This is a genomic window from Sphingomonas sp. LT1P40, from assembly GCF_036663835.1.
Classification (GTDB): Bacteria; Pseudomonadota; Alphaproteobacteria; order Sphingomonadales; family Sphingomonadaceae; genus Sphingomonas.
Genome location: NZ_JAXOJT010000001.1, coordinates 2,039,350 through 2,270,035 on the forward strand (window position 1 = coordinate 2,039,350; position 230,686 = coordinate 2,270,035).

Sequence of the window (230,686 nt, forward strand, 5' to 3'; positions counted from 1 at the left end):
CCTTCCAGCAGCGCCTTGATGTCTTCGTCGTGGGTCAGCGGCATGTCACTCTCCGTTGGCAGTGATCCAGGCGTCAACCCGGTCGGCTATGGAGGCAAACGCCGCGCCCTCCGCCCCGTTCCCGGCGGCGGGCGGCGTGCCCGCGTCCGACGCGGTGCGGATCGCAATGTCGAGCGGGATGCGCCCCAGGAAGGGAATACCCAGCGCCGCCGCCGCCGCCTCCGCCCCGCCATTTCCGAACGGGTCCGACCCCTCGCCGCAATGCGGGCAGATATAGCCCGCCATATTCTCCACCAGTCCGATCACCGGAATCCCCGCCTTGGCGAACAGGTCGATCGCTCGGGTCGCATCGATCAGCGCCAGATCCTGTGGCGTCGAGACGATCACCGCGCCGGTCGGGCGATGCTTCTGGATCATCGTCAGCTGCACGTCGCCAGTGCCGGGCGGCAAATCGAGCACCAGCAGCTCAGCCGCGCCCCAATGCGCATCGACCAGCTGAGTCAGCGCGCCCGCCACCATCGGCCCGCGCCACGCCACCGCCTGTCCGTCGGCGACCAGCCCGCCCATCGACAGCAGCGGCACGCCATGCGGGGTGCTCAACGGCACCAGCTTCTTGTCATGCGCCGTCGGCTTCTGCCCCGCCACGCCCATCAACGTGGGCTGCGACGGGCCATAGATATCGGCATCGACCAGCCCGACCTTGCGCCCTGCCCGCGCCAGCGCGATCGCCAGGTTGGCGGAAACCGTCGACTTGCCCACCCCGCCCTTGCCGCTCGCCACCGCGATCAGCTTGCGGTTCACCCGCTGGCTGGTCCGCGCGATTCGCACTTCGTCGATCTCCGGCAACGCCGCCGCGCGGATATCCGCCTCCAGCGCGTCCTGCGCACCCTCCGGCAAGCCGGTGACGTCCAGGATGATGCTCGCTCGCGCACCATCCACCCGCACCGTGGCGCGTCCGGCGGCGATGGGGGCAAGAACGGCTTCGATCGTGGTGCGGTCAGTCATGATGGCGCAGATAGGGTGGTTATATCTGAAACAAAAGCTGCACCGGCCCGCTCCCCACCCGGCCACCCATTCGATGATACGCTGTGGCGGCCGGGTGGGGGAGCGGGCCGGTGCGGTTCAAATATCAAACAAGCGCACTGCCACTGTAATTCCTCCGATCCATCCCTATAAAGAACCTATGGCGAGACTGACTGGTTGGATCGCACGCGCTGGCGTGCTGTGGAATGAGAACAAGGGTCCTCAAGGACCGTGGGGCGGCGGCGGAAGCGGCGGCAACGGCAATGACGGAGGCAAGGGTGGCGATGGCGGCCCGCGCAATCCCTGGTCATTTCCGCCAGAGGGCAAGCGCGGCGGCAAGAGCAGCGTCACCAGCCTCGACGAATTCATCAAGCGCGCGCGCGGCGGCGGCGGCGGCGGGGGCGGACGCGGTGGCTTTCCTGGCGGCATGCCTGGCCGGGGCGTCTGGTTTCTCGGCATCGGCCTGATCGTCCTGCTGTGGATCGCGTTCACCAGCTTTCACGTGATCGCCCCCGAACAGCGCGGCGTGGTTGCGCTTTTCGGCAAATATTCGCGCACGCTCGATCCGGGCATCGGCATGACGCTCCCAGCACCGCTCCAGAGCGTCAAGAAAATCGACGTTCAGGCGATCCGGACTGAGGATTTCCCTGCGGCAGCGGGTGAGAACCTGATGATTACGCAGGATCAAAATATCGTCGACCTCGCTTATTCGGTACGCTGGGACATCGCCAATCCCCAGGATTTCGCGTTCCAGATTGCGAACCCGGAACAGACCGTGCGCGCCACGGCGGAAAGCGCGATGCGCGCCGCCGTCGCTGGCGTGACGCTCAATCAGGCGATCGGCCCCGGCCGCACGATCATCGAAGCGCGGGTGCAACAGGCGACGCAGGCGATCCTCGACGAATATAACTCCGGCATCCGCATTCAGGGCGTCGCCATTCGCGGCGCCACCGCCCCCGGGGCGGTCGACGAAGCGTTCAAACAGGTCACCGCGTCGCAACAGGCTGCACAGGGCGCACGCAATCAGGCACAGGCCTATGCGCAACAGGTCATCGCCATTGCGCAGGGTGAAACCGCCGAGTTCGACAAGATCTACGAGCAATATCGCCTTGCGCCCGAAGTGACGCGTCGTCGTCTCTATTACGAAACCATGGAGGCCGTTCTGGGCCGCTCGAACAAGACGATCGTCGAAGTCCCCGGCACCACGCCGTATTTGCCGTTGCCGGAGGCACGCGCGCGTCCCGCTCCGACGGAGACGACGCCTGCACCCCAGGTTCAACAGGGAGCCGGTCGATGAACGCCGTGATCCAGCGTCCCGTCATTTTCGGCGGCCTCGCGCTCGTTATCCTGTTCCTGCTGCTCAACACGCTGGCGATCGTGCCGGAGACAAAGCAGGCGGTGATCCTTCAGCTCGAACAGCCGGTAAAGACGATCAATCAGTGGCAGCGCGGCGAGCAGTTCGGCGTCACCACCGGCGCGGGCATCATTGCCAAGGTGCCGTTCATTCAGCGCATCGTGTTCGTGGACAAGCGTGTGCTTGACATCGATCTGGAGAACCAGCCGGTCCTCTCGACCGATCAGTTGCGGCTGGAAGTCGATGCCTTTGCCCGTTTCCGCGTCGTCGATCCGCTCAAGATGGTGGTAACTGCCGGTACCGAAACCCGCGTCGCCGATCAGCTGCGCCCGTTGTTCGGATCGGCCCTTCGCGCCGAACTCGGCAAGCGCCCGTTCGCGGCCCTGCTCAGCCCCGAACGCGAGGGCGTGATGGAGGCGATCCAGCAGGGGCTTCAGCGCACTGCCAGCCAATATGGTGTCCAGATCGTCGATGTTCGGATCAAGCATGCCGACCTGCCCGACGGCAGCCCGCTCGATTCCGCACTCGCGCGGATGCGCACGGCACGCGAGCAGGAAGCGACCACGATCCGCGCACAAGGTCAGCGCGACGCGCAGATCATCCGCGCCGAAGCCGATGCCCGCGCTGCGCAGATCTACGCAGTCAGCTTCGGCAAGGACCCACAATTCTACGACTTCTGGCGCGCGATGCGGTCCTATCGTCAGACCTTCATCGGCGATGGACAGACCCCGAAGGGTGAAACCTCGATCATCCTGTCGCCCGAGAACGACTATCTGCGCGAGTTCAGGGGCAAGAGCCGTTGATCCTTCAGACGTCAGGAAACAACCGGACCCGAATGTCTTTCGGTTCGTTCATATTCAATCGCCGTTCAGCTATCCTAGGCGAGTAACACACAGATGAGCGATATTTTGCCAATCAAAGGAACGTCACCCGTGCGCTACGCTTACGCGATCACCTCCGCACTCCTGGTCGGCGGCGCAAGCGCGGCGCTGGTCCTTCAGACTCCCGCCGGCGCGCAGACCGCGCAGAACGAACCCGGCGCCATTCAGGTCGCCGCCCCCCGCGCCGGCGCGCCGATGAGCTTCGCCGACATGGTCGCAAAGCTCCAGCCAGCGGTGGTCAACATCTCGACCACCCAGCGCGTGCAGGTGCAGAACAACCCGTTCGCGGGCACGCCGCTCGGCGAGCTGTTCGGCCAGCAACAGGGTCAGGGCGGCGCACGCCCGGTCACGCGTCAGGCGACCTCGCTTGGCTCGGGCTTCGTCATCTCTGCGGACGGCTACATCGTCACCAACAATCACGTAATCTCCGCCGGCCAGCGTGGCGCGGTGGTCGAGACGATCAAGGTGAGCCTGTCCGATCGGCGCGAATTTACCGCCAAGCTGATCGGCCGGGATGTCGCATCCGATCTTGCCGTGCTCAAGATCGAGGGCGCAAACCTGCCCTTCGTCAAATTCGGCGATTCGAATACGTCGCGCGTGGGCGACTGGGTGGTTGCGATCGGCAATCCCTATGGCCTTGGCGGGTCGGTGACGGCGGGGATCATCTCCGCGCTCAACCGCGTGACCGGTCAGGGCGGCCCGCTCGATCGCTTTATCCAGACCGATGCCTCGATCAACAGCGGCAACTCGGGCGGACCATTGTTCGATCTGAACGGCAATGTCATCGGCATCAATTCCCAGATTCTGTCGCCGACCGGCGGCAATGTCGGCATCGGCCTCGCCTTTCCCGCAGTCGAGGCCAAGCCGATCATCGAAACACTGATGAAGGGCGGTAGCGTTCAGCGCGGCTATCTCGGCGTCGGCATCCAGCCGCTGACCGAGGATCTCGCCAAATCGTTCGGCGTGCCAAAGGGCCGCGGCGAACTGATTTCGCGTGTCGAACCGGGGGAGGCTGCGGCGAAGGCCGGGATCAAACAGGGCGATGTCATTACCAAGGTCGACGGCAAAGACGTGACCCCCGACACCACATTGTCCTATCTCGCCGCGAATCTGCGCCCCGGTACCAAGGTGCCGATGGAACTGATCCGCGACGGCAAGACCGTCACCGTCCAGCTTACGGTCGGCACCCGTCCGTCGGAAGAACAGCTGGCCGGGTTCGATCCCGATGCCGACGAGAATGCACCGGGCCCGGATCAAGGCGCGCAGGGCACGGCATCGCTGGGAATCAGCGTCACCACGCTGACTCCGCAGATTGCCACCACGATCGGCGTTGATCCCACGACCAAGGGCGTTGTCGTCGTCGGCGTCGATCCGTCGAGCGACGCCGCGCAAAAGGCAATCGCACGCGGCTTCGTCATCTCCTCGGTCAATCGCACCCCGGTGACGACGCCGGCCGAGTTCAATGCCGCCGTCACGCGCGCCAAGAGTGCAGGGTCGGATCAGGTATTGCTCTACATCGTGCGCCGGGGTGGCGTGGGCGGCTTTGTCGCCGTCGATCTCGCGCGCTGATTTACGCTGACCTGAGCTTCGTTTCGCCCTAGTCTGTGCTCCTGAATCACAGGAGCGTTGCATGACGGGCGAAACGGAGCTGTTCATTGGTCTCGGCGGCGGTGAGCGGCAAGCGCTGGTCCTCAAACGCGCCAATCGCCACGGTCTGATCGCGGGCGCCACGGGCACCGGCAAGACGGTGACGCTTCAAGGGCTCGCGGAGAGCTTCAGCCGCGCCGGGGTTCCGGTGTTCGCAGCTGACGTGAAAGGTGATCTGTCCGGTCTTGGCATGCCCGGTTCCCCCACCGCCAAGACGCACGAACCGTTCGCCAAACGCGCCGCCGAGATCGGCGACACCGACTGGAAATACGCCGCCGCGCCGGTGCAGTTCTGGGACCTGTTCGGCGAGCAGGGGCACCCTGTCCGCACCACCGTCTCCGAAATGGGGCCGCTGCTGCTCGGTCGCCTGCTCGGCCTGAACGATGTGCAGGAGGGCGTGCTCGCCATCGCCTTTCAGGTCGCCGACGACGAAGGCCTCCTCCTCCTTGATCTCGACGATCTTCAGTCGATGCTCGTCTATTGCAGCGAGCGTGCCGATGAACTCACGGCCAAATATGGCAATGTCGCCAAAACCTCGGTCGGTGCGATCCAGCGGCAACTGCTGCAGTTGCGCAGCCAGGGTGCCGCCAATTTCTTCGGCGAACCCGCACTCGATATCCACGACTTCATAAAGACTGACGAGAATGGCGCCGGTATCGTCAATATACTCGCCGCCGATAAATTGATGGCCTCGCCCGGCCTCTACGCCACCTTTCTGCTGTGGCTGTTGTCGGAATTGTTCGAGACGCTTCCCGAAATCGGCGACCCCGACAAACCGAAACTCGTCTTCTTCTTCGACGAAGCGCATCTGCTGTTCGAGGAAGCGCCCAAGGCGTTGCTCGACAAGGTCGAACAGGTCGTCCGTCTGATTCGATCCAAAGGCGTCGGCGTTTATTTCGTGACGCAAAACCCGATCGACATTCCCGAGGATATCGCAGGACAACTCGGCAACCGCGTCCAGCACGCGCTGCGCGCCTTCACGCCGCGCGAGCAAAAGGCGATCAAGTCGGCTGCCGAAACCTTTCGTGCCAATCCTGATCTCAACGTCGAAACCGTGATTACAGAGCTGAAGGTGGGTGAGGCTTTGGTGTCGATCCTGATGGCCGACGGCGCGCCCTCCCCGGTTCAGCGCACCCTCGTCAAGCCGCCCTGCTCGCGCGTCGGCCCGGTGAGCCCGGAAGAGCGCAAGGTGCTGATCGGCACCGATCTGGTCGGCACAAAGTACGACACGTTGATCGACCGCGAATCCGCCGAGGAATTGCTGTCGGCAAAGGCGAATGAAGCGGCCGCCGCCGCCGCCGAAGCCAAGGCCGCGACGGAGTCGGAGAAAGCCGCCGCACTTCAGGCCAAGGAGGACGCCCGCCTCGCCAAGGAAGCCGAACGCCAACGCCTCGCCGCCCAGCGCGACGCCGACCGCGCCACCCGCCTCGAGGCTCAGGCGCAGCGTCAGGCTGAACGCGAAGCCGCAAACAACCCGTGGAACCGCGCGATTAAGGGTGCCACCCAGTCGGCATCGTCAGCCGCCGGTCGAGCGGTCGCGGGCGAAGTGTCGAAGGCGATTTTCGGCAAGAAATCCGGTGTCGGTGCCAGCATGGTTGGCGGCATTGTGCGGGGGATTCTGGGCGGGTTGTTCAAGGGGTAGTGGCACCACGATCGTCGATGCGTGCCTGTACCACGTTCAGCTAACGACCATCTTCTCGTCATCCCGGGCTTGACCCGGGATCCCGCTTCTTCTTGGCCGGGAACGTGGCGGGACCCCGGGTCAAGCCCGGGGTGACGGGCTGGAGAAGCGGTCGCCCACTACATCACCGACAACAGAGACTTGATCGAAACAAACGCAAACGCCACCGAGCTGTCCGCCACGCCGAACGGGATAAACACCCGGTCGCCATGCCGCAGCGCGCCGCACGAATAGACGACATTGGGGACATAGCCCTCGCGGTCCTCGCTCGCCGCCGCCAGGATCGGCTCGCTGGTGCGGCCGATCACCTTTGACGGATCGTCCTTATCGAGCAGCACCGCGCCGATCGAATATTTGCGCATTGCGCCGACGCCGTGGGTCAGCATCAACCAGCCTTCGTCCAGCTCGATGGGCGGGCCGCAATTGCCCATCTGCACCAGCTCCCACGGGAATTTCGGCGTGATGAGTTTCACCCCCTCATCCCAATGCGTCATCGTATCGGACTCGATCAGGAAGATATTCTCCCCGTCCTGTCGACCGATCATCATATATTTGCCGTTCACTTTGCGCGGGAACAGCCCCATCCCCTTGTTGCGCGCGGCGCTGCCAGTCATCGGCACCAGATCGAACTCGCGCCAGTCGAGCGTGCGAAGCATCTCCGACTGGATCACCGACCCGTTATAGGCGGTATAGGTACCAATCCACTCGCTGCTGCCGTCGTCATGCGTGAAATGGACCAGCCGCATGTCCTCCAGCCCGTTGGACTGCGCCTTGGTGATCGGGAACAGCAACGTCCCCGACAGCGTCGAATCGCGGTGCCGATAGACTTTCACCGCGCCCTCCGGTGCCTCCAGCTCGTCGCCCAGCGCGTCGGCGGCGGTGGCAAAGGGCGGCTCGGGCGACAGCGTCAGTTCGTTGTGGTCGGTGATGATGCCCTCGCGGAATGCGACCGAAGAGATATGCCCCTCACCCACCGCGCGCAGCGACATCAGGATGCGCAGCGACCCCTTCGGCATGCCCGACTGGTCGTGATGTGGCACCGCGCTGGGGTTCATCAATGCGGCGGCGGCATAGCTGTATTCGTGACAGAAATAGGCCCCGATCAGCTGGCGCTTCTCGTCGCCGATCTCGCTCCCGTCCAGCCTCAGCTGCGCTTCGATCTCGTCATAGCGGGTCATGAACACGCGGCGCGTCTGCCAGTGCCGCGCCTCGAAATCCTTCAGCACGACCTCCAGCTGCGAGCGCGCCTCTGCCGATGACATTTCCAGCACTGCCCGCACCAGCCGCTCCGTCCGGCTGGGCACGCCGCCATTGGACTGCCATGCGATATGAAACGGGCGAACCACGACGCGCGACGCATCGGCATAAAGACGCAACGGGTGATGAAACAGGTCGAGCATCGTCCCCCCGGACACTAGATTTACGCACTGATGCGCAGCCGTCCGGGTTATGCGACGGCTTGCTCTGCTCCTGCCACGATTGCCGCCCGCTTTGAAAGGGCGGAAATCGCGCAATTCGCCAATTGCAGTGCCAGAATCGACTCCGCACCCTGATTTCGGTTCAGCCCTCCAGGATGCAACCCGTCGAAACAGCCGCCATCCTGCACGCTGGCCAGCGGGAGTCCCAGATCATTCTGGCCCAGATACCAGCGATAGGCCCGCACTGCCTCGCTCGCCCAGCGCGCTTCGCCGGTCGCATCGAATGCCGCGACACAGGCATCGACGGTCGCCTGCGCCTCCAATGGCTGCTGATCGAAAGGCAGCGGAGCGGCGTAGGGCCGCCCGAAGCTCTCGGTCCCGATCGCGCGAAACCCGCCATCCGGCCCGGTCTGTTGTCCGGCGATCCACTCCAGCGTGCTCAGCCCGCATGCCATGAAATCCGCCCGCTTCAACGCCGCCCCGGCGCGGATAAGCGCTTCGGGCAGACGGGCATTGTCATAGGCGAGGACGATCTCGAACCATTCCCATTGCGGCCGCCGCGATTCCTCGAGCAACCCCATCAACTCGTCGCCGAAGCGCTCTAGAATCCGGATCGACAATGGATGACCGGGATGCGCGTCCAGCATGGCGGCCGCACCCAGCATTGCGAATGCGCACGCACGCGGACTGCCGAATTCGTGCGCGATCGGCGCGGTCTCGTCGAACAACACCCGCGCCCAGTCGCGGTATTTCTGATCGCGCCCTTCCGATGCGGTGACGCCCAGCGCCCATAGCGCACGACCGTTGGAATCCTCGGACCCGGTATCCTCGCACCAGTTGCGGTCGAACGCCATGAAATTGCGGAAACGGCGGGTGTCCGGATTCCACGCAAACTGCACGAATGCGGCATAAATGCTCGTCCACTTGTCGCGCTCGTTCGCCGACAGCGGATCGATCCGGCTCATCAGGATCAGCGCGCGAGCATTGTCGTCGATGCAATAACCATGGCGACGATCCGGCACGGCATAGATCGAATGCTGAAGCATGCCGGTCGCATCGCTCATCCGCTCAACGCCGCGAAAATCGGGCTTCAGGGCCTCGAATTTAGGCGTTCCGACCAAAGGGATGCGGTGCGGCCGCGCGTTCATCGTGGCGGCGATCTGCGCAACCGCCGCTTCCGCCAGTCGTGGCCAGATCATCGTCCGCCCACGCGCATAGGCGCGTCGTGCCAGCGCGTTGCGCCGCTCATCGCTGTCGAGCAGGTCATTGATCGCCGTCGCAAATGCCGCGCTGTCGCCAAAGCCGACCAAGACCCCGTGATCGTCTGCGAGGATTTCGGTGGCATGGACATAGGGGGTGGAGACGACGGGCTTGCCCACGCCGACGGCGTTGGAAAGCGTGCCGGAGGTGATCTGCGCCGGATTGGGATAGGGCGTGGCGTAGATATCCGCCGCCTGGAGGTAATCCAGCAACTCGTTCTGATCGACGAAATCGTCGCGGAACGCGATATTCCGGTCGACACCCAGTTCGACAGCGAGCGCGTGCAGCCGATCCCGATACGCTTCGCCCTCATGTGCCACCAGATTGGGATGAGTCGAACCCAACACGACATAGAGCGCATCGGGGTGCTTCGCCGCCACCGCAGGCATTGCTGCAATCATCGTCTCGATCCCCTTGCTCGGGGCAAGCAGGCCAAACGTGAAGATGACCTGCCGATGCTCCCAGCCAAAGCGCGCCTTGAACGCGGCGGGGTCGGCAAAGGCGCGGTCGGGGACGCCATGCGGGATCATGGTAACCTTACGGTCATCGACGCCATGCACGCGGCGCAGAATTTCGCGGCCCTTTTCAGCCATCACGATCACGCGCGAGGCGCGGCGCAGCAATGCCTCCATGACGCGGCGTTCGTCGGCACTCGGCTTTTCCAGCACCGTGTGCAGCGTGGCGATGACGGGAATTGTGATGCGATCGAGCAGCGCGATCAGATGCTCGCCGGCTGCGCCGCCATAGATGCCATATTCATGCTGAACCCATACCGCCTGCGCGCCGGATGCCTGAATCGCGCGCGCCGTTTCCAGATAGGCGGAACGGTCGTGCTGCGGGATCGCCCCCGTCACTTCGGGCGGATAGGCGTAAAGGCCGGGATGGTCGTCCATCGCCCAGACATCGACCTGCATGTCGGGATAACGCGCCTTGAGCGCATTGTAGGTATCAGTGGTATAGGTGGCGATGCCGCATTTACGCGGAAGGAAATTGCCGATCAGCGCGATGTGGCTCACAGCAGGATCATTCCCTACCGGCAGGTCTGCGCGCTGCGCCATCCCTCACTCCTTCGCAATAGCAACATGGATCAAGCGGCTAGCACCGCTATCGAGTCTCCCAAACGACCTGATTACAATATGGTTGCACCCATGTTGCATTGCAACATACTTCGGTTGCGATGAAGCGAATTAATCCGGCGTTCAGCCGCGCCCGCGATATCCCGGTACGTCCTGCGCCGGAATCCAGACGCCGACCGGCGGCTCGCCAGACTGCCAGAATATGTCGATCGGGATGCCGCCACGCGGATACCAGTATCCGCCGATCCGCAGCCATTTGGGCTTCATTTCCGCGAACAGCCGCGCGCCGATACCGACCGTGCAATCTTCATGAAACGCGCCGTGGTTGCGGAAACTGCCCAGGAACAGCTTCAGCGATTTGGATTCGACGATGGTCGCATCCGGCACATAGTCGATCACCAGATGCGCGAAATCGGGCGCGGCGGTGATCGGGCACAGCGAGGTGAACTCCGGCACGGCAAAGCGCACCAGATAGTCGGTCCCGGTGCGCGGATTGGGAACATAATCGAGCACCGCTTCGTCGGGCGTTGCGGGCAGGGCGCTGTGCTGGCCAAGATGGGTCGGGGTCATGCCAACCCTCTAATGCATTTCCACTCGCGCGGAAACGGGACTAGGACGAGCGGATGGACGCTTTGGTAACGACCGAATGGCTCGCCGCAGAATTGGGCGCACCCGACCTGCGGATTTTCGACGCGACCTGGTTCCTGCCCGGGGTCACCCGCGACGCCCGAGCGGAATATGCGGCGGCACATATCCCCGGCGCGCAGTTCTTCGACATCGACGCGATCTCTGACAAGACGACAGCCCTGCCGACGATGCTTCCGCCCGCCGAACTTTTTGCCGGGGAAATGTCGAGTCTCGGCGCGGACGCAACTTTGCGCATCGTCATCTATGACAACGCGCCCCACCACACATCGACCCGCGCATGGTGGATGCTTCGCACGTTCGGATTCGACAATGTCGCTATTCTCGACGGCGGACTGCAACGCTGGAAAGCGCAGGGTAACCCGCTTCAGTCGGCAAATTCACGCGTTTCCCGCGGTGCGGTCGATGTCCGGCTCGATCCATCGCATGTCCGCACGCTGGATCAGGTTCGCGCCAATTTGACCACCCACGCCGAACAACTCGTCGATGCCCGCTCGCCGGAACGTTTCCACGGGACCGAACCCGAAACCCGTCCCGGCCTTGCCAGCGGTCACATTCCGGGCAGTGCCAACATCCCCTATTCCGCTTTCTTCAATCCGGACGGCACCTGGAAACACCCGGCCAGCATCCGCGCATTGTTCGAGGATGAGGGGGTCGAGGTCGAACGCCCGGTGATCGCCACCTGCGGCTCCGGCATCAGCGCCGCCGTCATCGTTTTCGCGCTCCATCTGCTTGGTCACCCGGCCTCTCTATACGACGGCAGCTGGGCCGAATGGGGTTCCGATCCTGCAACCCCAAAGGCGACCGGCGCAGCATGAGCAAGGGCGATGGGACGAAGGTCGTTGGTGCGGGCCGTCGGCCGGAATGGACGCAAGGGATCGTCAGCCCGCCGGTGTGGCGCGCGTCGACGATCCTCTACGACAATGTCGCCCAGCTTCGCGCCGCCGCTGGCAAGGACACGCATCACCGCCTGTTCTATGGCCGTCGCGGCACGCCGACCCAATGGAGCCTGGCCGACGCGCTGACCGAACTGGAGCCGGGCGCGGAGGCCACTTTTCTCTATCCTTCGGGCGTAGCCGCGGTTTCCGCCGCGCTGCTGTCCGTGCTCTCCCCCGGCGACGAGTTGCTGCTGGCGGACAGCGTCTATGACCCTACCCGCAGCTTCGCGCAGACATTCCTGAAACGCTTCGGCGTCGCCACGCGCTATTACGACCCTTTGATCGGCGGCGGCATCGCCGCGCTGATCGGCGACAACACCCGCGCGATCTTCATGGAGACCCCCGGCAGTCTGACCTTCGAGGTGCAGGACGTGCCCGCAATCGTCGCGGCAGCGAAGGCGCGCGGGGTGACGACGTTGCTCGACAATACCTGGGCCACGCCATTGCTGTTCCCGGCGATCGAAAAAGGCATCGATCTCTCGATCCTCGCCTGCACCAAATATATCGTCGGCCATTCGGACGTGATGCTCGGCAGCGTCACCGCCGCCCCCGGCCATTGGGAGAAATTGCGCGCGACTAGCTTCCAGCTTGGCCAGACCGCCAGTCCCGACGATGCTTGGCTCGGCGCGCGCGGATTGCGCACGATGGCGGTGCGGTTGAAGCATCATGGCGAGGGTGCGCTTGAGATCGCCCGCTGGCTGGAGACGCGGCCGGAAGTCGCCCGCGTGCTCCACCCCGCTTTGCCCTCCTGCCCCGGCCACGACCTGTTCCTGCGCGATTTTAAGGGGCCGTCCGGCCTGTTCGCCTTCGTCCTCAACGGCGGCGACGAAGCATCGCGTGCCGCATTGATCGACGGGCTGGAGTTGTTCGGCATTGGCTATAGCTGGGGCGGGTTCGAGAGTCTGGCGATCCCGGTCGATCCCGAACGCATCCGCACCGCGACCGGCTGGCAAGCCGAAGGGCCGCTGGTCCGGCTCCAGATCGGCCTTGAGGACCCCGCCGACCTGATCGCCGATCTTGCCGCCGGTCTCGACCGCTTCCGGGCGGCGCGGTGACCCTCCCGGTGATCCCTGCCAGCCTCGCCCGCTGGCTCGCCGCGAATGGCGTCCACGCGCCAAGCAACGCCGAACTGATCGAGGGCGCAATTGCGGGGAGCTTTGCGCTGCTCGCGCTCGCCATCGGCTGGTTCGCCGGACGACGCCTTGGCCCCCTGCTCGCGGCGCAATGGCACAAGCGCGTGGGCGACCATGTCGAAGGGCTGGCGCACCGGATGCACACGCTCGTGCGTCATGGCAGCGCCGCACTGTTGCTCGCCATCATCGTCAATGTCTGGCCATGGACCGTGGTCGCGTCGCTGCTGCTCGGCATCGCGCTCGGATCGGCGGCGGCAATGACCGCGATGGTATTCCTGCGCGGGCTGCACACGCCGCGCTGGATGGCATGGGCGACTGCGCTGATGATCTTCGTCGCCATTCTCAGCCACGCGATCGGCGGCTTCAACGTCATCACCGATACGCTCGACCGGATCGGCATGGATGTCGGCCGGCGACGCATCTCGCTGCTTGCGGTGGCGACGTTGCTGGTGACGGCGGTCGCGCTTTACGCCGGCGCGCGGCTCGCCAACCGCGTCATCGCGCATTCGATCGGCCAGACGCGCGGATTCGACGCGACGCAGAAACTGCTGTTCCAGAAACTCGCCAGCATCATCGTCGTCGTCATCGCATTTTTCTTCGGCGTCGATCTGCTGGGCATCGACCTGACCAGCCTCGCCGTCTTCTCCGGCGCGCTCGGCCTCGCGGTCGGTTTCGGTTTGCAAAAGACCGTCGGCAATCTGATCGCCGGGATCATCCTGTTGATGGACCGCTCGATCAAGCCGGGCGACGTCATCGTCGTCGGTGACAGTTTCGGCTGGGTCAACAAGATCGGCGTGCGCGCGGTCAGCGTCATCACCCGCGACGGCAAAGAGCATCTGATTCCGAACGAGAATCTGATGACTCAGGAGGTCGAGAACTGGTCCTTCTCCGACCGCAACGTCCGCGTTCGCATCCCCGTCGGCGTCGGTTACGAAACCGACCTGAAGCTGGCGCAGGAACTCATGCTGCGGGCCGCTGCAGACAGCTCGCGCGTCCTCACCCGCCCGCCGCCCAATGTCTGGCTAACCAGCTTCGGCGAATATGCCGTCGAGCATGAAATTCTCGCCTGGATCAGCGATCCGGAGGGCGGCGTCGGCAACGTGACCTCGGACATCCTCAACCGGCTATGGTGGCTGTTCAAGGAGAACGGCATCGACATTCCAGTGCCGCGGCGCGAGATCATGGTGAAAAGCTGGCCCGAGGATGGCCGCCCACTGGTTCAACTCCCACACGACCAACCTACATAGGCTCCGTGCCGAAACCCGTAACCGCCCGCATCGCCGAAGGAGTCACGTCGATCCCGGCGGCGCAATGGGATGCGTGTGCGGGCGATGCCAACCCGTTCGTGAGCCATGCCTTCCTTGCGGCGCTCGAACGCTCCGGCTCGGCCACGGCGGAAACCGGCTGGCAGCCTCTGCCCATCGTTATCGACGGTCCCGACGGCACGCCCGCCGCCATCGCTCCGGCCTATGGCAAGAGCCACAGTCAGGGCGAATATGTGTTCGATCACGCCTGGGCCGATGCATGGGAGCGGGCGGGCGGGCGTTACTATCCCAAGCTTCAGGTCGCCGCGCCGTTTACCCCCGTCCCCGGTCCTCGCCTGCTGCTGCGCGACGCGGCACTCGCTCCGGCGCTGATTGCGGGGCTGGAGGCGGTGGCGGATCAGAACCGGCTGTCCTCGGTCCACGCCACCTTTCTCGAGGATGCACAACTGCCGCTGTTCGAGGAGGCCGGGTGGCTGGCGCGCGCGGGGACACAATTTCACTGGCACAATGACGGCTATGCCAGCTTCGACGATTTCCTGTCGGCGCTGTCGTCGCGCAAGCGCAAGGCGATCCGCAAGGAACGCGAACGCGCTCGCGACGGCCTGATCTTTCGCCATCTGACCGGCGCGGAGATCACCGAGGCGCATTGGGACGCATTCTGGATATTCTATCAGGATACCGGCAGCCGCAAATGGGGCCAGCCCTACCTCACCCGCCCATTCTTTTCGATGCTGGGCGAAACGATGGGCGACAAGCTCATCCTGATGCTAGCCGAGCGCGATGGCCGTCCCATCGCAGGCGCGCTGAACCTGATCGGTGGCGATGCCTTATATGGTCGTTACTGGGGCTGCTCCGAGGAAGTGCCGTTCCTCCATTTCGAGCTATGCTATTATCAGGCGATCGACGCCGCGATCGAACGCGGCCTGCCCCGTGTCGAGGCGGGGGCGCAGGGCGAACACAAGCTGGCGCGCGGCTATGTTCCGGTCACGACATGGTCGGCACACTATATTCCCGATCCCGGCTTTCGCCGCGCCATCGCCGAATATCTGGAGCGCGAGAAACAGGCGGTCGCACATGAACAGGAATATCTGGGCGAGCTGACGCCGTTCAAACGGGGCGGTTAGACCGGCTTTTCAGCCGCTTTCCACGCCTCGATCTGTTTCTGCTTGTCGCGCTTCAGAAAGTCTCGGATCCGCTGGATCTGGTGATGATACGGACCCAGATCGTCCGGGTTCAGCTGCACCGCCGGCGTCGCATGGTCGATCTTGAACAGCGCGCTGGTCCCGTCGCGCCACACCGGGATCAGCCCCTTTTCCAACCTTTTGTCATAAGGCGGCGGACTGATGACCCACAAATAGTCATAGGCATGACGCGGGAAGCGGGCGAGGCTGACTGCCACCGGCCGCCACCATTCGCGCGGGCATTTGGTGTCGGTCACGATCTGTGAGGGGTCGTGGCTGAAACCGCGGGCTTTTTTGTAGCGCACCGTCAACAACTGCCCCCCGGCCATCGACCATTGGTCGTTGGTATAAGCGAGTTTTCGCACCATTGCGATGCCGGGCAGATGCTGCAGCCGCGTCATCGTCCATTCGTTGTAACAGGTCTCCCCGACGAAGCTCAGCAGCTTCGCCCCCTCCGGCACATGCGCCAGCGCCTTCAGTTCGCGGTCATAGGCCTTGTCGTACAGCGCATAGCTCCACGTCGTCGCGCCCATCCGTACGACGAAGAAGATCAGCCCCGCCACCGCCAGCGCGCTGGCCCCGCGTATCGACAGGCCGGGCTTTGGCCGCAATGCAATCAATGCGATGGCGATCATATACGGGGCCAGCCGCATGTCGGCATAGGCCGAGCCGAACACTACGCGCGGCAGCAGCACGAACACCGCGATCAGGAACAGCGCCGACAGCCCCAAATGCCGCGAATATTCGATATTCGGGTCGCGCACACCCTTGAAGAGGATCAGCCACAGAACCGCGAGACAGGCGATGTCGAACAGCTGCCAGCGGTCGCGCATCACCATCAGCACCCACCAGGTTTTCGCGCGCCAGTTGAACCAGTCGCCGGTCTGGCCGCTGACGTCCCCGGCAGTGCGCCACGCCAGCATGAGCAGAGCGGGCGGTGCGAGGACGAGACACTGCACGCCGGAGCGAATCCAGGGCACTACCCAGCGCTGGAAGAAATCCGTATGCCACGGCCCGTCTCGCGGCCCCTGTTTGTCGTGCTGGCGGATCAATTCGGCGGCGAAGCACAACACGCCCAGCGTTCCCCAGCCAAAGGTGTGCGTGACCCAGATCACCATGCCGATCGGCACGAAGATGACGCTGCGCAGGGTAAACTTGCCCAGCCGCGCCAGCCGCAGCCACAGCGCAAACGCGTTGAGCGCCAGCGCCATCGACAGCCCGAAATTCACGAAGCCGAAGTGGAAGGCGTAGTTGTAGGCCAGCGGCAATGCGAACAAAGCCGTCGCGGGAATCCGCCCATGCACCTCGCGCGCGATCCACAACAATCCGGTGACGGTCAGCACCGGGATGGTAATCACGATCAGCTTTACCGCCAGCTCGAGTCCGAAAATCGGCTCAAGCGGAATGATGAGCAGGTCGATGCCGAGATTGCCGATCAGGCTCCACTCGAAATTATACCAGTCGTTCAGCCACGGCACTTCGTCATGGCTCAACTGCACGCGATAGCGCGCCATGTGCCCAGGCAGATCGACGAGCGGCGGGATGTCCGGCCACAATAACGGGACCGCTGCGGCGATCGCCGCGAACAGTACGAACCAGCGCGTCTGCCACCAGCGCAGTGTGTCGGTGCCCCCTTGCATCCCCCGCACTTACTGCGGCGCAGCACCCACCGGCAAGCGGCTTGGATTGCGATCCACCGCATAAATTGCGGAGACGCCGTTCGACCACACCCGCTTTACATCGGGTGCAAGCTGCCGCTGCGCCGGAAAATCGAGCGTCCACACATAGTTGAACGTCCCCCGGTCGAAATCACGCACCGCCGCGTCGAACCGCGTCTGTTTGAAATCGCAGCTGTCCGGATAGACGAGTTGCGACGGATCGCTGGCATAAAGCTCGGCATCCGGGTGGTGGTGCTGCAACAATTGCTGGCCGCCGATCGTCCATTGCCCATTTTCGAAGATATCGCGCCGCGCGACCGCGATCCCCGCAATATGCCCCAGCCGCCGGTCGGCCCATTCGGTGGTGCAGGGCTGATTGACCAGCACCAGCACCGCCGCGCCACGGGGGATATGCGGCACCGCCTCCAGCGCCGCCGCTTGCGGCTGCGCGAACAGGATCATCGCCGCGGTCGAGGTAATCGTGCGAAACGCAAGGAACGCCGTCGCCGCCAACGCCAGCCTGTGGTCGAACACCTCGTGCCCCGGCTTCACCCGGATCGCGACCAGCGCCAACGCCACGGCGGGCGCCAGCATCCGCATATCGACATACGCCCCGCCCAGCGCGAGACGCGGCAGCGCCAGGAAGGCGACGAACCCCGCCAGCGCCGCGATGCCGATCACCGGATCGAACCGCAACCGCCGGTCGCGCACCGCCATCCACAATATGCCGAACAACAGGATCGCGCACGCCACGTCCCACCATTTCCAGCGTTCGCGCAGCAGCGAGGGCACCCAGCTGAGCTTCGCCGTCCAGTCCCATGCCCAGGGTTCGCTTGGCGATCCGCCGATCATCGCAGCGAGCGGAAGCGCCAGCGGCAGGCAGGACAGCCCGGCGCGAAGCATCGCATGCAGCCAGCCGGAATCACGCAACCGCATGACCTCTGCCGCGAATGCGAACAGCCCGAACATCGCCCAGCCGAAGCTATGCGCGATCCACAGCACGCAAGCGATCGGCACGAACAGCACGGCGCGGAGCCTTACCCGCCCGCGCCGCCCCATCCAGATCCACAGCGCCAGCGCATGCAACGCCAGCCCCGCCGCCAGCATGAAATTGACGAAGCCGAATTGAAACGGAAAGCCATAGGCCAAAGGGAAAGCGAAGGCGGCGGCGGGCGACAGCCGTCCATCTGCCGCGCGCGCGATCAGGATCAAACCGCTAGCCCACAAGAGCGGGATCAGCGTCACGATCAGTCGCGCCGCGCCCTCCACCCCGATCAGCGGCGCGAGCGCGTGGACCAGTAGATCGACGCCGAGATTGCCGATCAGCGCCCATTCAAATGCCCAGTGTCGCGCCAGATCGGCGGACCCGCCAATCGCGCTGGCGATATGGTAGCGTCCGATATGTCCAGACAAATCGGATAGCGGCGGCAGCGACGTCCATAACAGCGGCAGCACCGACGCGATCAGCGCGGCAACAACGAACGCGCGGCTTTCCCACCAGCGCGTCACGGTGCGCGCCGTACGGCATAGACCGCCATCGCCTCATCCGCTGGCGACAGCCGGGTCAGCCAGCCCGGCGTGCGGCCAAAATCGAGTATCGCGCGGCCAGTGCCGCGCTTTGGCTCGCCCAGTTCGGGCAAGCCGCCGGGGCAATAAACGACATGGGCGATGTCGAGCCGCGCGGCATAAGCGGCCGCGCGGTCATCGGGCAGCACGAACAGGCGATAGGCGCTCAATATCCCGTTGGCATTGCGGTGGTAGGGCGCGGCCAACATTTGCTGCCCGGTTCCCGCCAACGCATAGGCTCCGAAATCCACCGACGCCGCCACGCGACCCGCAGGCAGCGCCGCAAGTCGGGCCAGCGCCGGTGCCGGATCGCAGCCAGCCCCCTTGCCCGCCGTCGATGGCGTCATCAGTCCGCCCAGCATCGGATAGACGAACCCCGCCGACACAATCCACGCCGCCGCCAGCGGCAACGGCCCGCGCGCACGCGCCACCGCGATCAAGCCTGCCAACGCGGGGGCGGCCAGCATCGCCCCGGCATAGGCACCGCGCAATTGTAGCAGCATCAACGCCAGCGATACGATTTGAAATGCGCCTAGGATCAACCATGCTTCCCGCCGCTCACGCCGCCACATCAGCGCAGTTGCCGCCAATCCCGCGAACAACAGCCCGGCATAGCCGATCGCATGGACCAGGCTCGCGCCGAACAATGGCTGTGCCTCCGCCACTTGCGACAGCCACAGTCGCGCGAGCAGCGGATCGACCTCGCCATAGGGGCTGAGGCACCCCGGCGACGCAGCAAGCGCTGCCGCCATTGCAACGCCGCCTATAACCAGCGCAGCCAGGAGTCGGCCACGCCCCGGCGCAATCCAGCGACCAGCTGCCGCCAGCAAGACGGGTGCCGCCGCCGCAATCTGCGCCGCGCGCCACAGCATCGCATCGAACCCGTCGCATGCCGGATAGTCCCAGCCGCTCGTCCGCAGCGTCAGCGCCGCCAGCAGCAATCCGCCGAACAGCGCCGTGGCATAACCGGCCATCCGATCGTCTTCGCCCATGATCCAGCGCCACACGATCACGCCGCCACCGATCGCCAGCAATGGTGCGGTCTCTAGGCCAACGGCCAAACTGGCGGCACTCGCCAGGCCAGCCGCAACACCCGCGCGCCAGCCACCCTCGCCAAGTACCGCACGCACCAGCACCAGCAGCAACACCAGCTGTAACCCGTGATGGTCGATCCGCCCCGGCACGAACAGCGCGCTCGCCGGATAGGCCAAAGCCGCAACCACAATCGCCACCTGCGCCGACACGTCGAGCACCCGCGCGATCGATCCGATCAGCGCCAGTGCGGCAACGAACAACAATGCAGGCCAGAGGAGTACCGCCGCCAGTTCTGCGATATGACCACCCAGCAATGGTGCCAGCAACGCGACGATCGCGGCGGGCACCAGGTCGGGCAGCCGCGACCAGTGCATCTCAAGTCCCGCCAGTCCCAGCCGATGCTGCGCCAGATCGTAGAACGCCTGTCCGCCGACCCAGTCGCGGATCTGCTGCAACCGCATCATATCATCGGTATCGGGCAATTGCAGTGCCGACAGCGCCGCCCAGTCGCGCGCCGCCCAGACAGCGGTCAGCAACAGCGCAAGCGCCACCGCCAGCCCCATGTTCCGCATTGTTGAATGGCGTGTGGCACGCTGTTCCATCGGCCCTCCGTCAACCGGGCTAGGGCATGATGGTTAATTGCCCGCTAAACATCTGGACAGGGCCGTCGGTCATTCCATTTCGGCGCGTGCCGCGTTAGCATCCCGTGTCAATCCGGGGGGAAGCATGGCAAGCATCGCACAGACGCCGCGCACAAAGCCGCTTAGTGCAGATCGCTACGAACAGATTCTGGCATTCGGGGCCATCGCGCTGTTACTGGCCGTGATCGTCGCGCTGGCGCGGGGCTATCGCGAATGGGCGCTGGTGCCGTGGCAGGTGTGGCCGCATCTGGCGACGGTCGCCGTCGCGCTGGCGCTGACCCCGGTCATCCTGCTCGGTCGGCGCGGCGATCAGCGGCACCGCTGGCTGGGGCGCATCTGGGTCGGCGCGATGTTCCTGAGCGCGCTGCTGTCATTCGGGCTGACCGGCACCAATCCGGGCCATTTCAGCTTCATCCACCTGATTTCGGCCTATGTCGTCGTCTCAGCGCCGCTGATCTGGTGGTCGGCGGCGACGCATCGCATCACCACGCACCGCCGGTCGGTACGCGGCATGGTGACCGGCGCGCTGCTGATCGCCGGTTTCTTCACCTTTCCGTTCGACCGCCTGATGGGCCGCTGGTTGTTCGGCTGACCGATCAGTCCTCGCGCCGTCCCAGCAAGCGCAGCCGCAGCGCATTGAGCTTGATGAAACCGGCCGCGTCGCGCTGGTCATAGGCACCCTGATCGTCCTCGAACGTCACGACCTTTTCGCTGTACAGTGAGTAAGGCGATTTGCGCCCGACGACACTGACGCCACCCTTGTAAAGCTTCAGCCGCACGGTCCCGGCGACCTTTTCCTGGCTGAAGTCGATCGCGGCCTGCATCATCTCACGCTCCGGCGCGAACCAGAAGCCGTTATAGACCATCTCGGCATAGCGCGGTGCCCATTCGTCCTTCAGATGCGCCGCGCCACGATCCAGCGTGATCGATTCGATGCCGCGATGCGCGAGGTGATAGATCGTGCCGCCCGGCGTCTCGTACATGCCGCGCGACTTCATACCGACGAAGCGGTTCTCGACCAGATCGAGCCGCCCGATGCCATGTTTCCGACCCAGTTCGTTGAGCGCGGCCAGCAAATTCGCGGGCGACAGGGCAACGCCGTTCACCGCGACGCCGTCGCCTTTCTCGAAATCGATGGTGATATATTCGGGCGTGTCCGGTGCATCCTCCGGGTTCACCGTGCGCGAATAGACATAGTCAGGAGTTTCATCCCACGGATCTTCAAGAACCTTGCCCTCGGACGACGTGTGCAACAGGTTGGCGTCGGTCGAGAAAGGCGATTCGCCGCGCTTGTCCTTGGTCACCTGAATCTGGTGCTGTTCGGCAAACTCGATCAGCTTGGTACGGCTGGTCAAATTCCACTCGCGCCAGGGGGCAATAACCTTGATGTCGGGGTTCAGCGCATAGGCCGACAGCTCGAAACGCACCTGATCGTTGCCCTTGCCGGTCGCGCCGTGGCTGACGGCGTCGGCATTCACTTCCTTGGCGATCTCGATCAGGCGCTTCGAGATCAGCGGGCGCGCGATCGAGGTGCCGAGGAGGTAGAGGCCTTCATACAGGGCATTGGCGCGCATCATCGGGAAGACGAAGTCGCGGACGAACTCCTCCTTCAGATCGTCGATATAGATGTGCTCGGGCCTCACCCCGGCATCCAGCGCCTTCTTGCGCGCCGGCTCCAGCTCCTCGCCCTGCCCCAGATCGGCGGTGAAGGTGACGACTTCGCACTGATATTCCTGTTGCAGCCATTTCAGGATCACGCTGGTGTCGAGACCGCCCGAATAGGCGAGAACCACGCGATTGATCTTGTCGGCCATGACTTGAATGCTCCAGAGGTGAAGTGGCAGCGCCTCTAGGGCCGCTGCGGCGCTTCGGCAACACCGGCGAACAAACGTGGCAGATACGCGCCAAGCGCCACCGCACGGAAAATATAGCTGGCCAGCAGCGCCAGCCACAGCCCCGTCGCCCCCAACGGTCGCAGCAACAGGTCGGTCCCGATATACAGCAATGTCGCCAGAATCGCGGCATTGCGCAGCGCCCGCCCCTGTGTCGCGCCGATGAAAACGCCGTCGAGCAGCCATGCCGGGACCCCGATTGTTGCGGCGAGTGCGGCGAGCGGCAACACATCGCGTGCCGCCGCGCGCACCGCTGCATTGGTGGTGAGCAGGTCGATCAGCACGCCGCCGAACACCACCGACAGGATCGTGGCGAGCAACCCGAAGCCGAGCGAAAACTCCCCCGTCAGCCGCATCGCGCGCGTCAGGTCGCGCCGCGACCCCGCCCCGACCGCCATGCCCACGCGCGATTCGGCGGTGAAGGCGAAACCGTCGAGGACGAAGGCGAACAGACTGACGAACTGGATCAGCACATGGTTCGCCGCCAGTTGGACCGCGCCCAGCCGCGCGCCCGCATTCGCCAGCCACAGGAACAGGATCAGCAGCGCGATCGTGCGGATCATGATGTCGGCATTGACCGCGAACAGCCGCCGCCACGCGGCTCTGTCGAAGAAATCGGCCCGCTGCCCCAGCAGCGCACGCATCCCGACAATTCGCACCACGACGGCGAGGCCCAGCAGCAACGCGATCCATTCGGCCAGCGCCGTCCCCAGCCCGACACCCGCCGCCCCCATGTCGAAATGCCATACGAACAGGATGTCGAGCGCGGCGTTCGCCACGTTCATCACGATCTGGATCACCAGACTCTCGCGCGTCCGCCCCAGCCCATAGAGCCAGCCCGCAATCGCATAGAAGCCCAGCGCGGCGGGGGCACCCAGAAAGCGCATCGTCACGAAATCACGTGCCGCCGCATCCAGCCCGCCGCTGCCCGCCATCACCGACAGCGCCAGTGGCACGATCAGGATTTGCAGCGCCACCAGCACCGCGCCGATCGCCAGCCCCGCCGCTACGCCCCGCGCCAGCAGTGCGTTAGTTTCCCCGGCATCCCCGCGCCCATGCGCCTGTGCGGTCAGTCCGGTCATCCCCATGCGCAGAAAGCCGAACGCCCAGAAGATGAAATTGATGACCGCCACGCCCAGCGCCACCCCGGCGAGCGCCACCGCATCGCCGGTCCAGCCGATCACCGCCGTATCGACCAGCCCGACCAGCGGCACCGTCGTCTGGCCGAGCATGATCGGCCATGCCTGCGCGAAAATCGAGCGGCGGGACAGGACAAGGGGCGCGGACGGTTGCACGTCCGCGCCCCTAGCGCGTGCAGTCACCGAAAGTCACCCCGCGCGACCGGGGGCCGGGTTCAGCGCTTTTTGGTCAGGCAGCAGCGGTCGAGCTGAATCTGAACGGCCTGCACCATCGTGTCGTCCTGCACCGCGACGCTGATGGTGTTGTTGCTGTTCATCATCGCCAGCATCGCCGGGGTGAGTACGATCGTCTTGGTCACGACCGTCCCGGCCGGGGTGCCGAGCGGCCAGATATAGCCACCCGATCCGGCGATACCGGCACCGTTATGCCACAGGCCGAACGAGTCATTGCCCGCGTCCGACGCCGTTCTGGCGGACGCCACCGCCAGCGATTTCATGCGGATCGTCACCTTGCCGCTCATTACCTGGCAGCAGCCGTCATCTTTCCACTGGAAGGTGTGGAGAAACATCTTGTTCTGCGCCGTCCCGTTCAAATTGGTGCGCGCCACCCCCCATACGGCAGGCGTGAACTGGCTTTGCACGGGCGAAGCGCTGGCGGGCGCGATCGTCTGATATTGCGGATCTGGGCACATCATCGGGCGCGGCTTCGGCTTGACCTGAGTGATCGCCGGACTGGCGCTCGACAGCAAGGCAAGCAGGACGGCGGCGGACAGCATCTTTTTCATGGCAGGCCCTTTGCTAGGTCCGCGAACCCTTATGGGCTGCGGTATCGTCAGGGTCGGGCGTTGGCCCGTGTGGCAGGACGATGGTGTCCGCCCACCCGCCCGGCATGTCGATACGCGCCATATGGTCCGATCGGACCAGCCGCCGGAGTGTCAGGCGAGGCGGCCAAGCAGTTGAATAAGCTCCGCCTGATTGGTCGCGCCGCATTTCTCGAAGATCGAATGCAGGTGATTGCGCGCCGTGTTGAGCGCCATCCCCGCTCGCGCTGCGGCCGGATGCAGGCTGGCACACTGGATCAACGCGATCGCCAGATCGGCCTCCCGCGCGGTCAGGCCGAAGGTGGCGGTCAGCGTCGCCGTCAGTGGCACGTCAATCCGTGCCAGATCATGGATATGGACCACGCAGGCAATGCTGTGCGCGGACAGAAAGCGTTCGCTGGCCGGTGTCGGCATCACCCGAACCAGATACGGGCGCAGTCCCGACGGCCGGTTAATCAGCGTCACGCCGCCCGGTGGCCCGCCATCCCCGGCCATCGCCAGCGCCGCACTGCGGATCAGCCCGTGCAGACGGCGCGTCTCCGGCCCGCGCCGCGCCGCCAGCGCGCCGCCGTTCCACGCCAGCCCGTCATCCTGCGCGAAGATCGCGGCCGCAGCTTCGTTCACGAACACCGGTGCCCCCGTGCGATCGAGCAGGACCACGCCGTCGGCCCGCCGCGACAGCGCCTCGATCAACGCGATCTGCGTCGCCGCGCGAAGTTCGGTCACCTGGCCTAGCGCGCATGCCTGTTCCACGAACGGCGCGATCCGCCGAAAGGCCGCGATCGTCTCGACCGTCGCATGCCCCTCAGCCGCGGTGCTCAGCAGCGTGAAATAGCCCGGCCCGCCGTGCGGCAGCCGCACCACCATGCCCAGTTGGTACTTCACGCCCAGCGCATCGACGCTGCGGCGGCAATTCGGGTCGCGATTGATCGCATCGACATCGTAGAGTGCGTGATCGAAATAGATCGAGCCCGGCTTTACCCCCAGTAGATACGGGGTGCGCGGGTCGTTGGCGAACAGCTCGCTGGCATAGTGGTTGTTCGCATAATCAGCCGCGCGGCCGTGGCATTCGGCCGTGAAAATGCCGGTCGCCGCGTCCTGCATCGTCATCACGGCGGCACTGTGCCCGAAACAATCGGCGGCCGTTCCCAGTGTCGATATCCAGCTTGCTTCGCCCGTTGCCGCAGCAAACAGCGCGGCGACTACCCGGTCGTGACTCCCCTCGTCCATCTTGACGGCCCCCCAGCCGAGTCGCAGGATAGTCGAAACGAGATCGTAACGATAGCGGCAAGTAACAACGTTGCGGACATGGCTGAAATAGCTATCGTCGCGGCGAATTCGGGAAGAATCCAGTGGCGGACATCAAGACAAAACCCACCGCAATCACCGTCGCCGACTTTATCGACGCTGTGCCCGACGCGACGCGACGTGCGGATGCCAAGATCGTCTGCGCGATGATGGAACGGATTACCGGTGAGGCACCGCGCATGTGGGGACCATCCATCATCGGCTTTGGCAGCTATCACTATAAATATGACAGCGGCCATGAAGGGACGATGTGCCGCCTGGGCTTTTCGCCGCGCAAGGCGCAGCAGGTGCTCTACATCCTCACCGGCGCGGCGGAGCAGGACGAGCAACTCGCGCGGCTGGGCAAGCACAAGAACGGCAAATCGTGTCTGTACATCAACAAGCTGGCCGATGTGGACATGGGCGTTCTAGAGGAAATGACACGCGACTCGCTCGCCTGGATGAACGCGAAATATCCGGTTTAGTCAGGCGGCACCGGCCCGCTCCCCCACCCGGCCACCCATTCGATAATATGCTGTGGGTGGCCGGGTGGGGGAGCGGGCCGGTGCCGCTTCAACGTAGCTGCAACGAATCTGACCGTTCAATTGCCAGTCATGCCGGTTCGGCTATGCAGGGGCAATGTTGATCGCCCTCACTTTGCTCGCATTACAGACCCAGCCAATGGGTGTCGCCCCCGGCCCGCTTCCCAAGGCTGAGGCGGACCGCCGCGTCGCCGAACGCTTTGCCGATCTCGACCTGAACGAGGATGGCAGCATCGAACGCGACGAGGTTCGTGCGCGGTTCGACTTCGACGCCAGCACCGACGCGACGTTCACCGCCGCGCAAAAGGCGAAAAAGGCGAGCGACCCGCGCGCCTCCGTCGAAGCCCGCCTCCCCGCCTTCGCCCGCGCGGATGCGTGGTTTGTTGCGGTCGATACCGATAAGGACGGCAAGATCGCCCGCGCCGAACTGGCCGCGCATATGGGTGCGGATGGGGAGCAGCTGTGGGTCAAGTAGCGGCTACCGCAGCCCTTTCTCCGCCTCCGCCATGTAATCCCGCGTGATTGGCAATGCCGTCCGCGAGCGCGAATATTGCAGCTGATAATTGACCAGCCCGCCATTGCGGAACGCGATCAGTGATCCAGCGAGGTAGAAGGTCCACATGCGGAAGAAGCGCTCGTCGTATAGCGCGACGATCTCCGCCCGCGCCGCCATCGCGCGGTCGTACCAGCGCTGAAGCGTGTAGGCGTAATGCAGCCGCAGCACTTCAACGTCGGTCAGGAAGAACCGCAACCCTTCATGCCCGCGCAGGATTTCCGACAGCGCGGGGATATAGCCGCCGGGGAAGATGTATTTGGCGGTGAACGCGTCGGTGACGCCCGGTGCGCCGGCGCGACCGATGGTGTGGAGCAGCATCACGCCCTCCACGGTCATCATCTCGCGGCATTTGCGGAAAAAGGTCCGGTAATGCGCCGTGCCGACATGCTCGAACATGCCGACCGAGACGATGCGGTCGAACGTGCCGCCAAATTTCTGAGGGGTGACGTGGCGGTAGTCGATCAGCTCGAATTTCACCTTGTCCGCCACGCCCGCCGCCTCGGCCCGCTCGCGCGCGACCTTGAGCTGTTCCTCGCTCAGCGTGATGCCCAGCACCTCCACCCCGGTCTTTTCGTGCAGATAGAGCGCCAGACCGCCCCAGCCACAGCCGATATCGAGTACGCGCATCCCCGGCGCCAGCGCCAGCTTGGCGGCGATATGCGCCTTCTTGTCGGCCTGTGCCTGTTCCAAACCGTTCGCCGGATCGGTGAAATAGGCCATGCTATATTGCCGGTCGGCATCGAGAAACAGGTCGTAGAGCGACCCCGACAGGTCGTAATGATGCGCGACATTGCGCTTCGACCGCCGCGCCATGTTGATCCGGTCGAGGCGAAAGCGCACCGCGTTGAACGCTCGTTTGACCGCGCTGGAGTGCAGGTTTGCGCTGGATTCTTCCCATTTATTGTTGCCGGTGACGAGATTGAGCAGCGACAATATGTCACCGCTCTCGATCACCAAGCGTCCGTCCATATAGGCCTCCGCCGCGCCCAACGACGGATCGGTGACGATTCCGCGCCCGGCACCTGGGGTCGTGAAACGGACGGTGACAGGGGCAAATTCCGGGTCGGGCGTGCCGAAGGTGCGCGCGGTGCCGTCGGCATGGATTACCGTGAGCTCGCCGCGCTTCACAGCGCGGGTGAAGAAATGATCGATCAGCGCCATGGGTTCAAGCTAATGCCGCGAACCCTGTTCGCAAGTGCGGAAAGCTAAATCCCGGCATACCATTCGTAATCCGCGACATCCTCCCACAGCCCGCCCTTGCCGCCATAGATGCCGTCGAGCGATGCCACCGCCTCGATCCGCATGACATACTTCGCGTGCTTGTAGCCCAGCTGCCGCTCGACCCGCAGGCGCAGCGGCGCACCGTGCGGCACCGGCAATGTGCGATTGTTCATTGCCCAGGCCAGGATCGTCTGGGGGTGGAAGGCGTCGATCAGATCGGTCGATTCATAATAAGGCCGCCCGTACAGCAGATCGGCGCAGTGAAAGACGAGATAGCGGGCGGTGTCGCGCAGCCCCGCGAGGTTCAGCACGGTCGAGAGCGTCGGCCCGTGCCAGCGTCCGATCGCGCTCCATCCCTCGACGCAATCGTGGCGCGTGATCTGCACCCGTTGCGGCATCATGCGCAGATCGGCGAGTGACAGCGACAGCGGGCGCGCGACCAGCCCGTCGACCGTCAACCGCCAGTCCGCGAAATTATTGGTGATCATCGCGCCATAGGCGTCGCCCGCCGGACGCGTCGTGCCGTTGGCGCGGAAGCGCGGCGACAGGTCCGCCGCAGCAAACTCGCGGGCCAGCGCGTTGCGGTCGGTCAGCGTGCGCTGCAGGCTTTGATGCACCGCCTCCGCCTTGAACAACAGGCCACGGCCCGCCTCGCTCTTGCCGATGGCGTCGCAACCGGCGACCAGCCCGCCAGCCCCGGCGATCAGCAGGTTGCGGCGTGTGATGATCGTCATTTCGGCACCAGCCACTTGCCCGTAATCATCGACCGCACTTCGTTGAACGCGCCCGCCAGTATCACGAGCGCCAGATGCACGACGATGAACCCCGCGAGCAGCATCGACACGATGAAATGGATCGACCGCGCGCTTTGCCGACCGCCGAACACATCCAGCAACCACGGCCACGCCGCGTTCATCCCCGGCGACATCGTCAGCCCGGTGAAGATCACCAGCGGCAGCAGTACGAAGATCACGCCGGCATAGGCCAGCTTCTGGAAGATGTTGTACGCGCGCGGATTGGCCGGATCGTGGAATTCCAGCCGAGCATGCGCCCTAGCATCGGCGATCAGATGCGCCGCCGCCAGCTCCCTTGCCCGGATGCGCAGGTCGCGCTGGAAATGCCGGTTGAGCAGGCTGACGATCATATAGGCGAGCAGCGCGAACCCCAGCACCAGCGCGAAGAAGAGATGCCAGCGGCGCGCCAGCGCAAGGTTGTAGGTCGACGGAATCGTCAGCCACCCCGGCACTCGCCCCGTTTCAAACAGCCAGATCAGTTTGAACCACGGCTTGTCGTAGTTCGCGCCATACTCGCCCCAGTAAAGCTGCCCGTGCGCGTTGAGGATCATCAGTCCGCTGCCCAGCAGCACGATCACGCTGAGCGCGGTCAGCCAGTGCCAGATACGCGTCGTCAGCGCGTGGCGGGCTATGACCGTGGGGGCCGCTGGTGGGGCTGGATCATCCATAGGCTCGGGCGAAGAACAGGATCGTCGTTCCGGCGGTCACAAGCAAGGTCCATATCCGCACGACACGCGGCGACAGTTTCTTGCCGATTGCCGCGCCCGCCCAGCCGCCGATGACCGACCCGGCCAGCATCGGCAGGCACGCCCACCACCACATCATCGCGAACCCGATAAACACGAACGCCGCCGCCAGATTGGCCACCGCCAGCATCAGCGTGCGGATCGCAAACAGCGCGCGCGGCTGGATATTCGCCAGCAGGCCATAGGTCGCCGTGGTCATTAGGCCCACGCCACCCCCGAAATAGCCACCATAGACGCCCAGCAAAGACTGCGCCGCGATCAGCGTGGGCCGCCCGATCGTGACGCGGGCATGCAGCCAGTCCGCCGCACTTTTCCCGAACAGCATCACCACGAACGCGAACAGCAACAACCACGGGATGACGATATCGAACGTCTCGGTCGGGGTCAGTACCAGCAACAAGCTGCCCGCGATCCCCGCAACGAACGTGATCCCCGCCAGCAACGCGACCGACAGCCCGGCCACCGGCCCCAACTCGTCCCGAAACCCCCACGCACTCGCCGCCGCGCCCGGCAACAGCGCCACGTTGGACGTCGCATTGGCGATGTTGGCGGGCAGGCCGAGCGCGATCAGCGCAGGCAGCGTCGCAAACGACCCGCCCCCGGCCAGCCCGTTCATCGCGCCGCCAATAATTCCAGCAGCGGCGGCAAGCGCCAGCCCAGCCGGATCAGCCAAGCGCGGCCTGCTTCTCCTCGGCCAGCCGATCCAGTTCCGCCCGCGATTTCCGCTCGCTCGCGGTCTTCAGCTGTCCGCACGCCGCATCGATATCGCGCCCGCGCGGGGTGCGCGCCGGGGCGGATATACCGGCACCGAACACGATCTGCTGAAACGCCTTGATCCGCTCCGGCGTCGAGCATTCATAGGGCGCGCCGGGCCACGGGTTGAACGGGATCAGATTGACCTTGGCGGGCAGCTTATAGTGCTTGATGAGGCGCACCAGTTCGCGCGCATCGGCATCGCTGTCGTTCTTGTCCTTCAGCATCACATACTCAAACGTGATCCGCCGCGCATTGTTCGCGCCGGGATAGTCGGCACACGCCTGCAACAGCTCCTCGATGCCGTATTTGCGGTTGATCGGCACGATCTCGTCGCGGACTTCCTTGGTCACCGCGTGCAGCGATACCGCGAGGTTCACCCCGATCTCCTCGCCCGCGCGCGCCATCATCGGCACCACGCCGCTGGTGGAGAGCGTGATGCGCCGCTTGCTGAGCGCCAGCCCGTCGCCGTCCATCACGATCTTCAGCGAATCGCGCACCACCTCGAAATTATAGAGCGGCTCGCCCATCCCCATCATCACGATGTTGGTGAGCATCCGCCCCTCGGGCTGGCTCGGCCATTCGCCCAGCGCGTCGCGCGCCAGCATGACCTGGCCGACGATTTCCGCCGGCTCCAGGTTGCGCACCAGCCGCATCGTGCCGGTGTGGCAGAAACGGCAGTTGAGCGTGCAGCCGACCTGTGATGACACGCACAGCGTTCCGCGATCGGCGTCCGGGATGAACACCATCTCGTAATCCTGCGCATCGTCCGATCGCAGCAGCCATTTGCGCGTCCCGTCGGTCGAGACCTGCGCTTCCACCACCTGTGGCCGGCTGATGACGAAGCGCTGCTGAAGCCAGGGCTGCATCGTCTTGGCGATATCGGTCATCAACGTGAAATCGGTAACGCCGCGATTGTAGATCCAGTGCCACAATTGTTTGGCACGCAGTTTCGCCTGTTTCGGCTCCAGCTGCGCCGTCTCCAGCGCCATGCGCAGGTCGAGCTTCGACAGGCCGAGCAAGTCGATTCGCCCGTCCGCGCGGGGCTTGAAACTGCGCGGCACGGGCACGGGATCGATGTGCCCGGGGATGGGCATGAGGGCCGCTGAAACTGTCTGCATATCGCACATATAGCGAAAAATCGGGCACATTTCCACTCCCCGGCCCATCCCGCGCAAGCCACGGCGCGTCGATCCCGGGTTGCGACGACGGGATCGAGTGGGAAGTCTTGGCGTTGGGGGCAAGATTTTCCCGTGTTTGGAGTAGTCGAATGATGAAGTTTCGCCATGCCGCGCTGATCGCCGGTGCCACGCTGATCGCCGGTGCCACGCTGATCGCCACCCCCGCGCTGGCGCAGGACGCGCCTGCCGCACCCGCAGCACCTGAGGCTGCGGCCCCGGTGCCCGCGACAGCTGCCCCTGTGACCGATGCCGAGATCAAGCAGTTCGCCAAGGCCGCACTCGCCGCCGACAAGGTGAGCAAGGACGCCGCGATCCCGGCCGCCGACAAACAGAAACAGATGGCCAGCGCGGTTGAATCCAGCGGCCTTGCGCCCGTCCGCTTCAACGAAATCGCTCAGGCCGCCCAAGCCGACACGGCGCTTCAACAGCGCGTTCAGGCGGCAGTCGTCGCAGAACAACAGGCCGTAGCGAAGTAAGCAGCCCCCGGGTTGCGCAGCGTGCCCTAGCGCCGCGCGCAGCCCATGGCGGCGGCGTCGATCGCGGTGGCTGCACCCTTCAGGGCATAGACATCGGCGAACGCGCCGCCGCCCCTTGCCAGACTTTCGACGCTCATGCTGCGGCTGGATCGGATCGCAGCCACGATTGCCGCGTCGGTGCGGGCATCGGGTGCCCAGGCATCGCTCGCCCCCGCCGTAAGCTCGAAACGGCGTTCGCCGATTGACAGTGTGACCTTTGCCCGTGGATCGCGGGCACGACTCAAGCGCACATGGAGCTGGTTGCGCGCGCCGCCACGCGGCCAGTTCGCCACGCTGGCGAATGCTTCGCGCCGCGCGCCCTGCGCCGGCTGGCTGATTGCATAGCAGCGCGCCGGCGCGGCGTCGCGGAATGCACCCCAGCCATCGAACACGCCCAGCGATTCGCGGCCCTGGCCCTGCACCGCCGCCAGCAGCATGAGCGCGGCGATCATCATGCCGGGGCGTGCCCGGTGCCGGTATGCATGACCGTCTCGACCCCATTCTCGATCATTACCACCGACCCCTGCGGCAGACCGGCGGCAATCGGTGCGTCGAATTCGGGATGCGCGGACTCCCCGGTCATCACCCCGCGCAGCACGCGGCTGGAAATACCGTGCATGATGACCAGCCGGTCGCCGGGATCGTCATCGGTATCCGCCAGCCATGCCGACACCCGCTGGGCAATCTGCGGGTAAACCTCGCCCTGCGGGGCGGGGCGCAAGATCCCGCCGGGGGCAACTACCTGCCCATATTCGGGCAGCAGGTCGGCATAATAGCGCCCGCCCCAAAGCCCCATGCCGATCTCGGTCAGTCGCGGCTCCTGCCGCGCGCCATGCCAGTCCAGCTCCAGATGCTCGGCGATCACCGCCAGCGTCTGCAACGCCCGCCCGGTGTCGGATGCCCATAATGTAAGCGCCGGTTTCGCCCCAAGCGCTTCACGCAACGCCCGCCCCATCTCGTCCGCCTGCGCAAATCCCGCGCGGGTTAGCGGCGTGTGCGGATGATCGCCCTGAAGACGCCGAGCGGCGTTGAAAACCGTCTCGCCATGCCGGGCAATGAAGTCGCGTCCCTGTCGTCCCATCACGCCAGCTAGGGGTTCCTGTGGCGCAAAAGCAACGGTTTTCCGCGTTTATCTGGGGTTCATGCAACTTGTGCGGCGGCGCACCATTTGGAGGACCTGCCCAATGTACGGGCTGAGTATGAGGAGTTTTTTATGCGTAATGCTTTTGCCGCGGCGCTCATCGCGTCGACCATGCTGGCCGCACCAGCCTTCGCCCAGGACGACGTCAACCCCAGCTTCACCGGCCCGCGCATCGGGATCATCGGCGGTTACGACATCGTCCGTCCCGGCAGCAGCGAGGACAGCGACATCGATGGCGACGACCAGAATGTCGACGGCTTCCTGTATGGCGTCGAGGCCGGCTATGATATTTCGATGGGCGGCGCGCTGATCGGTGTCGAAGCGGAACTGTCCGAATCGACTGGCAAGGTTCGCGCGAATTCGAGCGATCCCGATTTCTTTGGCTTTGGTGAAGTCGGCACCGGGCGCGACATCTATGTCGGCGTTCGCGCCGGCGTGCTCGCCAGCCCCGACATGCTGATCTACGCCAAGGGCGGTTACACCAATGCACGCCTGAACGTGCTGGCGTCGGACGGCGATACCGAGCTCGATCAGAATTTCGAGCTCGACGGCTGGCGCCTGGGCGCGGGCGTCGAAAAAGCGATCGGCCGCAACAGCTTCGCCAAGCTCGAATATCGCTACTCGAACTATTCGAGCGCGAATTTCGAGCTCAGCAATGGCGGCGTGACCGATGATTTCGACATCGACACCGACCGTCACCAGATCGTGGCAGGCGTCGGCTTCCGCTTCTAAGGCACGATTCCTCCACAAATGATCCACGACGAAGGGTCGGGGCGTCTTGCCCCGGCCCTTTTTCGCGTTAAGGATATCTCGAACTTCCACCGTCATTCCATTTGACGGTTGGACAAGGGCGGCCGCCCGGGGGTTTGGAATACACATGAAAGCGACGATCGAACGCGCAACTTTGTTGAGGGGCCTCAGCCACGTCCAGTCGGTGGTGGAGCGGCGCAACACGATTCCCATCCTGTCGAACGTGCTGATCGAGGCCTCGGCCGAGGGGTCGCTGCGGCTGATGGCGACCGATCTCGACCTGCAGATCGACGAAACCGTTCCGGCAGCGGTGGATCAGGCGGGCGCGATCACCGTTTCCGCGCACACATTGTTCGATATCGCGCGGAAATTGCCCGAGGGATCGCAGGTCGAACTGACTGCGGCCGAGGGGCGAATCAAGATCAATGCCGGTCGCGCCAAGTTCGAGCTCGGCACGCTGCCGCGCGACGATTTCCCGGTGATCGCGGAGGGCGAACTGCCCACCGTGTTCGAGCTGCCCGCCGAAACGCTGAAGCAGATCATCGACAAGACCCGATTCGCGATCTCGACCGAAGAGACCCGCTATTATCTGAACGGCATCTTCCTGCACGTCAGCGAGGATGGTGCATTGCCGGTGCTGAAAGCCGCCGCAACCGACGGCCACCGCCTCGCCCGCGTCACGGTGCCGCGTCCGGATGGCGCCGACGCGATGCCCGACGTGATTATACCGCGCAAATGCGTGGCGGAGCTGCGCAAGCTGCTCGACGAGGTCGACGGGTCGGTCGGCGTGTCGCTGTCGGGATCGAAAATTCGTTTCGACCTCGGCTCCGCAATCCTGACGTCCAAGCTGATCGACGGCACCTTCCCCGATTACAGCCGCGTGATCCCCACCGGCAACGACAAGATCCTCAAGATCGATCCCAAGAGTTTTATGGAAGGCGTCGATCGCGTCGCCACGATTGCGGTCGAAAAGACCCGCGCGGTCAAGATGGCGCTGGACCGCGACCGCATCACGCTGTCCGTCACCAGCCCCGAAAACGGCGCGGCGACCGAGGAAGTGCCTGGCGAATATGCCGCGCAGCCGTTCGAGATCGGCTTCAACAGCAAATATCTGCTGGAGATTCTCAGCCAGATCGACAGCGACTTGGTCGAGGTCCATCTGGCCGATGCTGCAGCACCGACGCTGATCCGCGAAAACGACAAGTCGCCGGCGTTGTACGTCCTGATGCCGATGCGAGTATAAACCCGCCTCTTGCAGATCGTTCGCTCATCGCTTATTAACACGCTTGTCAGTAAAGGCAGGCGATGATGGCGACTCAGGTTCAACCGATCGATTGGGGCAGGCCGCAACGGCGCGAATGGGGCACCGCTTTTCGAGCGCTGCTCCGCCTGCTGGGTAATGCCGACGATACGATCCAGGTGTTCCGCATCATGCGCGCGCTGAACGGCGACACGGCGGGCAAGAATTATCGCAAGCTGCTGGCGGTGCCGAATGGCGGCAAGCTTGCTTATCGCCGGGTCGAACTGGCGCAGCGCTTCTCAGACCGCGAATGGATCGATTCGCTCCCGGCAGGCAGCGTCGCCGCCGCATACCGCGATTTTCTCGACCGCACCGGTTATTCGGCACAGGGGTTGGCCGAAGTCAGCTATACCGATGCGACGTTCGAGCGTGACGTCGAGCACCCGCATGCCTGGTACGGTCGCCGCGAGCGTGATATCCACGATATCTGGCACATCCTGACCGGCTATCAGGCCGATGAGCCGTTGGGCGAGGCGTGCCTGGTCGGCTTTTCCTATGCGCAGACCGGCGGGCTTGGCTGGGCGTTTATCGGCGCGGGTGCGGCGCTCAAGAGCCTGAAAATCACCGGCAAGCGCACGTTTTTGCGCGCGGTGATCGAGGGGTATCGCCACGGCAAGCGCGCAGCATGGCTTTCGGGCGAAGATTATGAGGCATTGCTGGCCGAGCCGCTCGATGCGGCGCGAAAGCGGCTGAACATCGCCGAGCCGGTGATTTACCAGCAGGCCCAGCGCGAGTTGCGCGAGATGGGGCTGGCGGGGATCTAAACCCCAGAGGCCATTCGCTTCTTCAACGCCGCCTTGTCCAGCACCGGTGGCAGCCTGAAGCGATCGGCGGGGATCGCCCCCTTCTCGATCCGCTCCAACTCGAACACCGTGCCGAAGCGCAGCACCGCGCCCTTGTTGTACAGCGCCATCATCGCGGTCTCGAGATTGCCGGGCTTCGCGCCTAGCCCACGCGAGTTGCGCTCGATCAGCAATTTTGCGTGCATCGCCACGCCTGTGCCCAGCACCGCCAGCGCGGGATCGTCGCTGACCACTGCGTCGATCGCGCGGAGCGACGGCACGTCCTTTGGGTGAATCTTCCATTTCACGCCCGGCATTCCCGCCACCGTCGCCGCGCCGTCCTCCGCCGTCACATAATCCGGTTGCGGGCGCGACTGGCCGGCGAACGGGCCGCTCGACGGCGCTTCATCCAGCACCGCCACATAATCAGCGACCCGCCCCGCATAGGCACCCGTCGCATCGCTGGTGACGAGATACTCAGCGCTGCCCTTGTGGATCATCACCTGATCGCCAGCCGTGACCCGCGCATCGCCGTTCGCGGCTGCCTCGACCTTGAACGCGATGCCCTCCGGCTTGGCGTAATACGCCGTCACGTCCTCAAGCGGCGGCTCGCTGCACGCGGCGACCGACAATACCAACAGCGCCGACAACAAGCGTTTCATGACACTTCCCCCGCGCCACCATCCCGCAACCAGTGTTCCCCTGCAAGCACCTGCGCTAGGGATGGGTTCAAATGGCTCTTACCCGCCTCGTCCTCACCGACTTTCGCAATCATGCCGATGCTGTGCTCATGCCCGGTCCCGGCTTCGTCGTGCTGGCGGGCGATAATGGCGCGGGCAAAACCAATGTGCTGGAGGCGGTGTCGCTGCTCGCCCCCGGACGCGGGCTGCGCCGCGCGCCCCTGGGGGAGATGGCGCGGCGGGGTGGCAAAGGCGGCTTCGGCGTTGCCGCGACGCTTGCCGACAGCACCGAAATCGGCACCGGCACGCAGGCCGCCGCGCCGGAGCGCCGCATCGTGCGCATCAACGGCGCGCCCGCCGCCGCGACCGGGCTGGCGGAGTGGCTCACCGTATTGTGGCTTACCCCCGCCATGGACCGGCTGTTCGTCGAACCCGCCAGCGAGCGCCGCCGCTTTCTCGATCGCCTGACGCTTGCGCTTGCCCCGGGCCATGCGCACCACACTGCGCGTTACGAAGCCGCGATGCGCGAGCGTAACCGGCTGCTCGCTGCCGAGGAACCCGCCGATCCCGACTGGTTGACCGCGCTGGAGGCGCGCATGGCCGAGCATGGCGAAGCGATCGATGCCGCCCGCCGTGCCGCCGTCACCGCGCTCGCCGCCGCCATTGCGGACCAGCCCGAGGGGGCGTTCGCCCGCGCGACGCTCACGCTGGAAGGTGCGCCGCCATCCGATCTCGCGGCGCAACTTCGCGCCGGTCGCGCGCGCGATGCGGCAGCGGGCCGCACCCTGACCGGCCCGCACCGCCACGACCTGATCGTCACCCATCTGACCAAGGCCCAGCCCGCGCATCTCTGCTCCACGGGGGAGCAGAAGGCACTGCTGCTCGGCATCGTTTTGGCGCATGCCGAACTGGTCGCCGACCGCACGGGGCGGACCCCGATCCTCTTGCTGGACGAGGTTGCCGCGCATCTCGACCCCAGCCGCCGGGTCGCGTTGTTCGACCGGTTGGCGGGGCGCGGACAAGTGTGGATGACCGGCACGGAAGCGGAATTGTTCGACGGGATCGACGCCGCCACCCGCTATGCCGTGCGCGACGGATCGATTGTTACGGCCTGAACGCAAGCTTTCATTCCACGCCATCCGCCGTTCAAGTGCGGCTGCCTATTTCCGCTCCAGGTTGGGGGGAAACGGGAGTAATAGAATGAAGAATGTACTGATTTTCGCCGCGCTCGGCATGGCAATGGCCGCGCCCGCGTCGGCACAAACCTGGGACTGGGGTGGTGGCCGCCCCGGTACGCGTGACATCGGCCTTGCCGGACCCGGTGTGCGCCTGCTCTACCCGGAGTTGAAGCGCACCAATCGCGGTCGTTCTTTCGTGCTGCGCAATTTCGATCGCAACCGCGACCGGTTGATCAGCATGCGTGAAGCACAGGCTGCCAACCGCGCCTTTGCCACTATCGCCGGCAGCGCGCGCGACCGCTTCGACTGGGATGCGCGTGATGCAGGCTGGGAACGCCCCGCCCCCGGTCCTCGGGCAGGCGGTTGGGATCGCGGCGCGATGCGCGGCTATGGCTTTCGCCAGACCGAGCGTGGCGCGATGATGCGGATGGAGGATTCGGTCCTGTTCGCCACCGACAGCGCGGTATTGCGCCCCGGTGCTGCGGCCAAGCTGGAGGCGCTTGCGGCGTACCTCCGCGACAATCGCGGCGTGCGTGTCGCCATCGAAGGCCATACCGATTCGCGCGGCACCGATGCGCATAACGAAGCGCTGTCGCAGCGCCGCGCAGACGCCGTCCGCGCCGCCTTTGATGAAATGGGCGTGACCCGCGCGCGCTTTCAGGTGCGTGGCCTGGGCGAAAGCCAGCCGGTCGCCACCAACGCGACCGCGCAGGGCATGCGCCAGAACCGCCGCGTCGAGGTAACCCTGCTGGGCCGCCGCGCCAGCGAGTTCTAAACGTCAGAATGGCGGGTCGTCCCTCGCGGGCGGCCCGCCCATTTTGCTTCCGTTTTGTGACCGCCGACCCTATATGCTCGGCATGGCATCTGAAGACGATAAAACCCCCGAAAACGTCCCCAACGCAAACGCCTATGGCGCCGACAGCATCAAAGTCCTGAAGGGCCTTGACGCCGTCCGCAAGCGCCCCGGCATGTATATCGGCGATACCGATGACGGCTCGGGTCTGCACCACATGGTGTTCGAGGTGTCGGACAATGCGATCGACGAGGCGCTGGCGGGGCATTGCGACCTGATCCTCATCACGCTGAACGCCGACGGATCGGTCAGCGTCGAGGATAACGGACGCGGCATTCCCACCGGAATCCACACCGAAGAAGGCGTTTCCGCCGCCGAGGTCATCATGACCCAGCTGCATGCGGGCGGGAAGTTCGAGAACACGTCGGATGACAATGCGTATAAGGTTTCCGGCGGCCTCCACGGTGTCGGCGTTTCGGTGGTAAACGCGCTGTCCGAATGGCTCGATCTCAACATCTGGCGCGACGGCGAGGAGCATTATATGCGCTTCGCGTTCGGCGATGCCGTCGCCCCGCTCAAGGTCGTCGGTCCGGCGGACGGGAAAAAGGGGACGCGCGTCACCTTCCTCGCCAGCCCCGCAACCTTCAAGATCACCGAATATGATTTCGAGAAGCTCGAGCATCGTTACCGCGAACTCGCTTTCCTCAACTCGGGCGTGCGCCTGAAGCTGCGCGACGCGCGGCATGAGGAGCTGAAGGAAATCGACCTTTATTACGAGGGCGGGATCGCCGCCTTCGTAAAATATCTCGACCGCAACAAGACCCCGTTGATGCCCGATCCGGTGGCGATCAGCGGCACCCGCGACGACGTCACGATCGACGTCGCGCTGGAGTGGAACGACAGCTATTACGAAAACGTCCTGTGCTTCACCAATAACATCCCGCAGCGCGACGGCGGCACGCATCTGGCCGCGTTCCGCGCCGCGCTGACCCGCACGCTCAACAATTACGCGGATAAATCGGGCGCGCTGAAGAAAGAGAAAGTCTCGCTGACCGGCGACGACATGCGCGAGGGATTGACCGCGATCGTCTCGGTCAAACTGCCCGATCCGAAGTTCAGTTCGCAGACCAAGGACAAATTGGTCTCGTCCGAAGTCCGCCAGCCGCTCGAAAGCCTGATGGCCGACAAGATGGCCGAATGGCTGGAGGAAAACCCGCAGACCGCCAAGGCGATCATCCAGAAGGTGATCGACGCCGCCGCCGCGCGCGAAGCCGCGAAAAAGGCGCGCGAGCTGACCCGGCGCAAGGGCGTGATGGATATCGCCTCGCTCCCCGGCAAACTCGCCGACTGTCAGGAGCGCGATCCCGCCAAGTCCGAACTGTTCCTGGTCGAGGGTGACTCCGCCGGCGGCTCGGCGAAACAGGGCCGCGACCGGCACTTTCAGGCGATCCTGCCCCTGCGCGGCAAGATCCTGAACGTCGAGCGCGCTCGTTTCGACCGTATGCTCGGCTCCAAGGAAATCGGCACGCTGATTCAGGCGATGGGCACCGGCATCGGCCGCGACGATTTCAACGTCGAAAAGCTGCGCTATCACAAGATCGTCATCATGACCGACGCCGATGTCGATGGCGCGCATATCCGCACGCTGCTGCTGACGTTTTTCTATCGCCAGATGCCGGAGATCATCACAAACGGGCATCTCTATATCGCCCAGCCACCGCTGTATAAGGCGTCGAAGGGCCGGTCGGAGGTGTATCTGAAGGACGATACCGCGCTCGACCAATATTTGGTCGATGCGGGTGTCGGCGGCACCGTGCTGGATACGCAAGGGTCGCAGCGCACCGGTGAGGATTTGCGCGAACTGGTCGAGCATGCCCGCCGCATGCGCACGCTGATGCGCTATGTCCCGCGCCGTTACGATCCAATGATTATCGAGGCGCTGGCGCTGGGCAACGGACTCGATCCCGCCGCCACGCGCGATCAGCGGGCGGCAAGCCTGACGACGGTCGTCACCCGACTCGATGCGGCGGATGCCGATGCCCGCTGGTCGGCGCGCGTGACCGACGATGGCGGCTATCATTTCGAGCGCTGGTGGCGCGGCGTGACCGATCATCATGTCGTCGAGGCCGCGTTCCTGTTGTCGGCAGAGGCGCGCAAGCTCCACGCACTCGCAATCGAGAATGCCGAACAATATCTGCTGCCGTCGAAGCTGATTTCGTCGAAGGCGAGTGCGGCTGCCGAGGCCGAGGCGGAAGCCGCGACGCCGACGAATGGCGAAGAAGGCGAAATCCCGGTCGCGGTGGCGAAGGGCGAGACGTTGGTTTCCCGCCCGAGCCAGCTGCTCGATGCGATCCTCGCCTTTGGCCGCAAGGGGCTGAGCATTCAGCGCTACAAGGGCTTGGGCGAGATGAATGCCGATCAGCTGTGGGAAACCACGCTCGATCCGGCGAACCGCTCGATGCTGGTCGTTCAGGTCGATCAGGCCGATGTCGCGGACGAGATCTTCACCCGCCTGATGGGCGACGTGGTCGAACCGCGCCGCGAATTCATTCAGGACAATGCGCTGAGCGTCGCCAACCTCGACGTCTGATCGTGGAATCCGGGCAGCGTGGCGCTGGGCATCTTGTTCAGCGTCACTCTCGCTGCTTCACCCGTCCTCCTCAAAGGGGACGGGGACATGCGGGGATCGATCGCCATCATAGCATTGCTGCTGGCTTGTCCGGCAGCGGCTGACGACGACGCGATCGGCGTCGTGCTGGACAGTGGCACCGCCAGCTATTTCAGCCGCGAGATTGCTGGCAACCGCACCGCCAACGGCGAACGCTGTGACCCCGACACGCTGACCGCCGCCCACCGCACCGCCCGTTTCGGCAGCCGCATGCGCGTCACCAACATCGCCACCGGGCGCAGCGTCATCGTCCGCATCAACGATCGCGGCCCGTTCCGCGCCGGGCGAGTCATCGATTTGAGCCATGCGGCTGCGCGCGAGATCGGCATGCATCGCACGGGGACGGCAAAGGTAAGCCTCGCGCTGCTCGACGACTAAAGCTTGGCCCCGCCGCTCGCGTACATTCCGGCCCTCGACCCCGGCCCAAAAACCCGCCACCATTGCGCAAAACATATGGGGGACAGGATGACGGCACCGGCAGCAACCAGCGGACAAAGCGAGCGCAAGGTCATCATCGCCTCGTCGCTGGGCACCGTGTTCGAATGGTATGATTTCTACCTGTACGGTCTGCTCGCCACCGTCATTTCCGCCAAATTCTTCTCCGGCGTGAACGAGACGACCGGCTTCATCCTGGCGCTGGGCGCGTTCGCCGCCGGGTTTGCGGTGCGACCATTCGGCGCGCTGGTGTTCGGGCGATTGGGCGACGTGGTCGGGCGCAAATATACCTTTCTCGTCACGATGGGCCTGATGGGCTTGTCCACCTTCGCAGTCGGATTGCTGCCCAGTTATGAAAGCATCGGCGTCGCCGCGCCGATCATCCTGGTTGTCCTGCGTATCCTTCAGGGCCTTGCGCTCGGCGGCGAATATGGCGGTGCCGCGACTTATGTCGCAGAGCACGCGCCCGAGGGAAAGCGCGGGCTGTTCACCAGCTGGATTCAGACCACCGCCACGCTCGGCCTGTTTGCCGCGCTGCTGATCGTCATCGGCATCCGCACCAGCATCGGTGAGGCGGCGTTCCTGGAATGGGGCTGGCGGCTTCCCTTCCTCGTTTCGATACTGCTGCTCGGCGTGTCACTGTGGATCCGGCTCCAGCTCGCCGAGAGCCCGGTGTTCCAGAAGATGAAGGACGAGGGCACGACGTCCAAAGCCCCCTTCACCGAAGCGTTCGGCCAGTGGAAGAGCCTTCGCGTCGTCCTGATCGTGCTGCTCGGTGCGGTCGCAGGGCAGGCGGTGGTCTGGTACACCGGGCAATTCTATGCGCTGTTCTTCCTCGAAAAGACGCTGAAGGTCGATGGCGCGACCGCCAACATCCTGATTGCGATCGCGCTGATCATCGGCACGCCGTTCTTCGTCATCTTCGGCTGGCTGAGCGACAAGATCGGGCGCAAACCGATCATTCTCACTGGCTGCGCGCTCGCCGCGCTGACCTACTTCCCGGTATTCACCGCGCTCACCAGCGCCACCAACCCCGCCCTCGCCGCCGCCCAGACCCGCGCGCCCGTTGCCGTGCAGGCTGACCCTGCCACCTGCGCGTTCCAGTTCGACCCGGTCGGCAAGAACAAGTTCGACAATACCGGCTGCGACATCGCCAAGGCTGCGCTCGCCAAAGCGGGCATTCCGTACACCAGCATCGACGGCCCCGCTGCACAGGGCGCAATCGTCCGCATCGGCGGAACGCAGCTTGCCGCGCCGCAGCCCGATGGCTTGCAACCGCTCGAACGCGCCGGCCGCATCACCGCATTTCAGGGCGAACTCAAATCCGCGCTGACCGCCGCCGCCTATCCGGCTAAGGCCGACCCGACGCAGATGAACAAGCCGCTGATCGTCGCGCTGCTGACCTGGCTCGTGTTGCTGGTGACGGCGGTTTATGGCCCGATCGCCGCGTTACTTGTCGAGATTTTCCCGACGCGGATTCGCTACACCGCGATGTCGCTCCCCTATCATATCGGCAATGGCTGGTTCGGCGGGTTCCTGCCGACCATCGCGTTCGCCATGGTCGCGGCCACGGGCGATATCTATTACGGGCTGTGGTATCCGGTCACCGTCGCGGTGCTGACCGTCATTCTCGGATTACTGTTCCTGCCCGAAACATTCCGGCGTCGGATCGACGATCATGGAACATAACCACTCTCGCTTGCCCATGACAAAGCACGCATAGGTTGACGCCCGCCATGACGCAGTGCAGCATTTGCGTCATGGCCAGCACCCCGATCACCAACAATCCCGACATCCGTTTCCTCGGTCGCGTTCTCGGCGATGTGATCCGCGGTTATGGGGGCGAGACGCTGTTCCGCCGGATCGAGTATATCCGTTCGGCCTCGGTCGACCGGCATCGCGGGATTGCGGGCGCCGACACGATCGACCCCGGCCTCGACAGCCTGAGCCTCGATGAGACGCTCGATTTCGTGCGCAGCTTTATGCTGTTCTCGATGCTCGCCAATCTGGCCGAAGATCGACAGGGCATCGCCGCCGAACCCGGCGCGGACGTCGAGCATGCCATCGCCAAGCTGAAGGAGCATGGCATCGGCGCGGACCGCGTCGCCGCGCTGCTCGAACACGCGTTGGTCGCCCCGGTCCTCACCGCGCACCCCACCGAAGTGCGCCGCAAGTCGATGATCGACCACCGCAATCGCATTGCCGAACTGATGCGACTGAAGGATGGTGGCACCTCCGAAACGCCCGACGGCGATCTCGTCGACGAAGCGATCGTGCGGCAGGTCGCGTTGCTGTGGCAGACCCGCGTGCTGCGGTTCGAGCGGCTCTATGTCGCGGATGAGGTGGAGATTGCGCTCAGCTATCTACGCGACGTGTTCCTGCCCACCCTTCCCGCGCTCTACGCCCGCTGGGACCGCGCATTGGGCAGCCGCGTTCCCGCTTTCCTCAAGCCCGGCAACTGGATCGGCGGCGACCGCGACGGCAACCCGTTCGTCACCGCCGATGCGCTTCGCCTGACCCTCGCGCGCTCGGCGGAAACGGTGCTGATCCATTATCTCGACGCGGTCCATGCGCTCGGCGCCGAACTGTCGATCTCCAGCCACCATGCCACGATCGACGCCGATGTCGCCGCGCTCGCCGATGCCAGCGGCGACAATGCCGCCAGCCGCGCCGACGAACCATATCGCCGTGCGATCTCCGGTATCTACGCCCGTCTCGCCGCGACCTATGCCAAGCTGACCGGCAAAGCGCCGCCCCGCCCCGGCGCGCTCAAAGGCGAGGCCTATGCCGATCCCGCTGCCTTTCGCAGCGACCTCGCCACCCTCGCGCGCGGCCTCGCCGCCGATGGGGCGGAGTCGCTGGCATCGAGCGGCGCGCTCGGCCGCCTGATCCGCTCGGTCGATATCTTCGGCTTCCACCTCGCAACGCTCGACATGCGCCAAAACAGCGCGGTGCATGAGCGCGTCATCGCCGAACTGCTTGCCGCCGCCGGGGTCGAACCCGACTATCTGTCGCTGGACGAGGACGCCCGCGTCGCCCTCCTCCGCCGCGAACTCGCTTCCCCGCGCCCGCTGACCAGCCGCTACGCCAGCTATTCGGACGAAACCGCGTCCGAATTAGCCATCGTCAACGCTGCTGCCGACGCACACGCCCGCTATGGCCGCTCGGCCATCGTCAATTACATCGTGTCGATGGCGCAGTCGGTGTCCGACCTCCTCGAAGTGAATGTGTTGCTCAAGGAAGCCGGACTCTACATCCCCGGCGACACCCCCAAAGCCCACATCATGGCCGTGCCGTTGTTCGAGACGATCGGCGATCTGGAGGCCGCGCCCGACATCATGCGCGCCTGGTTCGCGCTTCCCGACGTCGCCGCGATCAGCACCGCTCGTGGGCATCAGGAAGTGATGATCGGCTATTCGGATTCGAACAAGGACGGCGGTTACCTCACCTCGACCTGGGGGCTGTCCAAAGGATCGACTGCGCTGAAGCCGGTGTTCGAAGAAGCCGGGATCGGCATGCAGCTGTTCCACGGGCGCGGCGGCGCTGTCGGGCGCGGCGGCGGATCGTCCTTCGCCGCGATTCAAGCGCAGCCCGCCGGGACGGTACAGGGTCGCATCCGCATCACCGAACAGGGCGAGGTGATCGCCGCCAAATACGGCACGCGGGAAAGCGCGCAGACCAATTTGGAGGCAATGGCGTCGGCCACGATCCTCGCCAGCCTGGAGCCACAGCAGCTGTCGGATGCCGACGCCGCGCGGTTCGAGGGTGCGATGGAGCAGTTGTCGGGCACCGCGTTCAAATCCTATCGTGACCTCGTCTATGGCACCGACGGCTTCACCTCCTTCTTTCGCCAGCTGACTCCGATCGCCGAAATCGGCAGCCTCAAGATCGGCAGCCGCCCTGCCAGTCGCAAGAAATCCGACGCGATCGAGGATCTGCGCGCGATCCCCTGGGTATTCAGCTGGGCGCAGGCGCGCGTGATGCTCCCCGGCTGGTATGGCGTCGGTGCAGCGCTGTCCGCGTTTCCGGATCGCGGACTGTTGCGCGAGATGGCGGCGGGCTGGCCGCTGTTCGCGTCGACACTGGCGAATCTTGAGATGGTGCTGGCCAAGTCCGACATGGCCATCGCCAGCCGCTACGCTGCGCTGGTCGAGGATCGCGCGCTGGCCGACAGCATCTTCGGGCGGATCAAGGACGGCTGGCAGACGACACACGACCAGTTGCTCGAAGTCACCCGCCAGACCCGGCTGCTCGAAAAGCACCCCGCGCTCGAAAACTCGATCCGCCTGCGGCTACCCTATATCGAGCCGCTGAACCTGCTCCAGGTCGAGCTGCTCAAACGCCACCGCGGGGGCGAAACCGATCCCAAAATCGAACAGGGCATCCTGTTGTCGATCAACGCGATCGCAACGGCGCTGCGTAACTCCGGGTAGCAGACGCAGGCAGGGATCGACAAGCGAGTGACTAGCGTTCCAGGCGCCAGCCCCTCACGCCCTTTTCCATCGGTCGGCCACAACCGACACACTCGCCGATCATCCGATCGCCACGGAAATGGACCGTCGCCATATTACGCTCGTGCGATCCGCGCAGACACGCAAAAAATCTGAATATTTTTAGCATGTTGTCTCCAGCCCGGCACGATTCCCGGCTGTAACCCGTGACAACCTCGCGCGTTCCCCCGAGCTGATGTCGGGCGTCAATTTCGGAGCATCTTCAGAGACCTGAACGCCATTGCTCAGGCGAATCGACTCTCACTTTTCCAAAAACGGTGCCGCTACGTCCTCGCGCACGCGCACCAGCCGCCCGGTCGCGCGGTCCAGCATCGCCCAGGTCGATACCGCCTCGACCTTCACCCGCCCGTCCGCGCCGGTGAAGCGCATATGCCGGTCGAACCGCGCCCCGCGCGGCGGCTGCGGCACCCAGGTTTCACCCGTCACCGTCTCGCCCGCCACGACATTGCCGCGATAGTCGATCTCATGCCGCGTCACGACCCAGATATAGGCGGCGTGGTGTTCCGGTGCCGCCACCGCATGCCAGTGTGCGACGGCAATGTCCTGAATCCAGCGGACCCACACCGCATTGTTGACATGGCCCAGTTCGTCGATGTCGTCCGGTCCGGCGGTGATTTCCTGCGAAAAGCGCGTCATGGAAACGGCTTACGGCACCTGCGCGACGCGGGAAAGCGGCGCGTGACCGTACCGCTTCACACGCCGCATCGCGTCACTCGATCGCCATGCGCTCGTTGCCGATAAAGCCGAGACGGGTGACGCCCGCCCGCTTCACCGTAGCGAGCACGCCGGTAAAGCGATCATAGCTCGCCGCCGCATCGGTCTTCAGGTGCAGTACGCCCTGTGCCGCGACGGTCGTGGCCAGCAGGTCCGGCAATTCCGCCTCGGCAATCGCGCGCCCGTCCCAGGACAACCTCCCGGACGCCGAAATATCCAGCCGGTGTGGCGTTTCCAGTTTTGGAGTCGCCTTTCCGTTTGGCAGATCGACCGGAATCTTGTGCCGCGCCACCGGGATGGTGATGATGAGCATTACCAGCAGCACCAGCAGCACATCGATCAACGGCGTCGTATTCATCGTCGAGAACAGTTCGGGCTCGGCCGGGGCAGCATAACGTCGCATGGCAACCTCCTGGTGTAAGAGATGTTGCAACATGACATAGTTGAAGCCGTTTGCAAGCTCAGCAATTCTCGTATTTCCAGTGCCGTTTCTTGCCCTCGCGGATCCAGCCGATCGCTTCCGCCACACGCTTGTCACGAGTCGCTTCGCGCTTGGCCTCGACGATCCAGTCGCAATAGTCGCGCCGTGCGCCGGGCGGAAAGGCGTCGAATTTCTCCGCCGCCACCGCATCGCGCGCCAGCGCCTCGGCGAGCGTATCCGGCACTGCCACCTCGGCTTTGGGCGGCTTGGCCTCACGCTTCGGCAGTTCGCCCGACTCGATTAGCGCCGCCGCCTCGCGAACCGACGTTTCCATTGCGGCAGCGTCGGGCAGATCGGCAAGAGACGCGATGCGCCCAAACTGGCCCATCGCCTCACCCTCGTGACCCGTCGCCATTTCCCGGCGATACCAAAAGCCGAAGCTCGCATGCCCCTTGAATGCGGCCATATTCGCCAGAGGACGCCCGCGATACGAGAACGCGGGCATGCTCCACTTGATGGCTTCCTCAACCTCGGGGCAGGCAACGTGAACGCGCTCGCGCAGCCAGGTCAGGATCGGGCGCGCGAAATAGGCCTGCTTTTCGATATAGGCATCGACACGCGGATCGGTGAGCATGACGGGTCCTCCCCCCATATGCTCCACCGCCTTGCATCGCAGGTCAAGATTCAGGGGTTCAGCGCCACCGCATCGTCGTCGTCGAGATCCTCGTCGTCCGCCGTTCCGTCCTCGAACGCGTCCTGCGCATCGTCCTCGTCGTCGTCATCCTCGTCGCTCTCGCCGGTGATCTTGCTCGATCCCTCGTCGGCGGTCATCGCCAGCTCGTCTTCGTCGTCGTCGGCGTCGATCTCTTCGCCCAGATCGGGGTTTAGATCGGTCAGGATGATACCGTTGCCGGGGCCGCTGCGCGTCGCCTCCAGGATTTCGGCGCGCTGGCTCTCGTCATAGCCGTCTTCGTCATAACCGTCGTCGCCGGACCCTTGTCCCGGTACCTGATGACCGCCCATTGTACGTCTCCATGTTTCACTGAAGCGCGAACGGCGGGACGGGGTCGCTGGTTCCTTGGGTCTGCGACAAACGCCTTCAGCTGCGACGGAACAGCTTTCCACGCTCGGTGACGAATACGATGGCCAGAGCGGCGAATCCTAGCGACACGAAGCCGATGTAGAGCGGCACGGTGGTGCCATCGAACGCCTGCCCGATCACCGCGCCCAGCACCGCTGCACCCATGGTGGCGATGAACCCTTGCAGGCTCGACGCCGTGCCCGCAATGTCGCCCATATTCTCCATCGCCATCGCGGAGAAATTTGAGTTGGCCAGCCCCATCGCCGCCATCATCGGTGCCTGCAGGATGATGAACACCCACAGATTCTCGCCGCCCAGCAGGATCACGGCCAGATGGATCACCGCCAGCACCGTTAGCACCACCAGTGCGAAATGCGACAGGAAGCGCATCCCGAAACGCATCACCAGCCGCGAGTTCATGAACGCGCCTACCGCCATCAGTCCGGCGACGGACGCGAACACGACGGTCAGGAGTTCGGGCCGTTTGAACACGTCATAGACGATCTGCTGGATCGATCCGATGAACGAGAAGAAGCAGCTCGAGATCGCGGTGCTCGCCAGCGTGTAACCCACCGCCCACCGGTCGCGGAACATCGCGCGATAGCCGTTCCAGATGCCACGCAGGTCAAGCGGCTGCACCGATTCGCGCGCCAGCGTCTCCGGCATGCGCATCGTGAACCAGATCAGCACCAGCGCGGCGATGATCGCGATCCCGCCGAATATCAGCCGCCACGTGTCGAAAATCATCACCATCAGCTGCCCCCAGGCGGGTGCCAGCACCGGCACGATCATGAACGTCATGAACGCCAGGCTCATCACCCGCGCCATCGCACGGCCCGAAAAGCAGTCACGCACCAGCGCCACCGTCACCACCCGTCCCGCCGCGACTGCCGCGCCGCTCGCCGCGCGTGCCACCAGCAACAGCTCGAAACTCTGCGAGAAGGCCGCCACCGCGTTGGTCACGACATAGAAACCCAGCGCGATCGCAATCACCGGCTTGCGCCCATAGCGGTCGGCCAGCGGCCCGTGGAACAATTGTGCCACGGCAAAGCCGAGCATGAAGGCGGTAATGACATATTGCCGGTGGTTCGGCTCGGTCACGCCCAGATCGTCGCTGATCGCGGGTAACGCCGGCAGCATCGCGTCGATGCCGAGCGCCGTCAGCGCCATGATCGACGCGATCAGCGCGACGAACTCGCCCATCGGGATCGGCGATCGGTTGACGGAGTCGCTCGCGGAGGAGGGGGTTCGCGCATCCATGCCGCGCCCATGCCGCATCGCGGCGAATGCGTCACCCCGTGGATTGATCTTTTTCACGACATCGATTAGTGTGTTGGTTAAATAATACGGTGGAGGTTGAAATGAAACGGATTTGGCTGGCTCTGCCGCTGGTCGTGGCGCTTGCGGCATGCGGCAGTGAGGGCGAAGGCACGACCATCTCGATCAAGGGCGATGACGGCAATGTTGTCGCCAGTGCGGATAAGGATGGCCGGGTCGCAATTAAAGCGCCAGGTTTCGAGGGGTCGCTGAAGCTGCCCAAATTCCAGCTCGACGCAGGCGATTTCGAGATCGACGGCGTAAAACTCTATCCCGGATCGACCATCGCCGCGCTGAATATCGACGGCAAGGAAAACACCGCGACCAAGGACGGCGGCACCGTGCGGGTCCAGTTCAACAGCCCCGCCACCGCCGACACCGTGCGCAACTGGTTCCGCGAGCAAATGGAAACGGCTGGCTTCACGGTCACCGCAAACGGATCCCAGCTTGCCGGCAAGACCGGCGAAGGTAGCCCGTTCACGCTCAAGCTCGATCCCAACGGGGATGCGAAGAGTCGCGGCACGCTGACCGTCACCGGAAACTGAGGCCCCTGTTCGACTGCAACGCGAGGGGCTATCTCAGGGATAATTCATCCCGATAAGGCCCCTTGTAATGTCCGACACGATCCTCTCCGAAGTCCCGCTGGTCAGCCTCGCCGATCAGGCCAGCGACCCCGACGGCTTTGCCGCAGCGCTGGGCGGATCATTCGAGCGCTTCGGTTTTGCGATGGTGCGCGATCATGGCGTGCCCCAGCCGCTGGTGGACCGCGCCTGGGCGCAGACCCGCGCCTTTTTCGACCTGTCCGAGGACGAAAAGCGCGGCTATTTCATTCAAGGTGGCGGCGGCGCGCGCGGTTACACGCCGTTCAAGACCGAGATCGCCAAGGGCGCGACGCACGTCGATCTCAAGGAATTCTGGCACATCGGCCGCGAGCTTCCGGAGGGGCACCGCTTCGCCGACAGCATGTCGCCCAACATCTGGCCCGACCGGCCCGAAGGTTTCCGCCAGACCTTTCTCGACCTGTTCTCGGCGCTCGACACGGCGGGCGACAAACTGCTCTCCGCCATTGCCCGTCATCTCGGCCTCGACCCACGCTGGTTCGACCCGGCGGTGAAGGATGGCAATTCGGTTCTGCGCCTGCTGCACTATCCGCCCGTTACCGAGGATGCGCCGAACGTCCGCGCGGGCGCGCATGAGGATATCAACCTCATCACGCTGTTGCTGGGTGCCGAAGAGGCCGGTCTCGAACTGCTCGACCGCGACGGCGGCTGGCTGCCGATCAAGCCGCCCGAAGGGGCGATGGTGGTCAATGTCGGCGACATGCTGCAGCGGCTGACCAACCACGTCCTACCCTCGACCACGCACCGCGTCGTCAATCCGCCGCCCGAACGGCGCGGCCATTCTCGCTACTCGATGCCGTTCTTTCTGCATCCCGCGCCGGATTTCCTCATCAAGGCGCTGCCCCAATGTGTGACCGCCGCGAACCCCGAACGCGAGCCGCCGATTACCGCGCATGATTATCTCGCCGAACGGCTCGCCGAAATCGGCCTTACAAAGAAATAATTGGGTTACGGCTCCCCCGGCTTCCTTTAGCGGGAAGCCCGGAGGAACTGATGACCGAACCGCTTCGCGTAGCTCTTGCCGGCCTTGGCACCGTGGGGGCAGGCGTGATCCGCCTGATCGACGCCAATGCCGAGCTGATCGCGCGCCGCGCCGGTCGTCCGATCGAGATCGTCGCAGTCAGCGCCCGCGACCGCGCCAAGGACCGCGGCGTCGATATCGCGCGCTTCGATTGGGTCGACGACATGGCCGAACTGGCGCGGCACCCGAACGCCGACGTCGTGGTCGAGCTGATCGGCGGCTCCGATGGCCCCGCCCTCGCGCTCGCCCGCGCCACGCTGGCCAGCGGCAAGAGCCTGGTCACCGCTAACAAGGCAATGATCGCGCATCACGGTCTTGAGCTGGCGCGTCAGGCCGAACAGGCCGATACCGCGATGAAGTTCGAGGCGGCGGTCGCAGGCGGCGTGCCAGTCATCAAGGGGCTGCGCGAAGGTGCCGCCGCCAACGTCATCGACCGCGTCTATGGCATCCTCAACGGCACCTGCAATTTCATTCTGTCGAAGATGGAGGCAGAAGGCCGGAACTTCGCCGAGATTCTCGCCGAAGCACAAGCAGCCGGGTTTGCCGAGGCAGACCCCAGCTTCGACATCGACGGCGTCGATGCCGCGCACAAATTGTCGATCCTCGCCAGCGTCGCGTTCGGCACGCAACCAGCATTCGGCGACGTCGCCATCGGTGGCATCCGCCATCTGCTCGCCGCCGACATCGCCGAGGCAGCCGCGCTCGGCTATCGCATCCGCCTGCTTGGAATCGCCGATCTGGGACCGAACGGGCTGTTCCAGCGCGTCCACCCACACCTCGTCCCGCTTGCCCACCCGCTCGCGCATGTGCTGGGCGCGACCAACGCCGTCGTGGCGGAGGGCAATTTCGTCGGGCGGCTGCTGTTTCAGGGCGCGGGTGCCGGCGATGGCCCCACCGCCTCGGCCGTCGTCGCCGACCTGATCGACATCGCGCGCGGCGAGTTCGGCCCGCCCTATGCCATGCCAGCCGCGTCGCTCGCGGTGGAGGCACCCGCTCCTACCGGCGAGCGCCGCAGCCGCGCCTATTTGCGCTTTACCGTTGCGGACAAAGTCGGCGTGCTGGCCGAGATCGCCGCCGCGATGCGCGATGCCGGTGTGTCAATCGAATCGCTAATTCAGCGCGGCGCGCTCGCCGATGGCAGCGTCCTCGTCGCCATCGTCACCCACGAAGGCCCGGAACGTTGCGTCGCGCAGGCACTCGACAAACTACGCGGCTCGACCAGCCTGGCGGGCGAGCCGATGTGGATGCACATTCTCAGTGATTAGGGGGCAGGTTCGCGCTTGCGAGTCACCTTACCGTCAAACCCGACGCTGGCCGTTACCCCGACCATCCCGCCACACTGCGTCAAAAACGGGCCGCTGACGCCGCACTGGAACATGACATCCTCCAGCACGCGATCGGTCTGCGCCGGTATGTTGTCGATTGCGCGGGCAGTGACGAAGGGCACGCGATATTTCTTGTCCGCCTCCCGCAGCGCACAGATCGTCACCTCGTCCTCGACGTCGGTGGTCTTGCACGGGATGACGGCGCGGGTCTTTTCGCGATAGGCCTGCATCTCCGCCTCGGCCCGGCACTGCCAGTCTGAAGCGCAAACATCAACAACAGCGATACCGGCATGGCCCGAACCCTCCGGTCCGGATGCTAGCACGCTCCCGCCGGGGTACGGCAAGCCCGAAAATCAGTCGACGCTGGTACGCACTAGCTCGCGGCCCTTGCTCGGGCATACCGGCGCACCCTGAACGCCACACGGCACGCCGCCCGACTTCACCACGTCCATCTTCGCGCTCCATGTCGGCGCGTTGGTGTCGGCAAGCCGATAGCGTGAAGTCACCGCTGGCGCACAGGTGCCGGTCAGGCATAACTTGATCGGGCGGGCGGCAATGCGGCGCTGCGCTTTCCGCACGGGCCGCTTGCGCGCCGTTGCCGCCGGTCGCGCCCGCTTGGGCAGCGTCACCACACGCGGCGCCTCGCCCGCTACGCTCACCGAAGCACTCATCGCCAGCAACCATGTCAGCATGTCACGCGCCCCTTGAAACCCTGTTACCCGCCCTAACGCCGTGAAATCGCATTTGGTTTCGCGGCACCATACGCTTTTGAAACGATGACAGCGTTGGCGGGCATCGACAACACCGCCCCGCCCTCCTATCGCCCCTGCCAAACGGGTATAGAAGAGGGCAATCCATGACCACCGCCAGTCAGAATCTCGACCGCGTCCTCGTCCTTGAGATGGTGCGCGTCACCGAGGCCGCCGCCATCGCGGCCTCCACGCTCACGGGGCGTGGCGACGAAAAGGCCGCCGATGCCGCCGCCGTCGACGCGATGCGCACCGCGCTCAACGAGCTGTATATGGACGGCACTGTGGTAATCGGTGAAGGCGAGCGCGACGAAGCGCCAATGCTGTATATCGGTGAAAAGGTCGGCAGTGCGATCGGCAAGGGGCCGAAGATCGACATCGCGCTCGATCCGTTGGAGGGAACAACGATCTGCGCCAAGGCGGGGCCGAACAGCCTGGCGGTTCTCGCCATCGCCGAAGAGGGCATGCTGCTCAACGCGCCCGACGTTTACATGGACAAGATCGCGGTCGGCCCGGGCTATCCCGCCGACGTCATTGACCTCGACAAGTCGGTGACCGCGAATGTCGAAGCGATCGCCACAGCCAAAGGCGTGAAGCCCGCTGACATCATCGCCTGCGTGCTCGATCGCCCCCGCCACGAAAAGCTGATCGCCGAACTCCGCACGATCGGCTGCGGCGTCGTGCTGATCGGCGACGGCGATGTCGCGGGCGTGATTGCGACCACCGATCCCGACACCACGATTGACGTTTATATGGGCTCGGGCGGCGCGCCGGAGGGTGTGCTGGCATGTGCCGCGCTGCGCTGTGTCGGCGGCCAGTTCAAAGGCCGCTTGCTGTTCCGCAACGACGACGAGCGCGGTCGCGCGCGCAAATGGGGCATCACCGATCTGGACAAGCAATACGACCTGTCCGAATTGGCCAAGGGCGACTGCATCTTTGCCGCGACCGGCGTGACCGACGGTTCGCTGCTCGCCGGCGTTAAGCGGATGAAGGGCAAGATGACGACCGAAAGCGTCGTCATGCGCGCCAGTTCCGGCACCGTGCGCTGGGTCAAAGGCGAGCACCGCACCGCCTGATGGCGAACGGCCATGCCCGCTGCCTGAACGGCATTTGCGGTTGAACTGGCTGCTGCTGCTCGGCCTGATCGCCGCCTATGCCTGGTATGTCCGGGGCGGCGGGGTGGCGAGCGGTCGGGGCCGCGTCGCCCGCTACCGCCGCTGGATGCGTCGCGCCCCGTTGGCATTCGGCGGCAGCGCGCTGGTGGCACTGACGCTTGGCGGGCAGATCGCGGCGCTGACGACCCTGCCGCCCGAATTCGCCGGCATCGCCAGACACGCCCGCTATCTCGCAGGGTTCAGCAACGATCCGGTCATGCTGAAGCTTGCGGCGATCGGCGGGCTGTGCGGCGGCGCGCTGATCGGCATCCTGCTCTCGCACTGGCGCATGCGGCGCGGCAAGGCGCCGATGATGGCGGGCAATCTCACCGCCATCCTTCCACGCCAGCGCAGCGAGTTCATCTGGACCACGGCACTCGGTGCTGCGGCGGGCGTGGTCGAGGAGTTGTTCTTCCGCCTCGCGTTGCCGCTTTTCGCCGCCCTTGCCACCAGCAGTGCCGAATTCGGCTTCATCCTCGCCACGATCCTGTTTGCCTTCGCCCACCGCTATCAGGGCGGGGTCGGCATGGTCTTCACGGGGACAGCGGGCGCGCTGCTCGCAACCATCTACCTCGCCACCGGCGACCTGTGGTTTGCGATGCTGGTGCATGTGCTGCTCAACCTCAACGGGCTGGTGCTGCGACCGGCACTGCTCGGTTGCCCGCCACGCGAAATGCCGGTTGTGCCGCCCCCCTCGGATAGGCTCTAGTCGCTGCGTCCAACCGGAGACTGATCTATGCGCCACATCGCCGGAGCCCTGCTGCTGCTCACCCTCACCGCGCCCGTTGCCGCGCGCCAGCAGGCCGCACCTGCCCCCGCGGTAACGCAGTCGCCCTTCACCTTCAGCCGCGCGATGATCCCGATGCGCGATGGCGTAAAGCTGGAAACGGTGATCCTGACGCCGCGCGATGCGAAAGGGCCGCTGCCGATCCTGATCCAGCGCACGCCCTATGGCATTTTCGACAAGGCACCGGCGACGATGCCCGCCGCTTGGGCGGCGCTGGCACAGGACGGCTATATCTTCGTGTTCCAGTCGATGCGCGGGCGTTTCGGGTCGGAGGGAGCGCAGTTCACCCTCTCCACCGAAATCCGCGACGATGCGACCGACGAAGCCAGCGACGCCGCCGACAGCATCGACTGGCTGCTGAAGAACGTCCCTGCCAATAATGGCCGCGTCGGCATGTGGGGCGTGTCCTATCCCGGCCTCGCCGCAGGCATCGCACTCGCTCGCCCGCATCCGGCGCTGAAGGCGGTCAGCCCGCAGGCACCGTGGACCGATTATTTCATGCATGACGATCTGCATCGCTACGGCGCGATGCGGCTCACCTATGCCTATGACTGGTTGCATCTGCTTCAGGCCGAAAAGACCAACGAGGAGCCGAAATACGACAGCTACGACAGCTATGACTGGTTCCTCGCCGCCGGGTCCGCCGACGATATCGAGCGCAAATACTTCAAGGGCCGGGTGCCCATGTTCCGGGCGATGATCGAGAACCCGGACAACAATGATTTCTGGAAGAAGCAGCGCTGGGCCGAGCGGCTGGGCAAGACGACGGTGCCGACGCTCAACGTCACCGGCTTTTGGGATCAGGAGGATCCGTGGGGGGCGTGGGAGGTCCACCGCAAGCAGCAACAGAACGATCCCGATAATCTCAGCATCATGGTCGCGGGGCCGTGGAATCACGGCGGCTGGCGCGGCAAAGGCGACATGCTCGGCCGCATTCCGATCGGCAGCGAAAGCGGCACGCAGTTCCGCGAGCAGATCGAAGCGCCGTTCTTCCGTCACTGGCTGCACGGCACCGGTGCGAAGCCCGCATTCGAGGCGGCGATGTTCCAGAGCGGATCATGGGCTTGGAAACGCTATGACAGCTGGCCGCCGAAGCGGACGGTCGAGAAGAAGCTGTATCTTCATGCCGACGGCAAGCTCGCCTTCACCCCGGCAACCGGCGCCGCCTGCCGCGACTATGTGTCCGATCCCGCCAATCCGGTGCCCTTTCGCCAGCGCCCGATCTCGCCGACCTGGGGCGCACCCGACTGGGCGACTTGGGAAAGCGACGACCAGCGCTTTTTGGGCGGGCGACCCGATGTGCTGACCTACACCAGCGCACCGCTCAACGCCGACATGACCGTTACCGGCAGCGTCGCCGCCACGCTGATGGCGTCCACCACCGGCACCGACAGCGATTTCGTGGTCAAGCTGATCGACGTGTTCCCGGACAATGTCGAGGAACCTGCCGAAAATCCCAAGCCCGGTGACTATGCCCGCTCGCTCAACGGCTATCAGTTGCCGATCGCCATGGAAATTCGCCGAGGGCGCTGGCTGGACGGATTCGAGGTGTCGAAGCCGCTGGTGCCGAAGAAGGTGCGCGCCTGGGACGTTCCGCTTCATGACCGCGACCATGTCTTCAAACGCGGCCACCGCATCATGGTTCAGATCCAGTCGAGCTGGTTCCCGGTCATCGACCGCAACCCGCAACGCTTCGTGCCCAACATCTACAAGGCCAAACCCGCCGACTATGTGAAGGCGACCCAGCGTGTCTGCACCGGATCGTTCATCGCGCTGCCCGTCGCCGGTTAATTCTTCAGCCGCCAGCCGCTCTTGAAGATCCACGCCACCACGCCGAGGCACACGACCAGGAACGCCGCCAGCGCCGCGAGGCTGACCCCGATCGACACGTCACCGACGCCGAAGAAGCTCCAGCGGAATCCGCTGATGAGATAGACGATCGGGTTGAACAGGCTCACCGTGCGCCACGGTTCGGGCAGCATGTTGATGGTGTAGAATGCGCCGCCGAGGAAGGTCAGCGGCGTGACGATCAGGCTGGGGATGAACGACAATTGCTCGAACCCCTTCGCCCATACGCCGATGATGAACCCGGCGAGGCAGAAGGCGATCGAGGTCAACACCAGCATCGCCAGCATAACCAGCGGATGCGCGATCGGCACGTCGACGAACACCATCGCGGTGAACAGGGTGATGAGGCCCAGCACCACCGACTTGGTCGCCGCAGCGCCGACGAATCCGATCACCATCTCCATCGACGAAATCGGCGCGGACAACAGTTCGTACATCGTGCCGGTGAATTTGGGGAAGTAGATGCCGATCGACGCATTCGAGATCGACAGCTGCAACGTCCCCATCAGGATCAGGCCGGGGACGATGAAGCTGCCATAGCTGACACCGTCGAGATTCTGCATCCGCGACCCGATCGCACCGCCGAACACGATGAAATACAATGCCGTCGTCACAACGGGCGTGACCAGGCTCTGCCAGATCGTGCGCAGCGCCCGCGCCATCTCGAAGCGATAGATCGCCCACACGCCGTGATGGTTGAAGCCCCTCATGCCGCCTTCTCCTCGTCACGCTGTTCGACAAGGTCGACGAAGATATCCTCGAGGCTCGACTTGGACGTATCCAGATCCTTGAATGCGATGCCGAGGTCGGCGAGCTTGCGCAGCAGCGAGGGGATGCCGGTGCGCTCGGCCTGCGCGTCGAACACGTAACGCAGCCGTTCGCCTTCGTCCTCCAGCGTGAGATGCCATTCCGCCAGTTCCGCCGGGATCGCCGCCATCGGCTCGACCAGCGCGATATCCATCTCGCGCTTGCCCAGCTTCTTCATCAGCTCGGCCTTGCGCTCGACCAGCAGCAATTCGCCCTTGTTGATGACGCCCACCCGGTCGGCCATCTCCTCGGCCTCTTCGATATAATGGGTGGTCAGGATAATCGTGGTGCCGCGCTCGCGCAGCTTCTTGACCAGTTTCCACATGTCGCGGCGCAGCGAGACATCGACGCCGGCGGTGGGTTCGTCGAGGAACAGGATGTCGGGTTCGTGGCTCAGCGCCTTGGCGATCAGCACGCGGCGCTTCATGCCGCCGGACAATTCCATGATCTTTGAGTTGCGCTTGTCGTCGAGCGACAGGTCACGCAGCAGTTCGTCGATATAGGCATCATGCCCCGCGCGGCCGAACAGGCGGCGACTGTAGCGGACCGTCGCCAGCACCGTTTCGAACATGTCGACCGACAATTCCTGTGGCACCAGCCCGATCATCATTCGCGCCTCACGGGGCTGTGTGATCGCATCATGCCCGCCGACGGTGATCGTGCCGCTGCTCGGCGTGACGATCCCGCAGATGATGTTGATGAGCGTCGTCTTGCCCGCGCCGTTCGGCCCGAGCAGCGCGAAAATCTCGCCCTTGGCGATATCGAGATCGACCGCGCCCAGCGCCTTGTGCCCCGAGGCATAGGTCTTGCTGACGCCCCGGACGGAGAGAATTGGTTGCATGGATGGCCCCTCTTGCAGAGGCGGCATGTAGGTGCGGCGGGGTGTATCGACAACCGGGGCTGGGTGGCGAAGTGCGTCGGTTGACGCACTTGACACAAATGGCGGGTTTTCGGCGGAAGCGCCGGGTTCGCGCCCGCGAGGCGACAGGTACGCGATAGGGATACGACGGCGACGCGTCGGCGACGCGACCGGATGGTTGACACGCGATAGGAACGGGGCGGGTAGCGGCTTCATCCACGAGGATAGATCAGATGAAATCCAACATTGGAAGCGCGATGTGTGCGGATGCGCGATGTCTGCTCACGACCCAGTTGCGGACACAGAGGAATCCTTTAATCTGCTAGGCATGCGGCATCGCGCCATTCTAATTCTTCCGCTACTTGCCGCGTGTGGCACGTCGCTGCCGACGCCCCAAGAATGCAAGTCATTGGCCATGCCGGAGGCGTGGATGAAACGGTGTTTTCGCGGGACCTCTCCCAGCGAACATTATGTTGGCGATCGGGGTTGTTGGCCGTTTGGTGAGCCAGAGCGCATGCAGGGTCTATGGTTGATTGACATGCATGCTTCCGAGTTTTGGGTTGGCGCCCGCGAATTAAAGGATATCAAAGGCGAAGGAACAGTCTGGCTCAGCTCGGATTTGCTCGAAACAGATCGCGGAATGAAGGAGTCCGCGCAAGGTAAAGAGCAGCGCATTTACGCGGTGGACTTTGACGGCAGAACAGCTCTCTGTGACGGGATGTTTGGGTGGAATGGGATTTACAAGCGGCAGGTGACTGCGCACCGCTTCCATTCGATTCTGCGAGTGCAGTGACGGTCGTCCCCTGACCACCCAAAGCCGCACCCGCTACTTCGCCCGCGCCGCCGCTACCGCCTGTTTCAGCACGTCGTACGGCACCATGCCCGAGATCACCTTGTCGCCGATCACCCAGCTCGGTGTGCCGGTTACGCCCAGCTTGCCGGCGGTTTCGAGGTTGCGCGCGATTTCCGCCTCGACGCCCGTGGTCGTGATCGCGGCCTGCGCCTTCGCCTGATCCAGCCCCGCCGAGGCTGCCGCTGAAGCGATCGACGCCTCACTCAGCTGGCCACCCGAATAGAGCGCATTGTGGAAAGGCTTGAACTTGTTCTGCTCCGCCGCCGCCAGACCCCAGCGCGCGGCGACGCGGCTGACGTCACTCAGCACGGGCAGTTCCCGATAGACGATGCGGACTTTCGGGTCTTCGGCGACGAGCTGTGCGATCATCGGCAGGCTGGCGCGGCAATAGCCGCAGGCATAGTCCATCCACACGGAGACGGTGACGTCGCCGTCGGGGTTACCTTCCCATGCCCCGGCATAGGGCTGGTTGATCGTGGCACTGCTTGCCGCGACCGCCTTGCCGGTCTCGCGCTCCTGCAATTTCTTCATCGCCTCGGGCAGGATTTCGGGATTGGCGAGGACATAATCGCGCACTACCGCACCGATGCGCTTGTCGTCGGCCTGGGCGGCGCTGTCCGCGGGCGCGAGTGCCTGTACCGCCAGAACCACGCCTGCGCCGACCGCGCCGGACACCGCCAGCAGCCCGGCAAGCGCCAGCGGGCTTTTCGTGATGCGTTCGATCACTTCTTTTTCCTGTCCTGCATCACGCCCTGCCCCGCCATGACGATATCCTGTGCGCGGATCCAGTCGGGCGTTCCCTGTGGCAGCCCCGCCATCGCCACCTGTGCGCTGGCCATCGCGCGGCCCAGATCGCCGATCATCGCCGAACGCTCCGCCGTTGCCAGCGCCGCACGCGGCCCGTCGCCCTTGCGCTCGTAAAGCATGCCCAGCTGATACCAGGCGAAGGGGTTTTCCTTGTCGCGCACCACCGCCTGACGCAGCACCTTCTCCGCCTCCGGCAACAGTGTCGCGTCCTCGGTTGCCAGCAGCGCGTGACCGAATGTGGTGGCGATCAGCGGCTGGAAATTGGTTCGCGTCGTCGCCTCGCGCAAGGGCGGGATCGCTTCCCTGACCTTGCCCGATTCGAGCAGAATCTGTCCCTCCAGCTCCAGGAAATAGGGGTTTTCCGGCTCGGCGCGCACCAGCGCCGCCGCCTCCGCCGCAGCTTCCTTGGGATAGCCGGACAAATGATAGGCATAGGCGCGGGCATAGCGCGCAGGGACCGTCACATCGCTCTCGGGATATTTGCGCAGCGTATCCTTGGGGTCCGCGACATAGCCGCGCAGTTTTGCCTGTACGCGTTTGAAGCGATCCTCCAGCCCCGGTGCGCCCGCCTTGCTCCAGGCCGGGTCGGCCTGAAGATCGGCGGTCAGCGTGGCGATACGCTCACCCGACATCGGATGGCTCATCACATAGCTGGTTTCGCTGCCGCGCTTCAGACCCCAGCGATATTCCTGCTGTTGCAGCTTCTTGAAGAAATCGAGCATGCCCTTGCCGCTGACCCCGGCGCCGGACAGATATTTGACGCCGGCGGCATCGGTGGTCGCTTCCTGTGCGCGGCTGAACGCCAGGAAATTGCCGAGCGCGGCGCGCTGGCCGAGCTGCATCAGTCCCATGCCGGCATCGGCCGATCCGGCGGCCATCGCGGCAGCACCGAGCAACAGGCTGAGGATGGTGATGCCGGTCGCACCCTTGGCCATGCGATCGCTCAGCGACACATGCCCGCCGGTGATATGACCCAGCTCGTGCGCGATCACGCCCTGCACTTCGTTGGCGCTGCTGGCGGCATCGATCAGCCCGGAATGGACATAGACGGTCTGTCCGCCCGCGACGAACGCGTTGATCGACTGATCGTTTATCAGGACGATGCGGACATTGGCGGGCGAGAGGTTGGCGGCGCGGATGATTTCGCGCGACATGTCGACCAGCAATGCCTCGCTCTCCGCATCGCGCAGGATCGACTGGGCGAAGGCGGGGCTCGTGATGCCGATCAGCAGGAACAGAGCAAAGATGGAGACGAGGCGCTTCATGGCCGTCATCATGGCGGATTATCCCCTGCGATCAACGGTCGGTTGCCTCGGCATGCGTCGCGGCGGGATGGGTCGAGCCGCATGAACGGGGAATGAAAGCGGGCGGGAACGGCGTTCGCTGTCCCCGCCCTCCTTCGTCAGGTGCCGAAGGTGCGCTGCCACCAGCCCCGGCGCGGGCCGGTGCCGTCGTCGTCACCCTCTACGTCGCCGGCATTGGCTGGCTCGGCATCGGCTTCGGCAGTCGGCGCAACGTCGCTGCTGACGGCTTCGGCGGGAGCCGATGCCGCCTTGGCGCGGCTGCGGCGCTTGGGCTTGGGTGCTTCTTCGGCTTCCGCTGCGACGGGTTCCGCCGGAGCCTCGACGGGCGCTTCGACAGCGACCGGCTCGGCCTCGGCGGCTTTGCGGCGGCTGCGCTTTGGCTTGGCCGGGGCTTCGACCTCGGGCTGTGGCTCGGCGGCGATGCCGGCTTCGGCGGTGGCTGCGTCGATATCCGTGACCGGGGTTTCGGCGGCGACGTCGTCGGCCTTGCGGCGACGGCTGCGCTTTGGCTTGGCCGCGACGTCCGGCTCGACTTCGGCTTCGACTGGCTCGGGGGCTGCTTCGGCTGCCTCCTCGTCAGCAGCTTCCGAACCCTCGGCCTGTTCGCCGGCCTGATCGCCTTCACCACCGCGACGCGATCCACGACGGCCGCGACGGCGGCGCTTGCGCGGCTCGCCCGAATCGTCGGCGACCGGTGTTTCGGCAGTCACGGCTTCGGCATCGCCCTCAACCGGCTCGGCATCCGAATCGTCGTCGCCTTCGCCCGCTTCACCGGCCTCGCCACCTTCGCCATTCTCGTCCTCACGACGGCCGCGACGACCACGACGGCGCCGGCGACGCTTGCGGCCACCTTCGCCATCGGCTTCGCCGCTGCGCTCACGCTCGCGTGGCTGGCGGGCTTCGACGACTTCTTCTTCCTCGTCCTCGATTTCCTCTTCGTCGATCTCCTCGACGTAATCGTCCTCGATTTCCTCGATCACGCGCGTGAACTTCGGCGCATAGGCTGGCGGCGGGCCGCTGGCCTCGACCGACATGCGGCTGCCTTCCGGCTCGCCGTCGGACAGGATTTCGACGCGGACGCCATAGCGATCCTCGATCTCGGCAATGTCGGCGCGCTTGCGGTTGAGGACGTAGAACGCCGCTTCCTGGCTGGCGCGCAGCGAGAGCAGCGAACCGCGACCACGCGCCGCTTCATCCTCGATCAGGCGCAGGGCCGAAAGACCAGCGGACGATGCCGTGCGAACGAGGCCGGTGCCTTCGCAATGCGGGCATTGGCGCGTCGACGCTTCGAGCACGCCGGTGCGCAGCCGCTGGCGGCTCATTTCCATCAGGCCGAAAGCCGAAATGCGGCCGACCTGAATGCGGGCGCGATCGTTCTTCAGCGCCTCCTTCATCGCCTTTTCGACTTTGCGCACGTTCGAGCCGTGGTCCATGTCGATAAAGTCGATGACGACCAGCCCGGCCATGTCGCGCAGCCGCAACTGGCGCGCGATTTCCTGTGCAGCCTCAAGGTTGGTGGCGGTCGCGGTCTGCTCGATCGAATGCTCGCGCGTCGAGCGGCCGGAGTTGATGTCGATCGACACCAGGGCTTCGGTCGGGTTGATGACGAGGTAGCCGCCGGACTTCAGCTGGACGACCGGATTGTACATCGCGGACAGCTGTTCCTCGACGCCTGCGCGCTGGAACAGCGGCACGGCGTCGCTGTAATGGATCACCTTCTTTGCGTGGCTGGGCATCAGCAGCCGCATGAAGTCCTTAGCCTGACGATAGCCGTCATCGCCTTCGACGATCACCTCGTCGATATCCTTGTTATAGATGTCGCGGATCGCGCGCTTCATCAGGTCGCTGTCGCCATAGACCAAAGCGGGCGCGTCGGACGCCAGCGTCTTTTCGCGGATTTCGTCCCACAGGCGGGCGAGATAGTCGAAGTCGCGCTTGATCTCGACCTTGGTGCGCTGAAGCCCGGCGGTGCGGACGATGCAGCCCATCGACGATGGCAGCTTCATGTCCGACATGATCGTCTTCAGCCGCTTGCGATCGGCGGCGCTGGAAATCTTGCGCGAGATACCGCCGCCATGCGCGGTGTTGGGCATCAGCACGCAATAACGACCGGCCAGCGACAGATAGGTGGTCAGCGCCGCTCCCTTGTTGCCGCGCTCTTCCTTCACGACCTGAACCAGCAGCACCTGACGGCGGCGGATCACGTCCTGAATCTTGTAGCGGCGGCGCAGGTTCATGCGGCGCTGGCGAAGTGCCTCGACCTGGTCGTCATTGCCCTTGCGACCGCGACCGCCGCGACGCTTTGGCGCATCGCCATTCTCGTCGACTTCGCCGGTTTCCTCGTCGCCGTCATGATCGGACTCGTCATGGTCCGAATCGTCCTCGTCACCCTGCGGGCGATCGAGCACTTCGACTCCGTCGTCGTCATAATCATGGTCGTCGTCGCCATCGATGTCAGCGCGCAGTGCGGCTTCCTCGGCGGCGTGTTCGGCCTCTTCGCGAAGCAGCGCGTCACGATCTTCCTTGGGGATCTGGTAGTAATCGGGGTGGATTTCGCTGAACGCCAGGAACCCGTGGCGATTGCCGCCATATTCGATGAACGCCGCCTGCAGCGACGGTTCGACCCGCGTTACCTTGGCGAGATAGATGTTACCCTTGAGCTGCTTGCGCTCAGCACTCTCGAAATCAAATTCCTCGATTCGATTCCCTTTGACGACCGCCACACGGGTTTCTTCCCGGTGGCGTGCGTCGATCAGCATACGCGTGGTCATTTAAACTTCTCCGGGCGCGCCGGGCCGTCAGGCGGCCGGTCACGCGAATGAAAATGCGCGCCGTCAAAGCGGGCGCGCGGGGTTTTGATGATGCCTCTGCTGCCGGGGCACGGCCAAACCCGTGGGTCATGGCCTCCGTCGCCGCGCGATCGCTCACCGAAATGGTGCGATGCGGGATGGACGGAAATTGCCTCATTACAGCGTCAACCTGAAATGCCGGACCGAATGCGGCCCGGCGTGGATCGCCGAAAATGCTTTGATAAAGCCCCGGCTGGCGCAATGCGTAGCACCCGCGAACCCGGGCGGCAACATTGGTCTGCGCGACTTCATCCGTGCGCATCGCCCGGCAGGTTCCTGCCGCCCCTGCCGGCAAAATCATGCCGAATCAGTCATTAACCGCACCGCTTCACCGCATTTGAAACACCCGTCGCCTATCCGGGTCCGGTCAGGCTAATTCGCAGTGAAAGTAACAGTGCATGCTTTTGGGCTGGACCCCCCCCAGCCCGGCGCGCCATATCGCCCGGGTGTCATTCTTTCTTGCCCTCCTCGCCGGTTGGTTGACCGGCGCACCGAGCTGGGCCGGAACCATCCGCGATATCGACGTCCGGTCTAACCGTATCGTCATCCAATTCGACGCGCGTGTCGCACAGGCCAGCAGCTTCGTGCTCGCCGGGCCGAACCGGATCGCGCTCGACCTGATGGGCGCGGCCCCCGGCGCGCGTGCCGATGCGTCCGGCCCGGTCACCGCGGTGCGCCAAGCTGCACGCGGCGACGGCGCGCGCGTCGTGTTCGACCTCGCCCGACCCGCGATCATTACCGAAGGCCATTTCGCTCAGGACGGCACCGCACTTACGCTCGAACTGCGCACCGTGGACGACGCCCGTTTCGCCCGCGCCGCAGCAGAAGGCCGGATGAGCTTCCTGCCCCCGTTCAGCTTCGTGCGCGCCTCCACGCGCCACAGCTACAGCGTCTCCGCGTCTGTACCCCCCCGCCCCGCCGCCTTCGCGCTGCCGCGCATTTATGGCAGCGACGACGATCGCCCGCTGGTGGTGATCGACGCCGGGCATGGCGGGCACGATCCGGGTTCGATCTCGGCCGACGGGCTCAAGGAAAAGGATCTCGCGCTCAAGATCGCGCGGGCGATGCGCGACGAGCTCCTCGCCTCTGGCCGCGTCCGCGTGGCGATGACGCGGGAAGACGACCGCTATCTGATCCACCGCGACCGGTTCGAGGTTGCCCGCAAACTGGGTGCATCCTTGTTCATCTCGGTCCATTGCGATGCCGCGCATACGCCCGACGCCAGCGGCGCGACGGTCTACACATTGTCCGAAGTCGCCTCCGACAAGGAAGCCGCGCGGCTGGCGGCGCGTGAGAATAAGTCCGACATCCTCGCCGGGATCGATCTCGCCAGCACCAACCGCGACGTGTCGTCGATCCTGATCGACCTGACCCAGCGCGAGACGATGAACGCCTCCGCCAAATTCGCGCGGCTGCTGGGACGTGAGGCGCAGGGGCTCATCCCGGTCAAGCCCAACTATCACCGCATGGCGTCGCTGCTGGTGCTGAAGGCACCCGACATGCCCTCGATCCTGTTCGAGACCGGCTATATCTCGAACGCCAGCGACGTCGCGTTCTTGAACTCCGCCAATGGCCGCCGCCGCATCGCGGAAAGCGTGAACCGCGCGGTGGCGATCCATTTTGCGACGAGAATGGCGTCGCGTTAACGCCCTTATCCTCCCCCGCCAGGGGGAGGTGGCAGGCGCAGCCTGACGGAGGGGGAGGAAGGGATGCCTTCCACTTAGAATGCGACGCCACCCGCCCCCTCCGTCGCCTTCGGCGCCACCTCCCCCTGGCGGGGGAGGATTAAGCAACATCCCCCGCTGGCAACCCGCATCATTCCTGCTAAACCGCGCGCGTAATGGCGGATGCGTACCAACCCAATTTCACCCTGAAATTCACGCGAGAGGATGCGCGCAGCGGTTTTGCTGCGATTCGGCATCGCTGGTGGTTCCGCATCCTTGCGTGGTTGTTGCTGCTCGCCGGTGTCGGCACTGCGGTGCTGTGGGCGCTGCTGCTGCGCGACCTGCCCTCGGCCGACAAGTTGCGCGATTACGAGCCGCCTTTGCCGACCAACGTCCGAGCGGGCGACGGCACGCCGCTACGCAGCTATGCCCGCGAACGCCGCGTCGAATTGTCGTTCGAGGAATATCCCAAGCTGATGGTCGGCGCGTTCCTGTCGGCCGAGGACAAGACCTTCTTTCAGCATAGCGGCGTCGATTATCCGGGGCTGGTGCGCGCGGCGTGGCAGGGGTTGACCAGTGGTGAGACGCCGCGCGGCACCTCCACCATCACGCAACAGGTGGCGAAGAACCTGCTGCTGACCAACGAGGTCAGTTATGTCCGCAAGGCGCGCGAGGCGATCCTGGCGTTCCGCATCGAGAACACGCTGTCGAAGGAGCAGATCCTCGAACTCTATCTCAACCAGATCGCGCTCGGCCGGAACGCGTTCGGGGTCGAGGCGGCGGCGCATGCCTATTTCGACCGCGACGTGAAACAGCTGACCATCCCGCAATTCGCCTATCTGGCGATCCTGCCCAAGGGGCCGTCCAACTATATGCCCGAGCGCCATGCCGAGCGCGCGATCGAGCGGCGAAACTGGGTGCTCGGGCAGATGCTCGAAAACGGCTATATCGACGAAGCGCAACATGCCGCCGCGATCGCCGCGCCGCTGGGTGCGGTGCCACGCCAGACGCCAAGCACCGATCCACTGGGTGGCTATTTCATCGAAGAAGTGCGCCGCCAGCTGCTCGACAAGTTCGGCGAGACGCAGGAATCAGGTCCGTACAGCGTCTATGCCGGCGGATCATGGGTACGCACCTCGTTCGATCCCGAGCTGCAAAAGGACGCACAAAAGGCGTTGCGCGAAGGCTTGCTCCGTTACGATCGCGGACGCGGCTGGTCCGGGCCGATGCGCGAAACCACCTTCACCGGCGACGGCTGGCGCGCGGCGTTGCTCAACACCAATATCATGCTCGATTACGAGAATTGGCGCGCGGCGATCGTCATCTCGAAGTCAGGCGGCAACGCGGAGATCGGGTTCGGCGACGGCAAGACCGCAACCCTCCCTACATGGGCCGCGCAGATGCCGGTTCGCGGCAAGGGCGGCACCGCCTTCGCCGCGCTCAAGCCCGGTGACGTGATCGCGGTCTCACCCGAAGGGCCGAATTTCGTGCTGCGCGCAATTCCGAAAATTTCGGGCGGCATCGTCGTGCAGGACCCACGCACTGGTCGCATTCTGGCGATGCAGGGCGGATTCGACGCGACGGTCCAGAATTTCAACCGCGCGACGCAGGCACAGCGCCAGCCGGGCTCCACGATCAAGCCGATCGTCTATGCCGCCGCGCTCGAAAACGGGATGACCCCGGCATCGATCATCGTCGACGGCCCATTCTGCGTCTATCAGGGCGCGGCGCTCGGCCAGAAATGCTTCCGCAACTTCGGCGGCACGCGCGGCGCGGGTCCGCGCACGATGCGCTGGGGCATCGAACAGTCGCGCAACCTGATGACGGTACAGGCCGCCAACCAGACCGGCATGGAGCGCGTCGTCGACCTGATGCAGCGCATCGGTGTCAGCCAGCAGAAATATCCACCCTATCTCGCTTACTCGCTGGGTGCGGGCGAGACGACGGTGATGCGGATGGTCAACGCCTATTCGATCCTGGTCAATCATGGCCGCGCGCTTAATCCGTCGCTGATCGACTTCGTGCAGGATCGTCACGGCAAGGTGATCTGGCCAGAGAACTGGCGCGCCTGCGACCGCTGCAACGCGCCCGACTGGGACGGCAAACCGATGCCGCGCCCCGTGATCCGCTCGCGCCAGGTGCTCGACGCGATGAGCGCATACCAGATGGTAAACATCACCGAGGGCGTGATCCAGCGTGGGACCGCGACCGTGCTGCGCGATCTGGGCCGTCCGATCATGGGAAAGACCGGCACCTCGTCCGGCCCGCGCGACGTGTGGTTCATCGGTGGGACGCCGCAGATGATCGCTGGCCTCTATGTCGGATACGACACGCCGACCAATCTGGGCGGTTATGCGCAGGGCGGCACGATGGCGGCGCCGATCTTCAAGCAGTTTGCGCAAAAGGCTTATGAAGGCCTCGACGTCCTGCCCTTTACCGCGCCCGCCGGGGTACGCATGGTCCGCATTGACCGCACCACCGGCAAGCGCGTGTTCGGCGCATGGCCCGGCACGGACCCGAAAAGCGGTGTGATCTGGGAAGCGTTCAAGCCCGAGAGCGAACCGCGTCGCCTCGCCCGACGCGGCGAGGAAGAGGACGCGCCCAAGGCGGTGGTGAAGAAGAAGGCGGTCCGTCAGGAAGGGCCGCGCGACAGCGACTTCTTGCAACGCGAGGGCGGAATCTACTAGCGCAATCCGTCATCCCGGCGAAAGCCGGGACCTCAGGCCGCCAGCGAACGGCCTGAGGCGCGCGGTCCCGGCTTTCGCCGGGATGACGATTTAGTTTGAAAGGTTTTCTACCATGCGCGCCGAAGCGCAGGCTTACGCCGACAAGATCAATGCCGCGCTCGCGCTGCTTCGCCGCTTCCTCGACTGGGACAACGCGCTGCGTCGTCTCGACGAACTGAACGCGCGCGTCGAGGACCCGACTTTGTGGGACAATCCACGCGCCGCCCAGGCAGTGATGCGCGAACGTCGCCATCTGGACGAGGCGATCGCCGCCACGCGAGCGATCGAACAGGAGCTGTCCGACACCGCCGAGCTCATCGACATGGCCGATGAAGAAGGCGACGAGGCGATGGCGATCGAGGGGACCGAGGGCCTGGCCGCGCTGGCCGAGCGCGCCGAGCAGGACAAGGTCAAGGCGCTGTTGTCGGGCGAGGCCGATGGCAACGACACCTATCTGGAAGTCCATTCGGGCGCGGGCGGGACCGAGAGCCAGGATTGGGCCGAAATGCTTCAGCGCATGTATTCGCGCTGGGCCGAACGCCACGGCTTCAAGGTTGAACTGATCGACTATCATGCCGGCGAACAGGCCGGGATCAAGGCCGCGACGCTGCTGATCAAAGGCGAGAATGCCTATGGCTACGCCAAAACCGAAAGCGGCGTGCACCGGCTGGTCCGCATCAGCCCGTATGATTCGTCGGCGCGGCGGCATACCAGCTTCTCATCGGTATGGGTCTATCCGGTGATCGACGATTCGATCGATATCGAGATCAACGAAAGCGACCTGAAGATCGATACTTATCGCGCTTCCGGCGCGGGCGGGCAGCATGTCAACACCACCGACTCGGCGGTGCGCATCACGCATATTCCGACCGGCATCATCGCCGCCAGCCAGCAGGATCGCTCACAGCACAAGAACCGCGCGACCGCGATGGCGATGCTGAAGGCGCGGATGTACGAGGCCGAACTGGCCAAGCGCGAAGCGGCGGCACTGGGCGAATATACCGCCAAGACGGAAATCGGCTGGGGCCACCAGATCCGCTCCTACGTCCTCCAGCCCTATCAGCTGGTAAAGGATCTGCGCACCGGGGTGACTTCCACCGCGCCGTCGGATGTGCTCGACGGGGCACTCGACCCGTTCATGGCAGCTGCGCTATCACAGCGCGTGACCGGCGAGAAGGTCGAGGTGGAGGACGTGGATTGAGGATGGCAGACGCCATGATCGGACTGTTGATCGGCCTTGCGCTGGCAGGGTGCGACGAGACGCGTCCGCGCCCCGAGCCGACGCCGAGCGAGGCGCATAAATTCCCCGCCGCCGACCGGCCCGTCGCCACCATCGTCTCCGCCCGCTGGTCGACCGAGGAAGCGCGCGACCGGCTGAACGAGGCGGACACGGTGATGAAGCTCGCCGATATCCGCCCCGGCATGACCGTCGCCGATATCGGTGCGGGCGAAGGCTATTACACGATTCGTCTGGCCGCGCGCGTCGGCAAGCAGGGCCGCGTGCTGGCCGGGGACATCATCCCCGAGGTGCGCGACGCGCTGGCGCAGCGCGCGGCGCGTGAACGGCTCGACAATGTGAGCGTGCGGCTGGGCGAACCGGAAGACCCCAAGCTGCCCGACAACAGCTTCGACCGCATCTTCCTGGTCCATATGTATCACGAGATCGGCGAGCCCTATGAGTTCCTGTGGCGGATGCGTCCGGCATTGCGTCCGGGCGGGCTGGTCGTAGTGGTCGATGCCAATCGTGAGACGCAGAATCACGGGACGCCGCCCGAATTGCTGAAATGCGAGATGGCGGCGGTTGGCTATACGCTGGTGACGATGCGCGACATGCCTTCGGCCGGCGGCTATCTTGCGACGTTCAGGGCCGAAGGGCCGCGTCCCGACCCGTGGGCGATTCGGGCATGCCCCAATCAGGGGCTGCCGAAGGGCAAGGGCGGCGCATCGCCCAGCCCGACGATGACCGACGAGTAAGCCTCTAAAGCAACCCCGCTGCCCGAAAACTCCAGCGCGCACCGTTCGACCCGACGATCACATGATCGTGCAGCCTGACGCCCAGCGCCTGCATCGCCTCAGCAATCCGCCGCGTCGTCGCGCGATCCGCCCGGCTGGGCCATGCATCGCCCGACGGATGATTGTGCGCCATCACGACGGCCACCGCGTCGAAAGCCAGCGCATCGATCGCAATGCGGCGCACCGGCACATCTACGGCATCGGCCAGCCCCGATCGCGCATGACGCAGGCCGAGCACCCGTCCAGCCCGGTCACACCAGGCAAAGGCCGCGACCTCCGCCCGTTGCCCCGTCACGCTATCCGCAACCAAATCGCCGACGGTGTCGAACGAAGTTTCTAACGGAAAAACAAGGGCATGCGACGCCATGACGTCATCTTTGCCGCTATCGCTTTCGGGGTCACGCCAAAGCGTATCCAAAACGGAGATAGGTAGCGCGGCATTGGTGCAACCCCGCTTGGCGGCGCACCTGCGCTGGGCTAGGTTCGCGCACGATGCAGCAATATCTCGACCTGATGGAACGCGCGCTCAGCCACGGTGCCGAGCAGATGGATCGCACCGGCACCGGCACGCGCAGCGTGTTCGGGCATCAGATGCGATTCGACCTGTCGAAGGGCTTTCCGGTCCTGACCACCAAGAAGCTCCATCTACGCTCGATCATCGTCGAATTGCTGTGGTTTCTGCGCGGCGACACCAATGTGAAGTGGCTGAACGATCGCAAGGTCAGCATCTGGGACGAATGGGCCGACGCGGACGGCGATCTCGGCCCGGTCTATGGCAAGCAATGGCGCGACTGGGAGTCGCCCGATGGCCGCCATATCGACCAGATCAGGGAATTGATCGAGACGCTGAAGACCAACCCGTCGTCGCGCCGCATGATCGTGTCCGCGTGGAACCCCGGCGAGTTGCACGCGATGGCGCTGGCCCCGTGCCACTGCCTGTTCCAGACCTATGTCGCAAACGGCAAGCTCTCGTTGCAACTCTATCAGCGCTCCGCCGACATCTTCCTCGGCGTCCCGTTCAACATCGCCAGCTACGCCCTGCTCACCCACATGCTGGCGCAACAATGCGATCTGGAGGTCGGCGAATTCGTGTGGACCGGCGGCGATTGCCACCTTTATTCCAACCATCTGGAGCAGGCCGAGCTGCAATTGTCGCGCGCACCCGGCCCGCTCCCCCGCCTCGAAATCCTCCGTAAGCCTGCGTCGATCGACGCATACGAGTATGAGGATTTCGTGCTGCACGACTATATTGCGCAACCGCATATCAAAGCGGCGGTGGCGGTCTGATTATCTTCCATCTCGCGCGTGCCGATAATGGTGTGATCGGCGTCGATGGCGGCTTGCCGTGGCGGCTGCCAGCCGACCTGAAACGCTTCAAGGCGCAAACGATGGGTAAACCCATGATTATGGGTCGCAAGACGTTCCAGAGTTTTCCTGCGCCGCTGCCCCGACGGCGGCATATCGTGCTGACACGCGATGCGTCGTGGCAGGCCGAGGGGGCGGAGGTCGCGCATTCGGTGACGGATGCGGTCGCACTCGCTGGACCGGGCGATATCGCAGTGATCGGCGGGGCGGAGATTTTCGCGCTGATGCTGCCTATGGCCGATCGGATCGAACTGACCGAGGTGCATGTCGCGCCGGACGGCGATGCGTTCGTCCCGGCGTTTGGTTCCGAATGGCGGGAAGTGGTGCGTGAGGATCATTCGGACGAAGGCGAACGTCCGGCCTACAGCTTCGTCACGTTGGAGCGGCACGAACGCTTATAGTTTCCCCGTCACCCCGGGGCTTGACCCGAGGTTCCGCTTTCCGCAGCCAGACAGAAGAAGCGGAATCCCGGGTCAAGCCCGGGATGACTAGATGTAAAGGGAGCGGCGAGTGATGAAAAAATACCTGCTCTGGACGCTCGCCCTGATCGTCATCGGCGCGGCCGCCTTCTTCATCCTCGCCCCCGGCATCGTCGAGCGCGACATGAACAAGGTCGTGCCGACCACCCTGCCCCCCGTCACCGCCGAAACCCGCCGCCTCCACGCCAGCCTCAAGATCGCGGACATGCATGAGGACACGCTGCTGTGGAGCCGCGACCTGCTCGACCGCGCGAATCGCGGCCATGTCGATTTGCCCCGGCTGATCGAGGGCAATGTCGCACTGCAGGTTTTCTCGTCGGTGACCAAGACGCCGAAGGGGCAGAATTACGACAGCAACACCGCCGATACCGACAACATCACGCTGTTGACCGTCGCCCAGTTACAGCCGCCGCGCACCTGGACGTCGCTGCTCGAACGCTCGCTGTGGCATGCCGAGAAGCTCAACCGCGCCGCGAGCGCCTCGAACGACAGGCTGCGCGTCATCCGCTCCGGCCCCGATCTCGATACGCTGATGCTCGATCGTGCTGCGGGCAAACAGATCGTCGGCGGGCTGCTCTCGATCGAGGGCCTCCAGAATCTCGAGGGCAAGCTCACCAATCTCGACCGCCTCTACGATGCCGGGTTCCGCATGGCGGGCCTGGCGCATTTCTTCGACAATGACGTCGCCGGGTCGATGCACGGCGTGGCCAAAGGCGGCCTCACCCCGCTCGGGCGGCAAGTCGTGCGGCGGATGGAGGCGCGCGGGATGATCGTCGATATCGCGCATGCCAGCCGCAAATCGGTGGCCGACATTCTCGCCATGGCGCGCCGCCCGGTCGTGTCCAGCCATGGCGGGGTCCAGGCGGTGTGCGGGGTCAACCGCAACCTGACCGACGCGGAGATTCGCGGTGTGGCGAAAACCGGCGGCGTGATCGGTATCGGCTATTGGGACGCCGCGATCTGCGGCACCGAACCGGCCAAGGTCGCCGCCGCCATTGCGCATGTCCGTGATTTGGTGGGGATCGACCATGTCGGCCTCGGCTCGGATTTCGACGGCGCGGTGACGACCGGGTTCGACACGGCACAGCTGATCTATGTGACGCAGGCGCTGGTCGATCGCGGGTTCACGCCGGATGACATCGCCAAGGTGATGGGCGGCAATGTTCTTCGCGTCCTGCGCGCGGGGCTGGCACCGGGGCAGCCGATCCGGTGAGTTGGCACCTGCAATCGCTGTCTCTATAGGCCCGCGCATGGAGCGACTGGACGGGGCGGTGGCGGTTCCTGCCGCTTTGCGTGGCGGGATCGTCGCGCTGGGGAATTTCGACGGATTTCATGCCGGACACCAGGCGGTGGTGGGCCGCGCGGTGGCGCGCGCCCGCGCCGAGGGTCGTCCGGCGATCGTTGCCACCTTCGATCCCCACCCGATGCGGCATTTCCGGCCCGGTACGCCGCCGTTTCGGCTGACCACGCTCGATCAGCGCCAGCGGCTGTTCGCCGAAGCGGGGGCAGACGCGATGCTGGTGTTCGGCTTCGACGGCGCGCTGGCGGGACTGTCCGCGCGCGAATTCGCCGAACAGCGGCTGGTCGAGACGATCGGTGCGGGCGGGGTGGTGACGGGTGCCGACTTTACCTTTGGCAAGGGGCGCGACGGCAATGTCGGCGTGCTGGCGGCGCTGGGCGCGGAACTCGGATTCAGCACGGATGTGGTCGGCGCGGTCGAGGATGGCGGCGAGGTCATCTCCTCCAGCCGCATCCGCGATGCGTTGCAGGCGGGTGATCCGCGCGAGGCGGCGGCGTTGCTGACGCGCCCCTTTGCGATCGAGGGCATGGTCGAGCCCGGCGCGAAGCTGGGGCGCGAACTGGGTTATCCGACCGCGAATGTTCAGCTGGGGAATTATCTGCGCCCGCGTTACGGGATTTATGCGGTGCGGGGGCGGCTGGCCGCCAATAGTCCTTTTGGGGGCCGGGTGCTGGACGGGGTGGCGAATCTGGGGATTCGGCCGACGATCGAGCCGCCGGTGGAGTTGCTCGAACCCTATTTCTTCGATTTCTCCGGCGATCTTTACGGGCAGGTGATCGAAGTCGAACTGATCGAGTTTTTGCGGGACGAGGCGAAGTTCGACGATCTGAACGCGTTGAAGGCGCAGATCGCGGCGGATTGCGATGCGGCACGGGTGGCGCTGCGAATTACTTAGCCCCTCCCGGTTACGGGAGGGGCTTCGCGCTTTCCCCTTTTCCCGCTTTCCTCTAATCGGCGCACAACCATGACTGACACCAGCGAACCCACGCGCGATTACCGCGACACCGTCTTCCTCCCGAAGACCGACTTCCCGATGAAGGCCGGCCTCGCCGCCAAGGAACCGGCGATTCTGGAGCATTGGGCAAGGATCGGCCTGTACCAACGGCTGCGCGAGCAGCGTGCGGGGCGGGAGCGGTTCATCCTGCATGACGGCCCGCCCTATGCCAATGGCGACCTGCACATGGGTCACGCCATGAACAAGATCCTGAAGGACATCGTCGTCCGCTCACAATCGCTGATGGGCAAGGACGCGCCCTATGTGCCCGGCTGGGACTGTCACGGCCTGCCGATCGAATGGAAGATCGAGGAAGCGTATCGCGCCAAGAAGCTGAATAAGGACGAGGTGCCCGCCGCCGAGTTCCGCGCCGAATGCCGCGCCTATGCCGCCAAATGGGTCGATGTGCAGCGCGAGCAGTTCAAGCGGCTGGGCGTGATCGGGGACTGGGACGATCCATACCTGACGATGAAGTTCGACGCCGAGGCGACGATCGCGGGCGAATTGCTGAAGTTCGCGGAAAGCGGCCAGCTGTATCGCGGCGCCAAGCCGGTGATGTGGTCGCCGGTCGAAAAGACCGCGCTGGCCGAAGCCGAGGTCGAATATGAGGATGTCGTCTCGACTCAGATCGACGTTGCGTTCGAGATCGTGGATGCGCCGAATGCGCCGGAGCTGGTCGGCGCGCATGCGGTGATCTGGACGACCACGCCGTGGACGATCCCGGTGAATCAGGCTTTGGCCTATGGGCCGGAGGTTGATTATGTTCTCGTAACTGATGGCAGCCGCCAATACCTGGTTGCCGGGCAGCTTGCGGAAACATTCCTCAAGCGCTTGCCGGACGATCATCCAGAAGTGATGGACCTGTCGGCAATCAACGAACTTGCCGAACTCGTCAGCGGAAGCGACCGCCCTCGCTTCAAAGGTTCCGACCTCGCCGGGGCCTCCGCCCGCCACCCAATGCACCATCTCGGCGGCTTCTTTGCCAAGCCGCGCCCATTCCTGCCCGGCGATTTCGTCACCACCGACGCCGGCACCGGTCTCGTCCATATGGCGCCCGATCATGGCGAGGACGATTTCCTGCTGTGCAAGGCGCATGGCATCGACCCGGTCTTCGCGGTCGATGGCGCGGGCATGTACCGCGCCGACTGGCTGTGGCTGGGCGGCCAGGGATCGGTGATCAACAAGAAGTTCGTGGCCAGCGACGGCCCGATCTGCACCGATTTGCGCGCGGTCGGCGGGTTGCTGGCGGCATCGGACGATTTCGCGCACAGCTATCCGCATAGCTGGCGGTCGAAAGCGAAGATCATTTTTCGCGCGACCCCGCAGTGGTTCATTCCGATGGACCGACCGACCGGGCCGGATATCGATCCGACGATGGTTTCGTTCGGCAAGGCCATGCTGCCGGTCGGCGGCGGCAATGCCCCTACCCTGCGCGGCATCGCACTCGACGCGATCGAGCGGACGCGGTGGGTGCCGGAGCGTAGCCAGAATCGCATCCGATCGATGGTCGAGCAGCGCCCCGATTGGGTCATCAGCCGCCAGCGCGCCTGGGGCGTGCCGATTCCGCTCTATGTCCACCGCCAGTCCGGCGATTACCTCCGCGACGAAGCCGTCAACGCCCGCATCCTAGCTGCCTTCCGCGAAGGCGGGGCCGACGCATGGTTCGGCGCGGATCATCAGGCGTTGCTCGGCCCCGACCGCGATCTGGCGGACTATGAGGTCGTCAACGACATCCTCGACGTGTGGTTCGACAGCGGTTCGACGCACAGCTTCGTGATCGAGGCGCGTTATGGTGAAGGCACGCGCGCCAACCTATATCTCGAAGGGTCGGACCAGCATCGCGGCTGGTTCCAATCGTCGCTGCTCGAAAGCTGCGGCACCCGTGGCCGTGCGCCGTATGACGCAGTGCTGACGCACGGCTTCGCGCTCGACGGCAACGGGCGGAAAATGTCCAAGTCGCTGGGCAATGTCGTCGATCCGCTGAAAGTCATCAACGAATCGGGCGCGGATATCCTGCGGCTATGGGTCGCGCAGACCGATTATTTCGACGATGTCCGCATCGGCAAGGAAGTGCTGGGCGGCACCGGCGACGCGTACCGGAAGATGCGCAATACCTTCCGCTATCTGCTCGGCGCATTGGATGGCTTCGAGGACAGCGAGAAGGTCGGTGTCGACACGATGCCCGAACTCGAACTCTACGTCCTGCACAAGCTGGGCGCGCTCGACGTCGAGCTGCGCTCGGCTACGGAGGCCTATGAGTTTAACCGCTATGCCCGCGCGCTGTCGGACTTCATGAACGAAGACCTGTCGGCCTTCTTCTTCGATATCCGCAAGGACTGCCTGTACTGCGACGCACCGACCGACCCCAAGCGCCGCGCCTATCGCACCGTGCTCGACATCCTGTTCCACGCGCTGGTCCGCTACGCCGCGCCGATCCTGTCGTTCACGGCAGAGGAAGTGTGGCAGGCGCGCTATCCGTCCGAGGATGGCTCAGTCCATTTTCTCGAATGGCCGGAATTGCCACCCCTCCCCGGCGATGACGCGATCAGCACCGAATGGGAGGATATCCGGCGTCTGCGCGTCGCCGTGACCGAGGCAATCGAGCCGTTGCGGCGCGAGAAAACGGTGCGCTCAAGCCTGGAGGCCGAAGTCACGGTGCCGGAGATGCTGCGCCCCGCCGCCGAGCTGGCGGAGGTGTTCATCGTCGCCGATGTGAAGCTCGCGGAGGGCGGCGTCACCGTCGCCCGCACCGACAAGCATAAATGCGGCCGCTGCTGGCGGCTGTTGCCAGAGGTTGATGCGGACGGCGCGCTGTGCCACCGCTGCACCACCGTCACTTCCAGCCCCGTGGTCTCATGAATCGCACTCGCACTATCGGCTTCGCCATCGCCGCGCTCATCTTCATCGTCGATCAGGCGATGAAGGCCTGGGTCGTGGAAGGTCTGGGCCTCAGCTATCCCGGTGCGGTGCATGAAGTGCTGCCGTTCTTCGACCTGCGCTTCGTCGCCAATATCGGCGTTTCGCTGGGGCTGTTGCCCGCCGAAACCTCGACGATGCGCTGGGGCCTCGTGCTGCTGACCGCCGCGATCGCGGGCGGCGTGGCATGGTGGATGGTCAAGGAACAGCAGCGTCAGGACATCCTGGCGCTCAGCCTCGTGCTGGGCGGCGCGCTCGGCAATATCGTCGATCGCGTGCGCTTCGGCTATGTCGTCGATTATGCCGATCTGCACTTTGGCGAATGGCGCCCTTTTTTGGTCTTTAACGTCGCCGATGCAGCGATTACCATCGGCGTTCTGATTTTGCTCATCCGGGCGCTGTTCGTGCGTGAAAAACCTAAGGCCGAAGCTGCCCCAGTGGAGAATGTGAATGCGTAAGTCCTTGAGTGTCGCCGCGATCGGCGCTTCGGCGATGCTGCTCGCCAGCTGTGGCAGCGGCGGTATCGGAAATCGCCAGCGTCCCGACGAATTCGCCGTGGCGCGTCAGGCACCATTGGTGATCCCGCCCGACTTCGCGCTCAGCCCGCCCCAGCCCGGCGCGCCGCGTCCGCAGGATTCGGGTGGTCCGGCACAACAGGCGCTCGACGCGCTGTTCGGTGGTCCGGCGCAGCGTAGCGCTTCGGAAGCAGCGGCCGTCGATTCGGCCGGCGGACGCAGCGCCGCCGACACCGGCATCCGATCGGGCGTGGGCAGCCCCGGCACATCGGTGGTCGACAAGGGTAGCACCACGCGCGACATCGTCGCCGCGCCACAGGGCGATGGCCGCGACGCGCAGACCGGCACTGGCGGCGCTGCCCCGGCACCCGCCGCAACGCCGACCCCGGCTCCGCAGAACTAACGGGCACCGCCCACGCCCCAGCCAAAGAAAAAGGGCCGCGGAACATGTCGTTCCGCGGCCCTTTCTTGTGTCTGTCGGGTGTCGCTTAGAAAGCGGCGCCCAGCGTGAACAGCACGGCGCCGTCCGCACCGAAAGCTTCCTTGAACGGTGCGTCCTCGTTGGTGTTGACGTAGGAAACGCCAAGCGTCAGCACTTTCCACGTGGCTTCGACGCCGACCGAATAGTCGAGCACCTTGCTGTCGCCGTCATAGCCGCCGAGGTAGCTGTCGCTCCACGAATGGCCCAGGCTGCCCTTCAGCTTGAACGGCGTTTCCGGAATGCCGATCGTGGCGGTGACCGAGGTATAAACGGCGCTGGCGTCACCCAGCGAATCCTGGCCGCCGGGTGCATAGGCGACCATGCCCTTGATCGTGGCCGGGCCGACAGTGCCGGTCAGCGCGAAATAAGGCTCGATCACCGACGTGTCCGACACGCCCGGATACAGATACAGCGTCGCGCCGATATCGGCGGTCAGGCCCGAAGCGATTTCCTTGGCGAAACCGGCGAACACGTCGATCTCGGTGCCGTTGGCAAAGCCGATGCTGGAGCCCCAGGTGCCGACATAGAGGCCGCTCTCGTGCGCGACGGTAAAGCCGCCCTGGATCGCTGCTTCTTCGTTCGACTGCGAGAAACCGCGGAAGCGATAGTCGCTGACGACGGTGGCGCTACCGGTGATGGTGAACGGGTCGGCCGGCGCTTCGGTTTCTTCCTGCGCGAAGGCGGGGGTTGCGGTGGCGGCGAGCAGCAGCGCGCCGAGAGTCAGCTTGGTGATACGCATGGGATCCCTTTCGTCTTAAAGCGATGGTCCCCGCCTGCCGTGAGAAGCTCGCCGCATTGGCTCAGGACGTTCGTCCAGGCGCGGCTATTCCCTCCCACGGACCGAAATGTGCAATAGTCCGCTGCGTTGCACAATAATATTCCGCAGCGCCGCGAAGGATTGGGCCACACTGTTGCGTTGCCGCAACAGCATGGTCGCATCGGTAACCGGCTTTCAGCTTACCGCGACGATCGCGTCGATCTCTACCGCTGCACCACGCGGCAGCACCGCGACGCCAACGGCCGCACGGGCATGGCGACCGGCTTCACCGAACAGTTTTTCCATCATTTCCGACGCGCCATTGGCGACCAAAGGCTGATCGGTGAACGCCGGGTCGGAGTTGACGAACACGCCCAGCTTCACGATTCGCACGACGCGATCGAACCCGACCGCCTTGTCGATCTGTGCCGCCAGCATCAGCGCGCAACGCTCGGCTGCTTCCTGACCGTAAGCCAGATCGCGGTCCTCACCCAGCCGCCCGGTCATCACCACGCCGTCCTTGAACGGCAACTGCCCGGAGATGTGGAGCAAGCCGCCGACCTCGACCGTCGGGACATAGGCGGCAACCGGCGCGGCCGCTTCAGGCAGGGTCAGGCCGAGTTCGGCGAGCTTGGCGTGGACGTCGATCATGAGGCTTCTCCCAAGGTTTCCAGTTCGGTTGCGGGTTGTCCGGCGGCGAAGCGCGCGGCGATCCACGCCTGCGCTTCACGCCAGTCGTCGATCCGCGCATTGGCGTGCGACGCGGGTGCGATATGCGGAGCGAGTGCGGGTTCGGACACCATGTGCAGCCGGTGAACATACGGCGCGGCGCGCGCGACCGATTCGTGATGCTGCGGCAAATCATCGACGAAAACCGTGACGGACGCTCCGTGCTCCTCGACCAGCCGCGCCACCGGACGCCCCTTGCCACCTTGATTGCACTCGACCCGGTGGACGATGCCGTGCGTCTCCAGCTGGGCGATGCGCGAATCGCGGCAATGGTCCTGAAGGTTGGTCAGGATAACGATGTCGGCGACCTGCGACAGCGCCGCCAGCGCCTCACGCGCATGCGGCACCAATGTCTGCCGCGCCATTTCGGCGGGGAAAAAGCCGTCGAGATAGCCCCACATCGCCTCGGTCGTCAGCTCGCCGCCGTCGCGTCGCTTCATCGCCTGCGCCCATTCGCCACGCGACAAGTCGAAGTCGATATCGTGCGCCTCGTCCAGCCACACGCCGAAATGGCGGACCATGTGCAGCAGCACTTCGTCGCAATCACAGATCAACAGCGGTTTCATGCGGACTCCAGCGTGGCGCGGGCGGCGACCAAAGCGGCGGGCTTGCACCCCATTTCCTCGGCACAGGCGATCAAATTCGGCTCATAGGCTTCCAGAAAGCCCAGCACCGCTGCCAGCACATCCGGTTCGGCGGCGCGCGCGCGCAGGTCGGACGGGGTCAGGCCGGTGGTGTCGAGCAACCGGCGCGCACGATCGGCGTCGGACACGGTCCAGCCCAGCGCGGCAAGACCCAGCGCAACCGCATCCTCATTTGTTTCCGGCCCATTTGTTTCTGTGAGGCGCATCGCCTAGTGCTCTGCCCGTCTGTTCATGGAAGGTGCGCGTGGCAAAAAGGGTGCTGGTTGTCGAGGACAACGAACTCAATCTGAAACTTTTCTGCGACCTGCTGCGCGCACACGGGTTCGAGACATCGCCGGTGCGCGACGGGCGGGAGGCGGTGGCGACGGCGCGCGCGTTCGTCCCGGATCTGATCGTGATGGACATCCAGCTGCCGCATATCTCGGGTCTAGACATCATCGCGCGGATGAAGGGCGATCCGGGACTGAAGGCGATTCCGATCATGGCGGTGACCGCCTATGCCGGGCAGGAGGACGAGGTGCGGATTCGCGCGGCGGGGGCGAACGCCTATGTGACCAAGCCGATTTCCGTGATGCGGTTCGTGGAGGAGGTGAACACGCTCCTTTGAGAGGGTCGCGGTACCGGCCCGCTCCCCCACCCGGCCACCCATCGGCAGGATACTCTGGAATGGGTGGCCGGGTGGGGGAGCGGGCCGGCACTGTGACTCGAAGGCATCGCAAAAAGGCCGCCGGGCGGGTCGCCCGCGGCCTTTGGCCCGATCCTGTCGGGAGCGACACGGGGCGGCTCACGCCGCCCGCTGCATCACTTGATCTTGGCTTCCTTGAACTCGACATGCTTGCGCACGATCGGGTCGTACTTCCGGAAGCTCAGCTTCTCGGTCAGCGTGCGCGGGTTCTTCTTGGTCACATAGAAGAAGCCGGTGTCAGCGGTGCTGACGAGCTTGATCTTTACGGTAGTCGGCTTGGCCATCGCCCAAATCCTGCAATCTGTCTAAACGAATAAAGCGGCCGCGCGCTGGCAGGCCGCTATCAGGGGTGGGCGAATGACGGCTGGACCACGGAATGTCAAGGCCGGGGCTCGATTAGCAAGCTGTTAACCATAGGGCGCGCACGTTCCGGCAATGAGATAGCGAAGGGCGGGCGGCGATGGAAAAGGGACAGAACTGGGCGGTGGCGACGGAACTGGGCCGGCGAATCGATTCGATCGGCGCGCGGGCGGCGCGAGCGGCGACGTGCGACCTTGCCGCCGATCTCGATGCGATCCGCCGAATCGCCCTCGCCAACGGCATGACCCCCGCCCTTCCCGTGGTCCACGCGCTCGAATCGGCGCTGGCTTCGGGTCAGCGCGGACCGATGATCGCCGACGGACTGTCGCTGTTGCGCGATGCCGTGACCTGTGGTCGCGACGACCCACGCACCGGCGCAGCGTTCGTCGCCGCCTGTGCGATCCGGCTGACTGGCTGATTGGTGGAAGCGCTCGTCCCCGCCTTTATCGCCGCATTGCTGACTCAGGTCGGGGATCGCTCGCCATGGCTGGTCGCGATTCTGGCGGATCGATACGGTCGCCCGTTCACCGTAGCGCTTGCCGCGATCCTGGCGCATGGCGCGGGCATCGCCATCGCCGCGACCGGCGGCATGCTGATCGCACCGATGCTGACGCCCAATGCCCGACAGCTGATGCTGGCGCTCGCGCTGATCTTCGCCGCGATGGGGTTGCTCTGGCGGCTCAAGACACCCGACCGGCTGGAGGGGTGGCGGCTGGGTAGTTTCCTGACGGCGCTGTTCGGCATATTCATTCTCGCACTCGGCGACACCACGCAATTCTTCACGCTGGCGTTTGCTGCGCGCGGCCCTTCGCCGGTGTTGGCCGGGGCTGGTGCACTCGCCGGGGTCGCGGTGGTCAATCTGGCCGCCGCGCTGATGGGCGAATTGAGCTGGCGACAGCTGCCGATCCGCGGATTTCGCATCGGCTTCGGGATCGTCTGCCTCGCGGGCGGCCTGTTCCTCGCGGCCGGGGCGTTGCGGCTGATCTAGCCACTCGATCATGCTGATCTGACATTTCACGGCGAACCGGCGGACCCTATATGGCAAGGGATCGTTGCATAGCCGACTCGAATTTCAGGGGACCGATCATGACCGAACCGAATGCAAAACTGAAAACCCCGACCGATCTGAAGAGCAACGACGCCAAGACCGTCGCCGAGGCGCTGAACGGGATCCTCGCCGACAGCTTCGCGCTGTATTTCAAGACCAAGAATTTCCACTGGCACGTCTCCGGCCCGCATTTCCGCGACTATCATCTGATGCTCGACGATCAGGCGGCGCAGATCCTGGCGACGACCGATGTGATCGCGGAGCGCGTGCGCAAGACCGGCAACACCACGCTGCGTTCGGTCGGAGATATCGCGCGGCACCAGACGATCAAGGACAATGACGCGGCGTTCGTCTCCGCCGACGACATGCTGGCGGAGTTGCGCGAGGATAATCTGAAGCTGGTCGAACTGTTGCGCGAGGCCAAGGACATCGTCGACGAGGCGAAGGACAATGCCACCAGCGGCATTCTGGACGAATGGACCGATCAGGCCGAGGAACGCGCATGGTTCCTGTTCGAGACCAGCCGGAAAGCTTAGAAAACCGTCACCCCGGCGAAAGCTGGGGTCTCCAGCCGCAAGCGCACGGCCCGTGACGCGAGACCCCGGCTTTCGCCGGGGTGACGGCTATTGTGGTGTGGGCGCGTCCGGACGAATCAGTCCGGCATCCTTGAGGTGCGACCATAAATCTGCCGGGATCGGGTGCCGCATCAGCGCCAATGCATCATCCACTTGGCTGGGCGTTCCCATCCCCGGCACTACCGAGGCGACCTGTGGGTGTGCCAGCGGGAATTGCAGCGCTGCGGCGGCGAGCGGGGCGCCGTGCGCGATGCAGATATCCTCGATTGCGCCGACCTGCTCGACGATCGCGGACGGTGCGGGAGCGTAGTTGAAGTTCGGGATCGCGCCGCTGTGGCGAACGCCTTTCGCCAATATGCCCGAGTTGTACGGCCCGGCAATCACCAGTTGCACACCACGCTCGGCGCAAAGCGGCAGCAAGTCGTCGAGCGGTTCCTGCTCCAGCAAGGTATAGCGTCCCGCGAGCATGATCATGTCGATATCGTCCGCCTCCAGCATTTCGATACACACCGCCGTCTCGTTCACGCCCAGCCCGATCGCGGCGACAGCGCCTGAATCGCGCAGTTCCCGCATGGCGCGATAGCCACCGTTCAGGAATTCGGCGAAGCGGCGGGGATGATCGTCGCCATGCGCGAAGCTGCCGATATCGTGCGCATAGAGGATGTCGATGCGGTCGCGCTGCAACCGCTTCAGGCTCTCCTCATGCGATCGCATCACCGCGTCATAGCTGTAGTCGAATACACTCTCGTACGGCTCCGGCGTGACGAACGCCTGTCGCACAGCGGACAGGTCGGCATCGGGGCGCGGATCGAGCCGCCGCCCGATCTTGGTCGAGATGATCGCGCTGCCATCCGCGTCCAGTTCGGCCAGCGCCGCCCCCAGCCGCTTCTCGCTAAGGCCAAAGCCGTAATGCGGCGCAGTGTCGAAATAGCGGACGCCAGCATCCCACGCCCGCGCGACCACCTCGTGCGCCTGATCGTCCGGCACCGCACGATACAGGTTCCCGATCGAAGCCGCCCCGAACGCCAGATCGCCCAATTGCATCAGAACAGCACCCGCACATCGACGATGGCAATGCCATGGCTGTCCTTTGCCGTCACTGCCTCGCCGCGTGGCTTGCTCGATGCCAGTTCGTCGATGATCGCACCCTGCACATGCCGCAACGCCACCGTCGGACGGGCGTCGGCCTTGTCCACGCTGAACCGGCAATCCTTGACGGTCAGACGTTTCGCATGCCGCGCCCAGAGCCCATGCGCGGGCAGAGTCCTGAGATAGCTCACCTCCAGGCTGGTCTCGCGGCGGTACTCCGGATCGCGTGCCGCCTCCGCCGTCGTGCCGCCGCCGGGCGACGCCACGTCGATGCCACGAAAGGTGACATCCTCGACCGGTCCGTCGGCGATCCCCTCGACCCCGCAAGGATAGCGGGGGTCGGCGCCGGACACCTGCACATCCTCGAACCGCACCCGCCGGATCGCGCCGATCGTCGTCCCCTTCGGCGCACGCAGCCGCGCCGCGTGATGCACGAACAGCGGGTGATTGACGGGATCGCGCAGCGTGATGCCGCTCACCACCACATCCTCCATCACCCCGCCATCGACGATGCCGATCAGGATGCCGCGGCTGTTGGTGCAGATGCAATCGCTGATCCGCACGTTGCGGAACCCGCCATTAGTCTCGGTCCCCAGCTTGATCCGCCCCAGCACGCCGGTCTTGTCCGGCGCGCCGTAATCGGACTTGCGATACGTCCCGTCGAGCAGCGATCCCATCAGATAGCCGCTGGTCTTGCAGCCCTGAATCAGAATGTCCTCGCACCTCACCTTGCGGCCCAGCGCATAGCTGCTCTTGAGCACGATCGCGTCGTCCTTGGGCGCGTTGACGGTGCAGTTGGTGACGCGCACGTCGCGGCAACAATCGATGTCGATGCCGTCGCGGTCGGTGTCGATCACCACACCGTCCACCGCCATGTTGCTGCAGCCATGCGCCATGATGCCGAAATGCCCCGCCTGAAGGATCGTGAAATCCTTCAGCTGCACGTTGCGGCAGTTCATCAGGCCGATCATTTTGTTCGCGCGCCCGACCTGTGCCGCCTCGTTCGGGTCGCGCAGCATATATTCCTTGGGCGAGATGCCGAGCGCCTTGGCCGATTCCCAGTTATCGCGCTTCCACCAGCGATCCCCCGGCCCTTCGCGGTCGATGCCCAGACCGTGCAGCATCCCCGGACCGACCACCGCAATGTTTCTCGCGCCATCGGCGTAAATGAGGCTGTTATGGACATGCGTGATCCCGAAATCCTGGAGCTGTTCCTCCAGATAATTCTCCGGCGGGTCGTAATTGCGCCCATGCACATCGGGGTCCGCTGCCTCGATCACCGCGCCCGCCGACAGCGCCAGCGTGATATTGTCGGTCAGCCGGATCGAGAAGCTGAGGTAGCGCCCCGGCGGCACCAACACCACGCCGCCGCCGCGCTTCGCCGCTGCCCGAATCGCGCGGTTGATCGCGGGGCTGTCGATCGCCTTGCCGTCGCCCTTGGCCCCGTGCTTGCGGACATCCTCGACCCCGCCACCGGCCAGCGCGGATTGTGCCAGTGCCGGACTTCCGAACAACAGCGCCAACATCCCGAGGGTCGAGCGGCGATCGAGGCTTGCATGCGCATCAAACATAATTCATCATACGAATAAGCAAGGCATTGTCCATGCCGCATCACCCATCAGGAGAGTTTATGGGCCGTCTGGAAGGCAAGATCGCACTGGTGACCGCAGCGGGCCAGGGCATCGGCCGGGCCACCGCCGAGGCATTCGTCCGCGAAGGCGCGCGTGTCATCGCCACCGACGTTCGGGTCGAGGCATTGGAAGGACTGGAAGGCGCGGAGCACCGCCAGCTCGATGTCACGAACGCCGACGCGGTCAAGGCGATCGCCGCAGAATTTCCCGAGTTGAACGTACTCTACAACTGCGCCGGCGTCGTCCATGCCGGGACCATTCTCGATTGCGGCGAAGAGGACTGGGACTTCGCTTATGCGCTCAACGTTACCGCACAATATCGCATGATCCGCGCCGTGCTGCCGAACATGATCGCGCGCGGCGGCGGGTCGATCATCAACATGTCCTCGGTGTGTTCCAGCATCAAGGCGGTGCCGAACCGCTTCGCCTATGGCGCGACCAAGGCGGCGGTGATCGGCCTGACCAAATCGGTGGCGATCGACTATGTCACCAGCGGTATCCGCTGCAACGCGATCTGCCCCGGCACGGTCGAAACGCCGTCGCTGATCCAGCGGCTGCACGACACCGGCGATTTCGACAAGGCCTATGCCGAGTTCACCGCGCGACAGGCGATGGGCCGGTTTGGACGCCCGACCGAACTGGCCGCGCTGGCGGTGTATCTCGCCTCTGACGAAAGCGCCTTCACCACCGGCACGGTCAGTGTGATCGACGGCGGTTGGGTCAATTGAGAGAATTTGTCATGATTGCACGCACGCTGGCACTGACTGCCGCTTTGCTCACCGCCTCATCCGCGTTGGCGCAGACCACGGTGCATGTCGCCCCCGCCGGAGACGACCGCCACGCGGGAACGCTGTCGAAACCCGTCCGCTCGCTGGAGCGTGCACAGGCGCTGGTCCGCGCGAAGAATGCGAAGGAGGACGTCACCGTCATCCTCGCCAACGGCACCTATAAGCTGACCGCACCGCTGATCTTCCGCACCGCCGATGGAGGGCTGAACGGCAAGCGCGTCGAGTGGCGCGCGGCGGCGGGCGCGAAGCCGGTCATTTCCTCGGGCATCAGCGTCACGGGTTTCACGCTCCACGACCAGAAGGAACGCATCTACGTCGCCGACACGCCGAAGGGGCTGGATACGCGCCAGATCTGGGTCAACGGCACCGTCGCCGAGCGCGCATGGATCGAGATCAAGGCGGCGGACGTGAAGTTCGGCGTGAGCGGGTTCGAGATCGTCAATCCGAAGCTGGCGTATCTCGACAAGCTCGCCCGCCCCGCCCGGCTGGAGCTGGAGGCGACCGGATTTTTCACCGACCGCTACTCGCCCGTGAAATCGATCAGCGGCACGACCGTGACGATGCAGCAGCCCGCCTGGGACAACAACACCTGGGGCTATGACACGATCACCAAACCGATCTTCCCGGAGGATTCGCGGCTGTTCCTGGTCAACGCGCTGGAGTTCATCGGCAAGACCAACGACTGGCACGCGCGCTATCATCAGTGGGTGATCGACCCGCAGGCGGGCAAACTCTATCTGCGCACCGGGATCGACGAGGACATCAAGGATCTCAAGGTCGTCGTCCCCACGTTGGAAACGCTCGTGTCGATCAGCGGCACGCCCGCCGCGCCGGTCGAACGGCTCACCTTTCGCGGCCTGACCTTCGCGCACACCTCATGGATGGGGCCAAGCAAGCCGACCGGCTATGCCAATCAGCAGAGCGGCGCGTTCCTGCACGATGTCTCCCCGATCCGGCCAAAGGACGCGTGGGACAAATGCGGCTGGGGCTGTGTCGAGTTCGAATCCATGCGCCTGAAATGGCACCAGATGCCCGCCGCCGTGCAGGTCTCCGCCGCACGCGACGTGACGTTCGAGGGCAATGAATTCACCCAGCTGGGCCAGATTGCGCTCGGCATCGGCAACGAGCCGACCGCGCATCTGACCGGCGTAGGTCTCGCCACTAGCGGCATCCGCGTGTCGCGCAATCGCTTCAGCATCCTGAGTGGCGGCGCGATCATGGCGGGCGGCGTGCGCACCGATGCGCATCACCCCACGGACCCCAATCTCATCAACCGCGACCTGACGATCGAGGACAATGTCGTCGTTACCGTCAGCCAGGACTACAAGGACAACGCCGCGATCCTGACCACATATATCGACGGCGCGAAGATTCGGCACAACGACATCAGCGATGCGCCATACGACGCGATCGCGGTCGGCTGGGGATGGGGCTATAACGACGCAGGTGGCAACCCGAATTACGAGCAGAACCAGAAGGGCTATGTCCACAACCCCAAATTCACGACGCCGACGACGCTGCGCAACACGCTGGTCGAGGGCAACCGCATTCACGGCGTGAAGCTGTGGTACGAGGACGGCGGCGCGATCTACAACCTTTCCGCCAACCCCAATTCGGTGATCCGCGGCAACCATATCTTCGACATCTCGAACCGCATCGGCATCTATCTGGACGAGGGCAGCAAGCACTTCACCGTGACCGGGAATGTCGTCGAGACAGGGGGCAAATGGCTGAACATCAACACCGCCGGCAAGATGTATGCGCGCAGGATTTCGACCGACAACCGGGCGTCGGGCAACTGGCACAATTCAATGTCGACCGGCGGTCGCTGGCTGCCCGAGATCGGCAACGACGCGCGCGGCAATTTCCTGATCCCCGACCGCAACTGGCCCGCCGAAGCGCGCAAGGTGATCGCGGAAGCGGGGCCGCGCGATTAGCGATCAAATCCTCCCCCGCCAGGGGGAGGTGTCAGCCTCGAGGCTGACGGAGGGGGCGGATGCCAGACCTCTAGCGATGTGCGTCCTCCCCCTCCGTCGCTTCGCGCCACCTCCCCCTGGCGGGGGAGGATTATTCGTTTGCCGGAGTCGACATCGCTGTCATTTGAAATAGTATGACTATTACTAAAGAACGATAACCGCCGGAGAGAGCGATGATCCTGCGCAGCCTCATTGCCCTTGCCGCCTTGGCCGGACAGGTCGTCCCTTACGCTCCGCCGCCGCGCGATCCGCGCAACTGGCCGACGCCGGTGATGGACAGTGCGCCGCCCACGCTTCCGAAGCTGAAGGCCGGCGCAATCCTCGTCTTCTCCAAGACCAACGGTTTCCGCGATCCCGAACAGATTGCTGCCGCCAAAACAGTGCTGACCGACCTCGTCCGCAAACAGCGCCGCGACGTGTTCGAGACCGAGAATGCCGCCATCATGAGCCCGCGCGATCTCGCCCGCTTCTCGGCAATTGTCTTCAACAGCACGAGCGGTAACATCTTCACGCCCGATCAGCGCGCTTCCTTCAAGGCGTGGGTCGAGCGCGGCGGCGGGGTCGTGCTGCTCCACGGCGCGGGCGGCGATCCGACCTATGACTGGCGCTGGTGGCCCGAGACGCTGATCGGCGCGCAGTTCATCGGTCATACCGGGCGACCCAAACAATTTCAGCAGGCGACGATCGACGTGATCGACCGCACCCATCCGGCGACCCGCAAGCTGCCCACCAAATGGGTGCGGACCGAGGAATGGTATTCGTTCGATCGCGTGCCAAGCGGCCACGGCACCCGGATTCTGGCGACGGTGGATGAGACCAGCTACGACCCATTTCCGGAGCGCGTGCGCATGGGTAAGCCGCACCCGATTGTCTGGAGCCGCTGCGTCGGGCGCGGGCGTGTGCTCTTCTCGTCGCTGGGCCACAAGGCCGAAACCTATGCCGAACCCCTGCACCGCACGCTGATCGACGGCGCGATCCGCTGGGCATCGCGGCGTGAGGGCACGGGCTGCAACTGAACATCGGGAGGAGGACGTGGCCATGAAGGCGATCGATCGACGACGCATGTTGCAGGGCACCGGCATTGCGGGGGCGGCGCTGGCGTCGCCATCCGCCGCAACGCTTGCCCCCGGCACGCTGACGGTCACGGACCTCAAGGCACAAGGCCTGACCGACCCGATCGGCGTCGATGACCGCGACGTGCGGCTGTCGTGGCGCATCGAGAGCCGCGACCGCGCCGTGCGCCAGACGCATTACCGGATCGAGGCGGCGAGCAGCCCGGCGCTGCTCCGCGCCGGCAAGCCCGATCTGTGGGACAGTGGCGAAGTCGCCAGCGCCGCGGCGCTGGACATCGCCTGGGTAGGCAAGCCGCTGACCTCGCGCCGCATCGTCCACTGGCGCGTCACCATCCGCGACGCTCGGGGCCGCACCGCTACCAGCAAGCCAGCGCGCTGGGAAATGGGCTTACTCGACCCTGCCGATTGGTCGGCCAAATGGATCGCTGCCGAAACCGCCATCGCCAAGGCCGACCGCGAGGCCGGTCTTCTCTGGGTGCGCGGCGACCGCTCGAAGGACCAGACTCCGCGCTATTTCCGCCTCGCCTTCGATCTGCCCAAATCCGGGCCGGTCACGCTCTATTCCATCTGCAACTTCCCCGCGACGGTCTGGGTCGATGGCCAGCCAATCCATCGCGGCCCCAACCGCGACACGCGATCCGGCAGCGAACCGATTGCCGTCACCACCCACGACCTGCCCGCCGGGCGTCATGTCGTTGCCGTGGCGGTGAAGGACCCGCGCGGCTTCAACGCCCGCAAAATCCACGAATGCGCCACCGCGCTGATGATCCGCACGGGTGATGCGCGCATCACGACCAAAGGCGCCCGCACCGCGCTCCACGCCCCCGATGGCTGGCAGGCGATCGCCTTCGACGACAGCACTTGGCCAGTCGCTGAGCCGTCGAAGTATCAGCTTCAGGCATTCCCGGGCTGCGGTGCATTCCTGCTGCGACGCGGGTTCACCGTCACCAAGCCCATCATCCGCGCGCGCCTCTACGCCACCGCGCTCGGCGGGTTCGAGGCGGAGATCAATGGCAAGCGCGTCGGCGATGCGCTGCTGTCGCCGGAAAGCACCGACTATCGCGATACATTGCTCCACCGCGTTCATGACGTTACCGCGCTCCTGCGGCGGGGCGACAATGCGGTCGGCGCGATGATCACCGATGGCTGGTATGGCAGCTTTCACGGTCTCGCCGGGCGCTTTGCTTTCGGCCCGCCACCGCTGCGGCTGCTCGTCCAGCTCGAACTCACCTACGCCGATGGCAGTGTCGAGACCATCGCCACCGACGAAAACTGGCAGCTGTCCGAAGCCGCGCCGGTGGTCAAAAGCGAAATCTATTATGGCGAGGATTACGATGCCCGCCGCGAACAGCCGGGCTGGTCTTCACCCGGCTTCGACGCCGCCGGATGGCGTCCCGCCGAGATCGGCGCGGTCCCACCATGCGCGGTGAAGGCGCACATCGCCCCGCCGCTGCGCCGCATCCGCACCGTCCCGCTCAAATCGGTGAAGCAGGTCGGCCCCGACACCTACACGCTCGACTTCGGCCAGAACTTCGCCGGGTGGGTGCGGATTCTGGCAAAGGGCGATGCCGGCCGCAAGATCACATTGCGCTTCGCCGAAATCCTGAATCCCGACGGTGGCGTGAGTCGCAAGAATCTCCGCACCGCCGAAGCGTCGAACAGCTACATTTTTCGCGGTGATCCCACCCCCGAAAGCTACGAACCGCACTTCACCTATTTCGGCTTCCGTTATGCCGAACTGACCGGCCTCGGTCGCGCACCCACCGCCGCCGAGTTCGAGGGCGTCGTCGTCTCCAGCGACCTGGGCGAGACCAGCATCCTGCGCATCGACAACCCGATCATCACCGGCCTGTGGCGCAACACCTTGTGGAGCCAGCGCTCCAATTTCTTCGGCATCCCGACCGATTGCCCACAGCGCGACGAGCGGCTGGGCTGGACCGGCGACGCCAATGTCTTCTGGGACGCCGCCGCATTCAACATGGACGTCGCCGGTTTCACCCGCCGCTATCTGCGCGACATGCGCGACGCACAGGGGCCAAAGGGGGAGTATTCGGATTACGCCCCATCGGGCTGGCGCGACTACACCCATGGCACAACGCCGGGCTGGGCCGATGCCGGCGTGATCCTGCCATGGACGGTGTGGCAGCGTTACGGCGACACCGCGATCGTCGGCGAGCATTGGTCGTCGATGACGCGCTATCTCGACTATATCCGCGCGCACAATCCCGACCTGATCTGGCGCAACAAGCGCGGTTACGATTTCGGCGACTGGGTGGCGTTCGACGCCAAGGAAGCGGGCGACGAAACCACGCCCAAGGCGCTGATCGGCACCGCGATGTGGAAACGCTCGGCCGAGGCGCTTGCCCAAATGGCGGCGGTGACAGGCCGCAGCGCCGAAGCGAAAACCTATGCCACCCTCGCCACCGATCTCGCCCGCGCGTTTCAGGCTGGCTTTATCCAGCCGGACGGGACGGTCGGTAACGGATCGCATTGCGGCTATATCCTCGCGCTGCATTTCGGGCTGGTGCCGGACACGCTCCGCCCCGCCGCCGCCGCAAAGCTCGCCGCCGATATCCGGCGTCGTGGCACGATGATCTCGACCGGCTTTCTCGGCACCCCCTACAGCCTCGATGCGCTGGCCGACACGGGCCACCAGTCGCTGGTCTATGACCTGCTGCTGCGCACCGCTTTGCCCAGCTGGGGGCATATGATCGTGGCGGGTGCGACGACGATCTGGGAGCGGTGGAACGCCGACACCAGCAATGCCGAGATGAACTCGTACAATCATTATGCGCTGGGCGCGGTGAACGGCTTCGTATTTCGGCGCATCGCGGGCATCGACCCGATAGCACCCGGCTTCGCGCGCTGGCGTTTCAACCCGGTGCTCGACCCGCGCGTGCCGAAGGGCGGCGCGCGCTACCACAGCGCGGTCGGGCGGATCGAGACCGCGTGGGCGGTGCACCCGGGCGACGGCTTCTCCGCGCAAATCCACGTCCCTGCCAACAGCATCGCCGAACTCCATCTGCCTGCCACGTCGATCGACCAGTTGCGCGAGGGCGGAAAGCCGGTCGCCCGTGCATCCGGGGTCACGGCAAAGGGGAGGGTCGGCAACCGGATCGTGCTGGAGGCCGGTTCGGGCGACTACAGCTTCAGCATCGCCTGACCAAAAAAAGCCCGCCGCGCCGGAGAGGCGCGACGGGTTCGAGGGGGGAGGGTTGGGCCGTTATGGCCGCGTGGCAAAACGCCAGGTGACGTTGTCGGTGAGGGTTGTGCCGCCCGCAGCACGCCCGCGCGCCTCGACGCGGTTCTCGCCCTTGGTCAGCTCGATCGTCCATGTCGCCATGCGATCGGTCACCGGCACCGTCTTCCACGCACCGCCGTTCAGCCGCAGCTCGATCGTGGGCAGGTTGGAGAACACCATGACCTTCACCTGGCTGGTCCGCTTGTCCACGTCGCGGCGGCTGGTGATGTGCAGCATCGGCTTCTCGGCCCAGTTGGCCTGATACCAATAGTACGCATCCTTCTTCGTCTGTCGATCCTCGGTCACCAGCCCCTTGTCGTTGATCGCCGGGCGGTCGCCCTCGTTGCGCTTGAACGACGGGAAATCGATGCCCAGCCAGATGAAGGTCGACCACAGGAACGGCCGCTTCTTCATTTCCAGCCAATGCTTGACGTGGAAATCGGTCTGATACTGCTCCGGATGCCAGTAACCGTTGGACTCGGGGCGTTTCACCACCGGGTCTTCCTGATGCAGGATCGAGGCGCCCGCGCCATATTCGCTGACGCCGATCGGGCGGGTCGGCATCTTCGCGTGCAGCTCGTCCGCCCACGGCCCGATGTCCTCCGACTTGGTCCAGTACCAGCCGAAATAGCGGTTGTACGACACCGTATCGCTGTGCAGCGCGATCGGGTCGTTGTCGTCCAGACAGCAATGCGCGTAGGTCGTCGGGCGCCACGGATCGAGCGTTTTGGCGGTCGTGTTCAGCTCGGCCAGGATGCGGTTCGACGCCGCATCCGACTTGCGGATTTCGTTGCCGATACCCCAGAGCGCGACCGAGGGATTGTTGAACGTCTGCGCGATCAGCTCGCGCATCTGCGCCACCAGATTGATACGGAATGCGTCCGACTGATCATGGTCGTCGATCAGCGGCACTTCGGTCAGCAACAGGATGCCGAGCTCGTCGGCGCGGTCGTACACCCGCTGCGGGTGCTGCATATGCGCGAGGCGAATGGCGGTGACGCCCATCTCGTCCATCAGTTGCAGGTCCTCATCGATCTCAGCCTGAGTGACGATCGGTCCGCGACCATAGCGCGACGGGTGCTGGAGGTTGACGCCGTAGAGCGGGTAACGCTTGCCGTTGAGCAGCACGGTGCCGTCCTGCTTCACCGCGATGGTGCGAACGCCCAGCGGCACCGACTGGCTGTCGATCGTGCGACCGTTGGCCACCACGTCGCTGACGACGCGGTAGAGATAGGCGGATTTGCGCCCCTCCCACAATTTCGGCGATTTCAGCGTGAACTTCTGTTCCGCCGTGCCGCGCGCGCCGGGGGCGAGCGTCAGCGGGCTGCGCTGCGTCGCCACTGCTTTGCCGGTCGCATCTAGAATGCGGGTGACGATCTGAAAGCTGGCTGGCGCGGCGCGATCATTGACTACCGCCACCGTCGCGCCGATCGTGGCAGCGTTCTTGCCCAGCGCTTCCGTCCGCGCCCTGATCCCCGGTCCCGCATGATCGAGCCGGTCGAGATGCAACTCGGGCGTCGCGATCAGCTTCACCTCACGATACAGCCCGCCAAAGATATTGAAGTCGCCGTTGAGCGGCGAGATTTGCGGGTTCTTCGCATTGTCCACACGCACCGCGAGCAGGTTTTCGCCCGCCTTCAGGCTGCTGGTCACATCGAACCGGAACGCGGCATAGCCACCGGCATGGCCGCCCACCTTCGTGCCGTTCAGCCACACATCGGCCTTCAGCGTCGCGCCGCCGAAATGCAGCAGATAGCGGGTGCCGGGTTGCGGCTTGTGGTCGATCTTCAGGCGATACCAGGCGGGACCGCGATAATAGACACCCTCCGGCTCGCCGCGCGCCTTCGCCCCGCCGATCCCCGAATCCTCGGCATTATAGGTATGCGGCACCGCGACCCGCGCCCAACGCGCATCGTCGAAGCCGGGGCGTTCCGCGCCCTTTGCATCGTCCTTCACGAAACGCCAGCCTTCGGCCAGCGGCAGTTCCTGTGCAACCACCGGCACGGCGATCAGCGCCGTCAGCCATGCCAGAATAAGTCCGATCCGTTTCATCATGCGCCTGTTCCGACAAGGGTTTCGACCGATCCGATCGCGATATTGCGGCTGCCCGCACTGGCCCGCACTGCCGCCGCACGCGGCTTGGGCGAGCTCAGCCCGTCGATCACCGCGCCATCGACATTCTCCAGCACGATCGCGGGGCGCGCATCGGGTGTCGCGACGTCAAAGCTGCAATTGCTCACGCTCAGATTGCGGACGTGCCGCGCATACAGCCCATGCGCGGGCAGCGTTTTCATGAAGCTCGGCTCCAGACTCGAATTGCGCCGCTCCGGCACGACCCACGCCGCATCCTCGGCTGTGCCACCGCCTGCCGCCGTCACGTTCACGCCGCGAAAGCTGACATCCTCGATGATCCCGTCCGGGATACCCACGATGCCGCACGGATATTCCATCCGCGCGCCCGACACCTGAATGTCCGAAAAGCGCACGCGCCGAACCTTGGCAACGCCCGCCCCCCTCGGGGCGCGATTGCGGGCGGACAGGCGCAGGAAGATCGGGTGGTTGACCGGGTTGACCAGATTGATGTCGCGAAAGCTCACATCCTCCAGAACCCCGCCGTCGATCGCACCCAGTTGCAGCCCGCGTGAATTCTCGCACAGGCAATCGGCGATCAGGATATTGCGAAAACCGGTCGCGCTGTCCGTGCCCAGCTTGATCCGCCCCAGCACCCCGACATTGTCGGTCGAGACATAAGGCGATTTCCGGTACGTACCGTCCAGCACGGTGCCGAGCAGATAGCCGCTGGTCTTGCAGCCGATGACCTGCACATCCTCACAGAACACCGGTTCCTGCAGTGCATAGCTGCTTTTCAGCACGATCGCGTCGTCCTTTGGCGCATTGACCACGCAGTTGGTCACGCGCACATCGCGGCAGCAATCCAGGTCGATGCCGTCGCGGTCGGTATCCACCGTCAGCCCGTCGATCCGCACGTTGGTCGACCCCAGAACGTAGACCGCGAAATGCCCGCCCTGCAGGATCGAGAAATCCTTGAGCAGGACGTTGCGGCACCGCGTCAGTCCGATCGCCTTGATGCCCCGCCCTTCATATTCCATTTCCAGCGGGATTGCGCGGCGGGCGGCATCGGCGCTCAGCCCCTGTTCCTTCGGCGATTTCCAGCCCGCCAGCCCATGCCAGCGCGGCGGCGGTCCTTCACGATCCAGCCCCAGCCCGTGGATCAAACCGGTGCCGATGATCGCGATATCGCTGACCCCGTCACCATAGATCAGGCTGTTGTGAAAATGCGCGAGGCCGTAATCGACCAGCTGCTCCTCGAACACACCCTCGGGCAGATCATAGCGCCCCTTATGCTTTTTCGGGTCCGCCGCCTCGATCACCGATCCGGGCATCAGCACCAGTGTGATGTGGCTCTGCAAGCGAATCGAAAAGCACAGATAGCGCCCGGGCGGCACCACGATCGTCCCGCCACCTTTGCGGCTGGCTGCCATGATCGCGCGGTTGAACGCGACCGAATCGATCGCCTTGCCATCGCCCTTCGCGCCATAATCGCGCACGTCGTGAAAGCCGGTTAGTGATCCGGTCGCGCGCACCTGCACTGCGCTTGCCGCCATCGCGGCACCTACACCCAACAAAGCCGTCCGCCGACTGAACGCTGCGCGCGCCTCAAGCACTCATCTCTCCCGTCATCATTTGTTGTATGATGTATTATGTTGAGAGGGGGCGCAACCCCGGATGTCAGCTTACGACATGGCGATCGCTGTCGAGCCGCAGGGTCAGAGCGGCCCGACCGGGCATCTCGTCCAGGATTGCGCGGGTAATGCGCTCATAATGCTGGATGAAGCGCGCGATCTGCGCAGCATCCATCGCCAGCGCGGGATTGCGGCCTTCGCGGATCAGCGCGGCGCGCAGGTCATCCTCCTGCTGCGTCCGCCAGCCCTGGACGACTGCGAAATCGGGTGCGGCGAGCAGGATCAGCCGGTCGATCTTCGCGAACAGCGTCTGATAAGGGCCGGCCAGTGCGGCACTCACCGCTCGTCGCCAAACCCCATCCGGGTCTTCCTCGCATTCGAGATCGTTGACCGGCATCGACACATCGTCCTCGGCAATCGCGCCGACGCACCACCCCTCGAAGATCAGCAAATCGAGCGAGCCATCGACCCACTCGCCTTCCGGCAGGCGCTCGTCGCTGGCCTTATCAAAACGCGGCAAGCGCACGGATTCCCCCGCCTTAACCGCCGCCAGAATTGAACAGCCCAGCGCCACATCATGCGTCAACGGCACCCCGCGCGTGGCCAGCAGCGGATGAATCTCGCGCGCCAATTCGGCCCGCGCCGCCTTGCCCAGATAGAGGTCGTCGAGCGACAGCGTCGCGGCACGCACGCCCAGCCGTTTGATCAACCCGCGCGCCAGCGTCGACTTCCCGCTCCCCTGCGATCCGCAAATGCCCAGGATCAGCGGACGCGGCCCCTCCGCCAGCCAGCGCGTCACCGCATCGGCGGCGAGTTCAAGCGACCCGGTCACCCGGCTCCCGCCCCGCGAAGAACGCGTCTAGGTTATCAGCGACCTTCATCCCCATCGCCTCGCGCGTCTCCAGCGTCGCCGATCCAAGATGCGGCAACAGCACGACATTCTGCAACGCAATCAGCGCCGGTTCGACCTGTGGCTCCCGTTCGTAAACGTCGAGCCCCGCCGCCGCGATCACGCCATCGCGTAATGCCGCCGACAGCGCCACCTCATCGACCAGAGAACCGCGTCCGGTGTTTATCAGCACCGCCTCGGGCTTCATCGTCGCCAAAGCCGCGGCGTCGATCATGTGCCGCGTCGCCGCCCCGCCCGGTGCGTGCAGCGACACGATATCGGCGACTCTCAGCAGCCCCGCCAACGTCGGATGATAGTCAGTTTCCGGCACGTCCGCCGCCCGGCTGCGGCTGTGTATCGCCACCGTCAGCCCGAACGCAGTCGCCCGTTCCGCCACAGCGCGCGCGATCCGTCCATAGCCGACCAGCCCCAGCGTTTTGCCGCGCAGCGACCGGCCACGCAGCGGCGTCGGTCCCCAGCCGCGCCATCGTCCGGCGCGCAGTTCCCGCTCGCCCTCGCCTGCCCGCCGCGTGGCCATCAGGATCAGTGTCATCGCGATATCGGCGGTGGCGTCGGTCAGCACGTCGGGGGTGTTGGTGACAACGACGCCCGCCTCGCGCGCGGCGTCCAGATCGATATGCTCGAACCCGGCGCCGTAATTGCCGATGATCCGCGCCCGCCGCCCTTCGGCCAGGATCACCTCGCGCGTGATCTTGTCCGTCACGGTCGGGCAGACCGCGTCATAATCGCGCATCGCTTGGGCCAGCGCGGCGGCATCCATCCGCACATCGGCGTCATTCAAAGTCACATCATAGCTGGCCGCCAGCCGCGCCTCGACCGCATCGGGCCAGCGTCGCGTCAGCAGGATTTTGGGCTTGGTCATCCCCGCACCCTAGCGCCGTCGAAACACCGGCGCACGTTTCTCCGCAAAGGCGGCACGCCCTTCCTTCGCGTCCTCGGTCGCAAAACAGATCGCCTGCAGGTCGCGCTCATACTCGATCGCCTTGTCCCACGGCATGATGTGCGACGCGCGCAAGTTGAGCTTGGCCGTTTCCGCCGCGATCGGCGCGCGCGACGCAATCGTCGCTGCGATCTCGGCAGCGCGGGCGGTCAGCGCATCGGGCGCGACAACCTCGCTGACGATGCCCCAGGCCAACGCCTGTTCCGCGCTCACCATATCGCCCGTCAACAGCATCATCGCGGCGTTGGACGGCCCCGCCGCATAGGTCAGCCCTGCCGCCATTCCGCCGCCGCCGATCCAGCCCAGCTTGATTTCGGGTGCCGCGAACCGCGCGTTGGTCGATGCGATGCGGATATCCGCCGCCATCGCCGTCTCCAGCCCGCCGCCCAGCGCATAGCCGTTGACCGCCGCCACCACCGGCTTGCGGCACGCCCGCAGTGCGTCGCAATAATCGTCGCGATTGCGGAAATCCCACGGCGTCGCATAGCCATCCAGCGTCGTGATGTCGGACCCGGCGGAAAACGCCTTTTCCCCCGCGCCGGTGATGACGACGCAGCGCACCGCATCGCTGCCATTGCACTCGCTCACCGCCGCGATCAGCGCCGCCGCCATGTCGGGGGTCAGCGCGTTCAGTTTGGCCGGCCGGTTGAGGGTGATGGTGGCGACGAAATCCGCCACACCGAACAACAAGTCTGTAGTCATGTCTCTGCTCCGGCGGGGTGGTGGTTGCGATAGAAGGTTTCGATGTCGTCGAGGACGGCATCCGCCGCTTCCCGGTCCAGCAAGGCTGCCCGCAACCGCGCCGACGCCGCCGTCTGGAACGCAATCGCGCCGTTATGGCGCGGACGCAGCAATGCCGCCTCCACCGTAGCCAACGTGTCGGCAAAGAAATTGCCCGTCGCCGCATTCACCGCCGGATCGCGCCATGCGGATCGCAACGCCGGTTGCCCGTCATGCTGGGGGATGAAACCGCGCTGCACCGGCTCCGACATCAGCCAGCGCAGATGATCGAGCAGTTCCGGCGTTAAGTCGCACCGCTTCGACACGCCGATGCCGGTGCCGCCCAGCGTCGATCCGATACGTCCGCCGGGACCGGACGGCGCATCGGCAAAGCCGACGCCGCGCGTCGCGTAGTTCACATAGCCATAGATGAGCGGACACAGGTCGATCCCCTCGCCGCGCTCAATCGCCCCCAGCATCGCGATCGGGTTCAACGCCTGCGCCCGCACCGTCACCTCGCCAGTCAGCGCGAGCATGATCCCATAGGCTTCGCGTGCAATCGCGCGGTCGACAAAATCGTCGCCTGACCGCCCGGCACCCAACGCCCCGCAGATCGACTGAAAACTCAAAATCGCGTGCGGTCCCGCCAACGACAGCGCCACCTTATGCTGCGCAGCAAAGTCGGGCAGTGCGACCCACGAAATCGGCGGCATTTCGATCGCGTCTCGCCGATACGCCATCACCTGAGTCGCGGCATCCAGCGGCAACGCCCAATGCTGGCCCGCATAATGGTAGCTCGCCAGCGATGGCCCCGCGACCGCCGCGCACCAGCCCGCAATCTCGTCAGCGCTGAACAAGTTCTCGACCGGCACCAGGCAATCACTCGCGACCGCTTCGCCGACATGCGGATGGTCCAGCACCACCAGATCGTAACGCGCGCATAAATCGGCGATCGGGGCGGACTCGAACCCTTCCAGCGACTGCTTGTCCCACGTCAGCGACAACGCACCTGCCTGCGCCGCTGCCGCCGCCAGCGCGTTATAGCCACGTGGATGGTCCCAGGTCAGACCGCGATACGCCGGAATACTCATCCGTGCTGCTTGATCACGCCAGCCTCGACCAGCCGGTCGATCGCCGCCTCGTCCAGCCCGGCCTCGCGCAGCACTTCGCGGCTATGCTCGCCGACACGCGGGGCGCCGCGTTCGATCGTCGACGGCGTCTTGGAGAAACGGATCGGAAATCCTGGCACCTTCACCCGGCCCTCGCTCGCGTGATCATATTCGACGAACGTGCCGTTGTGCTTGATCTGCGCATCGTCGACCAGATCGGCATAGCCATAGACCGGCCCCGCCCAGATATCGCGCGCGCGCATCGCCTCCAGCCACTCGGCGCTGCTCCGCTTGACCAGATTGCGCTTCACCGCCGCAAAGATGTCGTCGCGCATCGCCCAGCCGTCGCGCTGGTCCTCCAGATCGGCAAAGAATGGATCGTCGAACAATTCCGCCAGCTTGGCATAGGGTGCCATCGCCAAGGTAATATACCCGTCCGCCGTCGCGAACACGCCATAGGGCGCACGGATATAGCTGTGCGCATGCGGCTCGGCAGAGCGCGTCTGCGGAACGCCGCCGACCGTGAACACCGACAATTCCTGCATCTGGATCGTCGTAATCGCGTCGAGCATGTTGACCTGAACCAACTGCCCCTCACCGGTTCGTTCGCGGTGGAAAAGCGCGGCCAGCGCACCCTCGAACGCCGAATAGGCGGTGATCGCATCGACCAGATATTGCCCGGCGGCGGATGGCGGCGCGCCCTCGATCCCTGCCGACATCATCGCGCCGGACATGCCCTGCAACAACAGGTCCTGCCCCGGGTAAAAGCGATACGGCCCGTCCTCGCCATAGCCGGACATCGACACATAGATCAGGCGCGGGTTGATCGCCGACAGCGTGGCGTAATCCACGCCCAGCCGCTCGGCCACGCCGGGGCGGTAATTCTGCAGAAACACGTCGGCGTCCTTGACCATCTCCAGCAACAGCGCCTTGCCCTCTGCCGCCTTCAGGTCGATCGCCAGGCTGCGCTTGTTGCGGTTAAGCGACAGGAACGAGACGTTGACTTCGTTCCCCACCGCACCACCGGCAGGCGCATGACGCTGCCATTCGCCGGTAGTCGGCTCCACCTTCACCACGTCCGCGCCCATGTCGCCCATGCGCTGCGCCGCGAACGGCCCGGCCATCGCGATCGAACAGTCCAGCACGCGAATGCCGCTCAGGATATTGGTCACTTCGAGTCCTTTAGTTCATGGTCCAGCCGCCGTTGACGTGCAGCGTCTGGCCGGTGATGAAACCGGACTCGTCGCTCGCGAAAAAGGCGATGGCGTTGGCGATGTCACCGGCATTTCCGCGCCGCTTGATCGACTGCGCGTCGAGCACCAGCCGGTTATAGCCCTCGGGATCGGGATGGATTTTCTCGGCGTCGGTCGGAAAGGCCCCCGGCGCGATGGCGTTCACGGTGACCCCATACGGCCCGAACTCGCGCGCCCACGCCCGTGTCAGCCCGACCAGCGCCATCTTCGACGCGACATAGGGCGACAGGTTCGCCCAGCCACCGGACAGCGTGATGCTGGAAACGTTGACGATCCGACCAAAGCCCTTGGCCCGCATCCCCGGCAGCGCCGCCTGCACCGCGACGATTCCAGCATCGACATTGATGCGCTGAACCGCCTGATGCTCCTCGATCGTGTAATCCTCGAACGGTTTCGAGGGATAGATCGCGGCGTTGTTGATGACGATGTCGAACCCGCCGGTCTCGTCGATCAGTTGGTCGAGCGTCGCGCGAAAAGCGCCTAGGTCGGACAGGTCGGCGGTCGACACGATTAGCCGCTCGCTTCCGTCCGCAGCAGCTTCCAGGGCCGCGACTTTGGCGAGATCGTTGTCGATCGCAACGACGGTCGCCCCGCGCTCGATCAGCAACAGCGTGGTTTCAAGCCCCAGACCGCCCGCCGCGCCGGTGTAGAGGACCGTCCGGCCCTTCACGCCACGCCACCAATCGGCGGAAACACGCCGGATGGCACAGGATATTCGTCGGCTGGCTGCGTCGCCACACCCTCGATCCGCGCCACCGCATCAGCCACTGCGGCTTCGTTCGGCAGCACCCGAAACACGCTGTCGTAACGGCGCTCCTCGCCATGCTCCAGCCAGATCAGCTCGCCACGTTCTCGCGCGAAATCCTTGCCCATGACGTGGTTGGTCGAGGGTTCGATGCCGACCGCATAATGGCCGGCGTGCAGATTCTGCCATTCGAACATCGCCGGAAATTGCGACTTCAGCGTTTCGACCTCGAACCCGAAGCCGATCGCCTCGTTCACGACCGCAACATTGACCTTGCCATTGCCATCGGTGGCCATGTCATGCTGCCAGACTTGCTCATGGAAATTCACGATCGGCGCGGGGAAGGTACGATAGCCGGTGTTCTGCGCCCGATAGCTGTCGGTATGCGCCGCCCAGATCACGTCGCGGATCGGCGCGACATAGCGCGATCCCTCGGCCACTACTGGATGACTGACATTGATGTGGTAGCAATACATATGCGGCGTGCGGTAGAATCCGTGATTGACCACGCGGTCGATCAGCCGGATTTCATCGCCGCCGACGTCCGCCTCGATCCGCCGGATCAAATGCAGGTCTTCGCCGAAAACGGTCGATTGCTGGACGATTCCTTCCGCCCACAACACGCAGTCGTCACCGTTCCACGTCTCGCCATAGCCGGTCAGCCGCGCCGGGATCGTGCCGACGCGCCCGTGCAGCGACGACGACACATTCGCGCGAGGTCCGTAGTTGTAATGCCCCGCCGGGTCGTCGTGCATGAAGAGGACATGGTCGAGGCCACAGGTAATCAGCAGCCCGGACATCGAGCGGAACCAGCCCAGCCCACCCTCGCCCTCATAATCATGCAGCCCCGGATTGCGAAAGCCGGACGGCGAGTGCCAACCGACCGCGCGACCATTATGCTCGCACTCGGCAATGTCCATTGCGCGATCGATCAGGACGGTGAAGCGCAGACCGCTGCCGGTGCGGAATTCGAGCTGGCGCACGCCGCGCTCGACGCCGTCGCCCAAGGTCGACAACCGCACCCCTGCAAATTGCGAGAGCGCGCCGGAATGCGCGGAAAGGTCGCGCCGGGATATGCGTTTGCCGTACAGCCCTGGCACCATCCACTCCGTCATTATGTTGTAAGACGTATTATGTTTAGGGCAGGATGGCGCGCTGCGTCAATCGGCGCGAAGGGAGTTTTCGGAAATGCCACTCGTCCGCCGCTGCTTTGCCGTCGATCTGCATGGCGATCCCGAGCGCATCGCCGCCTATCGCAAATGGCATGAACCCGGTGGCCCGCCCGCCGCCGTCAACGCAGCGATCCGCGCGGACGGGGTGGAGTCACTTGAAATCTGGTGGGTCGGGGACCGGTTGTTCATGGTAATGGAGCAGAACAGCGATGCCGCCCCGGATCCTACTGCCAAGCAGACGCGCGACGCGGCCAACCCCGACGTTGCTGCATGGGACGCGCTGATGGCCGGATTTCAGAAGTCGCTGCCGTTCGCGTCGGACCAAACCTGGGTCGAGATGGAGCGGATCTATGCGCTCAGCGAGCAGCCCTAACCCCTCGGCTGCGCTCGCCGTTTGTCCCACGATCCCGAAATATGCTCGCGCATCGCCAGCGCGGCGCGATCACCATCGCCCGCCGCAATCGCCTCGTAAACCTTGCGGTGCGCCGCCTGTGTCGCCTTCACATGCTCGACGCTCAGCTTGCCGCTATACCCATGTGTGCGCAGCGCCTCCGATTGAATGCCGTCGATGATTGCCTTGCTCAACCGGTCGCCCGACATGCGCATGATGATGTCGTGGAATTTCAGGTCTTCGTGGATATAGGCGGAGGGCATCGTCACCAGCCCCTCCAGCGTCTCGATCTGTGCGGTCAGTTCCGCGACTGTGGCCGGGGTGGCATTGCGCGCCGCCTTGGCCGCCATCGCCGATTCGAGCAGCGAGCGGACCTCCGACAGATTGTCGAGATAGGCCAGCCCCTCCTCGCCCTGGAACAGCGCCGACAGGATCATCGGATCGAGCATGTTCCACGCGCGCCCGTCGCGCACGATCGTCCCGCGCCCCTGTTGCGAAACCACCAGCCCCTTTTCGGTCAGCGCGGTCGTGGCCTCGCGCACCACCGTGCGGCTGACGTCGTACATGTCGCACAACATGTTCTCGGGCGGCAGCGCGGTGCCGATCGGATAGGTGCCCATCACGATGGCGTTGACCAGATCCTCGACCACCGCAGTTGACAGACGCGGGCGGCGGCGGACGCGCTGTGCGGCTGGAGTCGCTGTCGTCATCGATTCATCTCGCTCACGCCGCTCTCGCTCAAACTCATCCGCCCCGTGATTGCTGCCGAACGGTGGAACCGCAACCCCCGATACGTCAAGGGCTTGCAGATTTGGAAAGATAATACATACTATGTTTCGAGCAAGGGCGGATCGTGCGCCCGGATTTGGGGCGTCGTCGTACATGAAGATCACCGGATATCGCAGCCTGACGACGACCCACGACTGGGGCCGGCCGGTCGGCGACGTCAACGGTGTCGTGGACAGTGGTGTGACCGAAGTGCCGATCCTGTTGATCGAAACCGATGGTGGGTTGACCGGGATCGGTTTGGGCCAGCACCGCGATATTGAACGCGTCTTCCCCGCAGTGGAGGGGCAAGACCCGCGCGCCGTCACCGCGCTATACGATTCGATGCTGTCGCACGTGTTCAAGAGCGGGCACGCGGGATCGACCTATGGCGCGATTGCCGCAGTCGATATGGCGTTGTGGGATTTGAAGGCGAAGATGGCGGACGAGCCGTTGTGGCGCACGCTCGGCGCGCTCGACCGCTTCGTGCCCGGCTATGCCTCCGGGCTTTGCTACGGTCTCGACGACCAAGCCTTCGCCGCGCATTATCACGGCTGGGCCGAACGCGGCTTCACCTCGGCCAAGATCAAGGGCGGCAAGGATTTGTCCCGCGATATCGACCGGCTGCTCGCCGCGCGCGATGCGCTGTCGGCCAACAGCGCCCGTCCGGCGATGATGCTCGACGTCAACGAAGCGTGGAACGTCAAGCAGGCGATCCGCCACCTCGCACAGATCGAATCGCAACTCGACCTGACCTGGATCGAGGAGCCGGTGCGCCGCTGGGACGCCGCGGGGCTGGCGCGCATCTCCCGCGCATGCCGCGCCGCCGTCGCCACTGGCGAGAACCTCACCGGCCTCGACCAGTTCGCGCCGCTGTTCGACGCCAAGGCAGTCGATGTGGTTCAGGCGGGCAGCGTGTGGGGCATCACCCATTTTCTGCGCGTGGCGATGGCCGCGCACTCGCGCGACCTGCCGGTGTCGCCGGTCGGCTATGACGCCAACCCGATCGCCCACGCCGCCGCCGCGATGCCGAACATGATCGGGATCGAGGTGCAGGATCTGAACTGGCCCACCGGCATGACGGTCGATCAGCAGATCGGCGATGGCGGCATCCGGCTGGGCGATGCGCCGGGCCTGGGCATTACCATCGACGAGGCGGCGCTGGCGAACGGCGCGACCCCCGGCTGGAGCAGTGCCAGCGGCCCGCATCGCCGCGCGCGTCAGGCCGGATTGCGGCTGGTGCCCGACGGTCCACTCGCCGCAGAATAAAAAGCATAATCGGAGAGCGACATGGCCATAGCCGCCGACACGACCCCATCCTATGTGCTCGGCCCGCAGCGGACGAAGCTGCAACTGTCGCTAATGGTCAATTTCTTCCTGCTGATGGCGCTGTACAGCGGCGTGCTCGGCGTGTTGCTGCCCAACCAGATCGCGGAACTGGATGAGGGGTCAAAGGCGAACAATCTGGCGCTGCTGTTCGCCATTACTTCGGTCTTTTCCACCCTCACCACGCCGATCGCGGGCGCGCTGTCGGATCGCACGCGCAGCCGCTGGGGCCGCCGTTCGCCATGGATCGCGATCGGATCGCTGATCGGGTCGCTAGCGCTGTTCGGCGTGTCGTGGATGACCAGCTTCTGGTCGCTGATGATATTCTGGGTGATGGCCACCGTCGCCTACAACGCGATGCAGCCCGCGATGACGACGTTGATCGCCGACCGTTTCGCGCCGGAAACGCGCGGCGGCGTATCGGGCATCGTCGGCGCGGGCATGACCGCCGGACTGACCGCCGGCACCGTCGTCGCAGGCTATCTCGCGGGCGAGCGGGTGCTCGCTTACGGTCTGTTCGCGCTGGCGATCCTCGCCTCGTGCCTTGCCTTTGTGCTCATCAACCGCGAGCCGCCCAGCGATGCGATGCCGCGTCGGCGTATGCACTGGGGCGAGTTCCTGAAAGGCTTCTGGATTTCCCCGCGCGAGCATCCCGATTTCGCCTGGGCATTCGCCAGCCGCTTCTTCATTTACATGGGGTATCAGGCGGTGGCGGCGTATCTGCTCTACATCCTGCGCGACTATATCGGGCTGGGGAATGACGAGTCGAATATCGCCATCGCCAATATGGCGATCGTCACCTTGATCTTCCTCGTCATCTCCTCGCTCGGCTCCGGCTGGCTGTCCGACCGCTATCAGCGCCGCAAGCCGTTCGTCATTCTCGGCAGCCTCATCATGGGTTGCGCGATGGTCGCGCCGCTGGCGTTCCCGAACATGACCGGCATGTGGGCCTATGCCGCGATTATCGGCGTGGGATACGGCATGTTCATGTCGATCGACATGGCGCTGATGACTCAGGTGCTGCCAAAGAGCGCGCTGGGCGACGAGGGCAAGGATCTCGGCATCCTCACCACCGCCGTCAACATCCCCCAGATCATCAGCCCGATCATGGCCGCGGTGCTGCTCAGCGCGTTCGGCAATGACTATCGCGCGATCTTCTGGGCGGCCGTGATCTTCGTGTTCGGATCGGCGCTGTGCGTCATTCCGATCCGCTCGGTGCGGTAGTTCATCATACGTATGATGATAATTTGACATACTCTTAAAGCTGCGCCATTCACGGTCCAAAGAACAGCTTCAGGAGGGGAATAATGATCCATCGTATCGCCACGATTCGCCGCGCCGCGCTGCTTGCCGCAACCGCCGGTACCGCGCTCGCGCTCAGCCAGCCCGCCCTCGCGCAGGATACCGCGCCCGCCGAGGAACCCGCTGCGGGTGAGGAAGAAATCCTCGTCACCGGCATCCGCGCATCGGAGCGCGCCTCGATCGACATCAAGCGCAACGCCGTTGGCGTGGTCGATTCGATCGTCGCTCAGGACCTGGGCAAGCTGCCCGATCAGAATGTCGCCGAATCGTTGCAGCGCGTGACCGGCGTGACGATCGAGCGCAATCGCGGCGAGGGCCGCTACGTCACGGTTCGTGGCTTCGGCCCCAAGTTCAACGCGGTTACGGTCAATGGCCGCACGCTGGCCACCGACAATAATGGCCGCGAATTCTCGTTCGACGTGATCCCGTCCGAAGTCATCTCGGGCGCCGATGTGTACAAATCGCCGCAGGCGAACATCAACGGCGCGTCGATCGGTGCGACCATCGACGTCCGCACGTTGCGCCCGCTCGACCAGAAGGAAGGCTTCAAGGTCGCGGGTGCCGCGACCGGCATGTATTCGGAAATCGCCGACACCTGGAACCCCGAATTTTCGGGCGTCGCCAGCTGGAAGAATGACTCGGGCACGTTCGGCGTCGCGCTGGCCGGGGTCTATTCGAAGCAGGAAAACCGGATCGACGAATTCACCATCGGCGCTGGCCATGTGCGGCGGTCGGCGGGCGACAGCTATTACAACCTGGCCGGTGTTCCGCGCGGACGCATCGGCGCGGGCGTCCAGAATTTCAGCGGCGTGTCGATGCCTTCGAACCTGTCGCCTTTCTTCTTCGAGCGCGAACTGACGCGCTGGGCGGTCAATGGATCGGTGCAGATGCGGCCAAGCGACAAGCTGACCGTGACGATCGACACGCTCTATTCAAAGGCGCGCTTCAAGGAGCAACAGACCGGCTTGGCCTATGATTTCGCGGGCGGCATTCTGGCCGAACAGGTCGTCCAGGGCGGCAGCGTGGTGAACGGTGTGCAGACCGGCGGCGAGTCCGTTTATCAGCGCTATACCGGCGGCTTCGTCGATCAGATCATCCAGTATGACGACCGCAACGTCACCACCGACCAGTTCGGCATCAACATCGACTGGAAGCCGACCGACGAACTGCGCGTTCGCCTCGACGGCTCGCTCTCCGACGCGCGCCGCCGTGGCAAGGAGAATAATCTTTTCACGACGATCCGCCGCAAGAATATCGACTTCTTCTTCGATCGCCGAAGCGGCAGCCCGATCTATGATTATGGCCTGAGCAGTGCGGCCTATCCCAATGCCGCGACCAACCCGCAGGGAATCACCGCGCATTATTATATCTGGGGCGGCGGATCGAACATCGACGACGAGATCGAGGAGTATCGCGCCGATATCGACTGGAATCCGGGCAGCGGCGCGCTGACCCTTTACGCCGGTGCGATGGCGCAAAGCCGCATCAAGACGATCACCGCCGACGAGATGCCGTTTGGCGAGCAATGCGCCTATTGCGATTCGAACCGCGCCCTTCCCACGTCGCTGTTCCAGCCGACCGATCGCGGCTTTTTCTCGGGCGGCGGCAACAACATCATTCGTGACTGGCTGATCTACGATCCGCGCGCGCTGGTGCTTCAGGTCGATCAGTTCGCCGCGCAGGACGGACGGACATTCAACCCGGCGGTCTTCTCGCCCTCCGGCTCGTCCATCGTGAACGAGAAGGTCAAGGTCGCCTATGCGATGGCCGCGCTCGATACCGAGTTCGCGGGCATGAAGCTCGCGGTGAATGTCGGGCTGCGTTACGAGAATACCGATTATACCTCGTCGGGTGCGTCGCGCACCGTGCTCAGCGCTGTGCCGACCGGCGGCGGTCAGAACACGATCGTCGTCTCGCCGGTCGTACCGGTCAGCTTCCGCGGTAAATACTCGGACTGGCTGCCCTCGATCAACGCCCGCCTTAACCTCACCGACGATCTGCTGCTGCGGTTCGCTGCGTCGAAGGTGCTGACGCGCCCGACCCTCTCGGACCTGTCGCCGCGACAGACCATTCAGACCAATCCCGGCAACGAGACGATCCGTCGCGGCAACCCCGATCTTCAGCCGTTCCGCGCCAGCCAGGTCGAACTGGGTGCCGAATGGTATTTCGCCGACGCGTCGCTGTTGTCGGCGGCGGCCTTCTACAAGAAGATTGACTCGTTCGTGACGTTGGTGACCACGCGCCAGCTGGTCGATCAGGTGACCTTTTCGGTCACCGTTCCGGGCAATGGCGACGGTGCGACCGTCAAGGGCTTCGAGATCGGCTATCGCCAGTCCTTCGCCAACTGGCTGCCCGAACCGTTCGATGGCCTAGGCGTCCAGACCAGCTTCAACTACACCGACTCCGACGCATCCTACCCCAGCGTCGTGCCGGGCCAGACCTACAGCCTCGAAGGGCTGTCGAAATACTCCTACAGCCTGGTCGGCTTCTACGAGAAATACGGCATCCAGGCCCGCGTCGCCTATACCTACCGTGACAATTTCCTGCAGACCGCGGTCGGCCGGAACAGCGAGCAGGAATATTTCGACGCCTATGGCCAGCTCGACGTCAGTCTCTCTTATGACGTCGGCTCGCACTTCACGGTCTTTGCCGACGCGATCAATGTGAACAATGCGAAGGAGTTCCTTTATTCGATGAGCGAGGATCGCACCAAGGAGTATCGCAAGACCGGTCGCCGCATCTCGGCGGGTGTCCGGGTTCGCTTCTGACAGCCACCGCCCCCCTCCCCGGAACGGCTGCGGTTCGCCCCGTCATGGCTCATCGCCGTGGCGGGGCGTTCTGTTTGCGGGGAGGGTGGCAATGCGCGGCACTTCGCCGCATACACAAACCGGGGACCGCGACCGGATGTACAAGTTGAACCATATCGAGGGACAAGAACCCAGCTTCGGTCGCTTCACGCGCAGTGTCCGGTCGAGCCACGATCAGGTCGCGCAGGCGCTGGGCAATGATATCCTCGCCGGCATCCTTCCCCCCGGCGAAAAGCTGCCGCAGGAGGCCGAGATCCTCGCCCGCTTCGGCATTTCGCGCACCGTGTTGCGGGAGGTGTTCAAGACGCTGACGGCAAAGGGGCTGATCGTCTCTAAGACGCGCGTCGGCACGTCGGTGCTCGACAGCTCGCACTGGAATTTCTTCGACGCCGACATCCTTGCCTGGAAATCGAGCCAGGGCTTCGACGTCGATTTCCTGCGCGACCTTGCCGAGATCCGCGTCGCCATCGAGTCCGCCGCCGCCCGTGCCGCCGCCGAACGGCGCAGCGATGCCGATATCGCCGAGCTGCGCCACCATCTGGCCGGCATGCGCGACGCGACCGACAGCGCGCGCGACTTTGCCGAGGCCGATCTGCAATTCCACAAGGCGATCGGTCGCGCGTCGGGCAATGCGTTGATGCGCTCGCTGTCGGCGGTGATCGAGACCGCGCTGATGGCGTCGTTCCGGATGAGCTCGCCCGTCAACGAAGCCGAGGAGCATCAGACCAGCGTACGCGGCCATGCCCAGATCGTCGATGCGATCGAGGCCCGCGACGGCGAGCGCGCCGCGCGGGCGATGCGCGACATCATCGGCCACGGCGTCTCGCGCATCGAAAAGAACCGCGTCCCGCAAAAGCGCCGCAAATAAGCCGATCGCATAAATCGCGCTTTCGACCGATTGCGTCCTATCGCTATTAGTATTATTATATGCTTCGATTTTCCACGAATCCGTAAAAATTCGTAAGGAAGCGCGTTGCACTGGGAGAGACTGGATGACTGACGGCCCAACCACGGAAGGCCTATCACGGCGACATTTCATGCACTGCGCTGCGTGTGCGACCACCGCTGTCGGCGTCGGCACCCTGCCCGCCGCTGCGCTCGCTGCAACCCAGGCTTCGGGCGCGCTGAAGGGCAAGGAGGCGATGCACGAATTCTCCTATGGCAAGGTCAAGCTGACCGGTGGTCGCATCAAGCGCCAGTTCGACCATATCCATTCGCACTTTCTGGCACTCGACAATGACCGCATCCTAAAGGTGTTCCGTCAGAATGCCGGCCTCCCCGCCCCCGGCCCCGACATGGGCGGGTGGTACGACAAGGACGGCTTTGTCGCCGGGCTTACGATGGGCCAGTATATCTCCGGCCTCGCCCGCTATGGCGCCGCGACCGGCGATCAGGCGGCACATGACAAGGTCAAATTGCTGGTCAGCGAGTGGGGCAAGGCGATGGTCAAGGCGACCAACCCCTATGCCGGGCCGCGCGCACAGGCGCAGTGGGCCGCCTATGTCATGGACAAATATGTCGTCGGGCTGGTCGACGCCTATCGCCTGAGCGGGGTGGAGCAGGCCAAGACGCTGTTGCCGATCATCATTGAAAAGTGCCGTCCATACATCTCGCCAGTCTCGCGCGACCGCATCGGCAAGCGCGAACCGCCATACGATGAAACCTATGTCATCTCGGAAAACCTGTTTCATGTCGCCGAGATCACCGGCGACAAGAAATATCACGACATGGCGGTCCATTACCTGCTGAACAAGGAATGGTTCGATCCGCTCGCGCGTGGCGAGGACGTGCTGCCGACCAAACATGCGTACAGCCACACCATCGGCAATGCGTCCGGCGCGCAGGCCTATCTGCATCTGGGCGACGAGAAGTATCGCACCGCGCTCATCAACGCGTGGAAGTTCATGGAGCCACAGCGCTTCGCCAGCGGCGGCTGGGGTCCGGAGGAACAGTTCGTCGAGCTGGGCCAGGGCAATCTTGCCAAGAGCCTGAAAACGTCGAAAGCGCATTTCGAGACGCCATGCGGGGCCTTCGCCGACCTGAAACTGGCGCGCTATCTGATCCGCTTCACCGGTGACGCGCAATATGGCGACGGGCTGGAACGCACGCTCTACAACACCATGCTCGCCACCCGTTTGCCCGACAGCGATGGCGGCTATCCCTATTATTCGGATTACGGCGCGGCGGGCGAGAAGCGCTATTACCATCAGAAATGGCCATGCTGCTCGGGCACGCTGCTTCAGGGCGTCGTCGATTATGTGCTGAACGCCTATTTCCACGACGACGACAATCTGATGGTCAACCTCTACACCCCGTCCGAAGTCACATGGGATCGCCCCGGCGGCGCGGTCGAGGTCGTGCAGGAAACCGACTATCCGGTGACCGACACGGTGAAGCTGAAGGTGCGCAAGGCCGGCAATGGCCGCTTCACGATGAAGCTGCGCATCCCGGCCTGGACCAAAGGCGCGAAGCTGCTGGTCAACGGCCAGTCGCAGCCGACGACGCCGGGCAAACTGGCGGCGATCAGCCGCAGCTGGAAAGCCGGCGACATCGTTGAGCTGACGATACCCCAGGCGCTGCGCACGCTGCCGATCGACCCGGAGAATCCAAACCTCGCCGCGGTGATGCGCGGTGCGGTCATGTATGTCGGCATCAACCCGTGGGAAGGGATCGAGAACGACGTCATCGCCCTGCCCAAGGCGCTGTCGCCGATGCCCGGTCATCCCGAATCCTACCGGACAAAGGTGGGTCAGCGTAACCTCGTCTTCGTGCCTTATTATGCGGTCGATACTGAGCGTTCGACGACCTATTTCAAGACCGCGTAAATGAGCGAAGCGCGCGTCACGGCGACTTACGAGATCGAAACCGCCTTCCCCTTGGAGGCGGCTGCGGCAACGATGGCGGGCGAGCAATCGACCGGGACCTTCGTCCGCGTGCCCGGTGAAACCGACGAATTGCGCGAGGCACATGCCGCTCGCGTCGAGCAAATGGTCGAGCTGGGCGAGGTCGCCGCGCCGTCGCTGCCGGGATCGGGAACGCCGAAGGGATGGGACGGCAAGCGCCGTCGTGCGCGCGTCGTCCTGTCCTGGCCGATGTCGAACATGGGGCCGTCGCTCCCCAATCTGCTGGCGACCATCAACGGCAATCTGTCGGAGCTAAAGGCGTTTTCCGGACTGCGCCTGGTCGACGTCACGCTGCCGCCGGTGTTCCTGACCCGCTATCAGGGGCCGCAATTCGGTGTTGTCGGCACACGCAAGCTGGCGGGCGTGTATGACCGTCCGATTATCGGCACGATCATCAAGCCCAGCGTCGGCCTTTCTCCGCAAGCCACCGCCGAACAAGTGCGTGTGCTGGTCGAGGCGGGCGTCGATTTCATCAAGGACGACGAGCTGCAATCGGACGGCCCGCACTGCCCGTTCGACGCGCGCATCACCGCTGTCATGCGCGTCATCAACGACCATGCCGACCGCACGGGCAAGAAGGTCATGTTTGCCGCGAACCTGACCGGTGAGATCGACGAGATGCTCGCGCGGCACGACCATGTGCTGGCTGAGGGCGGCACTTGCATCATGGCCAGCATGAACTCGATCGGGTTGCCCGCGATGAAGGTCTTGCGCGCGCATTCGCAGCTCCCGATCCACGGCCATCGTAATGGCTGGGGGATGCTCGGCCGCTCGCCCGCAATTGGGATGAGCTATATCGCGTTCCAGAAACTGTGGCGACTGGCGGGGATCGATCACACCCACGTCAACGGTATCGATAACAAGTTCTGTGAAAGCAAAGAAAGCGTGATCGCCTCTGCCCGCGAATGCCTGACGCCGATGTTCGACGCGCCGCATGCCGGATGCGAGATCATGCCGGTCTTCTCCTCCGGCCAGTCGGCGAAACAGGCGGCACCGACCTTTGCCGCGCTTGGCTCGGTCGACTGCATGTTCGCGGCGGGCGGCGGGATCATGGCGCACCCGCACGGTCCGGCAGCGGGCGTGCGCGCATTGCTCCAGTCATGGGAAGCCGCGGTTGCAGGCGTGCCGGTCGATGATGCGGCGAAGCATTCGCCCGAGCTGGCAGCGGCGCTGAACGCGTTCGGCGGGTGAAGCCGCTCTACGCATTTGTCGGCGACGATTTCACCGGATCGACCGATGTGTTGGAGCAACTGGCGGAGGGCGGCGTCCCCGCCGTATTGTTCCTGCGAACCCCGGACGACGCGCTGCTCGCACGCTTTCCGGAGGCGCGCGCATTCGGCCTCGCCAGCGACGCACGCAGCCGCTCGCCCGCATGGATGGACGCCAATCTGCCGGCTGCATTCGACGCGCTGAGCGACGCCGCGTTGGTCCATTACAAGACCTGCTCCACTTTTGATTCCAGCCCTGGAACCGGCTCGATCGGGCGCGCGCTCGATATCGGATTGCAGGCGTTCGGTGGCCCCGCCGCGATCGTCGTCGCCGCGCCGCACCTGCGCCGCTATGTCGCTTACGGCAATCTGTTCGCGGCGGCGGGTGCGAACATCTATCGCATCGACCGCCACCCGACCATGTCGCGCCATCCGGTGACGCCGATGCACGAGGCGGACCTGATCCGGCATCTGGCGGCACAGACCGACGCCCGCATGGCGCTGGTCCCGCTCGACCGCATTCAGGCGGGCGACACCGCATCCGCCTATGACGCGGCGAGCGATGCCGATGCGGTGCTGTTCGACGGCATCACGCTGGACGATCTGGCCGCCACCGGCGACATCCTGCTCACGCGCAAAATCCGCTTCGCTGCGGGCAGCTCCGGGGTCACGCGTGCACTTGTCCTCGCGTGGCGCGCCGCTGGCGTGATTGGCAGCGACCCCGTGCTCACGCCCGCCAACGCAACCGATCGCCTGCTCGTCGTCAGCGGCAGCTGCTCGCCCGTCACAGCACGCCAGATCGCGCGCAGTGCCGCCGACGGGTTCGTCTCGACCCGCGCCGATGTCGCCGCCTTGCTGGCAGGGTCATCCGAAGAAGAAAACCGCCTCGCCGATGCCGCGCTCGCCGCGCTGTCCACCGGCTACCGCGCCGTCATCAATTCTGCCGAAGGACCGCTCGAGACTGACGTCCCGGCTGCTGGCGAGAAACTGGGCCAGGCGCTCGGCCGCATCACCGGCGATGTGGTCCGCCGCGCCAGCCTGCGCCGTGTGCTGTTCGCGGGTGGCGACACCTCCAGCCACGGCGTCGCGCAACTCGGCATCGACGCGCTCACCTGGGCCGCGCCGATCGAGCGCGGCGCCCCGCTGGTCCGCGCCCATGCAGCCGACCCCGCGATCGACGGGCTGGAACTTGTGCTGAAAGGCGGCCAGATGGGCGGTGACGATTTCTTCGAGGTGGTGAAGCGGGGGGTAGCGCGTGATGACTGTATCTTGAAATAACCCCGTCACCCCGGGCTTGACCCGGGGTCCCGCTAATGGCGAACGCTCGAAGAAGCGGGACCCCGGGTCAAGCCCGGGGTGACGACAAAATCAGGTGAATGTCATCACGCTATAGCAACTAGGGAATCGCCTCAGCGCTGCAACACCGCCACACCCTCGGCCTGCAACACAACCGATCGCACCGACCCGCCGCCCAGCACATCCCGCATCGCCGCTGGCAGCATCACCGTCCGCATCTCAGACCCATGGTTGATCAGGATCACGACCCGCCGCCCCTTGCCCTCGCGCGTCATCAGCTCGACGTCCTCAGGCAAGTCGAAGTCGCGGACCACGCCAGCGCCGGTCATCGCCCCGTCGATCAGGCGCGCCATTACGGCATCTCCGATCAGCGCGCCGACATAAGTGATCCGCCCCTTGCCCACCTTGCGCGTGATCGCCGCCGGTTTGCCGTCCAGCCAGCCATTGGCCTTGCCGTAGGTCAGCAGCACTTCGGCATCCTTGGCGCTGACCGACAATTGCTCGGCCCAGATCGACGCCGTGCCGCCCCCAACCTCGACCGGCTCCAGCAGCGCATAATATTGCTCGACCCGCCCGCCCAGCAACTCTGCCAGGACCCCCGGCTGACGCTGTTCCTGCAGCCGGTTATATTCGTCCTTCATCCCCGATCGCGGCCCCAGGATCAGATACCCGCCACGGCGCACATAATCCGCCAGCCGCTTCGCCATCGCCTCGGTGATGAGGTTCAAACTCGGCGCGACCACTAACCTATACCCGGCCAGCGGCGCGGCCTCCGCCTCGACGATATCGACTGCGCCCAGCGCGCGTTTCAGCGGCTCGTAATAGTCGAGCAGCACATCGATCTGGTCGTAATCCTTGTGATGCAGCTGAAAATCGATCGCCCAGCGGCTGGCATAATCATGCAGCACCGCCACCTGCGAAACCGGATGCGTCCCCGCGATCACCGGCGACGCCTTCGCCATCTCGCGCCCGATCTGCTGCACTTCGGCATAGATCGGCAACGGCGTGCCATCCTGTCCGATCAGCGCGCCGTGCATCGTTTCCTGCCCGTTGCGCGCATTGCGCCACTGCCAGTAAAGCAGCCCGTCGGAGCCATGCCCGATCGCCTGCCACGCCATCGCCCGCGTCTCGCCCGGATGCAGCATGTTGCTGACCCCGGCCCAGTTCACATAGCCGGGCTGAATTTCCATCACCCAGAAATTCTTGCGCTTCCATCCGCGCACCAGATCGTGGCTGGCGCCGTTGCGGAACGGCTTCAGATGGCCGGACCCCACATAATTGTCCCATGACGTGAAATCGAGGTCGCGGTTGGCGGCATAACGGTCGAAACGGTTGGCCCAGCCCAGCCCACCGAAGTTCACCGTCACGAATTGCGAGCGCGGTACATTCGCGCGGATCACGCCCGCCTGGTTGCGGTGAAACGCCACCCATTGCGCGGTGATAAAACGCTTCAGCTCCAGCATCCAGCCGGGATTGGCCTTCGCCGCGCTGAACGGCACCTGCTCCCAGTCCGTATAGCTTTGCGACCAGTATGACGTGGTCCACGCTTCGTTCAGCGCATCCAGCGTGCCGTAACGCTGCTTCAGCCACGCCACCCACGCATCCTTCGCCTCTGCGTCGTAACTCTCGTCGGTCGGCTCGTTACCGATCTGCCAGCCGATGACGTTCGGCTCCTTGCCCAGCGCGAATGCCATGCGCTTGACGATCTCGGCACAAAATGCCCGATAACGCTGCGACGAGATCGAAAACTGGCGGCGCATCCCGTGCGGCACGATCTTGCCGGTCGTATCGACCTGCGACACGTCGGGGTACTTCGATGTCATCCACGCCGGCGGCGTATCGCTCGGCGTGCCGACCACCACCTTGATGTCGTATTTCGCCGCCAGCCGCACGGCACGGACCAGCCAGTCCATGTCATATTTGCCCTCGCGCGGCTCCATCCGGCTCCACGCATACTCCCCGATCCGCACGACGTTGGCACCATGCGCCTTCATCAGCCGCAGGTCTTCGTCCCAGCGCGCCTCCGGCCATTGTTCGGGATACCAGGCCGACCCCAGCCACAGCCGTTCGAACTGCTGCTGACCTGCCGGGGCAACCGTGTCGGCCAGGGCTGGCGCAGCGGGCATAAGGCTCGCCAACGCCAACGCCATCGCCATCGCCATCGCGAAGCGCATCATGCGGTCGCCAGTTTCTGGTCGAACCCCTTGCCTGCATCGATCAGCGCGAACAGCCCGGCGGCGATCAGCACCATCAGTGCCACGCCCTGCACTGGCACCGCATAGCTGCCGGTGCCCACGATGATATAGCCGATCACCACCGTACAGATGAACCCGCCCAGATTACCCGCCGTGTTCATAAACCCCGTTGCGACGCCACCATGACGCCCACCGATCGACATGCACATCGCCCAGGCGGCAGGGAGCATCAGGTCCATGACCGCGAACGCCGCGCCCGCCAGCACGATGACCGCGACCTTGCCCGTCGCCATGCTCATCATGAACAGCAGCACCGCCGTGATCGTCAGGCACACGCTGGTGATGATGCGATAGGCATTTTTGAACCCGATCCGCGCGCCCAGCCGGTCGCACAGCACGCCGCCGACCAGATTGCTGACGATGCCCAACAGGAACGGGATCGATCCATACAGGCCCATCTCCGCGACGGTGAAGCCCGCGCCCTTGACCAGCCAGGTCGGGAACCAGCCAAAGAAGAACCAGCTGCCGAATGCATAGAAGCAATAGGCCAGCGAAATCAGCCACAGCTGCGGCAGGCTCAGCAATTTCTTCCACGGCGTGCCGCTATGCCCGCCGCCCTCGTCGCTGCCGATCTCGGCGACTTCCTCGGCGGTAATCCCCGGCTGTTCGGCCGGGCGATCATGATACCAGCGGAACCACAGCACCGCCCACAGGAACCCGATCACACCCAGGATGATGAACACCGCCTGCCACCCCAGCGCCGCGTTCATCGGCACCAGCAGCAGCGGCGCGAGCGCCCCGCCGAACCGGCTCGCTGCCCAGATCACGCCCTGCCCGCGCGCGCGCTCCTGCTTCGGTAGCCAGCGATACAGCACGCCGGACATGTTGGGATAGGCACCCGCCGCCCCCAGCCCGAACATGAAGCGCGCGGCGGCCAGCTGCCAGAAATTGGTGCAGGCGGCCGTGATCGCGGTGAAGAACGACCACCACACGGTGATCCGCGTCAGTTCCTTGCGATAGCCATAGCGGTCGCCCAGCGCGCCCGACGGCACCTCGAACACCGCATAGGCGATGACATAGGCGCTCAGCACCCAACCCCATTGTTCGGGGGTGATGCCCAGATCCTTCTGGATCGTCGGTCCGGTAACCGCGATCGCCATCCGGTCGATGAATGTGATGACCGAGAGCGTGGCGAGGAAGCCGAGAACGGCATGGCGCTTCTTCATTTGCCCAGACCCTTCAGCACTTGCGCGGCGTGCAGCATGCCCAGTTCCGGGCTGGCCAGCACCGGCACCTGCACCGCGCCCTCGGGCAGCGCCGCAACCACCCGCGCCATCGACGCCTGCGCCAGCACGATCGCGTCCACATCCGCCAGCGAACGCGTCAGCGCCTCGCTCACGATCCGGTCGTGCGTCGCGCCGTCGCCCGCCATCACCGCGTCGAATGCACCAGCACAGAGATGCTCGACGATCTCGATTTCCTTGCCCTGCTCGGCGGCCACGCGACGCACCAGTTGGGCGGTGGGATTGAGGGTGGTCGACAGCGTCGCGATCACACCGATGCGCTTGCCGGTCGCGACCGCCTTTTCCGCCATCGCGCGATCCACGCGCAGCACCGGCTGGTCATACAGCTCAGCCGCCATATCCACCGCGCGCCCGATCGACGAACAGGTCACCAGCGCCACGTCGCACCCGGCATCGAAAGTCGATCCGACCAGCCGGATCACCTGCCGCATCGTGGATTTCTGCAGATACCCCGCCGCGATCGTGTTCTTGATCGTGCTCTCATCGACGAAATGCAGGATGCGCACGTCGGGCATCACCCGCGCCGCAATCTCGTTGAAGATCGGTGCCAGCACCGGCGAATTATGGACGAGTCCCAGCGTGGCCATCGGTCGATCCCCTTATCGTGTAAATTCGTGCGTGCCGGACCCGATCTCGAACCGGATCAGGCCATCAATTTCCTGGATGTTATCGGGCAAGCCGCGCCATGAACCTGCAGGCAATTCCACCTCGGCCACCGCATTCCCGGGCACGGTCAACACCAGCCGGTTCAGCCCATCGGCGTCGCCACCCGTCTCGGTCGCGATCACGCCTACCAGCGAGTCATAGCGCGCCGAAACTCGACCAACCTCGGCCAGCCACACCGGCCGCACCGCGATCCGTCGGAACCCCGGCGCGGCGGGCGCGATGCCCGCCAGCCGCCGATAGAAAAATCCGACCACCGCACCAAAGGCATAATGGTTATAGCTGTTCATGCTCAGATCGCCGGTGTCGCCGTTCCAGCGCTCCCACACCGTCGTCCCGCCCTGTTCCGGCATATAGCCCCAGCTGGGATAGCCGGTCTGCAGCAACAGTCCCGAAACCTCGTCCCACAGCCCGGCATCGGCAAGCACGTCGAGTAGATAGGTCGTCCCCAGAAACCCGGTCGACAACTTCATGCCGCGCCCGCGAATCTCGTCCGCCAGCACCCGCGCTGCCGCCCCGCGTCGATCCTCCGGCACCAGCCCGAACGCCAGCGACAACACCTGACTCGTCTGACTGCCATTGCCGCACACGCCATCCGCACGCACGAACTCGGCGGCATAAGCGGCACCGATCGCGGCCCGCAAATCGTGGTAGCGCGCCGCGTCCGCATCACGCCCGCTCGCCTCCGCCATCTCGGCCATCAACTCGGCGGACCACGCCCAATAGGCGGTCGCGCACAACACGCGCGGCGTCGTCTCGTCATCCGGCTTGATCGCATCGACCGACAGCCAGTCGCCCAGATCGAGCCCGCGATCCGCGCGCCACATATGGTCGGGATTATTCCGCGCAACATAGGCCATCCAGCCCGCCATCGCGTCCCAATTCTCGTCGATCACCGCCGTGTCGCCGTAACGCTGCCACAGCTGCCACGGCAGGATGATCCCCGCCTCGCTCCACCCCGCCGTCACCACATTGGGGAAGGACAAAGGCTGCGGCACCACGATCGGATAGGCCCCGTCGTCGCGCTGCGCCGCGCGCGCTTCGAGGAGGAAGCGGCGGATGAAGGGATCGACCTCCATGTTGAATGCGGCAGCGTCCAGGAACACCTGAATGTCGCCCATCCACCCCATGCGCTCATCACGCTGCGGGCAATCGGTCGGTACGCTGAAGAAGTTCGAGCGCTGGCTCCACATGGCGTTGTCGAAAATGCGCTGAAGCAACGGCGCGTCGTGAAATGTCATCGTGCCGGTTTCGCGGCAATCGCTGTGCACGATGACGCCCTCGACATCGTCGGCGGTCGGCTCGCCGGGATAGCCCGTCACTTCGACATAGCGAAAGCCATGATAGGTGAAAGTCGGCTCGAACGCCTCGTCGCCGGTCCCGGCCAGAATGAAGCGGTCGGTCGCCTTGGCCAGCCGCAAATTGGCGAGGTCCGCCGTCCCATCCGCATTGAGCAATTCGGCAAACTTCGCGGTAATCGTCGTGCCCGCCGCACCCCGCGCACGGACGCGCACCCAGCCCGAGAAATTCTGGCCGAAGTCGAACACATGAACCCCCGGCACCGGCTCGCTCACCGATACCGCCCGCCGCGTCCCCATGCGCCGCAGCGTTGGCGAGGTCTGCGCGATCAACGCGGCATTCGGCGCGACGCCGATCTTCGCTTCGCCCCATGCCGCATCGTCGAACCCACTCGCGTCCCAGCCCGGTTGCGCCAGCCGCGCATCGACCGTCTCGCCATCGTAAATCTCGGACTTCAGCACCGGCGACGGCGCGATCCGCCAGCCCAGCCCGGTCGTCACCCAGTCCTGTGAGCCATCGGCATAATCGACGCGCAGCATTGCGCGGAACCGGCGCGGTGCGGGCCCGAAGCCATATCGCTCGATCCGCCAGCCGAACGCGCTGGCATACCAGCCATCGCCCACCGTCGCGCCCAGCACATTCGCGCCCTCCGCGATCAGCGCAGTCACGTCATAGCTCTGATACATGACATGGCGGCTCGCCACGCTCATCTCGGGCGCCAGGATCGCGTCGGACACCGGCTGTCCGTTGATCCGCGCGTCATACGCCCCCAGCGCCGTCGCGTAGAGCCGCGCCGCGACGACCGGCCGGCGCACGTCGAACTCGGTCCGCAACAGCATTGCCGGTTCGCTGGGTCGCGGGTCCCCCTGCGCCCATGACGTGCTCGGCACCGCCGCTGCCCACCCGCTCGCGTCGAACCCCGGCTCGATCCAGCCATCCGGCGCATCCGGCATCACCCGAAACGCCGTGCCGACGATCCGCTCGACGCTGCCATCCGCGTGGTGCAGCCGCACCAGCGCCGCAAACGCCCCGCCATCCACCGGGAAGAACCCGGTCGTATCCGCCTCGACCAGCGCGCACACGCTGTTGCGCCCCGGCGTCACTGCCCCGTCATAGGGCGCCAGCGTGCCCCAGAACGGCAGATAGGTGTCCCAGTCGAAATGCCAGTCCAGCGCGGACTTCACCCCATTGACCCACACGCCGCGCAGATGATCCTTGCCCGCGATCAGCACCTCCGCCCGAACGACATCGGCCGGCGCATCGAAATCAAGCCGGAACGCATGCGGCCGCGCATCCAGCGAGGTTTCGCCCCAGACCCAGCTGACGCCCGCCGCGCGATCGGCGGCGGCGGCGTCATCCTCCGCCTCGATCCACTCGCCGCGCCAGTCGTCCGGCGACAGCAACCCCGCCTCGAACCATGCCGGATCGGACACGGCTTTGCCATTGACCTGAACCGTCCACCAAACCCGCTGCATCGAAACCAGCGCAGCCCCGCCATAAGGGATGTCGAACGTCGCATCGCCCGGCACGTCGCCACTGTCCCACAGCAAGTCGCCCGCAGCCAACGCCGCGACACTGACCGCCGCACGAATACGGTAACCGGTCTGTTTGTCCGCACCCTCGATCCGCCATGACAGGCGCGGATGCCGTACTTCGGTCCCGATCAGATCGACCGTATACTCGGCGTGAAGATCGACAACGCGCATCTAGAGTTCCAGTCCCAATCGATAAATACGGTTGGCATTCCCGCCGAACAGCGCCGCCCGCTCATCGTCACGGAAATTAGCCGTGATCGCGTCATAGGCATCGAACACGTGATCGAAGCTGCCGAACAATTTGTCGGTCGGGAAATTGCTCGCGAACATCGCGCGCTCGGTCCCGAACAGTTCGATCGTCTCCAGCACATAGGGCCGCGCCTGTTCGACGGTCCACTCACGCCACGTAAAGCCCATCCCCGAAATCTTGACCGCAACATTCGGCAATTCAGCGAACGCCGCCATCCCGCGCCGCCACACATCCCAGCCATCCGCGTCGCCGGGGATGGCCATGCCGGTGTGATTGAGGATCACCTGCGTATGGGGATGCTTGGCGATCAACGCCGCCAGATGCGCGAACTGCCCCGGATAGGCCTGCAAGTCGAAGCTCAGCCCAAATTTCGCCAACAACCCGAACCCGCGCATCCATGCCGACGTCGTCGTCACATCAGCGGGCGAATAGCTCCGCGCCGGATCGGGATGCCAGTTAATGATGTGTCGGATGCCGCGAACATTCGCATGGCAAACATGCGCCGCCAGCAGGTTCTCGACCTGCGGATCGTCGAGCGCCGCGAACGCCACGATCCCGTTCGGCATTCCGCGCATATCGGCGGTCGCCTGAAGCCACTCGGTCTCCTTCAGCGCGTCGCCCGCATCCGCCCCCGCATCGATATGCACGATCCCGCGCACATCCCACGCCACCGCATCCGCCAGATAGGCGTCGAGCGGATAATCGACCGCAATCGCCTCGACGCTGCCATTGGGATTGTCGCTGTCGAACGGACCGGTCAGCCACGGATAGCGGATGTGCGCCAGGTCCCACAGATGGACGTGCGGATCGACCAAAGGCGGGCGCGGCTTCATGTCAGAAGGTGGTCCGTCCGCCCGACGTGTCGAACGTGGATGCCGTGGTAAAGCTGCACTCTTCGCTCGCCATGAAGCACACCATCGCGGCGCTCTCATGCACTTCGCCAAGGCGACCCATCGGGATTTTGGAGCGCATATAGTCCACCTGGCTCGGCGGCAGCTGCGCCAGGATCGGGCTCTCGAACGTCGCCGGGGTCAGCGTGTTGGCGATGACACCCTTGCCCGCCAGTTCCTTGCCCAGCGACTTGGTCAGCCCGATCACCGCCGCCTTCGACGCGGAATAGGCGCTGGCGTTGGGATTGCCTTCCTTGCCGGCGACCGACGCGATGTTGACGATGCGGCCATAGCCGTTCGCCAGCATCAGCGGCAAGATCGTGCGGTTGCAATAGAACAGACCGTTGACGTTGATGTCGAACACGCGCAGCCAGCTGTCGACCGGGAATTCATGTACCGGCACCGTCGCCCCGGTGATCCCGGCGGAACACACCAGTATGTCGACCTTGCCCAGCGCCGCCGCGCTCGCCTGCGCCGCCGCTTCGACTGCTGCCAGATCGGACACGTCCAGCGCCTGCACGTCGCTCGCGCCGACCTCGGCCTTTGCCGCTGCCAGCGCATCCGCGTTCAGGTCCCACAGGGCGACCGTGCCGCCTTCGGCGACGATCCGCGCGGCGACCGCCTTGCCCAGCCCCGACGCGCCGCCGGTGATGATCGCCGTGCGACCCTCGAAGCGTCCCTCATAGACGCTCACTTGGACGGCGCCCATGCGACGAAGTCCTGGCGCTGCTCGCCCAGCTTCTCGATACCCAGTTCGACGACGTCGCCGGCCTTCAGATACCACGGCTCCGGCTTTTGCCCCAGCCCGACGCCCGGCGGCGTGCCGGTGGTGATGATGTCGCCCGGCTCAAGCGTCATCAGCTGCGAGAGATATGACACGATCTGCGCAACGGTGAAGATCATCGTTTTCGTATTGCCGTTCTGCACCTGCTTGCCGTTGACCGAGAGCCACATCGACAAATTCTGCGGATCGCCGACCTCATCCGCCGTCACCATCCACGGACCGACCGGACCAAAGGTCGGGAACCCCTTGCCCTTGTCCCACGTCATGCCGCGCTCGGTCTGCCAATGGCGTTCGGACACGTCGTTGACGACGCAATAGCCCGCGACATGATCCAGCGCGTCGGCTTCCTCGACATAGGTGGCGCGCGTGCCGATCACGATGCCCAGCTCGACTTCCCAGTCGGTCTTCTTCGAATCCTTCGGGATCGTGACCGGGTCGTTCGGCCCCTGAATGCACGTCACCCACTTGTTGAACACGACCGGCTCTTCCGGAATCGGCAGGTTCGATTCCGCCGCATGATCGGCATAGTTCAGGCCGATCGCCACGAACTGCTTCGTACCGGCGACGCACGCGCCATAACGCACCTCGCCCTCGACCAGCTTCAGCGTCGCCGGATCGACCGCCCGCAGGTTGGCCAGCGTCTCTTTCGACAGCGTCTTGCCGTTGATATCGGACACATAGTTGGACAGGTCGCGAATGCGGCCATCGGCGTCGATCAGGCCGGGCTTCTCGGCACCGGCGGCACCATAACGGCATAGTTTCATGGGTCTCGTCTCTCTCAGTTCGAATAGGGTCGGTGGAGCGTGATCTCACGGTTGAGTTCGACGCCGAAACCGGGTTTGTCGAGTTCGGATGCGCGAATTTTGCCATTCACCGGCACCGGCTCGCCCAGCAATTGCGGGGCGAACATCGGCACCACTTCACTGGGGCCGGGGTGCATCATCAGGAACTCGGCGAACGGCGAATTGTGGCGCGTGACCACAAAGTGATAGCTGTAAACGGATGAGCCGTGCGGCACCATCATCACGCCGCGACTGTCGGCATAATTGGCGATCTTCATCAGCTCGGTCACGCCGCCGCACCAGCCGACATCGGGCTGGATGATGTCGCAGCAATCCATGTCCATCAACATGCGGAAGCCCCAGCGCGTCGCTTCATGCTCGCCGGTGGTGACCAGCAACCCCTTTGGCGCATTCTTCTTGAGCGCTGCATAACCCCAATAATCGTCGGGCGAGAGCGCTTCCTCGATCCATTTCAGCCCGCATTCGTCCCATGCGCGATGCGCGAGGCGGGTGGCATAATCGAGGTCGAGGCTCATCCAGCAATCGAGCATCAGCCAGAAATCGTCGCCGCATTTGGCGCGCATGTCGGCGAGGTTCTCGATATTCTTCTGGAGGCCTTCGAGCCCCTCCGCCGGGCCATGATGCAGCGGCAGCTTGCCGCCGATAAACCCCATCTCCTTGGCCAGATCGGGTCGCGCGCCGGTCGCATAGAATTGCAGCTCGTCGCGCACCGCGCCGCCCAGCATGTGATAGACCGGCTCGCCGCGCAGCTTGCCCAGCAAGTCCCAGATCGCCAGATCGACGCCAGAAATGGCGTTGATGACCAGCCCCTTGCGCCCGTAATATTGGGTCGAGAAATACATCTGGTCCCAGATCTTCTCATACTCCGCCGGGCTGCGGCCGATCAGGAAGCGCGACAGATGCTTCTCGACGATGAAGCAGGCCGGCTCGCCACCGGTGGTCACTGCAAAGCCGATCGTGCCGTCTTCGGCTTCGAGTTCGACCACCAGCGTGCCCAGCACGTTGATGCCAAAGCTCTGGCGCGACTGGCGATACTCCGGATAGCGCGCCATCGGCGTCGCGATATGATCGTCGATCCAGTGCCCCGCGCGCTGATCGTGATAATCCGCCCCGCCGCCGCGCACCGTATAGGCGCGGACATATTTGATCTTCGACAGCCCCACGAACTTCCCCTCGCTCATTTCGCCACCCCGTCGAGAACCAGCACCCAGTCATTGCCGGGCTTCGTCGCCCCTGGCGGATCGAAGCGTCGCTCGCCGCGATTGGCGAACACGCCCGCTGGCGTCGAACTGCCGTCGCGTGGTGAGAACCACGACGCGCGCACCTGCCGCCCCGAAATCGCCCCCAGCTTCATCGTGAACGGCGCACCGGTGTATGAGTACGCATAGGCATAGCCGCGCCCCCGGCTCGCCAGCACGCGATCGTAGCGCACGCCGTTGCCAACGATCATCGCCTGATCCGGCACCCGCTCCAGCATCGGTCGCGATTCGATCAGCGTGCGCAGATGCCGCATCTGATCCGCGCCCAACGCGCCGGGTGCCGCCAGCGCCTTGTCCCAATGCAGGGTCGGCTCGAAATTCGCGTCCTTCGATCCGGTCACGAACATCTGCATGACGTTGTTCTCGCCATAGGTGTGGCCGAACGCGCCAGCCATCACTGCCCACCAGCCATAACGCCGCACATCGTCCGCACCCCAGCGCGGCTGGTTCGCCTCGTGCAGCCCGTGCGGGATATTCTCGTAGCTCGGCTCACCGTCGATCGTCGGCTTGGGCGGCACGCGCGCCAGATCCTGCGCGACATAGCGCCAGTTGTCCTCGCCGATCGCGTTCGCGCCTTCCTGCGCGTAGGAACGATGCCCCGACTGGAACATGTTGAAGTCCAGCCACGGCGCATCATGCCATTGCCACGACGATGTCGTCCGCCCGATCGGATGAAACGTCATCAACTGCTTCGGCGCGGTCTTCTTGATCGTAACGCCAAGCTTGTCCCACACGGCATTGCGCATTTCGGATCGCGTATCGCCACCGTTCAGCCAGATGATGTTGGTTTTCTTGCCGTAGCGCTCGGCCATGAAGCGGCCATAGCTTTCGACATTCTTCTCGTTCAGCTGGCGCTCCATCGCCAGATCGCCCCAGGCAGGCACCATCGCGACGTAAATGCCATGCGCCGCAGCACGCTCGACCACCCAGTCCAGATGATCCCAATAATCATATTCCCCGGCCTTGGCCGGATCGCGTCCCGGCGTCGTGCGTGGCCGCCCCGGATCGCCTTCGATCAGCGCGGGCGCGTCATAGCGGTTGGTCATCTTGTTGGTGTGCAGCACCATCACCTGCACGACGTTGAATCCCTGCCGCTTGCGCGTGGTCAGATAGTGTTCGGTTTCGTCGCGGTTCAGGCGGCTAAGCAATAGCCAGGCGGTATCACCCATCCAGAAGAACGGCTTGCCGCCTGCTTCGAGGTAGCGCTGGTTGGCCGATACCGTCAGCGGCGTCGTCTGGGCCAGCGCCGGGCTGGCCATCAGCGCGGCCAGCGTCGCCAGCATGATCGAACGGGCTTTCATCCCGGCACTCTCCCGAACCCACCGTGACCGGCGCGTATGTCATGGAATCGGGCTGCAACCGCACCCCGTCACGGCGGTCAATATAAATATTATAGTACTAATTGGTCAAGCCAGTTGAGCGCTCATTCCGGTCGGTGCAGGACCACCCGTCGCCCAGTCGAGCAGCTCGACCAGATGCACCACCGGCGTTTCCCCGAACCGTGCGATCTGCATTGCACAGCCGATGTTGCCGGTGGCAATCACATCCGCCTGCAACCGCGCCAGATTTCCCGCTTTCCGAGCACCCAATTGCCCGGCAATCTCTGGCTGCAGGATGTTGTACGTCCCCGCCGATCCACAACACAGATGCGCCTCGACCGGCGTCCGCACGACATAGCCCGCCGCCGCCAGCAGGCGCTTCGGTGCCTCGGTCACCTTCTGCCCGTGCTGCAAAGAACACGCCGCGTGATAGGCGACGGTCAGCCCGCGCCCATCCCCGCGCGGAAGATCGGCGCAGATCAACAGCTCGGAAATATCCTTCGCCAGCGCCGATACCCGCGCCGCCTTCGCCGCATAATCCGGGTCATTGCGCAGCATGAAGCCATAGTCCTTGATCGTCGTCCCGCACCCGGACGCGGTCACCACGATCGCGGCGAGCCCATCGCCCTCGATCTCCCGCATCCACGCATCGACATTACGCCGCGCCGCATCCAGGCTGTCGCCCTCCCGCCCCATATGATGCACCAGCGCGCCGCAACAGCCTTCGCCCGCCGCGAACACCGCGTCGTAACCCGCGCGGTTCAACAACCGCACCGCCGCCGCGCGATATTCGGGTTTCAGCACCGGCTCCGCGCAACCCTGCAACAGCGCGACCCGCCCCTTCGCGCCCGGCACGATCGCGCTGGTCGCATCCGCCTTTGCGGCCACCCGATCCGGTGCCATCGCCAGCATGGCCGCCAGAGGTTTCACCCGCGCAAACAGCGGCGCGAACGGTCGCCCCAGCCTCGCCAGCCGCAATGTCGCACGAAACCGCGCCGGATGAGGCAGCACCGCCGCCAACACGCTGCGGATCAACCGCTCATGCCACGGCCGCTCGTAATGCTCGGCGATATACGCCCGGGCGTGATCGACCAGATGCATGTAATCCACGCCTGACGGACAGGTCGTCGTACAGGCCAGGCACGACAGACAGCGATCGATATGCTTCACCGTCTCCGGCCCCGGCTGGCGCTCATTCTCCAGCATGTCCTTAATGAGGTAGATGCGCCCGCGCGGGCTATCAAGCTCGTCGCCCAGCAGCACATAGGTCGGGCAGGTCGCGGTGCAGAACCCGCAATGCACGCAGTCGCGGATCGCGCTTTCGGATGCCGCCATCGCCGGATCGGCCAGCTGCTTGGAGGTGAAGTTCGTCCGCATCAAAAGCGTCCAATCTCGAACACGCCATCGGGATCGAACGCCCGCCGCACCCGCGCCTCCAGCGCCGCTAGCGGCCCCGGTTGCGGGTGCAGCGCAGGCACCCGCGCCCGCACATCCGCATCCGCCCGGAACAGCATCGCATGACCCCCCGCCGCTTCCGCCGCCGCGCGCACGGTCGCCGGATCGGCCTCGCTCGCCAGCCAGATCAACCCGCCGGCCCAGTCGAACAGCCAGTCCGTATCGGGCAACACCGCGACCACATCCGGCGCACGCCCCGGCGCGACGATCAGCCGCCATAACGGACGCGCGGCGTCCAGCGGCGCGGCAAAGCGAACCGCATCCCACAATCCGGCATCATCGACCGCCTCAAACCCCGCCAACATCGCCGCCCGCGCCGCCACCGAAGCCGGAAACCCGTCCAGCCGCACCGCCGTCACCGCGCCGCCATCCCAGTTCGGCAAATGCGCCGCCGCCGACACTTCCGCCGCCGATCCCATCGCCCCCGCCATCGCCGCGACCGCTCCCCGCGCATCCAGCCCGCGCATCACCAGTGTCCGCGACATCACCGGACGCGGCAGCACCTTCAGCGTCACTTCGGTCAGCGCCACCAGCCGCCCCCAGCTTCCCGTCACCAGCTTGGGCAAGTCGTAACCGGTGACGTTCTTAACCACCTTCGCCCCCGCTACGAACTTCTCGCCTCGCCCCGACACCGCTGTAAACCCCAGCAAATGATCGCGCGCACCGCCCCGCGACAGCCGCGCCGGTCCCGCCACGCCCGCCGCAATCACGCCACCAATCGTCGCACCCCCAGCATTCCCCAGCATCGCCCCATGATCGAACGGATCGAACGCGAGCATCTGCCCCTCGCCCGCGACCAGCGCCTGCACCTCGGCCAGCGGCGTCCCCGCCCCCACCGTCAGCACCAGCTCCGGCGGGTCGTAATCCACCACTCCCGCAAAGCCGCGCATATCGACCACCGTCGCCTCAGTCGGCGCACCAACCACATCCTTGGTCCCGCCGCCCCGCAGCCGCAGCTTCCCGCCCGCCGCGACGATCTCACAGAATTCTCCGATGGAATCAGGCCGCAACATCAAAATCGCGGCAGTTCGGGAAACGGCACTTTGCCACCATGCACGTGCACCCGCCCGAGTTCGGCACAGCGGTGCAACTCGGGAAACATCTTCCCCGGATTCATCAGCAATTCCGGGTCGAACGCGCGTTTCACCCGCTGTTGCTGCGCTAGGTCAACGGGTGAAAACATCACCGGCATCAGGTCGCGTTTCTCGACCCCCACGCCATGCTCACCGGTCAGCACCCCGCCGACCTCGACGCACACCCGCAAGATGTCCGCCCCGAACGCCTCCGCCGCGTCCAGCTCCCCCGGCTTGTTCGCATCATACAAAATCAGCGGATGCAGATTGCCATCGCCGGCATGAAACACGTTGATGACGCCCAGCCCGTACTGTTCGGACAGCGCCTTCATCCGCGTCAGTACCTCGGGCAATCGCCGTCGCGGGATCGTGCCGTCCATGCAGTAATAATCGGGCGACAGCCGCCCCGCCGCCGGAAACGCCGCCTTGCGCCCGGCCCAGAATGCCACGCGCTCGCTCTCGTCCGCCGACGCCCGCACCGACACCGCGCCATGCGCCAGCGCGATCGCCTCGACCTCGCCGACCAGAAACCCGCATTCGGCATCCGGCCCGTCCAGCTCGACGATCAGCAACGCCTCGACATCCAGCGGATAGCCGACCTTCACAAACGCTTCGGCGGCGTGGACGGCGGCGCGATCCATCATCTCCATCCCCGCCGGAATGATCCCCGCGCCGATCACCGCCGCCACGCAAACGCCCGCGCTCTCGACACTGGGAAAGCCGATCAGCAGCGCTTTCGCGGTTTGCGGGCGCGGCAAAATCCGCACCGTCACTTCCGTCACCACGCCCAGCAGCCCTTCGGAGCCGACGACCACGCCCAGCAAGTCCAGGCCCGCCGGGTCCAGCCCGCGCCCGCCAAGGCGCAACACCTCCCCCTCGATCGTCACCAGCTCGACGCCCAGCACATTGTTGGTGGTGAGGCCGTATTTCAGGCAATGAACCCCGCCCGAATTCTCTGCGACATTGCCGCCGATGGTGCACGCAATCTGGCTCGACGGATCGGGCGCATAGTAAAATCCGGCATCCTCCACCGCGCGTGTGATCGCCAGATTGGTCACCCCCGGCTGCACCACCGCCACGCGATCGGCATAGTCGATGTCGATCACGCGATTGAACTTCGCCATCCCCAGCAGCACGCCGTCGGCCAGTGGCAGTGCCCCGCCGGACAGCGACGTGCCCGCCCCGCGCGGCACGACCTTCACCCGATTGGCATGGCACCAGCGCAGCACCGCCGCGACCTGTTCCACCGTCTCCGGCAACACCACCACCAGCGGGATTTGCGCATAGGCGGTCAGCGCATCGCTCTCCCACGGGCGCAGCGACTCCAGATCGTCGACCACCCCCTCACCCGGCACGATTGCGCGCATCGCCGCCACGATCTCCGTCCGCCGCGACAATGTCGCGGCGTCGGGGACGGGCATGGTCAGGCTCACTGCAAATTCACGAACGCGCCGCCATCGACCAGCAGTGCTGCACCGGTGACATAGGCCGCCATGTCAGACGCGAGGAAAATGATCGGCCCCGCCAGATCCTCGCCCTCGCCCAGCCGCCCCAGCGGAATGCGCGCGGTCATGCGGTCGCGCTTGTCCGGGTCGGCCAGATCGTCCTTGTTGATCTCGGTCAGGATCGTGCCCGGCAACACTGAATTGCACCGAATGCCATGCTTGCCCAGCGCGATGGCGGCGGATTGCATCAGCGAATGCACGCCCGCCTTGGTCGGTGTGTAGTGCGTCTGAAACTCGCCGCCGACCAAAGCCGAGATCGACGAGACCGCGACGATCGCGCCGCCCTCACCTTGGCGAACCATCTGGTTCGCCGCCGCCTGCACCATATAATAGGCACCGTGGAGGTTCACGCGAAACGTGCGGTCTACCGTCTCGACCGGTATGTCCAGAAACGCGTGGAACGGGCAGATACCGGCATTCGACACCATCACATCGACGCGTCCGAATGCCGCGACCGCCTGTCCCACGAAATCGCTCGCCGTCTCTGGCAAAGCGACATCGCCTTTCACCGCCAGCCCGCGCTGCCCCAGCGCCTCGATCTCGGCGATGCACGATGCCGCCTTGTCGTCGCTCGACGCATAGTTGATCGCGACGTTCGCGCCGTGCTGCGCCGCGCCGATCGCCGCCGCCCGGCCGATCCCGGTCGAACCACCAGTGACCAGCACGGTCTTGCCTTCGAGCAATTTCATTTAACGTCCTCAGCCAGGATCGACCGGTCGATCGCGTCGATATTGTTGACGCCGGTCAGCGTCATTGCGACGTGCATTTCGCGCGCGATCAAATCGAGCAGTTTCGCGACACCGGCTTCACCCGATGTCGCCAGCGCATAGAGCCACGCGCGGCCCAGCAGCACGCCCTTTGCACCCAGCGCGAGCATCCGCACCACGTCCAGCCCGTTGCGCACCCCGCCATCGACCAGCACCGTCAGCTGGTCGCCCACCGCATCGGCGATACCGGGCAGCGCGCGCGCGCTCGACAGAACGCCATCCAGCTGACGGCCGCCATGGTTCGACACGACGATGCCGTCAGCGCCGATCGCGGCGGCTTCGCGTGCGTCATCAGGGTCGAGGATGCCTTTCAGGATCAACGGTCCGCCCCATTCGGCGCGGATCCATTCGAGGTCCTTCCACTGGATCGACGCGTCGAAATTCTTGCCGAGCCAGCCCATGTAATCGTTGAGCCCGCTGTTATTGCCCAGCACCGGCTTGAGGTTGCCCAGAGTATGCGGCCGCCCATGCAGCCCGACATCCCATGCCCAGCGCGGGTGAGTGACGGCCTGCAGCATGCGCTTCAGCGGGCCGTTTCTCCCGGACATGCCCGAATGCGCATCGCGATACCGCGCGCCGGGGACGGCCATGTCGACGGTAAACACCATCGCTTCGGCACCCGATGACTTGGCAGTGGCGATCAGATCCTTCATGAAGCCGCGGTCGCGGAGCACATAGAGCTGGAACCAGAAAGGGTCGGCAGCCTGGGCGACATCCGGGATCGAACAGATTGACACGGTCGACAGGCACAGCGGGATGCCCCGCGACCGGGCCGCACGTGCCGCCTGCAACTCGCCGCGCCGCGCATACATGCCGCTGATGCCGACGGGACCGAGCACGACAGGCAGCTTCACGTCGCGGCCGAACAGGGTGGTCGACAGGTCGACCGACGCGACGTCCTTGAGCACCCGCTGGCGCAGCGCGATGCTGGACAGATCGCTTATGTTGCGGCGCAGTGTCTCTTCGGCATAGGCACCGCCATCGGCATAATCGAACAGGAAGCGCGGCAGCCGCCGCCGCGCGGCTTCGCGGAAATCATTGGCGGACGAGATGATCACGCAGGCCCTTTCCCGGCAGCAAGCTCATTCAAATACTCTTCCAGATTGCTATAGCCATCCTTGTCGCGATCGGCCGCTCCGTCGGCCCGCGCCGGGTCCAGCCCGCGCGCGCGTTCCCACGCATCGGGCATGCCGTCATCGTCGCTATCGACCGGCGCGGTCCCGGACCGCAGCACCGGCCAGCCACCATCCTGTCCCTCGTTATCGATGATCCGCCCGGTCTTGTTGCGCACCCCGGCAACCACCTTCAAATCCACCGCATCGCGCACCAGCGACGCACCCGCTCCGGCCAACACCCGCGCATAAGCGCGCGGTGCCGGATCGCTCGCGACCGCACCGACATCCAGCGGTGCCGCAAGCCAGTAACCGGTTGGGATATTGCCCCGCACCAGCGTCTTCTGATCCGCCGGGATCACCCCGTTCATGCTGTTGCCCGACCACCAGGCGCGCGCCAGCTGGTTCTGCTCCTCGAACGCCACATCACCCTTGCTGTCCGGCCCGGCGATGTAGCTATTGTCGATGAAATTATACTGGTTGTGCGTCGAAACATCGAAGTTATAGCCCGCCCGCTCGCGGCCCCAATTGTAGAAGATGTTGGAGCGGAACTCCATCATCGGTCCCTTGTCGTCCTCCGACGGCAGCGAGTAATTGCCCGGTCGTGGCATCCGGTCGAGATGATTGGCCCACAGATTATGGTGCCAGCTCATCTTCGCCCCGCGCGCGCCGCGCACCAGACTGCCAAAGCCATGCTCGCCCTTGTCATGGTTCGATTTGCGCAGCGAATTGGCAATAATCGACCATTGCACGGTCAGGTCCCACACCCCGTCGCCCGGCTTGTCGTAATGCGCCGATGCCGACAGCGTCTCGTCGATCGACCAGCTGGTGGAAACATGGTCGAGGATGATCCGCCGCCCTTTGGTCACCGTGATCGCGTCCTGCTGCGTCCGCGAAGCCGCGCCCAGCCGCGCGCGGATGTAACGCACCACCACATCGTTCGCGGCGATGTTGAGCGAGCGGTCGCGGATCGTAATGCCGTCGCCCGGTGCTGTCTGCCCGGCGATGGTCAGCCGCCCGTTGGTGACGACGATATCGGACTTCAGCGCGATCGTGCCGGAGACGTTGAACACCACCGTGCGCGGCCGCTCCGCCTCCAGCGCGGCACGCAAACTGCCAGGGCCAGCGTCGTTCAGATTGGTGACCGCAATCACCCGCCCGCCGCGCCCACCCTCGGAGAAACGCCCCGCGCCCTCCGCTCCGGGAAAGGCCGGAATCTTCGGGGTCTCGCTTTGCGCAAGCGCCTGGGCGGCGCTGGCGAGCAGAAGGGCGCTGACCAGCCGCATCAGAAGGACGAGAACAGCGCGTCGCGCGCCAGCCGCAGCGCGGTCACCGCATCGTGCCGATCCTGCGCCGCCTGCATCGCCTCGAAATCCAGCTTGTCGAGCGCGCGCTCAATCCCCTTCAGGAAGCTGATCGCGCCATTGGCGACGTCCAGCGAATCCTCGCGGAACGGGAACTGGTCGAGCTGCCACACCCCCTCCCACTTGTTCTTGCGCAGCGTGTAAAAGAATTCGAACAGCTCGATCGGGTGGACCGACCCCGCCATCAGATCGTCGTCCCAGCTGCGGAAATTGTCGTTCACATCCATGCCGAACAACCGGCCATGGTCGATCGCCAGCTGCGCCGAATCCGCCGGACTTTCGCCGCCATAGAGCGCGTGACCGAAATCGAGCAGGATGCCCACGTTAGGGAGCCCCATGCGCTCGATCCCCAGCAACGTGCGCGACACGCTGTCATAGCTCATATGGCAACGCGGCTCGCGCGGCTTGTATTCTATCACGAATTTCAAATCGGGGTTCTGGCTGGCCAGTTCGCCAATCCCCTCGACGCTCTGCTGCCACAATTTGCGGTGATCGACCTGAAACGGATAGTCCCAGCCATCCTGCCCCGGCCATAATTTGACGTAATCCGCGCCGAACCGCCGCACGACATTCGCGGCGTCGTTGCACATCTCGTTCGCCAGCCGCCGAATGCCGGGATCGGGGTTGGTGAACGCGCCCTTGGCGAACTGTCGCGTGTAAATCTCAGGTGTGATGCCGATCACGGACAAATTGTTGCGCTTCAGCGCTTCCTCGACCGTGTCGAGCGACAGGCTGGAATCGACGAACGGATAGTTGATGTCGACCACTGACAGATGCTCGACCTGTCCGGCCAGATCGATCATCTCGACCAAGGTGCGCGGCGGGCCATAGCCATCGGTCGCATAGCGATCGACATAGGTTGCGAAATGCCAGATTCCCGCGCCGTATTTCTGCTCGCTCACGTTTCAATCCTCGTCCAATTGCTTCGGAAATTCAGGCGATCATCACCTCGACGCCGACCGCCTCGATCGCGGCGCGATCCGCATCACGGATGCCGTCGTCGGTGACCAGCACATGGACCATGTCGATCCCGCCCAGTGCCGAGAAGGAACGCGCGCCGATCTTGCTCGAATCCGCGACCAAGATGACGCGCTCTGCCGCCTCGATCATCGCCTGTTTCACCGGAATGTCGGACAGCGCCGGATAGGTCAGCCCCGCCTCCAGATCGATCGCCGCCGTCGCCAGGAACAGCTTCTGCACGAACAGCCCACGGAAATAATCGGCGGAACGCTCGCCCGACAGCGACAATGTCGGTGCCTTGAAGTGCCCGCCGGTCATGTGAACGTCGAACCCCGGCTCCGCGCCCAGCATCAGCGCGATATTCAGCGCGTTGGTAATGACGGTCATGTCGTGCCGCCCGACCAGCTGCGCCGCCACCTCGGTCGTGGTCGATCCCGAATCGAGGATGATGGTCTCGCCATCGCCGACCAATGCCGCCGCTGCGCGCCCGATGCGCTGCTTGGCATCCATATTCTCCAGATGCTGCAACGCCATCGCCCGCACCTGCTGCGTCACCGATTTCAGGAAGGCACCGCCATGCTCGCGCACGATATGGCCGTCGGCCTCCATCTTCTCCAGGTCCTGGCGCATCGTCACTTCGGACACGTCGAACGCCTCGGCGAGCGTGCGGACGCGTGCGCTGCCTTCTTCCTGAAGCCACTCCAGAATCTTCGCGCGGCGCGCTTCGCCGAGCAGTCGGGATCGTGACCCGCCGCTCATGCGCCGTGCCCGATATGCTGGAACTGAAGGATGCCCGTCGCCATTACCGCTCCCATCCGCATCCAGCCTCGTGACCAGCGCGATTTGCGCATTGGGTAACGGAAACTTTCGCATTCTGTCAATTTTTTTGCATTGCGGCATTTCAAACGAAAGCAATCGTAAGCAAATGGCTTGTGTTTGTTTCGACTCACGGTTATTCCCTGCAGCAGGAGAGGAAAATAATGGCACATCCGGGAACGCTTCGGTCCGCCGACGCGCACCTTCATACGTTGGAAAGCCGCGCTTCGCACGTTCGTGCACGTGCGAACTGGATGCGCCGTCGCCTCCTCAAGATGATCGTCGATGCCGGACAGGGCCACCCCGGTGGCGACCTTTCGTCCGCCGACATCGTCGCTGCCCTCTATTTCGACATTCTTCGTATCGACGGGTCCTCCCCTACCGCCCCGGACCGCGACCGTTTCGTATTGAGCAAAGGTCATTGCACCGGCGCACTTTACACGGCGCTGGCCGGGGCGGGTTTCTTTCCGGAGGCCGAACTCGATAGCTATCTCAAGCCAGAATCGCGGCTCAACGGTCACCCCAACCGGAAATACCTGCCCGGCATCGAAACCAATACCGGCCCGCTCGGCCATGGGCTGCCAGTCGCGGTCGGCATCGCCGTCGCGGGGCAGATCGACAATGCCGATTATCGCGTTTTCGTGGTCACTGGCGATGGCGAGTTGCAGGAAGGCAGCATGTGGGAAGCGGCGATGTTCGCCGGTCACCGCGGTCTCGGCAACCTGACCGTCATCGTCGATCGCAACCGCCTGCAACAGGGCGCGGGGACCGAGGATACCAACGGGCTTGAACCGCTCGCCGACAAATGGCGCGCATTCGGCTGGGACGTCGTCGGCGTCAACGGCCACGACCACGCGGCCTTGCTCGTCGCATTCGACGCCGCAGCCGAACCGCGCAGCAAGCCCCGCGTCATCATCGCCGACACGATCAAGGGTCGCGGCGTCAGCTTCATGGAGAATCAGGCTGGCTGGCATCACGGCGTCCCGAATGCCGATCAATATGCACAGGCGCTGAGCGAACTCGAAGCGGAACTGAAATCGTGAAGGACGTCACCGCCCCCGCCCAAGGTCCTGCAATGTTCGATTGCCGCGACGCCTATGTCCGCACAGTTGAGGAACTCGCCGCCAACGACGACCGCATCGTCGCCGTGGTCAATGATTCGGTCGGCTCGTCCAAGCTTGGCAAATTCCGCGACCGTTTTCCCACGCGCCTGGTCAATGTCGGCATCGCCGAACAGAATATGGTCGGCGTCGGCGCGGGCCTTGCGAACGGCGGCAAGATTCCGTTCGTCAGTGGTGCCGGCTGCTTCCTCACCGCCCGTGCGATGGAGCAGATCAAGGTCGATTGCGCCTATGCCGAAGCCAATGTGAAGTTGTGCGGCATCTCGTCCGGCGTCGCTTATGGCGAACTGGGTGCCACGCATCACAGCATCGAGGATGTCGCATGGCTGCGCGCCATCGACAAGCTGACCGTGATCGTGCCCTCGGACCCGTGGGAGACTGCTGAGGCGATCAAGGCCGCCGCAGCATTCGACGGCCCGGTCTATATCAAGATCAGCCGCATGCCGGTGCCTGAACTGGCACGCGCAAACCCGGCGTTCAAGATCGGCAAGGGCGAAGTCCTGCGCGACGGCGGCGACATCGCCATCATCGCCAACGGCACATTGGTCCACCGCGCGCTTGCCGCCGCCGAAGCGCTGGCGGAGGAAGGGATCGCTGCGCGCGTCATCAACATGGCAACCGTCTCGCCGATTGACACCGATATCATCGCCGCCGCCGCCGCGACCGGCGCGATCGTCACTGCCGAAGAGGGCCTCGCCGCTGGTGGCCTTGGCGGTGCGGTTGCGGAGTACTGCGCGCAGCACGCCCCGACACGGATGCGCATGATCGGCTTTCCCGGCTTCCTGCCGACCGGTTCGGCGAAGTGGCTGATGGAGCATTTCGGCCTGTCCGCCGACGGCATCGCCGCGGCCGCGCGCGACCTGCTGGGCGCACGGGGCAACTGATGACCGGCCCCGTCATCCTTGCCCTCGATCAGGGGACGACGAATACCAAGGCGCTGCTGGTCGCGCCTGACGGATCGGTGCTGGCGTCGCGTTCGCGCGCGATGCAGGTCAGCTATCCGCAGCCGGGCTGGGCCGAACAATCCGCGTCCGATATTTGGGAAGCGGTCGCGGCCCTCATCGCCGAACTGGTCGCCGCCGCCCCCGATGTAACAGTCGCCGCACTAGCCATCTCGAACCAGCGCGAAACCGTCATTCTTTGGGAAACCGCCACAGGTCGCCCGCTCGCCCCCGCCGTGATCTGGCAGTGCCAGCGCTCCGCCGATCGCTGCGCCGCGCTCCGCGCCGCCGGTCATGCGGACGAAATCGCCGCGCGTTCCGGCCTCGGCATCGACCCGCTCTTCCCCGCCGCGAAAATCGCCTGGCTGCTCGACTCGATCCCCGGCGCGCGTGACCGCGCAGCGGCGGGCGAAATCAAATGCGGCACGGTCGATAGCTGGCTGCTGTGGAACCTCACTGGCGGCACGGTCCACGCAACCGACCACAGCAATGCCTCCCGCACGCAGCTGTTCAACCTCGACACGCTCGATTGGGACGGCGAACTCGCACGCATCTTCGATGTGCCGCTGAACATCCTGCCGCGCATCGCACCGTCCGACGGCGGTTTCGGCACCGTCGCCCCCGGCCTTACCGCATTACCCGCAGGCACCCCGGTGCAAGTGATGCTCGGCGACAGCCACGCCGCCCTGTTCGCGCACGGCATCGACGCACCGGGCCGCGCCAAGGCGACGATCGGCACCGGCAGTTCGCTGATGGCCGCCACCGCCGCCCGCGTCCATTCCTCGCACGGCCTGTCCGGCACGATCGCCTGGAGCCGCGGCGATGGCACCGTCCAGCACGCGCTTGAAGGAAACATCTCCGTCTCCGGCCACGCCGCCGCCTTCGCCACCACACTGCTTGGTCTCGCTGACGAGGAAGCGCTGACCGCCCTCGCCACCAGCGTCGAAACCAGCGACGGCGTCGTGTTCGTCCCCGCGCTCGCCGGTCTCGGCGCACCGCACTGGCAGACGGCGGCACGCGGCACGATCTCGGGCATGACGCTCGCCACCCGCCCCGCGCATGTCGCCCGCGCTACGCTGGAGGCAATCGCACTCCAGATCGGCGACGTGCTCGACGCGATCGAGGCCGATCTGGGCATCGCCCTGCCCGAATTGTCGATCGACGGCGGCGCGGCGCGCAACCCGCTGCTCGCGCAACTGCTCGCCGATCTGCTGCGCCGAGGCATCGTCCGCCCTGCAATCGCGGAGGCCAGTGCACTCGGCGTCGCCCGGCTCGCGGCACAGGCACTCGGCATCGCTGAACCCGGCACCGGCGCATCGCCCGACCGGTTCGAGCCGCGCCTTTCAGCGGAGCGGCGTGACGCCGTCCGCGCCCGCTGGCGACACGCCGTCGCCACCGTAATCGCCAGCGCAGAGGCCACCGAAACCGGCTGAAACACACGACATCAAACGATCAAGAGGCGGCAAACGCCCGACTAAATCAGGGGCACATCAAGTGCCTCGCATAAACCTTGAACAAGGGAAGGAGTGGGGAAAATGAACAACACATCACCAACTTATTCGCGCAGCATCCGTCACGGATTGTTGCTGACCGGGGCAAGCATCGTCACGCTGCTCGCCGCCACCACCGCACAGGCACAGGACGCCGCGCCGATCGCGCAGACGCCCGCCGAACAGGCCGCACAATCGGCAGAGGTCGAACAGGACGTGGTCGTCACCGGCAGCCGCATCCGCAGCCCGACCCTGACCTCGCCCTCGCCGATTCAGGTCGTCACGGCGCAGGATATCGAGAATAAGGGCGCAATCGACATTCAGGAGGTTCTCCAGCAGAACCCTGCCTTCGGTCCGCCCGGTGCCAGCCGCACGACCAGCACGTTCGGCACCGGTCCCGGTCGCGCGACGGTCGATCTGCGCGGCCTGGGTGCCTCGCGCACGCTCGTCCTCATCGACGGTCGCCGCACGGTCGCCGGGTCGCCGGGGTCGAGCATCGTCGATCTGGCGATGATCCCCTCGTCGTTCGTTGAGCGCGTCGATGTGCTGACCGGCGGTGCCTCCGCCGTCTATGGCTCGGACGCAATCGCCGGCGTGGTCAACTTCATCTACAAGAAGAATTTCGAAGGGTTCCGCGCCAGCATCCAGTCCGGCATTTCGGAGCGCGGCGACGACGATAACTACTCGGCCAACGCCACCTTCGGTCGCAACTTCGCGAACGGCGACGGCAACATGATGGTGTATGTCGGCTGGCAGCGCGAAGGCGCGATCCTCAACACGGCGCGCGAATTCTCGGCGTTTGACTATACCAGCCTCGGCACCACCCAGCGCGTCGGCACCCCCAGCGCCGCCAATCTGGTCGCCGCGCAGAATTTGTTCGTGCCGCTCTACGCGCCGTCGAACGTCGGACCCGGTGGCGTCTTCTCGATCGCCGGTGCGGGCAACCGCATCATCAATCCGGACGGCAGCGTGCGCGCCTATGATGCGACGCGTGACGGCTTCAACCGCGCGGCATTCGGCGCGATCGCCTCGCCGGTCGAGCGCCTGACCTTTGCGGTGCGCACCAACTATGACGTCTCCGACAGCGTCAATGTGTTCTTCGAAGGAACGTATAACCGCGTCGATACCAAGGGCTATCTGGAGGCCTCGCCACTGCGCACCGACGGCGCGCTGGGTGCGTTCAACGCGCCCGGCAACGCCAATGGCTATTTCAACATCGAACACCGCGTGTTCGGCCCCGGCGGTGTGACGACGATCGTGCGCAATCCGTTCGTGTCCGACGCGGTTTACAATGCCGCCAATGACCGCACCGGCGACGGGCTGAAGGACGTCAGCTTCCTGCTGCGCACGACGATGTTCGGGGACGGCACCCGCGCCGTCACCACACAGCGCGACAATTTCCGCATCGCGCTCGGCACCGATGTCGATCTCGGCGGCGGCTGGAACCTCGACGCTTATTACAGCTATGGCTCCACCCGTTCCGACACGACGATGACTGGCCTCGCCAACCTCTACAATGTCGCCAACGCGGTTCAGGTCGTGTCCGACATCTATGACGTCAACCGCAACGGCAGCACCACCGATGCGATCTGTCTCGATGCCAATGCCCGCGCCAATGGCTGCGTGCCGTTCAATCCGTTCGGCCTCAACGCCAACGGGACGAGCAAGATCTCGCAGGAAGCGATCAACTATGTGAAGGCCAGCTATCAGGCCCACGCCTTCCAGGACATGCATGCTGCCGCACTCAACCTCAGCGGCACCTTGTTCCAGCTTCCCGGTGGTCCGGTGCAGCTGGCGGCGGGCCTTGAATATCGTGAGGAAGCCAGCCGTGACACGTTCGATCCGCTGACCAACCAGGCGCGCAACGGCTATACTCAGGCGACCGACACGGTCGGTAGCTTCAGCGTCAAGGAGGCCTATGCTGAAGTCGTCGTACCGCTGCTGACCAATCAGCCATTCTTCCACAACCTCACGCTGCGCGGCGCGGCGCGTGTCTCCGACTATTCGACCGTCGGCACCTTCTATGCCTATAATGGCGGTGTCGAATGGTCGCCCGTGCCGGACATCCGCTTCCGCGGCGTCTACGCCCATGCCGTCCGTGCACCGAATATCGGCGAGCTGTTCGAGGCACCGCAGCAAGGGATCATCTCGATCACTGACCCGTGTCAGGGCGTCACGCTGGCCAGCACCAGCGCCACCGCCGTCAATTGCCGCGCAGCACCGGGTGTGCTCACCAACATCCAGGCGAACGGGTCGTTCACGCTGACCGTCCCGGATCAGCAGGGCGTCGGCAGCCTGACCGCGTCGAACCCGAACATTCAGGAGGAAACCGCCACGACCTACACCGCCGGTGTGGTGATCAACCCGGTGTCGATCGACGCGCTGCGCGGCCTGACCTTCACCGCCGACTATTTCAACATCAAGCTGAAGGATGCGATCAGCCGCATCAGCCAGGCGACGGTGCTGAACAAATGCTACGTCCAGGGCGTCGACGAATTCTGTCAGTTCGTCACCCGTCGCTCGACCGCCAACGGTGCGTTCAGCGCCGGTTCGGTGGAACAGGTCGTCCGCGCATTGGTCAACAGCGGCGGCAGCAAGACTGAAGGCCTCGACTTCACCTTGTCCTACACCATGGAGACGTTCGGCGGCCGAGCCAATTTCCAGACATCATGGACTCATCTGCTGGCCAAGGGGAACACCCCGCTCGCGGGTGATCCTTATGACAATTCGATGGGCGAACTCGGCACACCGAAGGATGCGGCAAGCGCCAGCATCAGCTGGGACAACGACACCGTCGGCTTTACCGTCAGCGGCGAATATATCGGCAAGACCTATCTGGATTATGAGAATTTCCAGACGCGCTACGTGCTCGCCGATGGCTCGCTGCCCGACAAGGAGCTCTTCGCGATCGACAGCATCATCTACACCGATGCCCAGGTCCGCTTCAAAGTCATGGACACGATGCAGTTCTTCGTCGGCGTGAAGAACCTGTTCGATGTCGAGCGGCCGCCGCTCTACACCGGCGTCGCCGGTAACGTGAACGGCAGCTTCGACCCGATCGGTCGCCGCTTCTATGCCGGTGCGCGCCTGAAGTTCTGATGAAGCACCCCTTGGCAGGGGAGGCTTCCGCTTCCCCTGCCACTCTTTTCCCAAGATTTCGCTGAGGCCGCAGCGCGCACATAACGGCCAGGCCATCTGATTCCGGAGAGACCGCCCATGACGACCGCCGCCGCCGACCGGGAGGACTGGAAGAACACCATCCTCGCCGGACTCGCCAATTACATCGACGCCGGGTCGATCGTCGCGGGTGCGGCAGCGCTGGCCCTGTGGGTCAAGGCCTATGGTCTTTCCACGGATTTCGTCGGCCTGATCGGCGCTTTCGGCCCTAACGCCATCGCCGCAGGCATCGGCGCGCTGATCGGCGGGCGACTGTGCGACCTGTTCGGGCGCAAGCGCATCTATCAATACGACATGCTGTTCTATGCATTCGGGATGTTGTGGCTCGTCTTTGCCGTCAACGCGTGGATGATCGTGATCGGCTTCTTCCTCGTCGGCCTCGCCGTCGGTGCCGACATCCCCGCCAGCTGGTCGCTGATCGCGGAGATGGCGCCGGACAAAAAGCGCGGCAAGCACAGCGGTGTGGCACAGGTGCTGTGGTATCTCGGCCCGGTCGTCGTTCTGGTCATGTTTCTCGTGCTCGAACCGCTCGGCCTGCTCGGCGCGCGGATCGTGTTCGCGCACCTTGCCATCCTTGCGCTCGCGCTCACCTTCCTTCGCTCACGAATGCAGGAATCGCAGCGTTGGGTGGAGGCGCAGCAAAGCGGCGAAGTCGCCAAGCGCGGGCGCTGGCAGGATCTGTTCACGCGTCAGCATATTGGGTCGATGGCATTTCTGACCGGCATGTATCTATTCTGGAACCTGTGGGCCGGCACCAATGGTTTCTTCTTCCCCTATATTCTCAGCACCGTTGGTAATCAGAGCCACGCCATGTCGGTCGCGGTGCTGGCGCTCAGCTTCATCATCGGCATGGGATCGATCTTTTTCATCTTCATGAAGCTGGCGGACAAGGTGAACCAGCGGCTGTTGTTCGGCGTTTCCGCGATCATTCAGATCTTCGGCATGTCGCTGCTGGCGCTGTTCCCGCTGACGTTGCCGCTTGCAATCATCCATGTCGTGCTGATGTCGGTGGGCCAGGGGTTTGGCGCGCAATGTTTCTTTCAGCTGTGGAGTTCGGAGATGTTCCCCACCGCACTACGCGCGACCGCACAAGGCGTGATGTTCGCGGTCGTGCGGATTGCGCTCGGAATCTTCGCCTTCTTCGTGCCGTTCTTGACTGCCACCGGCTTCACCACCCTGGCATGGATCCTCGTCGGCTTCCTCACGATCAGCGGGATCATCGGCTTCATTTGGGCGCCGCGTAACGAGGGCAAGTCGCTCGAACAGCTCGACGCCGAGCGCGCGGCTGCATGATTGAACGGCGAGACTTGCTGGCGGGAGGGGCAGCCTCGCTGCTTCTCGCCAGCACCCGTGCCCAAGCGAAGGTTCCCGACAGCTGGGCACCCGTCGCAGCGATCCTCGCCCGCATCCGTCCGCCCAGCTTCCCCGCGCGGACTTTCGACATTCGCCGCTTCGGTGCCGACCCCGCCAGCAAGGCGAAGACCACCGCTGCGATCCGCTCCGCCATCGGCGCCTGCGCGCGCGCGGGCGGAGGCCGCGTGCTGATCCCGGCGGGCGCCTGGCCCAGCGCCGCGATCCAGCTTGCCAGCCGGGTCGATCTCCACATCGCGGCGGGTGCCACCCTGCGGTTCTCGAACGATCCGAACGACTATCTGCCGATGGTGCTCACCCGGTTCGAGGGCGTCGAGTGCATGAACTATGCACCGATGATCTATGCCTATGGCGCGCGCGACGTTGCGATCACCGGAACCGGCACGATCGATGCGCAGGCCAGCATCGACAATTGGTGGAGCTGGCTCACCCACACCGACCGCGCGATCGTCGCCGGGCGCACCGAGGGCAAGAACCGCCTCGCCCGCCTCGCCGAACAGGGGGTTCCGCCGCAACAACGTCTGCTCGGCCCCGGCGCATACCATCGCCCGAGCTTCATTCAGCCCTATCGCTGCACCAATGTCCTGATCGACGGCCCAACGATCACCGGATCGCCAATGTGGATCGTCCACCCGGTACTGTGCCGCAACGTCACCGTCCGCAACATCGTCATCCGGTCGCTCGGCCCGAACAATGACGGCTGCAATCCCGAATCCTGCCGCGACGTGCTGATCGAGCAATGCGACTTCTCCGCTGGCGATGATTGCATTGCTGTTAAGAGCGGTCGCAACTTCGACGGCCGCCGAGTGAACACGCCGAGCGAGAACATCGTCGTCCAGAATTGCCGAATGCGCGACGGTCATGGCGGCGTCTCGCTCGGCAGTGAGGCGTCGGGCGGCATCCGCAATGTCTATGTCCGCAACTGCCGCATGGGCGGGTCGGACTTGGAACGCGCGCTCCGGCTCAAGAGCAACTCCCACCGTGGCGGCTATATCGACAATATCGTGTTCCGTGACATCGCCATCGACGGCGTCAACGAAGCGGTGCTGCAAGTCAGCCTCCATTATGGCGAAGGCGCCGGTGGCCGCTTCATGCCCGCGCGCGTCGGGGGCGTGCTGATGGAAAACATCACCTGTCGCGCCAGCGAATATGGCGTCGACCTGCAAGGCTATCCCGAGCTTCCGATCACCAACATCCGCCTGCGCGACTGCACCTTTACCGGCGTGCGCAAGGGCAACCGCATTTCGCATGGCGATGCCGTCGCTGCACGCACCACCATCAATGGCCGGGCATGGACCGGCGAGACCGACAGGAGAGTATCGTGAGCGTATCGCGTCGCCAGATGTTGAAGAGCGGCCTGATCGCCGCTGGTGCCGCCGCCTCGCCCGTGCTGGCGCAGGACCGCGAGATCAAGCGCACCGCGCGCTGGGGCGTGCACGAACTGGTGTTCGACGGGCCATCGACCGGCAACCCGTTTGTCGATGTCCAGATCGCCGCCATCTTCAAGGGCGCGGGCAAGACCATCCTCGTGCCCGGTTTCTACGACGGCAAGGGCGTCTATCGCGTCCGCTTCAGCCCGCCGGAGATCGGCGACTGGCGCTGGGAAACCGAAAGCAGCGCGAGCGAGCTGGCGCATAAGCGCGGCCGTTTTGAATGTATCGCGCCCGCGACCGGCAATCACGGCCCGATGCGCGTCACGCAGGACGGCTATCACTTCGCTTATACCGACGGCACGCCGTACCGCCTGATCGGCACGACCTGCTACGCTTGGGCGCTCCAGTCCGACGCCAAATGCGCGCAGACACTGGAGACGCTGAAGGGCGCACCGTTCAACAAGCTGCGGATGCTGGTGACGCCGAACGTCGAATCGGTGGCGACCAACCCGTTCGTCCGCACCGGCCCCGGCCCGCGCGACTGGGACGCGACGCGCTTCGACCCCGATTATTTCCGCCGTTACGAGGATCGCATCGTCCGCCTGGGGCAATTGGGGATCGAGGCCGACGTCATCCTGTTCCACCCCTATGACGAAAAGCGCGGCTATAACGACATGAAGCGCGCCGATGACGAGCGCTATGTCCGCTACTGCGCCGCGCGCTGGGGTGCCTATGCCCATCTCTGGTGGTCGATGGGCAATGAATATGATGCGGTGAAAACCAAGTCGATGGACGACTGGGATCATCTGTTCCAGATTCTCGTTGCCGCCGACCCGCACGACCGGCTGCGCTCGATCCATCAGATCAACACCTATTACGATCACCGCAAGCCGTGGATCACCCATGCCAGTGTCCAGAATGGCGCAGCGGTGCTCGACGACAACCGCGCCGCGATCCACCGCGAGTTCGTGCTGAAGCCGGTGGTGTTCGACGAGGTCGTTTACGAGGGCAATTCGGACAAACGCTGGGGTCAGCTGACCGGCGAACAGATGGTCGAGCGCTTCTGGTGGGGGGTGATCGGCGGCACCTATGTCGGCCACAGCGAAACCTTCGACGCCAACCGCAACGCCGATTATTCCTGGCTGGGGCAAGGCGGCAAGCTTCAGGGGACCAGCGCCCCACGCCTCGCCTTTTTGCGCAAGATCATGGAGGACGGCCCGATACCTGGCATCGACCCGATCCAGCATCTGTGGGACTACCATCTCGGCGGCCAGCCCAACGAATATTATCTGAAATATTTCGGGGCGACCGCGCCAGCCGAATGGAAAGTCGTCCTGCCCGGCCGCCGCGGCGATTCCAAGCACAGCTTCCGTGCCGACATCATCGACACCTGGAACATGACGATCACCCCGGTCGAGGGGGTGTTCCGGATGCAGCAGAGTGGCGACTATGACGTGCGCGATCCCGCCCGGCCCAGCATCGCGCTTCCTGGCAAACCGTGGATTGCGATCCGCATGGTCAAGGTCTGACGCTTCGCCGCGCTTGCCGCGCGGCCCACAGAACCCCTCTCGAGGGTGGCTAGACTATGGCCGCGGCGCTCCGGCGCTGCGGCCGCTTTTTGTCGGCCGCCGTCGCCTCGTCCGAACCGAAGCGAAACACCGTTCGTAATTTGTCATACAACGCGTTGTCAAACGGCGTTGACCAAATTGGTATAGTTGTACTACATCCCTCGCTGACACCGGTGGCATAACCGGACGAATGGTGGGGCAATCTCCATTCGGCAACAGGTTCGAGCGGATCAATTCGCCGTAACTTTGGGGAGGAATACCATGCATTTCCGGCACATTTTGAAGAACACCGTTGCACCCGGCGTCATCGCGGCCGCCATGATCGCGGCCCCGGTCGCCAGCGCGCAGGACGCCGCGCCCGCCGCCGAGTCGGAGACTGGCGAAGAGGAAGTCATCATCAGCGGCATCCGTGGTTCGCTCCAGCGCGCGGCCGAGATCAAGCGCGACGCGTCTCAGGTGATGGATGTCATCACCGCCGAGGATGTCGGCAAGCTCCCCGACGCCAATGTCGCCGAAGCATTGCAGCGCGTCACCGGCGTGCAGATCACGCGCGTGTTCGGCGAGGGTCAGTCGGTCTCGGTGCGCGGCCTTCAGCAAGTCCGCGTCGAAGTCGACGGTCGCACGCTGCTCGGCTGGTCCGCGCGCCTGTCGCCGCCGGAGAACGACCAGCTCGGCCGCTCGTCCGGTCTCGACTCGGTCCCGTCCAGCCTGTTCGGCCGCCTGGAAGTCCGCAAATCCCCGCTCGCCAGCCAGGCCGAGGGCGGGCTTGGCGGCACCGTTAACCTCGTCACGCCCAAGCCGCTGAGCTTCAAGGAGCCGACGATCTCGGTCCGCGCGCAGGGCGTCTACTCCGAAGTGTCCGACAAGTTCGAGCCCGCGATCACTGGCTTCGCCACCACCAAATTCGCCGATGGCCGCATCGGCATCATGCTGGCCGGCGAATATCAGAAGCGCACCTCGACCAGCCAGACGTTCGAGCGCAACAATTTCCTCAACCGCACCTATACCGGCACTGGCGCGGGCGTGAACCAGACGCCGGTGCTGCTCCAGTACGAACAGTTCACCGTCGATCGCTCGCGCCTCGGCCTGAACGGCGCAGTGCAGTTCGAGGTGACGCCTGAGTTGACCGTCACCGCCGATGCGCTGTTCTCGCGGCTGACCACCGGGCGGCATCAGGACTTTTTCGCCTTCCGCCTGCCCACCGGCACCAATCCGGTCACTAACCGCGTGCTCGATGGCACCACCGTCGTCGCGGGCAACGCCAATGGCACGGTCACCACCGCCGGCCAGATCCGCAACGAGCCGACCGAAAGCTACCTCTACGGCCTGAATGGCAAATATGAAAAGGACGGTCTGAAGATCGAAGCCGACGGCTATTACAGCAAGGGCACGATCGACCAGACCATCCAGATCATCACGCTACAGGCGACCGCTCTGGTCCCCGGTGCATTCGATTTCCGCAATGTCACCGTGCCCTCGCTCAGCCTGGGGGCGTTCAACCCCACCCTCTATTCGTCGTTCAATCCCGCGACCAACGGCGTGCGCAGCAACCGCCTGATCGGGCTGCTGGAGGAATATACCGGCAAGCTGGATATCAGCTATGAGTTCGACAGCGGCGTGACGCTGTCGATGGGCGCGCGTTACACCGACCTGCACGCCCGCTCGAACGCCTATCGCAGCCAGGTGACGCCGACCCGCGCCGAAATCGAACCCTATTTGAAGCTTATCAACACGAGCGATTTCCTCACCGGTATTCCGGGCGCATTCCCGCGCAGCTTCCTCAGCACCGCGCCCACCTATGATTATGTCTTCACGCGCGCGCAGGCAGCGGAGCCCAATCCCAATCAGAACGACATGTCGACGCTGCTGCCCAATCGCCAACGCGATTATGACTTCAGCGAAAAGACGTTCGCCGCCTATCTGATGGTATCGGGCGAGGGCGAGCTTGCAGGCATTCCCTATCGCGCCAATGCCGGCGTGCGCATCGCCAATACCCGTCTGTCGGTCGATTCCTACGTCAATGTCGGTACGGTCAGCACGTTGGTCACCGACAAGAATCGCTACACCAACGTCCTGCCCAGCGCGAACATCGCGTTCAACGTCAGCGACAATTTCCTGATCCGCGTATCGGGGTCGCAAACGATGCAGCGCGCGTCGATCGCCGACCTTGCGCCATCGACCTTCTTCAACGCGACCAACCTGTCGGTGACCGGCGGCAACGTGAATCTCGAACCGCCCGTATCGACGCAGGCGGACATCAGCTTTGAATATTACACGGGCAAAAGCTCGCTGATTTCCGGCGCGCTGTTCTACAAGGACGTGCAGGACTTCATCGCCAGCTTCGTCACCACCGGCATCGACACCAACCTCGATCCGCAGGGCCGCGAACTCACCTTCTCGCGTCCCGAAAATCTCGCCAGCGCGAAGATCAAGGGGTTTGAAGTAGGCATCCAGCAATTCTTCGATTTCCTGCCCTCCCCGCTCGACGGGTTCGGCATCATCGCCAACTACACCTACTCGGACTCGGAGGATAACGCCGGCTTCCCGCTCGTTGCGGTGTCGAAGAACAGCTACAATCTGGTCGGCTTGTACGAGAAGGGCATCTTCTCGGCGCGCGTCGCCTATAATTACCGTGATGAAGCCGTGTTCGAGTTTTCGGAAGGCCGCCCGAGCTTGATCGGCCCACGCTCGCAACTCGACGCCCAGCTTGGCATTGACATCACGAAGGGGATCGCAGTCTCTTTCCAGGCGCAAAATCTGTTGCCGAAGGATTCTGCGACAACGGAATATAGCGCAGCCGGTGCCATCGCGCTCAACAGCTATTCGCTGTCCGAGCGCCGTTACTCAATCGGCGTCCGCGCGAAGTTCTGATCGATGTGGGGCACGGCGCGCCCGGCGGCGCGTCGTGTCATATCGGCGCTACGCCGCTTTGTGGACCATTCGGCGAAAACCGATATGGCTGGTCACGCTGTCAATCGACTGCCGGTGCCGGGCCGGGCCGGTAACGCTGGCAGTAATTCGGCGCACACAAGTAATTTGGCGCGCACAGTTGCGACCCGCCCTTCAACACTCTCGCACCGGATGGACGCAATTCGGGCGGGTGCCGGTCGACATCGGCAATCCCGCCTCGATCGCCGTTAGCGGTCCTAGGTTCGAGCCTCAAAAAAGGAGCGTACACTTCCTTCTACGCACTGTTCGACTTGATCGTCGCAACATGATCAGCGCACGAAATATTCCATGCCAGCCGACCAGGCTGTGACTGCTTGAGTCATGCGTCGATGCCGCTTCGAATGTCCTACCGAATGGGGGTTGCGCGAAGCGTCTCGACTGCGCATGATAGCGCTACCATAATAAGCTATAGGAGAGGGCATGACCGACAGGTCGGGAAGCCAGACCAATTTGGCACTCATCAGTGCGATTGTCGCCGTAGCGACGATTGGTGGATTGTTGTTCGGTTATGACAGCGGCGCGGTCAACGGTACGCAGGACGGACTGCGATCGGCATTCGCGCTCGGCGATGCCGGACTCGGGTTTACGGTCGGATCGCTCCTTATTGGCTGCTTTATCGGCGCATTTCTCGCGGGCAGGCTTGCCGACGTAATGGGCCGGCGCAACGTCATGATCCTGTCGGCAGTGCTCTTCCTGGTCGGCGCGCTGATTCAGGGTTTTGCCCATGTGCAATGGCTGTTCGTCGCCGCGCGTATCATGGGCGGCATGGCGGTGGGTGCCGCCAGCGTGCTGTCGCCAGCCTATATTTCCGAGGTCGCACCCGCCAATATTCGCGGGCGGATGACCACGGTTCAGCAGATCATGATTATCACCGGGCTGACCGCCGCGTTTGTCGTCAACTATTTCCTCGCCGCGAGTGCGGGCGCCTCCACCGCGCCCTATTGGGCTGGGATCGAGGCGTGGCGCTGGATGTACCTGATGCAAGCGGTGCCTGCCGCCGTGTTCTTGGTCGCACTGTTCTTCATCCCGGAAAGTCCGCGCTATCTGGTGTCGAAGGGTCGGCTCGACGACGCCAGCCGCGTGCTGACCAGCCTGTTCGGCGCCACCGCTGCGTCCACCAAGATCGAGGAGATCAGGGCCAGTTTCAGCGCTGACCATCGCCCGCGCCTGTCCGATATCCTCGACCCGGTGAAGGGCGGCGTACGCCCGATCGTGTGGGCCGGCCTGCTGCTCGCGGTGTTCCAGCAACTCGTCGGGATAAACATCATCTTCTATTACGGCGCCACCCTATGGCAGCTTGCGGGCTTTACCGAAGACCAGTCGCTGCAGATCAATATCGTATCGGGCCTGGTGTCGATCGCGGCCTGTTTCGGCACGATCGCGCTGGTGGACCGGATCGGGCGCAAGCCGCTGTTGCTGATCGGTTCGGCGGGCATGGCCGTGACTTTGTTCGCGCTGGTGTATGCCTTCGCCAACGGTACGCTCGACGGCGCAGGTCAGCTGCAACTGTCATCTTCGCTCGGCACGCTCGCGTTGATCGCGGCCAACCTCTATGTGATCTTCTTCAATCTGAGCTGGGGCCCGATCATGTGGGTGATGCTCGGCGAGATGTTCCCGAACCAGATTCGCGGCTCCGCGCTGGCGGTCTGCGGGTTTTTCCAGTGGTTCGCCAACTTCCTCATCTCATTCAGCTTCCCGATCATGGCGGTCGGACTCGGGCTCGCGGCGAGCTACAGCTTCTATGCGATTTGCGCGACGATCAGCTTCTTCCTGGTCAAGAAGTTCATCGTCGAAACCAAGGGCAAGGAACTCGAGGCCATGGAAGGCTGAGCTTGCTCATCCATAACGACGAAGGGGCCGGGCGACCGGCCCCTTTTTTTCATGCGGCGCAATTGTCGCGAATGAAGTCCCAGTGGCGCGGCATATGATCGACCGATGCGGTCACCGCCGCCTTGATCTGGCGCAGCCGTTCGCGGGTCTGTTCGATCGGCATCAGCTCGGCCACCGGGTCGAAACCACGGGCGCCGAGGCGCTGACCCTCCATTACCGCGAACCAGCTGGTGTCGTTGAACAATTCCTCATGCTCACGAAACGCACGGCCGCTGCTTTGGAAAACGCGGATTTTCTCGGCAAGCCGATCGGGGATCGGCATGGTCCGGCAATAATTCCAGAAGTCGGAATCGTCGCGCGTCGTCGCATGATAATGGAGAACGAGGAAATCGCGCACCAACTCGCTCTCCTCGATCATCAGCCGGTTATACCGATCGATGCTCGCGGATTCGAAGCCCTGATCGGGGAAGTTCGATAGCAAGCGCGCAATACCCGTCTGGATCATCCAGATGCTAGTCGATTCAAGCGGCTCCATGAACCCAGCCGAGAGGCCGATCGACACGCAGTTCTTTTCCCAAAACTGTGCGCGGTGGCCAGTCGTGAATTTCAGGAAGCGTGGATCGGCAAGCGGGCGGCCATCAAGGTTGGCGAGCAACACCGCCGCAGCCTCGTCGTCGCTGATATAGTCGCCGCAATAGACATGCCCATTGCCAATTCGGTGCTGGAGCGGAATGCGCCATTGCCAGCCCGCCGCGCGCGCTGTCGAGCGGGTGTAGGGCGGAAGCGCTTCGCTCAGCTCGCACGGGACCGCGACAGCGCGGTTGCACGGCAGAAACGCCGCCCAGTCGATATAGGGCACGCCGAGCTCGCGACCGATGAGCAAGCCGCCGAATCCCGAGCAATCGATGAACAATTGCCCGGGGATCGTGCGCCCGTCCTGCATCGTCACATGATCGATATGGCCTGTCTCGCCATTGCGTGTGGCACCGGTGATCCGCCCCTCAATACGGCGCACCCCGTTTCCCTCAGCCAGTTCGCGCAAATAGAGCGCGTAAAGCCCGGCATCGAAGTGAAAGGCGTAGGCGATCGACGAGAGGAGTGAGCCAGGTGCAGTCGTCGGGCGCATGAATTTGTCGTGGCGCGCCGCCTTCGCCATTACCGAATAATCCTCGACATCGGCGAATTCGGCCTCACCACGCAGCCGTTGCCAATGCGCGTGGAACGACACGCCAGCCATGTCGACGCCGATGTTGCCGAACGGATGGAAATAGCGTTGGCCGATTCCGCCCCAATCGACGAATTCGATGCCCAGCTTGAAACTTCCCTTGGTACGGCGGACGAAATCGTCCTCGTCGATCCCGAGCATCCGGTTGAAGATATTGATTTGCGGGATCGTCGCCTCGCCCACCCCGACCGTGCCGATCTCGTCGGATTCGATCAGGGTGATGCTGGCATAGTCGGGACCCAGGATACGGGCGAGCGCCGCGGCGGTCATCCATCCGGCAGTGCCCCCACCAACGATGACAATCGACTGAATCCTGGTCGTTTCCATGGCATTCCCCCTCCGACCCCGACTGTTTTGTTACATTCGATCGTCGTGATTATTGTTTAGCGCAAATCACCGCTTGTCGAAACAGCGCCTATGTCATATGACGAGGAAATGGTAGCGCTACCTTTTGAAGTGCGCAACCATATGAGGCCGAAACGGTCCGTGACATGGGAGGGGTTAAATGCCTGTTGCAACGATATTTTCTCGTGAAGCAAAGCTCACGAATCAGCGTGCGCCATGGCTTCGGCTGAGTGCTTCGACGCTGGCGATTGTTACCGCCGCGATAATCGCTACCCCGGCATTTGCCCAGGACACCGCAACTGATCCCGCCGCCGAGACAACGAGCGCCGAGGACATCGTCGTCACCGGCTTCCGCGCCGCGCTGCAAAGCGCGCAGAAGCGCAAGGAAGATGCCGACACCGTCATCGACTCGGTCACCGCCGAAGACATCGGGGCGCTTCCCGACCGGTCGGTCACCGAAGCGCTCCAGCGCATCCCCGGCATCACGATCAACCGCTTTTCAGCGGGCGTCGATCCCGACCATTTCTCGGTCGAAGGATCGGGTGTCACTATCCGTGGCCTCAGCTATGTCGGGTCGCGTTTCAACGGCCGCGAAGCGTTCAGCGCCGGCAATGGCTCAGGCCTGAGCTTTGCCGACGTGCCGTCCGAACTGCTTGCCGGCGTCGATGTCTACAAGACGCCGTCGGCGGATCTGATCGAGGGCGGTATCGGCGGTATCGTCAACCTGCGCACCCGTTTGCCCTTCGATCAGACCGGTCTGCTCATCGCAGGGTCTGCCGAGATGAACTATGGCGATTTCGTCTCGCGGTCGGCACCGACTCTCTCCGCACTGGTCAGCAACCGCTGGTCGACCGGCATCGGCGAGATCGGACTGCTCGGCAGTGTTTCCTACTCGCAGCTCTACTCGCAAGCCGACCGTATCGGCATCTCCAGCTTCCGCCCTCGCACCACCTATTCGGATGGGACGCGTACCGACGTCGTTCCCTTCGCCGGCGCGACCGCCGGACCGTCGCAACTGTTCCCGCGCGGCGCAGTGATGGGCCGTCAGAATTTCAACCGCGAGCGCTATGGTTATTCGGCCGCGTTGCAGTGGAAAAGCAACGATGGGTCGCTGGCGGCGACCTTCCAGTTCCTGCGGTCCGACGCGCGTCAGGCGTGGAGCGAGAATACGATCGAAATCGCGACCGACAATGTGTCGAACAACGGCGATTCGCGTGCCGTCGCCGGCACCTCGCTGGATTTCGACGACAGCGGCGTGTTCGAGAATGGCGTGATCACCGGCCCGACCGGCTGGCGCGCCGACCAGCAGATCGAAAATGGCGGCGACGTCCGCACGCCGATCCTGGGGCTGCAGTCGAACAACATCCGGCGCGATCATTATGAGACGATCAAGACCACGGACTATTCGGCTAATCTGCGCTGGACGCCGAGCGACAATTTCGCGGTTAGCTTCGATTATCAGCATGTCGATTCGAAAAGCGATGTCGAGGACAACACGCTGTGGGCGACGACCTATCAGGACGCAGCGATCAAGCTCAACGGCCATGACTTGCCGAACGTTCAGTTTCTGCGGCCACAGACCTGCGACCCGCTGCCCTGCCCCGGCGCGCCGGGATCAAACGGCAATTCGCCGACCTATTTCACCGGGACGCACCAAAGCTTCACCGACCCGTTCAACAGCTTCTATCGCGCCGCGATGGATCATATTGAACAGAGCGAAGGCCGCGAAGATGCCTTCCGCCTGGACGCAGAACTCTCCTTCCCCGACAGCGGCTTCCTGAAATCAGTTCAGGTCGGCGGGCGTTATGCCGATACCGAGCAGACGGCGCGCTTCTCGATCTACAACTGGGGTGTGCTCAGCGAGCAATGGGGCAATGGCGGACCGGTGTGGTTCGACGATAATGTCGATGGCGTGACTGGCGGCAATGGCGGTGCGCCGCTGGCCAATTACGAAGCGATCACTTATCCCAATTTCTTCCGCGGGGCGGCCAACAATCCGATCGGGGGTCAGGGACGGCTGTTCTTTGCTGGCGACACCGTCGCGGATCGTGATGCCTATATCGCTTATGCGAACTCGATCGCGCGCGAATGGCAAGGGACCACCACGTGCGGCGTCGATGGCCGCACGATCAACGCCGGCTGGAACTCGCTGGCCAACCGCTGCGGCAATGTTGCCGGAACACCGTTTCAGCCAGGCGAAATCAACCCGCAGCAGAACAAGAATTTCGCGATCTATGGCATGGTCAAATTCGATACCGAGTTCGGCGGCGGCCTGCGCTTCTCCGGCAATGTCGGACTGCGCTACACCCATACCAAACGAACCTCGCAGGGTTTCCAGCAGTTCGCAAACAACCCGACGTCGATCACCACCGAACAGGCCTGTGCCGACGCCGCAGCGCAGGTCCCGCCCCAACCGGCAACAGGCTTTTGTACCTTCACGCCCGCGGTGCGACAGCAGGCGCGTAACTATCTGAACGGCGCGCTGCTTTCGATCGATGCCGAGACGAACTATGACTATTTCCTGCCGAGTGTGAATTTGAAGCTTGAAGCAGGCGGCGGGCTGCAATTCCGGGCCGGCTATTTCAAGGGCGTGTTCGCACCGCCGTTCGGCTTCTCACGCAACTATTTCAACGTGACCGGCCTAAGCGCGAACCAGAATGTCGATAGTGGCGGCGCGGCAATTCCGGGCAGCTTTACGATCCAGTCCACGGTCACCGCGGGCAATCCGAATCTGTTGCCGACGACATCGGACAATTTCGACCTCACCGCCGAATATTATTTCAGCAAGGTCGGGCAGATCACCCTCTCGCTGTTCCACAAGCGGCTTTACGACGTCGTCACCAACTCCACGACGTCGATCAGCCTCACCAACAATGGTGCGACTTTCCCGGTCGTGCTGACGACTGCGGTCAATTCGCCCGAAACGGGCAAGGTTAGCGGTGCGGAAGTGTCGTATCAGCAGATCTTCGATTTCCTGCCGGGACCGCTGGCCGGGCTGGGTCTGCAGGCGACCTATACCTATGTCGAGTCATCGGGCGTGCCGCAGACGACCCTGTCGGCGACCGATCCCGATGTTGCGGCCGGTCGCCAGTCGGCGATTACCGGTGATGCGTTCCCGCTTCAGGGACTGTCGAGGCATACGATCAACTTTACGCCCTTCATCGATCTCGGGAAGCTTTCGCTTCGGGCCTCGTACAACTGGCGCTCACGCTATCTGTTGACGATCCGCGACGTGATCACGCCGTTCGATCCGATCTTCCAGCGCGCTTATGGTCAGCTCGACGCCTCGGCAACGGTTACCGTGACCGACCAGTTCAAGCTGGGCATTCAGGCGGTGAACTTGCTTAATTCCCAGACGCGGACGGAAGCGGCAGTGCTCAACGGTGCCGGCGAAATCCAATATGTGCCGCGCCAATGGTATATGAGCGACCGGCGCTTCACGATCCTGGGGCGCTTCACCTTCTGACGCACAGCGACCTTCCCCAACCTTTGGACCGCCACTTTCCCCAAGTGGCGGTCCTTTTTACGTCGGTCGTGTCGTATTCCGCCGATAGGCGATGAACATCGTGGCGGTCAGGCGACCGGCACGCGGATCGGCTGGATGATCGACCGTCGGATCGATAATTCCGGCATGCAGCGCGTTGCTGCGATAAACAATCAGCCGGTCGAACGCCGCCGGGATTGCGGCGACCCGAACATGATCGGCGGTATCGGCGGACGGGTAAGCGGCGCTTCTATGCGTCAGCAACGCTCCATCGCGTGCGCGGTCCCAATTCGCTTCGCGATCCGGCGAGATCATCTCATATCCCGTCGACAATTGGCGAAAAAAGGCAGTGCCGCCGAAACGCGTTGAGCAGAGGTAATGGACCGTCGCAAAATGAAGCGGGTCGCTGGTGTCGATGTGCGGCACGGTCTGAAGCGGGACAAGATCGGACGCGGGCTTCGTGACGACCGAGAAGAAGCATTCCGCGCGCGCCAGCCGGACCTGGTCCAGTTCATAAACCCGGCGAATGAGCGGATCGAGCCGAGCGACCATCGATCGCACATAATCGAGCGGCATGGGCGCACGCAGGCCAGGGTAAAGATTGTCCGCGACCGGCGCGAAGGAAACCGCTTTACAGGCAAAATCGACCAGAGCGCGCGGATCGCTGGTGGCACCGTCGATCCGGATCAGCGGCGATCGTTCGGCCCCGATCGCCATGACATCGATGGTCGCTGTTTCGGCGGGGCGACAACCGGGCGCTGTGGTCATTCGCCCTTTCTTCGTTGCGGCTGCCGTGCGGTCAAGCGCGCGGCGGACGCGCCGGCGCGCCCGCAAGCAGCTCGGCAAGCGTGGCGCGCATCGGGTGCGGCCGGTAGTCGTCGCCATAGGGGCAGCAACGCTGAGGCAAACCGTCCGCGCGTGGCGCAAAGCCCTGAAGCCAGCTATATTTGTCGACCATGCCCCACGCCAATATGTCGCGAAGCTGTGGGTAGGAGAGCATCACCTCCAGATAGGCGCGCGTATAGTTAGCGACCCCGGCATCGCGCGCTGCGTAATCGGCGGGCAAGCCATTGTCCTTAACGTCGAATTCGGTGAGCAGCAGCCGGTACCCCATGCCGGTAACGGCGTCGCAAAAGGCACGCCATTCCTTGAGATCATAGGGACCGATGCCGGTCGCGCGATCGATCGTCCGTATTTCGATATGCGACTGGATTCCCAATGCATCACAGGGCACGCCGCGTTTGCGAAACCCCTCCAGCAGGCGGAGAACGCCGGCGCGGTGGTTCGCATGACCCGGCTCCCAGCTCATATAGTCGTTATAGACAAGCTCGGCGTCGGGAAGCTCGCGTCGCGCGGTGTGAAAGGCGAGATCGACCACGGCTTCGTGGCTCCCCATCGCCTTCGACATCGATGTGTCGACAAAGGCACCGGTCTTGTCGTCGAACAATTCGTTGACAACGTCGTAGCTGTGAATGCTGCCGGCATAGCGACGCGTCACCGTCTCGATATGGCTGGTTATCAGCCGCGCCGCTTCAGTCGCCGGGCGCGCGCCATAGTCGTAATTATTGACCCACTCCGGCAGCCATTTCGGGCGATGCCACAGCAGCGTGTGACCACGGACATCAAGGCCCTTTGCCTTGGCATAACGGACGATCGAGTCGAACGCGGCGAAGTTATACTGGTCGGGGCCGGGCCGGGTCGCCTGCCACTTCAGCTCGTTTTCGGAAACGAGCAGCCCGCATTCGCGCTCGACGATCGCACGATAGGCAGGGTTGCCGATCGAGCCGCTGTCCGAGCCTTCAGCACCGTAAGCGATGGCCGAGCCGAAGCGCAGACCCTTGCGCGCGGCGATCTGGTGGAGGCCTTCGCCGCTGGCTGGCGCGGCACCGACCGGGGTCCGGCCATTTCCGGCGCAGGCCGTCAGCGACAGCGCCGACAGGCCAAGCAGCGCCTGACGTCGTGAGCAACGTGCGTCGGTCATGGCGTGACGACCAGCTTGACGCTCTGCACCTCGGACGAATTGGCGCCGACCATGATCTCGAACTCGCCGGGTTCGATGACCCGCTTCATCGCGACGTTCCACATCTGAAAGGCTTCGGGGGGCAATGTGATCGCCACTTTTTTGGTCTCGCCCGGCTTCAGCGTGACACGCCGGAAGCCCTTCAATTCCTTGACCGGCCGGGTGACCGAGCTGACGCTGTCGCGGACATAGACCTGGACCACCTCGTCACCGCTGCGTTGGCCACTGTTAGCGACATTGACCGTCACCGTCACCGGCTGGCCCGCAGCAATCGAGGTCGCCGACAGAGACGGCGCGCTGATCGTGAATTTGGTATAGCTCAGCCCATAGCCGAAGGGGAACAGCGGTGCCTTGTCATCGAACAGATAGCCGCGCCGGGCGGTCGGCTTGTGGTTGTAGAAAAAGGGCAGCTGGCCGACGTTGCGCGCGACGGTGACCGGCAGCTTGCCGCCTGGATTGACCCGACCAAACAGCGCGTCGGCGATGGCATGCCCCTGTTGCTCGCCGCCATACCAGGTTTCGAGAATGGCGTCGGCTTTGGCAATCACGCCCGGATAAGAAGGCGGCCGTCCGTTGACGAGCACCACGACAACCGGCTTGCCCAGCGCCTTCAGCGCGTCGAGCAGTTCCTCCTGTTCGCCGACGATGTCGATGTCCGATCGGTCGCCCAGATGGGTATCGGCCCAGCCTTCGCGGCTGGTCTGCTCGGTGTCGCCCAGGAACAGCAAAATATGGTCGGCACCGCGCGCCGCCTCGACCGCAGCGGCGATGCGCTGGCGGTTGACGGCGGGATCGGCGAGCTTGACCTCATCGGCCCACCAATCGTCATTTTCGGTAATCTTGACGCCCTCGTTATAGACGATCGTGGCCTTGTCGCCGACCAGCGCCTTGATTCCGTCGAGCGGCGACACCGTCTTGGGCGGAATGCCATAATAGCCGCCAAGCCGCGCGACCGCCGCGTTGGGTCCGATTACGGCGATGACCGGCTTCGCTGCGCCTGCAGCAGGGAGTGCCAGCGGCAGCGCACTGTTGTTCTTGAGCAGCACCAGCGACTTTTCGGCGGTCCGCCGCGCCAGGGCGATGGCATCGGCATTGTTGGTGACGGTCGTATCCTTGAAGCGCGCGAACGGATTTTCAAACAGGCCCGCCAGGAACTTGATCCGCAGCATCCGCGTCACCGCAGCGTCGATGTCGGCCTCTTTCACCTTGCCCGCCCGCACCGACTCGACCAGCGTTTTGTAGGCCGCGCCATTGGGCAAATCGCTATCCACCCCGGCGGCCAGCGCCTGGCGCGCCGCATCGGCAAGGTCGGGGGCGATCTTGTGCAGTTTCACCAGATCGTCGATCGCGTAATAGTCGCTAACGACCGCACCCGTGAAACCCCATTCGCCGCGCAACACGTCGCCGAGCAGCCATTTGTTGACGTGGCTGGGAACCCCGTCGATCTCGTTATAGCTGGCCATCACCGCTTCGATGCCGGTGCGTTTGACCACCGCCTCGAACGGCGGGAAGAAATCCTCGCGCAGCGTGCGTTCGGCGATCGGCGCGGGGCCGACATTGGTGCCGCTTTCGGGCTGGCCGTGGCCTGTCATATGCTTGAGCGTCGCGAATACCTTGCTCGGCGCGAGCGGGCCAACGGGGCCTCTGCCCTGCAACCCCTCGACCGCCGCTACACCCATCTCGCTGACGAGATAAGGATCCTCGCCGAACGTCTCCTCGATCCGTCCCCAGCGCGGATCGCGCGCAACATCGACCACGGGCGACAGGACATAGGGCACACCCCGCGCGCGAACTTCGCGCGCGATGACGCTGTTCACGTCGCGGATCAGGTCGGGATCCCAGGTGGACGCCATGGCGATCGACTGCGGAAAGCTGGTCGCGTCACGCGCCGCAAGGCCATGCAGCGCTTCTTCATGGAACAGGACGGGGATCCCCAGCCGCGTTTGCTTGGTCGCCCAGGTCTGAACCGCGTTCACATAATCGACGCTTTCCTGGATCGAACGCAATTTGTTGGTGCGCGGGCTGCTTGGACCGCTGCGATCGGACGGGCGCGCAAGCTGGCCAAGACCCGCGGGGAACTTCGCCGATGCCTTGACCGGGTTCCAGCGCGTGTCGATGTCCTGCACTTCAGCCTTGCTGTCCCACAAGGTGATGATCTGCGCTACCTTCTCCTCCAGCGTCATCCGCGCGAGCAGATCGGCAACGCGTGCATCCACCGGCAGGCGCACATTGCGATAAGGAGCGTCTGCAGCAGGCCTTGCAGTCGAAGCCGCCGAGATCGGGGCCGTTTGCTGCCCGATGACCTGCGTCAGCGGAACAGCCATAGTCGTCGCAAGCAGCGCGGCTGCCAAAGTGATACGCATGATCGTCACTCTCCCAATTTCACTTGCGCGGATCGAACCCCCGCGCTTATTGTTAGCGCTATCATGAAAGAATGCAGCGCGGGCTGTCAAGCCATGGTGACGTGAACGGGAGGGCGAGAAAGCGATGCGCGGCTTAGTGGCACTCACCGCCTGGGCGTTCGCCATGGTGCTCACCGCGCATCCAGCCAGTGCCGAAGACGGCTATGAATTATGGCTGCGTTATCGCCCGCTGACGCCGGCCTATGCTGCGCAAGTCGCAACGATCGCACCGGCACTGGCGATCGATGCGCCGCCAAGCCCAACCGTCGCGGCGGCGACTTCCGAACTGACGCGCGCTTTTGGGATCTGGCTCGACAGGCCGCTGGCAGTAACGCCGGGCACATCGTCAGCGCTACTATTATGCCGCCGCGACCGGTCATGCGCAAAGGGATTGGCACGGCAGCGCGGCCCCACCCCGCCGGGCGCATTTCGCATCGACCGGTTGAACGGGCGCATCGTCGTGTCGGCGGCCGACGACATCGGCTTGCTCTACGGCAGCTTCGCACTGATCCGTCATATCCAGCAGCAAGCGCCGCTGAACGCGCTGCCGCAAAGCGATGCCCCGCACGTCGCGCTGCGCATGCTTGATCATTGGGACAATCTGGATGGCAGCGTCGAGCGCGGCTATGCCGGTCGCTCGATCTTTGTATGGTGGCGTTTGCCCGGCTATGTCGATCCCCGCCTGATCGATTATGCGCGCGCCAACGCTTCGATCGGCATCAACGCGGTCACGGTGAACAATGTCAACGCGCCCGCGACCTTCCTGACGCCGCGCTTCATCATCAAGGCCAAGGCGCTGGCCGACACGCTGCGCCCCTATGGCATTCGCGTGTTTCTCTCGGCGCGCTTCTCGGCACCGCGCGATCTGGGGGACCTCCCCACCGCCGACCCGCTTGATCCCGGTGTCCAGCGCTGGTGGCGGGCCAAAGCGGATGAAATCTATGCCGCCATCCCCGACTTCGGCGGCTTCCTCGTCAAGGCCAATAGCGAGGGCCAGCCGGGGCCGCAGGATTATGGCCGCACCCACGCCGACGGGGCGAATATGCTGGCGCGTGCGGTGAATCAGCGCGGCGTCGTGATCTGGCGCGCCTTCGTCTATGACCCCGACCCGGCGGTCGAGCGCACGATGCAGGCGTATCGCGCCTTTCAACCGCTCGACGGAACGTTCGACGCCAATGTCATCGTGCAGGTCAAGAACGGCCCGCTCGATTTCCAGCCGCGCGAACCAATAAGCCCGCTGTTCGGCTCGATGCCACGGACGCAGCTTGGCCTCGAACTGCAGATCACCAAGGAATATCTCGGCTTCTCGACTCACCTCGCCTATCTCGCGCCATTGTTCGAGGAAGCACTCGATACCGGTGCCCTCGGGAATGGCCACGCGACGCTGGCCGACATTGTCGCCGGTCCAAAAAGAATTGCACAATCGACCCCCAGCCTGATCGCGGGAGTCGCCAATATCGGGTCCGACCGCAACTGGAGCGGGTCGCATTTCGATCAGGCGAACTGGTATGCCTTCGGTCGAATGGCGTGGAACCCGACGCGGTCGTCCGATGCCATCGCGCGCGAATGGGTCGCCCAGACGTTCGCCCCCGACCCGGTACTGATCGACGCCGTCGCGGCAATCATGCTGCCCAGCCGTCAAACGGTGGTCGATTATATGACACCCCTCGGCCTCGCGCATTTGATGGGCAGCGATTATCATTTCGGCCCTGCGCCATGGGTCGACGATCTCGCCCGCCCCGATTGGAACCCGGTCTATTATCACCGTGCCGATGCCGACGGCATTGGCGTCGACCGTGGTGCGACCGGCAGCAACGCGCTTGGCCAATATCCCGCCGCATTGGCTAGGCGCTACGCCGATCAGCGCGATCCCGCGCTGCCCTGGCTGTTGTGGTTCCATCGCAAGCGCTGGGACGACCGGCTCGTCACTGGGCGCACCGTCTGGGATGAACTGGTCGTCCGCTATGACCGGGGCGTCGCCGGGGTCGATGACATGGCGGCGCAATGGGATCGGCTGCGGGGACGGATCGACGACCGGCGCCATGCCGAAGTCGCAGCATTGCTTGCGGTACAGCGAAGCGAAGCGCAATGGTGGAGAGACGCCTCGATCGCCTATTTCCAATCCCTTTCAAAGCGCCCCCTGCCCCCGGGTCATCCGGCGCCCGCCCAGCCGCTGTCATGGTATCGCGCACAACGCTTTCCCGAGGCCCCGGGAATATGATCGTGCTGCACCACGCCGGATATTCGCCTAGCGCGGACACGGAAGACGAATTAGGGACCCGTGGCATGAGCGAAAAGAGCGCTACCACGCCCCGCCAAGGGCGCCGCCAGGGCAAAGCCCCGACCATATCCGATGTCGCTGCCGCCGCAGGCTGTTCGCCCATGACGGTAAGCCGCGTAATCAACGGCGATTCCAACGTTCGCGCGACAACGCGCAAACAGGTGACCGACGCCATCGCGGCGCTGCGTTATATGCCCAACCGCGCCGCACGCAGCCTGGCTGGCGGAGATCAGTTGCGCATCGCCGTGCTGTTCGACAACCCGTCGGCTTCGTACCTCAGCGAGTTCCTGATGGGTGCGCTCGAGGAAGCGACACGCAACGATATCCTCTTGATCGTGCAAAACTGCCTCGATGTCGCCGAGGCCCAGGCGCTGGTGCGCAATCTGACGCAAGGCGGCATCAAGGGCTTCATCCTGCCGCCACCGTTGTGCGACGACCAGCGCGTACTCGACCTGGTCAGCGAACTCGACGCGATCGCGATTGCAGTCGGGCCGGGGAAGGCGACCGGCACGCATGGCGCGGTGATGATCGACGATTTCCAGGCCGCCTATGACATGACTCAGCACATCATCGATCTGGGTCACCGCCGTATCGGCTTCATCATCGGCAATCCCGAACAGGTCGCTAGCGGGCGGCGGCTGAACGGCTATCTGGCGGCAATGGCCAATGCCGGGCTCGAAACGTCGGATGAGTTGATCGTGCAAGGCCGCTTTACCTATCGCTCGGGCATGGACGGCGCTGAGCGCCTTCTGGCAGTCACGCCCCGACCGACCGCCATTTTCGCATCGAACGACGATATGGCGGCGGCAACCGTCGCGGTCGCGCACCGTCGCCATCTCGACGTTCCGAACGACATTACGGTTTGCGGGTTTGACGATACCGCAATGGCAAGCACCATCTGGCCCGAACTGACCACCATCCGCCAGCCGATCCGCGAGATGACCGCCTGGGCCGTCGCAGCAATCGCCACGATCATGCGTGCACGCAAGGCCGGCGAGCCCGCTGAGGAGCAGCAGATGACATTGCCCTATTCCCTTATCCGGCGCGAATCCGACGCCGCGCCCAGCCTCGCCACGCGGCAGGCCAAGGGCGTCAAGCGCCGGTGACCGAGTCCGCGCCGTCCCCCAGACTGAGATCGCGTGACTGGTTCGACAATCCCGAACGCTGGGACATGACAGCGCTCTATCTCGAGCGCTTCATGAACTACGGAACGACGCCCGAGGAATTGCAGTCGGGCAAGCCGATCATCGGCATCGCGCAATCGGGCAGCGACCTGTCCCCGTGCAACCGCGTCCATGTCGATCTCGCCAAACGGGTGCGCGACGGCATTCGCGATGCTGGCGGCATTCCGATCGAGTTTCCGGTCCACCCGATTTTCGAGAATTGCCGCCGCCCGACTGCCTCACTCGACCGCAACCTGGCCTATCTCGGGCTGGTCGAGATCCTGAACGGCTATCCGCTGGATGCCGTCGTGCTCACCACCGGATGCGACAAGACCACGCCGTCACAGGTGATGGCGGCAACCACGGTCGATATTCCCGCAATCGTGTTGTCGGGCGGGCCGATGCTGGATGGCTGGCATGACGGCGACCTGGTCGGATCGGGCACGGTGATCTGGCGCAGCCGCCGCGCGCTGTCAGCCGGACTGATCGACGAAGCCGAGTTTCTCGACCGAGCGACGTCCAGTGCGCCGTCGCTGGGCCATTGCAATTCGATGGGCACGGCATCGACGATGAACGCCGTCGCCGAAGCCTTGGGGCTCTCGCTGACCGGCTGCGCCGCGATTCCTGCCCCATATCGCGAACGCGGCCAATATGCCTATCGCACCGGACGCCGCATCGTGGAAATGGTGCACGAGGATCTGCGCCCGTCGCGCATCCTGACCCGCGAGGCGTTCTTGAACGCGATCGCGACGGTCAGCGTGTGCGGCGGATCGAGCAACGCCCAGCCGCATATCGTGGCGATGGCGCGGCACGCCGGGATCGAGCTCGAGCCCGAGATCTGGACCGAGCATGGCTATGACCTGCCGTTGCTCGTCAACATGCAGCCCGCGGGGCAATATCTGGGCGAGCGTTTCCACCGTGCCGGCGGCGTGCCCGCGGCGATGTGGGAATTGCTGAGCGCCGGCAAGCTGATCGGCGATTGCCTGACCGTCACGGGCCGCAGCATCGCCGACAATCTGGCCGGGCACGAAAGCCGCGACCGCGAGATGATCCGCCCCTTCGCCGATCCGCTGCAAGGCAAGGCGGGCTTCCTGACGCTCAAGGGCAATCTGTTCGATTTCGCGATCATGAAGACGTCGGTGATTTCGGACGAGTTTCGCCAGCGTTATCTGGCCCGACCCGGAGCGGAGGGCGTTTTCGAGGCGCGCGCAGTCGTGTTCGACGGGTCGGACGATTATCACCACCGCATCAACGACCCGGCGCTGAACATCGACGAGAACAGCATCCTGGTGATGCGCTCATCGGGCATTCTCGGATGGCCAGGATCGGCCGAGGTGGTCAACATGCAGCCACCCGACGCGCTGATTCAGCGTGGCGTGCAGTGGCTGCCGACACTCGGCGACGGGCGCCAGTCGGGGACGTCGGACAGTCCGTCGATCCTCAACGCTTCGCCCGAAAGTGCGGCGGGGGGCGGGCTCGCATGGTTGCGCGATGGCGACATCATCCGCGTCGACCTAAATGCCGGGACGTGCGACATGCTGGTGGACGCCGACGAGATCGCGCGCCGTCAGGCTGATGGCTTGCCCGAAATCCCGCCGAGCAACACGCCGTGGGAAGAGCTGTTCCGCGAGAAAACCGGACAGCTCGGCGAAGGCGGGGTGATGGAGTTTGCGCTCAAATATCGGCAGACATCGAAAAAGCTGCCGCGTCACAATCATTGAACGGACGCGCTTAGCGGATCGGCACCTCGAAGCTGCCGACCGGCAGGTTCGCACCGTCAAACAGGTTGACGACCGGGGTGTCCGCCCAGCCATAGCGGACTCGCGATGCGGGCTTGCCGTCGGTGCTTATCCTCACCGTCGCCCCCTCGGCCACGGCGGACGCGAAACGGCAGCTGCCCGCAGCATCGCTGCACAATTCGAACCCGATTGCCTGTACGCTGCTCCAGCTTACCAGTGCGCCGGTCACGCCGTCGAAACGCACGACGATCGCGTCGCCTTGTCGCGCCGCATCCACGACCCGCGGCAGCGGCTTGCCCAGCGCCGCGCGTGCCAGTCGGTGTCCCAGCTCGATCTTGTTCGCAGGATGAATGTCGAGCCGCTCGCCCAGATCGATCGCGGGAACCAGCGTAACCCGGGGATCGGCATCGGCGGCACGGCGCTGTTCGTCGCGCAGCAGCGCCCAGCCGCTCTCTGACGGCTTCGTCACCGGCGCACCGAAATTGGCGAGCCCGACGATCAATACCGCAAGGTCCTTCCGGCCGAATTGGCCCCGCCAGCCGTCGATCAACGCGGCGAGGCGCGCATCATATCGGGACATCCCGACATCGGCCTCGCCCTGATACCAGGCAATGCCGTCGAGGCGGATCGGGCCAAGCGGCGCGATCATCGCGTTGTGAATAAGACCTAGTCCGGCAATCTGGTCCCATGGCGGCCGCGGTGCGCCGCCCGCTTTTGTCGTCGCAACGGCGTAGGACCAACCATCGCCGATCGGCATCTCGCTCCCGTCGGCAAAGCGCAGCTTCAGCGCATCCGCCGGCCCCTGAAACCCGCCATTGCCCCAGCTGTCGCCGACCAGCACGACGATCTCGTTCACACCCGCACGCCAGTGGCCGGCGGGGACGGCATAATGGCGAGCGTCGGACCAGCTGAACGTATTGGCGATGACCTTGCCGTTGACGAACGTCTCGTCGCTGTCGTCGATCACGCCGAGCGAGAGCGTCGCACCCTGCGCCGCCTGCGCTGCCGTCAAAGTCACGCTGCGTCGTGCCCAGACGTAACCGTTGAAGTTCTTGAAATCCCCGCTCTTCCAGTCGTCCCAATAGGATATCGCGGGAAAGGGCGTCCAGCTGAGGCGATCGGGCTTGTGCCACGGCTCGCTGCCTGCCGCATCGCCGCTTAGGGTCCGCCACCAATCGGCCCAGCGCGGGAAGAAGGCTCGGTTCGCCGCGAGCGGGTCGCGCGTGTAGAGCGCCAGCAGATCGGCCTCGCTCTGGCCATAGATCGTCCGGGTCGCGGCGGGGGTCAGCCATGCGCGGATCTGGGTGCCGCCCCAAGTCGCGTCGATCGCGCCGATCGCGACCCCGCGTGCCACACGAAGGTCGCGCACCATATAATAGCAGGCGGCGGAGAAATCGGGGACGCTATCGGCCGATGCCGGCGTCCATGATGGCGGCGCAGCAAAGCGGCCCTGCGGTGCCGTCGCCGTTGCCTTCTCTACCGTCAGCAACCGCAGACCCGGGTCGGCAAAACTCGCCGCCTGCGTATCGAAATCGAGCGCGCGACGCACCGGCAGCTCCATGTTCGACTGGCCCGAACACAGCCAGACATCGCCGATCATCACATCCTGCGCCGAGGCCACATCGCGGCCGTCGGCGTCGAGTACCGTCAGATCATAGGGTCCCCCCGCCGGAAGTGCGGGAAAGTCGGCTTTCCATGAACCGCCGCGGTCAGCCGTGATCGCTGCATTCTTGCCAGCTAGCCGGACGACCAGTTTCGTGCCGGACGGCGCGGTGCCGTTTACAACAATCGATTGGTTGCGCTGAATGACGGTGTGGTCGCCGAAAACGGGCGCGAGCGTCACTTGCGCGGTGGCTGGAGCGCTCGCAGCGATAGCGGCCAGCGCAATCAGCATACGCCCGATCATGCGGTACGGACTCGTGCCAGTGGATGACCTCCAACCTCAGGCCGGAAAGCGAACAGGGCGCCCGCCAGCGGTTGCGCCGCCCGCGCCTCCGCCGACATTTCCTGATGCGCGGACGTGGCATAGAGCGTTGCGAAGTCGGGGCCGCCAAAGGCGAGTTTGGTGATGTTGGCGGTCGGGAACTCGACTTTCGCGATCTCCTCACCCGCCGGATTGAAGCAGCGCGCCGCCCACCCGGCATAGCACCCAACCCAAACATTGCCCGCCGCGTCGGTGATCGATCCGTCGGGGAGCCCCATATCGTCCGAAAAGCCGACAAGGAGACGTGGCGCTTCCGGCAAACCATCGTCGCCAAGACGCGCCGACCAGATTTCTCGTTCCCCGGTATCGGTGAAATAAATGGTGGCGCCGTCGGGTGAAATCGCCGGCCCGTTCGTAATCGCAAAGGGGCCGGGGCCAGCGCGCTCGACGCGGCCGCGGGACAACCGATAGAAGCTGCCGGTCGCGGCGACGCAGGCATTGTCCATCGACCCGAACCACACGGCGCCAGAGGCGTCGCTACACGCATCGTTCAGGCGATTGCCCGGCATATCCGGCTCGATCGCCAGCCACGCCGCAAACTCACCACTGGCGGGATCGAACCAATGGAGCCCGTCCTGCAAGCCACAGAGCAACCGCCCGTCGTCCGCCGGCAGTGCCCAGCCGATCTCTTCTGGCGCGCACCAGTGGTCCAGCGTCATCGATGCAGGATCAAAGCGGAACAGGCGGCGCTGTTTGATGTCAACGAACCACAGGCACTGACGCGCGGCATCCCAGACGGGTCCCTCGCCCAGCGATGCTGACGGGAAAGCGACGGGTTCCGGGATCATCGTCATCAGCGCCAGCCCGCATCGACCCAATAGTCGTGGCCGGTGCACATGCGCGCGTCGTCTGCGGCGAGGAACAGCGCCATCGCCGCGATATCGGCCGGCTGCACCCGCGTCTTCAGGCATTGTGCGGCGATGATCTCGGCCTCGCCCTCGGGCGTGTACCATTTGGCTTGGCGCGCGGTTTCGACATTGCCGGGGATAATTGTGTTGACGCGAATATTATCGCTGCCCAACTCGCGCGCCATCGACCGGGTCATGCCCTCGATCGCTGCCTTCGCGGTCTGGTAAAGGACCAGATCGGGCAGTGCGAGATGCCAGCTGATCGACCCGAAGTTGATGATCGAACCGCCGCCTGCGGCCTTCATTCCCGGGACGACCGCCTGTGCGGCGAAAAACAAATGACGCAGATTGACGGCCATCCGCTCGTCCCAATAAGCGGGGGTGACGTCGCCGATGCTATGGCGATCGTCGCTCGCCGCGTTGTTCAATAGGATGTCGAAATCGCCGAGTTCGGCGGCGAGTGCCGCGATATTGCGACCAAGGCTGCTCAGATCGGTAAGGTCGCAATATGCGAAGCACGGCGTCACGGCACCGCTGCTCGACAGACGCTCGACCAGCGCCTCACCCGCATCGCACTGCATGTCCAGGAACGCCACATGCGCATTTTGTTCGACGAAGCCGGTGACCAGCGCCTCACCGATGCCCGATGCGCCACCAGTTATCAGCACGCGTTTTTCGGCGAGGCTGGGATATTTCGCCGCCAATGTCCGATTTTCTGTCGTTGCAGTCAGCACGCTCAATCCCCCGTGTAGACCGTCTTGATCTGGGTATAAAATTCGACTGCGGCAAAGCCCTGCTCACGCGCACCGTAACTCGATTTGCGCGTTCCGCCGAACGGCACATGATAATCGACGCCCGCAGTCGGCAGATTGACCATCACCATCCCGGCGCGAACATGTTTGCGGAAGTGCCGCGCATGTTTCTGGCTGTTGGTGACGATGCCGGCCGACAGTCCGAATTCGCCGGCGTTGGCGAGTTCGAGCGCCGCCTCATAATCCTTCACGCGGACGGTCGACACTACCGGGCCAAACACCTCCTCACGGTTGATCCGCATGTCGGGGTTGGTGTCGGCGATGAGCGTCGGTGCCATGTAATAGCCCGGCGTCGCGCCCTTCACTTCGCCGCCGCCGGTGACGCAGCGCCCGCCCTCATCAACCGCGATTTTGGCATAGCGCAGATTCTGTTCATACTGCGCCGCGCTCGCGGCAGGGCCGACCTGCGTATCGGGATCGAGCGCCGCGCCGACGCGCAGCCCCTTCGCCCGCTCGGCAAGTGCCGCGACGAACCGGTCGTGGATCGCATCCTCGACGATCACCCGCGAAGAAGCGGTACAGCGCTGACCGGTCTGGAAGAAGCCACCGTCGAGCGCGATCGCCACCGCCTTGTCGAGATCGGCATTGGCAAGAATGACCAGCGGGTTCTTGCCGCCCATTTCGAGCTGCACGCGCGCCTGACGCGTCATCGCGGCCATGCCGACCTTCGCGCCGACGCCTTGCGAGCCTGTGAAGGAGATCGCGTCGACATCGGCATGATCGGCGATTGCCGCCCCGACCTGCCCTTGGCCGAGCACGAGGTTGAACACCCCCGGCGGCGCACCGCATTCGGTGATGATGTCGGCCAGCGCGCTCGCGATCGCGGGCGTGACGTTGGCAGGCTTCATCACCACCGTATTGCCGAACGCGAGCGCCGGGGCTGCCTTCCATGCCGGGATGGCGATCGGGAAATTCCACGGTGTGATCAGGCCATAGACGCCGACGGCCTCACGATAGGTCGCGACGTCCAGCCCCGGCCGAGTCGATTCGAGCGTCTGGCCATGGCGACGCAGCGCCTCGCCCCCGAAATAGCGAAAGATCCGCGCCGCGCGCATCACTTCGCCCATGCCCTCGGCACGGGTCTTGCCCTCTTCGCGCGCGAGCAGCTCGCCCAGCTCGGCGGCGCGCGCCATGATCGTTGCGGCGACCTTGTCGAGCAGGTCGGCGCGAACTTCGGGTGAGGCGTTGGCCCAGCCCGGCTGTGCCGCGCGGGCGGCTGCCACCGCCGCATCGACCGTGCCTGCATCACCCGCAGGAAACAGCGCGACGACTTCGTCAGTGTTCGACGGATTCAGACTTTCCAGCGCCGCGTCGTCGATGCTGACGCGCTCGCCGTTGATCAAATGGCCGAGTTTCAAAGTCATGGGTGGTTGGAGTCCTTCAAATGCGATCGATGAGCCCGCGGCTCGCCAGATTTCGGAAAAGTTCTGCGATCCCCATCGTCCAGGGCGGGGCATCGCGCGAGGTGGTTACGCGATTCTCCAGCGTCCCGAGCCGCGCCGCCGAGATGGTCACCCGGTCGCCGACCTTGTGCGTAAAGCCACCGCCCGGCACGTCGCGATCCTGCGTCGGCGCGAACAAGGTGCCCAGGTAAAGCGCATACCCATCGGGATAATGATGCTCGCTGCGCGCCTGTACCGCCAGATCGAGCGGGTCGCGGCTGATCTGCGCCATTTGGTTCTTTCCGGTCAGCACATAGCCGTCGGCGCCCTCGATCAGCAGGTCGATCTCGGCAGCCCGCACATCGTCGATCGTGAACGCGTCGTCGAACAGGCGGATGAACGGGCCAAGCGCCGCCGAAGCATTATTGTCCTTCGCCTTGCCGAGCAGCAGCGCCGAACGCCCCTCGAAATCCCGCAGATTGACATCATTGCCCAAGGTCGCGCCGACCGCCTCGCCCGCGCTGTCCATGATCAGCGCGACTTCGGGCTCGGGATTGTTCCAGCTCGAATCGGAACGTATCCCGACCGCCGCCCCATGACCGACCGACGACAGCACCGCCGATTTGGTAAAGACTTCGGCATCGGGGCCGATCGCGACTTCAAGATATTGCGACCACATGCCCTCGGCGATCAGCGCCGCCTTGAGCGCCGCAGCCTCGGGCGATCCGGGGACGACCGATCGGATGCCCTGTCCGACATCCTCTTCCAGGCCTGCGCGGATGCTTGCCGCCTGTGAGGCATCGCCCCGCGCACGCTCCTCGATTACTCGCTCGATCGCCGAGACGGCAAAGGTCACCCCCGCCGCTTTGATGCATTGCAGGTCGATCGGGCTCAACAACATCGCGCCATCGGGTAGTATCGGGGCGTCGGCATCCAACGTTGCGATGATCTCGCCATCTTCAGGCCGCCATTGCCGCCGTGCGATCACCGCCGACACTGTCGCGGCGCTGGGGGTCAGGTCATACAGGGTGCCGCCGTCGATCAGCACCGGAGTCGGTCCCGCGCCAAAATCGACCCGCCCGAGCAGGCGCGCCGAGCGCCAGTCCGACGGCAAAGCGGTTCCCAACGCGAAACCCATTGACCTAAATCCTCCCCGCAGCCATTGTTGTGATAGCGCTACCATCACGCTCTAGTGGGTCGTGTCAAGGTTGGCGATAGAAAACATGCGGCGGGACGGCGACGATGCCCGACCGGACGGGTGAAGCGGGAGGAACGGGTTGTCGGCTTGGCGCAATATTGCATGGGCAGCGTTGGTGCTGGTGGCTGGATCGGCCGCCGCGCAGAGCGCCGCGCCGCCGGTCGCGCGCTTCGACTATGTCACCTATTCCGGCACGCCCGACGCAGAAACGATGGCCGTCAAACCCGGCGATTTCGCCAATCCGGTGCTGCCCGGTTTTCAGCCGGACCCGTCGATCGTCCGCGTCGGCGACGATTATTATCTGGTCAATTCGACGTTCAGCTGGTTCCCCGGTCTGCCCGTTTATCACAGCAAAGATCTGGTCCACTGGCGTCAGATCGGCAATGCGATCGACCGTCCGGGCCAGCTGACGATCGGCAAACTGGGTGTCACGCGCGGATTGTTCGCGCCAGCGATCAGCCATCACGCCGGGCGATTCTACATCGTCAACACCTGCATCGAATGCGGCGGCAATTTCATCATTACCGCCGACAATCCGGCGGGGCCGTGGTCCGATCCGCACTGGCTGGATTTCGGCGGTATCGACCCCTCGCTGTTCGTCGATGACGATGGGCGCGCGTGGATCGCGTATAACGACGCGCCGCCGGGGCCGCCCGGATATGACGGCCACCGCGCCTTGTGGCTGCAACGGATCGACCTGACCACGATGAAGATGGCGGCAGGGCGCGTCCTGCTGGTCGACAAGGGCGTTCACGCCGCCGACAAGCCGGTATGGGCTGAGGGGCCGCACATCTACAAAGTGGGCCGTCACTATTATCTGACCGCAGCCGAGGGCGGGACTGCCGACCGGCACAGCCAGACCATCTATCGCGCCGACAAGGTCGATGGCCCCTATGTAGCCGGCTCGAACAACCCGATCTTGACGCAACGCGACCTGCCCGAGGGCCGCGCATGGCCGGTGCAGGCGACGGGTCATGCCGATTTCGTGCAAATTCCGGACGGCAGCTGGTGGGCGGTGTTCCTGGCCACGCGGCCCTATGCCGGGCAACAGACCAATCTGGGGCGGGAAACGTTCCTGCTGCCGGTGAATTGGAAAGACGGTTGGCCGCTTATCCTGCAGCCCACCGCAGCGATCACGCCGACCAGCAAGCGACCCGCGCTTCCCGCTTTCGCCGGTGACGATTTCACCCGCTGGCGTGACGAATTTGAGCAGCCCCGCCTGGCGCGCGACTGGATGATGCTGCGCACGCCGCAGGGTCGTGACTGGTGGAACCTGTCGGACCGGCGCGGCATGCTGCAGCTAACGGCGCGGCCCGTCGCCGCGGGTTCGCTCGACCAGCCGAGCTTTGTCGGCAAGCGGCTGCGCCATCACGACGCCGTGATCGAAACCCGCGTCGAGTTTGCACCCCTCGCGACCGGCGACCGCGCCGGCCTGCTTGCACTGACCGATGAAAACCACTTCCTCTTTTTTGGGCGCGAGCGATTGGCGGATGGCGAAGCCATCGTGCTGCGACGTCGTACCGCGGCTGGCGAGGCAGCTGAGGGAATAGTGGCCAAGCAGTCCATGCTGGGCGACAAGGCACCCATGGCGATCGACCTTCAGATGCGCATCAACCGCGACAAGGCCGATCTGTCGTGGCGCCCGGCGGGTACCGGCGCGTGGCAATCGCTGGCTAAGGGCGTCGATGCGTCGATCTTGGCGACGGTTGGGGCGGGATTGTTCACCGGCGCGGTGATCGGACCACACGCCGCGCGTGCCGAGCGCGCATTTTGACTCACCCGGATTCCGTTCGCGTCGTCATCCTGGGCGGCGGCACCGCAGGCTGGATGACCGCCGCCGCGCTCGCCAAATTGCTGCCCGGGCAGGCCGACATCCATCTGATCGAGTCCGAGGAAATCGGCATCGTCGGGGTTGGCGAAGCGACCTTGCCGCATCTGCGCGAATTTATCCGCCGCCTTGGGCTGGACGAGATGGAGTTCATGCGCACCACGCGCGCGACCTTCAAGCTCGGGATCGATTTCGTCGATTTCGGCGCGATCGGTGAACGCTATATCCATCCGTTCGGTGCCTATGGCACCGACATCGCGGGCGTGGGATTTCACCATTACTGGCTGCGGATGAAGGCGGCAGGGCATGTTCCCCCGATCTGTGACTATTCAGTCCCGATCGTCGCCTCGCGCGCCAGACGGTTCGCTCCGATCCCCGCCGACGGCGACTTTCTCGATAGCAGCTACAGCTACGCCTATCAGTTCGACGCGACCCGCATGGCACCGATGCTGCGCCGCTTTGCCGAGGCGCACGGTGTTCGGCGCAGCGAGGGCAAGGTCGTCGCGGTCGAACGCGACGCGGAAAGCGGCGATGTCGCCAGCCTGCGCACCGATCGCGGCGACGTCATTGAAGGCGACCTGTTCATCGACTGCTCCGGCTTTCGCGCGCTGCTGATCGGCGAAACGCTGGAATCGTCATGGGAGGATTGGTCCGAGTGGCTGCCATGCGACCGCGCCGCCGCGCTGCCGTGTACCGCGCCAGACGGGCCGATCGAGCCTTACACCCGCGCCACCGCGATGCCCGCCGGCTGGCGTTGGCGGATCCCGCTTCAGCACCGCGTCGGCAACGGCTATGTATACTCGAGCAACCATGTCTCGGACGATGAAGCGTGCAGCGCGATACTGGGCGCGATCGAGGGGGAGCCACTCGCCGACCCGCGCATCCTGCGCTTTCGCGCCGGGCGGCGCACCAAAAGCTGGGACCGCAACGTAGTCGCCATCGGCCTCGCCAGCGGCTTTCTGGAGCCACTCGAATCGACGAGCATTCACCTGGTGCAGCAGGCGGTCACGCGACTGGTCGAACTCTTCCCGCAGCGCCGTATCGACCCCGCCGACCGCGACACCTTCAACACGTTGGTCGACCGCGAATATGACCGCATCCGCGATTTCCTGATCCTCCATTATCACGCCACGCGCCGCGACGATTCGGATTTCTGGAACCATGTCCGGACGATGGCGCTGCCCCCCGAACTTCAGCGCAAGATGACGCTGTGGCGCGATACCGGTCGGGTCGAACGCTACACTGAAGGCTTGTTTCTCGAAGCCAGCTGGGTCGCGGTCTATCTGGGTCAGGGGGTCTTGCCGCACGGTTATGACCAGCGTGCCGATATCCCGCCGCAGGATCGCATCGCACAATCGTTGAGCGAACTCGATACGGCAATCCGTCAGCGCGTTGCAGCATGGCCCGATCATGCCGCCTATCTTCGCGAAGCCGGGGCGTGGGAGGCGGCGTGAGTGCTGCATTTGCCCTGACCCGGTCGGTGCTGGTCATCGGCGACGGTATCGTCGGGATTGCGGCGGCGATCGCAATGCGCCGCGCCCTGCCCGGTGCCGCGGTCACGCTGCTTCAGTTGCCGCCGAACCCGGACGGCTGGATCAACCGGCTCGGCGCCGCCGGTCCGGTCATTCATAAATTTCACCGCCAGATCGGCCTCGATCCCCGGCTGTTCGTCCAGCGCGCCGGGGCTCAGCCGGTTCATCTGCGCCGCTATGTCGGCCCCGGCCAGCCCGATCTGCGCGAGGCGTGCACCGCCGCCATTCCGTTCGTCGAGGGCGTCCCGCTCCACCATATCTGGCTTCGCCATGGCGCAAGCACCGGTGAGGCCAAACCGGACTTCGCCGCGATGCTCCTCGCGCTGCGCGATGCGCATGGCGATGAAGGCGGTTTTGGTGTGCGGTTCCACGCTCCCGCCTATGCCGATTTGCTGGCGGACATGGCCGCAGCGTTGAACATCGTTCGGTGCGACAGCGCGGATATCCAGGTCGAGGCCGATGGCGAACGCATCGACGGCGTCACCACATCCGATGCGACTCTGACCGCCGATCTGTACATCGATGCAGCGGGTCCGCGCTCGCGCTTGCTGACGGCGCTCGGCACCGAATGGTGCGACTGGGCGACCTCACTAACGCCGCGCGCGCTGACGATCGTTCCCGAAGGTGCGGGCGCGCCCGGGGAGGAGACGCTGACGACGGCGTCGAGCTGCCTGCACTGGCAGACGCCTTTGTGGCGCGCGACGGTCATCCCGGCCTCCGGCCCCGCCACTGGCCGTCTGCACCACAGTGCGCAAGCAAACGCCGTCGCGATCGGCGAGGCAGCGGTCCACGCACCGGTCGCCGATGGCATGCTGCTTGGCACGGCCTTGGAAGACATATTGCGCCTGATCACGCTGCTGCCCCGGCCCGGTGGCGACGATCGCGACAGCAGTGAATATGTCCGGCGCACCGCAATCGCGCATGATGCGCTTGCCGACTGGAGTGGCCTGTGTTTCATGGCCGACGGTGCGCCCTGTCCGGACAGCCTTGCCGCGATCCTCGCCGCGTTCGACGCGCGTGGACGGATCGCACCCCGCGAACTGGACCCGATCACGCCCGGTGCGTGGCTCGCGCGGTTGATGGCGCTGCGCCCACCGCCGCGCCGGATCGACCCGACGGCGCTGGCCCTGCCCGAAGAAATCGTCCGAATGACAATTGCCCGTGCCGCCGAATCCGGCGTTACGACCACGCCGCGATGAGAGGATCATGATGCGTAACCCGACCTGGCTATACCTGCTGCTATCGTCCGCCTGTGCGGTGCCGGTCAGCGCGCAGGAACGGCCGCTGCTTCTCGCCCCGCTGACGCCCGAGGCGACTGCGAATCCCGAGAAATGGCCAGCCCCGGCATGGCCGTTGCCGCGCGATGCCGCAGCCGAGGCGAGGATCGCTGCCCTCATCGCGCGCATGACGATCGAGGAAAAAATCGGGCAGATCGTTCAGGCCGATATTGCCAGCATTACCCCGGCTGAGGCGAAGACCTATCATATCGGCTCCATCCTGAACGGCGGCAACAGCGCGCCGGGCAATGACGAATTCGCACCGCCCGAGAAATGGCTGGCGCTGGCTGATGCCTTTTATGCGGCGTCGGTCGACACGTCGGGCGGTGGCGTCGGCATCCCGATCATCTGGGGTACCGACGCCGTGCACGGCCACAGCAATATCGTCGGCGCGACACTGTTTCCGCACAATGTCGGGCTGGGCGCGGCGCGCGATCCCGATCTGATCGAACGGATCGCGCGCGCGACCGCGCTCGAAATCCGTGCGACCGGCATGGAATGGACCTTTGCCCCGACGGTCACGGTGCCACAGGATTATCGCTGGGGCCGCGCTTATGAAGGATACTCCTCCGACCCGGCGCTGGTCAGCGAATATGTCGGTCGCATGGTGCGCGGGTTGCAGGGACCGGCCACTGGCAAGGACCTGCTCAAGGGGCCGTATGTCATCGCCTCGACCAAACATTATCTGGCCGATGGCGGAACCGTCGACGGGCGCGATCAGGGGGATGCGCAGATAAGCGAAGAGGTGCTTCGCGACATCCACGGTGCGCCCTATGTCCCCGCACTCGAACAGGGCGTGGCGACGATCATGGTCAGCTTTTCGGGCTGGAACGGCGTCAAGAACACCGGCAACAAATCGCTGCTCACCGATCTGCTGAAGGACCATATGGGCTTCGATGGCTTCCTCGTCAGCGACTGGAACGCGCATGGCCAGGTCGCCGGATGCACCAACGCATCGTGCCCGCAGACGGTAAATGCCGGGCTCGACATGGTGATGGCACCCGACAGCTGGAAGGCGATGTGGACCTCACTCGTCGCGCAGGCGAAGGACGGAACGGTGCCGATGACGCGGATCGATGACGCCGTCGCGCGCATCCTGCGGGTCAAGATGCGCCTTGGGCTGTTCGAGGCGGGCAAGCCGTCGAGCCGACCCTATGCCGGACAATGGGATTTGCTCGGCGCGCCCGACCACCGTGCCATCGCGCGGGAGGCGGTGCGCAAATCGCTGGTGCTGCTCAAGGATCAGGGCGGTGTTTTGCCGATCAAGCCCGGCAGCCATATCCTGGTCGCGGGCGACGCCGCCGACGACATCGGACGCCAGTCGGGCGGCTGGACGCTGACATGGCAGGGGACCGACGTCACCAACGCCAACTTCCCCGGTGCCACGTCGATCTGGAAGGGGCTGGACGACGCCGTCAAGGCGGCGGGCGGTAGCACCGAGCTTGCGCCTGACGGTGGGTATCGCAAGAAGCCCGACGCCGCGATCGTCGTGTTCGGCGAAACGCCCTATGCCGAGTTTCAGGGTGACCTGAAGACGCTGCAACTGCGACCCGAATTGCGCGCGCCCTTTGCCACCATGCAGAAACTGAAGGCTGCCGGTATTCCGGTGATCGCGGTGATGATCAGTGGACGGCCGCTGTTCATGAACCCTGAACTCAATGTCGCCGACGCGTTCGTCGCCGCCTGGCTTCCGGGATCCGAAGGCGGCGGCATCGCCGACGTTCTGATCGCGGGCAAGGACGGCAAACCGCGCTTCGACTTCACCGGGAAATTGCCGACAGCGTGGCCGGCGACGGCACGAGCGGGTGGGCCCGTGCTGTTCCCGTTCGGCTATGGCATGGGTCTGGCTGACCGCAAGGCCTGGACCGCGCTGTCCGAAGATCCGGGGGTCGATGCCAGCGATAGCGGCAATATCTGGTTCGCCAAAGGCGTACCCGCCGCATCCTGGTCGTTGCGTGTGCTGGACGGCACCAGTGACTCGACGCGCATCACCACCGTCCCAGCCAAGGCACTGAGCGGACGAGTCACCGTGACCGCGACGAATCATATCGTGCAAGAGGGCGCGCGCCAGTTCGCTATTTCCGGCGGTCAGGCGACGGTCGAAGTATCGGGCTTTTCTCCGATCGAGTTGACCCGCGAAAGCAATGGCGACCTGCTGCTGGTCGCCACGATGCGGGTCGATCAGCGCCCGACCAAGCCCGCGACGTTGGTGTTCAATAGGACCGGCATTCCGTTTGCCGCGCTGTCGACCGCGCCGGTCGGCGAATGGCGCAGCTATGGCGTGCCGCTCAAGTGCTTCGCCTCGAAAGGCGCCGACATGGCCCGCGTCGAGACGCCGTTCCGGCTGATGACCGAGGGTGCCGTGCGTTTCAGCCTTGCCGAGGTGCGGCTTGCTTCGGTCGCGGACGTAACGATTCCCTGCCCATGAGCGACTGGCTGACCCGGGCAGCGCCAATCGCCGAGACCGACGCGACCGACGCCGCCCAGGCGCAGGTCGCGTTGGCCGGGGCGAACGGTCGCCCGCTGGTCCTGCGCGGCCTGACTGCGCACTGGCCAGCGGTTGAGGCGGCGCGGCACGACATACTGACGCTCGCGACCTTGATCGGGCGCTACGGCCGGGGCGCCCCGATGAACGTGTTCACCGCGCCCCCGGGGACGCAGGGCCATTTCTTCTATCGCGCCGACATGGCGGGGTTCAACTTTCGCACCGAACAGGCGACGATGGCCGAGTTGCTCGACCGGCTGCTGTGGGCGAGCGAACAGGCCGACCCGCCGAGCTTCTATGCGGGATCGACGCCCGCCGCCGATTTCATGCCCGGCTTTCTCGCCGATCATCAGCTGCCGGTCGATGCGCTGGGTGCCACGCCGCGGCTGTGGACGGGCAATGACTCGCTCATCGCAACCCATTTCGATCAGTCGGACAACATCGCGGTCGTCGTCTCGGGGGTTCGACGTTTCGTGCTGTTTCCGCCCGAACAGGTCGCCAACCTCTATCTCGGCCCGCTCAACAAAACCCCGGCGGGGCAGCCGGTCAGCATGGTTCCGGTCGATGATCCCGACCTCGCACGCTACCCGCGCTTTGCCGACGCGATGACGGCAGCACAGGTCGCGACGCTGCAACCCGGCGACGCGATCTTCATCCCGTCACTGTGGTGGCACAATATCCGCGCCACCGGGCCGCTCAATCTGATGGTCAATTATTGGCTCGACGCGCATGCGGGCAGTTCGCCGCTGCTGGCCTTTGCGCATGCCTTGCTCGCGCTCCGCGACTTGCCGCCCGCCGAGCGTGCTGCCTGGCGGACCTGGTTCGATCATTTCATCTTTGGCGACGACGGCGCAACCACGGCGGATCATTTGCCGCCGCATGCCCAGGGTGTTCAGGGCCCGGCATCGCCCAAGCGTGACCAGACCATCCGCAACTTCGTGCTGCGCGGCCTGATGGGGCCCGGTTAGCGCGTCATCAGCTTGGCAATATAATCAGCGTGGCTCGGCATCGCGCGCGCTTGCTGGTCGAACACCGCGGCAATCCGCTCCATCGCCGCGATGATGCGGTCGTCGTCGGTCGCATCGACGAGCGGATCATGGCCATCGGGCAAGATGTTTTGCCCCAGCATCACCGCCGCCCAGTTAGCGATCCCGAACAGGTCGTGGTCGAACCGGCGAATGCGACCCTTGGTCCGGAACAGCTCGACCTTTTGCGCCAGGCTATTGGGGATCTCCATCGCCGCCACGTCCCGCCAGAACGGTGTGTCGTCGCGCGCCGTCGCCTTGTAATGCAGGACGATAAAGTCGCGGACATATTCATATTGGTCGATCATCAACCGGTTATATTCGTCGCGCTCGACCGCGCTGAACCGCATGTCGGGGAACAGCCAGAACAGCTTGTTGATGCCGGTCTGGATCAAATGGATGCTCGTCGATTCGAGCGGTTCGATAAAGCCGCCGGCCAACCCCAGCGCGACGACATTGCCTTCCCACAAGCGCTCGCGCACCCCCGCCGTGAAGCGCAGCGGGCGTGGCTCCGCAAGCGGCTCGTCGTCGAGATTCGCGAGCAGCGTGGCCCGCGCTTCGTCGTCGCTGGCATAGCCGCTCGAATAGACGATGCCGTTGCCGGTGCGGTGCTGAAGCGGGATGCGCCATTGCCAGCCGAATCCGTGCGCCGTAGCGCGGGTCGCCGGGATCAGCGGGTCGATCCGCGCCGACGGCACCGCGATCGCGCGGTCGCACGGCAGCCAGCGCGACCAGTCGCGATAAGCGACCCCCATTTCCTTGCCGAGCAACAGGCTGACGAAGCCCGAGCAATCAATGAAAAAGTCACCCGCGACATCGCGTCCGTCGGCCAGGCGCAGCGACGCGACATGGCCGTTGTCGCCGTTGCGCGCGACGCCTTCGATTCGCCCTTCGATCCGCTCGACCCCAGCAGCTTCGGCCCGGCGGCGCAAAAAGACTGCATAGAGCCCAGCGTCGAAATGATAGGCGGCGGCCATCTGGTTCAACGGTGATCGCGGGTCGCCACTTTGCGGCGCATATCCGCCGTGACGCACCGCCGCACCCGTGATGAAATAGTCGGTGAAGCGCCGTATGCGCGGGTCGTGGCGGTGCTTCAGCCAATATTGGTGAAAGGCAATGCCCTCGAAATTATGACCCGGATCGCCGAATGGATGGAGGTAGCGTTCGCCCAACGCGCCCCAATCGACGAACTCGATCCCTAGCTTGAACGTCGCCTTTGTCTCGCGGATAAACTCGGCCTCGTCGATGCCGAGCATCCTGTTGAAATCGCGGATCGGCGGGATCGTCGCCTCACCGACCCCAACCGTGCCGATGGCATCGGATTCGACCAAGATGATCCGCCGCTGGCCATCGTTCAGAAAGCGCGCCGCCGCCGCCGCCGCCATCCATCCGGCGGTGCCGCCGCCGACGATGACGACGGTGCGAACGGGGTCGGTCATTCCCCGGCTTTGGCCGACGCCGCCGGTTCGCGCAACACATAGACCGGGCCGACTTCGATCGTCTGCGCCGCCCCGGCGGTGTGCAGGGCGAGCTGGCCGGCCCCCGCCGCAAGCGCCAACGATGCCGTGGTACCGATCTGGTAAAGCCGCCAGTTCGGCCCCACGGTCAGCACATTGTCTGAAAACCCGTCATAGGGCGCGGCATTCTGCTGCACCCGGATCGTCAGCTTGCCCTGTCCGTCAGGGGTCGATGCCGCCACGGTGCGCGCGAGTATCGCAATGCGCAATCGGTCGCCCTTGGCAACGGCATCCCGCAGTGGCACGGCGGCACCGGCGTCAAACGGATTGGCCCCCACCGCGCTGACCGTCAGCAAGGTCGCCACCCGGCCATAGACGCTGGTCGTCGTCGCCTTCGTCACCTGACTGGCCCCATAGAACAGCCATTCGCGATTGGCCGGTTCGTTGAGCAGAACCCCCTTGCCCACCAGTTGCGGCGGCAGTTCCGGATCGGCGGCGGGGGCCGCCGTCACCGTCGTCTGGCGGATCGATTTGACGCCCTCCACGATGATCACCTGCCCGATCTCGATCGTCTGCCGCGCACCGGCCAGCTGCAATCCGAACACAGCCTGCCCCTTTGGAATGTCGCGATCGGCGGGTGCCGTCACCTCGAACAGCTGCCATTCGGCACCAACGGTCAGCGTCGTGTCGCCGAACCCGGCATAGGGCGCGACATTCTGCTGGAAACGCGCGCTGATCCGCCCCTTGCCGTCGGGAGCATCGGATTTGATCGTGCGTGCCCAAAAGGCTGCGACATAGTCCCCCTTGTTGCGCACGGCGGTGCGGATCGGGACATTGGCACCGGCGTCATAGGCCGCGACCCCCAGCGATTGCAGCGTGAACTGGATCGCCGCCCCGCCGCCGGGAATGTCAGGCGATTTGACGATTTTCGATTTCATGATCGCGCCAAATGTCGACCAGTTGAGCGACGACGGATCGTTGATCAAACTGCCCGGCAGGCTGTCGTCGAGTGCCTGCAATTCGGGCGTCGCCTGACGCTCGCCAGCGGCCGCAGGTGCCGTCTGCGCAACGGCGGCGGACACCGGTGCTACCGTCGTATCGGGCAGTCCGATTGCGCCGCGCATCCCCGGCAGCCACGCCTTCTTGTCGCTATCGTAGAAAGGAAAGGTGTTGGTGTACGCCCAGGTGCACATGCCCAGACCCAGTGGCGCAAAAGCCTTGGTCACCGCCGCGTGATAGCGCACGCGCTGGTCCAGCGGCGTCGTCGTGTGCGCACCAGTCTCGCCCATGAAGGGAAGAAGGCCGGTGCGGGCGCTGTAATCCCGGATCTTCTGCACGTCGCGAACCAGCCGTTCGGCATCGTCGGCAATGCCATAAGCGCGGCCCAGCGGCGGCACCGGCTTAACCCAGTCCGCCCCCTGATGGGTGAACTGGAACGGCTCGTAATAATGGAAGGTCGGATAGACGTTGGGATCGTCCGGCAGCTTCAACGTCGCGAGTGAATCAATCCCGCTCCAGTTTTCGCCACCGATGATCACCGGCCGGTCGGGGTTAGTCGCGCGCACGGCTGCAAGCGCCGGGGACAGTGCCTCAACCAGATTGGCGTTGGTGAACTTGTCATGTGGTTCGTTTTCCAGTTCGAACCAAAGGCTCGCCGTCGGCTGCGACGCAAAGGCGACACCGATCTGCTTCCAGATACCGGCAAAACGCGGCGCGCTACCCAACGGATCGCTGTGCATCGATTCGAAATTATGGCTGTCGAGAATGACGTTGAGCCCTGCCGCCTGCGCCGCGCCGACCAGATGCTTCACGCGTGCGAGGAAGGCGGGTTCGATTGTATAGGGCGCGGTTCTCGCGGCATGGCTGTCCCACCGCACTGGTAACCGGATCGTCTTAAACCCGGCCTTGGCGATGTTGGTGAAATCGGCATCGGTTATCGCATGCCCGCCCCAGCCAGTTTCGGTCGGCGGCTCAAGGCTGTTGCCCATGTTGATGCAGGTCCCGACGGGCAGGCCCCGTGGTCGGGCGGCGTTGGCGGCGGGCACCGCGACGCACGTCATCGCCGCGATCAGCATCATCGATTGTTTCATAGCGAACCTCCCCGTGCGGCATTTCCCGCTTGTCCGACTTGGTAGCGCTACCACCTTTTACGGTCAAAGCTAATTGTGAGCATGGGTAAGCTAATTCTCAACTTTAGCCGCTTCCTGACCACCCGATCAGTTATATGAACGAACGGCAGATTTCGGGATTGTCAATTCGCGCACCGAACGGCCGAAAGTGGGGCGCGTTGCTGCCTGACGGGTAATTGCAATAGCAGCCTGTCGGCTGATGGGCCGTTAGCAGAATGGCAGCCTCGGGGTGATCAGACGCGAATGCGGACATTCGTTCAGCTACTCGCCGAAGCTGCGAAGACCCAATCTCGGCGGTTCGCGGCCAGTTTTCGGCTCCCCCCAAGAGCGGACAGCGGCAAGGCCGCTCTTGATGTCGCCAAGATGGCGATGGGCTGGCCATCATAGCCCTCGATCGCGCGCAACAGCGCACCGACGCCCTGGTGATCGAGTATAGCTGCATGGTGCGTAGCGACTGGCGCGACTAACGCCCCGCGGAGCGCCGCTGCTGGATCAGCGGACGCACGAGCCGTCGAAACAGCATATCGAAAAACGCGACTAGCGAATGACCGCATCCGTCGCGCCGTTTCTAGATGCCCGCGCGCTTCGATTTTCTTTAGTGCCGCCAGCAGCTTGATCGGGGTGATTTCTTCGACCGGGCGCGTGGCCAAAGCCGGCTCTAACAGTGACAATAGCCAGCGCGCTTTGCCAACCGTTACGGCGGCTCGCCCTTCGCGCTCAGACTTTACTATGTATTCGTCCGCCACCGCCTTGAATGTTGTTGCTGCCTTCATCGTTGCATCCAGCCGATCGATGCGCTTTTTCTCGGATGGGTCGATCCCAGACGCTATTAATTTGCGCGCCTCCGCACTGCGTTCCCGGGCATCCTTCAACGTCACATCGGGATAGCGACCGAGCGACAGCTTCTTTTCCTTGCCCGCGATCCGATACTTCAACCGCCACAGCTTGCCAGCCCTACGGCTGGACTAGAAGGAACAGGCCACGCTCATCTGAAAGCTTGATCGGCTTCGGGCCAGGTTTAGCCGCGCGGATGGCAACATCATTTAGAGGCATGGGGCCCACTCCAAATTAGATTTTGAAATGGCCCCCAACTTGGCCCCCAAATACGCCCGACTGTGGGCGAACGGCGGCGGACGGCAGCGACCAGATTCATCGCAGATTTCCGGGGCTTTTTCAACTGTGGCGGATCACCGCGCACAGGTAAATGGTGCCCAGAAGAGGACTCGAACCTCCACGACCTTGCGATCGCCAGCACCTGAAGCTGGTGCGTCTACCAATTCCGCCATCTGGGCACGGGGTAGGCGGCGGCCTTTAGGGGGCGGCTGGTTGCGTTGTCAACCGGCACTTCGCGCGACACTTCAGATGGTTGCCCTTTGGCGCGGCGCGGGGCATTGGAGGGCGCGGGTTCGAACACCGGATTTTATACAGAGGGCGCGATGAAGGACAGGCTGGTGACGTTGATCGGCGGCGGCGGGTTCGTCGGGCGCTATGTCGCACAGGCGCTGCTGAAAGCGGGCGCGCGCGTTCGCATTGCCCAGCGCGATCCTCGCAGCGCGCTGTTTCTGAAACCGCAGGGCGGCCTTGGCCAGACGCAGTTCGTCGCGGTCGATGTGCGTCGCCCCGAATCGCTCGCCCGCTCGCTGGCGGGCTCGGACGCCGTCGTAAACCTGGTCGGCGTGTTCGGCAGTGCGATGCGCGACGTCAACGCGATCGGTGCGGGCAATGTCGCAAAGGCGGCGGCCGCCGCCGGTGCCACTGCGTTCGTGCAGGTTTCCGCGATCGGCGCGGATGAGGAATCGCCGTCCGCCTATGGCCGGTCGAAGGGCGAGGGCGAACGCCTCGTCCGCGCCGCCTTTCCCGCCGCCACGATTCTGCGCCCCTCGCTGATCTTCGGGCAGGAGGATGCGTTCGTGAACCGCTTCGCCGCGCTCGCCGCGATGCTGCCGGTGGTTCCGGTGCTGCGCGGCGGCACGCGGATCCAGCCGGTGTGGGTCGCCGATGTCGCCGCGGCGATCGTCAAGGCAGTGAGCGAACCCCTGACGTTCGGTAGCAAGACGCTCGAACTCGGCGGGCCGGAGGTGTTGAGCTTCACCGCCTTCCACCGCTGGCTGGTCAGCGCGATCGGCGCGGACAAGCCGGTGGTGGAGCTGCCCGATGTCGTTGGCGCGGGGATGGCCGCACTCGGATTTCTGCCGGGTGCGCCGATCACAAAGGATCAGTGGCTGATGCTGCAACAGGATAATGTCGCGTCGGGGGACGGCTTCGCGGCGCTCGGCATCGTCCCCGCCCCGCTCGGCGCAGTCGCTCCGGCCTGGCTGGTGCAGTATCGCAAGCACGGGCGCTTTACCGGCACGCGTCAGGCTGCCTGATCCCATCCTTGCCGATATCGCCCGATACCGCACCCGTTCGTGTGCGCCCCTTGACCTGACTTTGCTCTGGAGACTGCCCCGTGGGTGATCTGATTACCGCGATTCTGCTGGGGATTGTCGAGGGGATCACCGAGTTCCTGCCGGTTTCGTCGACCGGCCACCTGATCCTCGCTACCGAATTGCTGGGCTATGCCGCCGAGAAATGGGCGGTGTTCAACATCGCGATTCAGCCTGGCGCGATCCTGGCGATCGTGCTGATCTACTGGCGCACCTTCTGGAACGCCTTTACCGGCCTGTTCCGCTGGGACCCCGAATCGGTGGCGTTCGTGCGCAATTTGCTGATCGCGTTCATCCCCGCCGTCGTGCTCGGCCTCGCATTCGGGGACCATATCGAACTGCTGCTCGAAAACGCGGTGGTCGTCGCCTGGGCGTTGATCGCCGGGGGTATCGCCATCTTGGTGGTCGAGAAGCTGGCGAAGACAACCGATGCCGGTGGCGTGGCGAATGTCACCTTCAAGACATCGGCATGGATCGGCGTGATCCAGTGTCTGGCGATGATCCCGGGGGTCAGCCGGTCGGGCGCGACGATCCTGGGCGCGATGGCGATGGGCGTCGATCGCAAGACTGCGGCGGAGTTCAGCTTCTTCCTCGCACTGCCGACGCTGACCGGCGCGACCGTGCTGCAATTGTTCAAGCATCGCGCCGAACTGACCGCCGACGATTTCGGGCTTATCGGGGTCGGCATGCTGGTTTCATTCGTGGTCGCGTGGATCGTGGTGAAGGCGTTTCTCGCCGTGGTGACGCGCTACGGCTTTGCGCCCTTTGCTTGGTATCGCATCGTCGCCGGGACCGCCGCACTGATCTGGCTTACATACAGATAAGGCCGAATCGGTTCTTTATTGTAATGAAATTGCGCAGACACGGTATCTATTCCGATAATCATCTCCAGATAGGTAAGTAAAGCTTACCTATATCGTGTTTTCCGCGTGACTCGCCTCGCAAAATCTGCCAACCGCGCCGCATGGCAAAAGAGGTCATGCTCCAATTCGTCGATCGTGCGCAGGCGTTCCCGCTCAAGCGCGACCCCCAGCTACGCGCAGAGGATTTCCGCGAGATCGCGGAACGCTATGCGCCGCCCACTGCGGAGGAACAGGCCGGACGCTGCTCGCAATGCGGCGTCCCCTATTGCTCGGTCCATTGCCCGCTGCACAACCACATCCCGGACTGGCTGCGCCTGACCGCCGAGGGGCGTCTGCGTGAGGCCTATGAGCTGAGCAATGCGACCTCGACCATGCCCGAAATTTGCGGCCGCATCTGTCCGCAGGACCGGCTGTGCGAGGGCAATTGCGTCATCGAGGCATCCGGCCACGGCACGGTCACCATCGGGTCGGTCGAGAAGTTTATCACCGACACGGCCTGGGAAAATGGCTGGGTCGAACCGCTCGTCCCCGGTCGCGCGCGCGGCCAGTCGGTCGGCGTGATCGGCGCGGGTCCGGCGGGCCTTACCGCCGCTGAATATCTGCGCGTGCTGGGGTATGAGGCCCATATCTACGACCGCCACGACCGGCCCGGCGGCCTGCTCACTTACGGCATCCCCGGCTTCAAACTGGAGAAGGACGTCGTCACCCGCCGCACCGATCGGCTGGCAGACGGCGGTATCGTCTTTCACAACGGGTTCGAGGTCGGACGCGACGCCACACTAGCCGAGCTCCGCCAGCGCCACGACGCGATCCTGATCGCCACCGGGGTTTACAAGGCTCGCGCGATCCGCGCACCCGGCGTGGGTGCGAACGGCGTGGTCGAGGCGCTCGATTACCTGATCGCGTCCAACCGCAAGGGCTTTGGCGACGCCGTCCCCGCCTATGACGACGGCTCGCTGAATGCCGAAGGCAAGCATGTCGTCGTCATCGGCGGCGGCGATACCGCGATGGATTGCGTCCGCACCGCAATGCGCCAAGGCGCGGCATCGGTAAAGTGTCTCTACCGCCGCGACCGTGCCAACATGCCGGGGTCACAGCGCGAGACCAAGAATGCCGAGGAGGAAGGCGTCGAGTTCGTCTGGCTCTCCGCCCCCGAAGCATTCGAGGGCGGCGACACGGTGACCAGCGTCAAGGCCACCGGCATGCGTCTCGGCGCCCCCGACGCCTCTGGCCGACGCGCACCCGAACCCGATCCGGGTGCAGGCTTCGACGTCCCCGCCGATCTGGTCATCAAGGCGCTGGGCTTCGATGCCGAGGACTTGCCCGCCCTGTTCGCCGAGCCGCAGCTGGGCGTCACCCGCTGGGGCACGATCCGCACCGACGCGCGCACGATGATGTCCAACCTCGACGGCGTGTTCGCAGCGGGCGACATCGTCAAGGGCGCGAGCCTGGTGGTCCAAGCGATCCGCGACGGCCGCGATGTCAGCGAACGCATGCACAACTGGCTGAAGGCACAGGCGACCGCCCCTGCAGCCAAGGCGCGGGAAGCGGCATGATCCGCGCCGCCATCGCCGCCGCGTCGCTCGCGCTCGCCGCCCCCGCTTTCGCGCAGGGCGATCCCGCCGCGATCGCCGCTGCCGAACGACTGGTCGAGGCAATGGGCGTCGGCCAGCAGTTCGATCAGATGTTCGCCATGATGGCTCCGATGATGGCCAAAAACGCGATGGCACAGCTTGAGGCGGGACAGGCCAGCCGCCCGTTCTTCGAGGAGCTGGTCAAGGGCGACTATGCCCGCAAACAGCGCATGGAAGCGATCCTGGCGGAGGAATATCTGTCCGCCATGCGTGCCCAGACGCCGCGCATGAAGCGCGAATATGCCCGCGAATATGCCGGCGTGTTCACCGCCGCCGAACTCGATCAGCTCGCCGCCTTCTTCAGCCAGGGTACGGGGGCGAAGTTCATCGCCGAGACCGCCGGTCTCCAGACCAAATTGGGTCAGGTCGGCCAGCGCATCGGACTCGAAGTCGGCATGGTCGCCACCCCCAAGGCACTGGAACGCGCCAAGAGCGAACTCGACGCGGAGACGAAGAAGTGACGCCAGAAATCGTACCCGCCCCCTACGCTGACCAGCGTGAGCGTTTGGCTGTCGAGGGCATGTACCGCCCCGAATTCGAATCCGACGCGTGCGGTGTCGGCATGGTCGCGGCGATCGATGGCCAGCCCTCGCGCCGCGTCGTGCAGTCGGCGATCGATGCGCTGAAGGCCGTGTGGCATCGCGGCGCGGTCGATGCAGACGGCAAGACCGGCGACGGCGCTGGCCTGCACGTGGACCTGCCGCTACGCTTCTTCGACGACGCCGTCCTCGCGTCCGGCCATCGCGTGCTGCCCAACCGCCTCGCGGTCGGCATGATCTTCCTGCCCCGAACCGATCTCGGCGCGCAGGAGGCGTGCCGCACGATCGTCGAAAGCGCGATCATCGAGGCGGGTTACACCATCTATGGCTGGCGTCAGGTACCGGTCGATGTCTCCGTCATCGGGCAAAAGGCACAGGCGACGCGTCCGGAGATCGAGCAGATCATGATCGCCGGACCGCTGCCCGAGGATGCCAGCGCCGCCGAGTTCGAGAAGAACCTGTATCTCGTCCGCCGCCGCATCGAAAAGCGCATCATCGCCGCGCAGATCAGCGGCTTCTATGTGTGCTCGCTGTCGTGCCGTTCGGTCATCTACAAGGGCCTGTTTCTCGCGGAATCGCTGTCCGAATTCTACCCCGACCTGAAGGACGAACGCTTCGTCAGCCGCGTTGCGATCTTTCATCAGCGTTATTCGACCAACACATTCCCGCAATGGTGGCTGGCGCAACCGTTCCGCTGCCTCGCCCACAATGGCGAGATCAACACGATCCGCGGCAACAAGAACTGGATGCTCAGCCACGAGATCAAGATGGCGGCGACCGCGTTCGGCGAGCATTCGGAGGACATCAAGCCGGTGATCCCGGCGGGCGCGTCGGACACGGCGGCGCTGGATGCGGTGTTCGAGGCGATCTGTCGCTCGGGCCGCGACGCCCCCACTGCCAAGCTGATGCTGGTGCCGGAGGCGTGGCAGGCGATCGACGCGATGCCCGACAAGCATCTGGCGATGTACAAGTACCTCGCAAGCGTGATGGAGCCGTGGGACGGCCCCGCAGCACTGGCGATGACCGATGGCCGCTGGGCTGTCGCGGGCGTCGATCGCAACGCGCTGCGTCCACTGCGCTATACCCGCACGTCGGATGGCCTGCTGGTCGTGGGCTCCGAAACCGGCATGGTTCAGCTCCCCGAATCGAGCATCGTCGCCAAGGGGCGGCTGGGGCCGGGCCAGATGATCGCGGTCGATCTGGAAGAAGGCATTTTCTATGAGGACGGCGCGGTCAAGGACCGTATCGCCGGGGAATATGATTACGCGTCGATGATCGGCGAGTTCATCGGCCTCGACGACCTCGCCCCCGTTACCGATGCCGGGCCGCGCTACGATCGCGCCGAACTCACCCGCCGTCAGGTCGCCGCCGGGCAGACGCTGGAGGATATGGAGCTGATCCTCTCCCCCATGGTCGAAACCGCCAAGGAGGCGATCGGCTCGATGGGCGACGACACCCCGCTCGCGGTCATCAGCGACAAGCCGCGCCTGATCAGTCAGTTCTTCCGCCAGAATTTCAGCCAGGTGACCAACCCGCCGATCGACAGTCTGCGCGAACGCCATGTGATGTCGCTCAAGACGCGCTTCGGCAATCTCGCCAACATCCTCGACACCGGTGCGACCGCGAACCGCGTGCTGGTGCTCGAAAGCCCGATGCTGACCAATGGCGACTGGACCCGGCTGCGCGCGCATTTCGCCGACCAGGCGGCGGAAATCGACTGCACCTTCCCCGCCGGTGGCGGACCGGAGACGCTGCGCGCGGCGATCGCCGATATCCGGTTCAAGGCCGAACAGGCCGTGCGCGCGGGCTGCACCGAATTGTTTCTGACCGACGAGCATCTCGGCCCCGAACGCGTCGCCATCGCCGGGGTACTGGCGGCGGCGGCGGTCCACACGCATCTCGTGCGCAAGGGGCTGCGCAGCTATGCCAGCGTCAACATCCGCACCGCCGAATGCCTCGACACGCATTATTACGCCGTGCTGATCGGCGTGGGCGCGACGACCGTGAACGCCTATCTGGCCGAGGCGTCGATCGCCGACCGCCATTCGCGCGGCCTGTTCGGCGATCTGTCGTTCGAGCAATGCCTGAACAACCACCGCAAGGCGATCGACGAGGGGCTGCTCAAGATCATCTCGAAAATGGGGATCGCCGTGATCTCCTCCTATCGCGGCGGCTACAACTTTGAATCCGTCGGGCTCAGCCGCGCGCTGGTGAACGATTTCTTCCCCGGCATGCCGACCAAGATTTCGGGCGAGGGCTATGCCTCGCTCCACCTGAACGCCAAGCTTCGCCACGATGCCGCGTTCGACGCCTCGGTCGCCACGCTCCCGATCGGCGGCTTCTACCGCCAGCGCCACGGCGGCGAAACCCACGCCTATTCGGCGCAACTGATGCACCTGCTGCAGACCGCCGTCGGCACCGACAGCTATTCCACCTATCTGCAATTCGCGCGCGGCGTGCGCGACCTGCCGCCGGTTTACTTACGCGATCTGCTCGAATTCAACTTCCCGGATGAGGGCGTCGCGGTCGATCAGGTCGAGGCGATCACCGAAATCCGCAAGCGTTTCGTCACCCCCGGCATGTCGCTCGGCGCGCTCAGCCAGGAAGCGCATGAAACGCTCGCCATCGCCATGAACCGCATCGGTGCCAAGGCCGTGTCGGGCGAAGGCGGCGAGGATTCGCTGCGTTACAAACCCTATGCCAATGGTGACAACGCCAACTCCTCGATCAAGCAGATCGCCAGCGGACGCTTCGGCGTCACCGCCGAATATCTGGGCGCGTGCGAGGAAGTCGAGATCAAGGTCGCACAGGGCGCAAAGCCCGGCGAAGGCGGCCAGCTGCCCGGCTTCAAGGTCACCGAGTTCATCGCCAAACTGCGCCACGCCACCCCCGGCGTGATGCTGATCTCGCCGCCGCCGCACCACGACATCTATTCGATCGAGGATCTGGCGCAGCTCATCTATGACCTGAAACAGATCAACCCGCGCGCTCGCGTCTGCGTGAAACTCGTGAGTAGCGCAGGCATCGGCACTGTGGCTGCGGGCGTAGCGAAGGCGCATGCCGACGTCATCCTCGTCGCGGGCCATGTCGGCGGCACCGGCGCATCGCCGCAGACCAGCGTGAAGTACGCTGGAACCCCGTGGGAAATGGGGTTGAGCGAGGTCAACCAGACGCTCACCCTCAACGGGCTGCGTGGTCGCGTAAAGCTGCGCACCGATGGCGGGCTGAAGACCGGGCGCGACATCGTCATCGCCGCAATCCTGGGCGCGGAGGAGTTCGGCATCGGCACGCTCAGCCTCGTCGCAATGGGCTGCATCATGGTGCGTCAGTGCCACAGCAACACCTGCCCCGTCGGCGTCTGCACGCAGGACGAACGCCTGCGTCAGAAATTCACCGGCACCCCGGAAAAGGTCATCAATTTGATGACCTTCATCGCCGAGGAAGTCCGTGAAATCCTCGCCAAGCTGGGCGTCCGGTCGCTCGACGAGCTGATCGGCCGCACCGAGCTGCTGCGTCAGGTCAGCCGGGGTGCCGAGCATCTCGACGATCTCGACCTCAACCCGATCCTGGCCAAGGTCGATGCCGACGAGAACGAGCGCCGCTTTTCGCTGCCCACCTGGCGCAACGCCGTCCCCGACAGCCTCGACGCCCAGATCATCGCCGATGCAAATGCGGTGTTCGAGCGTGGAGAGAAGATGCAACTCGCCTATAACGTCCGCAACACGCACCGCGCGGTCGGCACCCGGCTGTCGGCGGAAATCACCCGCATCTTCGGCATGTCGAAGCTCGCCGACGGCCATGTCCAGGTTCGCCTGCGCGGCAGCGCCGGCCAGTCGCTTGGCGCGTTCCTGTGCAAGGGCGTGACGCTGGAAGTGTTCGGCGATTCCAACGACTATGTCGGCAAGGGGCTGTCGGGCGGCACCATCATCGTGCGGCCGCTGGTCAGTTCTCCGCTCGCATCCCAAGACAATACGATCATCGGCAACACCGTCCTGTATGGCGCGACCTCGGGCCGCCTGTTCGCGGCGGGTCAGGCGGGCGAACGCTTCGCCGTCCGCAATTCGGGTGCGCACGTGGTGGTCGAGGGCTGCGGCGCGAATGGCTGCGAATATATGACCGGCGGCGTCGCCGTGGTGCTGGGTAAGACCGGCACCAATTTCGGCGCGGGCATGACCGGCGGCATGGCGTTCATCTACGACGCCGACGGCAGCTTCGCCGCCAACGCCAACCCCGAAAACATCGTGTGGCAACGCCTATCGTCGATGCATTGGGAAGCGGTGCTCAGGAACCTCGTCAGCGATCATCATGACGCGACCGACAGCAAATGGTCCGGCGGCCTGCTGGAAGACTGGGAACGCATCCGCGGCCATTTCTGGCAGGTCGTGCCAAAGGAAATGCTGACGCGGTTACCGCAACGGCTGGACGACAGCGTGGAGCTGGAGGCGGCGGAGTGAGCCTCTGGCTACGATTGTCGCGCGCCGACATCGTGGCCATACTCATCTGCTTGGCCATAGTTGCCGGGTTCAGCTGGCTTGCTTGGATGGCGCTCCCCGCCGATCGGGCCGTCATGGCGAGCGAAGAAGCCACAGTGGTCTCGCAAGCACCTGGGCTGCAAGGCAGAAATGGCCGAAGCAAAGTTTACGCGACGGTACGACTGCGGTTGAACAACGGCACGCCGTTGACGCTTGGACGGGCGATCGAGTGCCTTCCAGCACTCAAGCCGGGAGATCGCGTCCGGTTGTCCGGCACCCGCAATAAGGCAGGCGCGATGATGTGGTATTTCAAAGGAGAAGGCTGCTCTCGTTAGAGAAATGTAACAGCGATGCCCTCGCCGCTTCCCTCCCCCGCCCCCCGCGCCTATGCGGGAGGCATGTGGCAACTCTATCAATTCCCCCTCTGCCCCTTCTCCCGCAAAGTCCGGCTCGTGCTTGGCGAGAAAGGCGTCGGTTATGAACCCGTGCGCGAATCGCCTTGGGCGCGGCGCGACGAATTTCTCGACATGAACCCCGCCGGGCAAACCCCGGTGATGGCCGATGATCGCGGTGTGGTGCTGATCGACTCCGTCGCCATCTGCGAATTTTTCGAGGAAACGGTCAGCAAGGCCGCCCTGCTCAACGGCACCGCCGCCGACCGCGCCGAAATCCGCCGTTTGGTCGCGTGGTTCGACGTCCAGTTCTTTCGTGAGATCACCGGGCCGCTGCTCCACGAACGCATGCTCAAGCGTCTCGTCCATCGCGCCACCCCGGATTCGACCGCGTTGCGCGAAGCGATGAAGGCCGCCGTCGCGCATCTCGACTATATCGATTTCCTGCTCGACCACCGCACCTGGCTGGGTGGTGCGACGATGAGCCTTGCCGACCTTGCCGCCGCCGCGCAGATCAGCGTCGCCGACTATCTCGGCGGGATCGACTGGAAGAGCCATGAGCAGGCCAAGCGCTGGTATGTCGGCATGAAGAGCCGCCCCAGCTTCCGCCCGCTGCTGGCCGAGCGGATGGAGAGCATCAACCCGCCCGCCGACTACGAGAAGCTCGACCTCTGAGCAGCAAGCACAGCGCAGTCGTCATCGGCGCGACCGGCGGCATCGGCGCGGCCTTTGCGGACGCGCTGGAGGAAGAGGAAAGCCATGCGAAAGTCTGGCGCTTCGGTCGCTCGCTATCGGGAGGCGCGCACCTCGACCTGACCGATGAAGCCAGCATCGCCGCCGCCGCGTCCCAAGTCGCCGACGGCCCGCCGCCATCGCTGATCCTCGTCGCCACCGGCATCCTTGGCGAAGGCGAACGCGGCCCCGAAAAATCCCTGCGCGACCTCGACCCCGACTGGCTCGCTCGCGTGTTCGCGGTCAACACGATCGGCCCTGCGCTGGTCGCCAAACACTTTCTGCCACTGCTCCCGCGCGAGGGCACCCCGGTCTTCGCCGCCCTCTCCGCCCGTGTCGGCAGCATCGCCGACAATAGCCTCGGCGGCTGGCACGGCTATCGCGCGTCGAAGGCCGCGCTCAACATGCTGATCCGCAATTTTGCGATCGACGCGCGCCGCCGCAACGACCGTAGCATCGTCGTCGGTCTCCACCCCGGCACCGTCGGGACCCCGCTATCCGAACCGCATCGCGGCACGATCGCCCCCGGCCAACTGTTCGCCCCCGACCGCGCCGCCGTGCAACTGCTCGACGTGATCGAGGGGCTGAAACCGTCCGACAGCGGCAAGGTCTTCGCGTGGGACGGCGTCGAAATCCCGGCCTGACCGATAATCGCTCGCAATTCGGTTTTACCCGCTTCACCACCCGCTGACCCAAATCGCCCCGTTGTCGCGCCCCTCGGCCCGCAACATCATTGTACCATCCATGGTTCAGGCGGGGGACAGCCACATGCCGGATTCAACCGAGACGACGCAGCGCACCGGGATCGCGGTAAAAGCTCTCCGCTGGCTTGGCGTCGTCGCCGCGCTGATTTGGCTGGTTCAGGCCGTCACCGGCATTCTGCTCGCCTATTATTTCGAGTTGAACGACACGCTGCTGTCCTCGGTCGACAAGCCCAAGGACTTCGCCGCGATCGAACAGCGCATGGACGATCTTGCCGGCGCGGGCGGCAAAGCCAAGATCAACTGGATCTGGAGCACGGCGGGGCGGCAGGACCGCTTCTTCCTCAACTATACCGCCCCTGACGGCGGCAAACGCGATGCGCGCATCGCGGGCGACGGCACCGTGCTGCTCGACACCAGCGAGGGCGACCTCCCCTTCCTCGAACGGGTGCGCGAAATCCATCTGACGCTAAGCGCGGGCAAGACCGGCGAGTGGATCTTGACGATCACCAGCCTGTTGCTGCTCGGCAACCTGATCCACGGTATTTACACATTATGGCCGCGCCGCGAGCGCTGGGGCGAGGCCCTCAAGCCGCGCCGCGCGACCGGCGACCGGCTAGAGGCTTGGTATCGCGCGATCGGTCTGGTCGGCGTGATACCCACCTTCGTCGTGGTCGCCGCCGCAACGGTGATTTTCTTCGAGCACAGCATCGAGGGACCGATCGGCGCCCCCCCGATCAAGCTGGCCGCGGTCGCGCCAGCAGGTGAGAATATCGGTTTCGCCGCCGCCGCCCGCGCCGCCGAAGCCGCAATCCCCGGCAGCCGCTTCGTCGGTGGCCCCATGCCGACGGCGGAGGACGCCACCTGGAAATTATGGGTCAATCAGCCCGGCGAGTATTTCCGCGAAAACGGCTATGGCGGCAGCCTCGTTCTGATCGATGGCAACGATGGCACAACGCGCGGCGCATTCCCGCTGCAACAGGCCAGCGCCGCCTATAAATTCATGGCGCTGCCCTACCCCATCCACACCGGCGAGATTGCGGGACCGATCGGACGCTTCCTCGTGCTGCTGGTGGGTCTGTGGCTGGCAACGATGACGATCATCGGCCTGATCCTGTGGAACCGGCGACGGAAAGCGGCAGTCTGACTCGATTATCGCGCCTTGTAATCGACGTTCATTTTCGGCCGTTCCGCTTGCGTGCGCATCACCACCGATTTGCCCAGCGGTTCCAGTTCCACCTGATCCAGTTGCCGCAACAAATCATCAAAAATTTCGTCGTTCGACACCGGGAAATGACGCGAAAACCCGGCCCCCAACAAGTCGAGGTCTCGTTGGCTTAGCAAGCCCACTGCGACAATCCGGTTCTCAGCCATCGTAAAATGGACCTTTCACCCGCACAACGAGCAAAGGCCGTGATCGACGCATTCGTTACGGCTGCGACGCGAAATTGAAATTAGGGGATCGACGCCGCCTCGGTCTGCTGCGCCGGAAAGCCCCGGATCGCCGCAGCCGCCAGCTTCGGGGCGAGCACCGCTGGCGCATCCGCGCGTGTGCCCTCGGCCTGCGCGGTCAAGGCACGGCCGCGCCACGCCGGACCCGTGCCGTCACGCCGCACGATCTCGACTTCCAGCTCGGTGACGATCAGGCCGCGCAACTGGCGCTTGTCCGACGGCAGGGTAACCCCGACCGCGGCCCCCCAATTGCCGACCCCGCCCGCTGCGCGCGGCTCCTTCTCATCCGACGTCACCGCGCCGCGCGCGGTACGGGTCAGCTTGATCCGCGCGACGTAACGGCTGCGGCTGGTCGCCGGGAGCGCCATGAAACGCGCGTCGGACAGCGCTCGCTCGACCGCCTCGGCGAAGATCTGCCGCACCGCCGCCGGCGCACCATCAGCCGCCATCGGCTCGACCGCGACGGTGCCGGGGGCCAGCGTTTCGGGCGTCTGGACCATCGCGGCCACGGCCGTCAGTCCGATCAACATCGCGTGCACCATCAAAACTCCTCATCCGCCGGGACCGGCTCGCGCCGTCGCCGCTCGCGTTCGACCGGTGGCTCCTCGACCGCTTCATCGCCCGACTGATCCTTGGGTTGCGTCATCTCGATGCTGCCGTCGCGGTTCAGCCGCACGCCGACACCCTCACCGCCGAACGACCCCTCCAGCTCGATTGGCGCATCGATGAAATTCTCGCCATCGTCGATCAACAGGTCGGACGCATTGTCCACATCGGCCGCCACCGGCTTCGGTCGCGCGCTCACGCCCAGCGCCTGACCCATGAAATCGCGCCACACCCGTGCGGGTGCCCCCCCCCCGGCAAGGCCCGGATTGGGCGTGTTGTCGTCATTGCCCATCCACACGCCGGTGACGATCCCGTCGGCATAGCCCATGAACAGCGCATCGCGATTGTCCTGCGTCGTGCCGGTCTTGCCGAACGTCTCAACCGACAAAGCCGCGCCGCGCCCGGTGCCTTCGCTCACCGAAGCCGCCAGCAATTCGCGCATCCCCTCCAGCTCGCGTCGCCCCAATGGCCGTCGCAAATTGGAAAAGCGCGCCAGCCAGCCCGGCTCGTCCGATTGCGACAGGCCGCGCGGCTGGACCGGTGCCTCGCCATTGGCGATCGCGGCATAGGCGGCGGTCAGTTCCAGCAGCGAGACGGAGGAGGTGCCCAACGCGATCGACGCCTCGCTGTCGATCGGCGTGGTGATGCCAAGGTCGCGTGCCGCGCGGATCACCGCCGCCGGCCCGACATCCTTGATTAGCCGCGCCGCCGCGACATTGCTCGACCGCGCGAACGCCTGCCGCAACGTGATCTCGCCCAAGTAACGCCCGTCGCTGTTCTTCGGCGACCAGTCGCCGATCGTCACCGGCTCGTCGAGCACCATCGAGTCCGGCGTCATGCCGCTGCGCAACGCCGCCAGATAAACGAACAGCTTGAACGTCGATCCCGGCTGCCGCCGCGCCTGAGTCGCGCGATTGAACGGCGATTGCCCATAATTCTTGCCGCCGACCATCGCAATCACGCGCCCGTCGGGCCGCATTGCGACGATCGCGATCTGCGATTTGCGTAAACCCGCATTGCGCACCGCGCGTTCGGCGGCGCGCTGCATCTTCGTCTCCAGCGTCGTCGTGACCGTCTGTTCGGTCGCGATCTCGCCATCATTGTCGCGCGCGGCGGGCAGTACCCAGTCGGCGAAGTAAGTGCCGGTCGGCAAAGCCTTGCTCCGCGCCAGCCGCAACCGCGCGGGCGAAATATCCGCCGCCTCGGCCTCGGTCAGCAACCCGGCATCGACCATCGTGCCGATCACCACCGCCTGCCGCTCCTGTGCGCCCTTCAAATTCGACGACGGGGCCAGCCGCGACGGGGCCTTGACCAGTCCCGCCAGCATCGCCGCCTGTCCGGTCGTCAGTTCCACCGCCGGACGGCTGAAATAATGCCGCGCCGCCGCGTCCAGCCCATATTGATTGTCGCCGAAATAGACGTTGGACAGATAGCGCGACAGGATCTCGTCCTTGGTCAGCCACGCCTCCAGCCAGAAGGCGATCAGCACCTCCTGAAACTTCCGCCCGAATGTTCGCCTGGAATCGAGAAAGGCGTTCTTCGCCAGCTGCTGCGTGATCGTGCTGCCGCCCTGCGAGCTGCCGCTGGTGAAGACGTTATTGACGAAGGCGCGCAGGATACCGCGCGGATCGACGCCCCAGTGCGACCGAAAACGGCGATCCTCGACCGCGACGAACGCGTCGACGACATGCACCGGCAGCGCCGCTGCATCCACGGGCTTGCCCACCACCGCGCCGGTCTTGGCGATCGGATCACCCTCGGCCGACAGCAACGTCACCGACGGCGGCACGGGCGGCTCCAGCGATTTGGACAGGGGTGCTGTAAAGACCAGCCACGCGACCGCCGCCAGAAACAACAGGATCAGTGTGGCCAATATCCGCCCGAACCACCGCCAGCGGCGACGGCGATAGGCGACCGGCAAATTGCTCGTATAGCCACCCGGCGGCAGGCCACCGCCATTCGGGCCGCCGTTCGGATGGATCGGGCCAGCGGTTGCGCGCGCGTCCGCGATCTCGGGGTACAATGTGTCGTAACGCATGGGGCCAGTCACTGTATTACCCCATTAGAACAGCGGGTTCAAGCGCCCGCCGCCGCGCGCGATGCGAAGCGGCGGGCGCTCGCGTCATTTGGCCGCAGGTTTCGCCGCCGATGCCTCCATCAGGCCCGGCACATAAGCCCCGCCCTCCAGCACCTGCAGACTCGATCCCGTCAGGTCGCCGCCGATCGGCTGCGCCTTGCCGCCCAGGCACTTCGCCAGGAATCCTTCGCTGATGCCAAAGAAGCTGAGGCGATTTTCCGGCCGCACGAACCCGTGCCCCTCGTCCGGATAGTTGATGTAGGTCACCGGCAGCTTGCGCGCCTTCATGGCTGCCACGATCTGGTCGCTCTCCGCCTTCACCACGCGCGGATCGTTGCCGCCCTGTCCGATCAGCAGCGGCTTGGTGATCGCATCGACCTTGCTGATCGGCGATTGCGCCATCATCCGCTTGAGATCCTCGGGCTTACCCGGATCGCCGATATGCTTGTAGAACGTCCCTTCCAGGATCGGGCGCCAATAGGGCGGGAAGCTCTCCATCAACGTCTTCAGGTTCGACGGCCCGACGATATCCACGCCGCACGCGAACGTCTCCGGCGTGAAGGTCAGCCCGACCAATGTCGCATAGCCGCCATAGGAGCCGCCCATGATCGCGACCTTGTCCTTGGTCGTGACGCCGCCCTTGATCGACCAGTCGACCGCGTCGATCAGATCCTGATGCATCTTGCCCGACCATTCGCCGATCGCGGCGTTGACGAAGCCCTTCCCGAAGCCGGTCGATCCGCGATAATTGACACTCAGCACCGCATAGCCGCGATCAGCCAGCCACTGATGCGCGCTGTTATAGCCATAGGCGTCGCGCGCCCATGGGCCGCCATGCACGAACAGCACCAGCGGCACCGGCTTGTCGGGCTTGCCGTCCTTGTTGGCATCCGAACCGGCGGGCAGCGTCAGATAGCTGACCAATGTCTTGCCGTCGCCGGTCGGGATTTCCACCGGCCACATCGGCTGCAGCTTGTACGCCGACAGGTCCGGCCGCGTCTCGTACAGCTTGGTCAGCGTCTTCGCCTTGCGGTCATAGATATAGGCCGTCGCCGGTGCCTCCGCCGCGCTTGCCGCGACGATCATTTTCGACCCGTCGTCGGTCGCCGACATGATCGAGACTTCGCCCGGCAGCTTCGACTTCAGGAAATCGAGATCGCCCTTCGCCTCGGCGTTCAGCGGCGTCCATTCGTTCTTCAGATAGTTCACCGAATAGGCGATCGGCTCATAGGTCTCGGGGTCGGTCAGCAGTCCCTGAATATCCGCTTTCTCGCTGCCCGCGATCACTTCGGTCTTCAGGCTGGCCGCGTCCATCTTCACCAACGCCGCCTTGTCGCGCCCGCGACTGTCCACCCAATAGAGCGTCGTGCCGTCGCGGTTGAAGCCGATTGGGCTGGTGGTGAAGAAGTCCTCGTTCGCCACCGTCAGCACTTCGGCCCATTTGCCGTCCGCGCCCGCGCGGAAATATTTGGAGCCGCCGCCCGGCACCTGCTGCATCGCAAAGCGGGGCTTCAGCATATTGTCGGTCACCCAGCCGCCATAGCCGGGGTTTTCCAGCACCAGCTTCTTGGCACCGGTCTTGTAATTGATCTCCCACAGGTCGAAAAATTGCGGGTTGCGGTCGTTCAGCCCGACCAGCACGACGTCGGGACGCAGCTTGCTCACGCCCTGAATCTGCGCGCGCACCTTGTCCACCGCCGGGGTCAGCGCGGTGTCCTTGCCATCTGCGATCGCCACCGAATGGATGCGGAAATTCTCGTTCCCGCCGGCATCCTGCTGATAGATGATGTGCTGCCCGTCGGGTGCCCAGAAATAGCTTTGCAGCCCGCGCTTGGTTTCCTTGGTGATTGCCTTCGCCGCGCCGACATTGGCGATCGGCGCGACCCACACGTTCATCACCCCATCGACCGGGGCCAACCAGCTGACATGCTTGCCATCGGGGCTGATCTGTCCGCCCGACCGGCTGGGGTTGCCGAAGATCTTCGCGCGCGGGATCAGCGTATCGGCCCCCGCTTGCGGCGGCGTTGCGACAGCAGCACCTGCGCCAAGCAGAACCGCGCCCGAAAGCAGGGCGATAACGAATCGTTTCATGGTGAAGCCTCCCGTTGAATAACGGAAGGCTATCACGACAAGTGTATTGTTACAATAATACAGCCCGGACTATTCGACCCGCACGAAATCAAGGTGATGAAAGTCGTAGCTGAAGTCTGCCAGCGGCGAGAGCGCCTTCATCTTCACCCCCGTCACCTTGCCCGCCGCCACGGCGAAACTGACCACCGCATCCTCGCCCGCCCCCGGTGCGAACCGCGTGCGGAACGCATCCGGACCCCACGGCTCAAGCACACTCTTGAACGCCGCCGTCGGCACGAACTCGATGTTCAGCTTGCCGCGCTTCACCGCGACGATGATGTCGCCATACCAGGCATCCCGGTATCGCCCGGCATAGGCCGTCAGCGCCAAACTCGGCCCGCCCTCCGGCGGCTTCGCCTCGCTCGCCGCCATCGCCGCCACATCGGCATCGCGCGCCAGCTTGGTCCGCGCGACCGTGCTGCCGACCCAGTCATAAGCCGGCGTCACCCCCAGCAGATGATCGAGCAGCGCGTTGCGGATGCCGCCCGACACCGCATCCTCGGTGTTGCTGAATACAGCGACGCCGATCCCGGCGGAGGGGATGAACGCGGTCTGCGTCACCTGTCCCGACAGCCCGCCCGAATGGCTGATAAGCCGCTTGCCCCGGAAATCCTGCACGATCCATCCCAGCGCATAGCCCTGCATCACCGGGCGCGCCGGGTTCAGGTCAGTGCCGCCGTCGCTCGACGCCATGATCGTCTGCGGCTTCCACATTTCCGCCGCCGCTTCCTTGCTCCACAGCCTTTTGCCATCGGGCAGCGCGCCCAGCGCCAACTGCGCCTCCAGCCATTTGGCGATGTCGGTCACGCTGGCGTTGATCCCCGCCCCGGCATCGACCAGCGCGCCCTCGTCCGGCTGGATCACCGTCATCGCCCCGCTCCCACGCACCGGCGGCCCCATCCGCCCGTGCCGCCCCGCGACGTTCTCGGTCCTGAGCAAGTCACGCGACGCCACCGCGTCCACCATCCCCAGCGGTTTCAACAACCGTGCAGCGATGAACTCGCGCCAAGACATCCCCGACAGCCGCTCGATCAGCACCCCCGCGACGATGTAGAGGATATTGTCGTAATCATAGCCCGACCGGAACCCGCGGACGGGTTTGAGCACCTGCAACGCCCGGATCACCTGTGCCGCATCGGCGCTCGATTGCGGAAAGTACATCAGGTCCCCCGCCCCCAGCGGCAGGCCGGACCGGTGCACCAGCAGATCGCGCACAGTGAACATCCCCGTCACCGCCGGATCGGCCATCCTGAAATCGGGCAGATGCTTCGTCAGCACATCGTCCCAGTCCAGCTTCTTCTCCTCGACCAGCATCGCCAGCGCGGCGGCGGTGAACGCCTTTGAATTGGACGCGATCCCGAACCGCGTATGCGCGTCCACGAGTGCGGCCCTGCCCAGCGTCCGCACGCCATAGCCCTTGAGGAATGGCGCAGCCCCCTTCCGCACGACGGCGATACCGACCCCCGGCGTCTCGAACGCCTTCATGAATTCCCCAACAATCCGGTCGATCGCGGCATCGGGCGACGCGGCATCCTGCGCCCAGACCGGCAGGCTGAATGCCGCCGCCCCGCCCAGTCCCAACGCCAGCGCGCGCCGCCGATCCACCGTAAACCCGCTCATCGAAAACCTCCGCTTCAGCCGCAGCCTAACCTGCAAACGCCGATTGTCGAGGACGGGAGGATGGGTCTGAATTTCGTCCAGGTGGAGCCGAAACGTGGGATTTGCGAGCACCGGAGCGTAGCGTACTTCAGTATGTGAGCACCGGAGCACAGGAAATCGCGCGTTGCAGGCCCGCCTGGGCGGAATTCAGACCCATCCTCAGGCGAGCAGTTCGATGTCCCAGTAAAGCCAATCCCGCCACGTCTCATGCAAATACCCCGGCGGAAAGCTCCGCCCATGGTCCTGCAGCTGCCAGTTGGTCGGCCGGATCGGCGCGACGTGCAGCGGCATCGCGGCCTGTTTCGGCGTGCGCCCACCCTTTTTCAGATTGCACGGCGCGCACGCGGTGGCGACATTCTCCCATGTCGTCCGCCCGCCCTGTGCACGCGGAATGACATGATCAAACGTCAAATCGCGCCCGGTACCGCAATATTGGCACTCGAACTTGTCGCGCAGGAACAGGTTGAACCGCGTGAACGCCGGGAATTGCGACGGCCGCACATATTGCTTCAGCGCGATGACCGACGGCAGCTTGATCGCCGCGTTCGGGCTGCGCACCTCGCGCTCATAATGGCTGACGATGTCGACGCGATCCAGGAACACCGCCTTGATCGCGGTCTGCCACGGCCACACGCTCAACGGATAGTATGACAGCGGGGTGTAATCGGCGTTGAGCACCAGCGCGGGGCACCCGTCAGGATGGCGGATCAGATCGGGATGGTACATGGTCCCCCTCGTGCCCGTTGCAGCCAGTCCGCCTCTCGCCACGAAGCGTTACGTCGTCATGACACCATATGGTATGACTCGCGGTCAAGGCCCTACAACATGATCGTGACGCGTTTCGCGCCAAGTCCTACCGGACGGTTGCATCTGGGCCACGCTTTCTCCGCAATCCAGGCGCACGACTTCGCCCGCGCACGCGGCGGTCGCTTCCTGCTGCGGATCGAGGATATCGACGGCACCCGCAGCCGCCCCGAGCATGTCGAGACGATTCTGCGCGACCTCGAATGGCTCGGCCTGAACTGGGATGGCGACATCGTCTTCCAGTCCGACCGCCTCCCCCGCTACGAAGCCGCCCTCGAAACCCTGCGGTCCCGCAACCTCATTTACCCCTGCTTCTGCACCCGCGCCGACATCGCCGCCAGCACCAGCGCCCCCCATGGACCCGAGGGCGCAATCTACCCCGGCACGTGCCGCGGGCTGCCAGCACCGGACCTGTCAAAGCCGCACTGCTGGCGGCTGGATATGAAGGCTGCTCTCGTTGCGACGGGGGATGCCCCGCTCACCTTCCACGACTCCCGCCACGGCCGCACCATCGCCCGGCCAGCCCTTCACAGCGACGTCGTCCTCGCGCGCAAGGACGCCCCCGCCTCGTACCACCTCGCCGTCACGCTCGACGACGCCGCGCAGCACGTCACCGATATCGTGCGCGGCGAAGACCTGCTGCCCGCCACGCACGTCCACCGTCTGCTTCAGGCTTTGCTCGACCTGCCCACCCCCAGCTACCACCACCACGCCCTGCTCACCGGCCCGGACGGCCAACGCCTCGCCAAGCGCCACGACGCCCCCACCCTCGCCGCCCTGCGTGAAGGCGGGGCCGACGGCCGCGCCCTCGCCGACACGCTGCGCGACGGCAAACTGCCGGTTGGAATCCGCGCCGAAAATCCCTAAATACCGCGCACGGGAACCCATCGAACCCTATCAGGAAACGCCCATGAAAATCTTCCTCATCCTCCTGCTGATCGCCGCCATGATCGCAACCGTCGTCGCGCTCGTCCGCGGCATCGTGTCCTTCCTGAAAGTGACCGAGGAAGACCTGAAAAACGGCACCGGCCCCAGCCAGGCCGCGCTCAAATCGAACAAGATGATGCAGCAGCGCATCCTGTTCCAGGGCGTCGCCATCGCCATCGTCGCGCTCCTGTTGCTGATGGCGAGCAGCAGCTAACGCCGTTGGTAAAACTAACCAAAATCTACACCCGCACCGGCGACGACGGCACCACCGGGCTGGTCGACGGTTCGCGCTTGCCCAAATCCGACCCCCGCATGGCCGCGATCGGCGATGTCGATGAGGCCAACAGCGCAATCGGCGTCGCCATTGCCGCGCTGGGCGGCGCGCACCCCGCCGACCTGCTGGAGTCGATCCAGAACGACCTGTTCGATCTCGGTGCCGATCTCGCCACCCCCGGCGAGGACTTCACCCCCGGCGAAATGACCCTGCGCATCGTCGCGCCCCAAGTCACCCGCCTCGAAACCGCGATCGACGCCGCCAACGAGTCGCTCACACCCTTACGCAGCTTCATCCTCCCCGGCGGCACCCCCGCCGCCGCCGCACTCCACCTCGCCCGCGCGATCGTCCGCCGCGCCGAACGCAGCGCTGTCGCCGCGGCCAGCCAGGTTTCGCTAAACCCGCTGGCACTTCAATATCTTAACCGCTTGTCGGACTTGCTCTTCGTTCTTTGCCGCAGCGTGAACCTTTCGGCGGGCGGAGACGTTTTATGGAAACCAGGAGCCAATCGCTGACGTAACGACTTGTCGTCCGTCGCATTCTGGTCTAGGAGAACAGAATGCGAACGAAGGCGATGCCCGCCGCGTGTAGCTCAACGCTTGAAGCGCGGTTCCACCGGGTCCGCGACCTGTCCGTGCAACTCGCCGCGCCCCTGTCCGACGCCGACGCCACGGCCCAGTCGATGGGCGACGCCTCGCCCGCAAAATGGCATTTGGCGCACACGACATGGTTCTTCGAGACCTTCATTCTGCGCGATCACGTTCCCGGCTATGTGCTCCACGACGAACGCTTCCCGTTCCTGTTCAACAGCTATTACGAGGCCGAGGGTCAGCGCCACGCGCGCGGACGTCGCGGCATGCTCACCCGCCCCTCGCTCGACGAAGTGCTGGCTTATCGCGCCACCGTCGATGCCGCGCTGATCGTCACGCTCCCCGATTTCCCCGACGTCGCCCGCGCGCTGGTCGAACTCGGCTGCCAGCATGAGGAGCAGCATCAGGAGCTGCTGCTCACCGATATCCTGCACCTAATGTCGTACAACCCGCTCGAACCCGCACTCTTCCCCGCAGCCCCCAAAATCCCCGTTGGCGTCCCCGACCCGGTCGGCTGGATCACGGGCAAGACGGGCGCGCATGAAAATGGTGTAAATCCGTCAAGTGTGTCAAAAAACGAAACGCCACCGTTCAGCAACTTCGCTTTCGATTGCGAGACTCCTCGCCATGCGACCTTGCTTCATCCCCACGCCATCGCCGACCGCACCGTTACCAATGGCGAATGGATTCAGTTTATCGAGGACGGCGGCTATGCCGACCCGCGCCACTGGCTGTCAGACGGCTGGACGTGGGTAAAGGCGCAGGCGATCGATGCTCCGCTCTATTGGGAACAGCGCGACGGCATGTGGACCCGCTTCGGCCTGGACGGTCGCCGCGCAATCGACCCCGCCGCCCCGGTCACTCATGTCAGTTTTTATGAAGCCGACGCCTATGCCAGCTGGGCCGGTGCGCGCCTGCCGACCGAGGCCGAATGGGAATCCGCCGCATCCGCGCACGATCCGCTGTCGGGTAATCAGCTCGACGCTGCCGGCCCGGTTGAACCGCGTCCCTCGACCTCCGGCCCGGCGTTCTTTGGCGATGTGTGGGAATGGACCGGCAGCGCCTATCGCCCCTATCCCGGCTTCCGCACCGCCGAGGGCGCGGTCGGCGAGTATAATGGCAAGTTCATGAGCGGTCAGTTTGTCCTGCGCGGCGGCAGCTGCGCCACGCCGCGCGGCCATGTCCGCCCCAGCTACCGCAACTTCTTCTACCCCCATCAACGCTGGCAATTCACCGGCGTCCGGCTGGCGAAAGACCTCTGAGATGCTGAAACAGGAGATCGAAGACGGCCAGCGCAGCCTCGCCGATCCGGCCTTCCGCGCCGATGTGCTGAACGGCCTGAGCGCGCGTCCGCGCGCCGTTCCCGCGCGCTGGTTTTACGACCGGCGCGGGTCGGAGCTGTTCGAAGCGATCACGGCGTTGGCCGAATATTACCCGACCCGCACTGAAACCGCGCTGCTGGAAACCGTCTGCCCCGAAGTCGCAACCACCTTCGGCACCGGCGGCGCAGTGGTCGAGTTCGGCTCCGGTTCCTCGGTCAAGACGCCAATCCTGCTGCGCGCCGTCCGCCCCGCCGCCTATGTCCCGATCGATATCTCCGGCGATTTCCTGCGCGATTCCTCACGTACCCTCGCCGCCGCTTTCCCCGATATCGCGATACAGCCGGTCGAGGGCGATTTCCTCAAACCCCTGAACCTGCCGCGCGGCATTGGCGGCCTTCCCCGGCTCGGCTTTTTCCCCGGCTCGACCATCGGCAACATGGCCCCGGTCGCGGCAATCGACATGCTACGCGCGATGCGTGACTCGCTCGGCGAAGGTGCATCGCTGCTGATCGGCATCGACCGCATCAAATCGCCCGATATCCTGGTCCCCGCCTATGACGACGCACACGGTGTCACCGCCGCATTCAACCTCAACTTGCTCGCCCGGATCAACCGCGAGCTGAACGGCGACATTCCCCTCGACGCATTCCGCCATATCGCCCGCTGGAACGACGACCTCGCCCGCATTGAGATGCATCTGGAGGCCATGCGCGACGTGGATTTCGAGGTCGATGGCCGCCCGTTTGCGATAACCGCTGGCGAAACCATCCACACCGAAAACAGCCACAAATACGGTCCGCGCGACGCCCGCCTGCTGCTTGCAGCCGGTGGCTGGACCGTCACCGATGAATGGACCGATCCGGACGACATGTTCGCCCTTTACCTCGCAAAGGCCGAAGCTCCCGCCACCGCGCCCTAACCTCTTGCAATGTTGGATTTCGCCTGAGAGAATCCGGCCCGCTCTTTCTCATCGCCAGCCTCTTCACTCTCACGCGATAGCAGTGTGACTATTGTGACTTTTCGCTGCGAACAACTCGTCGGGGAAAGCGCGCAACCTCACCGAACTGGTCCGCGATCTCGCAACCGATCACCTCCCGGTCGCCGCTGACCACCCAGACATGCGCCTCGACGCCCTTGTCCGCGCTCTGCCGCACGCCATAGCACAGCGTCGATGCGATCCGCCGCCGCCGCAGCATCCAGTGTACCGCCAGTCCCTTTTGAAAGCACACCGTCCGCCACGGCACCCGGCGTGCCGCCGCTTCCACGGCCCAGCCCATCCGCACCAGTTCTGCCTGCTCGCCCGCCCGCGTCGTGCCGTCACCGCCCGCCATCGCCGCCACGCGCCGGAACCGCAGCACGCCAATCGCCAGCGAAGCCGCCGCCAGCGTCGCCGCCGCCTCCGCCACGATCAGGAAATCGCCAGCCGATCGGATCGCTCAGCCCTCCCGGACCAGCTCGACCAGTCCCTCGCGCTCGAGCTCTTCGAGCACCTCGGTCACATCCGCCGCACAGGTTTCGGCATCGACCTCATATTCCGCCGTCAGCACCGCGCAGATCTCGTCCAGCGTCTGCGGTGCCTCGATCAACGCCCATATCCGCGTCGCCGGGCCATTGAAACCATAGGCGGTACCATTGTCGATATGCAGGCCAACCAGCTCACCATCGACCTCGGCCTCGAGCAAACCAGCCTGGCGGGAAATGCGGGTTATGGGTCGGGAATCGGTCATGTCCCCTCCCTATCGCCCGCCTCCAGCGCAAGCAACGCGAACGACGCCAGCCAGTGGCTGCCCATATAATGATCGTCGAGATGCGGCAGGCTGGCCGCCAGATGCGCCGCCGCGGTCGCCTCCAGCAAATCGGTCAACGGCCCCGGTGCCAGCGCCGCCGCAATCCCTCGCCAGCACCACGCCCGGCTCAAATTCAGCCCATCAAGATGCGCGATCTTCCCGTCGCTCCGGTCGGACACATAAGCGGGTTCAAACAGCGTCACAGGTCGCCCCGCCGCCGCTTCCGGCAGAAACCCGGCAAACCAGTCGGCAAACTCAGCCCGCCCCAACACCCGGCTCATCAACAACGCTTCGCTCAGCGCCGACGACAAGAATTCGTCCCCACCCGGCTCCCACGCCTGACATCCCCGGTCAGCCCCGAACCAGCTTACCGCCCGCGCCTCGATCAAGCCGACAAGCTCGGCATCTCGATGCTCGGCCCATTCCAGCGCCATCGTCAGCGCAAAGCTGGTATTGAAATGCGTTCCCACCCGGATCGGATAGGTCAGCTTCGGCAAGTAGGCCTTAAACCGCTGGGCAAACGCCAGCGCCAGCGGCTCCAGCGCCGCCGCCCATGGCCCGTCATGCCGCGCCAGCTCGCCATGCAGCGCCAGCAACCAGCCCCAGCCATAGGGCCGCTCGAACGTCGCGGAATAGGGCCGGTCGAGATAGGCCCGCTCCCCCGCCACCTTGTCCGGCACCAGCATCTCGTCAGCCCGCGCCCGGATCGCAGTCGCCTCGGGCAATTCCGGAAACAGCCGCGCAATCCGCATCACCTGCCACCAGCCATGGACACAGCTATGCCAGTCGAAACTGCCGTGAAAGATCGGATGAAACTCGATCGGCGGGCGCGCATCCCCCGGCCCGGCCAGCACATGATCCATCTTGTACGGATATTGCTGCCCCAGATGCGACAATGTCAGCCGCGCGAACCGTCCCGCCGTCTCCGCATCCAGCCGCATCACCGAAACCCCAACCACCAGATCAACAGGATATTGACCCCCAGCAGCGGCAACGCCGTCGCCAGCTGCGCCTTGATAACCCCGTTGCGGTCTTTCAGTTCGAGTAAGGCGGCTGGCACCAGATTGAAGTTCGCCGCCATCGGCGTCATCAGCGTCCCGCAGAATCCGGCGAGCATCCCGATCGCCCCGATCACCGCCGGATCGCCGCCATATTGCCGGATCAGCAGCGGCACGCCGATCGCCGCCGCCATCACCGGGAATGCGGCGAACGCATTGCCCATAATCATCGTGAACAACGCCATACCGAGCGCGAACACCAGCACGGTCAGGAATATGCTGCCCCCCGGAATCACCGCCCGCGTCGCATCGCCGATCACCGTGCCGACCCCGGCGGCGGCGAACACCACGCCCAGCGCCGCCAACATCTGTGGCAGCACCGCCGCCCAGCCGATCGAATCGATCAGCCGCCGCCCCTCCTGCATCGGCGCCACTGCCGGCGGTCTCAACCACACGAACAGCACCAGCACCGCCGCCAGCACGCCGACGCCCAGCAGCACATAGGTCTCACGCTTCGCCTCGATCAGCCCCGAACTGCCCAGCGGCGTGTAATTGTAGAGCAAGGTCCCGATCAGTGCGGTTGCCGGGATGATGAGCGCGGGCAGGAACAGCCGGTTCCCCAACCGCAAGCTGAACGCCTCGCGCTCCGCTTCGCTCGTCGTCGGCGGATCGCCGCGCCCAATCGCCCCGAACCCAGCCAGCCCGGCAAGGCCCAGCACCAGCACCCCGTTGCCCAGATCGCCGATATAGGATCCGCCGAGCAAACTCAGCGCCATTAGCCCCCAGAACGCCGCATTGCCCAACCTTTTGCCATTGGTCCGGTCGAGCGCGCTCAGCCCAGCGAATGTCGAGAACATGAAGCCAGCGAGGATATACAGCGCCGACAACCCGATCATCGCCGCGCCCGCCCCAACCGGCGGTCGAGCAGCAACAGCCGCGCCGCATGGATGGCGAACGCGGCAATCGCCGTCGGGATCGCCCACACCGCCAGCTCCAGCGGGGCAAGGACGATGCCGTATGTCGCCAGCGTCGCCTGAATCAACACGATCGATCCAATGGCGAAGAAGATGTCTTCGCCAAAGAACAGCCCGACATTGTCCGTCGCCGCCGCCTGTGCCTTAACCGTCTCGGTCTCCTCCTCGTTCAAGCTGCCATGCTGCTGCTCCGCCGCCGCCAGTGCCATCGGTGCCACTAAAGGCCGCACCGTCTGCGGGTGACCCGCAGTCGAATGCAACCCGATCGCCGCCGTGATCTGACGATACAACAGGTAAAGGATCAACAGCCGCCCCGCCGTCGCCCGCCGAAACCCGCCAATCACCGCCCGCGCCCGCTGCTGCAGTCCATAGCGCTCAAGCAGCCCGATCACCGGCAGCACGATCCACACGATGGCAATGATGCGATTGTCGTTAAACGCCTTGCCGAACGCCGAGATCACCTCGACCGGCCCCATCCCCGCCAGCAAGCCGGTGACGAGCGCCGAGGCCGTGACCACCAGCATCGGATTGAGCTTCAGCGCGAAACCGATGACCACCACAAGGATGCCGAGCAACGGCAGCCAGCTCATGCGTTATACCCCCCGCCGCCGGGCGTCAGGATCGTGAACACCTCGCCGGCTTCCATCTCGACTGACGCCGTCGCGCCCAGTTCCTCGACCGATCCGTCAGCGCGCTCGATCCGGTTGACCCCCGCCGCACCGTCCTCACCGCCCGCGAACCCGAACGGCGGCACGCGGCGGCGGTTGGACAGGATGCCCGCACGCATCGGTTCGAGGAAACGGATGCGCCGCACCGCGCCGTCGCCGCCACGCGACGCGCCTGCCCCGCCCGATCCTCGCCGGATCGAGAATTCCTCCACCAGCACCGGAAACCGCGTCTCCAGCACTTCAGGGTCAGTCAGGCGGCTGTTGGTCATATGCGTCTGTACCGCCGCCGTGCCATCGAACCCCGGCCCCGCGCCCGATCCGCCCGCGATCGTCTCGTAGTATTGGTGGCGTTCGTTGCCGAAGGTGAAGTTGTTCATCGTCCCCTGCGCCCCCGCCATCGCGCCGAGCGCGCCGAACAGCGCGTCGGTCACCACCTGGCTGGTCTCGACATTGCCCGCGACGACCGCTGCGGGATAGCGCGGATTGAGCATCGACGCTTCGGGTACATGGATGGTGACCGCGCGCAGACACCCGTCGTTGAGCGGGATCGGCTCGTCCACCAGACAGCGAATGACGTACAGCACCGCCGCGCGGACTACCGACAATGGCGCATTGAAATTGTCCGGTTGCTGATCGCTCGTGCCCGTAAAGTCGAAGGTCAGCGTACTCGCATCCCGATCCACCCGCACCGCGACTTCGACCGCTGCGCCATTGTCCATTTCATAACGAAACACGCCATCCGAGAGTCCGGCGATCAGCCGCCGCACCGCCGCCGCCGCCTGATCCTGTACATGCCCCATATAGGCGCGGACGATATCGGCACCGCTCTCGCCGCACAGCCGCTGCAACTCGCCCGCTCCGCGCGCGCAGGCGGCGATCTGGGCGGAGAGATCGGCGATATTCTGGTCGATATTGCGCGCCGGCCAGCGTCCGCTGCCAAGTAGCGCGCGCGTCGCCGCCTCACGCAGCCGTCCATTCTCGACCAACAGGAAATTGTCGAGGACGACGCCTTCCTCCTCGATGCTGCGGCTGTCGGGCGGCATCGACCCAGGGCTGATCCCGCCGATATCGGCATGATGCCCGCGCGCCGCGACGAAGAAATCGGGCGTGTCGCCATTCCCTGCGAACACCGGCTGGATCACGGTGATATCAGGCAAATGAGTGCCGCCATCATAAGGCGCATTAAGCGCATAGACGTCGCCGCGCCGGATGCCGCGCCCGTCCGCGCCACGCTTGTTCAGGACAGTGCGAATGCTCTCCCCCATCGAGCCCAGATGCACCGGGATATGCGGTGCATTGGCGATCAGGCTTCCCTCGGCGTCGAACAGCGCACACGAAAAATCGAGCCGCTCGCGGATGTTGACCGACGTCGCGCTGTGGCGCAGCGCAGCGCCCATCTCCTCGGCGATCGCCATGAACAATCCCGCGAAAATCTCCAGCCGCACCGGGTCCACCGCAGCATCGACGGCGGCCCGCGCACGCGCGCTGGTTCGGGACAGCATGATGCACCCGACCGCATCGATCGCGGCGGTCCAGCCGGGTTCGACCACCGTCGTCGCCACCGGGTCGATCATCAACGCCGGCCCCGCGACATTCGCGTCCACCGCCAGTTCCGCGCGGCGATGGACGGGCGCGTCATGCCATTCACCGCCGGAAAAGATGCGGACCGTGGCTACTGCCGCCTGTCCGGTCACCGGCGGCGATGCCAGCGCTACATCCTCGGCACCGCCCGCCACGGCCTCAGCGCCCAGTCGGTCGATCACCACCTCGCCCTCGGGCGCATAGCCGAACCGCTCAACAAAACCTTCGACGAACGCCGCCCGCATCGCGGTGAACGTGTCGCCAATCACCTCGATCGTGCTCTCGGACCCACCCAGCCGCAGATGCGCGGCGATCTCGACCGTCTCGGCGGCGACGCCTTGCGCCGTCAGCCCAGCTCGCGCACGGTCCGACAGTTCGGCGACGGCGGCATCGAACACCTGCTGGTTCGCCGCGTCCAACGCCAACCCCAATGTCCGCTCGCGCAGCTCGCGCCGCTTCGCCAGCCCGATGCCATAGGCCGACAGTACGCCCGCCAGCGGGTGGATCAGCACGCGCTCGATCCCCAGTGCATCGGCGACCAGGCAGGCATGCTGCCCGCCCGCGCCACCGAAACAGGCGAGCGCAAACCGCGTCACATCCTGCCCGCGTGCGACGGATATCGACTTGATCGCATTGGCCATGTCCGCCACCGCGATGGCCACCAGCCCTTCCGCCGCAGCCTCGGGCGACAGGCCCGCCGCATCCGCGACCTCGGCAAGCCGCTCGCGCGATACTGCAATATCGAGCGGCGCATCGCCGTCAGGTCCAAAAAGCGCTGGAAAAAACGCAGGCTGCAACTTGCCCAGCGCGGCATTGCAATCGGTCACCGTCAGCGGCCCGCCGCGCCGGTAGCAGGCCGGACCCGGCACCGCCCCCGCCGATTGCGGCCCGACACGCAGCCGCCCATTCTCGAACCGGCAAATCGACCCGCCTCCGGCCGCCACCGTGTGAATCCGCAGCATCGGTGCCCGGATGCGCGCGCCCGCGACAATCGTCTCGCTGTCCCGCTCATATTTTCCGGCGAACAGCGACACGTCGGTCGACGTGCCGCCCATATCGAACCCGACAACGCGGTCGAACCCCGCCACGCGCGCCGTCTCCGCCATGCCGACGATGCCGCCCGCCGGGCCTGACAGGATCGCATCCTTGCCCCGGAACGACGCGCCGGGTGCCAGCCCGCCATTCGACTGCATGAACAGCACCGGCTGCCCGCCCAGCGCCGCCTCCAGCCCCTCGACATAGCGGCGCAGCACCGGCGACAGATAGGCGTCTACAACGCTGGTATCGCCGCGCCCGATCAGCTTGATGAGCGGCCCGACCTCATGGCTGACCGACACCTGCGCAAAGCCGATATCACGGGCGATCTCTCCCACGAGTGCTTCATGCGCCGGGTAGCGATAGCCGTGCATCAGCACGATTGCGATCGCGCGAAAACCCCTGTCGAACGCCTCGATCAGCGCGACCCGCACCGCGTCCGGATCGGGCGCGCGCAACACGTCGCCCGCCGCAGTCACGCGCGCATCGATCTCGACCACCGCATCATGCACCGGCGGGGCACGGCGAATCGCCCGCGCGAAAATGTCGGGCCGGTCCTGCGTCCCGATCGTCAGTGCGTCGCCAAAGCCGCGCGTGATCGCCAGACATACCGGCTCGCCCTTGCGCTCCAGCAAGGCGTTGGTGGCGATGGTGGTGCCGATCCGCACCGCCATCGGTGGCAACAATCCCTCGCTTACGCCCGTCAGTCGCCGGATCGCGGCGACCGCGGCATCGTCATAGTGGCCGGGGCTTTCCGACAGCAGCTTGGCGGTTTCGAGTGCGCCATCGGGCCGTTGTGCGACGACATCGGTGAAGGTACCCCCGCGATCGATCCAGAAATGCCAGTGTGCGGAGGAGATTTCGACTGTCACACCCCCTGATAGGCCGGTCGCATCGCCCCCGCCAGCGGAACGCGGCAGCATTCGCTCTCGAAAAGGTTGACCGCAAGCGCTTCACTATGGCAACCGCGCGGACCGGTCGCGGGCTTCTGGTGCACGCGGGTATAGTACAATGGTAGTACAGCAGCCTTCCAAGCTGAATACACGGGTTCGATTCCCGTTACCCGCTCCAGCCCCGAAACCAAAAATCTTTACGACAATGGTGCGATGCGGTATTTCCTGGGTAGGGGGTTACCGATGCTACCTGCGCGTGAGATATTCTTTCACTATGGCTGGATCGCGCTGCCGCTGGTCGCCGCGATCGCGCTGCTTGTGTTCTGGCGTCGGCGTCAGGCAAAAATCGCAAAAATCGCCGACCGCCGGGAACGGCATGCCCGCAACGTGGCGCATCAACGCGCGTGGGACTGGCTGATGGGTCGCTCGCGTCATCTGCGCCTCACCCATATCCAGGACGACGATCAGCCGGCCTGACGGCCAGACATTCAACGATCGTTCGAGAAAATGGTGGAAGGGACTGGATTCGAACCAGTGTACGCTCACGCGGGCAGATTTACAGTCTGCTGCCTTTAACCACTCGGCCACCCTTCCATGCGGCACGCCGAAGCGAGTGGGGGCCAATGCCGAAGGGTGCCCCGGCTGTCAACGCCTTGCGCCGCGCTTTTCCGCCGCCTAGCACGCTATTCGTGAGCCAGAGACCAAAACGCGGGCATCGTCCCTCCAATCAATCCGCCACCCGCCCCCGTTTCTGGGGTCGCCATCCCGTGATCGCTGCGCTGGCCAATCCCCAACGCACCGTGCGCAAGGTATGGGGGACGCGCGAGGCGCTGGGCGCGCTCGATCTGCCTCCGGTGCTGCCGATCACCTATGCCGACGCCGCCGATCTGGGACGGCTGGTGCCACCCGACGCGCCGCATCAGGGGATCGTGATCGAAGTCGATCCGCTCGACGACATCTGGCTGGGCGACCTGCTCGAATCGGGCGCAGACGACCGGCGACCGCTGCTGGTGCTCGATCATGTGACCGATCCGCACAATGTCGGCGCGATTCTGCGTTCGGCCGCCGCGTTCGACGCGCTGGGGATCGTAACGCACGACCGCCACACGCCGCCCGAATCGGGCACGCTCGCCCGCGCTGCATCGGGCGCGCTGGAAATGGTGCCATGGGTTCGCGTCGTAAACCTGGCCCGTGCGCTGGACGAAATCGGCGAGGCGGGTTTCTGGCGGATCGGTCTAGCGGGCGAGGCAAAGGGCACGCTGGCCGAGGTGATGGGCGACACCCGCCCCGCCTTGGTGCTGGGGGCCGAGGGCGAAGGCATGCGTCAGAACACCGCCGCGCATTGCGACGATCTGGCACGGCTGCCGATCTCGCCCAGGGTGGAGAGCCTGAACGTGTCCAACGCGGCTGCGATCGCACTCTACGCGGCACTATCGCGCTGAGCAGCGCCAACGGGGGGAGAAGTTACGATGTTCGACCGTTTCAAGGGCATCGCCCTCGCGCTGATCGCGCCGCTGGTGTTGGTCGGCTGTGCATTCAGCCCGGGAAAGTTCGTATCCTCGCTCACCATCCTCGCCGATCGCAGCTTTACCTTCAGCTATCAGGGTGAGGTGATCGCGGTCGATATCGCTGGCGAGATGGCAAAGGGGATGGGCGACGCCTTCAAGAGCGACGACAAGGACAAGAAAGAGATCAGCACCACGGCGCTGCTGCGCGCGGCATCGTGGCAGGATGAGGATGCAGCCGGCAACGAAACCGAAGGCGGGATGACGGATGACAGCGCTACGGATGCGGCGGAGAAACAGGCGGAGAAGGACGCCAAGTTCAAGGCGATCGCCGAGGCGCTGACCAAAGAGGCCGGTTACCGCAAAGTCGAATATAGGGGCGAGGGCGTCTTCCTGATCGACTACCAGATCAGCGGCAAACTCACCCACGCCTTTCTGTGGCCGTTCAATGTCGATGCGGAAGTGATCTTTCCCTTCGTCGTCGTCGAAATGCGCGGACGCGATCAGGTACGACTGAAGGCCCCGGCGTTCGGTGACAATGATTCGCCCGCCAAGGGCAAGGGCGGCGACAGCAAGGCCAAGCTCGACGGCATGTTCACACTCGTCACCGACGGTGAGATCGTCAGCCAGAATAACGAGGATGGGGCGAAGACCGAAGGCGTGCGGAAGACCGTGACGTGGAAAGCCACCCCGTTGAGCAAGGACGCGCCGATGGCGGTGGTGAAGGTCGCTCCGCTGCCTTAATCTTCGGCGGCGATGGTCACCTTCAACCCGTCCAGCGCGGAGGTGAACTGGATCTGGCACGACAGGCGCGAGAAATCATTGCGGTCTGACGAGCTGTCGAGCAGGTCGTTCTCGTCCTCGCTCATCGCCGGAAGTTTGGCCGCAAAGTCCGGATCGACATGGACATGGCACGTGGCGCAGGAGCAGCAACCGCCGCACAGAGCCAGCAATTCGTCGAACCCGTTGTCCCGAATGACTTCCATCACGCTCAGGCCCACTTCGCCTTCGACTTCGCGTTCTTCACCTTCGCGCGTCACGACGATAAGCTTGGGCATGTTCATCTCCTCAGGTTTTCGCGCCCATGCCGGGGATCGGCGTGGTTTTCAAGGATTCGCCGCATGGGTCTGACCGCCGACCAGCTTCGCACCTCGCTCGATGCCATCGCCGCGACTGAACCGCTGATGGCGGCGGCGGTCGCTCGCGTCGGCTATCCCGAGCCGCGCATCCGCGAACCGGGCTATGAAACATTACTGCGCACGATCGTCGGCCAGCAGGTCAGCGTCGCCGCAGCAGCATCAATCTGGAACAAGCTGGCGGCGGCACTGGGCGACCTGACCGATCCGGTGATCGTTGCCGCCGCTTCCGACGAGACGCTACGTGCGGCGGGGCTGTCGCGGCAAAAGGCCGGCTATGCCCGCAGTCTGGCGGAAGAGGTAACAAGCGGTCGGCTCGACCTGACCGCGCTGCCCGCCGATGACGAGGAAGCCATCGCACAGATGATACGGGTGAAGGGCATCGGGCGCTGGTCGGCGGAAATCTATCTGTTGTTCGCCGAGGGTCGCGTGGACATCTGGCCGGCCGGCGATTTGGCCGTGCAGATCGAGATCGGACGGATCCTCGGCCATGCCGAGCGCCCGTCGGAAAAACTGACCCGCCACCTCGCCGAAGCGTGGCGGCCGCATCGTGGTGCGGCGGCGATCATGGCGTGGCACCATTACAAGGCGGATATGGACGTCATCTGATCGGAGACGATCGCACCGCCCTCGACCCGGATCACCCGGTCGCAATGCGCCAGACTTTCGGCGCGGTGTGCGACCAGCAGGATCGTCGGGCGCGGCGTCAGCGCCTTTAGCCGTGCGAGCAACGCCGCCTCCCCCGCCGGGTCGATCGCCCCGGTCGCTTCGTCCAGGATCAGCAGCGACGGCCGCCGCAGCAATGCGCGGGCAATCGCCAGCCGCTGGCGCTCACCACCCGACAGCAACGCGCCGCGTTCGCCCACAATGGTGTCCAGACCCTGCGCCAGGCGCGCCACCACCCCGTCGGCACCGGCGATGCGCAGCGCTTCCAGAATCGCGGCATCGTCGAATGCCGGGTCGCCCCAGCTCACGTTGCGCCGCACGCTGTCATGGAAGAGAAACGCGTCCTGCGGCAGATAGCCGAGCGCGGCGCGCGGCGCGTGGACTGTCCCGTGCTGTGGCTCGAGCAGCCCCGCCACCAGATCGATCAGTGTCGTTTTTCCGCCGCCGGACGGTCCGGCGACCCCGACACATTCGCCCGCCCCAATATGGATTGAAAGTGTCTCGACCCCGCCGCCGCCCGGATGCCGATAGGTTACATCGACAAGGTCGATATCGCCGACCGCGTTGACCGGCTCCGGGTCGGATCTATCGGACGGCTGCAGATCGCCAAACTCCGCCTCGATCCCGCGCACCGCGTCATAAGCAGGCGCGTTGTAAACCAGCTGCTGCGTCGCCTGCTGGAGCTGTTGTACCAGCGGTGCCATGCGGGCGAAGATCACCGCGAGCGCGATCAGCACAGCGGGGGCGAGTCCGGCGGCGACCCCGCCGCCGATAACCGCTACACCCGCCAGTGCCGAGGCCATCGCCATCAGCGTCCGTGCGTCGGCCTGTTGCACCGTGAAACGGCGCTGCTCGCGCGTGAGATTGCGTTGTACGTCATCGAACTCGGCGGCGAAGCGGCCGCTCGCGCGCTGCGCCGCCGCCGCTTTCAATCCGCCGATGAACGCGCCCGCACTGCCCAGCAGCGCATGGTTCGCCCGCACCAGTTGCTGGCCCAGCGCGGCCGTGCCCGGACGCGCCAGCCGCCATGCGACGCCCCCTGCAACGAGCGCCGCGACCGCCACTGCGGCAAAGCGCGGCGCGAGCACGAAGGCAAGCGTCAGCTGGATCGTCACCATCGCCGCCGCCACCGACCCCTGCACCAGATAATGGGTCGCGGTGGACAGGCGCGGAATATCGCTGGCGATCATACTGGTGACGCGGGCGTGATCGAGCCGCACCAGCAGCTCCCACGACGCGCCCGCAAGCGCCGCGATCACCCGTGTTCGCAACGACTCGACGAACCTCGCCTGCAGGTCGAACAGCGCAAGGTCGCGCCAGCGCAGCATCAGCGCACGAACGGCCATTACCGCGACGAACAGGGCCAGCAGCCTTGGCAGGGTCAACCCGAACTGGAAACCGAGCCCCGATCCAGCGAGAGCCGAATCCGCCGGGACCACGATCGCGGTGACCAGCGGTACCAGCAACGCCAAACCCGCCCCTTCCAGAACGGCACCCGCAGCGACCAGACACGCCGCCTGCACGCCGCGCCCCCCGGCATGTCGCGCGAAATCGGTCACGAGCCGCGACACGCCCGACTTTTGCGGCAATATAATGATCCTGAAATCTGGTTGCGGCATCGCACGCTTGTGCCGCGACCCGTCGGCAAAGCGCAACCGGATACCGCGCCCAATCCCACTGGCGCGCACGGTGCCGCGCGCTATAGTCCGTTGCATCTTCTTGCTTTACCGAGGGGCGAGCCATGCCGACCGTCACGCTCACAAATACCCAGATCCGCACCGGAATGACACGCACCGGCGTTTTTCTGGGCGCAGGGCAGTTTACCTTTTCCATTCCCACCGTGCTCAGCATCTGGCCGACCTATGGCCCCGGCGAAGAGCAGGACGATGCCGCCTATTCGATCCTTAATGCCGCGCAGGCGAACGCGTTCCGCAACGCGTTGTCGCTGTGGGACGCGCTGATCGCACCCGATTTCGTGGAAGTCGCCGACGACGCGTCCACGCGCGGTGAAATCCGTGTCGGTTTTACCGGCTATGACATGGATCCGGGCACGGCCGCCTACGCCTATCTGCCGACATCGCAAACGCCGACCTCGTTCGTGAGCGACGTGTGGATCAACGCCACCGATGCCGGCGAGGATTTCAGTTCGGGTGCCAATTTCGATACGCTGCTGCACGAGCTGGGCCATGCGCTCGGACTCAAACACCCCTTCAGCGCGCCGGTGATCGAGGCTCCTTACGACAATCTGCGCTTTACGATCATGTCCTATACCTCGCCGGGCCGCGTGGTCAGCTTCAGTGCGCCGACTCCGACGTCGATCCAGTCGTCCTCCGCCGCAGTCGCAGCTTCGACGCCGATGGTGATCGACATCGCTGCCGTTCAGTTGCTCTATGGCGCAGAGACGACCACTTTTGCCGGCAATACCAACCACGTCCTGGTCGAGACCGATCCCACCGTGCGCACCATCTATGACGCCGGCGGCACCGACACGATGGACCTGTCGGCCACCACCCGGAACAATATCGTCGACCTCACCCCCGGTTCCTATTCCAGTATCGGTTACTGGACCAAGGCGCAGCAGACCGCCTTTTGGCAGGCGCAGTTCGACCCGTTCTTCAACACCTTCATTTCGAACCAGATCAACCAGTCGACCACTTGGGAATGGCAGGACAATGTCGGCATCGCGCTGGGCACGATCATCGAGAATGTGATCGGCGGCAGCGGCAACGAGACGATGACCGGCAACGACGCCGACAATATGTTCTTCCTGCAAAATGGCGGCAACGACATTGTCAATGGCGGGGCCGGTAATGACGGTTTCTCGTTCGGCGCGGCATGGACCATCGCCGACGTCGTCAATGGCGGCGCAGGCACCAACGATCAGGTCGCACTGCAGGGCAATTATACCGGTGGCAGCGCGATCGCGCTGGGCGCGGCATCGATCACGGGTGTCGAGGTATTCACGCTGCTGGGCGGTGTAGGCAATGGCTATACGGTTTCGACCGTCGATGCGAACGTCGCGGCGGGCGAGACGCTGACCTTCTTCGGGACCAATCTGGCGGCCGGCAACGCCTTCACCTTCAACGGCGCGCTCGAAACCGACGGATCGTTCCGCGTCTATGGCGGTGAGGGCCTCGACAGCTTTACCGGCGGCGCGGGCAATGACGGGTTCTGGTTCGGCCCCTCGCGCTTTACCGGGGCGGACACCGTCAACGGCGGCACGGGCACCAACGATCAGCTGGCGCTGGACGGCGATTACACGATCATCCTGACCAGCGCGTCGATGCAGGGGATCGAGGCCGTCACGTTGCAGGCCGGACCGGTCGGCGACCGCAACACATTCAACGTTACGGTCGATAACAGCGCGGTGCTGGCGGGACAGAATTTGACGATCTGGGGCCTGCTGACCACCAATGGCATGACCATCAACGGCGCGGGCGAGCTGGACGGGCGCCTGACCGTCATCGGCGGCACGGCGGGCGACACGATCACCGGCAGCTTGGGCAACGACCGAATCTTTGGCGGCGGCGGTGCCGATATGCTGAACGGTGGCGTGGGCGGTATCGACACCTTCGTCTATGACGCGGTCAGCCAGTCGAACGGATCGGCCTATGACACGATCAGCGGGTTCGACCCCAATATCGACCTGCTCGATTTCAACTTCGCGGTCAGCGGCATTGCGGCAACGGTCAATGGCGGCAGCGTCGCGGCGGGATCGATGAACGCCGATTTGACCGCGTTGCTGGGCGCCGGCCAGTTGGGCGTGGGTCAGGCGGTGCTGGTCAACGCCAGTTCGGGAAGTTTCGTCGGGCAGAGCATCCTGGTGGTCGATGCCAATGGCGTCGCCGGTTATCAGGCCGATCAAGATTATGTGATCGTCCTGACTACCCAATTGGGCACCATTCCACCCGATCCCTTCGTCTGATCGGACTGGAATCCGCTGGCAAGCTGCGCCATTGGGGTCGTTCAGACAGGGAGACCCAAAGGCATGAAGACCCGCGCCGCCGTCGCATTTGAAGCGAAACAGCCGCTCGAGATCGTCGAACTCGATCTGGAGGGTCCGAAAGCGGGCGAGGTGCTGGTCGAGATTATGGCGACCGGCATCTGCCATACCGACGCTTACACGCTCGACGGGCTGGACAGCGAGGGTCTGTTCCCCAGCGTGCTGGGCCATGAGGGGGCCGGCATTGTCCGTGAGGTCGGACCCGGCGTCACCAGCGTAAAGCCCGGCGACCATGTCATTCCGCTCTACACCCCCGAATGCCGCCAGTGTAAATCGTGCCTTTCGGGCAAGACGAACCTGTGCACCGCGATCCGCGCGACGCAGGGCAAGGGGCTGATGCCCGATGGAACGAGCCGCTTCAGCTATAAGGGGCAGACAATCTTTCACTATATGGGCTGTTCTACCTTCTCGAACTTCACCGTGCTGCCCGAAATTGCGGTCGCCAAGATCCGTGAAGACGCGCCGTTCAAGACGAGCTGTTACATCGGGTGCGGCGTCACCACCGGCGTCGGCGCGGTGGTCAACACGGCCAAGGTGCAGGTCGGCGACAATATCGTCGTGTTCGGGCTGGGCGGCATCGGACTCAACGTGCTGCAGGGCGCGCGGCTGGCGGGTGCTGGCAAGATCATCGGCGTCGACCTCAATCCCGACCGTGAAGAATGGGGTCGCCAGTTTGGCATGACCGACTTCATCGATGCGCGCGGCAAGTCGCGGGACGAGACGATTGCCACGATTCTGGCGCTGACCGATGGCGGGGCGGACTTCACCTTTGACTGCACCGGCAACACCGAAGTTATGCGCACTGCGCTTGAGGCCTGCCATCGCGGCTGGGGCACCAGCATCGTTATCGGCGTGGCGGAGGCGGGCAAGGAGATAGCCACGCGCCCGTTCCAGCTGGTCACCGGGCGCAACTGGCGCGGCACTGCGTTCGGCGGGGCAAAGGGGCGCACCGACGTGCCGAAGATCGTCGATTGGTATATGGACGGCAAGATCGCGATCGACCCGATGATCACGCATGTCCTGTCGCTGGATGAAATCAACAAGGGGTTCGACCTGATGCATGCCGGTGAGAGCATCCGCAGCGTCGTCGTTTACTGATAACAACGAGGGAGAGGGATCATGTTCAGCCATGTCATGCTGGGCGCCGACGACGTGTCGGTGTCCAAGGATTTCTACGACGCCACGCTGGGCGCATTGGGTGCCCGGCCCGGCCGGGTCGATCCGAAGGGACGCGCATTCTATATGCATAATGGCGGCGTGTTCATGCTGAGCAATCCGATCGACGGCAAGTCGGCGTGCCATGCCAATGGCGGGACGGTCGGCTTTGCTGCCGACAGCCCGGAGCAGGTCGAGGCGTGGCATGCCGCTGGGCTGGCGCATGGCGGCACCGCCATCGAGGACCCGCCGGGCGTGCGTTCCAACGCATTTGGCAGCCTGTATCTGGCGTATCTGCGCGATCCGGCGGGCAACAAGGTCTGCGCATCGCACCGCATTCCGGCGTGAGCGATACCGGCTGGATCCTGACGCTCACCTGTGCCGACCGCGTCGGAATCGTGGCCGGGGTCAGCGGGTTCTTGGCACGGCATGACGGGTTCATCCTCGACAGCCAGCAATATGCCGATCTGGACACCGGGCGCTTCTTCATGCGCGTCGTCTTCACCAGCGGCGGGCCGGGGTTTCCGGACGGGCGGGAGGCGCTGGTCGCGGCGTTCACGCCGGTCGCTGCCGAGTTCGAGCTCGACTGGGGGCTGTCGGCACGGGCCGAGAAGCCGAAGCTGGTGGTCGCGGTGTCAAAGGGGACACATTGCCTGAACGACCTGCTCCACCGCCAGCAATCGGGTACGCTGTCGGCGCAGATCGTCGCCGTCGTCTCCAACCATGACCGGCTGCGCAGCCTGACCGAATGGCATGGCGTGCCGTACCATTATCTGCCGGTCGCGGACGGCGACAATGCCGCGCAGGAGCGGCGGATCGAGGACGTGATGGCCGAGGTCGGCGCGCCCTATCTGGTGCTCGCGCGTTATATGCAGATCCTGACCGCCGAATTCGCCGAGCGGATGGCGGGGCGCTGCGTCAATATCCATCACAGCTTCCTGCCCGGGTTCAAGGGCGCGAAGCCCTATCACCGGGCGCATGACCGCGGGGTCAAGCTGATCGGCGCGACCGCGCATTTCGTCACCGGCGACCTGGATGAAGGGCCGATCATCGAACAGGCGGTCGAGCGTGTCGATCATCGTGACGGCGTCGATGACCTGATCCGCATCGGCCGCGATATCGAGGCACAGGTGCTGGCCCGTGCCGTCGATGCGCTGGGCGAGCGGCGCGTCTTCCTCAACGGCAACCGGACGGTGATGTTCAGATGACCCTCGAAACGCTCTCCACCAATATCGCCCATGGCGGGACGCAGGGCGTGTATCGCCACGCATCCACCACCACCGGCACCCCGATGACCTTCTCCGTCTTCGTCCCCGCGCATGAAGCCGGTGCGCGGCTCCCGGTGCTGTGGTTCCTGTCCGGCCTGACCTGTACCCATGCCAACGTCACCGAAAAGGGCGAGTACCGCGCGGCATGCGCCGAACATGGCGTCATCTTCATCGCCCCCGATACGTCGCCGCGCGGTGACGATGTGCCCGACGACGACGCCTATGATTTCGGCAAGGGCGCGGGCTTCTACGTCGACGCGACCGAGGAACCGTGGGCGGCGAATTACCGGATGCGGTCGTACATCGAGGACGAACTGCCCGCACTGATCCTGCGCGAATTCGCCGCTGCCGACCTCTCCCGACAGGGGATTACCGGCCATTCGATGGGCGGGCACGGCGCGCTGACCATCGGCTTGCGCAATCCCGACCGGTTCAAGTCCGTATCCGCCTTCGCCCCGATCGTATCGCCGCTACACTGCCCGTGGGGGGAGAAGGCGCTGACGGGGTATCTGGGCGCGAACCGTGAGGATTGGCGGACTTACGATGCCTGCGCGATGATCGCCGACGGGATGCGCGTGCCGGAAATCCTGGTGGATCAGGGGGATGCCGACAATTTCCTGACCGACCAGCTGAAGCCCGAATTGCTGGCCGAGGCGGTGAAGGGCACCGGCATCGACCTGACGCTGCGGATTCAGCGGGGGTACGACCATAGCTATTATTTCATATCGACCTTTCTGCCCGAGCATGTCGGGTGGCATGCGGCGCGGTTGAAGCGCTGATCCGGGGCGTTCGGCGGCGGAAATGCTCCAGCCGAGAATGCTGCGAGTGATCGCCGGTGCCGGCAAAGGGGGTGGCCGGCGGCGAGACCGGCGCGCCAAGGCATAATGCCGCGCGGGAGATCTTGCGCGACCGGCGTTTGGTGGGGCGATGGTTGCGGCGCTGAGCGAGGTTCAACCGCGGTGGTGACGCGGACCGACTGACGCGGTTGACGCAAAAGAGGTGTTCGGGGCCAAGACGCCGGGTTCGGGACCGGAAGCGGCCGGCATTGCGACGGGGGCGCGACACCAACGCGACAGGCGCGCGACGATGGCGGAACCCCGGCGTGACCGCGGCGCGAGGGGTTTTAACGCCAGGGCGACCGGTCGATGTCATGGATGCGCCGGCGACGCGACGCCCGGACGACCGGAGGCGACGGCGGGACGCGGGGCGAGCGGATCGGGCGCGAAGGGATCGGCGAGGCATGCGGCGTGGAGCCGGAGCGCGCGACCCCAGGCGTGATCGAACGGCGTGCCGGTGAGGCGGTTGCGCAAGGCGTGGGCGCTGGAGCGAGACATGCCGGCGGCGCGCGCGGCACGGGCGATACTGCCGGTTTCGACAAGCGCGGCGAGGAAGATGCGCTGGCGGGCCGGTGTCCAGTGGTTGCGAGGGGGTGGTTGGGTACCGGGCATGGTGGCCTCGGTGGGGTGATCGTGTTTCATGATGCGGCTCCTGTGGCTTGATGGAGCCTATGCAGTTAGCCTATTTGGTTCGTGTAGGAAAATCGGAGAGTGTGAGGCAGGCATGATTGTGTGGTGGCTGCGGCAGGTGTAATCTTTGCCCATGAGTTCCGAGCGGTCCCTGTTCGATCATGAAGACCCGGCGGCGGAAGCTGGCGCCGATGCGCGTGCCGATGCCGATGTGAAGGCCGGGCGGCTGATCAGCCACGATGCGGTGAAGCACTGGATTGCTTCATGGGGCAGTGACGAACCCCTGCCGCGCCCGCAAGTCGGAGTCTTGTTATACCCATGAAAGTCGTGACCCGTCCTGCCGACAAGATCGACGGTGCCGAGGATGTCGCCGATTGCGGATACGATGCGTGGAAGCGGGCAAAGGTGGAGGGCGGTTTGGCACAGGCACAGGACCGCAGCGCGATGATCCCGGTGGAACGGTTGCTGCGTGACTTGGGGTTCAGCAGGAGTGGCTGATCGCATCGCTTGTGGACCGGTAGGCCCCGGAACAAGTCCGGGGTGACGGTTAGGGGTCTGGTGAGCGGCGCCTTTTTCCTCTTCGTCACCCCGGCCTTGTGCCGGGGCCTACCGGGCGGCACACTATGGCTTCGATGATCGAGCGACTCCCCTGCGTCTATATCCTTGCCAGCCGGTATAACGGGACGTTGTATGTCGGCGTTACCTCCAACCTGATCGGACGGCTCCTCCAGCATCGCGACGAGACGTTCGGCGGATTCACCAAGAAATGGGGGATCAAGCGGCTGGTCTATTACGAGGTCGCCGAGACGATGGAGGCCGCGATCCGGCGTGAGAAGCAGCTGAAGCGATATCGGCGCGACTGGAAGCGCAATCTGATCGAGCGCGAGAATCCGGCGTGGAATGATCTGGCGCTGGAGGTTGGGGCTGGAGCTGCTGGCGGTGGTGGCGAGCGGTGAGGTGGACCCCGGGAGAAGGCCGGGGTGGCGGATACGGTGGAGTTTGCCGTAGCCCCGCCGCCCCTATCGCCCCTTCGTCACCCCGGACTTGTTCCAAAATCCGCCGGGTGGCGGGGCGTATGGTAAAGGCGTCACGTCCAACAGCTTCATTTGTCCATGTTAAGCAAGGCATCAGGATTGTTCAAATAATGTCGCTCAAGCGTGTCTCCGTTCTTAATAAGAAGCGCTTCGAGTCCAAACCGCTTGGCAATTTCCTTCTCCATGAATCGGCCTAAGAACTTACCACTCATGCCACCCTCGAAAGCTCTTGAGTTGAAATAATTCCGCAGAGATAGGCGATAAATCGCCTCTGCCGATAGGTTATGGAAGAAGTGATACTTTTCCACTAAACGGCAGAAATGATTCCTTCCTTCTCCAAAAGCGCAGTTCATTGCTAGCAATTGAAGTTCCGACTCACTCAACTTTGCCCGAAGGAATAGCATCAGCCGAACAGAATTGTGGGAAAGGTCATCTGTTATAATTACTAAGTGATATAGAAATCTGAAATAGTGCCCAAATGTATCCTTATGGTCATCAAACCATTTTGCGTAGGCCAGCTCGGCATCTTGTCCGATTTTTCCCTCTACGGCGTCCGAAGCTTCGCGGGCAAATAGCCCAATAGCATCTCGCCCGGTCCTTAATAGCGGCCCCGATGAGTGATGCTGTACATAGCGAGCGCTTGCCACAATTTCTTCGAACGCTGACAGAAGCTGGAAAAAGCGTACGTCGAAATCTCGATCATCCGCTTGCATGCGATCCTCCAACCGCTGCTTTTCCAGTTTTCGAATTTCCTCGCGCTGCAGGCCCACCGCAGACCAAGCCCCAACGGCAGCAACCGCCGCCATCAGCGCGCTGGCTGGACCGAACGAATCCCCGAACGTCCCAGACAGCGAGAAGTCCATAGGAACGAACGCCCTACCGCTTGCTGCCAAATAACCCTGAACGACGACCGCCCCTAAGTAGA

The 230,686-nt window shown here is 64.6% G+C and carries 194 protein-coding genes and 3 tRNA genes (1 of these 197 cut by a window edge); 100 read left to right on the forward strand and 97 right to left on the reverse strand.

Annotation, left to right across the window (positions count from 1 at the left end):
• A protein-coding gene (locus tag U1702_RS10170) for a CoA-binding protein (protein ID WP_332724027.1) crosses the window boundary here: on the reverse strand, window positions 1-44 show its 5' portion. 397 nt of this gene lie to the left of the window's left edge; the window shows 44 of its 441 coding nt (coding positions 1-44); its start codon is at window positions 42-44; the stop codon falls past the left edge of the window.
• A gap of 1 nt (window position 45) precedes the next feature.
• Complete coding sequence (locus tag U1702_RS10175) at window positions 46-1,005, reverse strand: Mrp/NBP35 family ATP-binding protein (RefSeq protein WP_332724029.1); 960 nt, start codon at window positions 1,003-1,005, stop codon at window positions 46-48.
• 178 nt (window positions 1,006-1,183) lie between these two features.
• Here U1702_RS10175 and hflK point away from each other — a divergent pair, with 178 nt between their 5' ends.
• The 4 genes from hflK (at window position 1,184) to U1702_RS10195 (ending at window position 6,547) form a co-directional block, all read left to right on the forward strand.
• Window positions 1,184-2,320 carry a protease modulator HflK gene (gene hflK, locus U1702_RS10180; RefSeq protein WP_332724032.1) on the forward strand — a complete coding sequence of 379 codons (1,137 nt, stop codon included), beginning with the start codon at window positions 1,184-1,186 and terminating at the stop codon, window positions 2,318-2,320.
• Window positions 2,317-3,180, forward strand: coding sequence for a protease modulator HflC (gene hflC / locus U1702_RS10185; RefSeq protein WP_332724034.1), 864 nt, complete (start codon window positions 2,317-2,319; stop codon window positions 3,178-3,180). The genes hflK and hflC overlap by 4 nt, the downstream gene beginning before the upstream one ends.
• A gap of 129 nt (window positions 3,181-3,309) precedes the next feature.
• Window positions 3,310-4,827 carry a Do family serine endopeptidase gene (locus tag U1702_RS10190; protein WP_332724035.1) on the forward strand — a complete coding sequence of 506 codons (1,518 nt, stop codon included), beginning with the start codon at window positions 3,310-3,312 and terminating at the stop codon, window positions 4,825-4,827.
• A 61-nt stretch (window positions 4,828-4,888) separates the two neighbouring features.
• Window positions 4,889-6,547: a helicase HerA-like domain-containing protein gene (locus tag U1702_RS10195; protein WP_332724037.1), complete on the forward strand. Its 1,659-nt coding sequence runs from the start codon at window positions 4,889-4,891 to the stop codon at window positions 6,545-6,547.
• A 158-nt stretch (window positions 6,548-6,705) separates the two neighbouring features.
• Here the strand turns inward: U1702_RS10195 and U1702_RS10200 are convergent, their stop codons facing one another.
• The 3 genes from U1702_RS10200 to queF all read right to left on the reverse strand — a co-directional run bounded on the left by U1702_RS10200 (window position 6,706) and on the right by queF (window position 10,910).
• Window positions 6,706-7,986: a glycoside hydrolase family 130 protein gene (locus tag U1702_RS10200; protein ID WP_332724039.1), complete on the reverse strand. Its 1,281-nt coding sequence runs from the start codon at window positions 7,984-7,986 to the stop codon at window positions 6,706-6,708.
• Window positions 7,987-8,033: 47 nt separating this feature from the next.
• Window positions 8,034-10,322, reverse strand: coding sequence for a glycosyltransferase family 4 protein (locus U1702_RS10205; protein WP_332724041.1), 2,289 nt, complete (start codon window positions 10,320-10,322; stop codon window positions 8,034-8,036).
• 141 nt (window positions 10,323-10,463) lie between these two features.
• Window positions 10,464-10,910, reverse strand: coding sequence for a preQ(1) synthase (queF, locus tag U1702_RS10210; protein ID WP_332724043.1), 447 nt, complete (start codon window positions 10,908-10,910; stop codon window positions 10,464-10,466).
• A gap of 53 nt (window positions 10,911-10,963) precedes the next feature.
• Between queF and sseA the strand changes: the two genes are divergently transcribed.
• Genes sseA through U1702_RS10230 form a run of 4 tightly spaced genes read left to right on the forward strand, consistent with a single transcriptional unit; the run spans window position 10,964 to window position 15,445 of the window.
• A complete protein-coding gene (sseA, locus tag U1702_RS10215) occupies window positions 10,964-11,803 on the forward strand; it encodes a 3-mercaptopyruvate sulfurtransferase (RefSeq protein ID WP_332724045.1) in 840 nt (279 codons plus the stop codon).
• Window positions 11,800-12,978 carry a cystathionine beta-lyase gene (gene metC / locus U1702_RS10220; protein WP_332724047.1) on the forward strand — a complete coding sequence of 393 codons (1,179 nt, stop codon included), beginning with the start codon at window positions 11,800-11,802 and terminating at the stop codon, window positions 12,976-12,978. Before sseA ends, metC begins: the two co-directional genes overlap by 4 nt.
• Complete coding sequence (locus tag U1702_RS10225) at window positions 12,975-14,303, forward strand: mechanosensitive ion channel family protein (protein WP_332724050.1); 1,329 nt, start codon at window positions 12,975-12,977, stop codon at window positions 14,301-14,303. Before metC ends, U1702_RS10225 begins: the two co-directional genes overlap by 4 nt.
• Before the next feature lie 5 nt (window positions 14,304-14,308).
• Window positions 14,309-15,445, forward strand: coding sequence for a GNAT family N-acetyltransferase (locus U1702_RS10230; protein ID WP_332724052.1), 1,137 nt, complete (start codon window positions 14,309-14,311; stop codon window positions 15,443-15,445).
• Here the strand turns inward: U1702_RS10230 and U1702_RS10235 are convergent.
• Genes U1702_RS10235 through U1702_RS10245 form a run of 3 tightly spaced genes read right to left on the reverse strand, consistent with a single transcriptional unit; the run spans window position 15,442 to window position 20,363 of the window.
• Window positions 15,442-17,142: a hypothetical protein gene (locus U1702_RS10235; RefSeq protein WP_332724054.1), complete on the reverse strand. Its 1,701-nt coding sequence runs from the start codon at window positions 17,140-17,142 to the stop codon at window positions 15,442-15,444. The genes U1702_RS10230 and U1702_RS10235 overlap by 4 nt on opposite strands.
• 9 nt (window positions 17,143-17,151) lie before the next feature.
• A complete protein-coding gene (locus U1702_RS10240; protein ID WP_332724056.1) occupies window positions 17,152-18,669 on the reverse strand; it encodes a hypothetical protein in 1,518 nt (505 codons plus the stop codon).
• Window positions 18,666-20,363 carry a hypothetical protein gene (locus U1702_RS10245; RefSeq protein WP_332724058.1) on the reverse strand — a complete coding sequence of 566 codons (1,698 nt, stop codon included), beginning with the start codon at window positions 20,361-20,363 and terminating at the stop codon, window positions 18,666-18,668. The genes U1702_RS10240 and U1702_RS10245 overlap by 4 nt, the downstream gene beginning before the upstream one ends.
• Before the next feature lie 124 nt (window positions 20,364-20,487).
• On the opposite strand from U1702_RS10245, the gene U1702_RS10250 reads away from it, so the two are divergent.
• Complete coding sequence (locus U1702_RS10250) at window positions 20,488-20,994, forward strand: DUF2306 domain-containing protein (RefSeq protein WP_332724060.1); 507 nt, start codon at window positions 20,488-20,490, stop codon at window positions 20,992-20,994.
• A 4-nt stretch (window positions 20,995-20,998) separates the two neighbouring features.
• Here U1702_RS10250 and U1702_RS10255 read toward each other — a convergent pair whose 3' ends face one another.
• The 4 genes from U1702_RS10255 to U1702_RS10270 all read right to left on the reverse strand — a co-directional run bounded on the left by U1702_RS10255 (window position 20,999) and on the right by U1702_RS10270 (window position 25,484).
• Entirely contained in the window at window positions 20,999-22,216 is a 1,218-nt protein-coding gene (locus tag U1702_RS10255; RefSeq protein WP_332724062.1) for an argininosuccinate synthase, read from the reverse strand.
• Window positions 22,217-22,251: 35 nt separating this feature from the next.
• Complete coding sequence (locus U1702_RS10260) at window positions 22,252-23,589, reverse strand: MATE family efflux transporter (RefSeq protein WP_332724064.1); 1,338 nt, start codon at window positions 23,587-23,589, stop codon at window positions 22,252-22,254.
• Between the two features lie 59 nt (window positions 23,590-23,648).
• Window positions 23,649-24,218, reverse strand: a complete 570-nt coding sequence (locus tag U1702_RS10265; RefSeq protein WP_332724066.1) for a hypothetical protein — start codon at window positions 24,216-24,218, stop codon at window positions 23,649-23,651.
• Between the two features lie 150 nt (window positions 24,219-24,368).
• Complete coding sequence (locus U1702_RS10270) at window positions 24,369-25,484, reverse strand: helix-turn-helix transcriptional regulator (RefSeq protein ID WP_332724068.1); 1,116 nt, start codon at window positions 25,482-25,484, stop codon at window positions 24,369-24,371.
• 122 nt (window positions 25,485-25,606) lie between these two features.
• Between U1702_RS10270 and U1702_RS10275 the strand changes: the two genes are divergently transcribed.
• Window positions 25,607-26,026 (forward strand): DUF1801 domain-containing protein, encoded by a 420-nt coding sequence (locus U1702_RS10275; RefSeq protein WP_332724070.1) that lies wholly within the window; start codon window positions 25,607-25,609, stop codon window positions 26,024-26,026.
• A 154-nt stretch (window positions 26,027-26,180) separates the two neighbouring features.
• Complete coding sequence (locus U1702_RS10280) at window positions 26,181-26,558, forward strand: EF-hand domain-containing protein (RefSeq protein ID WP_332724072.1); 378 nt, start codon at window positions 26,181-26,183, stop codon at window positions 26,556-26,558.
• Between the two features lie 3 nt (window positions 26,559-26,561).
• On the opposite strand, the gene U1702_RS10285 is transcribed toward U1702_RS10280, so the two are convergent.
• From U1702_RS10285 to rlmN, 5 genes are read right to left on the reverse strand one after another with little or no spacing between them, the layout of a single operon-like run.
• Window positions 26,562-27,800 carry a class I SAM-dependent methyltransferase gene (locus U1702_RS10285; RefSeq protein WP_332724074.1) on the reverse strand — a complete coding sequence of 413 codons (1,239 nt, stop codon included), beginning with the start codon at window positions 27,798-27,800 and terminating at the stop codon, window positions 26,562-26,564.
• A gap of 44 nt (window positions 27,801-27,844) precedes the next feature.
• Window positions 27,845-28,594 (reverse strand): molybdopterin-dependent oxidoreductase, encoded by a 750-nt coding sequence (locus U1702_RS10290; RefSeq protein ID WP_332724076.1) that lies wholly within the window; start codon window positions 28,592-28,594, stop codon window positions 27,845-27,847.
• On the reverse strand, window positions 28,591-29,322 hold the full coding sequence (locus tag U1702_RS10295) for a cytochrome b/b6 domain-containing protein (RefSeq protein WP_332724078.1): 732 nt from the start codon (window positions 29,320-29,322) through the stop codon (window positions 28,591-28,593). The genes U1702_RS10290 and U1702_RS10295 overlap by 4 nt, the downstream gene beginning before the upstream one ends.
• Window positions 29,315-30,073 carry a sulfite exporter TauE/SafE family protein gene (locus U1702_RS10300; protein WP_332724080.1) on the reverse strand — a complete coding sequence of 253 codons (759 nt, stop codon included), beginning with the start codon at window positions 30,071-30,073 and terminating at the stop codon, window positions 29,315-29,317. Before U1702_RS10300 ends, U1702_RS10295 begins: the two co-directional genes overlap by 8 nt.
• Complete coding sequence (gene rlmN / locus U1702_RS10305) at window positions 30,066-31,274, reverse strand: dual-specificity RNA methyltransferase RlmN (RefSeq protein WP_503623847.1); 1,209 nt, start codon at window positions 31,272-31,274, stop codon at window positions 30,066-30,068. The genes U1702_RS10300 and rlmN overlap by 8 nt, the downstream gene beginning before the upstream one ends.
• 149 nt (window positions 31,275-31,423) lie before the next feature.
• On the opposite strand from rlmN, the gene U1702_RS10310 reads away from it, so the two are divergent.
• A complete protein-coding gene (locus U1702_RS10310; protein WP_332724084.1) occupies window positions 31,424-31,810 on the forward strand; it encodes a DUF4168 domain-containing protein in 387 nt (128 codons plus the stop codon).
• Window positions 31,811-31,836: 26 nt separating this feature from the next.
• On the opposite strand, the gene U1702_RS10315 is transcribed toward U1702_RS10310, so the two are convergent.
• Together U1702_RS10315 and U1702_RS10320 are read right to left on the reverse strand one after the other, a co-directional pair.
• Window positions 31,837-32,304 (reverse strand): hypothetical protein, encoded by a 468-nt coding sequence (locus U1702_RS10315; RefSeq protein WP_332724086.1) that lies wholly within the window; start codon window positions 32,302-32,304, stop codon window positions 31,837-31,839.
• Entirely contained in the window at window positions 32,301-32,930 is a 630-nt protein-coding gene (locus tag U1702_RS10320; RefSeq protein ID WP_332724088.1) for a histidine phosphatase family protein, read from the reverse strand. Before U1702_RS10320 ends, U1702_RS10315 begins: the two co-directional genes overlap by 4 nt.
• A 132-nt stretch (window positions 32,931-33,062) precedes the next feature.
• Between U1702_RS10320 and U1702_RS10325 the strand changes: the two genes are divergently transcribed.
• From U1702_RS10325 to U1702_RS10335, 3 genes are all read left to right on the forward strand, one after another.
• Window positions 33,063-33,722, forward strand: coding sequence for an outer membrane protein (locus U1702_RS10325; protein WP_332724090.1), 660 nt, complete (start codon window positions 33,063-33,065; stop codon window positions 33,720-33,722).
• Window positions 33,723-33,867: 145 nt separating this feature from the next.
• A complete protein-coding gene (gene dnaN, locus U1702_RS10330) occupies window positions 33,868-34,983 on the forward strand; it encodes a DNA polymerase III subunit beta (protein ID WP_332724093.1) in 1,116 nt (371 codons plus the stop codon).
• Window positions 34,984-35,045: 62 nt separating this feature from the next.
• Window positions 35,046-35,804, forward strand: a complete 759-nt coding sequence (locus tag U1702_RS10335; RefSeq protein ID WP_332724096.1) for a Coq4 family protein — start codon at window positions 35,046-35,048, stop codon at window positions 35,802-35,804.
• On the opposite strand, the gene U1702_RS10340 is transcribed toward U1702_RS10335, so the two are convergent.
• Entirely contained in the window at window positions 35,801-36,484 is a 684-nt protein-coding gene (locus tag U1702_RS10340; RefSeq protein ID WP_332724097.1) for a hypothetical protein, read from the reverse strand. The two genes, U1702_RS10335 and U1702_RS10340, sit on opposite strands and share 4 nt — an antisense overlap.
• 71 nt (window positions 36,485-36,555) lie before the next feature.
• On the opposite strand from U1702_RS10340, the gene recF reads away from it, so the two are divergent.
• The 6 genes from recF (at window position 36,556) to ppc (ending at window position 46,009) form a co-directional block, all read left to right on the forward strand.
• Window positions 36,556-37,617: a DNA replication/repair protein RecF gene (recF, locus tag U1702_RS10345; protein ID WP_332724099.1), complete on the forward strand. Its 1,062-nt coding sequence runs from the start codon at window positions 36,556-36,558 to the stop codon at window positions 37,615-37,617.
• 85 nt (window positions 37,618-37,702) lie between these two features.
• Complete coding sequence (locus tag U1702_RS10350; RefSeq protein WP_332724101.1) at window positions 37,703-38,455, forward strand: OmpA family protein; 753 nt, start codon at window positions 37,703-37,705, stop codon at window positions 38,453-38,455.
• A 73-nt stretch (window positions 38,456-38,528) separates the two neighbouring features.
• Window positions 38,529-41,063, forward strand: coding sequence for a DNA topoisomerase (ATP-hydrolyzing) subunit B (gyrB, locus tag U1702_RS10355; RefSeq protein WP_332724103.1), 2,535 nt, complete (start codon window positions 38,529-38,531; stop codon window positions 41,061-41,063).
• Between the two features lie 87 nt (window positions 41,064-41,150).
• Entirely contained in the window at window positions 41,151-41,519 is a 369-nt protein-coding gene (locus tag U1702_RS10360) for a septal ring lytic transglycosylase RlpA family protein (protein WP_332724105.1), read from the forward strand.
• Between the two features lie 87 nt (window positions 41,520-41,606).
• Window positions 41,607-43,265, forward strand: coding sequence for an MFS transporter (locus tag U1702_RS10365; RefSeq protein WP_332724106.1), 1,659 nt, complete (start codon window positions 41,607-41,609; stop codon window positions 43,263-43,265).
• A gap of 71 nt (window positions 43,266-43,336) precedes the next feature.
• On the forward strand, window positions 43,337-46,009 hold the full coding sequence (gene ppc / locus U1702_RS10370) for a phosphoenolpyruvate carboxylase (protein ID WP_332724108.1): 2,673 nt from the start codon (window positions 43,337-43,339) through the stop codon (window positions 46,007-46,009).
• Between the two features lie 318 nt (window positions 46,010-46,327).
• Here the strand turns inward: ppc and U1702_RS10375 are convergent, their stop codons facing one another.
• The 5 genes from U1702_RS10375 to U1702_RS10395 form a co-directional block, all read right to left on the reverse strand.
• Window positions 46,328-46,723, reverse strand: coding sequence for an acyl-CoA thioesterase (locus U1702_RS10375; protein ID WP_332724110.1), 396 nt, complete (start codon window positions 46,721-46,723; stop codon window positions 46,328-46,330).
• 73 nt (window positions 46,724-46,796) lie between these two features.
• Complete coding sequence (locus tag U1702_RS10380; RefSeq protein ID WP_332724112.1) at window positions 46,797-47,204, reverse strand: ExbD/TolR family protein; 408 nt, start codon at window positions 47,202-47,204, stop codon at window positions 46,797-46,799.
• Window positions 47,205-47,262: 58 nt separating this feature from the next.
• On the reverse strand, window positions 47,263-47,856 hold the full coding sequence (locus U1702_RS10385) for a YdeI/OmpD-associated family protein (RefSeq protein ID WP_332724114.1): 594 nt from the start codon (window positions 47,854-47,856) through the stop codon (window positions 47,263-47,265).
• 50 nt (window positions 47,857-47,906) lie between these two features.
• Window positions 47,907-48,245 (reverse strand): DNA primase, encoded by a 339-nt coding sequence (locus U1702_RS10390; RefSeq protein WP_332724116.1) that lies wholly within the window; start codon window positions 48,243-48,245, stop codon window positions 47,907-47,909.
• A 76-nt stretch (window positions 48,246-48,321) separates the two neighbouring features.
• Window positions 48,322-49,620 carry a multidrug effflux MFS transporter gene (locus tag U1702_RS10395; RefSeq protein WP_332724118.1) on the reverse strand — a complete coding sequence of 433 codons (1,299 nt, stop codon included), beginning with the start codon at window positions 49,618-49,620 and terminating at the stop codon, window positions 48,322-48,324.
• Between the two features lie 44 nt (window positions 49,621-49,664).
• Between U1702_RS10395 and U1702_RS10400 the strand changes: the two genes are divergently transcribed.
• From U1702_RS10400 to U1702_RS10410, 3 genes are all read left to right on the forward strand, one after another.
• On the forward strand, window positions 49,665-50,165 hold the full coding sequence (locus U1702_RS10400; protein ID WP_332724120.1) for a putative periplasmic lipoprotein: 501 nt from the start codon (window positions 49,665-49,667) through the stop codon (window positions 50,163-50,165).
• A 67-nt stretch (window positions 50,166-50,232) separates the two neighbouring features.
• On the forward strand, window positions 50,233-51,183 hold the full coding sequence (locus U1702_RS10405) for an isopenicillin N synthase family dioxygenase (protein ID WP_332724122.1): 951 nt from the start codon (window positions 50,233-50,235) through the stop codon (window positions 51,181-51,183).
• Window positions 51,184-51,233: 50 nt separating this feature from the next.
• Complete coding sequence (locus tag U1702_RS10410) at window positions 51,234-52,526, forward strand: homoserine dehydrogenase (protein ID WP_332724124.1); 1,293 nt, start codon at window positions 51,234-51,236, stop codon at window positions 52,524-52,526.
• Here U1702_RS10410 and U1702_RS10415 read toward each other — a convergent pair.
• On the reverse strand, window positions 52,523-52,816 hold the full coding sequence (locus tag U1702_RS10415; protein ID WP_332724126.1) for a hypothetical protein: 294 nt from the start codon (window positions 52,814-52,816) through the stop codon (window positions 52,523-52,525). The two genes, U1702_RS10410 and U1702_RS10415, sit on opposite strands and share 4 nt — an antisense overlap.
• A 123-nt stretch (window positions 52,817-52,939) precedes the next feature.
• Window positions 52,940-53,278 (reverse strand): hypothetical protein, encoded by a 339-nt coding sequence (locus U1702_RS10420; protein ID WP_332724128.1) that lies wholly within the window; start codon window positions 53,276-53,278, stop codon window positions 52,940-52,942.
• 164 nt (window positions 53,279-53,442) lie between these two features.
• On the opposite strand from U1702_RS10420, the gene glpX reads away from it, so the two are divergent.
• Genes glpX through U1702_RS10435 form a run of 3 tightly spaced genes read left to right on the forward strand, consistent with a single transcriptional unit; the run spans window position 53,443 to window position 57,067 of the window.
• A complete protein-coding gene (glpX, locus tag U1702_RS10425; RefSeq protein WP_332724130.1) occupies window positions 53,443-54,411 on the forward strand; it encodes a class II fructose-bisphosphatase in 969 nt (322 codons plus the stop codon).
• A 40-nt stretch (window positions 54,412-54,451) separates the two neighbouring features.
• The gene (locus U1702_RS10430; protein WP_332724132.1) at window positions 54,452-55,198 is read left to right on the forward strand and encodes a CPBP family intramembrane glutamic endopeptidase; all 747 of its coding nucleotides are present in this window, start codon (window positions 54,452-54,454) and stop codon (window positions 55,196-55,198) included.
• 27 nt (window positions 55,199-55,225) lie between these two features.
• Window positions 55,226-57,067, forward strand: coding sequence for a CocE/NonD family hydrolase (locus U1702_RS10435; protein ID WP_332724134.1), 1,842 nt, complete (start codon window positions 55,226-55,228; stop codon window positions 57,065-57,067).
• Here U1702_RS10435 and U1702_RS10440 read toward each other — a convergent pair.
• Both U1702_RS10440 and U1702_RS10445 read right to left on the reverse strand, forming a co-directional pair.
• A complete protein-coding gene (locus U1702_RS10440; RefSeq protein ID WP_332724136.1) occupies window positions 57,064-57,834 on the reverse strand; it encodes an ABC transporter permease in 771 nt (256 codons plus the stop codon). The genes U1702_RS10435 and U1702_RS10440 overlap by 4 nt on opposite strands.
• Window positions 57,831-58,772: an ABC transporter ATP-binding protein gene (locus U1702_RS10445; RefSeq protein ID WP_332724138.1), complete on the reverse strand. Its 942-nt coding sequence runs from the start codon at window positions 58,770-58,772 to the stop codon at window positions 57,831-57,833. Before U1702_RS10445 ends, U1702_RS10440 begins: the two co-directional genes overlap by 4 nt.
• A 346-nt stretch (window positions 58,773-59,118) precedes the next feature.
• On the opposite strand from U1702_RS10445, the gene U1702_RS10450 reads away from it, so the two are divergent.
• Entirely contained in the window at window positions 59,119-59,583 is a 465-nt protein-coding gene (locus U1702_RS10450) for a hypothetical protein (protein WP_332724140.1), read from the forward strand.
• Window positions 59,584-59,616: 33 nt separating this feature from the next.
• Here the strand turns inward: U1702_RS10450 and U1702_RS10455 are convergent, their stop codons facing one another.
• The 3 genes from U1702_RS10455 to U1702_RS10465 form a co-directional block, all read right to left on the reverse strand.
• Window positions 59,617-60,369, reverse strand: coding sequence for a DsbA family protein (locus U1702_RS10455; RefSeq protein ID WP_332724142.1), 753 nt, complete (start codon window positions 60,367-60,369; stop codon window positions 59,617-59,619).
• Complete coding sequence (locus U1702_RS10460; RefSeq protein ID WP_443026818.1) at window positions 60,366-61,727, reverse strand: M48 family metalloprotease; 1,362 nt, start codon at window positions 61,725-61,727, stop codon at window positions 60,366-60,368. The genes U1702_RS10455 and U1702_RS10460 overlap by 4 nt, the downstream gene beginning before the upstream one ends.
• A gap of 125 nt (window positions 61,728-61,852) precedes the next feature.
• The gene (locus U1702_RS10465) at window positions 61,853-64,525 is read right to left on the reverse strand and encodes an Rne/Rng family ribonuclease (protein WP_332724144.1); all 2,673 of its coding nucleotides are present in this window, start codon (window positions 64,523-64,525) and stop codon (window positions 61,853-61,855) included.
• A gap of 524 nt (window positions 64,526-65,049) precedes the next feature.
• Here U1702_RS10465 and U1702_RS10470 point away from each other — a divergent pair.
• The 4 genes from U1702_RS10470 (at window position 65,050) to U1702_RS10485 (ending at window position 70,967) form a co-directional block, all read left to right on the forward strand.
• Window positions 65,050-66,249 carry an N-acetylmuramoyl-L-alanine amidase gene (locus tag U1702_RS10470; RefSeq protein ID WP_332724146.1) on the forward strand — a complete coding sequence of 400 codons (1,200 nt, stop codon included), beginning with the start codon at window positions 65,050-65,052 and terminating at the stop codon, window positions 66,247-66,249.
• A gap of 194 nt (window positions 66,250-66,443) precedes the next feature.
• A complete protein-coding gene (locus U1702_RS10475; RefSeq protein WP_332724148.1) occupies window positions 66,444-68,954 on the forward strand; it encodes a penicillin-binding protein 1A in 2,511 nt (836 codons plus the stop codon).
• Between the two features lie 112 nt (window positions 68,955-69,066).
• On the forward strand, window positions 69,067-70,194 hold the full coding sequence (gene prfB / locus U1702_RS10480; RefSeq protein ID WP_332724149.1) for a peptide chain release factor 2: 1,128 nt from the start codon (window positions 69,067-69,069) through the stop codon (window positions 70,192-70,194).
• A gap of 14 nt (window positions 70,195-70,208) precedes the next feature.
• Window positions 70,209-70,967 carry a class I SAM-dependent methyltransferase gene (locus U1702_RS10485; protein ID WP_332724151.1) on the forward strand — a complete coding sequence of 253 codons (759 nt, stop codon included), beginning with the start codon at window positions 70,209-70,211 and terminating at the stop codon, window positions 70,965-70,967.
• A gap of 4 nt (window positions 70,968-70,971) precedes the next feature.
• On the opposite strand, the gene U1702_RS10490 is transcribed toward U1702_RS10485, so the two are convergent.
• Window positions 70,972-71,373 carry a JAB domain-containing protein gene (locus tag U1702_RS10490; protein ID WP_332724153.1) on the reverse strand — a complete coding sequence of 134 codons (402 nt, stop codon included), beginning with the start codon at window positions 71,371-71,373 and terminating at the stop codon, window positions 70,972-70,974.
• Window positions 71,374-71,498: 125 nt separating this feature from the next.
• Here U1702_RS10490 and U1702_RS10495 point away from each other — a divergent pair, with 125 nt between their 5' ends.
• The 7 genes from U1702_RS10495 to U1702_RS10525 all read left to right on the forward strand — a co-directional run bounded on the left by U1702_RS10495 (window position 71,499) and on the right by U1702_RS10525 (window position 78,978).
• Window positions 71,499-72,293 carry a thymidylate synthase gene (locus U1702_RS10495; RefSeq protein WP_332724155.1) on the forward strand — a complete coding sequence of 265 codons (795 nt, stop codon included), beginning with the start codon at window positions 71,499-71,501 and terminating at the stop codon, window positions 72,291-72,293.
• Window positions 72,290-72,772, forward strand: a complete 483-nt coding sequence (locus U1702_RS10500) for a dihydrofolate reductase (protein ID WP_332724682.1) — start codon at window positions 72,290-72,292, stop codon at window positions 72,770-72,772. Before U1702_RS10495 ends, U1702_RS10500 begins: the two co-directional genes overlap by 4 nt.
• 112 nt (window positions 72,773-72,884) lie before the next feature.
• Entirely contained in the window at window positions 72,885-74,063 is a 1,179-nt protein-coding gene (locus tag U1702_RS10505) for a dipeptidase (RefSeq protein WP_332724157.1), read from the forward strand.
• 37 nt (window positions 74,064-74,100) lie between these two features.
• The gene (locus tag U1702_RS10510) at window positions 74,101-75,045 is read left to right on the forward strand and encodes a bifunctional riboflavin kinase/FAD synthetase (protein ID WP_332724159.1); all 945 of its coding nucleotides are present in this window, start codon (window positions 74,101-74,103) and stop codon (window positions 75,043-75,045) included.
• Window positions 75,046-75,114: 69 nt separating this feature from the next.
• Window positions 75,115-78,003 carry an isoleucine--tRNA ligase gene (gene ileS / locus U1702_RS10515; RefSeq protein WP_332724161.1) on the forward strand — a complete coding sequence of 963 codons (2,889 nt, stop codon included), beginning with the start codon at window positions 75,115-75,117 and terminating at the stop codon, window positions 78,001-78,003.
• Window positions 78,000-78,518, forward strand: coding sequence for a signal peptidase II (gene lspA, locus U1702_RS10520; RefSeq protein WP_332724163.1), 519 nt, complete (start codon window positions 78,000-78,002; stop codon window positions 78,516-78,518). The genes ileS and lspA overlap by 4 nt, the downstream gene beginning before the upstream one ends.
• The gene (locus U1702_RS10525; RefSeq protein ID WP_332724165.1) at window positions 78,511-78,978 is read left to right on the forward strand and encodes a DUF3035 domain-containing protein; all 468 of its coding nucleotides are present in this window, start codon (window positions 78,511-78,513) and stop codon (window positions 78,976-78,978) included. Before lspA ends, U1702_RS10525 begins: the two co-directional genes overlap by 8 nt.
• An 85-nt stretch (window positions 78,979-79,063) precedes the next feature.
• Here the strand turns inward: U1702_RS10525 and U1702_RS10530 are convergent, their stop codons facing one another.
• The 4 genes from U1702_RS10530 to U1702_RS10545 all read right to left on the reverse strand — a co-directional run bounded on the left by U1702_RS10530 (window position 79,064) and on the right by U1702_RS10545 (window position 81,392).
• On the reverse strand, window positions 79,064-79,795 hold the full coding sequence (locus U1702_RS10530; RefSeq protein WP_332724167.1) for a TorF family putative porin: 732 nt from the start codon (window positions 79,793-79,795) through the stop codon (window positions 79,064-79,066).
• A 213-nt stretch (window positions 79,796-80,008) separates the two neighbouring features.
• Entirely contained in the window at window positions 80,009-80,464 is a 456-nt protein-coding gene (locus U1702_RS10535; protein WP_332724169.1) for a RidA family protein, read from the reverse strand.
• Window positions 80,461-81,108: an HAD family hydrolase gene (locus U1702_RS10540; RefSeq protein WP_332724171.1), complete on the reverse strand. Its 648-nt coding sequence runs from the start codon at window positions 81,106-81,108 to the stop codon at window positions 80,461-80,463. Before U1702_RS10540 ends, U1702_RS10535 begins: the two co-directional genes overlap by 4 nt.
• The gene (locus U1702_RS10545) at window positions 81,105-81,392 is read right to left on the reverse strand and encodes a DUF3572 domain-containing protein (protein ID WP_332724173.1); all 288 of its coding nucleotides are present in this window, start codon (window positions 81,390-81,392) and stop codon (window positions 81,105-81,107) included. Before U1702_RS10545 ends, U1702_RS10540 begins: the two co-directional genes overlap by 4 nt.
• A 38-nt stretch (window positions 81,393-81,430) precedes the next feature.
• On the opposite strand from U1702_RS10545, the gene U1702_RS10550 reads away from it, so the two are divergent.
• Window positions 81,431-81,793, forward strand: a complete 363-nt coding sequence (locus tag U1702_RS10550) for a response regulator (protein ID WP_332724175.1) — start codon at window positions 81,431-81,433, stop codon at window positions 81,791-81,793.
• Window positions 81,794-81,987: 194 nt separating this feature from the next.
• Here the strand turns inward: U1702_RS10550 and rpmG are convergent, their stop codons facing one another.
• Entirely contained in the window at window positions 81,988-82,155 is a 168-nt protein-coding gene (rpmG, locus tag U1702_RS10555; protein WP_332724177.1) for a 50S ribosomal protein L33, read from the reverse strand.
• 176 nt (window positions 82,156-82,331) lie between these two features.
• On the opposite strand from rpmG, the gene U1702_RS10560 reads away from it, so the two are divergent.
• The 3 genes from U1702_RS10560 (at window position 82,332) to U1702_RS10570 (ending at window position 83,815) form a co-directional block, all read left to right on the forward strand.
• Window positions 82,332-82,649 carry a hypothetical protein gene (locus tag U1702_RS10560; protein ID WP_332724179.1) on the forward strand — a complete coding sequence of 106 codons (318 nt, stop codon included), beginning with the start codon at window positions 82,332-82,334 and terminating at the stop codon, window positions 82,647-82,649.
• Between the two features lie 3 nt (window positions 82,650-82,652).
• Window positions 82,653-83,219 (forward strand): TMEM165/GDT1 family protein, encoded by a 567-nt coding sequence (locus tag U1702_RS10565; protein WP_332724181.1) that lies wholly within the window; start codon window positions 82,653-82,655, stop codon window positions 83,217-83,219.
• Between the two features lie 98 nt (window positions 83,220-83,317).
• Complete coding sequence (locus U1702_RS10570) at window positions 83,318-83,815, forward strand: Dps family protein (RefSeq protein WP_332724183.1); 498 nt, start codon at window positions 83,318-83,320, stop codon at window positions 83,813-83,815.
• 87 nt (window positions 83,816-83,902) lie between these two features.
• Here the strand turns inward: U1702_RS10570 and U1702_RS10575 are convergent, their stop codons facing one another.
• The gene (locus U1702_RS10575) at window positions 83,903-84,898 is read right to left on the reverse strand and encodes an aldo/keto reductase (RefSeq protein ID WP_332724185.1); all 996 of its coding nucleotides are present in this window, start codon (window positions 84,896-84,898) and stop codon (window positions 83,903-83,905) included.
• Window positions 84,898-86,469: a rhamnogalacturonidase gene (locus U1702_RS10580; RefSeq protein ID WP_332724187.1), complete on the reverse strand. Its 1,572-nt coding sequence runs from the start codon at window positions 86,467-86,469 to the stop codon at window positions 84,898-84,900. The genes U1702_RS10575 and U1702_RS10580 overlap by 1 nt, the downstream gene beginning before the upstream one ends.
• 104 nt (window positions 86,470-86,573) lie before the next feature.
• On the opposite strand from U1702_RS10580, the gene U1702_RS10585 reads away from it, so the two are divergent.
• From U1702_RS10585 to U1702_RS10600, 4 genes are all read left to right on the forward strand, one after another.
• A complete protein-coding gene (locus tag U1702_RS10585) occupies window positions 86,574-87,302 on the forward strand; it encodes an SDR family oxidoreductase (protein WP_332724189.1) in 729 nt (242 codons plus the stop codon).
• A gap of 11 nt (window positions 87,303-87,313) precedes the next feature.
• Window positions 87,314-89,299, forward strand: a complete 1,986-nt coding sequence (locus tag U1702_RS10590; RefSeq protein ID WP_332724191.1) for a right-handed parallel beta-helix repeat-containing protein — start codon at window positions 87,314-87,316, stop codon at window positions 89,297-89,299.
• 212 nt (window positions 89,300-89,511) lie between these two features.
• A complete protein-coding gene (locus tag U1702_RS10595; RefSeq protein WP_332724193.1) occupies window positions 89,512-90,354 on the forward strand; it encodes a ThuA domain-containing protein in 843 nt (280 codons plus the stop codon).
• 22 nt (window positions 90,355-90,376) lie between these two features.
• On the forward strand, window positions 90,377-93,574 hold the full coding sequence (locus tag U1702_RS10600) for an alpha-L-rhamnosidase (RefSeq protein ID WP_332724194.1): 3,198 nt from the start codon (window positions 90,377-90,379) through the stop codon (window positions 93,572-93,574).
• Between the two features lie 60 nt (window positions 93,575-93,634).
• Here the strand turns inward: U1702_RS10600 and U1702_RS10605 are convergent, their stop codons facing one another.
• The 9 genes from U1702_RS10605 to U1702_RS10645 all read right to left on the reverse strand — a co-directional run bounded on the left by U1702_RS10605 (window position 93,635) and on the right by U1702_RS10645 (window position 104,148).
• A complete protein-coding gene (locus U1702_RS10605; protein ID WP_332724196.1) occupies window positions 93,635-95,707 on the reverse strand; it encodes a glycoside hydrolase family 2 protein in 2,073 nt (690 codons plus the stop codon).
• Window positions 95,704-97,278: a rhamnogalacturonidase gene (locus U1702_RS10610; RefSeq protein ID WP_332724198.1), complete on the reverse strand. Its 1,575-nt coding sequence runs from the start codon at window positions 97,276-97,278 to the stop codon at window positions 95,704-95,706. Before U1702_RS10610 ends, U1702_RS10605 begins: the two co-directional genes overlap by 4 nt.
• A 124-nt stretch (window positions 97,279-97,402) precedes the next feature.
• The gene (locus tag U1702_RS10615; RefSeq protein WP_332724200.1) at window positions 97,403-98,188 is read right to left on the reverse strand and encodes a kinase; all 786 of its coding nucleotides are present in this window, start codon (window positions 98,186-98,188) and stop codon (window positions 97,403-97,405) included.
• Window positions 98,172-99,128, reverse strand: a complete 957-nt coding sequence (locus U1702_RS10620; RefSeq protein ID WP_332724202.1) for a 2-hydroxyacid dehydrogenase — start codon at window positions 99,126-99,128, stop codon at window positions 98,172-98,174. Before U1702_RS10620 ends, U1702_RS10615 begins: the two co-directional genes overlap by 17 nt.
• A gap of 9 nt (window positions 99,129-99,137) precedes the next feature.
• On the reverse strand, window positions 99,138-99,908 hold the full coding sequence (locus tag U1702_RS10625; protein WP_332724203.1) for an enoyl-CoA hydratase/isomerase family protein: 771 nt from the start codon (window positions 99,906-99,908) through the stop codon (window positions 99,138-99,140).
• Window positions 99,905-101,017: a type 2 periplasmic-binding domain-containing protein gene (locus U1702_RS10630; RefSeq protein WP_332724205.1), complete on the reverse strand. Its 1,113-nt coding sequence runs from the start codon at window positions 101,015-101,017 to the stop codon at window positions 99,905-99,907. The genes U1702_RS10625 and U1702_RS10630 overlap by 4 nt, the downstream gene beginning before the upstream one ends.
• Window positions 101,014-102,207, reverse strand: a complete 1,194-nt coding sequence (locus U1702_RS10635; RefSeq protein WP_332724207.1) for a CaiB/BaiF CoA transferase family protein — start codon at window positions 102,205-102,207, stop codon at window positions 101,014-101,016. The genes U1702_RS10630 and U1702_RS10635 overlap by 4 nt, the downstream gene beginning before the upstream one ends.
• A 10-nt stretch (window positions 102,208-102,217) precedes the next feature.
• Window positions 102,218-102,958, reverse strand: coding sequence for an SDR family NAD(P)-dependent oxidoreductase (locus U1702_RS10640; protein WP_332724209.1), 741 nt, complete (start codon window positions 102,956-102,958; stop codon window positions 102,218-102,220).
• Window positions 102,955-104,148: an aldose 1-epimerase family protein gene (locus U1702_RS10645; protein ID WP_332724211.1), complete on the reverse strand. Its 1,194-nt coding sequence runs from the start codon at window positions 104,146-104,148 to the stop codon at window positions 102,955-102,957. The genes U1702_RS10640 and U1702_RS10645 overlap by 4 nt, the downstream gene beginning before the upstream one ends.
• 73 nt (window positions 104,149-104,221) lie before the next feature.
• Here U1702_RS10645 and U1702_RS10650 point away from each other — a divergent pair, with 73 nt between their 5' ends.
• Window positions 104,222-104,578, forward strand: a complete 357-nt coding sequence (locus U1702_RS10650; RefSeq protein ID WP_332724213.1) for an L-rhamnose mutarotase — start codon at window positions 104,222-104,224, stop codon at window positions 104,576-104,578.
• On the opposite strand, the gene U1702_RS10655 is transcribed toward U1702_RS10650, so the two are convergent.
• Window positions 104,575-105,306, reverse strand: coding sequence for a FadR/GntR family transcriptional regulator (locus U1702_RS10655; protein WP_332724215.1), 732 nt, complete (start codon window positions 105,304-105,306; stop codon window positions 104,575-104,577). The two genes, U1702_RS10650 and U1702_RS10655, sit on opposite strands and share 4 nt — an antisense overlap.
• Window positions 105,307-105,478: 172 nt before the next feature.
• On the opposite strand from U1702_RS10655, the gene U1702_RS10660 reads away from it, so the two are divergent.
• The 7 genes from U1702_RS10660 (at window position 105,479) to U1702_RS10690 (ending at window position 116,185) form a co-directional block, all read left to right on the forward strand.
• Window positions 105,479-106,630 (forward strand): mandelate racemase/muconate lactonizing enzyme family protein, encoded by a 1,152-nt coding sequence (locus U1702_RS10660; protein WP_332724216.1) that lies wholly within the window; start codon window positions 105,479-105,481, stop codon window positions 106,628-106,630.
• Window positions 106,631-106,651: 21 nt separating this feature from the next.
• Window positions 106,652-107,911: an MFS transporter gene (locus U1702_RS10665; protein WP_332724218.1), complete on the forward strand. Its 1,260-nt coding sequence runs from the start codon at window positions 106,652-106,654 to the stop codon at window positions 107,909-107,911.
• Between the two features lie 83 nt (window positions 107,912-107,994).
• Entirely contained in the window at window positions 107,995-110,757 is a 2,763-nt protein-coding gene (locus U1702_RS10670; protein ID WP_332724220.1) for a TonB-dependent receptor, read from the forward strand.
• A 91-nt stretch (window positions 110,758-110,848) separates the two neighbouring features.
• A complete protein-coding gene (locus tag U1702_RS10675) occupies window positions 110,849-111,664 on the forward strand; it encodes a FadR/GntR family transcriptional regulator (protein ID WP_332724222.1) in 816 nt (271 codons plus the stop codon).
• A gap of 169 nt (window positions 111,665-111,833) precedes the next feature.
• Window positions 111,834-113,621: a beta-L-arabinofuranosidase domain-containing protein gene (locus U1702_RS10680; RefSeq protein ID WP_332724224.1), complete on the forward strand. Its 1,788-nt coding sequence runs from the start codon at window positions 111,834-111,836 to the stop codon at window positions 113,619-113,621.
• The gene (locus U1702_RS10685; RefSeq protein ID WP_332724226.1) at window positions 113,622-114,890 is read left to right on the forward strand and encodes a ribulose-bisphosphate carboxylase large subunit family protein; all 1,269 of its coding nucleotides are present in this window, start codon (window positions 113,622-113,624) and stop codon (window positions 114,888-114,890) included.
• Complete coding sequence (locus U1702_RS10690) at window positions 114,887-116,185, forward strand: four-carbon acid sugar kinase family protein (protein WP_332724228.1); 1,299 nt, start codon at window positions 114,887-114,889, stop codon at window positions 116,183-116,185. The genes U1702_RS10685 and U1702_RS10690 overlap by 4 nt, the downstream gene beginning before the upstream one ends.
• Window positions 116,186-116,316: 131 nt before the next feature.
• On the opposite strand, the gene U1702_RS10695 is transcribed toward U1702_RS10690, so the two are convergent.
• From U1702_RS10695 to U1702_RS10775, 17 genes are all read right to left on the reverse strand, one after another.
• Window positions 116,317-118,380 carry a beta-galactosidase gene (locus U1702_RS10695; protein ID WP_332724230.1) on the reverse strand — a complete coding sequence of 688 codons (2,064 nt, stop codon included), beginning with the start codon at window positions 118,378-118,380 and terminating at the stop codon, window positions 116,317-116,319.
• Entirely contained in the window at window positions 118,377-119,624 is a 1,248-nt protein-coding gene (locus U1702_RS10700) for an MFS transporter (RefSeq protein ID WP_332724232.1), read from the reverse strand. The genes U1702_RS10695 and U1702_RS10700 overlap by 4 nt, the downstream gene beginning before the upstream one ends.
• On the reverse strand, window positions 119,621-120,289 hold the full coding sequence (locus U1702_RS10705) for an aspartate/glutamate racemase family protein (RefSeq protein WP_332724234.1): 669 nt from the start codon (window positions 120,287-120,289) through the stop codon (window positions 119,621-119,623). Before U1702_RS10705 ends, U1702_RS10700 begins: the two co-directional genes overlap by 4 nt.
• Window positions 120,290-120,301: 12 nt before the next feature.
• Window positions 120,302-123,370 carry an alpha-L-rhamnosidase gene (locus U1702_RS10710; protein ID WP_332724236.1) on the reverse strand — a complete coding sequence of 1,023 codons (3,069 nt, stop codon included), beginning with the start codon at window positions 123,368-123,370 and terminating at the stop codon, window positions 120,302-120,304.
• On the reverse strand, window positions 123,371-124,282 hold the full coding sequence (locus U1702_RS10715) for an amidohydrolase family protein (protein ID WP_332724238.1): 912 nt from the start codon (window positions 124,280-124,282) through the stop codon (window positions 123,371-123,373).
• A 1-nt stretch (window position 124,283) separates the two neighbouring features.
• Window positions 124,284-125,033 carry an SDR family NAD(P)-dependent oxidoreductase gene (locus tag U1702_RS10720; protein ID WP_332724684.1) on the reverse strand — a complete coding sequence of 250 codons (750 nt, stop codon included), beginning with the start codon at window positions 125,031-125,033 and terminating at the stop codon, window positions 124,284-124,286.
• Entirely contained in the window at window positions 125,030-125,887 is an 858-nt protein-coding gene (locus tag U1702_RS10725) for a fumarylacetoacetate hydrolase family protein (RefSeq protein ID WP_332724240.1), read from the reverse strand. The genes U1702_RS10720 and U1702_RS10725 overlap by 4 nt, the downstream gene beginning before the upstream one ends.
• A 14-nt stretch (window positions 125,888-125,901) precedes the next feature.
• On the reverse strand, window positions 125,902-127,107 hold the full coding sequence (rhmD, locus tag U1702_RS10730) for an L-rhamnonate dehydratase (protein ID WP_332724242.1): 1,206 nt from the start codon (window positions 127,105-127,107) through the stop codon (window positions 125,902-125,904).
• The gene (locus tag U1702_RS10735; RefSeq protein ID WP_332724244.1) at window positions 127,104-128,486 is read right to left on the reverse strand and encodes a glycoside hydrolase family 140 protein; all 1,383 of its coding nucleotides are present in this window, start codon (window positions 128,484-128,486) and stop codon (window positions 127,104-127,106) included. The genes rhmD and U1702_RS10735 overlap by 4 nt, the downstream gene beginning before the upstream one ends.
• A 105-nt stretch (window positions 128,487-128,591) precedes the next feature.
• Window positions 128,592-129,881, reverse strand: a complete 1,290-nt coding sequence (gene glcF / locus U1702_RS10740) for a glycolate oxidase subunit GlcF (protein ID WP_332724246.1) — start codon at window positions 129,879-129,881, stop codon at window positions 128,592-128,594.
• Window positions 129,881-130,972, reverse strand: a complete 1,092-nt coding sequence (gene glcE, locus U1702_RS10745; protein ID WP_332724248.1) for a glycolate oxidase subunit GlcE — start codon at window positions 130,970-130,972, stop codon at window positions 129,881-129,883. The genes glcF and glcE overlap by 1 nt, the downstream gene beginning before the upstream one ends.
• Entirely contained in the window at window positions 130,972-132,453 is a 1,482-nt protein-coding gene (locus U1702_RS10750) for an FAD-linked oxidase C-terminal domain-containing protein (protein WP_332724249.1), read from the reverse strand. Before U1702_RS10750 ends, glcE begins: the two co-directional genes overlap by 1 nt.
• A gap of 8 nt (window positions 132,454-132,461) precedes the next feature.
• A complete protein-coding gene (gene lra1, locus U1702_RS10755; protein ID WP_332724251.1) occupies window positions 132,462-133,226 on the reverse strand; it encodes an L-rhamnose 1-dehydrogenase Lra1 in 765 nt (254 codons plus the stop codon).
• Entirely contained in the window at window positions 133,223-134,362 is a 1,140-nt protein-coding gene (lldD, locus tag U1702_RS10760; RefSeq protein WP_332724252.1) for an FMN-dependent L-lactate dehydrogenase LldD, read from the reverse strand. The genes lra1 and lldD overlap by 4 nt, the downstream gene beginning before the upstream one ends.
• Entirely contained in the window at window positions 134,359-135,702 is a 1,344-nt protein-coding gene (locus tag U1702_RS10765; RefSeq protein WP_332724254.1) for a pectate lyase family protein, read from the reverse strand. Before U1702_RS10765 ends, lldD begins: the two co-directional genes overlap by 4 nt.
• On the reverse strand, window positions 135,702-136,682 hold the full coding sequence (locus U1702_RS10770) for a sugar phosphate isomerase/epimerase family protein (RefSeq protein ID WP_332724256.1): 981 nt from the start codon (window positions 136,680-136,682) through the stop codon (window positions 135,702-135,704). The genes U1702_RS10765 and U1702_RS10770 overlap by 1 nt, the downstream gene beginning before the upstream one ends.
• A 31-nt stretch (window positions 136,683-136,713) precedes the next feature.
• Complete coding sequence (locus tag U1702_RS10775) at window positions 136,714-137,499, reverse strand: DeoR/GlpR family DNA-binding transcription regulator (RefSeq protein WP_332724257.1); 786 nt, start codon at window positions 137,497-137,499, stop codon at window positions 136,714-136,716.
• 311 nt (window positions 137,500-137,810) lie between these two features.
• On the opposite strand from U1702_RS10775, the gene U1702_RS10780 reads away from it, so the two are divergent.
• The 9 genes from U1702_RS10780 to U1702_RS10820 all read left to right on the forward strand — a co-directional run bounded on the left by U1702_RS10780 (window position 137,811) and on the right by U1702_RS10820 (window position 153,376).
• Window positions 137,811-138,599, forward strand: coding sequence for a transketolase (locus tag U1702_RS10780; RefSeq protein ID WP_332724259.1), 789 nt, complete (start codon window positions 137,811-137,813; stop codon window positions 138,597-138,599).
• The gene (locus U1702_RS10785; RefSeq protein WP_332724260.1) at window positions 138,596-139,561 is read left to right on the forward strand and encodes a transketolase family protein; all 966 of its coding nucleotides are present in this window, start codon (window positions 138,596-138,598) and stop codon (window positions 139,559-139,561) included. Before U1702_RS10780 ends, U1702_RS10785 begins: the two co-directional genes overlap by 4 nt.
• Complete coding sequence (locus tag U1702_RS10790) at window positions 139,561-141,051, forward strand: FGGY family carbohydrate kinase (RefSeq protein WP_332724262.1); 1,491 nt, start codon at window positions 139,561-139,563, stop codon at window positions 141,049-141,051. The genes U1702_RS10785 and U1702_RS10790 overlap by 1 nt, the downstream gene beginning before the upstream one ends.
• A 102-nt stretch (window positions 141,052-141,153) precedes the next feature.
• Window positions 141,154-144,207, forward strand: coding sequence for a TonB-dependent receptor domain-containing protein (locus tag U1702_RS10795; protein ID WP_332724264.1), 3,054 nt, complete (start codon window positions 141,154-141,156; stop codon window positions 144,205-144,207).
• A 117-nt stretch (window positions 144,208-144,324) separates the two neighbouring features.
• Window positions 144,325-145,578, forward strand: coding sequence for an MFS transporter (locus U1702_RS10800; protein ID WP_332724266.1), 1,254 nt, complete (start codon window positions 144,325-144,327; stop codon window positions 145,576-145,578).
• Window positions 145,575-146,981, forward strand: coding sequence for a glycoside hydrolase family 28 protein (locus U1702_RS10805; protein WP_332724268.1), 1,407 nt, complete (start codon window positions 145,575-145,577; stop codon window positions 146,979-146,981). The genes U1702_RS10800 and U1702_RS10805 overlap by 4 nt, the downstream gene beginning before the upstream one ends.
• A complete protein-coding gene (locus tag U1702_RS10810; RefSeq protein WP_332724269.1) occupies window positions 146,978-148,558 on the forward strand; it encodes a DUF5060 domain-containing protein in 1,581 nt (526 codons plus the stop codon). The genes U1702_RS10805 and U1702_RS10810 overlap by 4 nt, the downstream gene beginning before the upstream one ends.
• A gap of 300 nt (window positions 148,559-148,858) precedes the next feature.
• Window positions 148,859-151,468: a TonB-dependent receptor gene (locus tag U1702_RS10815; protein WP_332724271.1), complete on the forward strand. Its 2,610-nt coding sequence runs from the start codon at window positions 148,859-148,861 to the stop codon at window positions 151,466-151,468.
• 498 nt (window positions 151,469-151,966) lie between these two features.
• Window positions 151,967-153,376: a sugar porter family MFS transporter gene (locus tag U1702_RS10820; protein ID WP_332724274.1), complete on the forward strand. Its 1,410-nt coding sequence runs from the start codon at window positions 151,967-151,969 to the stop codon at window positions 153,374-153,376.
• Window positions 153,377-153,425: 49 nt separating this feature from the next.
• Here the strand turns inward: U1702_RS10820 and U1702_RS10825 are convergent, their stop codons facing one another.
• A complete protein-coding gene (locus tag U1702_RS10825) occupies window positions 153,426-154,928 on the reverse strand; it encodes a tryptophan halogenase family protein (protein WP_332724276.1) in 1,503 nt (500 codons plus the stop codon).
• A 178-nt stretch (window positions 154,929-155,106) separates the two neighbouring features.
• On the opposite strand from U1702_RS10825, the gene U1702_RS10830 reads away from it, so the two are divergent.
• Window positions 155,107-158,412, forward strand: a complete 3,306-nt coding sequence (locus U1702_RS10830) for a TonB-dependent receptor (protein WP_332724280.1) — start codon at window positions 155,107-155,109, stop codon at window positions 158,410-158,412.
• Window positions 158,413-158,469: 57 nt separating this feature from the next.
• On the opposite strand, the gene U1702_RS10835 is transcribed toward U1702_RS10830, so the two are convergent.
• The 3 genes from U1702_RS10835 to U1702_RS10845 are packed head-to-tail and all read right to left on the reverse strand — an operon-like array spanning window position 158,470 to window position 162,774.
• On the reverse strand, window positions 158,470-159,198 hold the full coding sequence (locus tag U1702_RS10835; RefSeq protein ID WP_332724282.1) for a DUF6445 family protein: 729 nt from the start codon (window positions 159,196-159,198) through the stop codon (window positions 158,470-158,472).
• Window positions 159,199-159,229: 31 nt separating this feature from the next.
• Entirely contained in the window at window positions 159,230-160,411 is a 1,182-nt protein-coding gene (locus tag U1702_RS10840) for an endo-1,4-beta-xylanase (protein WP_332724284.1), read from the reverse strand.
• On the reverse strand, window positions 160,408-162,774 hold the full coding sequence (locus U1702_RS10845; protein WP_332724286.1) for a glycoside hydrolase family 3 N-terminal domain-containing protein: 2,367 nt from the start codon (window positions 162,772-162,774) through the stop codon (window positions 160,408-160,410). Before U1702_RS10845 ends, U1702_RS10840 begins: the two co-directional genes overlap by 4 nt.
• Window positions 162,775-162,937: 163 nt before the next feature.
• On the opposite strand from U1702_RS10845, the gene U1702_RS10850 reads away from it, so the two are divergent.
• The 3 genes from U1702_RS10850 (at window position 162,938) to U1702_RS10860 (ending at window position 168,017) form a co-directional block, all read left to right on the forward strand.
• Entirely contained in the window at window positions 162,938-165,073 is a 2,136-nt protein-coding gene (locus U1702_RS10850; protein ID WP_332724288.1) for an alpha-glucuronidase family glycosyl hydrolase, read from the forward strand.
• A gap of 65 nt (window positions 165,074-165,138) precedes the next feature.
• Window positions 165,139-166,239, forward strand: a complete 1,101-nt coding sequence (locus tag U1702_RS10855; protein WP_332724290.1) for a LacI family DNA-binding transcriptional regulator — start codon at window positions 165,139-165,141, stop codon at window positions 166,237-166,239.
• Complete coding sequence (locus tag U1702_RS10860; protein WP_332724292.1) at window positions 166,236-168,017, forward strand: IlvD/Edd family dehydratase; 1,782 nt, start codon at window positions 166,236-166,238, stop codon at window positions 168,015-168,017. Before U1702_RS10855 ends, U1702_RS10860 begins: the two co-directional genes overlap by 4 nt.
• Before the next feature lie 10 nt (window positions 168,018-168,027).
• Here the strand turns inward: U1702_RS10860 and U1702_RS10865 are convergent, their stop codons facing one another.
• From U1702_RS10865 to U1702_RS10885, 5 genes are read right to left on the reverse strand one after another with little or no spacing between them, the layout of a single operon-like run.
• Window positions 168,028-169,941 (reverse strand): sialate O-acetylesterase, encoded by a 1,914-nt coding sequence (locus U1702_RS10865; RefSeq protein ID WP_332724294.1) that lies wholly within the window; start codon window positions 169,939-169,941, stop codon window positions 168,028-168,030.
• Window positions 169,938-170,813 carry an SMP-30/gluconolactonase/LRE family protein gene (locus U1702_RS10870; RefSeq protein ID WP_332724296.1) on the reverse strand — a complete coding sequence of 292 codons (876 nt, stop codon included), beginning with the start codon at window positions 170,811-170,813 and terminating at the stop codon, window positions 169,938-169,940. The genes U1702_RS10865 and U1702_RS10870 overlap by 4 nt, the downstream gene beginning before the upstream one ends.
• Window positions 170,813-171,571, reverse strand: coding sequence for a D-xylose 1-dehydrogenase (gene xylB / locus U1702_RS10875; protein ID WP_332724298.1), 759 nt, complete (start codon window positions 171,569-171,571; stop codon window positions 170,813-170,815). The genes U1702_RS10870 and xylB overlap by 1 nt, the downstream gene beginning before the upstream one ends.
• Window positions 171,572-171,603: 32 nt before the next feature.
• Complete coding sequence (locus U1702_RS10880) at window positions 171,604-173,043, reverse strand: aldehyde dehydrogenase family protein (protein WP_332724300.1); 1,440 nt, start codon at window positions 173,041-173,043, stop codon at window positions 171,604-171,606.
• A 16-nt stretch (window positions 173,044-173,059) separates the two neighbouring features.
• Window positions 173,060-174,199, reverse strand: a complete 1,140-nt coding sequence (locus tag U1702_RS10885) for a fumarylacetoacetate hydrolase family protein (protein WP_332724302.1) — start codon at window positions 174,197-174,199, stop codon at window positions 173,060-173,062.
• A 181-nt stretch (window positions 174,200-174,380) separates the two neighbouring features.
• Between U1702_RS10885 and U1702_RS10890 the strand changes: the two genes are divergently transcribed.
• The 5 genes from U1702_RS10890 to U1702_RS10910 are packed head-to-tail and all read left to right on the forward strand — an operon-like array spanning window position 174,381 to window position 182,349.
• Window positions 174,381-176,033 (forward strand): glycoside hydrolase family 43 protein, encoded by a 1,653-nt coding sequence (locus U1702_RS10890; protein ID WP_332724304.1) that lies wholly within the window; start codon window positions 174,381-174,383, stop codon window positions 176,031-176,033.
• Complete coding sequence (locus U1702_RS10895) at window positions 176,030-177,541, forward strand: tryptophan halogenase family protein (RefSeq protein WP_332724306.1); 1,512 nt, start codon at window positions 176,030-176,032, stop codon at window positions 177,539-177,541. Before U1702_RS10890 ends, U1702_RS10895 begins: the two co-directional genes overlap by 4 nt.
• The gene (locus U1702_RS10900) at window positions 177,538-178,818 is read left to right on the forward strand and encodes a tryptophan 7-halogenase (RefSeq protein ID WP_332724308.1); all 1,281 of its coding nucleotides are present in this window, start codon (window positions 177,538-177,540) and stop codon (window positions 178,816-178,818) included. Before U1702_RS10895 ends, U1702_RS10900 begins: the two co-directional genes overlap by 4 nt.
• Window positions 178,819-178,825: 7 nt before the next feature.
• Window positions 178,826-181,324: a glycoside hydrolase family 3 protein gene (locus U1702_RS10905; RefSeq protein WP_332724310.1), complete on the forward strand. Its 2,499-nt coding sequence runs from the start codon at window positions 178,826-178,828 to the stop codon at window positions 181,322-181,324.
• Entirely contained in the window at window positions 181,321-182,349 is a 1,029-nt protein-coding gene (locus U1702_RS10910) for a cupin-like domain-containing protein (protein ID WP_332724312.1), read from the forward strand. The genes U1702_RS10905 and U1702_RS10910 overlap by 4 nt, the downstream gene beginning before the upstream one ends.
• On the opposite strand, the gene U1702_RS10915 is transcribed toward U1702_RS10910, so the two are convergent.
• The 4 genes from U1702_RS10915 to U1702_RS10930 form a co-directional block, all read right to left on the reverse strand.
• Complete coding sequence (locus U1702_RS10915; protein ID WP_332724314.1) at window positions 182,346-183,845, reverse strand: tryptophan halogenase family protein; 1,500 nt, start codon at window positions 183,843-183,845, stop codon at window positions 182,346-182,348. The genes U1702_RS10910 and U1702_RS10915 overlap by 4 nt on opposite strands.
• The gene (locus U1702_RS10920; RefSeq protein WP_332724316.1) at window positions 183,842-185,953 is read right to left on the reverse strand and encodes a glycoside hydrolase family 5 protein; all 2,112 of its coding nucleotides are present in this window, start codon (window positions 185,951-185,953) and stop codon (window positions 183,842-183,844) included. The genes U1702_RS10915 and U1702_RS10920 overlap by 4 nt, the downstream gene beginning before the upstream one ends.
• Before the next feature lie 296 nt (window positions 185,954-186,249).
• A complete protein-coding gene (locus tag U1702_RS10925) occupies window positions 186,250-186,927 on the reverse strand; it encodes a tyrosine-type recombinase/integrase (protein WP_332724318.1) in 678 nt (225 codons plus the stop codon).
• A gap of 270 nt (window positions 186,928-187,197) precedes the next feature.
• Window positions 187,198-187,284 (reverse strand) — tRNA-Leu (locus tag U1702_RS10930).
• Between the two features lie 144 nt (window positions 187,285-187,428).
• Between U1702_RS10930 and U1702_RS10935 the strand changes: the two genes are divergently transcribed.
• The 9 genes from U1702_RS10935 (at window position 187,429) to U1702_RS10975 (ending at window position 198,898) form a co-directional block, all read left to right on the forward strand.
• A complete protein-coding gene (locus tag U1702_RS10935; protein ID WP_332724320.1) occupies window positions 187,429-188,361 on the forward strand; it encodes a complex I NDUFA9 subunit family protein in 933 nt (310 codons plus the stop codon).
• Window positions 188,362-188,441: 80 nt separating this feature from the next.
• The gene (locus U1702_RS10940) at window positions 188,442-189,242 is read left to right on the forward strand and encodes an undecaprenyl-diphosphate phosphatase (protein ID WP_332724322.1); all 801 of its coding nucleotides are present in this window, start codon (window positions 188,442-188,444) and stop codon (window positions 189,240-189,242) included.
• A 140-nt stretch (window positions 189,243-189,382) separates the two neighbouring features.
• Complete coding sequence (locus U1702_RS10945) at window positions 189,383-190,837, forward strand: NAD(P)-dependent oxidoreductase (RefSeq protein WP_332724324.1); 1,455 nt, start codon at window positions 189,383-189,385, stop codon at window positions 190,835-190,837.
• Window positions 190,834-191,376, forward strand: coding sequence for a DUF2059 domain-containing protein (locus tag U1702_RS10950; RefSeq protein WP_332724326.1), 543 nt, complete (start codon window positions 190,834-190,836; stop codon window positions 191,374-191,376). The genes U1702_RS10945 and U1702_RS10950 overlap by 4 nt, the downstream gene beginning before the upstream one ends.
• A gap of 59 nt (window positions 191,377-191,435) precedes the next feature.
• Window positions 191,436-195,908, forward strand: coding sequence for a glutamate synthase large subunit (gene gltB, locus U1702_RS10955; protein ID WP_332724686.1), 4,473 nt, complete (start codon window positions 191,436-191,438; stop codon window positions 195,906-195,908).
• An 86-nt stretch (window positions 195,909-195,994) separates the two neighbouring features.
• A complete protein-coding gene (locus U1702_RS10960) occupies window positions 195,995-196,261 on the forward strand; it encodes a hypothetical protein (protein WP_332724328.1) in 267 nt (88 codons plus the stop codon).
• Window positions 196,262-196,324: 63 nt separating this feature from the next.
• The gene (locus U1702_RS10965) at window positions 196,325-196,993 is read left to right on the forward strand and encodes a glutathione S-transferase family protein (protein ID WP_332724330.1); all 669 of its coding nucleotides are present in this window, start codon (window positions 196,325-196,327) and stop codon (window positions 196,991-196,993) included.
• Window positions 196,990-197,694 carry an SDR family NAD(P)-dependent oxidoreductase gene (locus U1702_RS10970; RefSeq protein ID WP_332724688.1) on the forward strand — a complete coding sequence of 235 codons (705 nt, stop codon included), beginning with the start codon at window positions 196,990-196,992 and terminating at the stop codon, window positions 197,692-197,694. The genes U1702_RS10965 and U1702_RS10970 overlap by 4 nt, the downstream gene beginning before the upstream one ends.
• A 124-nt stretch (window positions 197,695-197,818) precedes the next feature.
• Window positions 197,819-198,898 carry a PepSY-associated TM helix domain-containing protein gene (locus U1702_RS10975; protein WP_332724332.1) on the forward strand — a complete coding sequence of 360 codons (1,080 nt, stop codon included), beginning with the start codon at window positions 197,819-197,821 and terminating at the stop codon, window positions 198,896-198,898.
• A gap of 5 nt (window positions 198,899-198,903) precedes the next feature.
• Here U1702_RS10975 and U1702_RS10980 read toward each other — a convergent pair whose 3' ends face one another.
• From U1702_RS10980 to U1702_RS11005, 6 genes are all read right to left on the reverse strand, one after another.
• Window positions 198,904-199,125: a hypothetical protein gene (locus U1702_RS10980; protein WP_332724334.1), complete on the reverse strand. Its 222-nt coding sequence runs from the start codon at window positions 199,123-199,125 to the stop codon at window positions 198,904-198,906.
• An 80-nt stretch (window positions 199,126-199,205) separates the two neighbouring features.
• Window positions 199,206-199,745, reverse strand: a complete 540-nt coding sequence (locus U1702_RS10985; RefSeq protein WP_332724336.1) for a hypothetical protein — start codon at window positions 199,743-199,745, stop codon at window positions 199,206-199,208.
• The gene (locus U1702_RS10990) at window positions 199,745-201,847 is read right to left on the reverse strand and encodes a transglycosylase domain-containing protein (RefSeq protein WP_332724690.1); all 2,103 of its coding nucleotides are present in this window, start codon (window positions 201,845-201,847) and stop codon (window positions 199,745-199,747) included. Before U1702_RS10990 ends, U1702_RS10985 begins: the two co-directional genes overlap by 1 nt.
• 84 nt (window positions 201,848-201,931) lie before the next feature.
• Complete coding sequence (locus U1702_RS10995; RefSeq protein ID WP_332724338.1) at window positions 201,932-203,977, reverse strand: S9 family peptidase; 2,046 nt, start codon at window positions 203,975-203,977, stop codon at window positions 201,932-201,934.
• Window positions 203,978-204,046: 69 nt separating this feature from the next.
• Window positions 204,047-205,636, reverse strand: coding sequence for a serine hydrolase (locus U1702_RS11000; RefSeq protein ID WP_332724340.1), 1,590 nt, complete (start codon window positions 205,634-205,636; stop codon window positions 204,047-204,049).
• A 198-nt stretch (window positions 205,637-205,834) separates the two neighbouring features.
• Entirely contained in the window at window positions 205,835-206,401 is a 567-nt protein-coding gene (locus tag U1702_RS11005; protein WP_332724342.1) for an HNH endonuclease, read from the reverse strand.
• A 99-nt stretch (window positions 206,402-206,500) separates the two neighbouring features.
• Here U1702_RS11005 and gluQRS point away from each other — a divergent pair, with 99 nt between their 5' ends.
• From gluQRS to egtD, 5 genes are read left to right on the forward strand one after another with little or no spacing between them, the layout of a single operon-like run.
• Window positions 206,501-207,346: a tRNA glutamyl-Q(34) synthetase GluQRS gene (gluQRS, locus tag U1702_RS11010; protein WP_332724344.1), complete on the forward strand. Its 846-nt coding sequence runs from the start codon at window positions 206,501-206,503 to the stop codon at window positions 207,344-207,346.
• A 43-nt stretch (window positions 207,347-207,389) separates the two neighbouring features.
• Complete coding sequence (locus tag U1702_RS11015) at window positions 207,390-207,620, forward strand: twin transmembrane helix small protein (RefSeq protein WP_332724346.1); 231 nt, start codon at window positions 207,390-207,392, stop codon at window positions 207,618-207,620.
• Between the two features lie 5 nt (window positions 207,621-207,625).
• Entirely contained in the window at window positions 207,626-208,195 is a 570-nt protein-coding gene (locus tag U1702_RS11020) for a cob(I)yrinic acid a,c-diamide adenosyltransferase (protein ID WP_332724348.1), read from the forward strand.
• 44 nt (window positions 208,196-208,239) lie between these two features.
• On the forward strand, window positions 208,240-209,532 hold the full coding sequence (gene egtB, locus U1702_RS11025; RefSeq protein WP_332724350.1) for an ergothioneine biosynthesis protein EgtB: 1,293 nt from the start codon (window positions 208,240-208,242) through the stop codon (window positions 209,530-209,532).
• Between the two features lies 1 nt (window position 209,533).
• Window positions 209,534-210,511 carry an L-histidine N(alpha)-methyltransferase gene (gene egtD, locus U1702_RS11030; RefSeq protein ID WP_332724352.1) on the forward strand — a complete coding sequence of 326 codons (978 nt, stop codon included), beginning with the start codon at window positions 209,534-209,536 and terminating at the stop codon, window positions 210,509-210,511.
• Window positions 210,512-210,599: 88 nt separating this feature from the next.
• Here egtD and U1702_RS11035 read toward each other — a convergent pair whose 3' ends face one another.
• The 6 genes from U1702_RS11035 to U1702_RS11060 are packed head-to-tail and all read right to left on the reverse strand — an operon-like array spanning window position 210,600 to window position 217,558.
• Window positions 210,600-210,998 (reverse strand): lasso peptide biosynthesis B2 protein, encoded by a 399-nt coding sequence (locus U1702_RS11035; RefSeq protein ID WP_332724354.1) that lies wholly within the window; start codon window positions 210,996-210,998, stop codon window positions 210,600-210,602.
• Window positions 210,999-211,028: 30 nt separating this feature from the next.
• Window positions 211,029-211,319 (reverse strand): PqqD family peptide modification chaperone, encoded by a 291-nt coding sequence (locus U1702_RS11040; protein ID WP_332724356.1) that lies wholly within the window; start codon window positions 211,317-211,319, stop codon window positions 211,029-211,031.
• Complete coding sequence (locus U1702_RS11045) at window positions 211,316-212,320, reverse strand: DUF2891 domain-containing protein (protein WP_332724692.1); 1,005 nt, start codon at window positions 212,318-212,320, stop codon at window positions 211,316-211,318. The genes U1702_RS11040 and U1702_RS11045 overlap by 4 nt, the downstream gene beginning before the upstream one ends.
• Complete coding sequence (locus U1702_RS11050) at window positions 212,320-213,273, reverse strand: DUF979 domain-containing protein (RefSeq protein ID WP_332724358.1); 954 nt, start codon at window positions 213,271-213,273, stop codon at window positions 212,320-212,322. The genes U1702_RS11045 and U1702_RS11050 overlap by 1 nt, the downstream gene beginning before the upstream one ends.
• The gene (locus tag U1702_RS11055) at window positions 213,270-213,941 is read right to left on the reverse strand and encodes a DUF969 domain-containing protein (RefSeq protein ID WP_332724360.1); all 672 of its coding nucleotides are present in this window, start codon (window positions 213,939-213,941) and stop codon (window positions 213,270-213,272) included. Before U1702_RS11055 ends, U1702_RS11050 begins: the two co-directional genes overlap by 4 nt.
• Entirely contained in the window at window positions 213,938-217,558 is a 3,621-nt protein-coding gene (locus U1702_RS11060; RefSeq protein WP_332724362.1) for a hydantoinase B/oxoprolinase family protein, read from the reverse strand. Before U1702_RS11060 ends, U1702_RS11055 begins: the two co-directional genes overlap by 4 nt.
• Window positions 217,559-217,632: 74 nt before the next feature.
• Here U1702_RS11060 and U1702_RS11065 point away from each other — a divergent pair.
• Both U1702_RS11065 and U1702_RS11070 read left to right on the forward strand, forming a co-directional pair.
• Window positions 217,633-217,706 (forward strand) — tRNA-Gly (locus U1702_RS11065).
• Between the two features lie 65 nt (window positions 217,707-217,771).
• Window positions 217,772-218,005 carry a hypothetical protein gene (locus tag U1702_RS11070; protein WP_332724364.1) on the forward strand — a complete coding sequence of 78 codons (234 nt, stop codon included), beginning with the start codon at window positions 217,772-217,774 and terminating at the stop codon, window positions 218,003-218,005.
• Window positions 218,006-218,036: 31 nt separating this feature from the next.
• Here U1702_RS11070 and U1702_RS11075 read toward each other — a convergent pair.
• A tRNA-Tyr gene (locus U1702_RS11075) sits at window positions 218,037-218,122 on the reverse strand.
• Window positions 218,123-218,217: 95 nt separating this feature from the next.
• On the opposite strand from U1702_RS11075, the gene rlmB reads away from it, so the two are divergent.
• Window positions 218,218-218,970, forward strand: a complete 753-nt coding sequence (gene rlmB / locus U1702_RS11080) for a 23S rRNA (guanosine(2251)-2'-O)-methyltransferase RlmB (RefSeq protein ID WP_332724366.1) — start codon at window positions 218,218-218,220, stop codon at window positions 218,968-218,970.
• Between the two features lie 27 nt (window positions 218,971-218,997).
• Window positions 218,998-219,777: a hypothetical protein gene (locus U1702_RS11085; protein ID WP_332724368.1), complete on the forward strand. Its 780-nt coding sequence runs from the start codon at window positions 218,998-219,000 to the stop codon at window positions 219,775-219,777.
• Here U1702_RS11085 and U1702_RS11090 read toward each other — a convergent pair.
• Window positions 219,774-220,091, reverse strand: coding sequence for a 2Fe-2S iron-sulfur cluster-binding protein (locus U1702_RS11090; RefSeq protein WP_332724370.1), 318 nt, complete (start codon window positions 220,089-220,091; stop codon window positions 219,774-219,776). The genes U1702_RS11085 and U1702_RS11090 overlap by 4 nt on opposite strands.
• A gap of 63 nt (window positions 220,092-220,154) precedes the next feature.
• On the opposite strand from U1702_RS11090, the gene U1702_RS11095 reads away from it, so the two are divergent.
• Entirely contained in the window at window positions 220,155-220,778 is a 624-nt protein-coding gene (locus U1702_RS11095) for a DNA-3-methyladenine glycosylase family protein (RefSeq protein ID WP_332724372.1), read from the forward strand.
• On the opposite strand, the gene U1702_RS11100 is transcribed toward U1702_RS11095, so the two are convergent.
• Window positions 220,751-222,550, reverse strand: coding sequence for an ABC transporter ATP-binding protein (locus U1702_RS11100; protein WP_332724374.1), 1,800 nt, complete (start codon window positions 222,548-222,550; stop codon window positions 220,751-220,753). The two genes, U1702_RS11095 and U1702_RS11100, sit on opposite strands and share 28 nt — an antisense overlap.
• Window positions 222,551-222,576: 26 nt before the next feature.
• Between U1702_RS11100 and U1702_RS11105 the strand changes: the two genes are divergently transcribed.
• The 5 genes from U1702_RS11105 (at window position 222,577) to fghA (ending at window position 228,040) form a co-directional block, all read left to right on the forward strand.
• Window positions 222,577-224,760 (forward strand): M10 family metallopeptidase C-terminal domain-containing protein, encoded by a 2,184-nt coding sequence (locus U1702_RS11105; protein WP_332724376.1) that lies wholly within the window; start codon window positions 222,577-222,579, stop codon window positions 224,758-224,760.
• Window positions 224,761-224,823: 63 nt separating this feature from the next.
• Window positions 224,824-225,936 carry an S-(hydroxymethyl)glutathione dehydrogenase/class III alcohol dehydrogenase gene (locus U1702_RS11110; RefSeq protein WP_332724377.1) on the forward strand — a complete coding sequence of 371 codons (1,113 nt, stop codon included), beginning with the start codon at window positions 224,824-224,826 and terminating at the stop codon, window positions 225,934-225,936.
• 21 nt (window positions 225,937-225,957) lie between these two features.
• A complete protein-coding gene (locus U1702_RS11115) occupies window positions 225,958-226,341 on the forward strand; it encodes a VOC family protein (RefSeq protein ID WP_332724379.1) in 384 nt (127 codons plus the stop codon).
• Entirely contained in the window at window positions 226,338-227,201 is an 864-nt protein-coding gene (purU, locus tag U1702_RS11120) for a formyltetrahydrofolate deformylase (protein ID WP_332724382.1), read from the forward strand. Before U1702_RS11115 ends, purU begins: the two co-directional genes overlap by 4 nt.
• Complete coding sequence (fghA, locus tag U1702_RS11125; RefSeq protein ID WP_332724384.1) at window positions 227,198-228,040, forward strand: S-formylglutathione hydrolase; 843 nt, start codon at window positions 227,198-227,200, stop codon at window positions 228,038-228,040. Before purU ends, fghA begins: the two co-directional genes overlap by 4 nt.
• A gap of 369 nt (window positions 228,041-228,409) precedes the next feature.
• Here the strand turns inward: fghA and U1702_RS11130 are convergent, their stop codons facing one another.
• The gene (locus U1702_RS11130; protein WP_443026819.1) at window positions 228,410-228,739 is read right to left on the reverse strand and encodes a LysR family transcriptional regulator; all 330 of its coding nucleotides are present in this window, start codon (window positions 228,737-228,739) and stop codon (window positions 228,410-228,412) included.
• A 121-nt stretch (window positions 228,740-228,860) separates the two neighbouring features.
• On the opposite strand from U1702_RS11130, the gene U1702_RS11135 reads away from it, so the two are divergent.
• The 3 genes from U1702_RS11135 (at window position 228,861) to U1702_RS11145 (ending at window position 229,683) form a co-directional block, all read left to right on the forward strand.
• Window positions 228,861-229,049, forward strand: a complete 189-nt coding sequence (locus U1702_RS11135) for an antitoxin (protein WP_332724386.1) — start codon at window positions 228,861-228,863, stop codon at window positions 229,047-229,049.
• A complete protein-coding gene (locus tag U1702_RS11140) occupies window positions 229,046-229,225 on the forward strand; it encodes a hypothetical protein (RefSeq protein ID WP_332724388.1) in 180 nt (59 codons plus the stop codon). Before U1702_RS11135 ends, U1702_RS11140 begins: the two co-directional genes overlap by 4 nt.
• Window positions 229,226-229,359: 134 nt before the next feature.
• Entirely contained in the window at window positions 229,360-229,683 is a 324-nt protein-coding gene (locus U1702_RS11145) for a GIY-YIG nuclease family protein (RefSeq protein WP_332724390.1), read from the forward strand.
• Between the two features lie 146 nt (window positions 229,684-229,829).
• Here U1702_RS11145 and U1702_RS11150 read toward each other — a convergent pair whose 3' ends face one another.
• Complete coding sequence (locus tag U1702_RS11150) at window positions 229,830-230,624, reverse strand: putative phage abortive infection protein (protein WP_332724392.1); 795 nt, start codon at window positions 230,622-230,624, stop codon at window positions 229,830-229,832.
• Between the last annotated feature and the right edge of the window lie 62 nt (window positions 230,625-230,686).

Coding starts and splice junctions, on each gene's coding strand:
- U1702_RS10175 (WP_332724029.1), bottom strand. CDS start 1,005: ATGACTGACCGCACCACGATCGAAGCCGTTCTTGCCCCCATCGCCGCC.
- hflK (WP_332724032.1), top strand. CDS start 1,184: ATGGCGAGACTGACTGGTTGGATCGCACGCGCTGGCGTGCTGTGGAAT.
- hflC (WP_332724034.1), top strand. CDS start 2,317: ATGAACGCCGTGATCCAGCGTCCCGTCATTTTCGGCGGCCTCGCGCTC.
- U1702_RS10195 (WP_332724037.1), top strand. CDS start 4,889: ATGACGGGCGAAACGGAGCTGTTCATTGGTCTCGGCGGCGGTGAGCGG.
- U1702_RS10200 (WP_332724039.1), bottom strand. CDS start 7,986: ATGCTCGACCTGTTTCATCACCCGTTGCGTCTTTATGCCGATGCGTCG.
- U1702_RS10205 (WP_332724041.1), bottom strand. CDS start 10,322: ATGGCGCAGCGCGCAGACCTGCCGGTAGGGAATGATCCTGCTGTGAGC.
- queF (WP_332724043.1), bottom strand. CDS start 10,910: ATGACCCCGACCCATCTTGGCCAGCACAGCGCCCTGCCCGCAACGCCC.
- sseA (WP_332724045.1), top strand. CDS start 10,964: ATGGACGCTTTGGTAACGACCGAATGGCTCGCCGCAGAATTGGGCGCA.
- metC (WP_332724047.1), top strand. CDS start 11,800: ATGAGCAAGGGCGATGGGACGAAGGTCGTTGGTGCGGGCCGTCGGCCG.
- U1702_RS10235 (WP_332724054.1), bottom strand. CDS start 17,142: ATGCAAGGGGGCACCGACACACTGCGCTGGTGGCAGACGCGCTGGTTC.
- U1702_RS10245 (WP_332724058.1), bottom strand. CDS start 20,363: ATGGAACAGCGTGCCACACGCCATTCAACAATGCGGAACATGGGGCTG.
- U1702_RS10250 (WP_332724060.1), top strand. CDS start 20,488: ATGGCAAGCATCGCACAGACGCCGCGCACAAAGCCGCTTAGTGCAGAT.
- U1702_RS10255 (WP_332724062.1), bottom strand. CDS start 22,216: ATGGCCGACAAGATCAATCGCGTGGTTCTCGCCTATTCGGGCGGTCTC.
- U1702_RS10265 (WP_332724066.1), bottom strand. CDS start 24,218: ATGAAAAAGATGCTGTCCGCCGCCGTCCTGCTTGCCTTGCTGTCGAGC.
- U1702_RS10270 (WP_332724068.1), bottom strand. CDS start 25,484: ATGGACGAGGGGAGTCACGACCGGGTAGTCGCCGCGCTGTTTGCTGCG.
- U1702_RS10280 (WP_332724072.1), top strand. CDS start 26,181: ATGTTGATCGCCCTCACTTTGCTCGCATTACAGACCCAGCCAATGGGT.
- U1702_RS10285 (WP_332724074.1), bottom strand. CDS start 27,800: ATGGCGCTGATCGATCATTTCTTCACCCGCGCTGTGAAGCGCGGCGAG.
- U1702_RS10290 (WP_332724076.1), bottom strand. CDS start 28,594: ATGACGATCATCACACGCCGCAACCTGCTGATCGCCGGGGCTGGCGGG.
- U1702_RS10295 (WP_332724078.1), bottom strand. CDS start 29,322: ATGGATGATCCAGCCCCACCAGCGGCCCCCACGGTCATAGCCCGCCAC.
- rlmN (WP_503623847.1), bottom strand. CDS start 31,274: ATGCAGACAGTTTCAGCGGCCCTCATGCCCATCCCCGGGCACATCGAT.
- U1702_RS10310 (WP_332724084.1), top strand. CDS start 31,424: ATGATGAAGTTTCGCCATGCCGCGCTGATCGCCGGTGCCACGCTGATC.
- U1702_RS10315 (WP_332724086.1), bottom strand. CDS start 32,304: ATGATGATCGCCGCGCTCATGCTGCTGGCGGCGGTGCAGGGCCAGGGC.
- U1702_RS10320 (WP_332724088.1), bottom strand. CDS start 32,930: ATGGGACGACAGGGACGCGACTTCATTGCCCGGCATGGCGAGACGGTT.
- U1702_RS10325 (WP_332724090.1), top strand. CDS start 33,063: ATGCGTAATGCTTTTGCCGCGGCGCTCATCGCGTCGACCATGCTGGCC.
- dnaN (WP_332724093.1), top strand. CDS start 33,868: ATGAAAGCGACGATCGAACGCGCAACTTTGTTGAGGGGCCTCAGCCAC.
- U1702_RS10335 (WP_332724096.1), top strand. CDS start 35,046: ATGATGGCGACTCAGGTTCAACCGATCGATTGGGGCAGGCCGCAACGG.
- U1702_RS10340 (WP_332724097.1), bottom strand. CDS start 36,484: ATGAAACGCTTGTTGTCGGCGCTGTTGGTATTGTCGGTCGCCGCGTGC.
- recF (WP_332724099.1), top strand. CDS start 36,556: ATGGCTCTTACCCGCCTCGTCCTCACCGACTTTCGCAATCATGCCGAT.
- U1702_RS10350 (WP_332724101.1), top strand. CDS start 37,703: ATGAAGAATGTACTGATTTTCGCCGCGCTCGGCATGGCAATGGCCGCG.
- gyrB (WP_332724103.1), top strand. CDS start 38,529: ATGCTCGGCATGGCATCTGAAGACGATAAAACCCCCGAAAACGTCCCC.
- U1702_RS10360 (WP_332724105.1), top strand. CDS start 41,151: ATGCGGGGATCGATCGCCATCATAGCATTGCTGCTGGCTTGTCCGGCA.
- U1702_RS10365 (WP_332724106.1), top strand. CDS start 41,607: ATGACGGCACCGGCAGCAACCAGCGGACAAAGCGAGCGCAAGGTCATC.
- ppc (WP_332724108.1), top strand. CDS start 43,337: ATGGCCAGCACCCCGATCACCAACAATCCCGACATCCGTTTCCTCGGT.
- U1702_RS10375 (WP_332724110.1), bottom strand. CDS start 46,723: ATGACGCGCTTTTCGCAGGAAATCACCGCCGGACCGGACGACATCGAC.
- U1702_RS10380 (WP_332724112.1), bottom strand. CDS start 47,204: ATGCGACGTTATGCTGCCCCGGCCGAGCCCGAACTGTTCTCGACGATG.
- U1702_RS10385 (WP_332724114.1), bottom strand. CDS start 47,856: ATGCTCACCGATCCGCGTGTCGATGCCTATATCGAAAAGCAGGCCTAT.
- U1702_RS10390 (WP_332724116.1), bottom strand. CDS start 48,245: ATGGGCGGTCATCAGGTACCGGGACAAGGGTCCGGCGACGACGGTTAT.
- U1702_RS10400 (WP_332724120.1), top strand. CDS start 49,665: ATGAAACGGATTTGGCTGGCTCTGCCGCTGGTCGTGGCGCTTGCGGCA.
- U1702_RS10405 (WP_332724122.1), top strand. CDS start 50,233: ATGTCCGACACGATCCTCTCCGAAGTCCCGCTGGTCAGCCTCGCCGAT.
- U1702_RS10410 (WP_332724124.1), top strand. CDS start 51,234: ATGACCGAACCGCTTCGCGTAGCTCTTGCCGGCCTTGGCACCGTGGGG.
- U1702_RS10415 (WP_332724126.1), bottom strand. CDS start 52,816: ATGCAGGCCTATCGCGAAAAGACCCGCGCCGTCATCCCGTGCAAGACC.
- U1702_RS10420 (WP_332724128.1), bottom strand. CDS start 53,278: ATGCTGACATGGTTGCTGGCGATGAGTGCTTCGGTGAGCGTAGCGGGC.
- glpX (WP_332724130.1), top strand. CDS start 53,443: ATGACCACCGCCAGTCAGAATCTCGACCGCGTCCTCGTCCTTGAGATG.
- U1702_RS10435 (WP_332724134.1), top strand. CDS start 55,226: ATGCGCCACATCGCCGGAGCCCTGCTGCTGCTCACCCTCACCGCGCCC.
- U1702_RS10440 (WP_332724136.1), bottom strand. CDS start 57,834: ATGAGGGGCTTCAACCATCACGGCGTGTGGGCGATCTATCGCTTCGAG.
- U1702_RS10445 (WP_332724138.1), bottom strand. CDS start 58,772: ATGCAACCAATTCTCTCCGTCCGGGGCGTCAGCAAGACCTATGCCTCG.
- U1702_RS10450 (WP_332724140.1), top strand. CDS start 59,119: ATGCGGCATCGCGCCATTCTAATTCTTCCGCTACTTGCCGCGTGTGGC.
- U1702_RS10460 (WP_443026818.1), bottom strand. CDS start 61,727: ATGATGACGGCCATGAAGCGCCTCGTCTCCATCTTTGCTCTGTTCCTG.
- U1702_RS10465 (WP_332724144.1), bottom strand. CDS start 64,525: ATGACCACGCGTATGCTGATCGACGCACGCCACCGGGAAGAAACCCGT.
- U1702_RS10475 (WP_332724148.1), top strand. CDS start 66,444: ATGGCGGATGCGTACCAACCCAATTTCACCCTGAAATTCACGCGAGAG.
- prfB (WP_332724149.1), top strand. CDS start 69,067: ATGCGCGCCGAAGCGCAGGCTTACGCCGACAAGATCAATGCCGCGCTC.
- U1702_RS10485 (WP_332724151.1), top strand. CDS start 70,209: ATGATCGGACTGTTGATCGGCCTTGCGCTGGCAGGGTGCGACGAGACG.
- U1702_RS10490 (WP_332724153.1), bottom strand. CDS start 71,373: ATGGCGTCGCATGCCCTTGTTTTTCCGTTAGAAACTTCGTTCGACACC.
- U1702_RS10495 (WP_332724155.1), top strand. CDS start 71,499: ATGCAGCAATATCTCGACCTGATGGAACGCGCGCTCAGCCACGGTGCC.
- U1702_RS10505 (WP_332724157.1), top strand. CDS start 72,885: ATGAAAAAATACCTGCTCTGGACGCTCGCCCTGATCGTCATCGGCGCG.
- U1702_RS10510 (WP_332724159.1), top strand. CDS start 74,101: ATGGAGCGACTGGACGGGGCGGTGGCGGTTCCTGCCGCTTTGCGTGGC.
- ileS (WP_332724161.1), top strand. CDS start 75,115: ATGACTGACACCAGCGAACCCACGCGCGATTACCGCGACACCGTCTTC.
- lspA (WP_332724163.1), top strand. CDS start 78,000: ATGAATCGCACTCGCACTATCGGCTTCGCCATCGCCGCGCTCATCTTC.
- U1702_RS10525 (WP_332724165.1), top strand. CDS start 78,511: ATGCGTAAGTCCTTGAGTGTCGCCGCGATCGGCGCTTCGGCGATGCTG.
- U1702_RS10530 (WP_332724167.1), bottom strand. CDS start 79,795: ATGCGTATCACCAAGCTGACTCTCGGCGCGCTGCTGCTCGCCGCCACC.
- U1702_RS10535 (WP_332724169.1), bottom strand. CDS start 80,464: ATGATCGACGTCCACGCCAAGCTCGCCGAACTCGGCCTGACCCTGCCT.
- U1702_RS10540 (WP_332724171.1), bottom strand. CDS start 81,108: ATGAAACCGCTGTTGATCTGTGATTGCGACGAAGTGCTGCTGCACATG.
- U1702_RS10545 (WP_332724173.1), bottom strand. CDS start 81,392: ATGCGCCTCACAGAAACAAATGGGCCGGAAACAAATGAGGATGCGGTT.
- rpmG (WP_332724177.1), bottom strand. CDS start 82,155: ATGGCCAAGCCGACTACCGTAAAGATCAAGCTCGTCAGCACCGCTGAC.
- U1702_RS10560 (WP_332724179.1), top strand. CDS start 82,332: ATGGAAAAGGGACAGAACTGGGCGGTGGCGACGGAACTGGGCCGGCGA.
- U1702_RS10570 (WP_332724183.1), top strand. CDS start 83,318: ATGACCGAACCGAATGCAAAACTGAAAACCCCGACCGATCTGAAGAGC.
- U1702_RS10575 (WP_332724185.1), bottom strand. CDS start 84,898: ATGCAATTGGGCGATCTGGCGTTCGGGGCGGCTTCGATCGGGAACCTG.
- U1702_RS10580 (WP_332724187.1), bottom strand. CDS start 86,469: ATGTTGGCGCTGTTGTTCGGAAGTCCGGCACTGGCACAATCCGCGCTG.
- U1702_RS10585 (WP_332724189.1), top strand. CDS start 86,574: ATGGGCCGTCTGGAAGGCAAGATCGCACTGGTGACCGCAGCGGGCCAG.
- U1702_RS10590 (WP_332724191.1), top strand. CDS start 87,314: ATGATTGCACGCACGCTGGCACTGACTGCCGCTTTGCTCACCGCCTCA.
- U1702_RS10595 (WP_332724193.1), top strand. CDS start 89,512: ATGATCCTGCGCAGCCTCATTGCCCTTGCCGCCTTGGCCGGACAGGTC.
- U1702_RS10600 (WP_332724194.1), top strand. CDS start 90,377: ATGAAGGCGATCGATCGACGACGCATGTTGCAGGGCACCGGCATTGCG.
- U1702_RS10605 (WP_332724196.1), bottom strand. CDS start 95,707: ATGATGAAACGGATCGGACTTATTCTGGCATGGCTGACGGCGCTGATC.
- U1702_RS10610 (WP_332724198.1), bottom strand. CDS start 97,278: ATGGCGGCAAGCGCAGTGCAGGTGCGCGCGACCGGATCACTAACCGGC.
- U1702_RS10620 (WP_332724202.1), bottom strand. CDS start 99,128: ATGACCAAGCCCAAAATCCTGCTGACGCGACGCTGGCCCGATGCGGTC.
- U1702_RS10625 (WP_332724203.1), bottom strand. CDS start 99,908: ATGACTACAGACTTGTTGTTCGGTGTGGCGGATTTCGTCGCCACCATC.
- U1702_RS10630 (WP_332724205.1), bottom strand. CDS start 101,017: ATGAGTATTCCGGCGTATCGCGGTCTGACCTGGGACCATCCACGTGGC.
- U1702_RS10645 (WP_332724211.1), bottom strand. CDS start 104,148: ATGACGGAGTGGATGGTGCCAGGGCTGTACGGCAAACGCATATCCCGG.
- U1702_RS10650 (WP_332724213.1), top strand. CDS start 104,222: ATGCCACTCGTCCGCCGCTGCTTTGCCGTCGATCTGCATGGCGATCCC.
- U1702_RS10655 (WP_332724215.1), bottom strand. CDS start 105,306: ATGACGACAGCGACTCCAGCCGCACAGCGCGTCCGCCGCCGCCCGCGT.
- U1702_RS10660 (WP_332724216.1), top strand. CDS start 105,479: ATGAAGATCACCGGATATCGCAGCCTGACGACGACCCACGACTGGGGC.
- U1702_RS10665 (WP_332724218.1), top strand. CDS start 106,652: ATGGCCATAGCCGCCGACACGACCCCATCCTATGTGCTCGGCCCGCAG.
- U1702_RS10670 (WP_332724220.1), top strand. CDS start 107,995: ATGATCCATCGTATCGCCACGATTCGCCGCGCCGCGCTGCTTGCCGCA.
- U1702_RS10675 (WP_332724222.1), top strand. CDS start 110,849: ATGCGCGGCACTTCGCCGCATACACAAACCGGGGACCGCGACCGGATG.
- U1702_RS10680 (WP_332724224.1), top strand. CDS start 111,834: ATGCACTGCGCTGCGTGTGCGACCACCGCTGTCGGCGTCGGCACCCTG.
- U1702_RS10685 (WP_332724226.1), top strand. CDS start 113,622: ATGAGCGAAGCGCGCGTCACGGCGACTTACGAGATCGAAACCGCCTTC.
- U1702_RS10695 (WP_332724230.1), bottom strand. CDS start 118,380: ATGATGCGCTTCGCGATGGCGATGGCGATGGCGTTGGCGTTGGCGAGC.
- U1702_RS10700 (WP_332724232.1), bottom strand. CDS start 119,624: ATGAAGAAGCGCCATGCCGTTCTCGGCTTCCTCGCCACGCTCTCGGTC.
- U1702_RS10705 (WP_332724234.1), bottom strand. CDS start 120,289: ATGGCCACGCTGGGACTCGTCCATAATTCGCCGGTGCTGGCACCGATC.
- U1702_RS10710 (WP_332724236.1), bottom strand. CDS start 123,370: ATGCGCGTTGTCGATCTTCACGCCGAGTATACGGTCGATCTGATCGGG.
- U1702_RS10715 (WP_332724238.1), bottom strand. CDS start 124,282: ATGAAGCCGCGCCCGCCTTTGGTCGATCCGCACGTCCATCTGTGGGAC.
- U1702_RS10725 (WP_332724240.1), bottom strand. CDS start 125,887: ATGAAACTATGCCGTTATGGTGCCGCCGGTGCCGAGAAGCCCGGCCTG.
- rhmD (WP_332724242.1), bottom strand. CDS start 127,107: ATGAGCGAGGGGAAGTTCGTGGGGCTGTCGAAGATCAAATATGTCCGC.
- U1702_RS10735 (WP_332724244.1), bottom strand. CDS start 128,486: ATGAAAGCCCGTTCGATCATGCTGGCGACGCTGGCCGCGCTGATGGCC.
- glcF (WP_332724246.1), bottom strand. CDS start 129,881: ATGCGGACGAACTTCACCTCCAAGCAGCTGGCCGATCCGGCGATGGCG.
- glcE (WP_332724248.1), bottom strand. CDS start 130,972: ATGTTGCGGCCTGATTCCATCGGAGAATTCTGTGAGATCGTCGCGGCG.
- U1702_RS10750 (WP_332724249.1), bottom strand. CDS start 132,453: ATGCCCGTCCCCGACGCCGCGACATTGTCGCGGCGGACGGAGATCGTG.
- lra1 (WP_332724251.1), bottom strand. CDS start 133,226: ATGAAATTGCTCGAAGGCAAGACCGTGCTGGTCACTGGTGGTTCGACC.
- U1702_RS10765 (WP_332724254.1), bottom strand. CDS start 135,702: ATGCGGCTGGTCAGCGCCCTTCTGCTCGCCAGCGCCGCCCAGGCGCTT.
- U1702_RS10775 (WP_332724257.1), bottom strand. CDS start 137,499: ATGAGCGGCGGGTCACGATCCCGACTGCTCGGCGAAGCGCGCCGCGCG.
- U1702_RS10780 (WP_332724259.1), top strand. CDS start 137,811: ATGCGCCGTCGCCTCCTCAAGATGATCGTCGATGCCGGACAGGGCCAC.
- U1702_RS10790 (WP_332724262.1), top strand. CDS start 139,561: ATGACCGGCCCCGTCATCCTTGCCCTCGATCAGGGGACGACGAATACC.
- U1702_RS10795 (WP_332724264.1), top strand. CDS start 141,154: ATGAACAACACATCACCAACTTATTCGCGCAGCATCCGTCACGGATTG.
- U1702_RS10800 (WP_332724266.1), top strand. CDS start 144,325: ATGACGACCGCCGCCGCCGACCGGGAGGACTGGAAGAACACCATCCTC.
- U1702_RS10805 (WP_332724268.1), top strand. CDS start 145,575: ATGATTGAACGGCGAGACTTGCTGGCGGGAGGGGCAGCCTCGCTGCTT.
- U1702_RS10815 (WP_332724271.1), top strand. CDS start 148,859: ATGCATTTCCGGCACATTTTGAAGAACACCGTTGCACCCGGCGTCATC.
- U1702_RS10820 (WP_332724274.1), top strand. CDS start 151,967: ATGACCGACAGGTCGGGAAGCCAGACCAATTTGGCACTCATCAGTGCG.
- U1702_RS10825 (WP_332724276.1), bottom strand. CDS start 154,928: ATGGAAACGACCAGGATTCAGTCGATTGTCATCGTTGGTGGGGGCACT.
- U1702_RS10830 (WP_332724280.1), top strand. CDS start 155,107: ATGCCTGTTGCAACGATATTTTCTCGTGAAGCAAAGCTCACGAATCAG.
- U1702_RS10835 (WP_332724282.1), bottom strand. CDS start 159,198: ATGACCACAGCGCCCGGTTGTCGCCCCGCCGAAACAGCGACCATCGAT.
- U1702_RS10840 (WP_332724284.1), bottom strand. CDS start 160,411: ATGACCGACGCACGTTGCTCACGACGTCAGGCGCTGCTTGGCCTGTCG.
- U1702_RS10845 (WP_332724286.1), bottom strand. CDS start 162,774: ATGGCTGTTCCGCTGACGCAGGTCATCGGGCAGCAAACGGCCCCGATC.
- U1702_RS10850 (WP_332724288.1), top strand. CDS start 162,938: ATGCGCGGCTTAGTGGCACTCACCGCCTGGGCGTTCGCCATGGTGCTC.
- U1702_RS10855 (WP_332724290.1), top strand. CDS start 165,139: ATGAGCGAAAAGAGCGCTACCACGCCCCGCCAAGGGCGCCGCCAGGGC.
- U1702_RS10865 (WP_332724294.1), bottom strand. CDS start 169,941: ATGATCGGGCGTATGCTGATTGCGCTGGCCGCTATCGCTGCGAGCGCT.
- U1702_RS10870 (WP_332724296.1), bottom strand. CDS start 170,813: ATGACGATGATCCCGGAACCCGTCGCTTTCCCGTCAGCATCGCTGGGC.
- U1702_RS10880 (WP_332724300.1), bottom strand. CDS start 173,043: ATGACTTTGAAACTCGGCCATTTGATCAACGGCGAGCGCGTCAGCATC.
- U1702_RS10885 (WP_332724302.1), bottom strand. CDS start 174,199: ATGGGTTTCGCGTTGGGAACCGCTTTGCCGTCGGACTGGCGCTCGGCG.
- U1702_RS10905 (WP_332724310.1), top strand. CDS start 178,826: ATGATGCGTAACCCGACCTGGCTATACCTGCTGCTATCGTCCGCCTGT.
- U1702_RS10910 (WP_332724312.1), top strand. CDS start 181,321: ATGAGCGACTGGCTGACCCGGGCAGCGCCAATCGCCGAGACCGACGCG.
- U1702_RS10915 (WP_332724314.1), bottom strand. CDS start 183,845: ATGACCGACCCCGTTCGCACCGTCGTCATCGTCGGCGGCGGCACCGCC.
- U1702_RS10920 (WP_332724316.1), bottom strand. CDS start 185,953: ATGAAACAATCGATGATGCTGATCGCGGCGATGACGTGCGTCGCGGTG.
- U1702_RS10935 (WP_332724320.1), top strand. CDS start 187,429: ATGAAGGACAGGCTGGTGACGTTGATCGGCGGCGGCGGGTTCGTCGGG.
- U1702_RS10945 (WP_332724324.1), top strand. CDS start 189,383: ATGGCAAAAGAGGTCATGCTCCAATTCGTCGATCGTGCGCAGGCGTTC.
- U1702_RS10950 (WP_332724326.1), top strand. CDS start 190,834: ATGATCCGCGCCGCCATCGCCGCCGCGTCGCTCGCGCTCGCCGCCCCC.
- gltB (WP_332724686.1), top strand. CDS start 191,436: ATGTACCGCCCCGAATTCGAATCCGACGCGTGCGGTGTCGGCATGGTC.
- U1702_RS10960 (WP_332724328.1), top strand. CDS start 195,995: ATGGCGCTCCCCGCCGATCGGGCCGTCATGGCGAGCGAAGAAGCCACA.
- U1702_RS10965 (WP_332724330.1), top strand. CDS start 196,325: ATGTGGCAACTCTATCAATTCCCCCTCTGCCCCTTCTCCCGCAAAGTC.
- U1702_RS10975 (WP_332724332.1), top strand. CDS start 197,819: ATGCCGGATTCAACCGAGACGACGCAGCGCACCGGGATCGCGGTAAAA.
- U1702_RS10980 (WP_332724334.1), bottom strand. CDS start 199,125: ATGGCTGAGAACCGGATTGTCGCAGTGGGCTTGCTAAGCCAACGAGAC.
- U1702_RS10985 (WP_332724336.1), bottom strand. CDS start 199,745: ATGGTGCACGCGATGTTGATCGGACTGACGGCCGTGGCCGCGATGGTC.
- U1702_RS10990 (WP_332724690.1), bottom strand. CDS start 201,847: ATGCGTTACGACACATTGTACCCCGAGATCGCGGACGCGCGCGCAACC.
- U1702_RS10995 (WP_332724338.1), bottom strand. CDS start 203,977: ATGAAACGATTCGTTATCGCCCTGCTTTCGGGCGCGGTTCTGCTTGGC.
- U1702_RS11000 (WP_332724340.1), bottom strand. CDS start 205,636: ATGAGCGGGTTTACGGTGGATCGGCGGCGCGCGCTGGCGTTGGGACTG.
- U1702_RS11005 (WP_332724342.1), bottom strand. CDS start 206,401: ATGTACCATCCCGATCTGATCCGCCATCCTGACGGGTGCCCCGCGCTG.
- gluQRS (WP_332724344.1), top strand. CDS start 206,501: ATGATCGTGACGCGTTTCGCGCCAAGTCCTACCGGACGGTTGCATCTG.
- U1702_RS11015 (WP_332724346.1), top strand. CDS start 207,390: ATGAAAATCTTCCTCATCCTCCTGCTGATCGCCGCCATGATCGCAACC.
- egtB (WP_332724350.1), top strand. CDS start 208,240: ATGCGAACGAAGGCGATGCCCGCCGCGTGTAGCTCAACGCTTGAAGCG.
- egtD (WP_332724352.1), top strand. CDS start 209,534: ATGCTGAAACAGGAGATCGAAGACGGCCAGCGCAGCCTCGCCGATCCG.
- U1702_RS11040 (WP_332724356.1), bottom strand. CDS start 211,319: ATGACCGATTCCCGACCCATAACCCGCATTTCCCGCCAGGCTGGTTTG.
- U1702_RS11045 (WP_332724692.1), bottom strand. CDS start 212,320: ATGCGGCTGGATGCGGAGACGGCGGGACGGTTCGCGCGGCTGACATTG.
- U1702_RS11050 (WP_332724358.1), bottom strand. CDS start 213,273: ATGATCGGGTTGTCGGCGCTGTATATCCTCGCTGGCTTCATGTTCTCG.
- U1702_RS11055 (WP_332724360.1), bottom strand. CDS start 213,941: ATGAGCTGGCTGCCGTTGCTCGGCATCCTTGTGGTGGTCATCGGTTTC.
- U1702_RS11060 (WP_332724362.1), bottom strand. CDS start 217,558: ATGCTGCCGCGTTCCGCTGGCGGGGGCGATGCGACCGGCCTATCAGGG.
- U1702_RS11070 (WP_332724364.1), top strand. CDS start 217,772: ATGCTACCTGCGCGTGAGATATTCTTTCACTATGGCTGGATCGCGCTG.
- U1702_RS11085 (WP_332724368.1), top strand. CDS start 218,998: ATGTTCGACCGTTTCAAGGGCATCGCCCTCGCGCTGATCGCGCCGCTG.
- U1702_RS11090 (WP_332724370.1), bottom strand. CDS start 220,091: ATGCCCAAGCTTATCGTCGTGACGCGCGAAGGTGAAGAACGCGAAGTC.
- U1702_RS11095 (WP_332724372.1), top strand. CDS start 220,155: ATGGGTCTGACCGCCGACCAGCTTCGCACCTCGCTCGATGCCATCGCC.
- U1702_RS11100 (WP_332724374.1), bottom strand. CDS start 222,550: ATGCAACGGACTATAGCGCGCGGCACCGTGCGCGCCAGTGGGATTGGG.
- U1702_RS11105 (WP_332724376.1), top strand. CDS start 222,577: ATGCCGACCGTCACGCTCACAAATACCCAGATCCGCACCGGAATGACA.
- U1702_RS11110 (WP_332724377.1), top strand. CDS start 224,824: ATGAAGACCCGCGCCGCCGTCGCATTTGAAGCGAAACAGCCGCTCGAG.
- U1702_RS11115 (WP_332724379.1), top strand. CDS start 225,958: ATGTTCAGCCATGTCATGCTGGGCGCCGACGACGTGTCGGTGTCCAAG.
- fghA (WP_332724384.1), top strand. CDS start 227,198: ATGACCCTCGAAACGCTCTCCACCAATATCGCCCATGGCGGGACGCAG.
- U1702_RS11130 (WP_443026819.1), bottom strand. CDS start 228,739: ATGAAACACGATCACCCCACCGAGGCCACCATGCCCGGTACCCAACCA.
- U1702_RS11135 (WP_332724386.1), top strand. CDS start 228,861: ATGAGTTCCGAGCGGTCCCTGTTCGATCATGAAGACCCGGCGGCGGAA.
- U1702_RS11140 (WP_332724388.1), top strand. CDS start 229,046: ATGAAAGTCGTGACCCGTCCTGCCGACAAGATCGACGGTGCCGAGGAT.
- U1702_RS11145 (WP_332724390.1), top strand. CDS start 229,360: ATGATCGAGCGACTCCCCTGCGTCTATATCCTTGCCAGCCGGTATAAC.
- U1702_RS11150 (WP_332724392.1), bottom strand. CDS start 230,624: ATGGACTTCTCGCTGTCTGGGACGTTCGGGGATTCGTTCGGTCCAGCC.